Below are 230,686 nucleotides of genomic sequence, written 5' to 3'. Positions count from 1 at the left end.
TAAAGTCAACTACCGACTGCTTGTCACCACTCATCACTATCACATCTAGATGATGGGCTTGCAGCGACGCAATCACCTTAACACTGTCTGGTTTGAGCTCATCGGCTAGCGCAAAGGCTGCCACAGGGGTGTCATTGATACTTACCGCCACTTGACTGGCAATCTGCCAAACAGGATTGGCTTGGATAATCGCTGCAGGTAACTGAAGATTGGCAAAACTTGGCGTGCCGATTTTCACCCGCCCAATCGTGGCTACCTGTGCCTGTATCCCCTGCCCGAGCACTGTCTCTACATGGCTTATGGTAAATGCTGCTGGACTTTGAGGCGTATCAGTTTGCTTAGTGTAGGATTTGGCATACTTCACTAGCGTGGTCGCAAGCGGGTGGTTCGCATGACGTTCGACACTGGCAACGAGCTGCAGCAGAGCTGCTTTATCTAAGTTAAACAGCTTTAGATTGTCATCTATCAGGTACGATGCAGATAATTGGGGTTTACCTTGGGTGATGGTGCCTGTCTTATCGAATACTACCGTATCAATTGCACCTGCCGCTTCTAAGGCTTGCGCATCTTTAAACCAAACCCCTGAGCGTGCTGCCACACCCATGCCCGCCATGATGGCTGCCGGCGTCGCCAGTCCCAATGCACAGGGGCAAGCAATCACGAGCACCGCCACCGCGCGCATGAGTGCCGTGTCAAACGCGCCTAAGAACCAATAATTGGCAAAAAAAGTCAACAAAGCGATGGCAACCACCACCGGCACAAAAATCCCCGCGACTTTATCGGCGATACGGGCGATATGGGCTTTACTGCCTTGGGCGTCGTTGAGCGCTTGTATCATATCGCCAAGCCGTGTTTGGCTACCTTTGGCGGTGACTTGGTATTCAAAGCTGCCGTTTTCTACCATGGCACCTGCCAGCACCGTACTGCCAATATGTTTAGACAGGGGCACTGATTCACCCGTCAAATGGCTTTCATCACACCAGCCTTCGCCAGCGGTGACGATGCCATCCGTGGCAATGCGAGTACCTGCTTTAGCACGTAAAATTTGACCGGCCGTGACTTGCTCAAGGGGCAGGGTTTGCCACTGCTCATCTTGGCTTTGTGGATTGGGGTTTTTAACTTCCACTTGCTCAGGGGTGAGCGCTAATAGCAAATTGATGCTATTTAGGCTATGTTTTTTGGTAAGGGCTTCTAGGTACTTGCCCATTTTGACAAAGGCAATCACCATCACGCTGGCTTCAAAATACACATGGGGCATACTATGCGCCATCCCATCATGTCCCATTTGGGCTGTGGTTTGCAGATAGCTCAACCAACTATAGGTCGAATACGCCCAAATTGTCAGTGTGCCAAGCACTACCAGCACGTCCATATTGGCAAGACCGCCTTTGATACTCGCCCACGCACTTTTATAAAACGGTATCGCCAAGCCAAACTGTACGATAGTTGCCAACACAAATTGTAGCCACAGCGGCGGCATCAGCGCGTGGCTGCCCATCATCATGCCTGCCATACCAATCAAAAAAGGCAGCAAGCAAATCCAAACCGCAATCAAGTTGTAGGGCACTTTCTGCTCATGGGCTTCATGCGCAAATAGCGCGTTCTGCGGCTGTACTTTTGCCTCATAGCCTGTCTTTTTCACCCATTCTACAATCTGCTCGGCGTTGGTTTGTGAGGCATCAAACTGCACCTGCGCCACTTCATTGGCATAGTTGACATTGGCTTGCACTATCGCAGGCTTTTTATTGAGCACTTTTTCGATGCGGCTGGCACAGGCTTGACAAGTCATGCCATCGATATCAAGAATGATTTGCTCGGTATGGGCGTTGTCTGACGCGTGTATCGATTGGGTAGTCATGATAGTGTCTGTCTTGTACATTGTCTTTGCGTGGCGTCGTTATACTACGTCAAAGCCAGCGTCTTCAATCGCTTCTTTAAGCGTGCTTTGTTGTACTTGGCTGTCATCAAAGCTGATGGTTGCGTTGTTATGATCAAGGCTGACATCGACAGATTGCACCCCTGCCACTTGATTGAGGGCATTGGTTACGCTTTTGACGCAGCCGCCACAAGTCATGCCTTGGATATTTAAGGTGATGGTTTGGGTTGTCATACTACGCTCCTTTTTTACGTTCTTTAAAAAAAAATATTGATTTATCACACTGTGGTATTACTATAAACCTTAACATTAGGTCAAGGTCAAGCAAAAAATGAATATTAATGAAGTCGCTAAATTGACTGAGTTATCACCTAGACAAATTCGTGAGTACGAAAAACTCGGTTTATTACAGACCATCCAGCGCACGGACAGTGGTTACCGTGTCTTTAGCGATACCCAATTACAGCGTCTAAAATTTATCAAACATGCCCGTGATGTGGGATTTTCGTTAGCGCAAATTGAAGCGTTATTGGCTCTACAAGACAACAAGCAGCGTAGCAATGCCCAAGTCAAAGCATTAACCCGCAATCACATCGATGAACTAAGCGATAAAATACAGCGGTTACAATCAATGAAAACCACCCTGCAAGGATGGCATGATAGTTGTTTGGGAGATGGCTCGCCTACCTGTAGTATTCTAGAGGGCTTACAAGATGGCGTACAAGATGGTTCAGTGACCAAGCACGCTTGCCACATCGAGCGTAGCCACTGAACAAGCGATTTAGGAAAGTCTACCATCTTTTGCCAAATCACCCGCTAAAGTGCGATTGTTGGCAGGGTTGGCAGGTGCTTCAATCGGGAACGGCTCGGTGATATAGTCCACATTGGTCAGCGCAGCTTTGAAGGCAAAAACTGACGTCTGTGTATCATCAAAGCTGACAATCACGCGATGATTTTCAGGCTCAAGATGTACTGCCTGCACCCCGCCGATGGTGGTTAAAGCTTTCATGACTTCCTCATAGCCTGCAGGGTCATGAATGCCTTTTAAATCGTACGCGACTGTTTGAATTGCCATGGTTATTCCTGTATTTATGCTGTGGGTTATAAAATATTGTTCTAGTTCTATAACCTAGCACTATAACGTAGCCAAAAAAAGCCTCGTTATCGATTGATAACATTTTAATAACGAGGCGTTGCAAATTTGTGTTAAAAGGTCGAGTAAAAATTAGTGGGTATCTAACACCTCAAACCCTTTGACTAAGGTATCAAGCTGTTTTAACTGGGCTAAGAACGGCTCAAGCTGGCTCAGCCGCAGCGCACAAGGACCATCGCATTTGGCAACATCAGGATTTGGATGCGCTTCCAAAAATAACCCTGCCAATCCTGTTGCCATGCCAGCGCGTGCTAACGTGGTAATCTGTTCTCGGCGACCGCCTGCACTGTCTGCTCTTGCACCCGGCTGCTGCAAGCTATGGGTCACATCAAAAAACACGGGAACCTGCAGTTTTTTCATGGTGTCAAAACCAAGCATATCGACAACGAGATTGTTATAACCAAACGCACTGCCACGCTCGCACAAAATGATTTTATCATTACCGGCTTCAAGGCATTTATTGATGATATGCTTCATCTCATGGGGTGCCAAAAACTGTGCTTTTTTGACATTAATAATCGCACCGGTTTTTGCCATCGCTGCTACCAAGTCAGTTTGGCGACTCAAAAACGCGGGCAACTGGATAATATCCGCCACGGCTGCCACAGGCTCAGCTTGGTACGGTTCGTGTACGTCAGTGATAATGGGCACATTGAAGGTTTTTTTGATATCGTGTAGCCATTCGATACCTTTTTCCAGACCTGGACCGCGAAACGAGTACAAGCTTGAGCGATTGGCTTTATCAAAACTTGCCTTAAACACATAGCCGATATTTAAGCGTTTACAGATTTCAATATAGCTTTCAGCAATTTCAAATGCCAAATCTTTGCTTTCTAGTACATTCATGCCGCCAAACAGCACAAACGGTTGATCATTGCCGATGCTGATATCATTGAGCTGAATGTGAGATTGCGGTGTCGGTAAGTTAGTGGTCATAGGGCTCTCAGTATGTTGTCAAAGTTTTTATTGATTGTCACTATAGCATAATTGGCTAGATACGAAGCTGGCTAAAAAAAAACCACCTGTAACAGATGGTTTTTTGTGCATCATAAATACTATTTTTTGGTTTGTTTAGCGGCTGCAACAAAGCTATTGAACAATGGATGACCACCGCGTGGTTGGCTGGTAAATTCTGGATGAAATTGTACCGCGACATACCAAGGGTGATTGGCAATCTCTACTGACTCAACCAAATGCTGTTTGGCTGAATAACCAGAAATTTTCATACCAGCATTTTCCAGCTGTTCGATATAGCGACCATTCATTTCATAGCGGTGACGATGGCGCTCAGTAATCACAGGACTGCCATAGATTTGGCGCAGTTTGCTGTCTTCCACAAGCTCGGCTTTTTGGGCGCCCAGACGCATGGTACCACCCAAATCTGAGGCGTCACTACGTAATTGTAGTTCACCTTTTTCATCAAACCATTCTGTAATCAAACCAATCAATGGCGCTTTGGTTTTTTTATCAAACTCCGTTGAGTTGGCATCTAAACCCAATACATTGCGCGCAAACTCAATGACGGCTAATTGCATTCCCAAACAAATCCCTAAATAAGGCACATTGTTTTCGCGGGCATAGCGAATCGCTTTCATTTTACCCAGGGTGCCGCGCTCACCGAATCCACCAGGGACGAGCACAGCATCGGCAGCTTTAATATGCTCAAACAGGCTGTCATCGTTTTCAAGTTTTTCGGCATCGACATAGTCAATATTGACTTTGACATTGTTTGCCACGCCCGCATGTAGCAAGGCTTCATTGATTGACTTATAAGCATCAGGCAATTCGACGTATTTACCCACCATTGCCACAGTTACAGTTTCTTGGGTATTTAACAACGCTTGGGTAAACTGGTGCCAATCACTTAAGTCCGCCTCTGGGGTATCTAACCCAAAGCGCTCACAAATCAAATCATCTAAATGCTGGGCATGTAGGATACTTGGAATTTGATAAATGGATTTGGCATCTGGGCAAAGAATAACGGCACGTTGCTCAACATTGGTAAACGATGCAATTTTTAGGCGATTATCATCGCTAATCGCGTGTTCACTACGGCAAATTAACACATCAGGTTGCAAGCCAATGCTGCGTAATTCTTTGACTGAGTGCTGTGTTGGTTTGGTTTTGCTCTCGCCTGCACTCGCGATATAAGGCACGAGGGTTAAATGCATCAGCATCGCATTGTTGCGACCAAGTTCAACTTGCATTTGACGCACCGCTTCCATGAATGGCAAGCTTTCAATATCACCGACAGTACCACCGATTTCAATCATGGCAATATCGTAGCCTTCGCCACTGGCACGGATACGCGCTTTGATTTCATCGGTAATATGCGGAATGACCTGTACCGTGCCACCCAAATAATCTCCGCGACGTTCTTTCTCAATCACTGCCGAATAAATACGCCCGCTGGTAAAGTTATTACGTTGCGTCATTTTTGAGTGGCGCAAAAAACGCTCGTAATAGCCCAAATCAAGGTCAGTCTCTGCGCCATCTTCGGTAACAAACACTTCACCATGCTGAAACGGGCTCATTGTACCTGGATCAATATTGATATAAGGGTCCATTTTGGTCATGGTGACTTTCAGACCACGTGCCTCAAGAATCGCGGCTACCGATGCAGCGGTGATACCTTTGCCAAGTGAAGAAACGACACCGCCAGTTACAAAGATGAATTTTGTCATGTTATCTATTTCGCTCGTTGGTAAAAAAGAATTTTACTCGAAAATGCCTAGGTTTAGCAAAAAATTATTTTTATCAATAAATCGCTCACTCATAAAAAAATCCACTCATCGCTGAGTGGATTTTTTGATAGCAAATTCTAGTAAATATTAGAATTTGTATTCTAAACCTGCACCTAGACCAAAACCACTTGCATCTAGATCAAAACCATCTTCGCTAGCTTCAATTTTGCTGTAACCAGTATATAGGTGACCAGTTGTTGCAGCATTAAAACCATATTTACCACCAACTACAAAACGTGAACCATCTAAGCCATCAAGACCACTAATGTTTTTTACTATATCGCCTTGTGCGTAAGCTTTCCATTTTGTAGCAGGAATTGCGTATGAGCCGCTTAGAGTAAATAAGTTCTCATTTTTATCTTCATCTAAATCTGTAACTTGATATAGTGCGCCTAATGTAGTAGCAGCATTTACATCAAATGCGCCACTTACGCGCGCAGTGCTGAAGTCGCTAGATTTGATATAAGTAGCACCTGCACGGAAAGGTTGGTTAGTTGGCTCATATTTTAAGCCTGCACCGAATGCTTCTGATTCAGTCCATAAATCAGTTGAATTTTTTTCTTCCATAACATACATGCCCATGAACTGAAGACCATTGTATGATGGAGAGAAGTAAGCAAGGGAATTGTTAGCGCGATTACCGTCCCAAAATGCCAAGCCTAATTTTACTGTCTCGCCTTCGTCAACACCTAAAATATCTGCTGTTTCTTCATCAGCAGCTTCGACGCTGAAACCTGTGCTATAGGTGTCATATAGACTTACAGTTTGACCTGCGTAATTGATATTATCATCGATTGCAGACAAACGACCAGCAACTAAAGTACCATATTGTTTGTTTGATAGACCAATATAAGTATCGCGTGAACGGAAGTTTCGACCTTGGTCCGCATCAACATCAATACCATATTCTAATTGGTAAACTACATCAGTATTGGCTGTTAATGCTTCCGCACCTTTAAAACCGATACGTGAACCTGTAAGATTACTTGAACCTGTAGAATTTAGTTGAGTGGTACTATAATCTTCATCGATTAATTTATTACCATCTTTCTTTACTGTTAAGTTACCATCAACATAGTCAGTAGTTAATAGAACGTTACCGTAAACTGTTGGAGCAGCATGGGCAGCAGAAACTGAAAGTGCAGCGACGGCTGTGGCTAAAAGTAATTTTTTCATAGGTCATCTCTATCAGTAAAAACAAATTTTAGATAACTGGTGACTTGTCAGCACCACTACCTCTCCGAATAACCAAAGCAAGAAAACTATTACTTTGGTTACTATTAATAGCGTCAACTATTAATTGTATAAATCTAGCAATAAAGTTTGAATATATTTACAATTTATTCTTACTAATTACTAAAATCATACTTCTAAATACTAGGATAACAATTTTGAAATATTTTGCAATAGTTTTTACACTTTTTATATCAATTGTGATTTATTTTTAATCAAATTGATAATTGTTGATTTTTGTCAAGATAATAGCGAACGTCATTCTTCCAATAAAAAAGCTAACTAAATAATTAGTTAGCTTTTACAGCAATCTAAAAGTTAGATATATTAGAACTTGTATTCAATACCTGTACCAACGATAGTTACATCTTTGAAGTTATCTGCTTTAACTTGTCCAGCATAGATGTGACCCGTGGTCGCTTTATTGAAGGCATACTCGCCACCTACAGCAACTTCTGAGCTATCATTGTCACCAAAATCAGTGTCGATATATTGGGCTTTTGCAGTCCAAGGTGTATTAGCGATTTTGTATTTACCTGAAATCAACCAAGATTCAGAATCATCAGAATAGCCATAAACATCAGCTTGTTGATATAGTGCACCAAGGGTTAAACCTTGAACCATATTCATTTTACCCATATCGAAGGTGCCTGCTAGACGCCATGCTGAATCTTCAACACCCATGTTATTGTCATAACCTGCGGCTAAATAAACACCATTTTGATCATAAACCAATGAAGCAGAATAACCGTTCGCACCTTCATCTTTTTCGGTAGCAGGACTGTCAGTATCTTTATCAACTTCAGACAAGCTAACAGCCGCTGTAAAAGTCACTGGCATACCAACAATGGTCGGTGATTTATAAGCCACCATATTGTTAGCACGGTATTCACCTAGGTTGGTATACCCACGTGGACCGGGATTATAAATACTCAAAGTATCAGCATTAGCATTGAATACGTCGGCATTGCCTTTAGCCAATTTAAATGGGGTGTCATGACGACCCGCAATTAAAGTACCTAAAGTGTTGTGGGCTAAGCCGATATAAGTATCACGTGATCTAAACTGTTGGCTATCGTCATCAGGGTTGATTTGATATTCTAATTGGTAAATAAGTTTAGTGGTGTCAGTTAACTCCTCGCTACCTTTAAACCCAATACGTGATGCGTTTGAGTTTAGTTTGACTGTACTTTCGTCATTAGGTGCTGAAGTTGCAGTAGCACTGGCACGGTAGTTATCATCGTAATTCGTATCAGTGTAGTCAGCTGTCAAAAATACTTTACCATAAACAGTTGGCGCAGCATGGGCAGCAGAAACTGAAAGTGTAGCGACGGCTGTGGCTAAAAGTAATTTTTTCATAGGTCCCTCTATCAGTAAAAACAAATTATAGATAACTGGTGACTTGTCAGCACCACTATCTCTCCGAATAACCAAAGCAAGAAAACTATTACTTTGATTACTATATTCAATCCTAAATTATAGTAAGCACCGTTTGCCCTGAGCTTGTCTAAGGGTAACGGTCGTTATGGTTCGACAGGCCTACCACGAACGACCCTGTTCGATATAATTCAGTTTTCACTATATTAATAGCGTCAACTATTAATTGTATAAATCTAGCAACAATCCTAGCAATAAATTACATTACCATCATTTTTGTTACTAAATTCATACTTCTCCCTTATAGAATATCAATTCTGAAATATTTTGCAATAGTTTTTTTAATTTTTACGTGATTGTAAGTTTATTTTTAATCTTAGTGACATAATATTCTTTCTAGTATTAAATCATATTTTTTTTAATTAATTTTTTAGCGTTAATGAAAATAAAAAAGCTAACTAAATAATTAGTTAGCTTTTACAGCAATCTAAAAGTTAGATATATTAGAACTTGTATTCAATACCTGTACCTACAATCAAGTCATCTTTGTTATTGTCACGGCTGATTTGCCCTGCATAGATGTGACCGGTTGTGGCTTTGTTGAATGCATATTCTCCACCAACTGCGATTTCATTTACATCAGCATCTTTTACGCCTTTTTCGTCAGTGGTATTAACATACTGTGCTTTAACTGCCCAAGGGGTATCAGTGATTTTATATTTACCACTAATAAGCCAAGATTTTTCATCTTCACTGGCTTTGTTAACGCGGTTGTTGTTAACGATGCTATAGTTATCGTAGTATTGGCTTTGTTGGTATAGAGCACCTAAAGTTAAGCCAGGAACCATATTCATTTTACCCATATCTAGACCAGCAACCAAACGCCACGTATTATCAATCACGCCAGTATTTACATTATTAGCACCCATGTCTTTATCATAGGCACCACCTAAATAAATTCCATTTTGGTCATAGGCTAATGACAATGAATAGCCATTATCTTTTACTTTTCTATCGCGGTAGACTGCAGGTTTTTCAGGAGTTTTAATTGTACCGTCAGCATTTTTAACAGCCTCAGTCTTAGCGGTTACTAGAACGTCACCATCTGTATCAGTTTCAGATAAAGCAGTAGCTGCCATAAAACTCACTGGCATACCAACAATGGCAGGTGATTGATAGGCTAACGTATTGTTAGCACGATTTTCACCTGAAACCCCTGCATTTGCCATATCAAATAAAGTATCATTAAATACGTCAACTTTGTTTTGTGCAAGTCTCAATGGGGTATCATGGCGTCCCGCTAGTACAGTACCTAAAGTGTTGTGGGCTAAACCTACATAAGTATTACGTGATTTAAACTGTTGGCTATCGTCATCAGGGTTGATTTGATATTCTAATTGATAAATAAGTTTAGTGGTGTCAGTTAAATCGTCGTCACCTTTAAAACCGATACGTGATTGATTAGAGGTAAGTTTAAATGTATCTTCATCTGACTTGTTTGATGCTTCGTAGTCAGTGCTCATATAATCCAAAGTCAAAAATGCTTTACCATATACAGTTGGCGCAGCATGGGCAGCAGTGATTGAAGCTAGAGCGATGGCTGAAGCGATTGCGATTTTTTTCATAAGGATTTCTCCACAGTATCCTAGGTGAAACTACACAGATGCGTAGCAATTCTTTTGTATAGATAGATTTTGCCAACAATTTGTTACAAAACAATGAAACAGTTAACAGAATCTAAATTTAATTGTGAAATTAGAGTAATTCATTCTGAAACATTTTGCAATATTTCTATGCCATAAAAAAACCACCAGTTACAAATCTGATGGTTTTTATGATGTTAATATCTTGGCTAAATAAAAAACTTATTTTGCTTTTAAGTTTAGTCGTGCTTGATGTAGTAATGGTTCAGTATAGCCATTTGGCTGTACATTGCCTTTGAAAATCAAATCACGAGCAGCGTTATACGCATAGGTATTGTAGTCATTTGCCATTGGGATATAGGCTGGATCGTCTTTGCTTTGCTCATCGACCATTTTTGCCATACGCTTTAACACATCATCGACTTGCTCAGGCGTGACAATACCGTGCTCTAACCAGTTGGCGACGTGCTGACTTGAAATACGTAAGGTAGCGCGGTCTTCCATCAAGGCAACGTCGTCAATATCTAGTACCTTAGAACAGCCAACCCCTTGGTCGACCCAGCGCGCTACATATCCTAAGATACCTTGAATGTTATTTTCAAGCTCGGCAGTTTTTTGCTCATCTGTCCAGTTGGTATCCGTAGCAAGTGGCACGGTCAAAATGTCATCTAGCTTGGCAGGCTCGCGGTCTTTGATATTATCTAACACGTCCATGACGTTGGTTTCATGGTAGTGCATGGCGTGAAGCGTCGCGCCTGTTGGTGATGGTACCCAGGCACAAGTCGCGCCTGATTTTGGATGATTGGACTTGGTGGCAACCATTTCTTTCATGTTGTCAGGTTTTGCCCACATACCTTTACCTATTTGCGCTTTACCAGGTAAGCCCAATTTGACGCCCATGTCTACGTTCCAACGCTCATAAGCATTGAGCCAATCGGTATTTTTCATGTCGTTTTTACGGACAAAGGGACCGGCTTTCATACTGGTGTGCATCTCATCACCGGTACGATCCATAAAGCCTGTGTTAATAAAGATAACGCGGTCTTTGGCAACGCGGATACATTCTTTTAAGTTAACGGTCGTGCGGCGCTCTTCATCCATGATACCGACTTTTAAGGTATTCTCGGGTAGGTCTAACGCTTTTTCAACCGCGGCAAACAAGTCAACTGTAAATTGTACTTCTTCAGGGCCATGCATTTTTGGTTTTACGATATACATTGAACCTGTACGTGAATTGCTTAAGCTGTTTTTACCCAAGATATCTGGCAGGCTACACAGTGGTGTGATTAGCGCATCCATGATACCTTCATAAATTTCTTCTTGCTTACCTTCAAAATCGACTAAAATCGCGGGGTTGGTCATCAAGTGACCGACGTTACGAATCAGCATCACTGAACGGCCGTGCAAGGTGATTTTGCCACCATCTGGCGCGGTGTATTCACGGTCGGGGTTCATGGTACGAGTGGTTTGTTTGCCATTTTTTTCAAAGCTGTCTTTCAGGTCGCCTTTCATCAACCCAAACCAGTTGCGATATACTTCTACTTTCTCTTCGGCGTCAACGGCAGCGACTGAGTCTTCACAGTCTTGAATGGTGGTAACCGCGGCTTCCATCAAGACATCTTTGATGCCTGCAGGGTCATCTTTACCCACATGGCTTGATGGGTCGATTTGGATTTCGGCATGTAGGCCGTTGTTTTTCAGTAAAATACCCGTTGGATTGGCCGCATCACCTAAAAAACCCGCGAATTTTTCTGACTGGGCTAGTGAGGTAGTTTTGTCACCTTGGCGTATCACTAATTTACCGTCTTCAACCTTAAAACCGGTGACGTCAGCATATTTGCCCTCTGCTAAGGCAAAGTTGCTATCCAAGAAGTTTTTGGCGTATTTTACGACTTCGGCACCACGAACAGGGTTGTAGCCTTTGCCTTTTTCTGCACCATTGGTTTCATCGATGACATCGGTACCATATAGCGCATCATACAAGCTGCCCCAACGCGCATTTGCTGCGTTTAGCGCATAACGGGCATTGCGTACAGGTACCACCAACTGTGGGCCTGCGATATGGGCGATTTCGTCATCCACGTTTTGGGTCTCAACCAAAAAGTCATCGCCTTCTGGGACGATGTAGTTGATGTCTTTTAAAAATTGGGTATAAGCGGCTTTGTCGATTTGACCGTTGCTAGCGGGGTTTTTGTCATGCCAGTCATCGATTTGGGTTTGAATCTCGTCACGTTTTGCCAACAATGCTTTATTACGGGGTTGGAATGTTTGGACAATTTTTTCAAATTCTTGCCAATATTTTTCGTTATCGATGCCCACGACTGGCGTAACTTCATTGGCAATGAAGTTATAAAGCTGTGTATCAATCGCTAGACTACCCTTTTGAACGCGTTCTGACATGGCATTTTTCCTTATGTTTTGACCTAAAATAGCAAAAAATTCACATTTGATTATACGAATATCATTTATAAAAATAAAGAAATAAAAACTATTTATTTTTTAAATAATCGTTATATATAAATTTTTGTGCTAAGGGTTTTATCGCTGATTTTTGGTAAAATATCACTTTATTAACGTGTCAATAAGTGAGTAATCCCTTGTCAAATTCCGCTCTTATCAATACCACAGTACAAACGGACAGCAGTTTTGATGAATTAGCCGTCATCGACTTGGATAATGATAACTCTGTCTATCAGCCAAAGCCCATTGATATCACCCCTGTTTTGGCGTTTTTGGGTAGTACGACGTCGGATAAGTGGCTCAAAGCTGCGATGGCAGATTTGCCGACTATCATCCAAGATCATGCCAATTGTGAAAAAAAAGCCGCAGGCACCGCGATGAATTTGATTTTTCGCTATATGTCGCATACCGAGCTGCAATTAAAGCTTGCTCAGCTGATTCGCGAAGAAATGCTCCATTATGAGCAAGTAATAGGATTGATGGCAGAGCGTGGACAAGCGTGGCAACATATTGCTGCAGGTCGCTACGCTGCAGGTATGCTCAAACATAAACGCACTTACGAGCCGCAAGCGATGATAGACACGTTAATTATTGGTGCTTTCATCGAAGCCCGATCGTGTGAACGTTTTTGGGCACTGTCACAAGTGATTGAGGATGAGCGTTTGGCAAAATATTATCGCTATTTGCTAAAATCAGAAAGTCGCCATTTTGAAGATTATTTGGCATTGGCGCAAAGTATCAGTGACGAGCCGATTGATGCGCGGGTGGTGTTTTTTCGTCAAGTAGAGGCGCAGCTCATCAATGAACCCGATGATGAATTACGCTTTCATAGTGGTATACCGAGTTGGATTGCGTGAGGTTTTTGTAGACTGTAAGGATAAAAAAAGCTAACCATCAAATGGGGATGGATGGTTAGCTGTTATGGTTAGCTATTACAATTTAATCCTTAAACTGACTTACTGCCACTTACTCTCACTCACTACCAACGCTTGGAATAGAGCCATCAGGATTTATAGTGCGTTTTTGGGCATTTTCCGGGGTAGTATAAAGATTGCGCTCATTAATGGTGTCGCTTTTTAGCTGTTCATTACCAACCACGTCCCCGCCAATGGTATGTTCATTGACATTATCATCGAACGCTTGTCCCGGTTGGTTACGACGATCGACGAACTCGGCAGATTTGTCGCCTAAATTAACGTGTTTGGTTTGTGCTTCTGGTGAATTCATGGTCATTCCTTTTTTGGTATCAACCCAATACAATGCTTAAACTTAACTTAATGATATCGAAAATTAGTGATCTCGGTCGATATCTACGCTACCGTCTGATAACGTATGAAGTGAATTTTCTGCATTAAGGTTAGCTTCGGCAGTTTGCTGTAATTTCTGCGCCTCTTCCTCAGAAATACGTGCCACATTCTCATCCGATAATTCGCCATTCGCCACGTCTTGTGCGGATTGAACTTTCACCACCGCTTGTGGGGTATTATCAAAAATATCGGGTGTTTCCATTGAGGGGGACATGCCTGTGGTGATACCATCACCCGATTGGTGGGTGACACTGTCTTCTACTATAACGGTTTGCGGGGTCACGGCAACACCCGTTTTTGGGTCTACAATTTCTACATTATTTTGATTTTGCATTTTTTTCTTCCTTTAATTCATTGTTATCGCTCAATAAGTTATTATTTTTGTAGGTTGAGCTGTATAAATTAGTCAATCAAAATTTAATGATTAGGGCGTGTCCCTAATTCGGAACAAAGTATTTTTAATGGCCTAAAAATGCCTAAATCTGGCAAAACTGCGTTAAATTGTTTGACAATATTCCAATATTATCTGCACAATTTGCCTTGTTTTGCTGGCGATTTAGTCTATTTTTAGCCTCATTATCCAAATAGGGACACGCCCTAAAAGCTTAGTATTTAAAAATTTAACAATTTAAATTTTAATGATTGTCGGTACGCAATGACTCGTCAATAAAAGGGGTGTTTTCACTTTTGTCTAAGTCTTGTGGCTCACCTTTCACACTATTTTGTTTGTCCAAGTTTTCTGATAATTGACTGGGATTCACATTTTCTGTTGCTTTTTGAATTTCGGTTTGGTTGCTTGATTGATTTTGTGCTTGGTTTTGTGCTTGATTCTGTGACATGGTAATTTTCCTTATGATTTTTTAGTATCAATTCAAGTCTAAGGTTTTAATCAAAGACTTTTAAATAGAGCGCGATTAAATTTATGTAAAAAATAGCCAATTCAATCGCTTTCATACTTTTGCTTTTATAAGATAGTAGCAAATAAAGGCAGTTTGTGATAAGTGTTCGCGTAACAAGCTGTTATCACTATGTGATAAGTGTTTAGCTGTGTGAAATTTTGGCGGATTTATTACTATTCGGTAAATTTTGAACGCTGGGTGTAAGTCAGCGCATTCATCAAAAAAAAACCGCCATCTTGTTTAGATAGCGGTGTAATTGACTCAAAACCTATCACTAGCAACATTAGCTTTTTCTGGTGATTTTGGTCAATAAATAATCTTGTGCCGAGAATGCTGCTTCACCTTCACCAGGGGTAATCGCTCGCCATGCGCCTTTGGCATCAAGCTCCCATGCATTGACATTGTCTTTTAGGTAATTGTGCAAATCTTCCATAATGCGTTTAAAGACGATGGGGTCTTCAATGGGGAAAGCCACTTCAACACGGCTAAACAAATTGCGTTCCATCCAGTCTGCACTGGCGCAATATAAACGGTAAGTACGTTTGCCATTAGCATTGGGATTTTGATGCCCATTGGCAAAATAATACACGCGGGTGTGCTCCAAAAAACGCCCAACGATAGAGCGCACGGTGATGTTGTCAGATACGCCGGGTAATTGCGGACGAATACAACACATCGACCGGATAATCAGATTGATTTTAACGCCTGCTTGCGATGCTTCATATAGCTTGTCAATCAGTAGTTTTTCGGTCATCGCATTGACCTTGATAATGATGTGCGCCTCTTTGCCTGCTTTGGCATGGGCAATTTCGTTGTCAATAAAGCCCATGAGTCTGTCATGCAAGGTGAAAGGGGCATGCAGTAGTTTTTGCACTTTGGCTGGCTTGCCCATGCCTGTGAGTTCGTTAAATATTTTATGCACATCTTCGGTGATGGCTTCATTGGCGGTAAATAAACCATAGTCGGTATAGGCTTTGGCATTGCCCGCATGGTAGTTGCCTGTGCCCAAATGCACATAGCGGCGGATTTTGTCTTCCTCACGGCGCACAATCAGCATCATCTTGGCGTGGGTCTTGTAGCCTACGATGCCATACACCACCACTGCCCCAGCCTGCTGCAGAAAGTTTGCTACTTCGATGTTGGATTTTTCATCAAAGCGCGCACGTAATTCAATCACAGCGGTGACTTCTTTGCCTTTACGGGCAGCTTCGGCCAGCGCTTGGACAATTTCAGAATTTGTCCCCGAGCGATAAAGGGTCTGTTTGATGGCTAATACACGGGGGTCATTGGCGGCTTGGCGCAAAATATTGACCACAGGTGAAAACGAATGAAACGGATGATGCAGCAATACATCTTGCTTACGAATGACATGGAACACGTTTTCATTTTTATCCAAGCTATCACGGCGAAACGCTTTGGGAATGGCATGATTAAACGGCTGATAACGCAAATTTGGGATTTTAAAATCAAACAACAAACGCGTCAAATTGACAGGACCATTGACACGGTATAGTTGCTCTTGGCTTAAACCAAACTCTTCAAGCAGATAATCCACCATCGTCTGTGGGCAATGGGTGGTCACTTCTAAGCGCACTTTGGCACCAAATCGGCGATTCTCCAACTCACCTTCCAACGCTTTCGCCAAGTCTTCGACATCATCGGATAAATCTAAATCGGCGTTACGGGTCAAACGAAATTGGTGGCAGCCAGTGACCGTCATGCCAGGAAATAATTCTTCGATATGCCCGTGAATCACTGCGGTGAGCATGATGTGATGTTCTTTTCCGCCTGTCAGTTCATTGGGTAAGCGAATAACCCGCGGTAAGCTTCGAGGTGCAGGGACAATCGCCATGTTAATATCGCGACCAAAGCCATCTTTGCCCTCTAAACCCACCATAAAATTCAAGCTTTTATTCACCAACCTAGGAAAAGGATGTGCAGGGTCAATACTAATCGGCGTCAGCACCGGCGCGACTTGCTCGGCAAAGTATTTTTTTACCCAGGCGGCTTGCTCTGGGGTCAACTCATCACGTTTTAGGTAGCGAATGTCTTGCTCCGCCAGTGCAGGCAGAATTTCATCGTTCAAAATACGGTATTGTTCATCCACCGCATGATGGGCGATTTCAGAGATATATGACAAAACCTTACTGGGGCGCATACCATCGATACTGCTCACCACATCGCCCATTTGTACTTTTTGCATCAAGCCTGCGACACGGATTTCAAAGAATTCATCTAAATTGGATGAAAAAATAATCAAGAAAAACAGTCGTTCAAGCAGTGGGTGACGAGGATTGGTGGCTTGGGCGAGTACCCGCTGATGAAACTGTAACAGTGACAATTCACGATTAAAGTACAGCTCGCTATCGTTTTGTTGGGATTCAAACACGTTTGGGTAGCAAATGCTGTTAAAGCCTAGTATCGGATTGATTGGTGATACAGGCTCTTCGCTGGGTTTATCTTGATTGGCAGTGTTTGGCATAGTACAGTCCTTTTGTGGTCAAGCATTTTTAACAGTGTAAAGTTAACAATGTAATGATAAGCGTGTAATGATACATGAGTTTCTTGACTATTCCGTGTCGGGCAAATCTGCCGCACCCATGCGCCGTAAAATAATTTGGGTTTTGTTAAGCAGGCGGCGGTCGTTACGGTGGTCTTCAAAATATTTGGGATTAGGTAGCATGGCAATCAAAGATGCGGCTTGTCGCTTGGTCAAATGTGCTGCCGACTTATGGTAGTAGTGCTGAGCGGCTGCTTCAATACCATACACGCCTTTACCAAACTCTGCGACATTGAGATAAGCAAGCAAAATCCGCTCTTTGGTCCACATGTTTTCAATCATCAAGGTAATTAACGCTTCCTCGCCTTTGCGAAAATATGAGCGATTGGGGTATAAAAATAAATTCTTGGCAAGCTGTTGGCTAATGGTTGAGCCGCCCGCGCTGATAGCGCCCGCTTTTTCATTTTTCTTAATCGCGTTCTCAATGCCTTGCAAATCAAAGCCAGCATGATTGACAAAGTTGGCATCTTCGCTGGCAATCGCCGCCCGTTTTACATTCACCGAAATTTGATTATCATCCACCCACGTCTGACTGACAGGGGCAAAATTGCTCAAGCGATACAGTATCATGAACATACTGTTATTGATAGGCTGGGTTTTCCAGACAACCAATAAGGCGGCAACTATTACATGAAACGCAACAAAGCAGGCAATGACTATGAGTAAAATACGCTTGAACCAGCCGCCAAACCCGATACCGCGGTTGGTGGGTGGTAAAGCTGTGTTGACAGGTTTGGGCTTTATCGACATTTTGGTAACAGGTTTTTTGGTAGTTGGTTTGGATTTAGGCACGATGTATTCCTAGCGGCGGGGGCAAAAGCAGCGATGGCTTAAGCTAAAAATATAACGTATTATGGCATTTTTGGCTATATGCTAAGGCAGAATATGTCCGACCTCAATGCGCAAAACATCACAAATCCGTATAATCACATGATGGCTGACCCGACTATTTGGCGATTATATGGCACAGTCGGCTGTCATCTGTGTGAAATCGCTGAAAGCTTATTGCGTCAAGCACAAGCCGTTGCCGATATACGCTGGCAGTCGATTGATATTGCCGAGCTGCCAGAACAAGAGATGCTGAAATTTGCTGATAAAATACCTGTGCTAGTTACCGCTACCAAGACGTTATATTATCCTTTTTCCATCATGGATGTTATGGCGTTAAGCTGACAAGCCAATATAGATTATTGGCATAATATTAAAAATTTAATTCATTATGTCTTGGCAGATTTTTTATCATCAACGCCACGCCACTAGCTGCGGATTTTCTTGGGCAGTGGCGTGCGCTCAGGTCAAGATGCGCTCAAAGCCATTAATTTCCCGCGCTTCAAAACACTGCTTCTTTCCCACCTGCTTCATCGCCAAAAAAATGGTAAGGTAATGAGTATTAGTTTAATGATTATTAGTTTAACGATTAGTAGTTTAACGCTTAGGGGATATCTGCGTTCTGTATCTTCTTTTGGCTCAGGATAAAAAATAATTCGCTACCCTGTCTGGGCTTAAGTGAATTATAGCAAGGCGCCAGTGTATCAATGGTGAAAAACTGCTGAAATAATGTTTCATATTCTTGCTTATCGCCACCAAATGGTGGATTGCTTTCAAAATGCTTATCTAGCAACAAGCCCACCAATTTACCGGTAGGTTTGAGGAGCTTTTGCATTTGCTTGGCATAATCGCTGCGTCTACTGGGGTCAATCGCGCAAAAAAACGTCTGCTCAATAATATAATCAAACTGATACTGCGCAGGGTCTAAGCCAAAAAAATCCGCTAGTAGCAGGTGCGTTTTGGGAAAACTGGGATAGCGCTTGGCAAAATTATCCAAAGGCAGCCTAGCAAAATCTACCACATAAACATGGCTAAAACCTTGTTCATGAAGATAGCCTGCCTCATAAGCATTGCCCGCCCCAGGGATTAAAATCTGCGCTGATTTACTCACGCCGTTGTCGAGTAAATGCTTGATATAGGCTTGCAGGGGTGGCGACACTTGACCGATATCCCACCCAGTGTAGCCATCGTCATAGCGTTTTTGCCAAAATTCGGCGTCGTTGACCGAGTGTTCAGTTGGTGTGTTGTTATCTTCCATGATTGGTTATCCTGATAGTTTTTTAGGCTTTTCGAATGGTTAAAATTTGCTCGCTACGACCAAAGGCGCCGTGTGCGTCATGCAGCACGCTACTGGTCAGACCCACGCCATCGCCCCCAAATTGTTGCACGGTCTCAAGTCCTAACCAACGCCCAACAGGCATACGGTGCAGATGGATTTGCAAATCTAAATTGGGGAAAAACCATTCAATGGTATTGGGTTGGTGAATACGAGGTACCACGCCATTGGCGGTATCGACCATACCCATCAAATGCACAAAGTCAGATGTGGGCTTTGCTTGACCGTTTTCTTCGACCATGTCGATATCGGTATTGATCCACACGATGCCATCGCCTTGGCGGTTATCGGGGTCGGCTTTGAGATAAATACTGTCAATATAGCCACCGCCCCAATGCTTCATACCGTCCCAGTTCGGGTAGCTTTCTGGATGACCGATTCGCTCATCTTCAAGCCCAGCAATCTCTGATGTATCGCTGGTTTGCATACGCCACGCGCGGGCAACGATACAGGTTTTGCCATTGGCTGCCATTGTGGTTTCGACCAGTTCGATAGTGCGACCCGGGCGGATGATGTGGGTGGTCACGCTAACATCGCCAAAATGAATCAGCCCAAAAATATCCAGACTGATGCGTCCGATACGCATATCACTGCGCGGTTTGAATTGTTCAAGCTCGTAAGCCAACAGTCCTGTCGCCGCCGCCATGTGTTGTTCGTTGTCATTCCATGCGCCTTGGCAGTGGATATTGCAGCGGTAGTTTGATGTAGTGATATCATCGGTTATCGTGCGGTCAAGCAGTGTGTAATAGGTATTGCCCATAAAGTTCCCTTTTATGCCTAAAAATTGCTTATGCATAGAAATTGGTTGTGCCTAAAATTGGTTGTGCCTAAAAATTGCTAAAAAATTGTAGCACATTGGCTATCGGCTATTGGTGGAATTTTTGCAAAGTTGCCGCCATGACAACCCGCCAAACTTCGCACTTGCTTAGCATACACCGGATTTGCATCCGTCAAAATCTATCCACCTTCTGCTAATCGATGAATTTGAAATGCTTAACGATTAGCCGTAAAAAGCCAGTATAATACGCGGATAATAAAATTTTTTCTGTATTTTGACACTGTCTTATATTTTGATACTAGCCTGTATTTTGACAGCATATTTTAACAACATAAAGATAAGTAATCCTATGACTGCAACTGCCCTACTTGATACCGATCACATCAACACTGATAAGCCGCCGTTTATCTTGGTGGACGGCTCGTATTATATGTTCCGCAATTTTCACGCCTTGCCTGTCACCATGCAAACCACCCAAGGCTTGCACACCAACTCCATCCGCGGCACGCTCAACGCCCTCAAAAAACTGATGGAAAAATACCGCCCAACCCACATGGCGGTGGCGTTTGATACCAAAGCGCCCACCTTTCGCCACAAGCTTTCCCCCATTTATAAAGGCGACCGCCCAGAAATGCCCGCCGAACTTGCCGAGCAAATCCCTTACATTCACAAGATGATACAAGCGATGGGCATACCGCTTCTCACCATTGAAGGCGTAGAAGCTGACGACATCATCGGCACACTCGCCCATCGTGCTTGCTTAGAAGGTCATCATGTCATCATCTCCACAGGCGACAAAGATATGTGCCAACTGGTCAATCCCTGCATCATCGTGGAAAACAGCTTTGATGACAAACGCTATGACATCGCAGGGGTCAAAGAAAAATTTGGCGTCGAGCCTCGTCAAATCATCGACTATCTCACCCTCATGGGCGACGCATCGGATGGTATCAAAGGTGTCGCAGGCATCGGCGCCAAAACCGCGCAAAAACTGCTTGAGCAATACGACAGCATTGACAATATCCTTGCCAATGTCGATCAGTTAAAAGGCAAGCAGCAACAAACCTTTTTGCAAAGCACCGACAGCATTGCGCTGGATAAACGCTTGGCGACCATTATCACCGACCTTGATATCGTGCCTGATTGGGAGACGTTGCGGCTACCGACTGACCCAAGTTTTAACATAGCAGAAAAACGCGCAATTTTTACCGAACTGGAATTTAAAAGTGAAATAGCATCGCTCAATCATCCGTTTCACCCGTCCAATAACGGTAATTTTAAAGCCGCTGAGCCTGCTCAAAATGCTATCCACAACCCAATGGTGGAAGCGATTAAAACTAGCCAAGATAGCAAAAATACTGCCAACAAGCAGTGGCACACTGTCACCACCCAAGCCGATTTTGATAAATTAATCCAACGCCTTGACGCATCAAAGCATTTTGTCATTGATACCGAAACCACCGATGTGAATTGGCAACATGCCGAGCTTGTCGGCTTGTCGTTTGCGCTGGAGTCGCATGAAGCCTATTATGTACCTGTTGCCCACGTTGATGAGATGGGCAATCGGATTGAACAACTTGCCCGTGAGGACGTTTTAGCGCAGTTAAAACCGATTTTACAAAATCCACAAATCGGCAAAATCGGTCAGCACTTAAAATACGACGCGCATATTTTGGCAAATTACGATATCAACTTAATCAACGAGCCAAAAAACTGGGCGATGGACACCATGCTTGCCAGCTATGTGATTAATGCCGTTGCCACCCGTCACGGTATGGACGATTTGGCACGCCACTATCTACATACCCAAACCATCACCTTTGAAGATGTGGCAGGCAAAGGCGCTAAGCAAATCACCTTTGACAAAGTCCCTTTAACCGTGGCAAGTGACTACGCCTGTGAAGACGCCGATATCACCTATCAGCTATTTGAACTGTTTAGCGAAAAACTCAACGCCGAACCGAACAACGCCAAGCTGCTCCATGAACTAGAAATCCCCGTTGCCCAAATCCTGTGCCAAATGGAGCATGACGGGATTTTGCTCAATAAAGCGTTTTTGGGGGAACTATCCGCGCGCTTTGATGAAAAAATCCAAGCACTTGAAACAGTCGCCTTTGCGCAAGCCGGCGAAACCTTTAACCTTGCCAGTCCAAAGCAGTTGGGTGAAGTGCTGTTTGACCGCTTAGGCATTACAGGTGGTAAAAAAACCAAAACAGGGCAATACTCCACTAGCGAAGCGGTGCTTGCCACCATCGACCATCCGCTAATTGAAACCGTGCTTGAGCATCGCAGTCTGTCTAAGCTTAAAAGCACCTATACCGACGCGTTGGCAAACGTGGCAGACAGCAACGACCGTGTGCATACCAGTTATCATCAAGCGTTGACAACCACAGGACGGTTGTCATCGACTGAGCCGAATTTGCAAAATATCCCGATTCGCACCGATACTGGGCGGCTCATTCGTGGCGCGTTTATTGCCCCCAAAGGTCGCAAAGTGCTATCGGCAGACTATTCGCAAATCGAGCTTCGGCTGATGGCACACTTTGCCAATGACCCTGTGCTCATCCGCGCGTTTCAAGAAGGGCATGATATTCACCGCGCCACCGCCGCTGAGATTTTGGGCAAGGCGTTTGATGAGGTGACGAGTGAAGAACGCCGCCAAGCCAAAGCGGTGAATTTTGGGCTACTCTACGGCATGAGTGAATTTGGGCTTGCCAAGCAGTTGGGCTTTACTCGCCAGCAAGCGCAAGACTATATCAAGCTGTACTTCACCCGCTACCCTACAGTACGTGCTTATATGCAAGCCACCCGCACCGCTGCCCAAAATCAAGGCTATATCACCACGATTTTGGGGCGTAAGCTATTCACCCCCGATATGCAGCACCCCAACCGCGGCGTGCGCCAAGCGGCAGAACGCGCGGCGATTAATGCGCCACTACAAGGCAGTGCTGCTGATATCATCAAACTTGCCATGATTGCGGTGAATGAGGTATTGCCCCAAGACCATGCCAAAATGCTACTACAGGTGCATGATGAGCTGGTGTTTGAAGCGGATGAAAATAAAGTCGATGAAATCGCTAAACTTATAAAGAACGCCATGCAAGATGTGTTGTCAAAAACCGCTAAGAAAAAAGGCTGGGATGTGGATTTTGCGGTGCCGCTCGTGGTAGAAGTGGGTATTGGCGATAATTGGGATGAGGCGCATTGATTTTTTAAGCTTAAAAGAAAACCCACAGATTTTGTGGGTTTTTAATTTTGATAATGTCGTTTTAGGTAGTTATTAACCTTTTTATCAAATGAGAAAATTTGATGTTGATAAAGTATGTCATACGCGATTAATAAACAATCCATAAAATCCATCTTGGTTTCTTTAAATACGTTTAATGCCTTGATTGATAAGGCTTTATCATCGCTTTCGATAATGTCATCGATAAATAGCGATTGGATTTCATTCGCTACGATTAAACGGTCTATGCCATAGACATTTTGCAATACGTGAATGGCTTCATAAACCACCGCATTTAGACAGGTAACCCTATTATCAGCAATTATTTGGTTAGCCTTTTTGCTGAGTTCGGCATGATCTTGCAAGATGAATCTAAGTAAGATATTCGTATCAATGAGTACCATACTTTGCCTTGAGTGCCATTGTGACGGCTTGGTCTTCGAGTGGGATTAAGTCTGGATTGGCGTATTGGGCAAGTCCGCCTGCACGAGCGAGTTTTTTGGCTCGGATTTGCTCGGTGGTAGGCTCGGTTGTCGTTGGTTCTTTGTCGGCGTTGGCGGATAGTTGGGCGACAAAGTGTTGAAAGGCTTGGGCAGGTTGTATGCCAAGCTGTTGGCAGGCTTGAATGAGTCGAGTTGCGTCATTGCCTGTGATTTCAAAATGTAAGGATTGATTTATCATTTTTCACCTTTTTTTACCTAGATATCCTATGGAAAAGTGATTTTTTAATAATTGATTTTAACGTAATTTTTTAAATTTAGGTAGGTAAAAGAAAACCCACAGATTTTGTGGGTTTTTTATTAGGTTACAAATTATCTACTAAAACTTAAACGGTGCTTTACTCTATTTCGACGATTTAACGCTTCTGCTCAATATACCGAAAAGGTAAGCAAAGCTAAACGTTTTGGCTTTTTAGCGGTTGGAGTTGAGCGTGAAAATGCCGAAAGTTCATTAATTGATTGAGCGAAAGCAGAATGTTCTGACTGTTGAAGTCGTTTTTCTAACTCATCTGCTGGTGTCGATTTAATCTCTTGGACAACGGCATTTAAGATTTCTTGATTAATCATTCATTAACCTTCTTCATTTCCTTGTAACACTTCAGTTTCAAATATATCTTTAACGAAATAACCTTCTTTAGTTAAATTATCGTTTTCCCACCCTTTATTCTTGCGATATGAATTGGGAATGAACTTCCAAATTCTCATTTTATGATGAAACCTGTTTTCCGTATTTGCATTTAAGCCTGTTGATTCAAACCAATTAAACGCTTTAGAACCTCTATCAATTTCATTAATCTTTCGTAATTTATTATAAATGTAGTCTGCTAGCTCAATTTTTAATTTTTGCTTTTTTGTCATTCCACGTTTGTTATTTTCTCTTCTATGATGAATTTTATTACCTTTATAACCCGCTGCACCCATTAACAAATCACAGACCTGTAAGCGTATAAACTTGTCACTTTCTATATAAGTAACTCTAAAAGTAATATCATTTCTTCCCCATAAACGTGGAAGGTCAAGAACAAATTTGTCTAATTCATCCTTGTGCTTTTGACTAGAATGCCCGTCTAGTCTTAGCAAAATCTCACTTTGACCATTAACAGGAAGAAATTGAAAGCCAAATGAATTTTTGAGAAATTGATAATACAATCTAAATTGCATATCCAATTCGCTATAGTTTTCAGGATTATCATAATGATAAGACCTATCTTTAAACATTTGACGATATTTTATTTTATCCGATAGAATATTATCTACGAGACAATCTACCAATTCCTTATAACAATCCATATGATTTGGTGAAACCTTGTTCCATTTAATTTCACTTTTTACATTATGCTTTTTAACTATCAATTTTAGCTCATAATCAAGCCTATCCATAGCACTTTCAGTACCGAAAATACCGCCGAAAAAATAATGATAACGACATAGTGGTGGTGAGTTATGCGTCCATGCCTCATCTGCAAATAACTGATATTTAGCCATAAAATCCCCAAAAAAAAACCCTAGTTCCTTCAAACGCCGCTTACCTAAATAAGAAGCTCAAGAACTAGAGTTTGAATAATTATAACTTCAATTCTTGATTAGTTCAATTCATAATTGACAAAATTATTAAAATAATGAGAAATTCAATAAAAAATATTGAATTTCTCAAGTTTTTTAAAATCAAGTAAACATATTCATTACAGACTGTTTAACTGCTCAATTTGCTTATGCATTTCCGCCAGTTGTGTATCCATCTCAGCAAGTTTCGCTTTTTCGCTTTCCACCACATTGGCAGGAGCTTTGCTTACAAAACTCTCATTGGACAACTTGCCACGCAGACTTTCAGCTTGTTTGGTAAGTTTTTCTTGCGCTTTGGCAAGGCGATTAAGCTCTGCCGTTGGGTCAATCAAGCCTTTCATCGGCACGAGCACTTTTAACTGCCCGACCATACTTGATGACGACAACGGTAACTCTTTATCAGCGCCGTCACCCGCATTCACAATAGTCAGCGTATCGACTTTGGCAAGCGATTTAAACTGATTTTCAATACGGCTTAGGCGCGCGGTTTCCTCATCGCTGATGTTATCAAGTAGCACAGGCAGACGCACCGCATTGCCAAGCTTCATCTCACCGCGGATGTTACGAATCGCCCCAATCAGCGCTTGTAGCCACGTCATGTCATGCTCAGTCTGTAGGCTGATTAGGCTGTCATCCGCTGTTGGGAAAGCAGCAGTCATGATACTGTCAGTCGCTTTTTTATCGATGATAGGGGCAATGGTCTGCCAAATGCTCTCAGTAATATACGGCATAATCGGGTGACTAAAGCGCATGGCGACTTCAAGGCAGTTGAGCAGCACATAGCGGATTTGGGCTTTACGCTCGGCACTCACCGATTCATCGTTTAGGCTCGATTTGGCAAGCTCGACATACCAGTCGCAGTATTCATTCCAGATAAACTCATAGATATCTTGGCTCACCAAGTCAAAACGGTACTGGCTCATGTGCTCATGGATGGCTTTTACTGTGGAGTTTAGACGGCTTATAATCCATTGCTCTGGCAATTCCCACAGTGCGGTATTGGCGGTTTTGTCGATGTTTAACGCATTGCCGTCTTTATCGACACAGTTCATCAGCACAAAACGGGTGGCGTTCCAAATCTTGTTACAAAAATTGCGATTGCCTTCAATGCGCTTGAGGTCAAAATTGATGTCACGTCCCGTACTTGCCAAGGAGGTAAAAGTAAAGCGCAGCGCGTCCGTGCCAAACGCAGGGATACCGTCGGCAAATTCTTTGCGCGTGGCTTTTTCAATTTTTTGCGCGTCTTTGGGGTTCATGAGACCTGTGGTGCGTTTGGCGACTAGGGTTTCTAAATCAATGCCGTCAATCAGGTCAATCGGGTCAAGTACGTTGCCTTTGGATTTGGACATTTTTTGCCCTTGTCCATCACGCACCAAGCCATGCACATACACCGTCTTAAACGGCACTTGCGGGTTGCCGTCTTTGTCTTTGATAAAGTATAGGGTCATCATCATCATACGGGCAACCCAGAAGAAAATGATATCAAAACCTGTGACCAACACGCTGGTTGGGTGGAAGGTTTTGAGTGCTTGGCTGTAGTCGTCAAAGTTTAGCTCACCTGTCCAATCCAGGGTGCTAAACGTCCACAATGCCGAGCTAAACCAAGTGTCTAGTACATCACTATCTTGGCGCAGCGCTAGGCTATCAGCAAGGTGGTATTTTTGGCGGACTTCCGCTTCATCACGCCCGACGTAGATATTGCCCTCGTCATCGTACCACGCAGGGATACGGTGTCCCCACCAAAGCTGACGGCTGATACACCAGTCTTGGATATCGCGCATCCACGCCATATACATATTTTTATATTGGGCAGGGACGAACTCGGTGCGCCCGTCTTCCACCGCCTCGATGGCAGGTTTTGCCAGTTTTTCGATGGACACATACCATTGGTCAGTGAGCCACGGCTCAACGATTTCACCACTGCGGTCACCTCTATGAGCTTTGATAGTATAATCTTCAACTTTATCAAGCCACCCTTCTTTTTCAGCTTGCTCAACTAATTTTTTTCTTGCATCGAACCGATATAATCCCCTGTATTCTTCTGCAATACAGTCATAACCATTATATCCATGTTGAGTAAAATTAGTTTTTACCCCATTTATTTCTTTGGATTCAAATTCATCAGGTCTATGCGATTGACTATTTCTTTGACTTGATTGTTCTAAATCAAACATCGGATTAGACAATAAGTTTGCATAACTATCAAAGATATTAATCAAGCCATCATCTGCAAGTTCATTTTCTCTAATAATAAATACGCCAGAATCTTTATGACGTTTCCAAACCTCATAATCATTAAAATCATGAGCAGGAGTAATTTTTACACAACCTGTTCCAAAGTCTGATTCCACATAGTCATCGGCAATAACTGGAATTAATCTTCCTGTAATTGGTAACTTTAATGTTTGCCCAATTAAATCACTATATCTTTCATCTTTAGGATTAACAGCAACTGCAATGTCACCAAACATTGTTTCTGGTCTTGTAGTTGCTACAACAAGATAGTTTTTCCCATCTTTAGTTTTAGCATTTTCATTAGAAAAATAATATCTAAAATGCCATAAAAATCCTTTCTCATCAGTTTTTTCAACTTCCAAATCTGATAAAGCTGTTTGTAATTTAACATCCCAGTTGACTAGACGTTTACCGCGATAAATCAGTCCATCTTCGTACAGACGCACGAACACTTCTTTGACGGCATTGGACAAGCCATCATCCATGGTAAAACGCTCACGGCTCCAGTCCACCGAGCTACCTAGACGGCGGATTTGGCGGGTGATGTTGCCACCACTCTCGGCTTTCCACTCCCAAATCTTTTCAAGGAATTTTTCACGACCCAAATCATGGCGTTTGATGCCTTGTGCGTTCAATTGACGCTCAACGACCATTTGCGTGGCAATCCCGGCGTGGTCGGTACCTGGTTGCCAGAGGGTATTTTCGCCCAGCATTCGGTGATATCGGGTGAGCGTGTCCATGATGGCATTGTTAAAGCCATGCCCCATGTGCAATGAGCCTGTGATATTCGGCGGTGGCAGCGCAATAGAAAACGATTGTTGTTTATCATAGCTTGGCTGAAAGTAGCCTTTGTCTTCCCACACTTGGTACATGCCGTTTTCGACGTCGCTTGGGTTGTAAGCGTTTTCTAAAGACGTTAAGGCTTGGGCGATTTGATGTTGCGTGCTCATAGATGGTCAACTTTTACAATAAAAAAGAAAGGAATGTCAAAAAGGTAATTAACGGATTTTACCGTAACTAGGCAGTTTTATAAATGTTTGGTGATAAAAAAAGGCTTAACCCAACTGATTAAGCCTTGCTTCAAAATGGTAAAAATTAAAATATCGTTAATGTCTTGATTTCGCTCTTAATATTCTGCCTTGCTTGCTGCTCATACTGTGTAGAAAATTGTTGGGTAAAATACAGCCGCTTTCTATCCAAAAACCTTTTTAAGGCTTTTTTACGAGAAAAATTGTACAAGACCTTGGCAACGTGTTGATATTCAAGGCGAATTTTTTGGCAATAGGCTTGATAAACCAAGCCAGTCTGCCCCAAAATACGCAAATCCATATCCAAAAAATACGCCATATCGCTGTCGTTCGTGTCGGCAAGTTCATGTTTTTCGGTGGCGATAATCAATTCAACAACCCGGTTTTGCAAGTCTATTGGCAAAAAACCGCCCAATTCGGCGATAAAATAAGCCGCGCTTTGGCGTTCGTTGCTCATCGCTGGTTTGCCTTGGGTTTGATAGATGACATCATGGTAAAAAATCGCCAATAGCACGCTTTCAGGTTGCTTTAGCTGATCTTTTATCCCGTCAAACTGTTCTAATAACGCCTGAATATGGTGAAGCGTGTGATAATGGCGGTGAGGCTGCTGGTAGTGAGTGACTATGTTTTGCCAGCAGTCAGCAATAGTTTGATAATCTATTTCATAGACTTGTAACAGCTTGGCAAATGCGGTTTTCATCGCTCATTATCACATCACCCCAGGTATCGGATTATCCAAAATTGTTTGGGTTTGTTTGGCGCGAAAATCAGTGATTTTTTGCGCAAGCGTGCTATCACCAATCGCCAAAATTTGCGCTGCCAGTAGCCCTGCATTTGCCGCACCCGCTGCCCCGATGGCAAGCGTACCCACCGCCACCCCTTTGGGCATTTGCACGATGGATAGCAAACTGTCCCAACCGCTTAGGATGGAGGACTTGACAGGCACACCAAGTACAGGCAAATCCGTCTGAGACGCACACATCCCGGGCAGATGCGCCGCGCCGCCTGCCCCTGCGATAATCACAGACAGGCCGCGAGCTTTGGCAGTTTTGGCATAGTCAAACAATCTATCAGGGGTGCGATGTGCCGATACCACTTCACACTCAAAGGGCACCCCAAAATCCGCTAACATTTGCGCGGCGTTTTGCATGGTTTCCCAGTCAGATTGACTACCCATGATGATACCGACTTTGACTTGACCTTGTGGCGATGGGATGGGAGGTGGTAGCTGGTGTGTTTGGGCGTTTGGCTGACTTGCTGACATGGAAAATTCCTTTTGCCAAAAAATTGACGGACTTAAAATAAAAAAACGTGCATGAAATGCACGGTTAAAACTTAATATAGCATGATTTTTTACCCTTGAAAATCAAAATCTATGCGGCAACTATATCACCACATTGGCGGGTACTCGCGGCTTTTGCTCAGGGGCAAATTGTTGATGACTAAGCATGGCCAGCTGCGTCTCAATCGTATCGCACATCATCCCTAGGGGCAATTCGTTTTCCCCCGTACCAAACGGCTCGCTGATTTCATCGACGATTTCATTGAGCGCCATAAAGGTGTAGCCGACAAAACTGACTACAAATGGCGTTACCCAGCCAATCGCATTGCCCAGTCCAAATGGCAGCATAAAGCAATACAGATACACAGTGCGATGCAGCAGCACAAAATAGGCATACGGAATCGGTGTGTTATTAATGCGTTCACAGCCCGCTTGGATATGGGCAATTTCACCCAAGGTGTTATCCAAGCTTTGCCATTGCCAAACATCGATTTTTTGCTCGGCTTGCCAGTTGGCGAGCATCTGCCCCATGATTTGGGTCAAGCGTAACGCAATAAAGTTTTGCCCAACCACGGCTTGCTGTTCTTCAACTGTTAATAGCCGCTGCAGGTTTGCTGTATTATCCTCACTCCGCAGCTGTTGGCGTAGACTGTGGACAAAAGCGATTTGATGGCGGATAAAGGCTTGTTTTTCCGCCATACTGACATTGGGCAGTGTCATCACTTGACGGGCGATGTTGCGACTTAGCCAAACCAGCGTGCCCCACAGCTTGCGCCCTTCCCAAAACCTATCATACGCTGCGTTATTACAAAACCCGTGGAAAATCGCAAGTGAGATACCGAGTATCGCAAACACCGAAGGATTGAGCGGTACAGGCTCGGTGGCGATATGGGTTTGATAAAAATAGATGACAAAAGAGAAAATAAACAACAAAACTTGTGGCACAATCAGCCGTTTAAAGTACGAGCCTTGCACCACAAACAGCATCTTTAGCGGCTCAATCGGACGTCGAATCATACCCAACTCATCTTAATTGTTTGCTCACTGGCTATCATTTTTAGCCGTAAGCTTTAAACAAATATTTTAATTTATGTTACACCCGTTTAGCCTTGGGTTAATGCTGATATTGAATAAAATTCGCTGAGGTCAAAGCCGGATGATCGGTGTCAAATTGGTAAGCCGTCAAAAACCCATCTTTGGCAGCAGAATAATCCACACAGACCACTTGATGACTAAGCAGCTCAGGCGTACCATTGAGCCAATAATGCCCGACAAAAATAGGTTTGTCATGGTCAAGCCCAAACAAAATCTCAGTGCTCAGCGTGTTTTTAGGGATATGAATTAAATCCTCTTGACTGGCGCGCGCGATCTGGTGAATCGGCTGAAACGACAAATTAGGCTGCCACCACTGTACCCGTACATTTTTACGTTGATGACCTTCTTTATCGACTAGATGAATGCCTTCAGGTAGCGTCGCTTCCACACCTTTTAGCACTCTTTCCAGTGCCTCAAAAGGTGGCGTACCTTCCTCACTGGTTTTTTGTAGCGCAACGGGCGTCAAGCGATTGCCGGTTGTTAACAGCGGTTTTAAAATCGCCATCGCATCACTGTCCCAACAAGCATGCACAAAACACGCATCATCCAACGCTAGCCACAGTGGCAATTCATAAAACCGCTTGAGCCAAAACTGGTGTAACTCACTGCCAAACCCTATTTCATCAAGGAACGCTTGATGCTGCGAGGTGTTTTTATCAGTATGTTGTCGTAAATATTGGCTTGCATCACGGGCATCGGGTGTGGCGTAAGCTAACGCATTATACTCGTGATTACCCATCACCGCGAGCGCTTGCCCTTGGTCAATCATCGCAAAGACGATAGATAAGGTTTGCAGCTGTTGACTGCCCCTATCAATCAAGTCGCCGATAAAAATCGCTTGGTGATTAGCGGGCGCTTGAAAACACTGACCATCATATTGATAGCCCAACTGCGTCAGTAGCCCAATGAGCTTATCTGCCTGACCATGTACATCCCCAATCACATCATAAATCATGTTTTTTACCTTTTACTGCTTTTTACGACTTTAGCGTTAACTAGCTAAGCGACTGTTAACTGGGCAACCTGTAACTAGGCAACTTGTAACTAGCCAACCTGTGACTGGGCAACCTGCCACGCAATTTTTAGCCCCTATTTTTAGCCATTCAATGTTAGCCACCAAAGCCTAAAAATCTAGGATGCATTAATTGGTTAAAAAAATGCGCCACAATACCGGGCTCAATGGCAATCGTGGTTAACATACCAAAAATACCACCCACCAAATGTGCCGAATGATTGATACTGCCGCGACCTTGCCCATCTGCCCACACACTATACGCCACATACGCCACCGCGAACACAATCGCAGGTACAGGAATCACAAACAGCAATAATGTCGACCAAGGATTCATCAAAATATAGCTAAAAATTACTGCTGAAACAGCCCCCGATGCCCCTAGGCTGCTATAGCGAGGATTGTTTTTTTGTTTTAGATAGGTTGGCATAATCGCCACCACCAAAGCGGCAAGATAAAACAGCACAAACCCTAGACTGCCGAGTTTGGACATGAAAAAACCCTGTACCGCTTGTCCAAACGAATACAAAGTAAACATATTAAAAAACAAGTGCATCCCATCGGCATGGATAAAACCATGGGTGACAAAGCGATCGACTTGTCCTCGCTGCACCGCAGGCGGATAAAAAATTAACCTTTGCATCAGTTGGGGTGATTGCCAAGCTAATAAACTGACAACTACCGTAATAATAATGATAAATAAAGTATGGTTAGAAAAAAGTGACATAACACCTCAAAATAGCAATAAATAATGATAAGTAGGATTATGATAAAGATAGCGGATTATCTCAATAAGCCAAATGTGAATTTATTGATATAGATGATACCTAAAGCTGCCTTGAAGTATAACGCTAACTTTGTAGCATGAAGCTAATGACAAACCCTTCAAATTTGAGTAACACACCTTTACCCAAGTTTACCCAAAATGGGGACGATTTGAATTTTTAACACAATATTTACGCAATAGTTACCTTAACATAACTGAAGGCGAGCCGATTTTGCTTTAATTTATTAGCTATATTTGAGTAATACTGCAAAAGACTTAACAAAATCTGTTGTTTTGCGGCAGTTTTTCTCAGTATTGTTAAGCATAAATTAAATAGCAATGCAATAACACACCCAACAACCATAAATAATAATTTTTGAAAACATATAATAGAATTATTGGCTAGTGTGCTGGATATAAAAATAATACATTGGTTTTATGGTGGTTGATAACCCTTCATTTTGTTGAGGCTTGAATTATGAATATCATTGAACATTTAACCCGTACAGTAACACCCGTTGTTTTAAATAATGCAAATGACGCCAACCGCTCATCTTTATTAGAAAAATTATACGCCATCTTGGTTGCCCGTCTTGCTGACGGTAACGTCTCTAACAGCTTTGCTAATGCTACCATCGCTGATGATGATCACGGCTTTTTTGACCGTGTACTACCAGATACCACCCACCGTACAGAGCTAGTGCAACAGCTCTCACGTCATTACAGTGTACCAGAGCAAGAGACTAGTTCATTGGTAAGCCGTGCCGCGCCGCTGGTACTGCGTGAATTACGCTCACTTGCAGGTACAACACCACTCAATACTTTCTTATCAAACAATATTGCGTCTGTGGCTTCTGTGATTCCTGCTTGGGCATATGCATTTATCCCAGCGGGCATTTTAACCATGTTGAATTTGTCGCCTGTGCATGCAGCCACCACCCCTACTGTCCAAACGACCACTCGTACAGAGGAGCATCTGGTTGCTACGCCTAAACGCGATGAAGGCGGCTTGATGAAAATGTTATTGCCAATCATTGGTTTGTTGATTTTAGGTGCACTCGCTTGGGCATTATTGAAATCATGTAACAAAACTGAGCCAGTCGCGACGCCAGTTGTGGCTTCTACTACTGCTTCAACAACGACAACCACTACCACAACTGAAGTCTCTGCGGCAAGTGCCACAAATAGCATGGCAATGCCTGTAGCATCAACCACTGACATGGCGGTAGCAAGCATGCCAATGGCGACCACTGAGACAATAGCAGCGACAATTATCTCTACCACTGAGCCTTCAGTGGTATTTGAAAATGGTCGCCTAAGCTTCTACTTCGCTACAGGTGAAGCACAAGTCGCTGGTAATGCCAAAGAAAAAGCCAATGATATCCTTGAAGCAGCTAAACAAGGCAAAAAAATCGGTATCAGTGGTTATACCGACAGCACAGGTAATGCTGCTGCCAATGAAAAGTTAGCAAAAGAGCGTGCCCAAGCGGTTAGATTATTCTTGATAGCTAATGGTGTGCCGCAATCACAACTTGAATTGATCAAACCACAAGACACGACAGGTGCTGAGGGTAAAGACCAAGAAGGTCGCCGTGTTGATGCATACATTGTGGATGACAATGCAATTCCTGCAACCGGTACCACAACTGTTACGACGGTTGCAAGCCCGGCGAAATAAATCACCTTTTACGGTTGATTCATCATTAAAAATCCTCGATAGCTTATCGAGGATTTTTTTTTGCTGTTAAAAATTTTTAGATGCCACTGGCTTTTTGGGTAAAAAATTTCATCAAGGGTTTAATTCTGCTAACCATGCTCACGCCTTCACTGCGTAGCTGCTGAATCGGACGCAACTGTGTACCAAAAATCCAGTTTATCCCAGAAAAACTGTGCATCATCATAGCGTTATTAGCGTAGCGTTGACGCTCATAATGCTGTAAGGTGGCAAAACTTGCCCATAGCTTGTTGCCTGACCGCTGATAATCTTTTTGCAAAATATCGCTCAAGGCGATGATATCGAGCATACCCAAGTTTAAGCCTTGTCCCGCCAAAGGATGCACCCCATGCGCGGCATCGCCAATCAACGCTAAGTTAGCTTTGACATAATTTTTGGCATGTTGGGCACCCAGTGGGAAACTGGCGATTGATTCAATCTCAGTGATATCCCCTAAGGCATAGCCACTGGCAAAGGCGAGTTCTTTGGCAAGCTCTTTTGGTGGCAGCGTGAGTAAATCAAGTGCCGCATTGGTCGGCAATGTCCATACCACCGATTGCCAATGTTGAGGATTTGCCTGATCGTCAGCCGTCACATCTGCCAGCGGTAAAAGTGCCAAAGGCCCTGTCGGCAAAAACACTTGTCTGGCTGTCGCCTTGTGTGGCTGCTCGGTTTTGATGGCGCAGCAGATTGCCGTTTGCTGATACGCCAAAGTATCTAACCCAATCCCTGCCGCTTGGCGTACCATAGAGCCGCGGCCGTCAGCCCCGATTAACAGCTTACCTTGATACGTGGTGCCATTATCTAAGCTAACTTGATACCCCAAATCTTCACCTTGCCAAGCAATATCAGTGACCTTATGCCCTGCAATATGGCGCAAATAGGATTGACCCTGATGGACAAGGCTCTCATTGTCAAAACCGTCATACAGCGCTTTTTCGATGATAAAGGGCTCAACCATACTGCCCAATAATTGCGGTGTTTGAGCATCACCAAAATTTAGCTCCCCCACGCCATTGGTTTGCCATACCTGCATTTGGGTATAGTCGGCTTTGCGTTTGCTTTGTTCGATACGCTGCCATGCACCGATCTCTTTGAGTAGGTTGATACTGGCGACGCTTAAGGCATAGACACGAGCATCACGCTGGGTGAGTTTGTCGCGCCAATCCGCTGCTAAAAGTTTTGGTCGAGCATCGATTAAGGTGACAGGATGGCGCGCTTGGGCAAGTTTTAACGCCAATGTCGCGCCAACAACACCACCGCCGATGATTAATGTAGTGTTTTTCATGATTTCAGCCCCATCGCAAAGGTAGCCACAGCTGGCTTCACAAATGGCACTTTATCAAAGGCAATGAGTCCGACATTACGCGCGATTTTGAGCAAGGGATTTTGGTGCATAAAGCCATATACCACCGTATCGCAGAAAATTTCTACCCGTTTTTGGTCGGCTTTACGGCGTTTGGCATAAGTTTGTAGCATGCGACTATCGCCGATATCTTCGCCGCGCATCACTTGCTGTGCCAGCATCTTGGCAAGCGTATCAGCATCGCGCATACATAAATTAAAGCCTTGTCCTGCCACAGGGTGCAAGGTGTGGGCGGCATTGCCCATGATGACGCAGCGACCTTTGACTTGACTATCTGCCAATATTTTCACCAGTGGATACGCGCCCCGTTTACCCGCTTTGACAAACTTGCCTGCTAAGCTGCCAAAGGCTTGTTGAATGGTATCAAGAAAGTATTGGTCGTCCTCCAAATAGCGCTGTTCTTCGCCTTTTGGGCACACCCATACCACAGAGCGGCGATAGCCTTGCTGGGCTTGTCGTCCATCCCCTTGACCGATATCAAACGCATCAACCAAAGGCAACACAGCAACTGCGCCCATTTTATTAAAGCGTTCAATCGCTTGATGATGGTGGGGTTTATCCGTCATGACCACGCCCACGACAGCTACTTGGTGATAATCGTGCGCAGTTGCGCCAATGCCCAGTAGTTGACGGCTTGGCGAGTTTTGACCATCACAAGCCACCAATACATCAGCCGTTAAGGTTTGGCAAGCTTGGTGAGCTTGGTCAAAGCGAATGGTGACATCGGTTGCCGTCTGTTGTATATCGGTCAAGGTGGCACCGTCTAGCAAGGTTATCAGCGGATTGTTTTGTACGGCGAGCAGTAATTTTTTGCCAAGCCATGCGTTTTCCATTACCTGCCCAAAACTTTCCACCCCTTCGGCTTCTTTGTTGAGCGTCGCTTTACCAAAACTACCTTCTTCACTGATACTAACTTCATCGATGCGGCAGGCATGGCTTTGTAAATCATCCCATAGCGCTTTGCCATTAAAGGTGATACCACGATAAATTTGTACCGTACGGCGTGATAGTGCGATGTTACGGCTGTCAAATTGCGCGCGGTCTAAGTCATCATCAGGGCTGATGGTCGGATAGTTGGCTTTTTCTAGTAACGTACTTGAGATGCCTTTGTCGGCAAGCAGTAGCGCAAAGGATAAACCCACATTGCCGCCGCCGATAATCACCACAGTTTGGGGGGTAAGAATATTCATGCGTGTTCTCTTTTTTAAAGGGCGGTTAAAGCGCACCTTATCAGAATTTTTTACCAGTTTAGCACAAATCCTTACGCGCTTTGTGGCGCCAATTGGGTAAAATCCATAAAGCAAATGTTAAAGGAATAAGCAAAATGCCAGTGCTGCAGTGGTGGTTGCTGTTTTTGCTTAGCAGTATGTTTTATGGTTGGGTGCTGCTGGGAAATGGTGCAAAATGGCTAGAAGGTTGGCAATCGTGGTGGCTAATTGGCTGGTTTTCGCTAGATTGGACAGCCGAGCAAATCCGCTTGTATGTACTGATCATTTGGATTATTGAAACGATTTGGTTTGTGGTCGGTTTGTTTCAACCAAGTTTACGTAGTTTTTAGACTGTATTTCGACAAAAATTTTGGCTACCTTTTTTTGTGATGTTCTGTTAAAATAGGCAAAATCAAACCTTAGCGAGTTGGCATGATAAAGTTAATGGCACAGACTGGTAATACATTAAAACCAGTTAGCTATTTTCTTTAAAATCAATGTCTTCTCGCTTTTTTGTGGGCGATACTTTTTACGGTATGTGCATTGACTAGGCATAATTTACCGTCGCACACATGGGTAGAACACAGGATACGAGCGGAGGCACTAGGTGAACACGAATTACGCAAAAGCAATTTTGGCATTGGCAGATGGTACGGTTTTTTATGGTCGCAGTATCGGTGCTAGCGGACACACCGTTGGTGAAGTCGTGTTTAATACCGCGATGACAGGTTACCAAGAAATCTTAACCGACCCAAGCTACGCCCAGCAAATCGTCACCTTAACTTACCCGCATATCGGTAACACTGGCACCAACGATGAAGACACAGAGTCAGGTCGCATTCATAAAGTGTGGGCAAATGGACTGATTATCCGTGATTTGACCATGGTAACCAGTAACTTTCGCTCAAGCCAATCACTAAGCGAGTATCTGATTAACCATAACACCGTCGCCATCGCTGATATCGACACCCGAAAACTTACTCGCCTACTACGTGAAAAAGGCGCACAAAACGGTTGTATCATGACCGCCGATAGCGACGGTCAGCTCGATGAAGCCAAAGCAATCGAACTTGCCAAAAGCTTTGCCGGTATCAAAGGCATGGATTTGGCGAAAGTCTGCTGTGACCAAGCAGGTTTTACGTGGACGCAAGGCTCATGGCAATTAGTAAGTCCAGAAGTGAGCCCAACTTGTGGTCGCTTTAAAGAATTGGGCACTGACATCGAGCAAAAATTTAACATCGTGGCGTATGACTTTGGTATCAAAACCAACATCTTGCGCATGCTCGTTGACCGCGGCTGTCATGTCACCGTTGTGCCAGCCCAAACGCCTATCAGCGAGGTACTCAAACACAACCCAGATGGTATTTTCTTATCCAATGGTCCTGGTGACCCTGAACCTTGTACTTACGCCATTGATGCGATTAAACACATCATTACGCAAACCGATATTCCGCTGTTTGGTATTTGTCTAGGTCATCAGCTATTGGCACTCGCTAGCGGCGCGCAAACCTTGAAGATGAAATTTGGTCATCATGGTGCCAACCACCCTGTGCAAGATATTGAAGCAGGTACGGTGATGATTACTTCACAAAACCACGGTTTTGCGGTGGATGAAGCCACCCTGCCAAGCAATGTGAAAGTGACGCATCGCTCATTGTTTGATGGCTCAAATCAAGGCATTGAGCTGACCGATAAGCCTGCGTTTAGTTTCCAAGGACATCCAGAGGCAAGCCCAGGACCCCATGACTGTGCGCCACTATTTGATAAATTCGCAGCTATGATGGCACAGGCGAAAGCGTAAATGCAACAATACCCTTTTCACCTGGTTAATGTCTTTGCCGAAACCCATTTTGGTGGTAATCCGCTTGCCGTATTTCCCCATGCCGATGGGCTAAATGATGAGCAAATGCAGTCGATTGCTCAGCAGTTTAACTTGAGTGAAACGGTGTTTATATTTGCGCCAACTGATTTACATGGTACAAAAGCCGTCGCCAATTTACGTATTTTTACCCCAAATTATGAAATGCCACTGGCAGGACATCCAACGCTTGGCTCGGGATTTATTTTAAAAAGTCTTAATGACTTGCCCAGTCAATTTGTGGTTAATACACAAGCCAAGGCAGTAGAAATTTTTACCAGTAATAGCCGTATACAAATCAAAATTCAGGGTTATCAGGCTAAGCAAATTAATGCTGATAAGGCTAGTTTGGCAGCGTTAAGCGGTATAAATACGGACGATTTTGTAGGTCATGCTTATTTTATCAATAGCGGCACACAACAAATCTTGGTTGAACTAACCAATCGCCAAGCGCTAGCCAATGTGCAAATTGACATGGCAAAACTTCGTGAGTTGAACATTGATAATCCCTTTAAAACCACCGAAGAGCCATCTATTTATTATTGGTTAGATGATGGTGAGGCTATCCATTCGCGGATGTTTTTTGAGCAAAATAATAGCTTGGTAGAAGATAGCGGCACAGGTTCGGCATGTGCCAATTTGGGGGCGTATTTTATTAACCAAAACCACTATCCGATAAGCAAAGCCATTCACCAAGGCGATGACATGGGCAGACCCAACCGCTTGACGCTCAATGTCGATAACGAGCAAAACATTTTTGTGGGTGGCAATGTCATCAAAGTGGGCAAAGGTGAATTTTATTTATAATAAAAAGTGCGTTAATCGCGCTTTTTTTAAAATTAGGGTTTTAAAACATCAGTTAGTACTCAGTTTTTTATTTTAAATTTTAAGTAATGCAGTTAAAAAGGGTGTAAAGCAATGCCAAAACGTACCGACATCAAATCCATTCTTATCATTGGCGCAGGTCCTATTGTCATCGGACAAGCCTGTGAATTTGACTATTCAGGCGCACAAGCCTGTAAAGCCTTACGTGAAGAAGGCTACCGCGTCATTCTGGTTAACTCAAATCCCGCCACCATCATGACTGACCCCGTCATGGCAGATGCCACCTATATCGAGCCTATCACCTGGCAAACAGTAGAGCGTATCATCGACAAAGAACGCCCCGATGCCATCTTGCCAACCATGGGCGGACAAACCGCGCTCAACTGTGCGTTAGACTTGGACAAGCATGGCGTACTCGCCAAATATGGCTGTGAGCTAATTGGCGCGACCAAAGACGCCATCGAAAAAGCCGAAGACCGCAATTTATTTGATAAAGCAATGAAAAAAATCGGCTTAGAGTGCCCACGCGCCGAAGTGGCCGAAACCATGGAACAAGCCTTCGCCATTCAAGCCAAAGTCGGCTTTCCCTGCATCATTCGCCCGTCGTTTACCATGGGGGGTTCGGGTGGTGGTATCGCTTACAACCGTGACGAATTTGTCGAGATTTGTGAGCGTGGTTTTGACTTATCGCCCACTCACCAACTATTGATTGACGAAAGCCTAATCGGTTGGAAAGAGTACGAGATGGAAGTTGTCCGTGACAAAAAAGACAACTGCATCATCGTCTGTTCGATTGAAAACTTTGACCCTATGGGTGTCCACACTGGCGACTCTATCACTGTGGCACCTGCTCAGACTTTGACGGATAAAGAATACCAAATCATGCGTAATGCATCATTGGCGGTGCTGCGTGAAATTGGCGTGGAAACCGGTGGTTCAAACGTACAATTTGGTATTGACCCAAAAACCGGTCGTATGGTGGTCATCGAGATGAACCCACGTGTCAGCCGTTCATCTGCCTTGGCATCTAAAGCCACGGGGTTCCCGATTGCCAAAATCGCAGCAAAACTTGCGGTCGGTTACACCCTCGATGAACTTAGCAATGACATTACAGGCGGCTTGACTCCAGCTAGCTTTGAGCCTGCCATTGACTATGTGGTGACCAAAGTACCGCGCTTTAACTTTGAAAAATTCCCCCAAGCTGACAGCACCTTATCTACCCAAATGAAATCGGTGGGTGAAGTGATGGCGATTGGTCGTAACTTCCAAGAGTCGATGCAAAAAGCGTTACGCGGTCTTGAGATTGGGGTGAATGGTTTTGATGAGTATCTTGATTTCAATCAAGACGACGATACCATTCGCAGTACCTTAAAAGTTAAGTTAAAAACCCCCACACCTGACCGTATTTTCTACATTGCTGATGCCTTCCGTTTTGGCATGAGCGTAGATGAAGTATTTGAGTTTACTCGCATTGACCCTTGGTTTTTAGTGCAAATTGAAGACATCGTCAAAACGGAAAAATTGGTGAAAGAAACTGGCTTTGGCGGTTTGACCCACGACAACTTGCGTCAATTCAAACGTAAAGGGTTATCAGATTTACGCTTGGCAACGCTTCTGGGTATTTCACAAAAACAACTGCGTAAAAAACGTTGGGATTTGGGCGTGTATCCTGTGTACAAACGCGTGGATACCTGTGCCGCGGAGTTTTCGACTTCGACCGCTTACATGTATTCAAGCTATGATGACGAATGTGAAGCCAATCCAACCAACAACAAAAAAATCATGGTCATCGGCGGTGGTCCCAACCGCATTGGTCAAGGTATTGAATTTGACTATTGCTGTGTGCATGCCGCCTTGGCAATGCGTGAAGATGGTTATGAGACCATCATGGTCAACTGTAACCCCGAAACGGTTTCAACTGACTATGACACCTCTGACCGTCTGTACTTTGAGCCTATTACCTTAGAAGATGTGCTTGAAATCGTGCGCATCGAAAAACCTGAAGGCGTGATTGTACAGTACGGTGGACAAACGCCATTAAAATTAGCGCGCGCACTGGAAGCTGCGGGTGTGCATATCATTGGTACCAGCCCAGATGCGATTGACCGTGCAGAAGACCGTGAACGTTTCCAACACATGATTCAACAATTGGGCTTTACTCAGCCGCCCAATGCCTTGGCGACCAGTACCGAAGACGGTATCGTCAAAGCGACGCAAGTGGGCTATCCCTTAGTTGTCCGTCCCTCTTACGTGTTGGGCGGTCGCGCCATGGAAATCGTCTACAACGAAAACGAACTGCGTCGTTATTTGCGTGAAGCTGTACAAGCGTCCAATGAAGCCCCTGTGTTACTTGACCGCTTCTTGGATGATGCGATTGAAGTGGACGTGGATTGTATCTCCGACGGCACCAATGTGGTGATTGGCGGTATCATGCAGCACATCGAACAAGCGGGCGTGCATTCAGGCGATTCAGCCTGTTCAATCCCCCCGTATTCACTTAGCCAAGAGATTTGCGATGTGATGCGCGAACAAACCGTGGCGATGGCAAAAGAGCTGGGTGTGGTGGGCTTGATGAACGTGCAATACGCGGTCAAAGATGGTGTGGTTTATATCCTTGAAGTCAATCCGCGTGCCTCACGTACGGTGCCTTTCGTATCAAAATGCATCGGCACTTCACTTGCACAAGTCGCTGCGCGTTGTATGGCTGGCAAAAGCTTGGTGGAACAAAACTTTACCACTGAGGTGATTCCAACCTTTTTTGCGGTCAAAGAAGCGGTTTTCCCTTTTGCCAAATTCCCAGGCGTTGACCCCATTTTAAGTCCTGAAATGAAATCAACGGGTGAAGTCATGGGCGTGGGTCAGACCTTTGGTGAGGCTTACTACAAAGCCATCATTGGCAGTAATGATAGATTGCCCGGTTTGCCAGTGGAGAATGAAGTTAAAAAAGTGTTCTTATCGGTGCGTGAAAGCGACAAAGCCAATTTGGTACCAGTGGCAAAACAATTTGCCGACTATGGCTTTAAACTTGTGGCAACCTCAGGTACACAAAAAATCTTGACCGAAGCAGGTATCGCCTGTGAGCGCATCAATAAAGTCAATGAAGGTCGCCCACATATCGTCGATGCCATCAAAAACGGTGAGATTGCGATTGTGGTCAATACCACTGAAGGCAAACAAGCGCATGAAGACTCATTCTCGATTCGCCGCTCAGCCTTACAGCATAAAGTATTTAATGTGACCACCTTAAATGCCGCGGCGGCAGTTACCCAAGCGTATAAAGTGCAACTGCCATTTGATGTGTATAAGCTCCAAGCGCTACATACACAGGGATAACCACCGCTAGTCTAAAATACTGATAGCCAGCGCTGTCAGTATTTTTTTATGGGCTAAGATAATCCTAAGGTTTAGGGCGTAGACTGGGTTTGCCCTAAGTATAGCCACGTTTATCAATGTTTTGACCACTAACTACAATCAGGGTGTGAATGCCATGAGACAACCTTCTAAGACCTTTAACATCATACTGCTCGCTGCTGTATTAGCGCCAACGACAACGGTATATGCCAAAAGCGATAGCGAAAAAGCGGGCGATATATTGCATATTGCTATCCCAGTAGCAGGCTTAGGCATGGCACTTGCCAAACATGACCAAGAAGGCGTCTATCAATTAGGCAAAACCATGGCGACCAATTTGGCAGCTACCTATGCGCTCAAATACGCCACCAATGACACCGCGTGGGGCGAACGTCCCAATGGCGAAGATTACTCATTTCCGTCAGGGCATGCTAGTGATTCTTGCGCGGGCGCGACTTTCATCGGTCAACGCTATGGCTGGCGCTATGGCTCGATGGCAATGATTCCTGCCGCCTATGTGGGCTGGTCACGTGTGGATGCCGACAAACACCATACCCGTGATGTGGTTGCTGGCTGTGCGCTGGGTGTCGTCAGTGGTTTGGTGATGACGCAACCGTTTGACAATGCGACTATTTTACCTTGGTATGAAAATAAAGCCGTGGGTGTTACCATCAGCTCAGCTTGGTAATGTCAGGCTCATGCAGTCAATTGAGTGAATGTTTTGCATCACAAGCCGTTATCAAGTAAAATACCGTTATTGTGGTGATTAACACAGCACAGCAAATTTTTTACTAGAACCTTGTTAGGCAGTAGCCCTGTCTAGCATGGTTTTTTTCATCTATACAAAATAGATAGTGGTTAATCACGAGCGTTGATGACCATTTTTTGTGACTTGTTACTTTGGCAATCTTGCCGTTTGAATCCCTATTTGTGACAAAAGGAATCCCCTATGCAACGTTATCCAATGACGCCTCAAGGTCACGCGGCTTTAGAAGAAGAGCTCAAACAGCTCAAAACCGTTGACCGTCCACGTATTACCGCAGCGATTGCCGAAGCGCGCGAACATGGCGATTTAAAAGAAAATGCCGAGTACCATGCTGCCCGTGAGCAGCAAGGATTTTGTGAAGCCCGTATTCGCGATATTGAAGCCAAATTGGGCGGCGCTGAAGTCATTGATCCACTCAAACTACCGCAAGAAGGTCGCGTGGTGTTTGGCGTCACGGTAGTGATTGAAAATCTCGATACCGAAGAGCAAAAACGCTATAAAATTGTGGGTGATGACGAAGCGGATTTTAAAGCCAATAAAATCTCCATCAACTCACCCATCGCGCGCGGTCTGATTGGCAAATCAGAAGGCGATGAAGCCAAAATCCAAACCCCAAGCGGTGAAGTCGAATACGAAATCGTAGAAGTCTTGTACCAATAACCGCTATTTAGCCGATAAAGCCAATCAAATGATTGGCTTTTTTATTGTGACAAATTATGGGTAATTGTCAAAAAATGGCGAAAAACACGTTGACAAAAATGTTACAATAATTCGATAGGTTGATTTTACAGATTATTTTTTGAGAATTGGATAGGAAAGCTTATGAGCATGAATGCGAACAACAGCGCAACTAACAACGCCACCATTTTACAATCTGTCCCCGTCGGACAAAAAGTCGGTATCGCGTTTTCTGGCGGACTTGACACCTCAGCTGCGCTACTTTGGATGAAGCAAAAAGGCGCGCTGCCATACGCTTATACCGCGAACTTAGGTCAACCTGACGAAGAAGATTACAACGCCATTCCCAAAAAAGCCGACCAATACGGTGCGGTCAAAGCGCGTTTGATTGATTGCCGTTTGCAATTGGCGCTTGAAGGTATTGCTGCAATTCAATGCGGTGCGTTTCATGTCAGCACCGGTGGTATGCCCTACTTTAACACCACGCCACTGGGTCGTGCGGTCACAGGCACCATGCTAGTCACCGCCATGAAAGAAGATGATGTCAACGTTTGGGGCGATGGCTCAACTTATAAAGGCAATGATATTGAGCGTTTTTACCGTTACGGTTTACTCACCAATCCTGCCCTTAAAATCTATAAACCGTGGCTTGACCAAACCTTCATTGATGAATTGGGCGGTCGTAGCGAGATGTCACAGTTCTTAATCGACAATGGCTTTGACTACAAAATGTCCAAAGAAAAAGCCTACTCAACCGACTCAAATATGCTAGGCGCGACGCATGAAGCCAAAGACTTGGAGTTTTTGGATGCCAGCATGCACATCGTTGAGCCGATTATGGGTGTGGCATTTTGGGATGAAAATGTCAAAATCGACAAAGAAACAGTGACAGTACGCTTTGAACAAGGCATGCCTGTGGCAATCAATGACGAAACCTTTGATAGCCCAGTGGATTTGATTTTAAAAGCCAACGAAATCGGGGGTCGTCATGGTCTTGGTATGAGTGACCAAATTGAAAACCGTATCATCGAAGCCAAATCACGCGGTATCTATGAAGCCCCTGCTATGGCGCTGTTGCACATTGCCTATGAGCGTTTGGTCACTGGGATTCATAACGAAGACACCATCGAGCAGTACCGTATCAATGGTTTACGCCTAGGTCGCTTGTTGTACCAAGGTCGCTGGTTTGACTCACAAGCCTTGATGCTTCGTGAAACCGCCCAGCGCTGGGTCGCCAAAGCTATCACGGGTGAAGTCACCATCGAGCTACGCCGCGGTAATGACTATACCATCTTAAATACTAAATCTGACAACTTGACCTACCAACCAGAACGCCTATCGATGGAAAAAGTTGAAGATGCGGCGTTCACGCCAATGGACCGTATCGGTCAGCTCACCATGCGCAATCTAGATATTTCAGATACCCGGGCTAAATTGGCGTTATATAGCCAATCGGGTTTGTTATCCAATGCCCATGGCTCAGACGTACCGCAACTAGAGCAAAAATAATGCGGTAAATAAAAAAAGGGCAATCGATGCGATTGCCCTTTTTTGTGACTACCATTAATCATTGGTATGAAAGAGTAAGAACAGCTCAACGATGTTTTTTTCTATGGCTTGTGCCATTTGGCTCATGGTTTCTGGGTCTTTGAGTAGCTCTTGCATATCCGGTTGGTCTTCATCAATGCCACTAAACAAAATCATCGGTAACGTCAGCATTGCCACATCTTCTTCGCTGTCGTCATCATCAAACCAATCATCTTCTTCGTCATCGCTGGCATACATGGCATCAACAAAGCCCACTGACCATTCGCTGATTTCTGAGTTTTCAATATCGAGATAGTCAGTTTCGTCGACATCAAAAGGCAGCTCAATTTCACGCTCATCTTGCAGCATGGCTTGCAGCTCATCACGCCACTGTTCAATGGCTGATAACACCTCTGGCTTGACTTGTTTTTCATGCCCTTCAAAAAGATAGGTTTGCCAATTGTCTAAAGGTTTGCCGACAATAGAGGCAGTTAAAAAGCCGTGTGTGGCGATACTCGATAGCCCAAATTCGTTGTCATCACTGTCTAAAAAATCGATTAAATCATCAAAATCCATGGTAGTTATCCTAGTATTCTATCAAAAAAGCGGATTGAAAAAAGAAAGGTTAATACCGACTGTATTAACCTTTTGCTTGACTTACAACTCATCATCATCAAAATCGTCGTCATCGTCTAAGTCATCAAGATCGTCATCAAAGCTGTCTTTGAGTGAGCGCTCTAGACGCTTTTCTTCCAATAAATTGTCAATCAAACGACGTTTTTCAAGACTACTTGCCCGACTTCGACCCGATGCGTCGTCATCCACGAGTCGCGCGTCATCGTCATCATCAAAATTGTCATCTTCAAAGCTATCATCAATATCTGGATCAGCCATTTATTGCTCCTTTCGCTGGTCGATTCGATAAATTTGCAATTTCATAAAGCCTTATAATGGGTTTTGTCGGTCAAGTCAAGTGGCGAAAGAAAAAATAGCCATGATTCGTTTATTTTTCTGTGGCGGTCAAAATATCATCGCGTTTGGCAATGAGTTCGGTCATCAAGGATTCTGATAAACCGTTGTACCAAACCATCTCACGCTCTGTGATAGTGGTCGGATGTTGCAGGTTTTTAAACTGCACTTTACCATCTAACGTTTTAAGTAAATCCAGCGGATACAGGAGCAATAAACCATCTTCTTTGGCGTGGTTTGCCATCAGTTTTTGTACGTCATCGAATTGATGACTGATACTGGTACCGATGGTTAATGGCAAGGCAAAACGCGATAGCTCACGGTGTTTTTCGTATACCACTTGGTTGAGGATAATCAACAATTTTGACAACAGCACCGCTGCCAGTGGCAATTGCTCGGCTTTACCTGCTAGATGAATGACTGCGCCATTGGCATTAAAATGCGAGTTGTCTTTGATATACACGTCTTTGATATAGCGATTTAACACATTGTTTGAGGAATTAAACAAACTGTTTGATGCGCGCATCAATAGCTGATTACATAATTGAAAGTACGGTTTTGCAACTTCAGGTGCCACCCGTTTTAGCAGATGATACTGGTCATAAAAATGAATTTGTAATTCAATTTCAGGCTGTTTTTGGCTGTCTACTGTATTTTCTTGAGCCAGATTGTCAGTCGCATCAGTGGCTGTAGGCTGGGTTTGGGGGTCGTCTTTAGCGGATTTTGATTTTTCTCGATTTAAAAAATCATTGATGGTTTTGCCAGTGGCGGCAGGTTGCGCGGTGGCGCTGCTATCTTCTGCTTTATTGTACAAGGTGTCTTCATCTAACTGTAATTCACCATCGGCTGTCAATACCCTGTTGCTAGGTGCTAGGCTACCACGCGCAAGCGCGATATGCTGCTGGACTTTTTCACCCAATTGCGCAAGCTGTTCCTGCGTTGGACGCGCCATATAGCCATAAATCAACCATAAAAACCCATGCAAAATTGCTGACCCTAATACAAACAACCATTGACTACTGACAATCTCACCTTTGGAGACCGCTTTCATGGTGATGGTGGCGCGACCGAGGACTTGGTTATTTTGGATAATGGGCTTGTCAATCACCTGCCCCACGTCGTTTTGCGCTTGTCCCGTTTGCACCAACGGCTGATTATTTTGGTCGCTGATGACAAGCTTGGCGACTTCCTGATCAACTTGGTAGCGGTTTGCCAAGACGCTCAGGCTAATTCTATCTTGGCTGGTGATGCCCACCATGGCTTCTTTGGCTAACTGTTCAACAATTTTTTCACCCTTTTGGGTACGCTGCTCGTATTGGGATTTTTCACTACTAAAAGTCAGCATCAAAAAATGTAAACAAAAACTAATAAGTAGCACAATAGCGAATTTGCCTTGACGGGGGGCTAGATGATTCATGGGTAGATTAAACTTTCTTTAGGAGCGATTAAATGCTACATTATCATGTTTATTTTTTTGGCATACAAGGGGTAAACTACCATGACGACGAATTTTTTGTATCAACTTAATCAGCATTTCCCCCATAGTTACGCGATTACCCTAAGCGCTGCCAAGTTTGAATTGGGGCTATTGAGCCAAGTCAGCGAAACCCTTGCAAGCCTTCACCCTGCCATTCGCCTCTTACATCAAGACACCCTAGTCAATGAGCTTGATTGGCAAGCCAATGACACGCTCGCCCAAGCTGAGCAAACCAGCCCTGTGACGACGATTCGCTGGATTGTGACGCTGGAATCAGATAGCGATATCAACGACTTACCGCAACGGATCAAACAAATCGCCACCAACAACCTCTATCACGTAGATATCAATGTCATGCCCCTTGCGACATTGGTACGCCCGCATAAACTGGCGTTGTTTGATATGGATTCGACGTTGATTGAGCAAGAAGTGATTGTGGAATTGGCAAAAAAAGCCGGGATTGGTGAGCAAGTCGATACGATCACCGAATCTGCCATGCGTGGGGAAATTGATTTTGCCGAAAGCTTTACTCGCCGTGTGACTTTGCTTAAAGGGTTATCAAGTGAGGTGCTCGAAGACATTATTGCCAATCACATTACCTTTAGCCCAGGGGCAAAACGCTTGATTAGCGCATTGAAAAATCATGGTTACTATGTGGTATTGGTCTCAGGCGGCTTTAACTATTTTGCCGAATACGTGAAAAACAGCTTAGGGATGGATGAAAGTTATGCCAATGACCTAGATATCGTCGATAATCTAGTGACAGGTGAAATCACCTCAGCGATTGTAGATGGCAAGCGTAAAGCCGAAATTTTGCAAGCCGTGGCACAGCGTCTAGGCATTAAGCTGTCAGAGACTGTCGCTGTCGGCGATGGCGCTAATGACTTGCCAATGCTAGGGCTAGCTGATATCGGTATAGCCTATCGTGCCAAACCGATTGTGCGCGACCAAGCGAATTATGCGGTAACGGTCGCAGGACTCGATGGGGTGATGACTGTCTTGGGATTGGGCGATTGATAGACTCAGTCATACAACACCCATGATTAGGCGTCATAAAATTAACTCAAATAAGTGAGTCTTCTCGAGCACTTGTTTTGATAACCTTACTTGTGGGTAATTTTTATCGCTAAAAACCTAAATTTAAGCCTAAAAACACAAAACTGGAGCAAGCCCCAGTTTTAGATGTTTATCTATTTCACATGTCATCCAAACTTAATTGGACTTAATTAGATTCGCTGTAGCGCTTAGCTAGCTTGATGAATGCGTCCGATTTATCGACCTGACTCATCAACCACCTGACTCATCAACCAAAGACACGCCAATACGCTTAGCAACTTCTTCATAACCTTCGACCACATCACCTAGGCTTTGACGGAAACGGTCTTTATCCAGTTTTTTCTTGGTTTGTTTGTCCCAGACACGGCAACCGTCGGGCGAGAACTCATCGCCCAGTACGATACGGTCTTTGAATACCCCAAATTCTAGTTTGAAATCCACCAACATCAAACCCCCGTCATCAAACATTTTTGATAACACGTCATTGACTTTAAAGGTTAAGGCTTTCATTTCATCCAGTTGTGCTTGCGTTGCCCAGCCGAGTGATACCGCTAACGAATCATTTACCATCGGGTCGCCCAGACCGTCATCTTTATAGAACAATTCAAAGGTAGGTGGCGTCAACGCTTGACCTTCTTGTAAGCCTAAGCGACGTACTAGGCTGCCTGCCGCATAGTTACGTACCACACACTCGACGGGAATCATTGTTAGGCGTTTGACCAGCACTTCTTCATCCGATAATTGCTGTTCAAAATGGGTTTCGATGCCGGCTTCGCTGAGTTTTTGCATGATAAAGGCATTAAAGCGGTTATTGACTTTGCCTTTACGCGCTAACTGTTCGATACGCTCGCCGTTGAATGCAGAGGTATCATCACGAAATTCTAAAATCAGGTAATCTGGATTGTCAGTTTCGAAGACGGATTTTGCTTTGCCTTTATAAAGTAAATCGAGTTTTTGCATGGTAATTCCCAAATGGCTGTTTAAGATTGGCTAAGGTTGGCTCAGTGTAGTTAATTTATGACAGTTGCATTGATTGGCTGATACGCGGTTAGCAACACAAGCTGCCAACTATCATGAATGCTGTCAGCCACTCTTTATTTTACGGTACTAATCGGACGCGGTAGCTCAAAACGCTTACTGCCTTCTTTTGTGATTTTTAACGTATTTTCGCCTGATTGCGGCACGGCATAAACTGGCGTAAAAGGCAGCGTTTGTGCATCTGCCGGTAATTGGATGGGTTCAAGTTTTTTGGTTTTGGTATAGTCCAAAGAATTGTCGCCAACTTTACGTTTAAAAGTAGTACAGCCTGTCATAGCAATGCTAGCAGAGGCAATGATAGCTAGGGCTAGCTGGGCGTTGAATCGATTGTGGTTAGCGCTGCGTGTTTTTTTCATAGTAAACCTGCTTTGGCAAGTGCTTCATCCATCACTTGTTGGTGTTCTGGGGTAAGCCAAGTTAATGGTAAACGGATACCTTGCTCGATATGACCCATTTTGTATAAGGCATATTTTGCAGGAATGGGACTTGACTCGATAAATAAATCTTGGTGTAAATGGGCTATTTTTTGGTTTAATGCTTCGGCTTGGTCGAAATCACCTTTGAGAGCCAAGCCAAAAATTTGGCTCATGATTTTTGGCGCGACATTGGCGGTCACTGAAATATTGCCTTTTGCCCCATGACGCATCAGCGCAAGCGCGCTTTCATCATCTCCTGACAATACGCTCATACGACCTTTTACTGCTTCAATCAGTTTGGCACCACGCGCCACGTCACCGGTCGCATCTTTAATTGCGATGATATTTTCGATGTCCGCTAAGCGCTCGACCGTTGCTTGCTGCATATCAACAACAGTGCGCCCGGGTACGTTGTATAGCACTTGGGGAATGTCCACGGCTTCAGCAATGGCTTTATAGTGTAAGTATAGCCCTTCTTGGGTCGGTTTATTGTAGTAGGGCACCACGAGCAGCGCGGCATCAGCCCCCGCTTGTTTGGCGTGCTGGGTCAATTCAATGGCTTCAACTGTATTGTTAGCGCCCGTACCCGCGATGACGGGAATACGACCACCCACTTGCTTCATGGTAAATTCAATGACGTCCACATGCTCTTGCATCGATAAGGTTGCGGATTCACCGGTCGTACCAACCGATACCAGTACGTCCGTACCTTGCTCGATTTGCCAATCAATGAGATTTGCCAATGATTGCCAATCGACGTCACCATTGCTATGCATAGGTGTAATAAGCGCGACCATAGAGCCTTGTAGTTTATCTAAAATGGGGGTCATAACAATACCTTGGACAAAACCTTAAGTAGAATATGTAACAGCTGCGACAATTTTTTGAAAATTTTTGTCTAGTGTAGCATACATTTGGGGCGAAGTTTAAGCGCTTTGATAGCAAACGCAAGTTTCTGCACCGCTGTAGCAAATCAGGTTATAGACCCCACTTAACCTGATAATAAGGCAATGACTGGTTTACCCTGATTAGTCGGATTGTTTAATGGGATTGGTTAAGTATTAGCCGTTTGAACTTGGATGGTTAGCACATCAATGGTAGGGGGACAATTAAAACGAAACGGCAACCCTGTCATGCCAATCCCAGTATTCACCCATACTTGGTAGCGTTTGCTGGGTTTGTTAGCCGCATTGAGTGCTTTGGGATGATAGTCGGATTGTTTGGGTATATCGGGTTGACGTAACCCTGCCGCCAGTTTATTGCCTGTCAATGCTCTGACCATCAGCGGTGTCAATACAGGTATATTGACCTGCCCCCCATGCGTTTGCCCCGCAATCACCAACGTATCGTTGTTGGCGTCACTTAAGGTTCGTGGATTGGCTTCTAACTGCTTGATATCATGGGTGGCAATGACTAATGGCTGCCCCGCGCTGCGCTGCTGTTCAATCACGCGCGGTAAATCCATTGTACTGCCATTATGAATGCCTATGATTTTTATCCCGGCAATGCGCAAGCCTTGCTCAGGCAATAATTGAATACCGAAGGTTGGTAAAATGTTCATTAACTGCATATTGCTAGCAGATTCGCTATTTTGCGCATCATCGACAACCTGCTGGGTATCGGCATCGCTAAGGACGGTATAGCAAGGCTTGTTTAGCGTTTTAAATGGGCTTAGGTGGGCATCCAAAGTTGTCGCTTGATATAACCAATCACCCAAAATCAGCACCGCATCAACATCCAAGCGGTTAAGGCATTTTACCAAACGCGCTAACTGATGGGGGTTAGAAAATATACCGATGTGGATATCACTCAGCACCGCAATTTTTGCAGCTTGTCGTTTGATAGGTTGTCGCTTAATAGATTGTGATGATGACGCAACCAATGAAATATCGGTCGCGGACTGATAGGTCGCAGGTACGGTCAAATTAATTGAAAAACGCGAAACGCGCAGCCGATTGGGCTCAACCCAGCTCATATAGATATACAACAGCGATAACGCGATAAGCAGCCAGTAGATGATTTGGTTGTCATACAGCAGCTGCACGTTTGCCCACACTAACAACCAAACAAACCAATAGCGCGCGTAAAAGCTGACCAGTTGCAGTAGGATTTGCAGGTTATCTGTTCGCGCTTTGAGTTGCACGGTTTTTAGGCACGACCATAGGATTACCAAAATGGCAATGAGCGCTCCAAGATGACCTAGCCAACTGCCAATCATGCTACCACCCATATCAAGCGTTACCTAAATTTACTGAATAATCAATAATTTGCATGACAAATACGTATAAAAAAAGCGCCCATTATAAATGGCAATGATGAATATGACAATTTAAACTATCATCATATCGCAAAAAATGGATTAACAGCTAGGCGAGTTTTTTGTATTAAATTGCTTTAAAAAACGCCTGACTTTGCATTTTCCCCCATTGTCTGTCAGCGACGGCAAAACAAAGACGAGCGCGTTTGCATACGTCGTACCCTGTTTAGCCTTAACCATGGGCTATTTAGATGGGCTAGCTACTTAAAAAACAAACCATAGAAAAAATCCGCCATCATTTATAAAAGCTGATATGATAGCTTATTTTCCCATGGCTTTTTAACCATAGCCTTTTAACCATAGCTTTTAAAATAGCCTTTTAAACACAGCCTTTTAAATGTAGCACGGTGACCCAATTTGCTCAGCGCTTGCTTAGATTTTTTGGCTCTTTAACTCATTAATTTGAAGGACGTCAGCCTTATGACAGCAAGCGTTAATGTGTCAAACTCCCCTATCAAAGAAACTCTCCAGCCGCAAGCACAGGCTAACCATCGCCACGCGTTTGATGTGGTAATTGTTGGCAGTGGCGGTGCAGGTTTATCGTTAGCTTTATCCTTGCCAAGCCATCTATCGATTGCGGTTTTGGCAAAAGACAAGCTCACCGAAGCCAGCACTTTTTATGCCCAAGGCGGCGTGGCAGCAGTACTATCGGATGATGACTCGGTTGATGAGCATGTCGATGATACCTTGATTGCAGGGGCAGGTCTTTGCCATGAAGATGCGGTACGTTTTACGGTAGAGCATAGCCGAGAAGCGGTGGAGTTTTTGCTCAAACAAGGTGTCAAGTTTACCTTGGATGAGAACGAAACCTTGCACCTGACCCGTGAAGGTGGTCATACCAAACGTCGTATCATCCATGCGGCAGATGCCACTGGGGTGGCCATTTCTACCACGTTAGTCAAACGTGTCAAACAATGTCCGAATGTCAAACTGTTTGAGTATGTCGCTGCCATTGATGTCATCACCACCAACAAACTTAGCAAACACAACTACAGTCCGATTAGCGAGCCCAATCGTGCCGTGGGGCTGTACGCCCTTGATTTGGCCACCAATCAAGTCATTACCTTTACCGCGCCCTTTATCGCCTTAGCATGCGGCGGGGCATCAAAAGCGTATTTGTATACATCTAACCCAGATATTGCCACGGGCGATGGTATCGCGATGGCATGGCGCGCAGGTTGCCGCGTTGCGAATTTGGAATTTAATCAGTTCCATCCTACTTGTCTATATCATCCAGAAGCGCGTTCGTTTTTAATCACCGAAGCCATGCGCGGTGAAGGTGCCTACCTGCGCCTGCCAGCAACCAAAGAACATCCAGAAGGTGAGCGCTTTATGCTTCGCTTCGATGAACGGGGTGAGCTGGCACCGCGTGACATCGTGGCTCGCACCATCGATTTTGAGATGAAGCGTTTGGGAATACGTCATGTTTGGTTAGATATTACTCATAGAGACCCAGCGTTTATTAAAGGTCATTTCCCTATGTTATATGAGCGGCTACTAGAGCTGGGCATTGACATGACCCAAGATAAAATCCCCGTGGTACCCGCCGCTCACTACACCTGTGGTGGGGTGATGGTCAATGAAAATGCCCAAACCGACGTGCTTAATCTATATGCCATGGGCGAAACGTCCTTTACCGGTCTGCATGGCGCCAATCGCATGGCGAGTAACTCGCTGTTAGAATGTTTTGTGTACGGGATGAGTGCAGCGCGGCATATTGCCGCTGCATTTGCAGAAAATCGCGTTCCCCCCATTCCTACTATCCCTGACTGGGACAGCCAAGATGTGACTGACCCTGACGAAGAAGTCATCGTGCTACAAAACTGGGATGAGCTGCGCCAAAGCATGTGGCACTACGTTGGTATTGTGCGCTCAGACAAACGCCTGCATCGCGCACTCAACCGCATTTTGTTGTTAAAACAAGAAGTCAATGATTACTACGCCAACTTTGTGGTCAGTAAAAATCTGATTGAATTGCGTAATTTGCTGCTAGTCTCTGAGCTGATTGTGCGCTCGGCGCTACTTCGCCACGAATCGCGCGGACTGCATTACAACAAAGACTTTCCACAAACTTTGCCAGTGGCGGCAGATGTGATTTTAACCCCATCTATGCCATAGTATGGGTTAATTGACTTCCTCCCCTCCCTATCGTTCGGGGATTCCTTCTACAAGACGGTCAAGCCCGACCGCAAGAATGTTGTTACTGGCATTGATATCTCTATCATGCCATGTGCCACACGAAGCACATATCCATTCTCTTATTCCAAGCGATTTTCTACCTTTCGGACTATTGGCGGTGATTTCACCGCAACACGAACATCGCTGGGTCGTGTATCTCTCATTCACGATTTCAAAACGGCAACCTGCGTTCTCGCATTTGTAGTTCAGTTGTCGCTTGAGTTCAAACCAACCTGCATCATAGACGCTTTTGGCTAGTTTGCCTTTTTTACTGTTAAATTGGGTGGTTTTCACATCACCGACCACGATTAGGGCATTGTCTTTGACTAATTGGGTGGTGAATTTGTGTATCAGGTCTTGCCTTGTGTTTTTGATTTTGGCATGGATAGCCTTGATACGTTTTTTGTTGTTTGAGCGTTGGGCTATAGCTAATTGTTTTGCATATTTTAGCGTTTGCTTAATGGTTAGCTTGTCACCGTTTGAGGCGGTAGCACTGTCTTTAAGTCCTAAGTCAATGCCTACACTACCTGTTCCGCATTGTGTCTTGGGATAGTCTTTGACTGTGATACAGGCATACCAACGGTTACGGCTGTCTTGGACGATTTCTAGTGTGTTAATTTGATATAGGCTAAGGTTGTAGCTGTCCCATAGGTCAATGACTAGTTTTTGTCCTTTGGCTAAACTAAGCTGTAAGGTGGATTTTAAGCCCTTTTTGCCTGTTTGGTGCGTGGCAATATGCTTAATGGCAGATTGTTTAAACGGTAGCCAACCGAGCGATTTACGCTTAGAGCTTGGGTTGTTGGTTCGCCAGTTTAGTTTGGCTTTTTTGAATTGGCGACGCGATTTGGCGTGGGTTTCATTGATGGCTTGGATAGTCTGACTGTGTAAGCCTAGCAGTTCACCGCTACCTTTGGTGTAGTCGTTTAGGTCGTAAGCACTAAAGAATTTACCAGTCTTTTTTAGGTGTTTGTAACTCAAGTCATTGACATAATTCCATACGAAATTAACCAAACCGCTTAGGCGGTTGAGTTTATCAGTATGTTTGTCTCGTATGCGTAGCTTGAGTGTTTTCATGCAAATTATTTTAGCAAAATTTATGCAAGCGTTATAGTGTATGAGTTGCCTTATATCCACCGCCTAAAGTCGGTGGTTTTACGGCAACGGCTGATAAAAAGGGAGATGTTTATCATCCCCTTTTTTTATAATAATTCTAAAAGCTTTATGATACTAAGTAATAACACTAAATAACAACATTAAATACCCAGCTGCGTTAGCACTTTTGCCAATACTTCATCAGGTGTACCCTGCGCATCAATGCGTTTGACACGCTGCGGTTCTTGCTGTGCTTGATAAGCAAATCCTTGATGCACCCGCTCAAAAAACGCTAGCTGATTTTGCTCAAAGCGGTCTAGTTTGCCGCGATTTTTGGCACGGCTCATCCCTTCTGTGACCGGTAAATCTAGCCAAATGGTCATATCTGGCATTTTTGCCACAAACTGATGAATCAGTAATTCAATTTTGCTAAGTTCTGCCCTATCGCCCTGTTTGCGCCCAAACCCTTGATAGGCAATAGTGGAATCGCTAAAGCGGTCACACAGCACCCATTTACCCTGAGCGAGCGCGGGCAAAATCACTTGCGCCACATGATCGGCACGCGCCGCAAACATCAATAAAAGTTCACTGTCCTCTGTCATGGTCGTTGCTGGGTCAAGTAACATGGCGCGTAACTGCTCAGCAAACGGACTGCCGCCAGGTTCTCGGGTCTGGATAAAGTCGATGCCTTGCGCGGTCAAATGCGCTGCCACATTGGCAATCAAGGTGGATTTACCCACCCCTTCGGTACCTTCAAATGAGATAAATTGTTCGCTAATAGGGGCTTTCGCAGCTGTTTGCATGGGTATCGTTTTTTACTGACCTGATTGGCTGTTTTGGCTGGCGCGTTTTTCACGCATCACCCGCAAATAGTCTTGCACTGCTTGGTTATGGTCTTCTAAATTACTGGTAAATTTATGACCGCCATTGCCTGTTGCCACAAAATATAGCGAATCGGTTTGATTTGGGTTAAGTGCCGCTTTAATCGATGCAATACTTGGTAAGGCAATCGGTGTTGGTGGTAAGCCGTCAATTTGGTAGGTGTTGTAAGCGGTTTTTTCTTCAAGGTCAGATTTGCGAATATTGCCATCGTAACGATCGCCCATGCCATAAATCACGGTAGGGTCGGTTTGTAGGCGCATATTTCTCTTTAGACGATTGACGAACACGCCTGCCACTTCACCCCGCTCGCTTTCGACACTGGTTTCTTTTTCAATAATTGATGCCATAATCAGCGCTTCATACGGTGTCTTGTACGGCAGATTGGCTTGGCGATTGTTCCAGTTTTCCATCAATGCTGTGTGTTGACGGTTAAATAAATCCGTTAGCACTTTTTTATCACTACTGCCTTCATTAAAATAATAGGTATCCGGTGAGAACCAACCTTCAAGGTTGCCATTCGGGTGATAGTCAGCAGGGATATTGAGCCCAAGTTTGTCAACGTCAACTTTGCTACCATGGATAACTTCGTTTTTAATCCCTTTATTGTCCGTCAAATGTTGATATAAATCTTTGGCTGTTTTACCTTCAATGATTTGCACTTTAATAAAAGCGACTTTCTCACCTTGTTGTAGCATGGCTAAATAATTGGCAAAACTTGGATTCTCAGGCAGTTGATAGACCCCTGGATGAAGCGGTTTATCCACCGTCATTTTGATATATAGTTTGGCAAGTGGCGCGACGAACAGTTTTTTCTTTTTATCCCAGTCGTCTACCAGCGCATAGTAGGTTTGGCCTTTATTGATGGTCACCATCTGCTTTGGTTGGGTGATAGTGCCATATAGCGTGTTATACCAAGCAAATAACAACCAACCCAGCACCAATACAATAAACCCGAGCAGCCCCAATAGACGGTATTTATTTTTTTTGTTTCTACCGGTGATGTTGTCATTGAATTCTCGCGTTGAACGATTAATCAGACAAGCATCATTGCCATTGACGTTTTTGCTATGCGGGTCTTCGTCATCCTTATCCGCGATATCCTCGCCATCGATACCCTTATCTTTGCTATGATTGTCCTGCAATTGGGAATCTGGAATATCTGCGGCGTGAGGGGCGTCACTGGGCTGAGTAGGATGATGCTCAGAACCGCCTGGGGTACTAGACAGGTTGTTATTAGATGGGTCGTTCATAGAGAAGGCTTATATTGACTCAATAAGCGAGAATTTAACAATTAATGACAAAAATAGCAATTTTTTTTAGTTACTAGCAACAGGATTTAAGTTAATTTTTGCGTATGGATTGAGGTCAAATCAAGCACCTTCGACTGCCCATCGGGTAGTATCAATGCTTGAATCGGCAAAATCCCGCGTACCGCATTGCAAAAAAACAAGCTTGTGATATTGGCTAACTCCTCGCTGGCTAAATATCGCTCCTCATGTGCCCTATTGTACTTGGCAAACTTAGCCAATAACACCTGCCGCATTACCCCTTTGACCCCTGAGCGGTTGATGGGCGGTGTGTACCACACGTTTTCATGATTAAGCTGATAAAACACATTGCAAAAGGTACCTTCTACCCAATGCCCCATCACATCTTGTACCAGCCCATCAATCATTTGCGCATCTTGAGTTTGGTGCTGCCACAGCTCGTGACTTGCCATCACTTTATCTTGGGCATTTAGTAGCTTAAGTCCTACCAAGGGTTTTGGTAAACAAGCAATTTGCTGCGTAAGACAGATGGCGCTAGCGGCAGGTTGGATGATGACTTGATTGGCTTGCTGTGCTAATGGCTTATCCGTGGGCATAAGCTTAATAAAAGCGTCAAATTGACAGTTACAAAATCCATAGCCTTTGATAGGTTGGTTTTTTCGGCAGACTATTAGCTTGAGCATACCGTGATTGAGGGTTTTAGCGAAACTGCCTAACTGGCTATTAAAGTATGCGCGGATAGTGTGATTGGGGGATTCTAAATTGGCTGCGTCTAAATTGACTGAGTCTAAATTGAAGGCGTCTAAGTCCGCGTTGGTTAAATTAAGTTGTAACGCATGGACACTCTCGTCGATTCTATCTAAATGGTAACTCAGCCAATTGATTTGTCCTGCAACTACCGCCATGGTGGTAAAAAACCCATCGCCATACGCTATGACCCGTGAATCAATATCGATAGCGGTGATTGGCGTTTGCTTGGCATACTGAGCGTCAGAGAATGAATACCACATGGTTATTTGGCTACTTGATTAAATTGATAGTTGACCGTATGACAGTGAAAGCCGCAGCAATCAGCCGCTTTTTTTAGCGGTTTTGGCGGTGACAGTGGGTTTTCTGACCACCAAATCACAATGATAATTGTCACAGCGTGCTAATTCTACCAAAATTCCGTGGTAGTTCGCATTTTTAATCGGCTGTCCTTGCACCATGTGGGCAACAATGTCTGAGCCGTCTTGCCCAAACCAATGTTGGGTCAGCTGAAACGCTGTTTTGGCATGCTGGATGCTGGTGTTTTTAACGCTGGCATTGTCATGGGCACTGGCATAATACCACTGTAACTCGATATACATAGGCGAATCAAGCAAATTAAAATACGGCTCACCGGTTTTGGCAAAACTATATTTGCTCGCCAAGTTGCTTCGATAGTCCAAACTTTGCGTATCAATGGTGATGGGTTGACCTAACAGTAACATCATAGCTTCAGTATCGTGGATACTGACTTTGTTTGCCAGCGTTTGTTGCTGCCAATCATTGATGGGATAGACCACAGGCGTTGGCTGCGAGGTAGGGTTGATAGACGGATTGGCGGCTGTGGTCGATGCGGTAGTGCTAGCGGTCACACTGGCATTGCGTTGTGAGGCGATTTGTTTGACCTTATCACAGCCAGTTAAGGTGAGTGCTAAGATAAGCCATCCCCAGCCAAGATTGTTTGGCCAAGTGGGTTTATTTTGGCTAGCGCCTTTTTGGGTAACGTCTTTTTGGGTAGTACCTTTTTGGGTAGTACCTTTTTGGGTAGTACCTTTTTGGGTCGCGCCTTTTTGGGTAACGTTTATCGGATGTTCTGAGCGGTTTTGACGCGGTAAAAAAAGCGTTTTGCGGGCAATTAGCTTCATTGTGTATTGTATAACGGGTTGGTGTGAATAGCGCATTGTAACAAGGCATTGGTGGCGGTTAACAGTACGCTTTTGTTGTTATTTTTAGCCAAATCGATGAAATGCTGCGCTTTACACCCACCCAATCAAAACCTAGCCAATCAAAACCCAGCATTGATATAGTAGCCACAGTTATTGTAAAGTGAGGGGAATTGGTAATTTTACTCATCGTATTATAGGTTTTCCCATGTCATCAATTCCTGATTCAAATGTCCGTTATCACTGCATGGTAATCGGCAATCCGATTGCCCATAGCAAATCGCCTGATTTGCACCAAGCCTTTGCCCAACAAACGGGCATCACTTTGTCTTACCAACGCCAATATTGTCCCAACGATGTCGACAGCTTTACCGCTGTCATCGAAGCATTTTTTGCAGGCGGTGGCACAGGGGCAAATGTGACCGTACCTTTTAAAGAGATGGCATTTGCGCTGTGCCAGCAGCGCGGTGAGCTATCTGAATACGCGCGCTTGGCGGGTGCAGTCAATACCCTTGCCATCAAAGACGGCAAGCTGTATGGCGACAATACCGATGGTCGCGGTTTGGTGGCGGATTTATTGTCGCAAGGCGTCAGATTAAAAGACGCAAACGTTGCTATTTTGGGGGCAGGTGGGGCGACTCGTGGCGCGATTTTGCCGTTGCTAGATGCGCAAGTAAAATCGCTGCATATTGCCAATCGCACAGTAGAAAAGGCAAAGAATTTAACCCGATTATTTGATACCGATAGGCTCACCTTTTCAAGTTTGACGGATTTGCCCAACGATATTGAGGTGATTATCAATGCAACGTCGATAGGTCTAAGCGGTGACACATTGCCGTTTGCCAAGGATATGACGGTCGATTTTGCCTATGACATGATGTATGGCAAACCCTCGGCGTTTTTGGACTTTTTTAAGGCGAAAAATGCCAAAACCTCGGATGGCTTAGGAATGCTGGTCAATCAAGGGGCATTAAGTTTTGCACTTTGGACGGGTAAACAAGTCGATTTGACGGATTTTAAATTTTGATTAATATTGGTAAAAATAGCAAAGACTTGACTGAAATTTTAACAACGATTAAAACCGCCAAAAATCGTGATGATTTACCTATCATCAAAATTACGTTAAAACGCTCTTTTATCACGTTTAATGTTATCATCCTTACTGTGATGATAGTCATCTTTTCGCTGATGTTTGCTGTGGCAATTTTTATTCCAGACACAGAGACTATATTTTTTATATCATTAATTTTCCTTATATTTTTACTTATTTTTGGTATCTATCGAGAAATAAAAGAACAACGATTAACGCTTTTTTACCGTAATGCACATGACCCATTTTATTGTGAGTTAAACCCAGTTAGCCTAATAATCGTATCTGGCAATCACAAACAAACATTAAAATGGCTGGAAATTAAATTCGTGAATAGATGTATAACTAATCGTTCCACACCAGCACATATCGCTATCCATTCTCATCATAATATTTATCTTTATCATAACCAATTACCTATCAATTATCGTAAGTTATTTTGGGTATTTCATGATTATTGGCTAAGAGCAAATCATCGCCCTATCATCAAGATTTTATAATCGTAAATAAACCGCCAGTTCAATTGAAATGGCGGTTCGTAGTCATGCTATTTAAATTCACTTTTAATCGCTCTTAGCGCTTAAATTGTGAAAGTTGCGATAAAATTTGGCTGATTTCGTCATTGGCTTCAGGTTCGGTTCGGGTGTCGCCATTTGGCGTCAAGCTATCAAATAACTGTGGTAAAAGCTCCGCCATACCTTGACGTACTTCACTTTGATCCACGCCCGTTTGTGCTGCAACTTGCGCCAACTCATCATTATCAAATAGCTGATTGATATCATTGGGATCCAGCGGTTGGTTTGATTGGTCCGCACTCATCCAGGAATTGGCTTGATGACCAAATCCCATATTTTGGATTTTATTAAAAGCGCCTGATAGACCGCCATTTCGCTGGATAAACATCAACGCGATTGGCAATAAAGCCGCCATTAACATACCTTTACCACCAAAGCCACTTTGACTTTGTGGAAATTGGTTCATACCCACGTTATTGCCCATGCCACTACCTAGACCACCGCCCATGCCACTACCTAGCACGCTACCTAGCACTTGTCCTAGCACGCCACCCTGAGACATTTGCGACATACCTTGGTTTTGGTTCATCGCCATACCGATGATATCATCCAATCCAAAACCATTTGACTGCATTTGTGGCTGCTGCACCCCGCCGCCTAAAACATTACCAAAAATATTGCCTAGGCCGCCCATATCGGCTTGGCTTTGACCGCCCATTTTGCTTTGGCCCATTTTGCTTTGAATGGCACTTTGCGCCACTTGTGTTACTAGACTTGTTAATAGACCCATGGTCATTCCCTTTTATCTTTTTCAATGATTGTTGTATATCACCAATGATACCGCGCTGACGCATGCCAATTGCGCTTAAGTTCAAACTAAAATGCGCAGTCGCTTCAACACTTGGTTGATTTAATTGTAGCAACATTGAACATAACTTATATACCATTTTTGTTATCGCCCTACTGTGTTCGCTAGCACCTTAAATTGCCGCCAGGTATCGCTATCCACTTGATCTTGCCAAATGGTTACACTGATTTTAGCTGGCACTGATTCTATCAACCCAAACGTTAAAATCATTAGGCACCCCATATCAGCGATGCCCTTCAAGCTCGCCTGCCAAACCGCTTGCTTACCCTGTTTAGGTACTTTGACAACCCCACGTACCCACTGGATTTGCCAAGTTAAAAAATCAAAGTTGTCATAAGGTAAGGTTTGATTGTTACTTTGCGGTTTGGCGTGTAACGATGAAATAGCCAATAAGTGACAACTAGAGACTTGCCCGAACCAAAGACTGGCTATAGCGACCATACCTAGTAAAAGTTTATAGGTAAGCGCCAAAGGTACGAGTGCCAAAATGCCAACAACCACCCATAAACAAGCCCCCCAAAGCAGTTTTTTATCCACACTGGGTTTGAGCGTGGCATCAATATCAATAAATGCGGTGTTATGACGCGACAAGTAGCGCTCGTTCATCTAAATCAATTAAGAAGAAGCTTTTAATGATTTGAGCTTGGCTATCAAATCAGCAAATTCTGGCTTGGTCGGATGATTGTGTAAAAACCAATCCAGCAAATCAGGATCTTCTTCTTTCACCAATTCTGCAAAAATTTGCTGCTCTCGTGAGTCGGCTTGTAGATAGTGCGCTCTCACATACGGGTCAAAATAATAATCGAGTTCTTTTAGACCGCGTCTGGCACGATAGATGACTTTGCGCTGCTCTAATGTAGGTTCTGGCTGATTGTCACTCATGATAAATCCTTGTCGTTGCGCGTTAAATTCATGTATTTTTTTACCTGTTATTAAGCTTTTGCCTGTTGCGTCGCTTGCCACATCGCAAGCCCTGCTTTAGTCGCTGCTACATTATGGGTGCGCAAGATACACGCCCCTTGCTGCACAGCAAATAGCCCTGCAACCATACTAGCAACATCTCTATCGGTAGGGTCATGGGGTAGATTGGCTGACTTGAGGACTTCCCCAACAAAGCGTTTACGGGATAATGCCACCATGACAGGTAAGTTAAACGTATGCAACCGATAAAATTCATTCAGCCATGCCAGATTTTGCTGGGCGTTTTTGGCAAAGCCAAACCCTGGGTCAATGATAAGATTGTCACGTCTGACCCCACCCTCCATAACCTCATCAATGCGCTGCTGTAACTCGCTAATAACATCGGTATATAAATCTTGATAATTATCTAGCTGATTCATGGTCGTTGGCTCACCGCGCATGTGCATGAGCATGACAGGGATATCGAGTTTGGCAGCGGTAGCAATGGCATCGGGGCGCGTCAAGGCTCGTACATCATTCCAAATTTTGGCGCCGACTTGACTGGCGAGTGTCATCACGGTCGGGCTACTGGTATCGACCGACACCCACACTTGCTCACCAAAGTTATGATTAATCGCTTCAACCACTTTGATGACGCGGTCAACTTCTTCTTGCTCACTCACAGGGCTGGCATTTGGGCGAGTAGATTCACCACCCACATCGATAATCGTCGCCCCGTCTTTGATCATCTGCTCGGTATGACGCAAGCCTTGGTCGATATGATTATATCGACCACCATCAGAAAATGAATCTGGGGTGACATTTAAAATACCCATGATATGGGGATTAGATAAATCGAGCGTTTGATTATGATAATGAATGGCAAAGTTGGGAATGGGCTGTAACTGCATGATGTCCACAATGATTGCTAAAATTTTTTACTATTTTAAGTGAAAAACAAAAAAACCGCTATCAAGTTGGTAGCGGTTTTTGAGTAACTCATATCATGGATAATTTACATTGCAGGTAACGGCGGCGGGGTTAAGCCCGACCCACTTGACGGTGGGTTGCTTGGTTTATCGAAATTTACTCTAACAGGCTCTTGATAAACTTTAGGCTCGCGTGGTGGAATACCTGCCATAATATCTTGCAATTGGTCACGGTCGATAGTTTCCCATTTCATTAACGCGTCGACCATGGCATGCATTTTGTCCGCATTACCTTCAATTAATGCACGTGCGATATCATACTGCGCTTCTAGGATACGACGAACTTCGTCGTCCACTTTCTGCTGGGTCGCTTCTGAAATAGTGCGAGATGAGGCACCAAAGTAACCTTGGTTTTCATCTTCTTCATACACCATCACACCCATGGCATCTGACATACCGTATTTGGTAACCATGGCACGTGCCATTTTAGTAGCACGTTCAAAATCATTTGACGCGCCAGTCGATTGCTGATTGATAAACACTTCTTCGGCGATACGACCACCAAACAAAATCGCAATATCATTTAGCATTTTTGACTTATAAACGCTGGTCTGATCATGCTCTGGCAATTGCCAAGTAACACCTAATGCCCAACCACGCGGCATAATAGTGACCTTATGGACAGGATCGGTACCCGGTAGCATTTCAGCTACTAAGGCATGCCCTGCTTCATGATATGCCGTTGCACGACGCTCTTCTTCACGCAGTACCATCGATTTACGTTCTGGACCCATATAAAGCTTGTCTTTGGCTTCTTCAAAGTCGTTCATATCAACTGACGCTTTATTGTTACGTGCAGCAAATAGTGCCGCCTCGTTCACCAAATTCGCTAATTGTGCACCACTAAAACCTGGGGTACCACGCGCCAATGAACGAATATCGACGCCAATTGTTGAGGGCAATTTTTTCATGTGTACACGAAGAATTTGCTCACGGCCTTTGATATCAGGCAAGCCAACTTGTACTTGACGATCGAAACGACCTGGGCGCAACAATGCTTTATCGAGTACATCGACTCGGTTGGTTGCAGCAATCACGATTACCCCGTCATTGCCTTCAAAACCATCCATCTCAACCAATAACTGGTTCAAAGTTTGTTCACGTTCGTCATGACCACCGCCCATACCCGCACCACGATGACGACCGACAGCATCAATCTCGTCAATAAAGATGATACAAGGGGCATTTTTCTTGGCTTGTTCAAACATATCACGCACACGGCTTGCACCGACACCCACAAACATCTCAACAAAGTCAGAACCTGAAATTGAGAAGAATGGTACTTTCGCTTCACCTGCAATCGCTTTGGCAAGCAAGGTTTTACCTGTCCCTGGCGGGCCTACCATCAACACACCACGTGGAATAGTCGCGCCAAGTTTGGTAAATTTTTCTGGGTCACGTAAGAAGTCGACAATTTCTGTTACTTCTTGCTTGGCTTCATCACACCCTGCCACATCTGCAAATGTCACTTTGATTTGGTCTTCTGATAGCATTTTGGCTTTAGATTTACCAAAACTCATCGGACCCATGCCGCGACCACCACCTGCACCACCGCCGCTCATATTACGCATGATGAACAAGAACAAACCAATAATCAATAGCACTGGGAAGCTTGCAATCAGTAATTGCATCATCACACCTTGACGTTCAGGGGTGGCGCCTTGAACTTCAACATTATGCTTGATAAGCTTTGGCATTAGCTCAGTGTCAGTGACCGCAGGACGCACTGTCTCAAAAGTTGAGCCGTTTTTCTTTTCGCCAGAAATTTGCTCACCGTCAATTTTGACACTTTTGACCTGGTCAGTTGCCACCGCAGTGACAAATTGGGAGTAATTGAGCTTATCAGGTTCATTGCGGGTATCAAAATTGCTAAAGACTAGCACTAATACCCCTATCACAACTAACCACAATAAGGTATTTTTTACCATGTCGCTCACGTTGTTTTTCATCCTTCGCGTTAGGGGGTTGATTAAAAAGTGGGGTTAAATCAAAATGTTTACCAAAGATAGATAGATTTTTCACCAAAAATAGACGTTATATTAATCTTTCAATATAGCATGATATATGGATTTACCTTAACATTATCAAGCGAATTCTCTGTTATTTTCTAGTAAAAACATATTACCAATTTTTATCCAGTTAACTTCATGGATAGACTAAAGCAAATTACCTTATTTGGTGGCAATCCAATACATTTCTTTTGAGCGCGCGCGTGACGCTGCAGGCTTGATACTGCGCACTTTACTAAAACGCTGCTGCATATTTTTTCGTAAAGCATCAGAGCCTTCGCCTTGGAATACCTTAATCACTAAGGTGCCACCTTCAGGGAGCACTTGCTCGGCAAAGTCCATGGCAAGCTCACACAAATAAATCATTCGTGGCTGATCGACTGCAGAAAACCCTGAGGTATTAGGCGCCATATCAGATAGCACCACTTCCACTTTTTTATCGGCGACTTCTGCCATGATGTTGTCAAACACTGCTTGCTCACGAAAATCACCTTGGATAAAGGTCACATTCTCTAGCGTATCCATCGGCAAGATGTCTGAGGCGATAAGTTTGCCAGTGTCACCGACTAGTTTACCCGCAACTTGCGACCAGCTGCCTGGGGCAGAACCCAAATCGACCACCGTCATGCCTTTTTTAATCAGCTGCAGTTTTTCGTTGATTTCTAGCAATTTGTAAGCCGCTCTTGCCCGATAGCCATCGCGCTGGGCAAGTTTGACATAGTGGTCGTCAATGTGCTCTTTCATCCACGCACGGCTACTTTTGGACAATTTTTTGTTGGTAATACGCGTTGCCATAATTCTCTACAAGCTACCCTTTATAGTTTAAACATTCTTCACTTGGGATTCGGCTAAAAAACCCAAAGCCATCCTACAATGACCATCGGTAAATTTTGACAATCTCAAGGGTTAAGACTGTTATTTTAGCATATTTCACCAAGTTAGCTTGCATTAACTCATGGATTGGCTATTGATTTTTTTAATCCAATGATTTTTGCAGATTGATAAGTCATGGCAGCGTTTTTGCCTATGTGTTTTTGCCTATGTATTGCCCATAATTTATTAGGCAAAATGATTAATATGGTATAATGCTAGCTAATTTTTTTATAGGTCAATTGACAGTTATGACAAATTCAAGCTTATCAAATGCTGATATCAAACATTTAAAAGGCATCGGTCACCAGCTGAACCCGGTGGTAATGATTGGAGGTCAAGGCGTTACCCCAACCGTTATTGAAGAAATTGGGCGCGCACTGAGCGATCATGAGCTGATTAAAGTAAAAATCCCAGCCGGTAGCAAAGCAGATCGTGACGCTGTAGCAAATGCGATTGCGGAAGCCACTGATGCGATTTTGGTCACCAGTATCGGGCGTATGGTATTATTATTACGTCGCAATCTGGACGCCAATCCTAAGTTATCAAACTTGGTACGTTTTGGCTAAGGCTACAATGGACGCGTTACAGGGTGAGACATTTGCACTGACGAGCACGGTTGAGCCACTTACCGTATCGGCAATACTGGACTACCAGCTCTTAGTCCATGTGGTCGCTGATAGTAAATTTTTAACGCTCTTATTTGATGCTACCCATCCTAAGATTGATGATAGTCAAACCGCTCTACAAGCTGGTCTATGGGCAAATTTTCCGACATTTAGCCCATTGGCACTTCAACGCGTGATGCGCCAAGATTATTTATGGCAAGCAGATTGTTTTGAGTGTTTTATTGCCAAAGATAGCCAAGCGGATAGCCCGTATCTTGAGGTCAATTTGGCGACCAATGGTGAGTTTAATCTTTATTATTTTGACAGTTATCGGACACCGAATGCATTACCCCCTCGGCGCTTGCCTATCAAAGCGCTGACTTATGGTGAGGATATCAATTTTTTTAGCCAAGCCGTTACACAAGATAGCGAGCTTGCGCTTGTGTTTTGGTGTTCTGCAAGTCCAATGCTCCTTACCCATGTACGAGCGGTACAGCAGCAATATGCGTTTAGCGTTGGTACTTTTCGTGTCGGTATGACATTTGCCAAATCAGCATTGGACAAGCTGGTTGGTGCAAATGGTAATTATGCGCTAAATCCAACGCGTGTGATTCAGCAACCGTCTGACAGTGGCTTAGCAGACAACTCAGCTCCAACCGTCAATGAAATGAGTTATTGGGCCATACAGCATGCACAGCCAGCGGACTTTCATAACAAGGCACACTGGATAAACAGCTAAATTAGGATGATTTTAAACCATAGCACAGCGAAAAATAAAAAACTGGCATATAAGCCAGTTTTTTTATACCGAGATAGTGTCACGATTAACGCGCTGGCGCCATTGCTAAGTAAGTTTGTGGATTGATGGCTTGACCATTTTGGCGCACTTCATAATGTAGGTGGGCGCCTGTTGAACGACCCGTGTTGCCTACTGCCGCGATTTGCTGGTTTGCATACACCGTATCGCCAACGTTAACATAGTTTGCAGAGGTATGTGCGTAACGCGTGACAGTACCGTTGCCATGATCTACTTCAACATAACGACCATACCCTGTACCCCAACCTGAGAAAGTTACCACACCATTACCGGTGGCATAAATAGGGGTGCCGATGGGAGCAGCAAAATCCATGCCTTTATGAAACTGTGATTTACCAGTGACAGGGTGGATACGATAGCCAAAAACTGAACTCATACGCGCAGATGAAGCAATCGGACGTACGGTCAACATGCCATTACCTGCATAGCTGCCCATTGCCGGCATGTTGATAATGGTGGTTGGCTGAGTCGATAGCTTTTGTGCTAAACTTGCGAGGCGGTCTTCTTTTTGCTGGGTTTGCTGGCTTAGATTTTTGATAGCGGCATTGACGGCGTCTGAAGGCAGATAATAATCTTCACCATCATCTTCACGGACAATAACTTGACTGGTTTTACCGGCATTGGTAATCGATAGAATTTGAGCTTGTGCAACACTCATTGTGGTTAAAGCAACAACTGGCAATGCGATTAGAGCTAATTTCATCTTTTATCCTTTGTTAAACCTTATGCTATTAAACCCTGTGCCAATGTCATGTGAACGCTACTACCGCGCATTGGCAAGATTTAATTCACTATAATTTGGTCTTGAAATCACCTACACTAAGACCTAACACTAAGACTAAATCAAAATTTTTGTCGCTTAACTACCCACCACACTGCGCATTGACTATGAAAAAACCAACCAACCATCTTGCTTCTCGCACTGAGCGTCTTGCCAACTATCAATTACCGTTTCAAAAAAAACTGCAGCAATTACAGCAGTTGACGGACGATGTTCGCAGCGCTTGGCAAAACGTATTGACTGAGGAAGTCTTAGCAAGCTTACAAGTGATTGCTTGTGAATCGTTTAGACTTGTGGTTAGTACAAATAGTCATACCCTTGCCAATCACCTCAATTACAACCAGCAGCACCTACTTTCCACCCTGCAAGCGTTCGATAACAATTTTCATCAATTTAATCAGTTACGTTTTCGCGTGGTGATTGTCAAAGCTAGTTATGACTCGCAAATGCCAAATTTACAGTGTAATCACAATGTTAGCAATGTAAAGAAGTGTGAGCTAAGCGAATCTACGAAGCGAAATATAACACAGCTATGTGACCTTGTCACGGATAACGAGCCGCTTAGAACGGCGTTACAAAGACTGATAAAAGACTAAAGAAGCCAATTTACAATGTAACTTTATGTAAATTATGTTGCTGATATCGCAAGATTTATCAATAGATTAATGGCTTGTGCAAGTGAAAGTAAAAAACTAGAAAAAAATTTACAATTAATAGGAGAGTAAAGATATCTTTTTTTTTATTTTTACTGCGCTTATAGTAGCCAATGGCTAAAAAAAGATATCCAAAAATGAAATGATAAAATTGGATGGTTGGGTTTAATTAGTGTAATAAAATGATAACTTCTTGATAAAAAAATGTTACTAATCAAGCCATCTGTAAAATTTTTTCATTAGTAAAAATACACAATAAAATTAATAAAGTTAAATAAATCTAGTTAACATTGTCATTTTTTGTTACAACTTTATAGTTATTTTCATCACTAAATAAAGAGTGTAACAATTTATTATTGAGCGCATGCCCTGACTTATACGCATAAAACTCGCCCAAAATCTGGTGCCCGGCAAGGTATAAGTCACCAATCGCATCTAGTACTTTATGGCGCACAAATTCATCGTCAAAACGTAACCCTTCAGGATTAAGTACGCCGCTATCATCTAAAACAATGGCATTCTGCATACTCCCCCCCAGCCCTAAGTTATTGCTTTTTAGGTACTCAATATCTTTTAAAAAGCCGAATGTGCGCGCTTTGGCAATATGCTCGATAAAATTGCCTTCATTAAAATCCAATTTAAACTTTTGATGTGAGCCATCAAACGCAGGGTGATTAAAGTCAATTTGGAAATCTAACACAAATCCATCGTAGGGACGAAATCCTGCGACTTTATCCTCCACGCGAACCTCAATCGGTTGCAACACCTGAATATAGCGTTTGGCAGACGTTTGCTCGGCAATACCCGCTTGTTGCAATACTTGCACAAATTCGATGGCACTACCATCCATAATTGGGATTTCAGGCGCTGACACTTCGATTTGTAAATTATCAATTTGAAGCGCAGCGATTGCACTCATCAAATGCTCGACTGTCCCAATGCGCTGACCTAATTCATTGGTGAGATTTGAGGACATCATGGTATCGGTTACTGCATGATAGATAGCGGGAATGGGCTTTGCCTGTGCCACATCGCTACGTAAAAACTGAATCCCATAGTCAATGGGTGCAGGAGAAAAGCGCAGGTGTACAGGGTTACCGCTATGTAAGCCGATGCCTTCAAGATTGATGGGTTGTTGAATAGTACGCTGCTGCATAATGCCCCCTAGTAGATTGCACTCATCCTTAGCCAAAGCTAGGTTGATATAATTTGTTACATTTGGCTATTCTACCATTGTCCCTTTCCACATCATAGTGATGCTTGATTGATTTTATCGACCTTTACGATTGGCTACAGTGATAAAAAAACCCCACAACGATTAAGCTGTGGGGCTTTTAAAAAATCATACAGTATCTTAGCGATTTTGCTGGCGACGTAGATAGTCTTGAATACTGTTGCCTGTGCGTTGTGGCTGTGATGATTGCGGTGCTGGCGCAGGCTCGATAGTTTGCTGTACAGGTGGCTGAGGTGTAGGGATGGATTGTGGTATATCACGGCGTGCCGCATACGCAGGTTCATGCGTACCTGCTTCCACTTTGTGGGTGCTAGAGGCATCTGAGACAAAATCTCTAGCTGGGTGCTTTGGGGTATTATCTAGCGTAAGACCCGTTGCCACCACGGTTACTTGGATTTCATCGCCCATGTCTTCATCAAATACCACGCCGTAGAAGATGTTGGCTTCGTCAATATCTACCAAGCTATGCACTTTTTGGGTGATGCGTTCTTGCTCTTCAAAATTGAAATCTGAGCTAGCCACCACGTTGACCAATAGACCTTTGGCATTTTTAAGTAATAAGTTGTCAAGCAATGGGCTTTTGATGGCTTTTTCAGCGGCAATTTCGGCACGGTCTTCACCACTGCCTTTCCCGATACCCATCATCGCATGACCCCGTGAGGTCATTGCCGTGCGAATATCGTTAAAGTCGATGTTAATAAAACCATCTTTTGAAATCATGTTAGAGATACCTTGCACCGCTTGAAGTAAGACTTCATCGGCTTTTTTAAAGGCATCTTTCATAGAGATTTTGCCATACACTGTCATCAATTTATCGTTGGGGATAGTGATGATGGAGTCCACAAAGTTAGAAAGCTGCTCAATACCTTCCCTAGCCACTTTATTACGTCTACCACCTTCAAAGGTAAATGGCATGGTCACTACGGCAACGGTCAAGACGCCCATCTCTTTGGCTAGTCTGGCGATGACTGGCGCAGCGCCTGTACCTGTGCCACCGCCCATACCCGCGGTAATAAATACCATATCAGAATTTTCTAACAATTGGCGAATTTGTTCTTCATCGCTTTCTGCCGCTTCACGCCCTACTTCTGGATTAGCACCTGCGCCCAAGCCACGGTTGTTATTTTTGATACCGAGCTGGATTTTATTGGGCGCTGACAGGCGGTCAAGCGCTTGTCTATCGGTATTGGCACAGACAAAGGTAATGCCTTTTACACCATTTTGTACCATGGTTTCAACGGCATTGCCACCGCCACCACCGACACCGATAACGGTTAAACGGGCTGAATCGGCAAATGTATCAGTGTGATCTTGTACAATACTAAACTTCGCTTCCATAATTAAAAATCTCCGTATGCTGTCAAGTGGGCTTGAGCAGCATAAATAGCAAACATATTAAATTAAATATCAATTAAATCATTACACAATTAGTGGATTTTAGAGTCAATCATAACATGAGCACTCTTAAAATACTAAACATCTCTTTTTTAGAAAAATTTACCAAAAAATTTATTCAAAGTTTTGAGTTTTTCTCGCATGGGCTTAACTTGCAACGAGTCAGGTGAGCTTTTCTCGCTATGATGAAACGCCTCACTTTGACTATATAACAGTGTGCCAAACGCGGTTTGGTATTTACGCTCACCAATCATTGCCGCAATGGTGCGAAGCTTGTCATCATCGCCATATTGGGTATAGGCAGAAATCGCTGGGTGTTGATTGACCTTGTTTACTTTATTGGCAAAGATTTTTTTGGCTAGTGGCAATAATCCGCGCATTTCAGCACCACCGCCCGTGATGACATAGCCTTGTTGTAAAAACTCACTTAGTCCTTCTTTATCCAGCTCTTTTTTAATATGACCTAAAATACTGATATAGCGGGCTTCAGTGACTTCAAGGAGTTCAAGCATATTAATGGTTTTTTCATCGTCATGCTGTGAACGCTTGATGGTAAAAAATTGGCTTGAATCAATCCCATGGCGATCGACATTGGCTTGGGATTTTTTCATATTCTCTGCTTCAGCAATGGTGACATCTAGCAGCATAGAGATATCCAGTGTTGCGTGATGACCGCCCTCGGCAAAACAATGGGTATAAATCAGCTTATCTTCACGGTAAACACAAATACTGGTCGTCGATGCGCCAATATCAATCAGACATACGCCATGGTATTTTTCTTCAGGTAATAAACCGTATTCGGCGGTAGATACAGCATCAAATAGCATTTGGTCGATACTGACATCACATTCTTGCAGCAGTTGCTGTAAATTTTGGCGACCTTTGACCGGCATCATCATCAGATGATACAGCACCATCAAGTCATTTGCTTGCATGCCAATCGCATCATCAATCATCTCAGCATTGCCATCTAACGCAATACCTTGCTGGGCATAATGCATCAAATACAAATCATCTGTAAGATGTTTATTTTTGGCTTGGGTTAGCGCGGCGACCACGTCTTTGGCTTGTACGATATCGTGTTTGATTTTGACTTCGCCCACACTATTGACGCTTTGTAAATCTGGGGTAGAAAAACTAAGCCAAACACTGTTTACGCGGCAATTTGCCATGTCTTCAGCGTTTTGAATAGATTGTTTGATGGCAGATTTTAGACGTTCGCGGTGGCGAATGGTGCCTTGGGCGAAATCATGGTTTTTGACGGTAGATAGACCGATAATACGAATATCTTGCGCACTGTGGATTTGACCAATCACAGTATGAATAGCGGTAGCACTTAGGTGGACGACGACGATCAGATCTGGCTTTTTCATAGAACACTACAAAATTATGTTTCACCTAATGGCTGGGGTTGGCGGTGGTTTTTAAGGCGTTAGTTTTCGAATCGGTTGTTGAGTTGGCATCGGTCACCGGTTTAGTATCAGCCGATTTATTGACGGCAGCTGTATCACCAGCTTGCTGTATCACAGGTCGTTTGGTAATTGCCATGCCATTTTTATAGCGTAAATCCACCGTTTGCAGCGTTTTGAGCTGTGGTTTAAGCTGATTTTGTAACATGATGCTCAGTCGGTACAGTTTTTCTGACGTATTGTCATTATCAACCAGTACCCGAAGTCCGTTATCAAAGCGAAATAGCCATGCCATTCTGGGCGTTACGATGACTTCTTCAATTTTCATACCCAGTGGCATAAACCAATCACTAACTTGCTTGATTTGCTGCATCATGACAACGGCATTTTGGCTATCGCCTTGTAGCTGCATCAAGCTGGCGTTATTTAAGTCATTGCTATCGGCAGGCTTAAATACCGTACCATTGGCATCGACTAAACGTTCACTACCAAACTTGGCAACGGCTTGGCGCGGTACTACATTGACCACAATACCTTGTTGCCAATCGCGGCGCACATCGACTTGCCCTACCCAATCTACCGTCTCAAGTTTTGCTAGATAGCTTTGCAAATCAGCTTTGAGCAGATTTGTGTCGGCTTTTTCGCCCAATAGTTGCTGAAGCTGCAGGGTTTGCTGGGTATTTAACCCTTTATGCTGCAAACTAATCGCTGCATTGGGTAATTTGTTGAACACATTAATCGCCAAAGCCGCTAATATCAGCAACAATAACACAACGCCAAGCATTAACAACTTTGGCAGTAGCTGATGAAAGCGAGTGGGGAGCGTAGTATCTAGGGAAGCAGTTGCCACAAATGAATTTGCCATATTGACCAATCATAACTCGGTCTAAAATTATTAATTACTAAAATCTCAACAACAAAAATCAAAATAACTAAAAATATTACAAGGATTTATGCCAAGAAGCATATCATAGCAAATTCAATGAAATGAATGGTAAATAGATAATACGCTTCTAGACAATTCAAGTACTTTTTTTGTAAACAAATATAAACGAAAACGACTTAGTCGCTCAACGTTTGTTCTAAGATACGCACGCATAGCGTCGCAAAATCCATGCCACGCGCTTTTGCTGCCATCGGCACCAGACTATGACTGGTCATCCCGGGCACCGTATTGAGTTCAAGCAGATATAGCGTGCCTTCGTCATCTCGTAAAAAATCCACACGTGACCAACCTTTGCCCCCAAGGGCGGCAAACGCTTTTCTTGCGATTTGCTGCATGGTGTGTTCTTGCGCCTCACTCAAATCTGATGGGCATTGGTAGACGGTATCATCACGATTGTATTTGGCTTCGTAGTCATAAAACTCGGTCGTTGGGATGATGCGAATACTGGGCAGTACCTCATCACCGAGGATAGAGCAAGCATACTCACCGCCTGTGATGGCTTTTTCTGCCAGAATAGCGCCGTGGTATTGTTTGAGCTGTGGGTAGGTCTTGGCAAGCTCGCCCGCTTGTTTAATTTTAAATACGCCGACACTACTGCCTTCAGCGGCGGGTTTGACAAACAGCGGTAAACCTAGCTGCTGTTCGATAGCAGTAAAATCGGTATTGTCATCAAGCACGACATAAGGTACGTTTGGTAAATCTAACGCTTGCCAAACTAGCCGGTTGCGAAACTTATCCATGGCAATTGCAGAGGCTAATACGCCACAACCGGTATACGGAATATTAAAACCGTCTAGCACCCCTTGCAGGCTGCCATCTTCGCCAAAAGTGCCATGCAGCACATTAAATACGCGGTCATAGTCGCGCAGTTTTGAGATATCTGTTTCTTTGGGGTCAAAGTGATGGGCATCCACGCCTTTAGTGAGTAGCGCATCAAGCACAGCTTGACCACTGGTCAGCGATACTTCACGCTCGGCACTCCAGCCGCCACAGACAACCGCCACTTTACCAAATTGTTTGACATCGATAAGCTCTGACATATTGATTCCTAATCTTTTGTTAACCGAATTCATTGCTACAATTATTTCACCCAAATTTTTAAACTATCGCTTGGCTATGACTTAGCTATGGTTTGGCTATGGCTTAGTAATTTTAGCACACTCATAAAATAATCGCCTGCTGGCAGCATGGGCAAGCTACAACAGCTTTTCAATACCTTAAGCCTTTTAACCGCTTACCGCATGGTTGTTCAATCAAGCGGTTTTTCAATCAAGCGGTTGTTCAATCAAACGGTTATTTGTCCGCTAGAAATAAGTTGTTTTTTGCCAAATCTAGACAGAGTTGACCCACATTACCCGCCCCTTGGGTAATCAGCAAATCATTGGCTTTTAACATACTACCTAGCACCTGACGGATTTGATCCATGTCATTGATGTTCAGCATAATCGGCTCAACTTGTCCGCGGGTGCGGATGGTACGGGCAAGACTGCGACTGTCCGCGCCTTCAATCATGGCTTCACCTGCGCTATACACATCGAGTAGCATCAACACATCGACTTGTGACAACACGTCCACAAAATCATCGAAGCAATCACGGGTACGGGTAAAACGGTGAGGCTGGAAAATCATCACCAAGCGGCGATCGGGATAGCTTTGGCGAGCCGCTTTGATAGTCATTGCCACTTCGGTTGGGTGGTGACCATAGTCGTCAATCAATAACACATCGCCTGCGCCATCTTTGACAGGGTAGTTACCATTGTTTTCAAAACGTCTGCCCACGCCGGCAAATTTTTTGACCGCTTGACAAATGGCTTCATCACTGACACCTTCATCGGTGGAGATGGTGATAGCCGCTAAAGCGTTATAGACATTATGAATACCAGGAATGTTCAAAGTAATCGGCAGTGGCTCACGGTCTTTACGCAGTACGGTAAAATGGGTTTTGGTGCCATCTGCCACCACATCAATGGCTTGCACATCGTTATGTTTTTCTAACCCATAAGTCAACACAGGACGTGCGATTTTATCAATCAGTCCGTATAACTCTTTGTCATCACCGCACAATACTGCCAACCCATAAAACGGCATATTCTGTAAAAACTGCACATACGCGGATTTTAGTTTGTCAAAACTGCCGCCATAGGTTTCCATATGGTCTTGGTCGATATTGGTGACAATCGCTGCCATCGGACGCAGCGATAAAAATGATGCATCTGACTCATCCGCTTCCGCCACCAAATAACGGCTTTGACCTAATGACGCGTTTTTGCCTGAGGCGTTAAGTTTACCACCAATCACATAAGTAGGATCCAAACCCGCTTCGGTTAAAATCATGGTAAGCAGACTCGTGGTGGTAGTTTTGCCATGCGCACCCGCTACTGCAATACCATGACGGTAACGCATCAGCTCACCTAGCATATCGGCGCGGCGTACCACAGGAATACGTCCTGACAAGGCGGCTTGGATTTCTGGATTGGTATGATCAATGGCTGATGACACCACGACCACATCGGCTTCACTGATGTTTTTGGAATCATGCCCGATAAACACTTGAATGCCCATTTGTGTCAAACGGTCGGTCACTGGGCTTTGTTTGATGTCTGAACCGCTAACCATATAGCCATGATTATGGACAACTTCGGCAATACCGCACATCCCTGCCCCACCAATACCGACAAAATGCACGTGGCGAATACGGCGCATCTCTGGAATTTCGACCACGCGCTTGGTAATTTTTTTGGTGACACTGTTGGTTTTTTCAGGTTTTTCGGTGGATTGGGCAGTGGCAGTTTTGGCTGATTTTGACATAGACAGGCTCAATGATAAATGACTTATAAGTTGTAAAAAATAATTAGGGTTTTAACTGGGATAAAATGGCATCGGCAGCCAGCTGTGTGGCATTGGGTTTGGCAAATTCACGCGCTTTTTCTGCCATCGCTAAAATTTGATGACGGTCGAGCTTGGCTAAAATAGCACTTAAACTCTCTGCCGTTAACGCTTTTTGCGGCATTAAAAACGCGGCGCCATGTTCTGATAGGGTTTTGGCATTGGCCGTTTGGTGATCATCGACCGCATGGGGCAGCGGCACAAATACCGCAGGCAATCCAACCGTGGCAACTTCTGTGACCGTGAGCGCCCCAGCACGGCAGACTATCACATCTGCCCAGCTGTATGCTGCTGCCATATCTTTGACAAATGGCAAAATCTCATATTGGGTTGATTGGAGTTGTGCTTCGCGATATACCGCTTGGGTAGCCTCTTGGTTGTTTTTGCCACATTGATGGCGCACTTGCCACGGCTTGGCATCTGGCATACTTTCTAATTTTTTTAGCGTGGGCGCGATATGGTTATTTAGTGCCTGAGCACCCAGAGAACCGCCAATGACCAATAGCTTTAAAGGACTGGTATCATTGACATCGATACGGGCTTTTGGTGGCGGTACTTGTACGATAGCCTCACGTACGGGGTTGCCCACTGTCATTACTTTATTAGAAGGTAGTTCGGTGAAGGTGTTTGGGAAGGCTTCTAACACTTGATTAGCAAGCTTAGATAGATAGTTATTACTCATGCCTGCGATGGCATTTTGTTCATGAATCAAAATTGGTATTTTACAAAATTTGGCGGCCAATCCACCAGGTGCGGTCACATAACCACCAAACCCTACCACGATGTCGATTTTATTGGTTTTGATGATTTTGATAGCCGCTAATGTTGCTTTAAGTAAGGTTGACGGGGCTTTAAATAAGCGTTTGATACCGTTACCGCGCAATCCCTGCATATTGATGGCATGGTAGGTAAAGTCGTAATGTTGTAGCAACTCATTTTCCATACCGACTAGGGTGCCGAGCCAATGCACTTGGGCGCCTGATTGTTGTAACGCTTGAGCCACCGCAATCGCGGGAAACACATGCCCACCCGTGCCTGCTGCCATCATCAGCACGCGCGGTTTTTGCATCGTTGGCTCACTCATTACAAAATCCTTATTCAATCGATATATTCATTGGGATTATCCCATCATAAAAGACCGATTATTTGGAAAAACAATCACCATAAAAATGGCAAAATCATAGCATTCTTTTTATACCTTTAAAAGATAAAAGGTTATTTTATAAAAAAACCCTTGAATCACTGTTCAAGGGTTTTTGATAACTTTGTTGCGTGTTTAACTTATTTTAATGACTCACCTAAAATCACACCGCCGTCTTTTTTGGTAATCATCACCGTCGCTGAACGTGGTGTAGTACCACCAGCAATTGCGCCCCATGTGACCCCTGGTTGATCTTCGCCTGGATGTTGGATATTGATGAAGAGTGTTTTAAAGTCTGGCGTTAAGGTGATACCCGTTACTTCACAACCTTTTGGACCGACAAAGAAACGTTTGATGTTTTGCTCATTGGCTTGCATACCGACGCGAGTTTTGATACCCGCTGATGTGGTTACTTCTTTACCATCATTGACTTTACCAGGCAACGCAGCTAGTAGCATACAGTTGGTTCTGCTAGTGTAAGCACCGTCATCGGTTTGAATCCACAATACGCCACGTGGGTCGAAGTATAGACCATCTGGAGAAGACAAATCGTTATTGGCATTTAAACCAGACAGATTTTCTGCGGTTAAATCATTTGGCGCTGCAAATAGGTAGATATCCCAGTTAAAGCTGGTAGCTGTATGGTCGTTACCTTTTTCAGCCCAACGAATGATATGTCCGTTACGGTTACCCTTGTTGGTAGCATAGTTACGTGGGTTAGCTGCATCTACCGGATATGAAACGCCACGATTAGAATTGTTGGTTAATGTGACATAAACTTCACCCGTTACTGGGCTTACTGATACCCATTCTGGACGATCCATTCTAGTTGCACCTAGTGCGTCACCCGCAATACGAGCATGTACCAACACATCAGCTTGGTTAGCAAACGCGTATTTTGCATAAGACGCAGTTAATGCGCCTGTACCAAACGTTAATGGTTTCCATTCACCTGTACCATCATCTTTAAATACTGCAACGTACAAAGTACCTTTATCTAAGAACCTGTTCACGATTAAAAAATATGTTAGGATAGACGCTGCTCAGTGGCCGGTTCTGCCAAGCGGTGATGTCATCCAAGATGTTGTCAGTGACTCTGGAAACCAAGCTGCTTGAGATGTCGACGTCGTAGATGTCCTTGATGGTTTCGACAATCTCAGTAGTGGTTTGACCTTTGGCGTAAAAGCTGATGATTTTGTCATCAAGACCTGAAATACGGGTTTGGTGCTTACTGACAAGTACAGGCTCAAAGCTACTGTCGCGGTCTCTTGGGGTGGAGATCTCAAGCTCGCCTGTGTCGCTACGGACTCTCTTTTTAGTGTGCCCATTGCGCTTATTAGGCCTGTCTGCCTTTTCATGCTTGGGGTAGCCGAGATGCTCTTCCATTTCTGCTTCTAGGGCAGTGTCGATGAAGGACTGCATGAGCTGCTTTTGAAAGTCTTTGATGTCATCGAAGCTTTTCATGCTGCTGGCCATTTGCTCAGCCAGTTTCTTGATGTCAGATTGGTTAGTCATTGCTTATTCTCCTGTTAGTCGATTATAAGCAGTTACACAAAGTTTGGGAAACTCTCTGCCTTACATTTCGTATTTTCTATTTGTAACGTAATTTCAGTAATATTATGATTATGTTTTAGAACTTCTAAGGCCTTTTGATAGAGTTGATCTGTATTGCTATTCGGAGCAACCAAATGAGCAGTTAAATGAATATTTCTTGAGGATATAGCCCAGACTTTCAACTGATGAATCCCTTCAACGCCCTCTAGCTTCAATAAATCATTTCTTAACGACTCAATATCAATCTCATCAGGAACTCCTTCAAGCAGAATATTAATACTTTGTTTTAATAAAATCCAAGTTCGAGGTAAGACCCAGAAGCCAATTAACACAGCGATTACGGTATCAACCCACATCCACTGGGTAAAATAAATAACTATTCCTCCGATAATCACGCCTATCGATCCTAGAGCATCACTAAGAACTTCTAAATATGCACCTTTTATATTTAGACTTCCTTCAGCACTAGCAGAAAGGATTTTCAGTGAAATCAAATTTATGACCAAACCACTGACCGCGACAATCATCATTCCAACACTTTGAATTTCAGCAGGATTCGTAAAACGTTGATAAGCTTCATATACAATATATATTGCTACCACAAAAAGCATCACCGCATTAAACAGAGCCGCTAAAATTTCAAATCGCTGATAGCCAAAAGTTCTTTTATCATCTGCGGCTTTTTTACCAATTTTGATAGCGGCAAGAGCAATAGCTAAAGCGGCTGCATCAGTAAACATATGAGCTGCATCAGATAACAAAGCCAAACTTTGGGTAATAAAAGCAGCGACAACTTCTACTATTAAAAAAGTAGTCGTTAAACCTAAGGCAACCATTAACTTCTTACTATTTTCTTCAGTAACAACCGCATGGCTATGATCATGATGTTCTGACATAAAATATTTTCCTTATTCTATTTATGATGAGCAGAGATATTGGATAACAGCCAATATCTCTGCTGTAAATCGACTAATCTATTGGATTAAGAAACTTTTTTTTCATTTATCCAACGATAAAGCACGGGTAACAGCACCAAAGTTAGTAATGTTGAAGAGATAATCCCGCCAATCACTACGGTTGCCAGTGGCCGTTGAACCTCAGCCCCTGTTCCGGTTGCCAGCGCCATTGGTACAAAACCCAGTGAAGCCACACAAGCTGTCATCAACACTGGTCTTAAGCGCAAAATAGCCCCTTGCCACACGGCTTTATGCACTGGATATTTGTCCCTTAATTCCTTAATAAAGGTCAGCATTACCAGTCCATTGAGGACTGCAACACCAGATAAGGCAATAAAGCCAATTCCAGCTGACATCGATAATGGAATATCCCTTAGCCAAAGGAACAGCACACCACCGGTCAAGGCAAAGGGTACCCCGGTAAAGACCAATAGACTTTCTTTGACATTGTGAAAGACCGCCATCAGTAAAATAAAGATAGTGATTAAAGCCAGTGGAATCACGATTTGCATCCGTGCTTTGGCTGAAGCCAAATTTTCAAACTGACCGCCATATTCTATCCAATAACCACTTGGCAAAGTGTATGCTTTGAGCTGTGTCTGTACATCAGAAACAAAAGACCCTAAATCACGCCCTTCAACATTCGTTGTAACCACAACTCGGCGTTTACCATTTTCTCGACTGACTTGGTTGATTCCTTCAATGGTCGAGACTTGCGCGACATCCGACAATAAAATACTGCCACCATTTGGAAGCTGAATAGGTAACTGGGAAACAGATGCGACACTACGGTCTTGCTCTCCAAGACGGATAACAAAATCAAAACGACGATCGCCTTCTAAAATCTCTCCCACGCTTTGTCCACCAATACTGGTTGCCACAAGGTCTTGAATTGAACGCACACTCAAACCATATTGTGCAGCCAAAGTTTTATTTACCTCGACATTCAGTAATGGCAAACCTGAGGTCTGCTCAACTTTCACGGCACTGCTACCCGATATTTGCTGAATGATTTTGGAGATTTTAGTCGCCTCAGTATTGAGGACATTCATATCATCACCGAAGATTTTCACACCAACATCACTACGCACACCTGAGATCAATTCATTAAATCGGAGTTCAATCGGTTGTGAAAATTCACTATTATTGCCTGGAATCGTGGCTAAATACGTCACCATACGGCCACGTAATTCATCTAAACTTTCTTTAGGATTTGGCCATTCTGAACGAGGCTTTAACATGATATAGCCATCTGAAATATTGGGTGGCATGACATCTGTTGCAACCTCGGCTGTACCCGTTCTGGCAAATACTGCCTTAATTTCAGGGAAACTCTTTAAAAGAAGTTTTTCAGTATTCTTCTGAATACGTAAAGACTCTTCTAAGCCTGTACTTGGTGAACGTAACTGTTGTACCGCAAAGTCTCCTTCACTGAGCTGTGGTGCAAATTCACTGCCGAGTTTGGTACTGATAAATCCCGTAATCACTAATACACACAGTGCAAAAGTCAGCACAACTGCTTTGTATTGATACGAAATATCAAGAGTTTGCTGATATTTAGCTTTTAGCCATAACATCCAACGACTTTCTTTTTCTTGAATATCGCCTTTGACCCACAATGCCACAGCAGCAGGCACAAAGGTGATCGATAAAATAATGGCTGCAACAAGGGCGAGTACCACTGTCAATGCCATCGGATGGAACATTTTTGCTTCCACACCACTTAAAGCAAAAATCGGCAAATACACCACCAAAATAATAAGCTGACCAAAAATAAGAGGACGACGTGCTTGGCGGGCAGCCAGAAAAACTTCCTTAAAGCGTTCACTTTGTGTGAGAGGTCGTTTTAACAGTTGCTGTGTATGGGCTAAACGCCGGATACAGTTTTCGACAATCACCACAGCACCATCGACAATGATGCCGAAATCGAGTGCACCTAAACTCATCAGATTGGCACTGATATTTTTCTGTGCCATCCCGGTTAAGGTAAACAGCATAGAGAGTGGAATGACACAGGCAGTAATCAAGGCAGCACGGATATTCCCTAAAAACAGGAACAGAATGATGATGACCAGGATTGCTCCCTCTACCAAGTTTTTCTGAACGGTTTTAATCGCCTTCTCAACCAAGGTAGTACGGTCGTACACCGTTTCAATCACTACCCCTTTAGGCAAACTATTCTGAATATCTTGAAGCTTGGCATCCACAGCTTTAGAAACAGTCCGGCTATTTCCACCCATCGCCATCATGGCAACCCCTAAAACGGTTTCTTTGCCGTTATAGGTTGCCCCACCGGTTCTTAAATCATGCCCAATAGAGACTTGCGCAATATCACCAACCCGAATTGGGCTGCCATTTGGGCTACCCAGCATGGTGTTCTCAATATCAGAAAGCCCATTGAATGCACCCGGTACACGTACCGTCAGTTGCTGACCATTGTCTTCAATATAACCTGCACCTCGGTTCTCATTATTTTGCGCTAAAGCCTGTTGCAGTTGTTCTAATGAGATATTCAGTTGCTGCATCCGGTTTAAATCGGGAGAGACCACATAGGTTTTTTCAAAACCACCAATACTGTTGACCTCTGCAACTCCCTTAACACGTTGCAGTTGAGGACGCACAATCCAGTCCTGAATCTCACGCAAATCCATCGGCGTATATGCAGTTCCATCCGGCTTTTTCGCATTCGGATCTGCCTTCAGTACCCATTGATAAATCTCACCGAGACCCGTAGAAACGGGGGACATCGTCGGTGCGATTTGTGCAGGCAACTCAGATTGCGCCTCCTGTATCCGTTGGTTAATCTGCTGACGGGCCCAATAAATATCAGTCCCATCTTTAAAGACAATGGTGACTTGAGAGAGTCCATAACGGGATATGGAACGGGTAAGCTCCAGATCCGGAATGCCAGCCATGGCATTTTCAATGGGATAGGTAATCCGCTGTTCGACTTCAAGCGCAGTAAAACCCTTGGCTTGGGTATTGATCTGTACTTGGGTATTGGTAATGTCAGGAACAGCATCAATCGGCAACTTCTGATAACTATAAATACCCACTGCAATCCAGGTACAGGCAAAGAGCAACACCCAAATCGCATTTTGTATGGAAAACTGAATGATTCGTTCGAATAAACCTTCTGGTTTTGGCAGATCAGAATTAATGTCCATGGCCTGCCTCGTCTTTTTCTAATTCAGACTTTAATAGAAAACTGCCATCCGCAATGTATTTCTGCCCTTCAGTTAATCCAGAAATGACTTCTAGCCATTGCCCATCCTGACTGCTCACGCCCACTTCTATTGGCTGTGCTTTAAGATGAACCAGTCCCTTTTCTTCAGACTCAATCACAAATACCACAGGTTTTCCTTCAACCTGCTGTAAGGCTTTTTTCTGGACTCTTAACGCTGTTTTTGCTTGTGCATCAGTCACAAAAACATTTACCAAAACATTTGGACGCAGTACATCCGCTTGTGTGGTGACTTTGGCACGCACTTGTAAACGTCCAGTTTGTAAATCTGCCTGTGGATTCAGCGTTTGTACTTTTGCTTGGTAATTTTGATCAGAACCATTGGTTTTAAAGTTTAAAATTTGCCCTGCTTGAAGGTGAATATTTGAGGTATTTGGTAGATTAAATTCCAACCAAAGGTCTTTTAGATTTTCAATCACAAAAAGCTGATCCGCCAGTTGGACATTTTCACCGACCACAATATCTTTTTTACTGATCACCCCAGAGATCGGTGCTTTAATCAGAAAACGCCCATTGTTATTGCCACTTGCACCTAATGCATTTAAACGTGCTTGTGAGGACTGGACAGTAATCTGCGCTTGACGGTAGGCATTTTCGGCACGCTGGTAATCCTGTTTGGCAGAAATCCCCTGTGACCAGAGTTGCTGTTCGCGCTGGTAATCTTTACGGGCCAAATCCAGATTCACCTGTGCCATACGCAGATTTGCCTGTTGGTCGATCAGTTCAGGCAGGATTAGTACAGCCAGCGTTTGTCCTTTTTGCACGCTCTGTCCTAAAGCCACATTGACCTGCTCGACATAACCACTAAAATTAGGCGATATCTGCGCTTGTTGATCGGTATTCACCACCAATTTACCTGGCAGGGTTGTCAGCTTTTCAACCAATCCTGTGGATGCAACAGCAACTTTTAAACCTTGTTCAACCATTTGTTGGCTGGTCAGTTGTATTTCGCCTTCTTCAGCATGTCCTTCTTCAGAACTATCTTCATCAGAATGTTCGGCATTTCCCTCATCATAACCACGCCCCTCAGATTCAGTTTTTTTTGAACTTAACCAAATAGCCAGACTGACCAAGACCGTAATCAGAATCAAAACTACAATCATGAGAGACTGGGATATTTTTCCGTTTTGCTTGGCGTTCATTTTATCGTGCTCCCCCATTGATTAAATTTTGCGATGCTTCGACTGCCTTTTTATTCAGTTGTGTATAGGCATCCGAACGGCTAATTTCTTCATAACTTGTGCCAATACTGAGTGCCTCAGCTGCTAGGGCAGTTTGCCAAGCTTGACGTAGAATTTGTAATTGACCCAATCGAAGATTCTGCAGTTGGGTGGTTGCTTGCTGAACGTCGGTAATGGACAGTTTCCCTGCCTGAAACCCTTGTAAAGTACGGCTCTGAACTTTGGTCGCCAAAGTAACTTGTGCTGTTGTGGCATCGAACTGGCTACGTAAACCTTTGAGCTGATGCATGCTGTTGGCAATATCGAGTATTTGTTGCTTCAGCTCACGCTGCTGCTGTTGGTTCAGCAATATTTGCTGTTGCTGGACCATCGGGATCGCATATTGCTGGCGATTGAAAATATTCAGTGGAATAGCCACGCCGATTGCTAAAGTCGTATCGTTGCTTTTATTAGGGGTTTTGCTACGTCTCATGCCTACATTTAAAGTCGGATTGGGACGTGCCTGAATTCTTAAATTTTCAATTTGATGATCCGATTGCTGAATGTTCAAGGCATAGAATTTTTCTAGCCACCCTTCAGCAATATACCGTTGCACAGTTTGGAGACTTTGCTCTGGCCAAGGGATAGCGGTTTTATTCAATTGAAGATGTGAAGATGTTTCTCCCCCCCACAAATTAGACAGCTGACGACCGGCAGCTTGTTTATTCAGCATCGCTTGCTCATAAAGTCGTTGGATTTCTAGCGCTTCAATTTGGGCACGCTCAAAATCAACCAGGGCAATACTGCCTGCCTGATAGCGTTTCTGGGCACTGTCCAGATTGGCTTTACTTGTTTTTAACAGTACTGAATAAACAGACTGCTCAACCTCAGCAAGTGCAAATTGCGACCATGCAAATTTAACAATCAGTTGGCTTTGTGCCTTCCATAATTGCTGTTGCAATTGGATTTGTTGATTCGAGGTATTGGCAATCACCCGGTTCAGCTTACGCTGACCAAATAGATCTAGAGGTTGACTAACGCCAACATTGAATTCCTGTTCTTGACCTGAGCCAAAGCCAGACTGTTCTAAACTTATACTTGGATTCTGCCATAACCGACTTTGCTGAATATTCAATTCAGATATTTGCTGAACTTGTTGCCACGGCTTGTCTTGAGTCTGGTAACTTTGTACTTTTGCTAAAGCGGATTCAAAGCTGGTAACGTTTTCAGCATAGCTATATTGCATAGCCGCTGCACATATACAAGCAACCAAGCTATGACGCAAGAGTATAATTGATTGTGAAGACATGATTTTTCCCACTTATTTAAATTTAAATAATAAAAGTGGTGGGAATGTTTTAGGCTACCCCACCATGAGCGGGGAAAATTCGGGAGGTGGGCTTTGTTGAAACAGGTCAGGAGCCTGATAGCTGTTTTTCCAATGAAATTGTGGATTCACTTTAACTTCAGAGCTTGGATGAAACACATCTACTTTTTCATTTTGTACAATCACATGCATCATCGATGGTAGATGATCTTGATGATCTTCACCGATTTCTAAATCGCTACTGAATGTTTTTATGTTTTCTGACTGTCCATTATGATCGTGTTGACGACTATCGCTGGCACACAAGGTATTTTGGTGATGACCAAAATGATAACTCTGCTGTGATTGAGGCTGTTGTTCATGGACACAAAAGGCCGCCGCCACATTCCAAAAGCTTTGGAACATGAACAATCCAACCAAGACTGTAATCCATGTAGTAGAACGCATCATCATAACAATCGAAAAATTTGTACCAAGTATAAGGCTTAGAGCCACTCCAAGGTCAAGCTTAATAAATTAAATTAAACATTCAATGAACACTGAATAGCCGGCACTTTTGCAAATTTACCTTGTCTCTATAAGCTCACATCAATTTCAGGTAAGAATAACAATAGATAGTGAACCGTACCGGGTTTGTCGGAGACTTTTTATTTAAGTTAGGCCACCTGACCTAACGGGTTAATCTTATCATTGTACATTGCTTCAAACTCAAAAGGCAATTTCCATGATGAGAGTTTCCCAAACTTTGTGTAACTGCTTATAATCCACTAACAGGAGAATAAGCAATGACTAACCAATCTGACATCAAGAAACTGGCTGAGCAAATGGCCAGCAGCATGAAAAGCTTCGATGACATCAAAGACTTTCAAAAGCAGCTCATGCAGTCCTTCATCGACACTGCCCTAGAAGCAGAAATGGAAGAGCATCTCGGCTACCCCAAGCATGAAAAGGCAGACAGGCCTAATAAGCGCAATGGGCACACTAAAAAGAGAGTCCGTAGCGACACAGGCGAGCTTGAGATCTCCACCCCAAGAGACCGCGACAGTAGCTTTGAGCCTGTACTTGTCAGTAAGCACCAAACCCTACCACGATGTCGATTTTATTGGTTTTGATGATTTTGATAGCCGCTAATGTTGCTTTAAGTAAGGTTGACGGGGCTTTAAATAAGCGTTTGATACCGTTACCGCGTAATCCCTGCATATTGATGGCATGGTAGGTAAAGTCGTAATGTTGTAGCAACTCATTTTCCATACCGACTAGGGTGCCGAGCCAATGTACTTGGGCACCTGATTGTTGTAACGCTTGAGCCACCGCAATCGCGGGAAACACATGCCCACCCGTGCCTGCTGCCATCATCAGCACGCGCGGTTTTTGCATCGTTGGCTCACTCATTACAAAATCCTTATTCAATCGATATATTCATTGGGATTATCCCATCATAAAAGACCGATTATTTGGAAAAACAATCACCATAAAAATGGCAAAATCATAGCATTTTTTTTATACCTTTAAAAGATAAAAGGTTATTTTATAAAAAAACCCTTGAATCACTATTCAAGGGTTTTTGACAACTTTGTTGCGTGTTGAGCTTATTTTAATGACTCACCTAAAATCACACCGCCGTCTTTTTTGGTAATCATCACCGTCGCTGAACGCGGTGTAGTACCGCCCGCAATAGCACCCCAAGTCACACCATCAACATCTTCGCCTGGATGTTGGATATTGATGAAGAGCGTTTTAAAGTCTGGCGTTAAGGTGATACCCGTTACTTCACAACCTTTTGGACCGACAAAGAAACGTTTGATGTTTTGCTCATTGGCTTGCATACCGACGCGAGTTTTAATACCTGCAGATGTGGTTACTTCTTTACCATCATTGACTTTACCAGGCAACGCAGCTAGTAGCATACAGTTGGTTCTGCTAGTGTAAGCACCGTCATCGGTTTGAATCCACAATACGCCACGTGGGTCGAAGTATAGACCATCTGGAGAAGACAAATCGTTATTGGCGTTTAAACCAGACAGATTTTCTGCGGTTAAATCATTTGGCGCTGCAAATAGGTAGATATCCCAGTTAAAGCTGGTAGCTGTATGGTCGTTATTTTTTTCTGCCCAGCGAATGATATGACCGTTGCGATTACCCTTATCGCCAGCGTAGTTACGTGGGTTAGCAGCATTCATGCCATGTTTTGTAGGTGTACGGTTTGAGTTATTGGTCAGTGTCACATACACTTCACCCGTTACTGGGCTTACTGATACCCATTCTGGACGGTCCATTTTGGTTGCCCCCAATGCATCGCCCGCTAAGCGCGCATTGATTAAAACATCGGCTTGGTCAGCAAAGGCATATTTTGCATTGGCATTGGTTAATGCACCTTGACCGTGCGTTAGCGCTTTCCATTCACCTGTACCATCATCTTTAAATACTGCAACGTACAAAGTACCTTTATCTAAGTATTTATCCCCTGCTTTTAGACCACCACCGATATCAACGTTTGACCATTTTGCGTCTGAGACAAATTTATAGATATATTCGCCACGCGCATCGTCACCCATATACATCACAACTGGTTTGCCTTCTTCAACGGGCGCATACGCACAGTTTTCATGCGCAAAACGACCTAATGCAGTGCGTTTGACTGCATTACTATTTGGTTTAAATGGATCGATTTCAACGATATAACCAAAGGTGTTAAAAGCATTACGATAGTCATCTAATGCGCTTGCGCCTGTGGCTGTACTGTTCCAACGGGCAAATTCATCCATAAATTTTTCATCAGATTTAGGCGGAGTATGCCATAGATAGCCACCGCCTATACCGTTTTCTTTTAGACCATAACGACCCATCGCATAGTCTGCTTTATCCCCAATGATTGCTTTATCCGCACCACGGGCAAAGACGTTTATGAAGTTCTCTTCGGTGGTTAAATAAGTACCCCAAGGTGAAAGACCTGCACCACATTGGTTGTTGATACCGCGGGTTTTGGTACCTGTTGAGTCATATTTGGTTTTTAACATATCTGAACCAGCAGCTGGACCCGAAATTTTAATTTCTGAGGCACTGGTATAGCGTTTATTGAATTTTGAATCTTTAACCATTTCATAGCCGATACCATTAGCGCGGCGCTTCATTTCAACAACACTTACACCATGGGCATAGCACTCACGGCGAACATTGCTAGCAGGGCGTGTTTTAGCATAAATACCAGTTACCCCTGTTTGTGCCACGTAATCAGGAAGTACTGTGATGTTAGGATTTAGCGATTGATTGGTGTATTCATGATTGATAACCAATAGAGCATTATCTGACGCTTTTGCTGAGTAGTTATTGCCATTTTTACCAAAGAACCACATACCATCATGGTTATCACCCATACGGAATTGGAATGATTCTGGTACATTTTCGCGATTGTCTTTCCACTCAGGTACATCGCTACTTGTAATCAGTGGCGTACCAACATGTAAGATGGGTTCAGCATTGTAGCCGTCAGCAACCATCATCTCATTACCTGTATAATGAGCCACAGCAGTGAAGTTCAATTGCTTTGGTGTTTTTAAATCGCCAGTAGCAGGAACGGCTGGTGTAGCGCCATTTGAAGGTACATCATTGTCATTGTCATTGTCGCTACCACAGCCTACGAGCGGCAATGTGCCAAAAAACGCTGCTGCAGTCAGACCTGTACCACCTTTCAACATGGTGCGACGGCTCATACGTTTGGCAACAATTTGGCTAAATTCTGGATTTTTTGATGTGTTAGAGTCTTCTACGAAGTCATGATCAAAATGGTTATGTTGGGTCATGGCGATACCTCAGGCTAATAATTGATAAATTCATGAAATAAGTTAGTAAGCTGTTAGACACACTTATAAAATTATGGAAACAGCGTAGCAAGATTATGTGACAAATTATTGAACGTTAAATGACAGTCTGATTAAATCCTTCAGAATTAACACATTTCGCCATACCAACGGTATTATAGTAAAAACTGAATTATAGTGAACAAGGTCGCTCGTGGTGAGTTGGTCGAACCATAACGACCGCCACCCTTCGACAAGCTCAGGGCAAATGGTGCTTGTTATAATTTAGGATTCACTATATTACAGTTTTAACTATACTACGCCTAATGAGGCGGATGAAGTGACTGCTGATAAACTCACCACCGCGCCACAAGAGCAGCTTGACCGTCTTCATAGCGAAACACCCAAACAGCCTACGGGCAACCAGTAAATTGAAAGCTTGAATCTATTGAAAGCCTTAATAAATTCAACACCCTAATGCAAATTAGGGTTTTTTTCTTGGGCAATATTTGCTAAAATAATGCTCCTTTTTGACGGTTAACTACTGAGAAGCGTGGTTATCCTGATTTTTTTACACTAATCGACTCGACTGATAGACGATTAGGCTTCTCATTTTATGCTAAAAAAGCTAGGAAAATATTATGTTGACTAACCAAGACCGCGCAGACGTAATCGCAAAATTTCAACGCGCTGAAAATGACACAGGTTCTCCAGAAGTTCAAGTGGCATTATTAACAGCGCGTATCAATGACTTACAACCACACTTTAAAGCACACAAAGCTGACCATCACAGCCGCCGTGGTTTGATTCGTATGGTTAACTCACGCCGTACTTTACTTGATTACTTAAAACGTAAAGATGCAGACCGTTATACTGCATTGATTAGTGAATTAGGCTTACGTCGCTAATCTATCGGCGCATTATGAGCTTTATTCAATCAGCGGCTGCTTTTGGGTAGCCGCTTTTTTATGGGTTCAATATTTTTAGCCAATTTTTTTCACTTTTACCCTACCTATTAGCTTAGTCATTGCCCATCGTTGGCTATTAGTGGTTAAAGCGCAGTTAAAAGGTGGTGATTCGCCACAAAACTAGGTAGAATAGGCAACGCATTGTGCCTGCACAATCGCAGTTAACACTCACTTTTTTTAAAGTATTTTTTAACTTAGGCTGATTTAAGGCTGCTATTAAGCGAATTGGTAGATTGCTTCTAACGTTTGTATTTTTTGAAAAGAACACAAACGTTAGGGGCTATTACTAAAACTTAAATCGCCCTATTTCATCATACAAAGGATAAAACCGCATTATGTTTAATATTATTACTAAAGAATTCCAATATGGTAATCAACAAGTTACCTTAGAAACCGGTCGTATCGCACGCCAAGCTAATTCAGTCGTCGTCCACATGGGCGGCGTCTCTGTGCTAGTTGCTGTTGTGGTAAAAGACGAAGCGCAAGCAGGTCAAAACTTTTTTCCATTGACCGTCAACTACCAAGAAAAAATGTACGCTGCTGGTAAAATCCCAGGTGGCTATGGCAAACGTGAAGGTCGCCCATCTGAGATGGAAACCTTGACTTCACGCCTCATTGACCGCCCGATTCGTCCATTATTCCCAGAAGGCTACTTCAACGAAATCCAAGTGACCGCCACGGTGATTTCGTCAGACAAAACACAATATGCTGATATCGCAGCGATGATTGGTACTTCAGCGGCATTGGCAATTTCGCCAGCGCCATTTAATGGCCCGATTGGTGCGGCACGTGTCGGTTTTATCAACGATGAATATGTGCTAAACCCAAACCATGAAGCGCTAAAACAAAGTTCGCTCGATTTGGTGGTCGCGGGTACGTCGTCTGCGGTATTGATGGTCGAATCTGAAGCCAAAGAATTATCAGAAGACCAAATGCTTGGCGCGGTACTATACGGTCACGCCCAGCAACAAGTCGTGATTGATGCCATCAATGAATTTGCCAAAGAAGTTGGCGTACAAAAAAACCAATTCGTTGCCCCTGCCGTCAACGAAGCTTTGCAAACTACCCTACAAAATCAATTTGCTGCAGCGATTTCAGAAGCGTATACCATCAGCGAAAAAGCCAACCGTTATACTCGCCTTGATGAAATCAAAAACCAAGCCATTGAAGCCTTAGCCGGTGATGCGGAAGCTGAAGGCTATGCCGACAACGTGGCACAAATCAAAGAGCTATTTGAGACCCTAAAATACCGTACGGTCCGTGACAATATTTTGTCTGGCAAACCCCGTATCGATGGTCGTGACTTGCAAACGGTTCGTGCCTTAGACATCCAAGTTGGCTTATTGCCTTACACGCATGGTTCAGCGCTATTTACCCGCGGTGAAACACAAGCGCTCGTTACCACCACGCTTGGCAACAGCCGTGATGTGAACATGATTGACACCCTTGCGGGCACCAAACAAGACCACTTCATGCTGCATTATAACTTCCCAAGTTACTCAGTGGGCGAAACGGGTCGTGACAGCGGTCCAAAACGCCGTGAAATCGGTCATGGTCGCCTAGCACGCCGCGGTCTACAAGCCATGCTGCCAGATAGTGACCGTTTCCCATACGTGATTCGTGTTGTATCTGAAATCACCGAATCCAATGGTTCATCATCAATGGCATCTGTCTGTGGCGCATCACTGGCGTTAATGGATGCCGGCGTACCACTCAAAGCGCCGGTTGCTGGTATCGCTATGGGTCTGGTTAAAGAAGGCGAGCGTTTTGCCGTGCTGTCTGACATCTTGGGTGATGAAGACCACCTAGGCGATATGGACTTTAAAGTCGCAGGTTCTGCCAATGGCGTGACTGCACTACAAATGGATATCAAAATTGAAGGTATCACCCCAGAGATTATGGAAAAAGCCCTACATCAAGCGCATGCGGGTCGTATCCATATTTTAAATGCAATGAATGAAGTGATTTCAACCAGTCGTAAAGAAATCAACGCCCACGCACCAAACTTTGCGGTGATTGATATCGACCCTGAAAAAATTCGTGACGTGATTGGTAAAGGTGGTGCAACCATTCGCCAACTGACTGAAGAAACAGGCGCAGTGATTGATATTGATGACAATGGTACCATTCGTATCTTTGGTGAAAACAAAGCCGCGACCAAAGCCGCGATTGCTAAAATCGAGGCGATTACGGCAGAAGTAGAAGTCGGTAAGACTTATACAGGTAAAGTGGCTCGTATTGTTGAGTTTGGTGCGTTTGTCAATGTATTACCTAATACTGACGGTCTGGTGCATATCTCACAAATCTCTGATGCGCGTATCGAGAATGTGAATGATGTACTAAAAGAAGGTCAAATGGTGAATGTACTGGTACAAGACATCGACAACCGTGGTCGCATTAAACTTACCATGAAAGGCGTGGATCAAACCATCGCGTCAACTGAATCTGCTGATACTGAAACGCCAGCGGTTGAATAACTTTATTAAAGTTTAATTGTCAAAAAATGAAAACCGCTTTATCGTAAGGTAAAGCGGTTTTTTTGGAATAAATTTTGGCAAACGCTATGAAACCATTATTATAGGATTTAGAAAAAATGCCCGATAATAAGAAGGTTTTGAGCACGCTGGCAATTTACTACTTGCAATATGCCGATGGATGGCTGAGTAGCCCTCGATAAAATCTTAACCATTGAAAACTATTTAAAACAATAGCGTTAACGATAAACCATCACATTCAAACTACTCACAGGCTGAAGGTATTTTTCAAACAGTGGCAAAATATCTTCATCAAAAATTTTGTCCTTTGGCAAAATGAGTTCATCACTTGCCAATATTGCCACACGGCGAATACCTTGATACCGTCCCCAATCAAACACAACTTTTTCTAACTTTTGTAACGCTGACACCATATACTCAACATGCGGTAGATTTTCGGCAAATTCTGTGATTGCCATATCCACGATGAACTGTGGCTTTGACAACGCCCCACCGACTGCCATACCCGCCAAATCACGCTGCGGGTTAAACTGTAACACATCACCGAGTAACAGCTGCGAACGCTCACAGGCTTGCTTGTAAACGGTGTAATGCTCAGGATATAGCGATTGGTACTTAAGTAAGGCGCGATGACGAAAAATACCTGACACCGGGACGGGCATAATGAGCGCTTGATAGCGGTCTTGAAACAAGGTTTTTTTATCGACTTGGGTCAGCACTAGTTAACCTGCCAGTTATTTGTGGGTGGTTATTTGTTGGCGGCTTTTTGCTGCTCAAGCTGTGCAACTTGCTGTTCTAGCAGCTGGATACGCTCTTCTTTTTTACTACTAAGCTCATTCATCATACGCAGCTGGTCTTGCATCATGGTTTCTTGCTCTTTTAGCTGCGCGCTTTGCTCTGACAATCGGCTCAGCTCTTCTTTGGCAATCGCCGGATCTTCAGGCAGTGTCGGTGCAAGAATTTCTTCTGGCGTGATTGCAGGTAGCGCTGTGGTCGCATGGGCTGAGCTAGTGGTTGCCTCCGCTGCGACGGTTGACGCGGCAGGTAAGCTAGCGCTAGCTTGTGGTTTTACTATAGGCGCTGTAGTTTTGGGTATTGCGTGTGCTTGGGTCTGCGTCTGTGTCTGTTTCTGTGATTGCGCGGTGGATTTGTTGGGCTCGCTTGACTGCCCCATAAAAAACCATGCCAAAGCAGCCAGTGCCAACCCTGCACCCACTAGCAACCCAAGTTGATTGCGTTTTTTTAACGTCCGTTTCGTTAGTGGTTGACTTGGCATTTTTAAAAATGGGTTTGACGTCTTGGCGATAACCGCTTTACTTTCGGGTTTTGTTTTGGTTAGCACAACGGGTGGCGCAGTCTCAATAGCCTCGATAGTCTCGATAATTTTTTTATCATTACTTTCATCACTATTTTCATTACTGCTTTGTGGTGCGATGGGCTGTGGTGGCGCGTTATCGGTTGTCTGTGACGGTACGGGCTGTGACACTGTCGCTGTATTGGCAGTGTCTTCGATAGTCACAGTGGTGTTGGGTTCAACATCACTGGGTAGCTTATCCAAATCAAAATCATCAAAACTCAGCTTTTTGGGTGCGAGGGTATCAGCCGCTTTTGTGTTATCTGCCGTATAGTCCGTTTTACCATGAAGCAGTTCATCTTCCAACTGGTTTAAATCAATGGTATCTAGCGAAAACGCATTTGTGATTGCTGTCGTTTTTGGGGATGTGTCTGGGTAGTTAGTCGCTTGCATCGGCGCCTGAGTTGTATCAAGCTGCAACGCATTATCTGACACCCCTGTCGTTGGATTTTCAGCCAGCTGTGATGATGGATTGACATCTTTGCTAGTCGGGGCTATAGAGTCATTGTTTTTTTTTAGGCTAAATAATTTCATGTTGGGTCAATATCCCTATCCATGTCGGGCGGGTCAGATGTCTGTACGATTTCATGCTAGCGATGTATATGCCAAGCTGGCATGAAAATGATGGTGTACATTCGTTTGCTTGTTACTATAACAAACCGCAATCAAAAATAACAACTTTTGGCACAAAAACCTACTTTGAACGCCATAATTTGACCACCCTAATTGTATCAGGGACGCTTAAACTCGTTAACCTTGCCAAAATTTACCCAAACCGCTTAAACTTGGCTTATTTAAACCTAACAATACCCGCGCCATCGTCGCCATAATGAACAGTTTCCTGATGATTGGATTGCTGAATGTCGATGATATCATCGGGTGTTGGGCGACGCTCGCTATAGCCACACGCCGTACACTCGATATACTCATCATACTCGGGCTGATATAGCTGAATTTGAACAACTTTATCCAGTGCTTTACAGCTTGGGCATGCCACCCCCGCCAAAAATTGACGTTTGGGGCGATTGGATTGATATCTCATAGTGTCTTCTTTTTACTAGCCTGTATTTTGACAACCGTGTTACCAAGCTTGGGTGTTGGCGTTATCGGTGTCATCGCTCAGCAGTTCATCATAGCTACTGGTTAAAAATCCCGAGTGGCGTAACAGCGCATCAATACGGGCTTCACGACCGCGAAATGCCTCAAAGTTGGCTTTTGCAGATTGGCTACCGCCTTTGGCTAAAATGTTATCGCGGAAGGATTTGCCAGCGTTTTTATCAAAAATACTGGTTTCTTCAAACTTGCTAAACGCATCGGCTGACAACAGTTCTGCCCATTTGTAAGAATAATATCCTGCCGCATAGCCCCCTGCGAAAATGTGGCTAAAACCATTGGCAAAACGGTTGTAGCTGGCGGTCGGCATAATCGACACATCGGCACGCACGCTATCGAGTAACGCCAATAACTGGGGATAGTCGGGTGCTGGGGTTTTGGCATGCAATAACAAATCAAATAGCGCAAACTCTAGCTGGCGCAGGGTTTGCATGCCGCTTTGGAAATTTTTGGCAGCAAGCATACTTTGTAACATGCGCTCTGGCAACGTTTCGCCCGTATCGACATGACGGCTGATTAATGCAATGCCTTCAGGGTGCCATGCCCAGTTTTCCATAAACTGACTGGGTAGCTCAACTGCATCCCACTCGACGCCATTCACGCCTGCCACATCGCCAACATTCACTTCAGTGAGCAGATGGTGCAACCCATGTCCAAACTCATGAAAAAGGGTTAACACTTCATCATGGGTTAATAAGCTGGGTTTGCCACGCTGCGTACCCGTTGGCGCAGGGCTAAAATTTGCCACCATAAAACAAACAGGTAACTGCTGATAACCGCTATCATCGTGTTGATAACGCGCTTGAAAGCCACTCATCCATGCGCCACCGCGTTTGCCAGGACGGGCATATAAATCAAAATAAAAACCACCGATAAGCTGCTGATGTTCATTAAAAACTTGATAAAAACGCACGTCATCATGCCAGCGCTGCGTGCTTGCAGTTTTATCTTCAATCTGAATGCCATACAGTTTTTGCACAATCTCAAATAAGCCTACGATGACCGTCGGCACTGGGAAGTACGGACGCACTTGTTCTTGCGATAGATTAAATTGACGTTGTTTAACCTTTTCTGCCAGATACGCCGTATCCCAAGGTCGCACCTCATCGCCCTCATCACCGATGCCAAACGCCAACCCTTCAACTTGCAGTTGTTTTAAATCTTGCATGGCAAAGGGTCGTGCTTTGTCTGCCAAATCCCGTAAAAACTGCTCTACAGTGTCGACATTGTCCGCCATTTTGGTGGCAAGCGATAACTCAGCAAAATTGTCATAGCCCAATAACTGGGCTTTTTGTGCGCGTTTTGCCATGATATCCGCCATGATATCGGCATTGTTAAATTCTGGCTGCGCTGACAGTTCAGAGGCACGGGTGACATACGCACGATACAAGGTTTCGCGTAACTCGCGGTCATCGGCATAGGTCATCACCGCAAGATAGACTGGGATATCAAGTGTCGCGACATAAGGCGTTGCCAATACTTGCTCGGGGAATTTTTCTGTGTATCGCCTGCCCGCATCTGCAAGCATGGCAAGCGCAGATTCAGGCAGTCCTGCCAGTTGCGATTCGCTTAACGGTAAAAAGTAGCTTTGGGTGGCATCGAGCACATTATCGGAGAATTTAGCCGATAGCGTAGATAACTCGCTGGCAAGGGTGGCAAATTGCTGTTTTTGCGCCTCAGCCAAACCCACACCGGATAACTCAAAACTTTGTAGCGCCAAGGTCAACGAGCGTTGTCTCGCAGGCTCTAAACGCTCAAAAAATGACTGATCGCTCACCACACGCTGATAGCGTTGATATAGCGGGAGATTTTGACCAACCGCCGTGCCGTAAGCAGAAAGTGCAGGCAGTAATGCATGATGCAGCGCACGGATTGGCTCATCACTGATCACGCTATTTAAGTGCGATAGCAAGCCCCAACTGCGGTCCAATGCCAAATTCACATGGTCAAAGGCGATGATATCATTGAGCGCTTGCTGGCTGCTGAGTTTTGTATCGTTAACTTGACTATTGGCTTGCCCAGCTTTGTTATCGAGGTTATCGAGCCCAGCTTCATCATCGAGCATAGCCAAAAACGCATGTCCATTCGCCAACGCCTCATCGATTGCCGTCTTGAGTCGCTCAAGCGCTAATTGATTAAATTCAACAAGGTGCAAATTTTTTGTCGGATTTTCTACATCGTTGGTCATACTGTTTTCCAATTTTTTATCGCTCGTTAATGATTCAAAGTAAAAGTCGTCATTGCCCAAAATTTTAGCATAAAAACCGCAATGCTTTGCAAAGCTACCCCATTTTACTACATAGGTTTACTACATGCGTTTGCGACATAAATGTCGACAACCACTATATTGTGACAATTTTTTGTCAAAACAAGCCAGCGGCACAATTTCACGTTAAAATAATGCCATGTCTATCACTGTGATTTTATTATGCGCTCACTAACACCTAAAAAAATAACACCTAACCCAGTAGCATCAAACGAAGTAGCAGGCGCCAAACAACCAAAAAACAGCCTAATCATCACCAGTTATAACATCCATAAAGGCATGTCACCCCTCAATCGTTTTGTCAAAATGGAAGGCATCGCCGCTGCCCTTAACCAAGTGCAATCTGATATTATTTGTTTGCAGGAAGTCCAAGGTCAAAATCTCAAACGCGTGGTGAAATACAATGAATTTCCTGACCAGTCCCAACATGAATGGTTTGGCGAGTATCTACAGCTTGAAAACAGCTATGGCAAAAACGTCGAATATAACCACGGTCATCATGGCAATGCGGTACTAAGTCGCCATCCGCTCGACCCCAAACACAATGTCAATATCACAGTGAGCCGCCTTGAGCAGCGTGGTGTGTTGCACTGCGAAATTCAGCCCATAGGCTGGCACACGCCCATTATCGTGCTTTGTGCGCATCTAAACTTAAGGGAAAATGACCGTGAAAAACAATATGAGGTGATAAGCCAGTATATCAATAACGAAATCGACCAATCCACGCCGCTTATATTGGCAGGCGATTTCAATGACTGGAAAAAATTATCCTGTCAAAAGCTTGGCTGTGACCTTAATTTACAAGAAGCTGTGCTGACCCACCATGGCAAATTACTACCCACCTTCCCTGCCAAGCTTCCAGTATTAAGCCTTGACCGTATCTATGTGCGCAACCTACAAGTACACCGTGCTTGGGTGCATAAGGGACAACCTTGGTCAAATCTCTCTGACCATTTGCCGGTTAGTGCCGAAGTCAGTCTGCTGCCCGATTAAACATTAACAGATTAAATTTGCATGATTTTTGCATGATTTTTGCATAAAGGTAGCATACCAATTTTTATAGACATGACTGTCAATTTTTGTCCTAGCAAAACCCGATTTGACGTTTTAAACCACAGACTTTAGACGTCAGGCTTTACACGTCGGTTAGCCAAATTGACGCTATACTGGAAATCCTCATGCAACCAAAATTACTCATTATTTTTGCAATATTAGGCATCACCGCACTCGCCATTTTTAACCTAATATCATCACATCGTACCCAGCAAATCATTGCATCTAATGAAGCCAATAGTAGTGCCGCCTCTGCGCCCTTAGCCATAGCACCAAACGATACGTCATCGATTGGCGAGCAGCCCAAACAAGTGCTTGATAAGGCAACAACAGATTTGAATCAAGCCGCGCAAACCTCATCCAACAATTTGGCAAGCGCAGAAAAAACCACGCAATAATAACTTGGCGTATTAGCTGCTAGTACCGCCACGCAACACTGGTTAAAGGGCAGCAAGTGGCTAATATTAAGTCGCTAGCATCAAATGGCTAAGATTAAGTAGTCAAAAACGTTTTTTGTTTTAGCAGGTATTTGTCTCAACGATAAAAAAGGGCAAATTGTATTGCCCTTTTTTTTCATTAGCGAGATTTGTTGCGCGCGTTACTTTTATTTTTAGCGCTTTTTGCTTTCCTGACGCTCTCATTTGGCTTGGATTGAGGTTTAGGATTAGATGGCGCATTGGGATTGGATTGAGCCTTAGAATTAGAGACCGCTTGCAATTGACCGCGACTTTTGCCTTTACCGCGATTATTAAATGACGATTTTTCCAGCTGTGCCACCAAATCAAAATCAATCTGCTGGGTCTCCATATTGACGGCAGCGACTTTGACACGGACTTTATCACCGAGTCCAAACACCAGTCCTGATTTTTCACCGAATAACTGCTGCGCCTTGTCATCATATACAAAGTAATCTTCGCCCAAATGCGAGATATGAATCAAGCCATCAATGAATAAATCGGTGAGGGTCACAAATAAGCCAAAATTGGTCACTGTGGTAACCACCGCATCAAACGCTTCACCGATATGGTCTTTCATATAATGGGCTTTGAGCCACTGCTCAACAAAACGGCTGGCTTCATCGGCACGGCGCTCTGTCATTGAGGTGTGTTCAGCCGCATCTTCTAGCGACCAATCTGGCAGTGGTGCCTTTTTGCCAGTCACTTTGGCTTTGATGGCACGGTGTAGCATCAAGTCGGGATAACGGCGAATCGGTGAGGTAAAGTGGCTGTATGCCTCATACGCCAGCCCAAAGTGTCCGATATTGGTCGGTGCATAGTTGGCTTGCTGCATGGAGCGCAGTAGCACACTATGGATACTAATCGCATCAGGGCGCTCGCGTGTCGCTTCAATGATACGCTGATAATCTGCCTGTGTCGGGTTTTCTTCAGGAAATGACAAACCAAAATGCTTCACAAAGTCACTGACGCGAGCGGCTTTTTCTGCCTCTGGGGTATCATGATTGCGATACAAAACCGGCAATTCATGCTTGAGCGAAAATTCAGCCGCGCAGGTATTGGCAAGTAGCATCATCTCTTCGATGAGCTTATGCGATTCACCACGCGTCCGCGGCACAATGGCGCTAATTTTGCCTGCTTCATCAAACTTGATATAAGTCTCTTGGGTTTCAAATTCCATCGCATGGCGCTGTTCGCGTTTGACCAATAGCACTTTGTACAAATCATACAGTACATCAATTGATTTTTTGACCGCTTTATTACCGGTGATAGTGATAGGCACTTCGGCTTTGGGCGTTTCCCCTTGAACTTGGGCAAAATAATCATTGACTTGGTTATAAGTCAATCGCGCTTGAGAGTGCATCACGCTTGGATAAAACTCATAGCTGGTCACGTTGCCGCTACGCGATAGTATGATGTCAGCTACCATACACAAGCGGTCAACACCTGGGTTTAAAGAGCAAAGACCGTTGGAGAGTTTTTCAGGGAGCATCGGCACCACAAAATGCGGGAAGTACACTGACGTACCACGCTCATAGGCTTCTTGGTCAAGTACTGAGTTGGCAGTCACATAATGACTGACATCGGCAATCGCGACCACCAAGCGATAGCCACCGCCGCGACGTTTTTCGGCATAGACGGCATCATCGAAGTCGCGCGAGTCTTCGCCATCAATGGTGACTAGCGGCAACGTACGTAAATCGATACGGTCTTGATAGTCTTTTTGTGTCGGCTCTTTATACGCATCGACTTGCTGCATGACGTTTGGGCTAAACTCATGGGGAATATCGTAATTTAGCAACGTGGTTTTGATAATCAATTCACGCTCGTTATCATCGACCAAGCTTTCAGTAATTTTCCCCGTCGCGTATTCATGTTGGGTGGGATAGTCAATGATATCGACTTTGACGGGGTCGCCAATTTTGAGTTGTAGCGCTTCGACGTTTTCTTCGGTCACCGTAATCGGTTGATGATTGTTTGGGCTAATGAGTTCTACAAAGTAACCATCGTCATCTTTTGCAAGTTTACCGATATATTGTAGCTGGGCATGGGACACCACCGACAACACACGACCCATCATACGACCACGGTTATCGGTGCTAGTGGCGATGGCTTTTACTTTATCGCCATGAAATACCCAGCGCATTTCAGTTTCATTCAAAAATAAATCCGGCATATCGTCAAGCACGACAAAGCCAAAGCCTTTGGCATGGGCAGCGACCACGCCAGTCACGGCATCATTGTCAGTCAATGGGCGATAAATGTAAGGATTGCCCCCGTCGGCATCACGGCTTAATTGTCCATCACGCAGCATGGCTTTTAAACGGTTGCCCAGTGCGTCGTACTCGTCGTCATCTAAATCAAAAATCGTCGCAAGCTCGTGTTGGGTAGCTTGTCCGCGCTCAACTAGGGTTTGCAAAATCAGTACGCGGCTTGGAATCGGGTTGTCATAGTTGGCTGCTTCAGCAGCGGCATTGGGGTCTTGCCAATTTTTCATATTGTTGTCGTCTTTTTTTATCATTTAAACTTTTAAACTTTGTCAGTCAAATTATTTTATCATTTTCGTTAAATGCTAGGGGAAGTATTATCCATCACAGCGATAAAATCATGTTAAAATTTTGTTGCTAAGCTTAGTTTTAGTTCAGGCTTTAGCTCAGCTTGGGTTTTTAGGCTTTATCGCATTGTATATGGGTGCGTTGCAAGCGTTTTTAAATGGTGGGTTTTTAAATGGTTCGTTTTAAGCTTTAATATAGCTGGAATTAAGCTTTAATATAGCTGGCTTCGATAGCGAAAATATAGTTGGCTTCGATAGCGAGTGTTCAATGGCTAACGGTAAATCACCACAGCGACATAGAGCGATATAGATTGGTCAAAAAATAACAGAGGGGAATCCATGAAAGCAAGAATTTTAGCCGTTGGACAAAAAATGCCAGCTTGGGTGCAGACGGGATTTGACGACTATTATAAACGTATTCAGCCCATGCTCAGCACCGAAATCGTCGAAATCCCCGCCTGCAAACGTGCCAAAAACCCCTCACCTGCCGAACTTGAAAAATATGCCATCACCGAAGGCGGGCTAATTCTGCAAGCGCACCAAGCCAAGAATTCAGCAGGCAAACGCGAGCAGCTGATTTGCCTAGACGTCCGCGGTAAGAATCTATCAACCGAAGATTTAGCGGCTAAAGTTGGCGAAGCCATGCAGTTGGGTGACGATATGGCGTTTGTGATTGGGGGTGCTGATGGCATTTCAAAAGAGGTATTAGCCCATGCGACATTCAAATGGTCGCTGTCCAATCTCACCTTGCCGCATCCACTCGTGCGTGTGCTACTGATGGAGCAGCTGTACCGCGCTATGACCATTATCCATCATCATCCGTATCATCGCGGTGATTATTTTTAAGTTTTTTTTGTTAACCTGTTATATCTGATTATGTATGAAATCACTGACATGGCTTGTTTTTGCGAATTTTTCCCTTATTTACTATTAATCCTTTTTAGTTAATCCTTATTCATTCGTTATCATTTCTATTTATCACTGCAACTTTAAGAAAATTGATGGAAAAAACCGAAAAACAACCAATCAGCCTGCAGCCATTTTTACCCCAAACACCGTACCCGCTTTATACCTTGCCCAGTTTGTTTATCTCACATGGGGCGCCGACGATTGCTATCGAAAATAACCGTACTACCCAAGCGCTGAATAAATTTGGGCAAAATCTGCCAAAACCGCGCTTGATTATCATCATCTCTGCGCATTGGCAAAGCCAGCATCTAGAAATCAATGGCAATGCGGCGCCCGCTACTTGGCATGATTTTAGCGGCTTTCAAAAAGCACTGTATACAATCGATTATCCTGTCAAAGGCGATAGCCTGATTGCCGAGCAGCTGGCACAGCAGTTGCAGGCTTTGGGCGTTAGCACGTCGGTCAATCGACTGCGTCCTTTTGACCATGGGGTATGGTCGCCACTGGTGCATTTGTATCCGCAGGCAGATGTGCCGATTGTGCAGCTTTCGCTGCCGCAGCATTTTGATAGTTATGCGTGTTTTCAGCTGGGGGCTTTATTGGCGCCGCTGCGGGCAGAGCAAGTATTACTCATCGGCTCTGGCAGTGTCACCCATAATTTGGCGCAGGTACAGTTTGATAGTGCTGAGGTGGATGCTGAGGCACGTGAATTTAAATATTGGTTGATTCATCAACTCAAACAACATATGCCAACGGCTTTAGATTGGCGGTCACATCCATTTGCTCGTCACAATCACCCCACCCCTGAGCATTTATTGCCGTTATTTTTTGCGGCGGGCGCAGGCTCAAAGATGAGCATCGTGCATGAAAGTTTTGCCCATTTTAGTTTGGGTATGGATGTGTATCGGTTTGATTAATCCTTAGTCCACATCCGCCACATCGAGATTTTTGTCGATTTGAAATACCAAAAATGCGCCGATAGTCATCAATATAAACATGGTAATACCTAGCTTGGCGACCGGATTAAAGGGCAGGATATTTAATACTAATCCGCCAAAAATACCGACGACAAAGTTGAGTGAGCCTTGCAAGGCACTCGCCATGCCAGCGCGGCGTTTTTGAAATGCCAAAGCAATGGCACCTGAATTGGGCTGAGTGAGTCCTAACCCTGCAATACAACAAAAAATACTGGCGAGCACCAACGGCAGCCAAGCTTGCGTGCCAAAGACTAAGCCTAGCAGCATCAAACACCCTGCTGCAATTACTTGTATTACCGCCCCAAATCGCAGCAAACTGACTAGACGATAACGGTTCACCAGCCATTGGTTGACCTGTGTCAACCCAATAAAACCTGCCGCATTCATGCCAAAAATCCAGCTAAAATGCTGCGGCGTGACCCCATACCCTTCCATAATTAGCTCAGGTGCGGCGCTGATATACACAAACATCGAACCCATCAGCAGCCCTGCGCCAATCGCAGGATAATTAAACTGGGTGTCTTTGAGCAAATCCCAGTATTGACTGAGCACGTCATTCATCGGACGGTTGTTGCGAAACTCATCGGTCAAAGTTTCATGCAAAAACAGCCGGATCAGCACGATATTTAAAACACCAAACCCCGCCAAAAACCAAAAAATCACCCGCCAACTGGCGACTTTTAACAACAACGACCCCAAGCTTGGTGCCAAAATCGGCGCAATCCCCATCACTAGAACCATCAGCGAAAATGCCTTTGCCATTTGCTTGGGATGCAAGCGGTCACGAATCATCGCTCGCGACACCACCGTTCCCACACACGCGCCTAATGCCTGCAGCGTTCGTGAGACAAACAGCACGTATTCATTGGTGGTGGTGGCGCACATCACCGAAGCAATCACATACAGTACCATGCCCACATACAAGGGCTTGATGCGCCCAATCCGATCCGAAATCGGACCATAAAACAACTGCCCGACCACCAATCCCACAAAATAGGCAGGCACCGAATTGGACATAAAAGCTGTTGCCACGCCAAAATCTTGTGCCATACTGGGCAAAGCCGGCAAATACATATCAATCGACAGCGGACCGATAGCAATAATCAACCCCAAAATCATAATCCAAACGGTTGGATAGTCTAACTCGTGCGATGGCTTAGGGTGCGGTGTTGGTGGTAGGTTCATAGTGATCAGTTTAAATAAAAAAGCGCGTCTAAATAAAAAAGCAGGCAAAAATCATAAGTCGGCTATTATAAACAAATTTTACTAAAATATTTTTCGTTATCGTTTAGTTTATGTGAGCAATCAACCTATGCAAATTGGCTAAAACACCCCATAAAAAAGGCAGCCTGTGCTACCTTTTTAACCTATACCTTGGCAGCTTACTGCAAAAAAGTACCCAGACGTTGACCCATTGTCACCGGCACTGAATTAGAAAGACCTGCGTCCCAAGCAATGCCCGCTGACTTTGGTAATACCACAATCACCGTTGAGCCCAAATAAAACCGCCCAAGCTCATCGCCTTTTTTCAATGTCATCTGATGAGTTTGACGCTGCACGCGATCGCTACGTTTGATTTTGCCTGTGGCAACTGTTTCAATCCCTGCTACAATCATCGCCCCGACTAGCACAACGCAAGCTTTACCAAACTCAGTATCAAACACACACACGCAGCGCTCGTTACGGGCGAACAAATCGGTAATGTTTTCAGCGGTCTCGTTATTGACCGAAAATAGCTGTCCTGGCACATAGATGGTCTCTACCAAGGTACCGTCAAACGGCATATGCACGCGGTGATAATTGGTCGGTGCCAAATACACGGTGACAAAACTCCCCTCTTGCATGGCTTTACCAAGTTCATAATCCGCGAGCAATTGCCCAACTTCATACGATTTGCCTTTGGCTTGCAGGATTTGGTCTTTATCGATTTGCCCCAATTGCGATATCATGCCATCTGCAGGACAGATAAGCGCATCTGGGTCATCATCAATCTTGCGCGCGCCGTCTTTGAGCTCACGGGTAAAAAAATCATTAAAACTGTCATACTGAGAAAAACTACCGCGCGCATATTCCTCTAGCTTGATGCCATACACCGAAGCAAAGGTACGAATAAAGGTTTTTTTCACCATCGGATGACGGCTTTGGGCAAGACGACCTGCGATTTCACTGATTTTTTGTTGTGGGACAAGCGATTGTAATGTGGTAAACAAGGTCATAAGTTACTCGAGATTGGCATTTTAAAGTTGGCTTATTATAATCAAAATCCCCCTTAGAATCACGGTATATTAAACACTGGGCTACGAGTTAAGCGACAAGCTAGCTTTTAAGTAAAGCCGCTTACGCTCAAACTGACGGATAGGAAAAATCATGAAAGCAGTACTACAACGGGTGAAATTTGCCAAAGTAGCAGTCAACCAAGCGCCTCACCCACAACAAATCGTCGGCGAGATTGCCCATGGCGCACTTGTCTACCTTGGACTTGGGCATGATGATACGCTTGCGATGGGGCAAAAAATGATTGATAAAATCCTCACCTATCGCGTATTTGAAAATGAGCTAGGCAAAATGGATAAAAACGTGCAACAGGTTAATGGCGGCTTACTGTTAGTGTCGCAGTTTACCCTCCTTGCCAATACCCAATCGGGTAGACGTCCTGATTTTAAGCCTGCGATGGCGCCCGATACTGCCAACGCTTTGTTTGCCGAGATAGTAGCGTATGCCAAGACGCAATATGCAGCCGTGCAAACAGGCGAATTTGGCGCAGATATGCAAGTCAGCAGTTGCAATGATGGTCCGATAAATTTTATTTTTGAACTGTGATGCGACCTGTGTTAAGTACCAAAAATTGAGTGAAACGCCGAATTTTTTACAACACCACAAATAAAAGCCCTAAAAACTTATCGTTGTCATTTTTCTGTCATATTCTGAAGTTGTAATATGGGCATTGTAATATTGTTGTCATAAAATTATTTTGGTAAACAGTTGCCTATTTTATCGCTTGAGAAATTTATGAAAAATGAAACTATTTTGGTGGTGGAAGATGAGCCTGCCATTCGAGAAATGATCGTGACCACATTAGAGATGGCAGGATTTGATTGTTTGCAAGCCTCAGAAGTCTCTCAAGCCCATCATTTGGCGGTCGATCATCGCCCCAACCTCATCTTATTAGATTGGATGTTACCCAATGGGCTATCAGGCATTGATTTATGCCGCCGCCTAAAGAAAGATGAAATGCTCTCTGAAATTCCTATCATCATGCTCACCGCCAAAGGCGAAGAGGACAACAAAGTCCAAGGACTTGACGCTGGGGCAGATGACTATATCACCAAGCCGTTTTCCACCCGTGAACTGGTTTCCCGTATCAAAGCGGTATTGCGCCGTAGTAGCGCATTGTCAGGCGAAAAACCCATTGACGTAGGCGGCTTGTCGCTTGACCCTGCCAGTCAGCGCGTGAGTGCCAATAACAAAGCGGTGGATATCGGACCGACAGAGTATCGGCTACTTGCTTTCTTTATGAGTCATCCTGAGCGCGCTTATACCCGCACCCAGCTACTCGATCAAGTGTGGGGTGGCAATGTGTATGTCGAAGATCGTACCATTGACGTGCATATCCGCCGCCTGCGTAAAGTGCTTGAGCCATTTGGGTTTGCCGACTATATCCAAACTGTACGTGGCACAGGCTATCGCTTTTCTAATAAAATCGACTAACAATAGCCTGATTAGGGCGTGTCCCTATTTGGATAATGAGACTAAAAATAGACTAAATCGCCAGCAAAACAAGGCAAATTGTGCAGATAATATTGGAATATTGTCAAACAATTTAACGCAGTTTTGCCAGATTTAGGCATTTTTAGGCCATTAAAAATACTTTGTTCCGAATTAGGGACACGCCCTAATTGCATTGAAATTTTTGCCAACTTATCCCAACTTCGTTATAGTAAGCTTTCTCAATGGATGCTAGAAAAATTAATATGTGGGCGAGCATTTCACCCGTCGTGACAGCTGGGGTTGCCGGGCTGTTGATTGGCGGGCTATTAGGGTTTTGGGGTTGGGGACTGGCGATAGGGCTGTGCCTCTATCAGCTATATTTTTTATGGTCGATACAACGCTTTAAAGCATGGTATAACAAAAATCCCGATGAGCTACCGCCTGCATTTGAGCCCAACCTTAATGTCATCGCCAGTAATATCTACCAAGTCAATCGCCAAGAGAAATTGGCACATCAGCAAACCGTTTCTCTGGTGCAAAAAGTGCGCGACTCGCTAAGCGCATTGCAAGACTCGATTATGCTGATTGATAAAAACGACTGTATCGAATGGTGGAACAACTCTGCCGAGCGGCTTTTTCATTTTAAAGCGCCCGACCAAGGTCGCAATGTGTTGACCATTATTCGCAACCCGCTTTTTCATCAATATTATCACCACATTGAAGACTATCCCGATGGCGTGCGTATCCACAGCCCCTCTAATATCGAGCGCTATGTGCAGTGCAAGATTACCAAATTTGGGCAAGAAAAATTACTGCTGATTTATGATGTCACCCGTTTTCAGCACTTAGAACAGATGCGAAAAGACTTTGTGGCAAATGTTTCGCATGAACTTCGCACGCCGCTTACCGTCATCATGGGGTATGTGGAGACTTTGAGTGAACAGCCTGATTTAGATCCGCGTATTGCTCGCGCGTTTACTCAGATGATGCAGCAAAGTCAGCGCATGAATAACATCATCAATGACTTATTGTTATTATCTCGCTTAGAGAACGATGAAAAACCCACTGAGCCAAAAGACATTGATATTCCTAAAATGCTAATGCAATTGTTTGACGATGCACAGATGTACAACAAATCATACGACCATATGATTCATTTGCACATCGACAGCACGTTACATATTTTGGGTTATGAAGATTATCTGCGAAGTGCGCTCAGTAACCTGATTACCAATGCCATGAAATACACCCCAAAAGGTGGTGAGATTAGTATTAGTTGGTATGAGTGTGACGCGGGGGTATGTTTTAGCGTGACCGACAATGGCATTGGCATCGAGCAGCGCCATATTCAGCGCTTAACCGAGCGTTTTTATCGCGTGGACACGGGTCGAAGCCGTGACACAGGGGGTACCGGTTTGGGGCTAGCAATTGTCAAGCATGTCTTGTATCAGCACCATGCCACCTTGGATATCACCTCCACAGTTGGCAAAGGCTCGACCTTCACTGTCACCTTTCCAAAATCTGCCAGTATCCCAACCCAATCCCTTAATCCTGCAAGCCCACAAAGTTAAAATTTACTTGTGGCTGACGCCCTTGCATGATATCAGCAATCGCTTTTGCTGAGCCGTTCGAGTGCGTCCAGCCCAAAGTACCATGTCCGGTGTTGAGATACAAATTATCAATACGTCCTTGACGATTGACCGCGCGACCGATAATCGGCACATTTGACGGTGTCATCGGTCGCAGCCCTGTCCAATAATTTGGCTGGGTCAAATCTACCGCATCCCCAAACACCGCTCTCACCCGCCGCGTAATCGCTTGGCAACGAACGGGATTAAGCTCAAGGTTAAACCCGTTAAATTCAGCCGTTCCTGCTACTCGCAAGCGATCGCCTAAACGCGAGTACACCAGCTTAAACTCATCATCAATCAAGCTTACATAAGGTGTCTCATCGGGTCGCAACACGGGGTACGTGGCTGAATAGCCTTTGGCAGGATAGATGGGTAGATTGATACCCAATGCTTTGACTAAAGCAGGACTATAACTCCCTAACGCCAGTACATACGCATCGGCGGACAGTATCTGTGACTGCGCTGGCAAAGCCGCATTATCTTTGCTATCAACGGAGATTACTTCCACACCGGCAATGTGTTGGTTATGATAAACAAGTCGTTTGATCGCAGTATTAAATAAAAATGTTACCCCTTGCTGTTGACAAAGTGCTGCCAAGCGGTGGGTGAATTTTTGGGCATCCCCTGATTCATCAAGTGCGGTATAAGTCGCCCCAACCAATTCTTTGCCAATACCAGTTAACGCAGGCTCTAATTCTATCGCTTTATGCACACTAATCACTTGCCGATCACAGCCCAATTGCTGCATCCGTTTAGTGGGTGCTATCGCTGCTTGAAACTCAGCATGATCGGTATAAAAATGCATAATACCGCGTGTTAGACAGTCGTAATCAATGCCTGTTTGCGCCCTGACTTCCCCCAGTATCTGCCGAGAGTATAATCCTAAATTGACCATCTGCACCAAATTAGCATCGGCACTTTTCGCATTGCACTGCTGCAAAAACTGCCAACCCCATCGCCACAGCGCCATATCAGGGGCTGTATCTTGTCCCGCGTTGCCCGGCAAACCCAACAACCGACGCCAGCGAAACAACAATGGCGCATCTTCTCGAAATAACCATTTTAGCGCTTTATAGGGTGTATCAGGATTTGCCCAAGGCGTGGCATGTGATACAGATATTTGCCCACCATTGGCAAACGATGTTGACAATGCAGCGCTGCTTTCACGCTCGATTACCGTTACCTCAAACCCTGCTTGTCGTAGCTGCCAAGCAGTGGTGACACCCACCACCCCTGCACCAAGCACGATTACCTGCTTTGTCATAACTTGCCTTACTGTCGTTAGCTGATGAATATGTATAGATAAAAAAGGTAGATTGACTAGCAATCAATAAAAAGCCCCCAGTTATCATGGAGGCTTTTTTTCATTTATAAATAACATGGGCTGAAATTTTAATCTATCAGCTTTTTTACAAACCGTTATTTGCTTAATTTACTGCTGATTTCACGGAGCAATAGTACTTCTTCTGATGGTTCTGGTGCAGCCGCTTCTTGCGCTTCGCTTTGACGGCGTAGGCGGTTCATAGCTTTCACCAACATAAAGATAATAAATGCCAAAATAATAAAGTTGATTAAGATGGTGATAAAATTACCATATGCAAACACAGGCACGCCCGCTTTTTTGAGCGCATCATACGTCATGGCGGTGCCTGCAGGTACATCACCTAACACCATAAACATATTGGTAAAGTCGATTTTGCCGCCCATAATCGCAGAGATAATCGGCATAATAATATCTTCTACCAATGACGTCGTAATTTTACCAAATGCGCCACCGATGATGACACCCACTGCCAAATCCATCACGTTACCTTTGAGGGCAAACTCCTTAAATTCTGACATCATACTCATATAACTTCTCCTAATTTAAAAATAATTGCTACAATCGTTGACTAAAAAACCCTTATTATCATAAGGAATTGTGTAAAATTTCAAACCTTTGCTTTGCAAGCGTGTAGATTAAATTAAAAAAGCTTGTAACAGGTACAAGCTTTTTGTAAATAAATGTTAGGCTTTTTCAAAATTTTATAGCTTAAATCTGCTATTATTTACGACCGTTACGTTTACGTTCATTCTCAGTCAAGTATTTTTTGCGTAGACGAATTGATTTTGGTGTCACTTCAACCAGCTCATCATCTTCAATAAATTCAAGCGCTTGTTCAAGGGTAAAAATGATTGGCGGCGTTAAAATAATCGCATCATCGGTACCACTGGCGCGCACGTTCGTCAACTGTTTTGCTTTGGTTGGATTGACTACCATGTCATCGCTACGTGAGTTTTGACCAACAATCATGCCTTCATATACTTCAGTTTGTGGTGATACAAACATACGACCGCGTTCTTGAAGGTTAAATAGCGCATATCCCAATACCGTACCATTCACCATAGAAATCAACACCCCATTTTGGCGTTTTGCCACATCGCCTGTTTTGACAGGACCATAATGTGAGAAACTTGAAGTCATGATACCGGTACCTGAGGTAATGGTTAAGAACTCAGAGCGAAAACCAATCAAACCACGTGACGGTACTATCGCTTCAATACGGATACGACCTTTGCCGTCAACTTCCATATTGGTCAATTCGCCTTTACGGTAGCCCATTTGCTCCATTACCGCGCCTTGGTGCTGTTCTTCAACGTCAAAAATCACATTTTCAAAGGGTTCTTGTTTCTCACCATCGATTTCACGAACAATTACTTCTGGACGTGACACACCGAGCTCAAAACCTTCACGGCGCATATTCTCAATCAATACAGATAAATGAAGTTCCCCACGACCTGAGACTTTAAATTTATCAGGACTGTCGGTATCTTCTACGCGAAGTGCCACGTTATGAATTAACTCACGTTCTAGGCGTTCACGAATATTGCGCGACGTCACGAATTTACCTTCTTTACCCGCAAACGGTGAGTTGTTCACTTGGAAAGTCATCGATACGGTTGGCTCATCGACACTTAGCGGTGGTAAGGCTTCTACGTTTTGTGGATCACAGATAGTATCAGAAATATTTAACGCATCGATACCCGTGATACAGACGATATCACCTGCCTGCGCCATAGGTACTTCGATACGTTCAAGACCATGGTAACCCATGATTTGTAGGATACGGCCGTTACGTTTATTACCTTCTTTATCAACAATCGTTACAGGCGTATTGGTTTTAACCGAGCCACGCTGAATACGACCAATACCAATCAAACCTTTGAAGTTATCATAATCAAGGCTTGAAATCTGCATACGGAATGGACCGTCCGTATCCACCTGTGGTGGCTCAACAACATTAACGATGGTTTCAAACAATGGCTGCATATCTTCTGCAAGCTCGTCAGGCGATAACCCTGCAATACCATTCATGGCAGAGGTATAAACGATGGGAAAATCTAGCTGCTCATCTGTCGCACCCAAATTATCAAACAAATCAAACACCTGATCCATGACCCAGTCTGGACGTGCGCTTGGTTTGTCAATTTTATTAATCACCACGATTGGCTTTAAGCCACGGGCAAATGCTTTTGAGGTCACAAAACGGGTTTGTGGCATAGGACCATCAACGGCATCAACTAATAACAACACACAGTCAACCATCGACATCACGCGTTCAACTTCACCACCGAAGTCGGCGTGACCGGGGGTGTCGACGATGTTAATACGGTATTCAACGCCGTCTTTAGGATTGGTCCATTTGATCGCCGTGTTTTTGGCTAAAATGGTAATACCACGCTCTTGCTCTAATGCGTTAGAGTCCATGACGCGTTCAACTTCTGCGGCACGCTCACCAAAAGTACCTGATTGTTGTAACAGTTTATCGACTAGAGTAGTTTTACCATGGTCAACGTGGGCAATAATCGCAATATTGCGAAGATTTTTGATTGAATCTGACATAAAAAAATAGCTCTTGAAAATTCGGCTAGGAAGGGAAATTAAAACACGCGGTAGTATAACATCTTATCGTTAAAAATAGATTAAATTTATCTAAGTTGAGTTTATAGCTGATATTGACTTCCTCCCCTCCCTATCGTTCGGGGATTCCTTCTGCAAGACGGTTAAGCCCAACCGCAAGAATGTTCCGACTGGCGTTAATATCTCTATCATGCCGTGTGCCACACGTTGCACAAGTCCATTCTCTTATTCGCAAACCTGCTCTACCGCTCAAGCTACTGGACATATCGCCACAGCACGAGCAAGTTTGGGTAGTGTATTTCTCATTCACGATTTCAAAACGACAACCTGCGTTCTCGCACTTATAGGTCAGTTGTCGTTTGAGTTCAAACCAGCCTGCATCGTAAACCGATTTGGCTAGTTTGCCTTTTTTACTGTTAAATTGGGTAGTTCTAACATCACCTACCACGATTAGGGCATTGTCTTTGACTAATTGGGTGGTGAATTTGTGGATTAGGTCTTGGCGTGTGTTTTTGATTTTGGCATGGATTGCCTTGACACGCTGTTTGTTTTTGGCACGTTGGGCGGTGGCTAACGCTTTGGCATATTTGAGCGTTTGCTTGATTTGTAGTTTGTCGCCATTTGAGGCGGTGGCACTGTCTTTTAAACCTAAGTCAACGCCAATGCTACCTGTACCGCATGATTGTTTGGGGTAGTCTTTGACGGTGATACAGGCATACCAACGGTTACGGCTGTCTTGGACGATTTCTAGTGTGTTAATTTGATATAGGCTAAGGTTGTAGCTGTCCCATAGGTCAATGACTAGTTTTTGTCCTTTGGCTAAACTAAGCTGTAAGGTGGATTTTAAGCCCTTTTTGCCTGTTTGGTGCGTGGTAATGTGCTTAATAGCCGATTGTTTGAATGGTAGCCAACCCAAGCTTTTACGCTTTGATGTTGGGTTGTTGGTTCGCCATGACAATTTAGCTTTTTTGAATTGTTTTCTAGCTTTGGCATGGGTTTCATTGATTGCCTGAATAGTCTGACTATGCAAGCCTAGTAATTCACCGCTACCTTTGGTGTATTCGTTCAAATCATAAGCTGAAAAGAATTTACCAGTCTTTTGCAGATGCTTGTAACTCAAGTCATTCACATAGTTCCATACGAAATTAACTGCACCGCTTAGATGGTTAAGCTTTGCTATATGTTTATCTCGTATGCGTAGCTTGAGTGTTTTCATGGGGTTAGTTTAACACATTTAGTGAATTTCTGTGTATAAGCATAGTTTCGGAGTTGCCTTATATCCACCGCCTAAAGTCGGTGGTTTTACGGCAACGGAGGATAAAAATAAAAAAAGCTACCAACGAGGGTAGCTTTTTTTATTTAATAACTAATTATTGTACGTTCATGTCTTTAGTTTGAACAGTTGTGCCAGATTTGTTACCAGTGATGATAGCATATACACGGCGGTTCATTGCACGACCTTCCGCAGTGTTATTGTCTGCGATTGGGCGGTCATAACCGTAACCCACTGTGCTAATACGTTGTGGTGCAACACCAAACTGGTTAACTAACATTGATTTAACCGCATTTGCACGTGCTTCAGACAAACGTTGGTTGTAACGCGCAGAAGGACCAGTTTTTGAAGCGTGACCTTCAATTAAAGCTGTTGAATTTGGATATTCATGCATTTTTTCAGCAACTTTTTGGATTTCTGGTTTGTACTGATCTTTGATGACAGTTTTGTCATTGTCAAAGAATACACGTAATTCCATACGCAACGCATCGTCAATTGCGATTTCAATTGGGCAACCATCAGCATCTACAACAACATTTAATGGCGTGCCTGGGCATTTGTCAACGCTATTTGGTACGCCATCTTGGTCGTCATCACCATCAGTCACAATGAATGGTTCAACAGGGGTAGGCTCAACTACTGGTGCTGCTGGTGCCAAGTGACCACCTAGAACCACGTTAAGACCTGCTAACGCTAGACCTTCCCACCAACCGTGATCGAAGTTATAAATCGCACGACCTTCACCACGTAAGCTTAATGCATCATTGATACGGTAGTAAGCACCAAGACCTAAGTTACCAATTGTGTCTTTAGAAGTTGCTTTGCTGCCATCATCAAATGCCATTGAGGTTTTTGATTGACCTGCACCGATTAACACATATGGCTTAAATGGGCTGTTAGTGTAGCCACTAAAGGTTTCAGTACCGATAGTAAAGTTACCTGAGTATGATTTTTGTTCAAACTTATGTCCGTTAACTTTATCGCCGTTGCCATTTAATGCGTCAGAATCAGTTTCACCGTACTCTAATTCAAGTGCGATAGTAGGTGTCAATTCGATACCGATACCTGCACCAGTGTACAAGTCGTTACGTTGATGAGTACCTGCGAATTGCTCACCTTGTTTATCTTCAGTTTTGCTGATACCGTCTACATAATGATAACCTAGTAGTAAAGGTGTAACAGTAACGCCTGCGTTAGCGGCTACTGGCATAACAGCTGCAGCAACAACTGCTAGAGCGATTTTATTTAGCTTCATAGAAGTCCTCCAAAGGATTGGCTCATTTTAAATTAAAATAACATGACAGTTAATTCACAAAATAACACATCAAAACACATGCCATTTATGAACTTGTTAAATATAGCTTAACGCCTAAAAATTGTGTTTACAACTCTTTTTTTTACATTGCTACACAATATTACACGAATATCACAATATGTTATCTTTTTATTTTTTAGTAGCTGAGCTTATTAATAACGCTCGATACTAAGAATTCAACAACTATCATGATTCGATATTACACATCAAAACTATACACTTATCTTGAGAAGGATTTTAATACAGTCTATTTAAATTTACCATATCTTAAATTCATACTGTCACTAAATGATACATTCTAGTCACATTCACTTACTAAATAAAGGAGACATTTACGTTACAGTCACAACATTTTTTTCTTAATAATGTTTTAGAACCAGTAACAATAGGTATTTGAACATTTAAACCCATCTTAGCCTGTGAAAACCTTACTATGTAGAATAGACATTCCATTCCCTGATAACTTCAGTCGTTTAGTCGCTTTCATTCACTTTTTAGCCACCAGCCTTACCTTATAGTTCAATATTTGTTTGTTAATTCTTTTAAACTCTATATAATAATGAACTAAAGTCGTTTATTGTGTTATCCCATCATCACTTAACTGGTAGCTTTAATAGAATGAATAATGCAAAAACCAACGTGTTCTCAATAAAAAGACAGGGATTTACTTTGATTGAAACAGTCGTTGTTTTGGCTGTTTTATCCATCATTGTGGCGATGGCTTCGATTACTATTATTAACAGTTTAAAGCAAATGGAAGCAAAAAACGTTGCTTCAAGTTTAATGAATTTTTTAAGCAGGGCAAAACAAGAGGCGCTAATTTATCAAAACCCTGTCGTCGCCTGTGTCGCTAGTGATAGCTTGGCTTGCGTGAAAACTGGCGGTCATCAGCTAATTAGCTTTATCGATAAAAATAACAATAACAGCTATGAGGCAGCGGTAGACAAACTCAATCATAAGCTTACGTTAGATTTATCCTGGGGTGTGCTTACGGCAAATATCTCGCTGAATAATAACTACATTATTTTTAAGCCAGAAAACGCTAGACCCATTGGTTATATGGGCAATATTCAATACTGCCCTTTAGATGGTAAGGTCGATAATCGACTAAGGGTAAGTTTTAGTAAAACAGGCATTATTAAATATAAGCCCTACTCAGTTGAACAGTTTAACTGCCCCTAACAGCTAGGCTTTTGCGGTAAATGCTTTTCTCATTGCGCCAACCGCTTGGCTAAGTCCCATAAACACACTGTCTGCAATAATGGCATGACCGATGTTTAGTTCATGGATGCCAGCTATACTAGCAATGGGTGCAACGTTGTCACGGGTAAGACCATGCCCCGCATTGACCAGTAAGCTTGCTTTTGCCTGGTGGGCATGAGTCACGGCTGTTTTGATACGGGTGATTTCATCGCTAATTTTAACTTGATCTTGTTGCAACCAATAATCCGCATAGGCGCCTGTGTGTAGTTCAATGGCATCTGCCCCAAGCGCAATGCTTTTATCAATTTGCGCCAACTCTGGATCAATGAATAATGATACTTGAGTGCCGACTTGATGTAACTGTTGAATCGCGCGGGCTATTTTTTGCTGATTGCCAATCACATCAAGCCCGCCTTCGGTGGTCAGTTCTTGGCGTTTTTCAGGGACAAAGCACACCCAAGCTGGCTTAACATCACAGGCTATTGCAACCATCTCGTCAGTCACCGCCATTTCAAGGTTCATACGCGTGGTTATGACTTTGGCAAGCCGATAAACATCATCATCTTGAATGTGACGACGATCTTCACGCAAATGCAGCGTGATACCATCCGCCCCTGCCTGCTCACAAATTAACGCCCCTGCCACAGGATCGGGATACGCCACACCGCGCGCTTGACGCAGGGTTGCAATGTGGTCGATATTGACACCGAGTAAGGGTTGATTGCTGGTCATGATATGCCCTATTTTGTCTATGATTGATAGTAGGTAAGCTTATTGATATTGGGTAAGCTGCTGCCAAAGTTCTCGGCTTTGCAAGGTTTGATAATTGAGTAAATTATCCATCAAATGTCGGTGCATGGCACTGATGCTATTGACCAATTGTTTGGCTAAATCAAAATCTTGTTGCATCATTTGGTTAAAGCGCGTTTCATCTAGCAAACATTGATACCAAATTAGCAGCTGCTCACCTGTTAATGACATGTCAGGTTTATCCAAGGGTAAAACTGGCATAAATCCCTGCTGTAGCTGGTATTGATAACGCTGCGACGGGGCTATTAAATCCCCTAGCGCATCTTTAGCAAAATCGAACCCATAGCCTAATTGTTCAAACAATACATTTTCAAAGCGCCTTAAATGCCACTTTAAACGGGTCATGTCATGTGGCGATTGCGCTGGCTCGACAAACAGCGTTGCCATGTTTGCAACGCACTGCTGATACGCTTGCCATATCTCAGCAAACGGCTCTTCGACAGGCAATAGCTTTTGCAAAATCTCATTGAGATACATGCCTGCATACAGGCTTTGTCCTGTGAGCGTAATGTGATTTTGCAAAATTTGGCTTTGACTAAAGGTTTTTAGGCTGTTTTTACCATTGCCAAAAAATTGTATGGGGACAAATAGCGGTAAGTTTTTTTTACCGATACCATGTACTACGCCCCATTCTTCACTAAACAGGTAAACCAAACTACGGCTTTCACCATACGGTTTTTGGTGCAAAATATAACCTGTTAGCAGTTGATTGCGCATAGTAGCTTATAGCCTAGTAGCCCAAACTCGTTAGCGCACGCTCATCATCTGACCAGCCTTTTTTGACTTTGACCCACAGCGTTAGCATCACTTTTTTATCAAACATTTTTTCCATGTCTTGGCGCGCTTCGATGCCGATTTGTTTGATTTTTTCGCCTTTATCACCGATGACAATCACCTTTTGACCTTGACGCTCGACAAAAATCGTGGCATCGATAAAGGTCACGGCTTTACGCCATTTGCCTGTTTTTGGGTCTTGATGCGCAGGCTCATCCTTGAAGGTATCGATTTGTACGGTTAAATCGTAAGGAATCTCATCGCCCGATGCCCGCATCACTTTTTCACGAATGATTTCACTGGCTAAAAAGCGTTCTGAACGGTCAGTGACTTGCTCTGCATCATAGATGGGCGCTGCAATCGGTAAATGCTTACCGATGACTCGTACTAGCTCATCTAAGTTATGCGCACGTAATGCAGATACGGGCACAATATCGCTGAATACTTGGGTGTCATGCAGTTTTTGTAGTAGCGCAAACAGCTGAGCTTCGTCCTTAATGGTGTCACTTTTATTAATCACTGCAATCACAGGGACACCCAAATTTTGCACTTTGGCAAACACCAGCTCATCATCTTCCACCCATTTTAGGCTATCAATCACAAACAATACCGCATCAACATCTGCCAAAGCCGAGGTTGCGGCTTTATTCATACGCTCATTGATAGCGCGCACTTCGCGGCTATGAATACCTGGGGTATCAACAAAAATTGCTTGTAGTTGCTCGTTGGTCAAAATCCCCATAATGCGATGGCGGGTGGTTTGGGGCTTTCGCGAGGTAATGGACAATTTTTGACCCAACACATGGTTCATCAATGTTGATTTACCCACGTTTGGACGTCCGACAATGGCTACATACCCCGTGCGAAAATCCACCGCACGCGCGGGCGCTAATTCACTTTGCCCACTAAAAAATTGACTGATAACATCATGGTTGTTGTCCGCTGATGGATTGTTGGCAGCTGGGTCAGTGGTTGTTTGTTGGGTAGCGTCTGCTTGGTTAGACATAAAGTGGGATCTCAACATTGGTTTAAAGGGTACAAATTATTGTAGAAGAGTTTTGAGCAAATTTCAGTAAGCATTTCATCAAATTTGGGTGTTGACGCTATAGCAGGTCGGCAAATTAGCGCAGCGGGGGCAACAAATCACTGATTTTAGTCAGCATGGCTTCGGCACAGCGCTGCTCGGCAATACGGCGACTTTCCCCTTGTGCTGTGACTAACGCTTGGGTTGGGGCTATGGGTTTGGCGGTTTTATTGTCAAAAACAATGTCGACTTGGCAGCTGACCACAAAAATTTGATTGGGGGCATTGCCAATGGTTTCGACCACCTCATAGCGTGGCAGCGCAAGTTGGTGTGCTTGCAACAGCTCTTGTAAACGGCTTTTGGCATCTTTTAGCACTTTTTGTTCTTTCACTTTTTCGAACAAATCTTCAAACCATGCCAGCACACAAGCCTTAACCGTATCAAAATTTTGACTATCAAGATAAATGGCGCCAATCAAAGCTTCAACGCTATCTGCCAAGATTGAGGCGCGCTGACGACCCCCGCCTTTACGCTCGCCCACCCCTAAAATCAAATAATCCGACAAATTGAGCTGCTTTGCAATAATCACCAAGGTTTCTTCGCGCACAAGCGATGCACGTAAGCGACTGAGCCGACCTTCATTATAATCGGGATAGCGCAAAAATAAGGCTTCTGCGATGATCACACCGAGCAATGCATCTCCCAAGAACTCTAATCGCTCATAATTGTGTTCGCTATCAAATGAGCGATGCATGAGTGCCATAATGGGTAAATTCACATTATCGAACTGATAACCCATTTCATAAAACAGCGCGGTTAATTGACGCACTTGTGGCGGTAGTTTTTTGAGATTAAAGGTGGGAATAGTGATTGGTAAATTCATCTGCTTCAAATTGTTAGAAAAGTATTCGCCATTTAAATTATCACATGGCTAGCATTTACTTAAGATTGGGGCTACAAGTTCAATAACTAATAACTATTGCTTGGCGACTTTGGCATCTTCTGCGCTAATGGTATCTTCAAAGCGATTGACGATATCGACGTTACCAAAAAAGTTGTTTGCTTCATCGTATTTTAGTTTTACTGACATCGCACCTGGCGTATTATCCACCACTTCCACGACGTCCTCTGCCTTTTGGCTAACACCGTTGATATGCCATTGAGAATTGACATTACCTAAAAACTCTTTGACGCTCTCTTTATTGTCATTGGACTTTTTAAGTTGCAATGCCAACGATTTTTTGAGTTGGTAGTGACCGACTTGGGCAGGGATAATGGATAAAACGAGTTTGGCACACACGACGATGAGTACAATCATAATCACGATACCCGTGACGCTGGCGCCGCGCTGATGACTTGGTAGGTTCATGCCGTATTCTCCTTTGACCATCGCTCAAGATAGGTTAATGTAAGCTTTAGTTAATTCAATATTCTCAGTAATAAAGGCTTTGAGATGCAATTTTTTAAAGTAAGCGGTTAGTGTATTGCGCCATTGCGATTAAAGGTGGGTAGACTGAGCCCACTGGCTTTGTGCGTCCACACATACACGGCTTTACCCGCTAGGTTCTCATCAGGTACAAACCCCCAAAAACGACTATCAGCACTGCGATCACGGTTATCGCCCATCACAAAATAGTGTCCTTTAGGCACTGTTAGTTGCCATTGTTGACCTTGGCTCGCCATCAATTGAGGTGAGACTTGCTGCAAAAAGCTGGCATATTGAAACCAATTTTTGTCACCCAAATAGCGCACCAAATGTTGATGATTACTACTGGGAGATTCTTGCAAATACCGGGCTGTTTGTTCTTCTTGATTGCCCAGTTGCGCTGCTTGCTCAGCTGTCACAACCTCACCGGTCTCAGTTTTACCTGGCGGATAGAGCTGCGCTGTCATCTTAGGGTCAGGGGTAAAGTTTGCTGGCGTGGTCGGAATCGCTTTGCCATTGACGCTTAACTGCCCGTTGTTAAAGCTCACCGTATCCCCACCCACGCCAATCACCCGCTTGATATAATATTGCTTTGGATTTAATGGAAATCGAAACACAACGACATCACCATGCTGTGGCGCGCCCAAATCAAGCACCTTGGTATTGACCAGTGGCAAACGGATACCATACGCGTATTTATTGACCGCAATAAAATCGCCCGTATATAAGGTGGGCACCATGGACGATGATGGAATATTAAATGGCTCAATCAAAAACGAGCGCACCACCAAGACGATGGCTAAAATCGGGAAAAAATCATACGCCCATCGCACCGGCGCAGTCGATTTCTCCAATCCTTTGCTTTGCTTTTGCTTTAGCACCAATTTATCCAGTAGCCAAATAGCGCCCAAAATCAAGGTCGCAGGGACAAGAATCAAATTAAAATCAAAATCCATACTTGCCTCTACGACTGGTTATCCACTTTTAATACCGCCAAAAACGCTTCTTGTGGAATCTCAACACGTCCCACTTGCTTCATGCGTTTTTTACCTTCTTTTTGCTTTGACAGTAGTTTTTTCTTACGTGACACGTCACCGCCATAACATTTGGCAAGTACGTCTTTACGCATGGCTTTGACAGTGCTGCGGGCAATGATTTGGCTACCAATTGCCGCTTGAATTGCCACATCAAACATTTGGCGCGGAATCAATTCTTTCATTTTTTCAACCAGCTGATTACCGCGATAGCGCGCTTGCTCAGCATGACAAATCATCGCCAGCGCATCAACTTTTTCGCCATTAATCAGCACATCCACCCGCACCAGTTTATCTGTTTGAAAGCGCTCAAAACCGTAATCAAGTGACGCAAAGCCACGTGACACTGATTTTAGACGGTCAAAAAAGTCCATGACCACTTCGCCCATCGGAATATCAAAGGTCAACTGCACTTGCTGCCCCATAAACTTCATATCAACTTGGATACCACGACGCTCGATACATAATGTCATCACGTTACCCAGATAATCGGGTGGTACCAGAATGTGACAGCGCGCAATCGGCTCACGAAACTCATCAATCAGACCTGGGTCAGGCATTTTTGATGGGTTATCGATTTGGATAATCTCACCACTCCGTTTTTTGATTTCGTAGATAACGGTCGGTGCCGTGGTAATCAAATCTAAATCGTATTCACGCTCAAGACGTTCTTGGATGATTTCCATATGCAGCATCCCCAAGAAACCACAGCGAAAACCAAACCCAAGTGCATCAGAGGTATCAGGCTCAAAAAACAACGCAGCGTCATTGACTTGCAGTTTTTGTAGCGCTTCACGAAACGCCTCAAAGTCACTCGAATCGACAGGGAACATACCGGCATAGACTTGCGGCTTGACCTTTTTAAACCCTGGTATGCTATCGACATCTGGGGTTTTGGCAAGGGTAATGGTATCACCCACAGGCGCACCGCCAATGTCTTTGATACCGGCAATCACAAACCCCACTTCGCCGGCTTCTAAGATATTGGTCTCAAACGATTTTGGGGTAAATACCCCAATTGACGTCACAATATGGGTGCCTTTGGTCGATTTGATATGGATTTTATCGTCTTTTTTGAGCGTGCCTTGACGCACACGTACCAGTGACACAACCCCAAGATAATTGTCAAACCATGAGTCAATAATTAACGCTTGCAAAGGGGCATCACGGTCGCCTTCAGGCGCGGGAATACGTTCAACAATCGCTTGTAGCAAATCATCCACCCCTACCCCTGTCTTGGCAGACACGCGCGGTGCATCCATCGCTTCAATCCCGATAATGTCTTCGATTTCTTGAATCACCCGTTCAGGATCGACTTGCGGTAAGTCAATTTTGTTGAGTACCGGTAATACTTCAAGCCCCTGCTCTATCGCGGTATAACAGTTGGCAACCGACTGCGCTTCTACGCCTTGCGCGGCATCAACCACCAGCAAAGCGCCTTCGCAAGCTGCCAGTGAACGCGACACTTCATACGAAAAATCGACGTGCCCTGGGGTATCAATAAAGTTAAACTGGTATTTGTCACCGTTTGGGTGGTTATAATACAGCGTGACAGATTGGGCTTTAATGGTAATACCGCGCTCGCGCTCAATATCCATCGAGTCAAGTACTTGCGCCTGCATTTCACGTGCTTGTAGACCCCCACACATTTGGATAATGCGGTCGGCAAGCGTGGATTTACCGTGGTCGATATGGGCAATAATAGAAAAATTACGAATATGAGATAAGGCGGTCACAATTACCTACTAACAAAAAAGTATATGATTAAATTTGTAGAAAAATAGCCTTATTGTAACGTATTTTTCTATAATCACCTACTGAATTTATTGTGACAGCTTTTGGGGGGTCATAAAAAAAGATAAGCTTTGGGTGTCACTATCTGTTGCATACCCAAAGCCCCAAACAAAGCCCAAACCCTCCCCAAACTAAGCTTTTTTGACGATGCTGGATTTGAGTTTCATCGCGCCAAAACCGTCAATTTTACAATCAATATCATGATCATCGGGCGCATCATGGAGCAGGCGAATGGATTTGACTTTGGTGCCAACTTTAATGGGCGTGCTTGCGCCTTTGACTTTTAAGTCTTTAATAACCGTCACACTATCCCCATCTTGTAACACATTGCCGACGGCATCTTTAATAATTTGTTCGCTGGCTGCTTCGGTTTCGCCCGCTTGCCATGCCTGCTGCTGTGCTTCAAAGCCACATATCGGGCAAATCAATAAATCGCCATCTTGGTACGTATAATTTTCTTTACACTTGGGGCATGGGGGACAGGCAGGTAAACTCATAGCACACGCTCAATTATCTGAAAAAAAATTTAATAGTCGTCAGGTAGTGTATTGTACGCGATAAGTCACCTCAATAATAGTAATCAGCTAGCACAGACAAACCCGCTGACAGATGACCTAGTAACAGCATTTAGTCAAGCAGAACCTAATAAAGCATGATTGCAGTCCGAGCCCAATTGTGCAAAACTTTGATTATAATTTTTTTAGCCAATAAAAAGAGAGCCACCATGACAGATTTCGTCGTCTTTGATATAACCGGTGCCGATGCCCAAAAATTCTTGCAAGGACAAGTAACCTGCAACGTCACCAAACTCAGCGATCAATTCCAAGCGACCGCGATTAGTAATCTCAAAGGGCGCGTTGCGTTGGGTATTTGGATTAGAAAAATAGCGGATGACGCTTACCAAATCGTCATCAGCCAAGACTGTGCCGATGAGTTTGCCAAGCATATCAAAAAATATGCGGCGTTCTCAAAACTCACCCTATCAGCCCCACGTGATATTTTTGCGGTTGTTGACAATGGGGTACCTAGTTTTAGCGAGTCAGACAATGGCACTGACACCGACGCTAATCGCAAAGCATGGCAAAAAGCAAGTATCGCTACAGGCAATTACTGGATTGTCAAAGCCACCGCAGGCTTGTGGCAACCCCAAGAGTTGCGTCTACACCAACAAGGCGGAGTGGACTATGATAAAGGCTGTTATTTAGGTCAAGAAATCATTGCGCGGTTATATTTTAAAGCCAGCCCAAAAGCTTGGCTCCACCGCGTAGCAGGTACCGGTGATGTACCTAATGCAGGTGAAAAAATTGGCAACGTGGATGTGGTCAATAGCATTGCCACTGACACAGGTTTTGAAGCCTTGGTCGTCGGGCGTCCCGATGATATTGCCGCCAGTAATCTGACCATTCTTGAGTTACCTCAAGCACTGCAACAACCGGTTGCGCGCCAACACTAAACACCCACCAAACTTGATTAAAATAAATGCGTTAAAATAAATGGGTTAAAATAAATGGGTTAAAATAAAAAAGGCATTTTGCTGATGCCTTTTTTTAACCGTTTTTTTAGGTTTATCAATAACTAACCCACTTCAAACCTAAACCATTTTATAGCTAAACCACTTTATACTTAAACCACTTCGCCAGCCACAAACCCGCTTGCCCAAGCCCACTGAAAATTGTAGCCACCTAGCCAACCAGTAACATCGAGCACCTCGCCGATAAAATACAAATTCGGTTGTAACTGACTTTGCATGGTTTTTGAAGAAACTTTATCAGTAGCAACGCCACCACGGGTGACTTCAGCTGTACGATAACCTTCAGTGCCTGATGGCGTCAAACGCCAAGCATTGAGCTGCTCACCGAGCTGCGCTAACTTCTCGTCTTTGATATTGGCAAGCTCAGTCTCAGCCATGTCTTGCCACAATAGACTTTGCAAAGTAGCCACCACTTTTTTAGGTAGCGCCGCCGCGCCTATGTGGTCATTTAGTACGGTTCTGATCAGCTGTTTTGGGTGCTGTTTTTTTTGCTCAGCTAAAAATGCTGCCATATCAAGGCTTGGGAATAAATTGATAAAAATCGGCTCGCCCACGTGCCAATAATTCGATAGCTGTAACATCGCAGGCCCGGATAAACCGCGATGGGTAAATAGCACGGGCAACCTAAAACTGATACGCTCGTTAAACGCAATGACCTCAAAACTAACCCCCGATAACGATTTAATCGCATCGCCAATCTTATCGGTAAAGGTAAAGGGTACGAGTCCTGCCGATGTTGGCACAATGGTATGCCCAAATTGCTGCGCTACTTGGTAACCAAAGCCTGTCGCACCCATGGTCGGAATTGACAGCCCGCCTGTGGCGACTACCAAGGATTGACAAGTTAAGATTTGCTCGCTACTTTTTTGATTGGCTTGTTGATTAGCCTGTTGATGAGGCTGTTGACTAGCTGGTTGATTGACCGTTAAAACAAACCCCGTATTATCGGGTAACGCTTGGATTTGCTGGATGGCGGTTTTTAATTGAATGGTTACTTGATTGGCGCGGCATTGGGTCAGCAGCATTTGCAAAATATCATTGGCAGAGTTATCACAAAACAGTTGTCCATGCTCACGCTCATGATAGGGAATCTGATACTGGCTAACCATGCCAATAAAATCCCAATTTAAATAGCGTGACAATGCTGATTTGCAAAAGTGCGGATTGCTACTTAAATAATGCTTGGGCTCAATGTCATAGTTGGTAAAATTACAGCGCCCACCGCCACTCATAAGGATTTTCTTGCCCGCTTTATTGGCATGATCTATTACGAGTACCCGCCGTCCGCGCTTGCCCGCTGTCAATGCACAAAATAGCCCTGATGCCCCTGCTCCGATGATGATGACATCATATGCAAAAGCGGACGGTGCGCTGGTTGACCCAGCGTGATTTTGAGCCGTGTCAATCTTTGATGAAGTATTTGGTGAAGTATGTTGTTGCTGCATAATAACCGCTATTTATTACGTAAAAGACGAAAGTGGAATCCGCTTAGAATCAAGATTTTTGCCCAAGATCTGAAAAAATATCCCTAAAATATCTTGAGTAACATTGCAAAATTTGTGATTTTTTGCCAAACTAAGGAAAAGGCACTCTAAAATCAAGGATTAGATTGTATTGCATTTTCATAGTGAGCGGACGTTTATTGATGGCTCGTTTCATGGCTCTGTTGATAGCCCGTGTTACTGCCAGCTTGTCAATGTTAGTTTATCAAGGTGAAAATGTTGTTTTTTAAGTTAAGCCCGCTACCTATTTGAGCCGTTTGTCAGTTCGTAGCCAGTTAGCGTATTACCCCACCCACCTGTCATAACAAGGAATGTTTTATGAAGAGCTACCCTCATAGCGCTGAATTTGCCGCTAAAGCCAACACCACTCCCCAAAAATACGCCGAGACCTATCAAGAATCTATCGAAAACAATGAAGCGTTTTGGGCAAAACGCGCTGAATGGATTGATTGGATAAAAAAACCCACCAAAATCAAAAACGTCAATTATGACCTAAAGAATTTTAGCATTAAATGGTTTGAAGATGGTGAGCTTAATCTATCGGTCAACTGTCTTGACCGTCATGTGGCTGAAAACCCTTACAAGCCTGCGATTATTTGGGAAGGCGATCACCCCTCACTTCACAAAATCATCTCATACAAAGAGCTACATTCAGAAGTATGCCGCCTTGGTAGCGCACTGCGTCGTAAAGGCGTCAAAAAAGGCGACCGCGTCACCATTTATTTGCCGATGATTCCTGAAGCGGCGGTTGCGATGCTGGCTTGTGCGCGGATTGGCGCGGTTCACTCATTGGTATTTGGCGGGTTTTCAGCAGACAGTCTAGCCAGCCGTATCATCGATAGCCAATCAAAAATTGTCATTACCGCTGATGAATCTGTGCGTGGTGGTAAACATACGCCGCTTAAACAAAATGTGGATCGTGCGCTAGACCAGGACGGTACCGAATGTGTTGAAAATGTCATTGTGGTGTACCGTACCGGTGAATCCATCCCAATGAGCGGACGCCGCGACATTTGGTATCACAACTTAATCGACAACGCCTCTGAAGACTGTCCACCAGAGCCAATGAATGCCGAAGACCCGCTATTTTTGCTTTACACTTCAGGCTCAACTGGCAAGCCTAAAGGCGTGGTACACACCACCGGTGGTTATTTGACCTATGCGCTATCCACCTTCCGTGACGTGTTTGATATCAAAGACAATGACGTATTTTGGTGTACCGCGGATGTGGGCTGGGTCACAGGTCACACCTATGTGGTGTATGGACCGCTTGCCAACGGCACAACGACCGTGATGTTTGAAGGGGTGCCGCAGTACCCAGATTGGGCGCGTATCGGTCATATCGTTGATAAGCATGACGTTACCATCTTGTATACTGCGCCAACCGCCATTCGCGCGATGATGAAAGAAGGTGATGATTACGTTCGTAAATCAAACCGTTCCAGCTTACGTCTATTAGGCTCGGTGGGTGAACCTATCAATCCTGAAGCTTGGAACTGGTATTATAAGGTGGTGGGCGAAGGTCGTTGTCCGATTGTTGATACTTGGTGGCAAACTGAAACCGGCGGTATTTTGATGGCCCCAATCCCCAATACGGTTGATCTCAAACCAGGCGCCGCGATGAATCCGCTGTATGGCATCAAGCCAGCGATTGTCGATGCCGAAGGTACTGAATTAACGGGCGCCGCCGAAGGCAACTTAATCATCAAAGACAGTTGGCCAGGTCAAATGCGTACCATTTGGGGAGACCATAAACGCTTCTTAGAAACTTACTTTAGCACCTATCCCGGCGCTTACTTCACAGGTGACGGTGCCCTGCGCGATGAAGACGGTCATTATTGGATTACAGGTCGTGTGGATGATGTCTTAAACGTCTCTGGGCATCGCCTAGGTACAGCAGAGATTGAAAGTGCGTTAGTATCGCACCCTTCAGTCGCTGAAGCAGCTATTGTGGGTATGCCGCATGAGCTTAAAGGTCAAGGCGTTGCTGCTTACGTCATCTTAAAATCAGGCGAAGAGCCAAGCGAGATGCTCAAAGGTGAAATCAACCGTCATGTCCGTGGTGAGATTGGTCCAATCGCCAACTTAGACTCGCTCTACCTGGTCGAAGCCTTACCAAAAACGCGCTCCGGTAAAATCATGCGCCGTATCCTGCGTAAACTTGCCGCGCATGAATTTGAAGGTTTGGGTGATACTTCAACCTTGGCAGAACCAGAGGTGGTTGATAACCTCATCAATGTGGTTAAAGCCGATAAACAACCTGCTTAATCGCTGCCCAGATTTAAAAAAACGTCTGTAGTTACAGGCGTTTTTTCATGGTTTTTCAATTGTTAAATATTTTTAAAAATCCAATTCAAATTTTTAATTTTAATGATGATTTAATTAAACCCAATTGCTTACAATTTTAAGCTTAATCATGCGATAATTGGTTATGTCATAATGCCGACCAAAGGCATTTTTAATAAAACCAATATAACAAGGATAAACCGATGACTGATATGACTGCGGCCACAGCGCCATTAGATTTTAGCAAACCCATCAAATCGCGTGCTGCGGTAGCTTTCGCTGCGGGAGAACCATTACAAATCGTCGAAATCGACGTTGAACCACCGCGTAAAGGTGAAGTACTCGTCAAAATTACCCATACGGGCGTTTGCCACACAGACGCATTCACCTTAAGTGGCGATGACCCTGAGGGGGTTTTTCCAGCGGTTTTGGGTCATGAAGGCGCAGGTATTGTGATGGCAGTCGGTGAAGGGGTAACCAGTGTACAACCTGGTGATCACGTCATTCCGCTATATACGGCTGAATGTGGTGAATGTCTATTTTGTAAAAGTGACAAAACCAACCTATGCATCGCGGTGCGTGCTACCCAAGGTAAAGGGGTGATGCCTGATGGTACCACCCGTTTTAGCTATCAAGGTCAGCCAATTTATCACTATATGGGCTGTTCAACATTTAGTGAATATACTGTCGTTGCTGAGGTGTCGCTTGCCAAAATCAATCCTGAAGCCAATCCTGAGCAGGTCTGTCTATTAGGTTGCGGCGTGACCACAGGACTAGGTGCGGTAAAAAACACCGCTAAAGTACAAGAAGGCGATAGCGTCGCGGTGTTTGGGCTTGGCGGTATTGGGCTTGCTGTGATTCAAGGTGCCAAACTTGCCAAAGCAGGCCGTATTATTGCGGTTGACACCAATCCCGACAAATTTGAGTTAGCCCGTGAGTTTGGCGCGACTGATTTTGTTAATCCAAAAGATTATGACCAACCCATTCAACAAGTGATTGTTGAGATGACAGGTTGGGGTGTGGATCACAGTTTTGAATGTATCGGTAACGTCAATGTCATGCGCTCGGCACTTGAATGCGCGCATCGTGGCTGGGGTCAAAGCGTGATTATTGGTGTCGCAGCTGCAGGTCAAGAGATTTCCACTCGTCCGTTCCAACTAGTGACAGGTCGCCGCTGGTTAGGCTCTGCATTTGGTGGGGTGAAAGGTCGCTCACAACTGCCAGGTATGGTGGAGCAAGCCATGCACGGCGATATCCAACTGGCACCTTTTGTCACCCATACTATGGGCCTTGAAGATGTCAATACCGCATTTGATTTGATGCATAAAGGTAAGTCCATTCGTTCAGTGTTGCATTACTAAAACATTACCGAACTTAGCATTAAACAGAATGGGAAATTCACCATGAAAAAAGTTGAATCGCATAAATTGCACGGTGGTGACCTACAAGTGTGGCAGCATACCAGTGTGACCACACACACGGAGATGAAATTTGCCATCTATTTGCCACCCAAAGCCATCGTCAATGAAGCCACTGAAACCACTGAAACCACAGCTCAAAGATGTGCGGTGTTGTATTGGCTATCAGGGCTGACGTGTACTGAGCAAAACTTTATTCAAAAATCTGGGTTTGCTGAGTATGCCAGTCGTCACAACGTGATTGTGGTGGCACCCGATACCAGTCCTAGGGGTGTCGATATAAGCGGTAACGATGTGCCTGATGACAGCGCTTATGACTTGGGGCAAGGGGCAGGCTTTTATGTCAATGCCACCCAAGCGCCTTGGGCAACGCATTTTCAGATGTATGATTATATCGTCGATGAGTTGCCTAATCTCATCGAACAGCACTTCCCTGCCAGTGACCAGCGCAGTATTTTTGGTCATAGTATGGGTGGACACGGTGCGCTGATGATTGCCCTGCGCAATCCCCAGCGCTATGCCAGCGTGTCGGCTTTTTCACCCATCGTTGCACCGTCACAAGTGCCTTGGGGACAAAAAGCCTTTAGCGCTTATCTAGGTGATGACCGAAGCACCTGGGCAAATTACGATAGCTTAGCGTTGATGAAGCAGTCAGCGCATAGCAAAAAATTACCACTATTGATTGACCAAGGTAGCGGGGATGAGTTTTTGGCTGAGCAGCTCAAACCTGAGCTCTTTTCGCAAGCTGCCAAAGATGCCAATTATCCGATGACGCTGCGTATGCAGGACGGTTATGACCATAGCTACTATTTTATCAGTAGTTTTATCGCTGACCATTTTGCGCACCACGCCGCTGCCCTTCAAGCTTAAGCACGCACACAATCACTTGTCACACCACACGGCTGACAAGTGATTGACCATTTTCATTTTGCCATCGCATTACCCTCTCCATTATTTAAAATAACAAATTTGCGATGATTATTTTGCCCGCGATCCTATCTGATAAGGAAGATTATCATGGTTAACAAGCGCACTGATATTACGGTAACCCCTACCCATAAAGAGCCCTATTTGCAAGGCGTTGTGTTTCGCTACAGCGTGTTTGCCATTGCCTTTGCTATCCTTGCTTTGGGTATTGTGCTACTCAAATGGTGGCTGATAGTGATTGGTCTGGTGGGCTTTGTGGTGGGCATTTATGATTTGATGCAAGTACACCATGCCGTCTTGCGTAACTACCCAATTTCGGGACATATTCGTTACCTATTGGAAGAATTCCGACCTGAACTGCGCCAGTATTTGATTGAAGATGACCAAGCCGCCGTGCCGTTTTCGCGCCAGCAGCGTGCGCTTGCTTATCAACGTGCCAAAAACGTCAGTGATACCAATGCTTTTGGTACCTTAGAAAATTTATACCAGTCTGGCAAAGAATGGTTTTTACAATCCACCCTTAGCTATCCCCTCAAAGAAACCAATTTTCGTATTATGGTGGGCAGTGAACGATGCCTACAGCCCTACTCGATGTCGGTGTTTAATATCTCTGCCATGAGTTTTGGCAGCCTGTCAGCCGCGGCAATCGAAGCGCTCAATCAGGGCGCAAAACTCGGTGGATTTGCTCATGATACAGGTGAAGGTGCGATTAGTCCGTACCATAAGAAACATGGCGGCGATTTGATTTGGGAGCTGGGTACCGGGTATTTTGGATGCCGTAATCACGATGGCACGTTTAGCGGCGAAAAATTCGCTGAACGCTCGCGCCTTGAGCAAGTCAAAATGATTGAAATCAAGCTGTCGCAAGGGGCAAAACCTGGTAAAGGCGGGGTGTTGCCCAAAGAAAAAATCACCCTAGAAATTGCCGAAACCCGTGATGTGCTGATGGATGTAGACTGCGTTTCTCCAGCCAGCCACTCAGCCTTTACCACCCCGCGTGAGATGGTGCAGTTTTGGCAACAGCTGCGTGAACTGTCAGGGGGCAAGCCGGTTGGTTTTAAGCTGTGTGTCGGACAGCCTTGGCAGTTTATGGCGATTGTCAAAGCCATGATTGAAGCAGATAATTACCCTGATTTTATCGTGGTTGATGGTGCAGAAGGCGGTACAGGGGCTGCGCCTGTTGAGTTTATGGATAATGTTGGCATGCCGCTACTCGATGGTTTTTTGCTTGTACACAATACACTGGTGGGTGCGGGGGTGCGTGATAAAATCAAAATCGGTGTCAGTGGTAAAATCATCTCTGCCTTTGATATCGCGCGCATGCTAGCGCTGGGTGCAGATTGGTGTAACTCCGCGCGTGGCTTTATGTTTGCGGTAGGCTGTATCCAATCACGTGCCTGCCACACCAACAAATGCCCAACTGGGGTTGCCACCCAAGACCCCTACCGTCAGCGGGCATTACATATTCCTGATAAGGCGCAGCGGGTCTATAATTTTCATAAAAACACGCTTAAATCATTGGCAGCGATTGTCGGTGCGGTGGGTTTAAAACACCCAAAAGATTTACAAGCGTATCATATTGCCAGACGGCTGGAAAATGGGCAGATTAAGCTATTATCCAAGTTTTATTATTTTACCGAACCTGGCGTGTTACTGAATTTATCGGCGCGCTCAGATGTTTTTAACCAAATGTGGGTCATGGCAAATCCTGATAGCTTTTTGGCAAATAACGAGGCGTTAATTGCTTACAATCACGATGTGCGTCACGCCCATGCGCACAGCGAAAAGCGCTTTAATGAAGGCAACTACCCTGAGCGTATCGACAGCTTTGATGAAACCGCAAATAGCTACTATACCTATGATGATGACCCTTCTTAATACTTTGTCCACAAAAAAACCGCTAATCGTTAGCGGTTTTTTGTGTCAGCTTAGCTTATTCCACCGTGACGCTTTTGGCCAAATTACGGGGTTTATCAACATCTGTGCCTTTGGCAAGCGCAACATGGTAAGACAACAACTGGACAGGAATGGTGTGTACAATGGGCGACAACACGCCAATATGACGTGGGGTGCGAATCACGTGTACGCCTTCACTATCAGAAAAATCACTGTCAAGATCGGTAAAGACAAACAACTCACCGCCACGCGCTGAGACTTCTTGCATATTGGCTTTGACTTTGTCGAGTAGGCTGTCATTTGGCGCTATCACCACCACAGGCATGTTTTCATCAACCAATGCCAGTGGACCGTGTTTTAACTCGCCAGCGGGATAGGCTTCTGCATGAATGTAGGTGATTTCTTTGAGCTTCAATGCGCCTTCTAATGCAATCGGGTAATGAATACCACGTCCCAAAAACAGCGCGCTTGGCTTATCAGCAAATTTGCTTGACCAGCTGCTAATCTGTGGCTCAAGATTGAGCGCATATTGAATATCATTGGGCAAGCTGCGCAGCGCATTGGTGTATTCGACCAGTTTAGTGTCATCCACATAGCCCCGCACACGACCGAGTGTCACCGCCAAACCAAATAAAGCCACTAACTGAGTGGTAAAGGCTTTGGTTGAGGCGACCCCAATCTCCGCACCGGCTCGGGTGTAGACTACCAGCTCACTGGCACGAGGCAAGGCGGATTCCATCACGTTACAGATGGATAGACTATGTTTGTGGCCCATGGCTTGTGCGTATTTTAGCGCTTCCATGGTATCTAGCGTTTCCCCTGATTGCGAGATGGTGATAATCAATTGTTTTGGATTGGCAATCACCTCACGATAACGGTATTCGCTAGCGATTTCGACATCGGTGGCAATTTTGGCAATACTTTCCAACCAATATTTGGCGGTCGATGCAGCATAATACGACGTGCCACAGGCAAGAATCTTAATACTGTCGATATCATTGAAAACGGCTTCAGCATTTTCACCAAAGTTGTTGGCGATAAACCCGGCATCCAAAAAGATTTCGGCGGTATCTGACACTGCTTTTGGCTGCTCGTAGATTTCTTTTTGCATAAAGTGGCTATAAGCCCCTAGTTCAAGAGACGCTAAGGACACTTGCGAAGTAGTGGCTTTGCGGGTCGCTGGATTGCCTTGTTTGTCAATCATTTGTGCCACGCCATCTGCGGTCAACTGGGCAATATCACCATCTTCAAGATACATGATTTGACGGGTAAAGGCGACAACTGCTGAGACATCCGATGCGATAAAGGTTTCATGCTCACCTAAGCCAATGAGTAATGGACAGCCCATACGCGCCACCACCATGTTTTGTGGCATATCGTTGGCAATCACAGCAATCGCATACGCGCCATGAAATTGCTGAGTCGCCGCTTGTACTGCATTGAATAAATCACCGCCGTTTTGTACATAGTGTTGGTGCACCGCATGGGCGATGACCTCAGTGTCGGTTTGTGACTCAAAATGATAGCCATTTTGCTGAAGGCGAGCGCGCTCGGCTTCAAAGTTTTCGATGATGCCGTTATGTACCACCGAAATCAAATCACCCGAGATATGCGGATGGGCATTTGGCTCAGTGACGCCGCCGTGGGTGGCCCAGCGTGTGTGACCGATACCGGTGTGACCATACACGCCGCGCTCTTTGGCAGCGGCTTCCATCAAGGCAACACGCCCCACTCGGCGCACGCGTTTGAGTCCTTCATCGGTTTGCACTGCAATACCCGATGAATCATAACCCCGATACTCTAGGCGTTTTAAGCCATCGGTTAAAAAATCTACCACATTGTCTTGCGCACGAATGGCGCCAACGATACCGCACATAACTGTTCCTTAGTATCCAGTTTTTGGTGTGAGCAATCAAATTTGACTGCTGTGAAAAACAATCCCCCCGTTTACACAGTCGTTAGATTGTTTTATTTTTGCTTAACCAAACGGCTTTATCGTATAAAGCAAGTTTATCGTATTAAGCAAGAATCTGTTAAATTTAGGCAAAAGTTCAAATATCAAGATTTTTTTTCAGGACGTTGCCAACCCTCAATCGTGACTTGTTTGCCACGGGCGATGGACAGTTTTTCAGCAGGGCAGGCTTTACTGATGGCACTGCCTGCCCCAATGGTGGCGCGGTCACCAATGGTCACAGGGGCAATCAGCACCGCATTTGAGCCAATTCTAACTTCATCACCGATTTCGGTTTTAAACTTATTGACGCCATCATAATTGGCAGTGATCGTGCCTGCGCCGATATTGGTCTTTTGTCCAATGGTGGCATCACCCAAATACGCCAAATGATTGGCTTTGGCGCCGCTTGCCATTTGGGTGTTTTTAAGCTCCACAAAGTTACCGATATGCACCTCTTTGTCAGTGACCGCATTGGGGCGCAGACGGGCAAATGGTCCGATTTGGTTGTCTGCGCCTACTACCGCATTGTCAAATAGACTATAAGGTTGCACCACAGTGCCACTGGCGATTTTGCTGTTTTTGATAATACAACCTGCGCCGATTTTGACGTTATCACCTATCTCACAATCACCTTCAATGATGACATTAATATCAATTTGCACATCTTTGCCAACTTTGAGCGAACCGCGTAAATCAAAACGGCTTGGGTCAATCAAATGTACCCCTTGTTGCATCAGCGCTTGGGCTTGATGCGTTTGCCAAGTACGCTCTAGATTTGCCAACTGCAGACGGTCATTCACGCCTTCGATTTCAAACTGATGGGTCGGCGATACGGTGGCGATTTCGATGCCGTCATCCACCGCCATTTTGACGATATCAGTCAGGTAGTATTCGCCTTGGGCATTGTTATTGGTCAAGTTATTGAGATATCGATGTAAAATATCATTGGCGACACAGTACACACCGCTATTGATTTCAGTGATTTTTCTTTGCTCATCGTTGGCATCTTTTTCTTCAACAATGGCGATTACTTGGTTGTTGTCACGCACAATACGCCCCAAGCCAAATGGGTTGGCTAAGTTTATGGTCAGCATGGCAAAACGGCTCTCTGTATTTGTCAATTTCTGCAAGGTATCGACGCCAATAAGTGGCACATCCCCTGATAAAATCAAGCTTTTCCCATCCGTAGGCAACACTGGCAAAGTCATTTGCACCGCGTGACCCGTGCCCAATTGCTCAGCTTGCTCGACCCAATCAATTTGTTCATCGGCAAAGGCATCTTTGACTTGCTGACCTTCAAAACCATAGATAATGATATTTTTTTGGCTACCCAATTGTTTGGCAGTGGCGAGTACGTGATGTAGCAAAGGCTTGCCTGCCAGCGGTTGTAGTACTTTTGGCTTGCTCGATTTCATGCGAGTGCCTTTGCCTGCTGCCATGATGATGATGGTTAAGTTGGTCATGGGAATTCCTTATTCTTTTTTAAATTAATTTTAATGATACAACAGATTAAACATAAGTAACGAGTACACTTACAAAAACTATTAGCACAACCCCCGCCATCAGCCCCGCCAAAATGTCATCAATCAAAATACCAAAACCGCCGCTCACATTTTTATCCACCCATTTAATCGGAAAGGGTTTTAAAATATCAAAAAAACGAAACGCGACAAATGCAGCAAAGTATAGTAGCAGTAAACTTAACTGATGACCTTGCAATAAAGCATCATCATAGAAATGCAGCCATAAAATTGGCAAGAGTGACACCCACATCCCGACCCATTCATCCCAAACGATATGCGGGTCATCGTGTACACCCATCAAATCCGATGTTTTGCCACAGATATAACTACCGACTAGAGCGCCCACCACCGTCACCGCCAAAAACCCCCAAAAGCCAAGCCACAACATCGGAATGGCAACCACCAGTCCACCCACCGTGCCCCACGTCCCAGCAGCGCGCTTTGGCAATCCTGAGCCTAAGCCGATACCGAGCCAATAAATCAGCTTTTCCCAAACGCTCGCGGTTGGCGGACAAGGCGGGCAAACATTGGCTTTACGGACGTCGGGTTTATGCAGTTGAGTCATAAGAAGTTCTTTGGCTAAAAATGCTGATAGCCAGTGATTGAAAATTCAATTGGTTGGTTATTATAAGTCAGCCTCAAGCCGTTTTCTGTGACAATTTTGCCAATGGCAAAAATTTTATCCGAAAACTGTTGATTAAATTTGACAAAATTTTGCTCACTCATGGTAAAGCACAGCTGATAATCATCGCCGCCATTGAGCTGATGTTGCCACTTATCAGTATTTGGCAAAGCTTGTAATCGTGGGTGCGTTGGAATGCTGGCTAAATCGACCACCGCGCCCACCTGTGATGCGGTTAGGATATGACCCAAATCCTGCCCTAGCCCGTCTGAAATATCAATCATGCTATGGGCAAACCCACGTAATTTTTGCCCGAGCTCAACTTGCGGAACAGGTAAATCGAGTGCCGGCTGTAAAGCGATTTGTTGTAAAGCGATTGGTTGTAAAGCGATATTGTGCCGCTCAGATTTTTCAGCGTGTAAAATCTGCTGTAACGCAAAACTTGCTGAGCCAATCTCACCGCTCACACAGATGATATCACCGACTTTTGCGCCACGTCTGGTAATAGCTTGCCCAGATGGCACAAAACCCAGTGCAGTGACAGAGATGGTTAAGGTGTTAGATTGGGTGGTATCGCCACCGATGAGCTCGACATCAAATCGGTTGCAAATGTCCGCGATGCCTTGGGCGAATGGTTTGAGCCAGTCATCATGTGCAAGCTTAGCGGGCAAGCTAATACTCAGCAATATCGCATAGGGTGTCGCACCCATCGCTGCCAAATCGGATAAATTGACCGCGACCGATTTATAGCCGATGGCATAAGCGGATGTTGATAAGGGAAAATGCCGACCTGCAACCAGCGTGTCAATACAGCTCACCAGTTCGCAATCACTCGGCATGCTGCTTATTGCGCAATCATCCCCAATACCCACTTGGGTCAAGGGATTTTTGCGTGTACAGTGTTGAAAATGTTGATAAATCAAAGAAAATTCGGACATCTTAGCCATCCGTATCGAGCATAAAAGGGCGTAGCGAGTACGCCCTTTACGGTATTATTTTTCTTCTTCAGTGGTCGCTTGCGATGGCGGCTGCGGCGCATCCTCTGTTTTGGCTTTTTTGGCATCTGCTTCTACTTCAGGCATACGCACCTCTTTGGCGATTTTATCCATCACCACGTGAATCATTTTATAACCATCTGATGAGCCAAAATGGGTATTGAGCTGAATCGCTTCATCAATCACTACTTTGTAAGGCACTTCCAAGTGCTGCTTCATTTCATAGGCACCGACAAGCAGTACCGCTTGCTCCACTTTATCTAGACGTGTCCAAGGGCGATCAAGTAGGCTGTCGATATAGGCGATTAAGTCATCGCTTTGCTCAATGATTTTGCTCAGCAGCTCGTGATAATAGCCCAAATGTACCGTGTGCATGGCATTCTCACTGCGGGTATGCGCTTCGATTTCGTGCGATGGGTTGCCTGTCAACAGCCATTCATATAACCCTTGCACCACAAAACGGCGTGCTTTACGAATCGCGGTCAGGCTGGTTTTATAATTGATGGCGTTGTCTTGACTCGCCTGTTCTGGTGTGGTGTGGGTTGAATTGTCAGTCATATTGCTACCTTATTCACCAGCCATTTGTGCGTCAATTTGACCCAACACGTTAATCATCTCAAGCGCGACCATGGCTGCTTCTGAGCCTTTGTTTCCTGCTTTGGTACCAGAGCGCTCAATGGCTTGTTCGATGCTGTCTGTGGTCAAAATTGCATTAATAACAGGCACGTCATAATCCAACCCAATCGCGCCCAAGCCTTTGGCAGATTCACCAGCGACAAAATCAAAGTGCGGCGTGCTACCACGAATCACCGCGCCTAAACCGATGATAGCGTCAAATTTATCGGTTTGTGCCATACGGGCAACCGCCAGTGGAATTTCCCAAGCACCCGGTACACGCACGACAGTAATATTGCTACCTGCGATACCATGACGCAGTAAGGTATCAATCGCGCCGCTGACCAAACTTTCTACCACAAAGCTGTTAAAGCGTCCTACCACCATACCGATTTTGGCGTGGGCATTGGTGTGTAATTCACCGCTGATATGCTGTACTTGGGCGAGTTCGTTTTGAAGATTTGCCATGATGATTACCTTTAAATTGTAAAAATTAGAAGCTGATTTTGCTAGGTATGATACCATCTTTGTTAGGTTTATTCATGTTATTTAGCATGACCCTGAGTTACTCGCACTAAAATAAAAAATCCGCCACAGCGACGGACTTTTATACAAAACAATTAAGCTTATGGAGTCAAAAAGCTTGGCAATGCTTTATGACGTTTTTCCAATTCTTTGGCTTTTTTCTTACTGACACCGCCCAATACCTCAATGGCATGACGCAGGCGCTGCAATGTCATATCCGCTCCAATCAAATACATTGAATTCATCACAGGCGTGCTTGACTTGCTACCTGCGATGGCAATAAAAAATGGCGACATAAAATCACGCAATTTAATGCCCATCTCCCCTGCCAAACCAGACAATACCGCTTGGATATTCTCCTCCGTCCATACAGGCAGGGTTTCTAACTGCCATTGCGCAAGTTGTAGAATCTCCACGGTTTGCTCAGTGGATAATACTTTATGCTCAAAGTCCACCTCACTAATGGTTGGCAAGTTTTGGAAATAAAAGCCCGACCAGTTCACCGCATCCGACAACAAGTTAATGCGTGGCTGAATGGCTTTGGCAATCGCGGTGAGTTTGTCGCTGTCATTGGCCCAATCAAGAATTTTGGTTTTTAAGGCTTCGGGTGACAGTGAACGCAACCATTCGCCATTGAGCCAAGTGAGTTTTTCCACGTCAAAAATCGGACCGCCCAATGACACCCGTTTAATGTCAAAACTGGCAATCATTTCATCCAAGGTGAATTTTTCCGCTTCATTTGGCATGGAGTAGCCCATCCGTCCCAAATAGTTGAGCAAGGCTTCTGGTAATACACCTGCATCACGGTAATAAGTGATTGAGGTGGGATTTTTGCGTTTCGATAGTTTGGATTTGTCGGGGTTTCTGAGCAGTGGCATATGACAGAGTACGGGCATATCCCAACCAAAATATTTATACAATAATTGATGTTTTGGGGCAGAGTTAATCCACTCTTCGCCACGGATGACGTGGGTAATCTGCATCAAATGGTCATCGACCACGTTTGCCAAATGGTAGGTTGGTAGACCGTCGGTTTTGAGTAGCACTTGCATATCCACTTGTGACCAAGGAATCTCGACCTCCCCACGTAGCATATCGTCAAATTTACATACACCCTCGTCTGGCACACGCATACGAATGACGAATGGTTTGCCTGCGGCGGCGAGCTTGTCCGATTGTTCACGGGAAAGGTTCGCATAGCGACCGTCATATTTTGGCGTTTCACCCCGCGCCATTTGTTCGGCTCGCATTTGATCTAACTCTTCGGCTGTGGCAAAACAGCGAAATGCATGACCTTTGTCCAACAGTTCTTCGGCGTATTGTTTGTAGATGTCTTTGCGTTCGCTTTGGCGGTACGGTGCATGTGGACCGCCGACGTCTGGACCTTCTGACCAGTCAAGACCGACCCAGCGCAGCGCGTCCAAAATCATTTTTTCAGATTGCGCGGTGGAGCGCGTTTGGTCGGTGTCTTCAATGCGTAGGATAAAATCGCCGCCATTTGCTTTGGCAAAGGCAAGGTTAAATAGTGCGATATAGGCGGTGCCAACGTGGGGAAAGCCTGTGGGGCTTGGGGCAATACGGGTGCGGACTTGTGACATGGATTTCTCAATTTTACCAAAATTTCAAATTAGCGGCTATTATAGCCGACTATCGAATTTTTATAAATTGAATCCTAGCGATGATAGATGGCTGATAAAATATAAATTTGGAAGGCAACGCTAAATGCCAGATTGACTTTGGCAGTTAGCGTTATTTTTGAAGACTAATTCAATTATTTATCCTTGCGATGGCGAATGATTTCGACAATCATTGGTACCACCGAAAACACAATAATGGCAATCATAATCCACGAAAAATGTTCTTTGACAAAGGGTAATTGACCAAAAAAATAGCCTAGCGTGGTAAAAGATACGACCCATAATACCGCGCCAACGATATTGTAGCGAGCAAACTGGGCATAATTCATGTTACCCATCCCGCCTACAAACGGCGCAAACGTGCGTACAATGGGAATAAAACGGGCAATAATAATGGTGCGTCCGCCGTATTTTTCATAATAATCGTGGGTTTGTTGCAAATAGCTTTGCTTAAAAATCTTGGAATTGGGATTGGAAAATAACTTTTGCCCAAAGTGTTTGCCAATCTCAAAATTGACAAAATCACCCAATACTGCCGCCACAATCAATAAACCAATTAGCACAAAGATATTCATATCGCCCACTGCGGCAATGGTGCCTGCCGCAAACAACATCGAATCCCCGGGCAAAAATGGTAACACCACCAGACCCGTCTCGCAAAACACAATGGCAAACAAAATCGCATAAATCCAATTGCCATAGTTGTTGACCAGTTCTTGTAAATGCTCACCGATATGCAAAATAAAATCAACCAACCACATGGGCTATCCTTATAATTTTAGACAAAACAACAAAATATAACTAGGGCGTGTCCCTATTTGGATAATGAGGCTAAAAATAGACTAAATCGCCAGCAAAACAAGGCAAATTGTGCAGATAATATTGGAATATTGTCAAACAATTTAACGCAGTTTTGCCAGATTTAGGCATTTTTAGGCCATTAAAAATACTTTGTTCCGAATTAGGGACACGCCCTAATCTACAGTCGTTATATGAAGGCAACATAAAGAACGCATCATTATAGCAAGAATGGGTAAAAATTTTGTGTTTTTAGGCAAAAATCATCTTGACAGCAAAATCAGTTTTCAATAAAATACGCGCACTCTTAGGCAAAGCAGTCTAAATAATTCCCAAAAATGGGGCTATAGCTCAGTTGGTAGAGCACTTGCATGGCATGCAAGGGGTCAGCGGTTCGACTCCGCTTAGCTCCACCACTATTAAGCCTGCTTAGAGCACCTCGTGCGATTGCGTCCCCATCGTCTAGAGGCCTAGGACATCGCCCTTTCACGGCGGTAACCGGGGTTCGAATCCCCGTGGGGACGCCACTTATTTTAAAAAAGCCATTGTCTAACGGACGATGGCTTTTTTGTTTTGGTATTTGATTCTAGCTACTTAATTTAAGCTACTTAATTTAAGCTACTTAATTTAAGCTACTTAATTTAAACCACTAAATTTTACCACTCGGGATTTTACCACTCGGGATTTTACCACTTGAGTTTTGACTCGCTGATTTTAAGCTATTGGGAAACTGGGCGAAGACTATGGCAAATTTTAACACCCACATAAGTGTCGCTTTTGTCGCAAGTGGCGTCACTGGCTTGGTGATTTATAAGGCAGGGATGCTGACCGCGCCTGAATATTTGATGTGTGTGGTGGCTGGTACCATTGGTGGCTTGCTGCCCGATATTGATTTGGACCACTCGGTACCCGCGACCGTAGGATTTAATGTCGTATCGCTGCTGACGGCATTTTTTATTGTTATCTTGTGTGTCGGGCAGTTTTCGTTGGTGGCATTGGCAGGATTGTGGTTAGCCTCTTATTTGCTGATGCGCTACGGTGTGTTTAATTTATATAGCAAATTGACGGTGCATCGCGGTATCGTGCACTCGATTCCCTATCTGGGGATTATGGCGATGACCCTCGTGTACGCCAGCTTTTATGGGTTTAAGCAAGGCGCTGTTATTAGTTGGTTTTTGGGGCTATTTTTGATGTTTGGCGCCATTGTTCATCTGCTGTTAGATGAGATGTTTAGCGTCAACCTGTTAGGGCTGAGTGTCAAAAAATCTTTTGGTACCGCGTTTAAAGTGTTTAAATTCGATCAAGTAGGCTGGTATTTGGGTTTATATGCCGTGTTGGCTGCCCTGATTGTGTTTGCCCCGCCGTTTAAACTATTTTGGCAGACGCTACAAGACCCCATTAGTTGGCTTATTTTAAAGAAAAATATCTTGCCTACCGCCATCAACCTACCGAACATTCATTAACATGATACATACGTCAACTTGCCTCATGCAGCGGGTTTGGATTTAGCGGTTTTAGACAGCAGCAAAGGCGTCCATCATGAGCTATCCACCTTTGTGAATATTCCCACCCATGGCACCAGCCGTTGGTACTTTTTGGATCCGACAGTGGTCATGCCTGTGACCCAAAAGCAGCCTTGCCCCTGCGGCAGTGGTGAGAAATACAAACGCTGCTGTGGACAGTTTTTGGCTTAATCACTGCGCTATTGATAACCAAAAATGTAACAACCGCTCTACAATATTTTTGGTTTTTAAAAGGGCTTTTTTGCTAGACTAATTTTATTTGCGATTTTGCGAGAAAGACAACGATATTAAAGGAGAGTCCCATGCCTGCCCTACGCCAAGATATTGATCCAGACGGTTTATTAGAATACTCTGTGGTCTATACCGACCGCTCGCTCAATCACATGTCCAAAAAATTCCAAACCGTGATGAATGATTTGTCCACAAGTTTAAAAAACGTGTACAACGCTGATGCGGTGGCAATCGTGCCCGGTACAGGGACTTACGGTATGGAAGCGGTTGCGCGCCAGCTTGCCACTGACCAAACAGTGCTTATCATCCGCAACGGTTTTTTTAGTTTTCGCTGGACGCAAATCCTTGAAAAAGGTCGTATCACGGATGACGTGACTGTCCTGACCGCACACATCGGTGACAACAGCGATTCAATGGGGCAACAACAGCAGTTTGAGCCAGTGGCAATCGAGACGGCTGTCGCTGAAATTCAATCTAAAAAACCTGCGGTAGTATTTGCCCCGCATGTCGAAACCGCGGCAGGCTTGATGCTGCCTGATGACTACATCAAACAACTTGCCGATGCGGTGCATAGTGTCGGTGGTTTACTGGTCATTGACTGTATCGCGTCAGGCTGTGTGTGGCTTGATATGAAAGCGTTGGGCATTGATGTGCTCATCTCTGCGCCACAAAAAGGCTGGTCAAGCACGCCATGTGCGGGGCTAGTAATGATGAATGAACAAGCCGTTGCCAAAGTGGAAGCCACCGAATCGACCAGTTTTGGATTAGATCTCAAACAGTGGCTCACTATCATGCGCGCTTATGAAAATGGCGGTCATGCGTATCATGCGACGATGCCAACCGATGGGCTGACCAAATTCCGCGATACTGTCAAAGAAGCCGAAGCGATTGGACTTGATAAACTCAAAAGCGCCCAATTTGAATTGGGTGAAAAAATACTATCCGTCCTCAATCAACATCATATTATCAGCGTCGCAGCTGCAGGCTACCAAGCGCCAGGTGTGATTGTGGTTTATACTGACCGGGATGATATGCACAAAGGTGCAGCATTTGCAGCCCAAGGCTTACAAATTGCAGGTGGCGTGCCATTGAAAGTTGGCGAACCTGACAGCTTTAAAACCTTTCGTTTGGGGCTATTTGGGTTAGATAAATTAACAGATGTCGACGGTACAGTCAGCCGTTTTAAGCAAGCGCTTGAGAAAGTATTAGCCTAATTATCAGCGTATGCATTAGCGCATTGATTAGCAGAACAACGGTTTATTTTAAAAGCTCTGTGAATTTAAAAGCTCTGTGAAACAGGGCTTTTTTTATCTCTTAACACTCACTCATACAGCCTTTTTGCCATGCGAAAGGTATTGCAATGGGCTTCCACCACATCGTCGATGTTTTCTGAGTAGCCGCCACCCATCACCACCGCCACTGGGATTCCATGGGCTTTGGCTTGGCTAAATACAAACGCATCACGCTTGGCACAGCCGTCACGGGTGAGCGCAAGTTTACCGAGCTTATCGGTGGCGAGCACATCCACAGCGGACTGGTAAAACAGCATATCGGGTTTCACTTTTGCAATAAGTCTAGGCAGCGTCTCCATTAATATTGCTAAATACGCTTCATCGCCTGTCTCGTTTGGCAAATCAATATCTAAATCAGATGCTTGCTTGCGAAACGGATAGTTTTTTGCGCCATGCATGCTAAAGGTGAATACCCGGGGTTCATTTGCCATCAAATGCGCTGTACCGTTGCCTTGATGCACGTCCAAATCCACAGTCAGAATTTGGGTCGCCTGTCCACGTGCCAACAATAAATTACTCGCCACCGCCACATCGTTAAACACGCAAAACCCTTCGCCATGATCGGCAAACGCATGGTGGGTACCGCCTGCGATATTGAGCGCGACACCGAATTGTTTGGCAAATAACGCACATTCATAAGTGCCATGGGCAATCACACGTTCCCGCTCAACGAGCCTTGGCGTCATCTCAAAGCCGATGGCGCGCGCGTCTTTGGCGGGCAATGTTTGCTGTTTTAGGTGCTGCCAGTACCTTTGTGTATGTGTGGTGAGAATTTCGTCTTCGCTCAATCGCTGCGGGGCAAAAAAATTGGCTTGGGTCAATGTACCCTCCGCCAATAACCGCGCCGCAATCATCGGATATTTTTGCATAGGGAAACGGTGACGCTCAGGAACGTCATATTTAAAAATATCAGAATAAGCGACTTTTATCATATTATAAGCTCGCCCCCACTTTGCGGGCGATGGCAATGCCTTCTTCAATGGTTAAGCGGGTCGGATTATCAGGGGTATCTTTAAATAAAATATCGCCATCCCGAAACATCAAACATTCATCCACATAAAGCTGTTGCCAGTGTTCGTTGTAAGTCAAAGGAATGGTAGTAATCAAGGTCACTTTGTCGGTCTGCGAGGTCACCTCGCTAAAATCAATCGCCAGCTCACTGTCAGCGAGTTTCGCCTCACCAAATGGCGCTTTACGGGTGATAAAAAACAGCAAGCTGCCTGCATAGGCTAGCTGCCAATCGCCATTGCTAATGAGACAATTAAACAAGCCCAACGCCGATAACTCACGACAAATCGTGGTCAAAAACTGGAATAACACCTCGTTGCTGGGTGGCTCACTAAACTGTGATTTGAGTCGATTGAGCAGATAACAAAATGCCATCTCCGAATCGGTTGTACCTACGGGCTGATAGTGGGTGGGCACAGGGCTTAGCTGGTCCATAAAATCCATCTGCAGCTGCCCATTATGCGCAAACGCCCATTCCTCGCCCCATACCTCACGGACAAAGGGGTGGGTATTAGCCAAGCAATTTGTGCCTTGCGTGGCTTTGCGAATATGGCAAATCACATTCATCGCCTTAATCGGATAACTATTGACTAAATCCGCCACCGGTGAGCAGAAACTTGGCTTGTCATCGTGAAATTGACGTATCCCAGCTTTGCCATTACCCTGCGATGGGTCGGGATTTTTTTCAAAAAACACGATACCAAACCCATCGGTATGGATATCGGTCTGCCCGCCCCGCTTGCGAAACCCCGCAAAGCTAAAATGAATATCAGTGGGTGTGTTGCAATTCATACCCAGAAGTTGGCACATGGTGATTGGCTTCCTTTCTACTGCAATTTTGCTGAGTCGTTATGGTCTACCAAGTCGTCATCCGCTAGTTGCGAAGTGTCATCGATATTATCGAGTAAAGCTTTGGCTTGCTCAACATCTTCAGGGGCAACCCATAGCACACCGCCTGTGTTCAATCCCATCAAATCAACGAGTTGGGTCTGTACGTTAATGCCGTTGTTTTGTAAATAGATGGCGTGGGTTTCTGCCAATAAGTTGGTCGGGTATTCGGCAAGTTTCTGCCAGTTGTTAGTATCATTCATCTTTACTATTCCGAGAATTATGTATATTTTGGTAAAATTAAATTGAAATCAATCATAAAAATGCTATTATTAATAGGTAGTCTGACCTAGGGCTAGACCCTACAGTAGGACTCATCGGGTTCGGCGAAAGCTGAACCCTTTTCTTTTTAACGTATAACTATGCCTAACGGATGACTTTTACTTGCTTGTTTTAATAAAACTGGCATTAGTCTATCAAGATAATTTCTACCACCTTTCTTTTTAACATATTGATTAGTAAAAAATTTCTGCCCCAAGAAATAAGCATTAACATCGGCTAATTGAATAAAATAAGAATGTGCAGAATCACGATGAATTGCATCTTCTATTACCCATTGTGTGGGCATCATACGATAGCCTGAGCCCAAGTTAAAGCTATTTGGAACAGGATTATATCTTCTCATTCGTCGGGTTAAATTTCTTAATTTTATCTCATCAGTTTTATCAACAAATAACAAAGCTGAATCAGTTGCATTGTTTGAACCAATAAAATTGTGATGATAAAGTGTATTTTCGATACGCTGAATAAGCGTTTGCCAAGCAAGGCTAAAAATATCGCTATTTAAAGATTTATTCTTTTTGTTTACCACCACGTTCACAATTTGATAATTAAGTAAACTTGCTTGAAAATCAATAACATCTCGTAACAGCCTGAGCCGTAAAGACTTAGGAATTCTCTGAAAATCACCAGGTTTGTGAATAAAATGAGAACAGTGAATTTCTTCTCGTAATTTAAAACCATAGCTTGCTCTCAGTTCTTTTCTAAAGCCAATCACTGAATTTAACGTGGTTTGCCAATGACTTTCATGAACTACGATAGCACTTAAACAAAAATAATTCGATGGACTATTTACCAAGCCAGTATCACCGCTTTCATCCACATACACAAGAAACATTGAATATCCTTATTTCACGCTCGCCCAATGAAAGCTGGCTAGGCGTTTCATTAAATCAGGATTTTTCACCATAATATTATCGCCCGTGCGACCTTGCTGACGGTTATAATAAATCACATTCAAACGCAGCAGCCAAAACGTCACGCCCGCCATGGCAAGCATAATCGGCAATGCCTTTTTCTCATCATCGCTCAAAGCGCGTTTACTCTCGTACCCTTGTAAAAACGCTTGCATCTTGGCGTCATCAAAATTCACCGCTTCGCCATCATTGGCGTTACCCCAAGTGGTGCAAAAATCATTAATGGTAATCGCCACATCCATCACAAAATGCTCAACACTGACTTCGGTAAAATCAAGCAAACCTGTGAGTGTTGGCTGAGTTTCATCACTAAAATCCCACAGCGTGTTATCGGCAAACATGTCCAGATGACATAAGCCTGTTGGCAAATTTTTGCTTGCTACCGTTTCGTAGGCTTGCCAAATATCATTCATCAGTTTGGCTTCATCGCTTGGCATAAACTTGGTTTCACGGTCACGCACCAAATGCCAAGGATATAACTCAACGCCATAGTTTTGTGCAGGGGTCAAGGTTTGCAAGGTTTGGTGAAGAACGGCTAAAGCCTCGCCCATTTGACGGCACATATCAGGCGTGATTGCTTTCGGGTGACCGCCCGAGAGTTTTGGTGACACCACAATGGCTTTGTTGTCAAAATACAGCAAAAACTCGCCGTTTTTGGCGGCTAGCGGGGCGGCTACGGGTAGCTGGTCTTTTAGGCGGTTTAGGATAATCGCCATTTTTTGAATTTCATGCGGTTTGCGTTCTTCAAACAAGGTAAATACATAAGACGGCTCGCCGGCTTTGTCCGTGGTTGTTTCAATAAACCAATTACTGTTTTTGATACCCTGTGTGATAGGTATGGCTTTGGCAAAATCCACGCCAAATTGTTGGCAAAAATCACTAAATTGTTGGTCAGTCAACTGGGTATATACAGACATAAGGCATCCTTGAAGCGCAGCACACCGATAAAACTGCGGTAATGGCAAAGTAAATTTGATAAACTTACGGCTATTATAGAAGGAAATCGAATATGTTAGCAAAACGAATTATCCCTTGCCTTGATGTTGACAATGGTCGGGTGGTCAAAGGTGTGCAATTTGTCGACATCAAAGACGCGGGCGACCCTGTTGAAGTGGCGCAGCGCTACAACGAACAAGGCGCGGATGAAATCACTTTTTTGGACATCACCGCTACCCATCATGGACGCGACACCACCTATCACACGGTTGAACGCATGGCAGAAACCGTATTTGTACCGCTGACTGTGGGCGGCGGGGTTCGTAAAGTCGATGACATTCGTCACTTGCTAAACGCGGGCGCGGATAAAGTATCGATTAATTCAGCGGCGATTTTTAACCCTGAATTTGTCGGTGAAGCGGCAGCGCGTTTTGGCAGTCAGTGTATCGTGGTAGCGATTGATGCCAAAAAAGTGGCTGACAATCAATGGGAAATCTTTACCCATGGGGGACGCAAAGCGACTGGCATTGATGCGGTGGCATGGGCGGTCAAAATGGCAGATTTTGGGGCGGGTGAACTGCTTGTGACCTCGATGGACTCAGATGGTACCAAAAACGGCTATGATATCGCCTTGATGAAGCGCATTACAGATAGCGTAAATGTGCCAGTGATTGCCTCAGGTGGGGTCGGCAATCTGCAACACTTGGCAGATGGGGTGCTGCAAGGCGGTGTTGATGCGGTACTAGCGGCGAGTATTTTCCATTTTGGCGAATATACCGTGGGGGAAGCCAAGCAGTTTATGGCACAGCAAGGCATTGAAATGCGCCTGTAATGGCGAGCCTTGTGAGAATGATAGCCGCTGGTAATAACTAAAAGGGCACAGCAAAAAATAGCCCAAGCCCAAGCTAGCCCAAACTAGCCAAAACTGCTATGATATTGGCATTTTCGATAATGACTAAATTGCCATGTTTCCACTAATTTTAACTCACCCGCAATGGGATCCTGTCGCTCTGAATTTGGGACCTGTTCAAGCCCACTGGTATGGGCTGATGTATTTACTGGCTTTTGCTGCCGCTTATGCGTTGGCTTGGTATCGCACTAAGTCACGCCCAGACTGGAATGCCGACATGGTCGCTGACCTGGTATTTTACGGGGCGATGGGCGTGATTCTAGGCGGTCGTATCGGCTATGTGCTGTTTTATCAATTAAGCGAATTTTTAGCCAATCCGATGTATTTGTTCAAAATCAACCAAGGCGGCATGTCGTTTCATGGGGGATTTTTGGGTGTCGCCATCGCAATGCTATTTTTTGCCCGCAAATATCAAAAGAACATTTGGAATGTGCTAGATTTTATTATTCCCTGCGTGCCAACCGGACTGCTGTTCGGGCGTATTGGCAATTTTATCAATGGCGAATTGTGGGGTCGGGTGTCTGACGGGGGTTACAACTGGCTGATGCTGTTCCCGCAAGCGGTCAATGAAGACAATGAACTGCTCAAACAAACCCCTGCCCTGCAAAGCCTTGCGCAAACCTTTATGATTGATGGCAACAATTATTTGTTACTTCCCCGCCATCCGTCACAGCTGTATCAGGCTTTTACTGAAGGGGTGGTACTGTTTGTTTTGGTTTGGTGGTTTGCCAGCCGGCCGCGTCCGCGTATGGCGGTTAGTGGCTTATTCGTGATGGGCTACGGTATTGCACGTTTTATTACCGAATTCTTCCGCCAACCTGATGCTGACCAAGGTTTTATTTTATTAGGGTGGATGACAAAAGGGCAAATGTTAAGCCTACCGATGATTATCGGTGGTTTGGTTTTATTGATTTGGGCGTATAAAAACCAAATCTATGATTGGGGCCATCAAAAGAATGTGGACTAACAAAGAAAACTAACCAAGGAACTCATCACCCATGATTACGTCAAAAAATGAACAAGCCTATTTGGATTTACTTAAACTGGTGCTAGATAACGGCATACAAAAAGGCGACCGTACGGGCACGGGTACCATCAGCTATTTTGGCGCGCAGATGCGGTTTGATTTGAATGAAGGTTTTCCACTACTCACCACCAAAAAAATCCATACCAAAAGCGTGATTTATGAGCTGCTTTGGTTTTTAAAAGGTGATACCCATGTCCAATACTTGCAGGACAATGGGGTACGCATTTGGAATGAATGGGCAACCGCCGAGCAAACAGCTCGCTTTGGCAAGCCTGAAGGCGAACTTGGCGCGGTATACGGACACCAGTGGCGCAACTTCGGGGCAAGCAAAAAAGCGGACGGCAGCTACCATGCAGATGGTTTTGACCAAATCAGTTGGGTGGTCAATGAAATCAAAAACAACCCAAACTCGCGCCGTTTGATTGTCTCTGGTTGGAATCCTTTGGAGGCCAACGAAGTGGCCTTGCCCCCTTGTCATACCCTGTTTCAGTTTTTTGTCGCCGATGGCAAATTATCTTGTCAGTTGTACCAACGCTCGGCGGATTTGTTTTTGGGTGTACCTTTTAACATCGCCAGCTATGCCTTGCTAACCCATATGATAGCCCATGTGACGGGGCTTGGCGTCGGTGAGTTTGTGTGGACGGGCGGCGATTGTCATATCTATAACAATCATTTACAGCAAGTGCATGAGCAGCTTAGTCGTGAGCCGTTTGCCCTACCCGAGCTTTGGCTCAACCCTGACATTACTGACATTTTTGCCTTTGATTTTAACGATATAAAAATTAAAAATTATCAAAGCCATGCCACAATTAAGGCTGAAGTCTCTGTATAAGCTTGCAGCCCAATACCAAAACTCACAACAATAAGGATAAATCATGAGTTATTCTAATGTGGAAGTCGCCCAAATCGTGGCGATGAGCCAAAACCGCGCCATTGGCAAAGACAATCAATTACCTTGGCACATCTCTGAGGACTTGAAACATTTTAAAAAACATACCAATGGCGGTATCGTGATTATGGGTCGCAAGACCTTTGAATCCATGGGCGCAAAACCCTTGCCCAACCGTACCAATTTTGTGATTACCACCAATTTGGATTACCAAGTGGATGATGATGCCGTCATTGTGATGCACAACCTAGATGACGCACTGACCCAAGCCTCATCGCTCGCGCATGGTAAAGGTTTGCAAACGATTTGGGTGATTGGTGGTGAAAAAGTTTTTCAACAAGCCCTACTGTTTAGTGATCGCTTAGAAATAACCCAGGTCGATACCGTGATTGACAACGCAGCGGCGTTTTATCCAGAGATTACCAGTGATTTTGTTAAAACATCAGAAAGTGAAAAATTCACGGATGAGCAAAGCGGGTTGAGTTATCAGTTTGTCACTTACCAAAAAGCTTAAGCTTGACAATGGCGACTTAGCGCACAAAAAAACCACGTTATCTAACGTGGTTTTTTTATGTATCTGTGGTTTTTTATTTAGATATTGATGTTTTATTTTGATTGTTCTTGAGATTTGACCGCTGAGGCAACAGGTGGTGCGATATTTGGGGTTTCACCTGTTTTGGCTTTAATCTCTGCTTTGGCTTCAGCCGTTGAGGCATTACGCGCTTCAATGGTCGATGTTTTTGCAGTAGCCGTTGGTGCAGAAGATGGCGTCATCGAGGCATTATCTGGGCTGGCAACCGTGGCATTTGGACCTGTTGCGGTGTCTGCATTGGCAGTGGCGGTGGTGGTTTCACCCGCCGCAGGTGAGGTTGCCGCAGGCGTCGAACCTGCTGGTTTGGCAGCGGCAGCAGCAGATGCAGCAGCTTTGGCTTCCACTTCAGCATTGAGTTTTGCAACGTCGACATGGTTACCAGCGGGGCGAACAATTGCTGAAATAAGGATTAATAAAACCAAGCCTAGAAACGCTAAAATGCCAATTAAAGCGTAACTAAGTTCTTTTTTGACATTGTTTTCCACGACTTCATGATGAGCCATCGTAAACCTCACTGTAAATCATTGGGGCAAGAGTTGTTGAATCTAAATGAATTCAAGTCTAATTTTTAACTATTATACGGAACTTTGTAACCATTATATACTAAATTTTTGCAATGGGTGACAAAACCTTACTGTATCTAAGGTTTTTAACGTGTTTTACGAATCAGCCAACTAATCAGTAGCAATAGCGCTGCCAGTGCCAAGATAGGATAACTACCCCAGCGCATAAATGGCGTATTGCCAACGCGCGATTGAATTTCACCCCGTAGCACCGTGCGTTCAAAGGCTGGCGCTTTGGCAACAATATTGCCTTTATCATTGATAATGGCGGTCACGCCTGTATTGGTCGCGCGCATAAACCAGCGACCGGTTTCAATCGAGCGCATTTGCACCATTTGTAGATGCTGTAATGGACCTGCCGATGTGCCAAACCAGGCATCATTGGATACGGTCAATAAAAAGTCGGTATTTTTGGCATTGCGGCGGGTGGTATCAGGATAGGCGACTTCATAACAAATCGCCACGCCAACTGGGTGGTTTTTGACTTGCAAGGGCGCTTGGTGCGCAGAACCACTGCGAAAACTCATGGTACCGCTCATCAAGTTTGGCAATGCCCAATCTAACATTCCTTCAAACGGGATATATTCGCCCACGGGTACCAAATTTTGTTTCTTGTATAAGCCTTTGGCATCGGCGCCCAAAGCAATCACACTGTTGTAAAATGGCTCGTATTTATCAACCTTTGGGTCGTATTCATTGACATCCACATACGGAATACCGGTGAGCCATGCGCTATTGCTTTCGCGGGCTTGGGCAGCAATTTGGCTGATAAAGGGCATGGCGTCGGTTTGAAACATCGGAATTGACGACTCTGGCCATAAGATAATGTCCTGACCCCATTCTGTTTTACTCAAGCCTGCATAGATACCCAGTGTTTGGATTTGGTATTCTTGCAGCCATTTTAAGTCCTGCGGAATATTGCCTTGTACTAAGGAGACTTTCAGATTTGGCGTGCCTTTGGGGGTCGTCCATTGCGGGGCAATAAGCCACAGCGCAACGCTTGCCAGTAACATCACAGACGATGGGATTAAATAACGGTATTTTTTTCGCGCCGCTTCCACCAGACTGGCTGAGACGAACACCGATACAAAGCTTAGCGCCAACACCCCAAAAATTGGGGCAAGGCTGGTCAGCCAAGGCTGCGCCGTATAAGCATAGCCCACAAATAGCCAAGGAAAACCTGTAAATAGCCAGGTCTTTAACCACTCTTGTACCACCCATAATGACGCAAAGCTTAGCGGCTGTTTCGCCACGAAGCGGTTAAAAATGACCGCTAAGGCGCCATGAAACAATCCCATCCCCAAGCCAACAAAACCAATCATCAGCAAGGCTAACAAGGTAGGGGTATCACCATAGGTATGAATCGAGGTAAACAACCAAAACGCGCCCACGCTCCACAATCCCATGCCATACATTTCACCGAGCCAAAACGCCCGCCAATTTGACATTGTGGGCAATAACAGCCAATACAGCACCAGTGGCGATAACAGTGCCACTAGCCAAAAATCGTAAGGCGCTAACGCGAAGACAAATGCCGCACCTGCAAGCCAAGCCAGCACCAGTTTGGGTAACAGGGGCTGTTTGGTATTTGCAGATTTGGTACTCTCGTGATGAGATTGTACAGAAAGTTGCTTTTTTAGGGACTGGGTAGTAAGACGCATTGGCGAGTATTGCCTTTAGGGTTAAACGGTTTTGCAAACATAAGTAATTGGACTAATCGTCGAGCTGATTATACCCTTTAACCAGTTCAATTTCTTGGATAAATCGACCATCTGCTGACAATACCGTCAAACGACAATCGTCAATAAAGACGGTTTGACCCAATACCTCATTGACTTCGCCAAGCTCTTGCATGACCAGTCCACCCATACTAGTGACATCCTCACTATCAAAATGGGTACCTAGCTGTTCATTACAGTCTGAGACTGAGGTGATGGATTGCACAATCCATGTGTCAGGCTGGTTTGGCACAGGCACTATATGATTGATATCGGTATCTTCTTCGATGTCGTCATGCTCATCGATGATATCACCGACAATTTCTTCGAGTAAGTCTTCCATCGTCACCACGCCTGATGCCACCCCAAACTCATCGATGACGATTGCCATATGAATTTGATTTTTTTGAAATAGACGCAGCAGGTTGTCAGAACGCGCAGTTTCACTGATATAAATTGGCTGACGTACAATTGCCTCAAGATTGAAATGGTCAATGTTTTGACCTTGCGCCTTGGCGACCAAAAACGGAATCAAATCTTTGGCAAGTAAGATACCCATCACTGTGTCTTTGTTGTCATCGATAAATACAGGATAACGCGAGTGGGCGGTTTCCATATAGAGCGACATGATATCTTGCAAGTTTTGGTGCTGGATGATGCCTGCAACGTGGCTGACAGGGGTCATGATTTCTCGCACTTGAATAGCGGGTAAATCTAGCACGCCCTCTAACATATCGACGGTGTCGGGCGCCAAAAATCGACGCGAATCATGTACCAATTTGACTAGTTCATCACGGGTTTCAGGGGCGGTAGATAGCCAGCGTTTCAGACCGCGTGACCAGCTACTGCCTTGTGGTTTGTTTGACAGGTGTGAACTCGAATTGTCGTCTGACATAGCCGACGAGACCCTCATATGGCGAAAGATTTTTTTACCTTACCTTAACCCCATGATGATTGCAATGGTATTTTTCTTAATTTTATTGTATTTTTGGCTGATTTTACTCACCCATCAGCTTGTTCATTACTAGTAAAGCCTCGCATAACCAAGCGCGCTATTGGCGAATCCAATGGATTACCCGTTGTTCTTGCTCTAGCTCAGAGACTTCTGTTTCAGACTGACAGCGTCCCGCCACGCTGATATTTTTTTGGCGCATCATGGCTTGTGTCAAGGCGGCATCTTGAGTAAGTAATAAATGCCAGCTTGGTAGGGGTTGTCCGTAATACAAGCGTTTGTAGGCGCAGCTTGCCGGTAGCCAGTACATCTCGCCTATGTTATCGATGGTTAGGCTGATGCAGTCGGGCACATAGTCGCGCCTTGTTGGGTAATGCTGGCAAGCCCCTGTGGCACAATCAAGCAGTCGACAGGCGACATCACTGTATTCAACTTCATCGGTGTCATCGTCTTTAAATTTAATCAAACAACACGCCCCACAACCATCGCACAAGGCTTCCCATTCAGCTTGGGTCAATTGTTCTAACGAAAATCGCTCCCAAAATTGCGGGCGTAAGGTAACAGATTGGCTCATTATTTTTTCAACTTTTGGCTTGTGTAAAACAGTGACAGTATTATAACGGAAAATGCGGTGCTTTCAGTATACAGTAATGCCTGTATTAACCGTTGCACTGACTTGCCACGCTCTGAGTAGCGTATAAAGTAACGTATGAATCCAGCGTTTTTATAACGCCAGCTTTTTATAACAATAGCAATCAATCATATCATTTACCGTAACATAAGGATGCATGATGCCAATTCAAATTTTACAACTCGAATCTACCACCAGCGATGGCGTGGAGCTCAAAAGCTATGTCTGTCTACCAGAATCAGCTAGCCATGACAACCCTGCCCCAGCGATTTTGGTGGCGCCTGAATGGTGGGGCGCCGCCGCGCACCCACAAAAAGCCACTGAGCGTTTAGCCGAAGCGGGTTTTGCTGCCGTCGCCATGGATGTGTATGGCGAAGGTAAACTGACCACAGATGCCGCCCAAGCCAATGAATGGATGAGCCAAATGCTCGCTGACCAAGACATGTTGATGGCGCGCTGTAAACTCATTATGGATGACTTTACCGACCTCGAAGCGGTTGACAAAAACCGTCTGGGTGCGATTGGTTTTTGCTTTGGCGGTAAAATCGTCTTAGACATGGCGCGTGAAGGCTTCCCACTCAAAGCAGTGGCGACTTTCCACGGCAACCCTGACCCAAAACAACCGGCACAAAAAGGCAAATTCACCGCCAAAGTGTTGGTGGCACATGGTGAAGCCGATAGCATGGTGTCAATGGATGCCATTGAAGGGCTAAAAAAAGAGTTGGACAACGCCGATGTAGAGTACACAGTCGATGTGTACGAAGGTGCCAAACACGGCTTTACCAATCCTAATGCTGACAAACGCGCCGAAGAAAATGGCGTGGACTTAGGCTATGATGCCGATGCGGCAAAAGCCAGCTGGGATGAAATGATTGCGTTTATGCAAGACAATCTTGTATAACATATAGCCGTTGCATCCTAACAGCAAAAGCAATATCCATGACGATATTGCTTTTTTTATGCCTATGTCCTAGTTTGAGTGCAGCTTTGTTAAGTCTGTTGTCAGTCACTATTGAATACTAACCAGAAAGTCTTATATAGCTATCACGATAGTAACCCGATGGTGAATTTTGAACGCACATCCGAACACCAGCCACTCAACGATGCCAAGTCCCAATCAGCACTTAAGCCACAATTATACCAAAGCGCATACCGAAACACATACCGAAGCGCATACCAAAGCGCAGCTTGATAGTTTTGCACCGCGTATTTTGACCTGGTTTGACCATAGCGGGCGTCATGATTTACCGTGGCAGCGGCATCAGCTTGACACGCCAGACCCCTATCCGGTGTGGTTATCTGAGGTTATGCTACAGCAGACCCAAGTGGCGACGGTAATTCCTTATTTTGAGCGATTTATGGCAAGTTTTCCCACCGTGCAGGATTTGGCAAACGCATCTTGGGAGCAAGTCGCTGAGCACTGGGCAGGACTGGGTTACTATGCGCGTGCCCGCAACCTGCATAAAGCTGCCAAGCAGCTGGTGGATATCATCGAGCAAACTGGCAAATTTCCGCAAACGGTTGCCCACTGGGAGCAGATTTCAGGGGTGGGTCAATCTACGGCAGGCGCGATTGTGGCGATGGGTGTCAGAGCTGACCAATATGGCGGTGACAGAGGGGTGATTTGCGATGGTAATGTCAAACGTGTGCTGACCCGTTGGGCTGGCATTGACGGCGATATCACCAAAACTGCCACAACCAAAGCGCTTTGGCAACTCGCCGAGCGCCTAACACCGAACCGTGATAGCGGGCACTATGCGCAAGCGATGATGGATATGGGTGCGACGCTATGCACCAAAGCCAAACCTGCCTGCCTACTGTGTCCCGTGCAAGCCGACTGCGTGGCAAATGCCCAAGGCAAGCAAAGTTTTTATCCGGTAAAAAGCAAAAAATCACCCAATCCCTCTAAGTTTTCGCTAGCGTTAAAGCTGGTTTGCGATGACAAAACCTTGTGGCTACAACGTCCTGACACTGGGATTTGGGGTGGACTGTGGTGTTTACCATTGGCCTTTGTCAAAAAACAACAGGGGGCAAAAAACACAGAGGCGCCGCTACTGGCAACCTGGCAGCAAGAGTCAACATTTGAAGCCGAATATAACACCGCTGAGCAGATTATTTTTGCGTTCTTACAAGCCGAGCAACTGCTAAATATCCAGCAGGTTAATTTAGATAGCCCTGATACTGTCAAACATAGCCTTACCCATTTTCATTGGTTTTTGACCCCGCTCATTATGACGCTGACGATTGACCAGGGTATGCGGCTGACGCAAACTCTGCAACAAGCGCTGCAAACGCTGTCATGGGTAGATGATTCAGCGCAAAACAGCTTAGCCAAACCGAAAGCCATGCAGCTATTGGTGAGTGGTTAAAGCTTGTAAAATTGTCGCAGGCATTAAGTCAGGGATAATAGTTATGTTAAGATTGGCCTGCTGTAATAACATTTGCTCTGCAATACGCGACTGCAATACCAAATAATAACAGCTGGCAGCCATTTGAGTGTTTGCTGTTAGTTGTTGCCAGTTTTGCCAGGCGGTCAAACTTGAGATGAGTACAACGATGGGTTGGTTGTGGCTCTGCGTTTGCTGCCAAACCGCAAATGCTTGGGTAGTTGCGCTTGGTAAAACCCGTTGGTACAAGTTTAGCAAATGTACTTGCACACCTTTTGCCGCCAATGTATCCGCCAATAGTTCTCGCCCGCCGATGCCGCGCCATACCTGCAAGTAATCGCCTTTACCAAGCGATTGGATTACCGGCAAATTCAATAGCCCTTCATTGTTTTGCGCGCGTTTTTCATCAGGAAAAATAATGGTAGGTGGTGGCAACTCTGTGAGCTGCTGCCAGGTTTGGTTAAAGTAATTTGCGGTTTTGTCACCCACCGCCACCCATGTAATCTTTTTGGACAATTCCGTTAGCTTGACTAAGGTAGCAAGCCTCGCTAAGCCATACTTTACTGCCGCTTCGCTGACTAGCACCACCACTTGATAACGGTCAATCGATTGTAAACCTGCCTGCTCTGCCACTGTCATCGGCTTTTCTACCAACGTCAACAGCGGCAGGTCAATCACTTTAACGCCATGCTGACGCAAAAATAGACTTAGCGGCTTGGCTCGCTGATCAGGTCTGGTATTGATAAATTGCATGGGTAGGAGGATCTCAATATCAGCCGTCTTGATAAATCTGTGCCAAGATTTTGTCCGCACCTTGTGCAATGAGCGCTTCAGCCACCACCACGCCCACGGCTTCGGCAATTTGCTCAGACTCCCGTGCGTCATCAACTAACGCGTTATGATGCTCTGCTTTTAACAAGGTTTTACCATCTACACTGCCGACCCGACCCTGTAAATAAATTTGTCCATCTTGAATGGTAGCAAAGCCTGCAATCGGCACTTGGCAACCACCCTGCAAATGACGATTCATGGCGCGTTCTGCCATCACGCATAGACGGCTTGGCTCGTCATTGAGTGGTTTTAGTAGTGCAAGCACATCGGCATCATCACTTCGGCATTCAATGGCGAGCGCACCTTGTCCGACCGCTGGCAGACTGATATGCGTATCAAGTTCATGGCGAATACGATCGGTAAGCCCCAAACGCGTCAAGCCACTGGTTGCCAAAATAATGGCATCATATTCACCTGCATCTAGCTTGGATAGGCGCGTGCCTACATTGCCGCGTAGGCTGATAATCTCTAAGTCAGGACGATATTGCTGAATTTGGCATTGACGGCGTAAACTTGATGTACCAAGTTTAGCCCCTTGTGGCAACGCATCTATACTCTCATAGTGATTTGATATAAAGGCATCGGTTGGCTGCTCACGCTCACAATATGCGCCAAGCGTCAGACCTTCAGGGAGCACCATGGGTACGTCTTTGAGCGAATGCACGGCGATATCAGCACGTTTTTCATACAAGGCTTGCTCAAGCTCTTTGACAAATAAGCCTTTGCCGCCGATTTTGGCTAGCGGGGTATCTAGGATTTTATCGCCTTTGGTGACCATCGGTACTAGATTGACGGTCAGGCTTGGGTACAGCGCTTGCAAACGCGCTTGGATGTGTTCGGCTTGCCATAAGGCAAGCGGGCTTTGGCGAGTGGCGATATTTAAAGTCGTTAACGTAGTCATAGCAGTGTCTTTTTTAGCATTCGATAAAAATGCCTAACTCTCTAAGCTAGGCATTTGTCAGATGGGTATCTGTCAGTGATTCAGCGAGTTAGGCAACAGTATAGCAAAATGTCAGGCTAATTACTCTTACGACTCATTGAAGTAGACGCAAACATACGAAAGCCTACGCTACATTGATTGGATTTTATCCCGTAGTAATGGTAAATGACGGCGGCTGATGGCAAGCTGGTCAGGCAAACCTTTGAAACGAACTTGGTACTGACCTTGGTCAATCGCTTCAAGCATTTCTAGGTAGTTAAGATTGATTAACGCATTGCGATGTATACGAAAGAACGCATCCCCAAATTCTTGTTCAAGCTCTTTGAGGGTTTCATCAATTAAAACCGTGCCACCTTTATGACGGATTTGCACGTATTTTTGGTCCGCTGTAAAGTAATAGATATCTTGCAGCGCAATCAGCTCCACCCCGCGATGGGTACGCGCTGCAATATGCTGACGATTGGACTGTGCTAACGGGTCTTCTAATCGACTGATTTCATTGAGCTGTGCATTACTAAGCAATGACGCTCTTGATAGTACCTGTAACAACTCTTCTTTGTTGGCAGGCTTTAGCAAATAGCCAATCGCATGTGCTTTGAATGCGGCAATCGCATAATGGTCGTACGCGGTCACAAAAATAATGGCGGGCGCATTATTAAGCTCATTGAGCTCTTGGGCGCAGCGGATACCATCCATTCCTGGCATCCGAATGTCTAACAAAATTACATCGGGTGCGGTTTCTTTGACTTTTGCAATGGCCTCAATACCTGTGGCTGCCAGGGCAATTACCTCATGTCCCTCTTCTCTTACGATACGTGCCAACCTCTCTCGGGCTAGTGGCTCATCGTCACAGATCACAATTCTCACTGTTTACTCCTTTGCTCCTTTGAGGTCAAAAACACATGCCTTTAACCCTACAAATCTTACGTACTTCAAAATCTTATGCCAAATCCAACACAACCTCTTTGTGAGCAATCAAACCCTTATAAAATAGCGCTTAACTGATTAGATAAACTAATAAACGCATTGTTTTAAGTAGACGCAAATTAATATACCATAGTTTGTTAGATAAAATGTGAAATGCCGCGTCAGATTGGTGACTTTTTTATGCCAATTCCGACTAACAAAATAAATGGGCTAAAAAGCTGCGACATCCTTAAGGGGGTAGCGAATTTGAGTGATTAACAATTGACCAGATAATTCAAAGTGAATACTGGCTTCATGACCAAAGTACTGACGTAAAATTGCCACTTGGCTATTAAACTGCAGTTTTTGGCGAATATCTTGACAAATCAGCTGATACGTTGTTGCCGGTAGCTCAATTTCGATATCAATTTTGGCAACATCGTTTTGCCAATCGATACTAATAATAATGTGAATGGGGTCGGTGCTGTTTTCAACAATCAGTACGATCAGTTTTTCAATCACTATTTGTAGCGATAATGAGGTAATTACCATGTCATAGAGCAAATCTTCATCGGGCAAATGCCAAGTTACTTTCAGCTTTTTATCAAAACGGTATTTTTCGATGCTCAAATAGCTTTCGCATAGCTCCATCTCATCAAGTAGCGCAATCTCACGCGTTTCATCAAAGCTCACCCGATACAGATTCGAGATATGACAAATCATTCTCTCGGCTTCATACGCATCGGTTTCTATCAGATATTGCATAGTATTGAGTAGATTAAAGAAAAAATGCGGGGTGATACGCGCCTTTAACTGCTCGTTTTGCTCGATGAGTTTTTGTTGGGTACGCAGTTCAGCGCGGCGAATATTTTGATACTGTATCTCAAAATAAGTGAGCAGCACCGCTATCATCAAAAAAGTAAACAAAGTATTCGCAATGGTTTCTAATATCAGCGCATTTAAACTGACTTCATAGCCGAGCGTAAAGAATAAAATCAACCGACCTAGCAAGCTCAGTACCGGCACGATAATAAACGAAGTCGATAGCAGATAGGCGGTAATTTGTTTTGAACGCCAATTAAATTCTTTGAATTTTTTGGCAGAATTCGCCACAAAAACCATTTCACCCGTCACAGTTAAGATAGTAATGACCACCGTTTCAATGCTATGGCGGATAATCAAACTGATATCATTAGTAAAAGTTAAATAGGTTAAAATCGAAACCAGTGAAAAAAACGCGATATAGCTTGCCCATAGTTTAATGGTCTGTTTTTCGCTCAGATTGGGCAGGAAAAAAGTGCTGGTGAGCGGCTCTTTAATCCGCTTGAGTGAAATTTGTGAGGTATCCTCAGTTTTTGCTATACTAGCCCTAGATTTTGCAGAGGGAATTAGCAGCTCTAGCAATCTCATTGTCTTTATTCCTTTCACACTTACACAAAAAATGGACGTATTATGAGCAATCAAATTTCCGCTGATTCTAGCACATCTAGTATGTGGGGTGGACGTTTTAGCGAAGCCACTGACAGTTTTGTCGCTGAATTTACCGCGTCTGTCGGATTTGACCAACGTTTTGCCAATCAAGACATCGCAGGCTCGATTGCTCATGCCACCATGCTTGCCAAAGCGGGGATTATCACCGAGGCAGACAAAGACCAAATCGTTGGCGGTTTGACCCAAATCAAACAAGAAATCGCCGATGGCAAATTTGTGTGGTCGGTGGCGCTTGAAGACGTGCACATGAATGTGGAGTCTCGTTTGACCGCTATTATTGGCGATGTCGGCAAAAAACTGCATACGGGACGTAGCCGTAATGACCAAGTCGCGACCGATATCCGTTTATATCTGCGTGACCAAACCGATATTATTTTAGGATTACTAAAACGTCTACAAACGGGCTTACTGGATTTGGCAAGCCAGCATACCGACACTATCATGCCAGGCTTTACCCATCTGCAGACCGCGCAGCCTGTCAGTTTTGGTCATCATGTGATGGCATGGTTTGAGATGCTAATGCGTGATAGCGAGCGCTTGATTGATGGTCGAAAACGTATCAACCAAATGCCCCTAGGCGCCGCAGCGCTGGCAGGTACGACTTATCCGATTGAGCGGGAATTTACTGCCGAGCTTTTGGGTTTTGAAGGGATTTGCCAAAACTCGCTGGATGCCGTATCCGACCGTGATTTTGCCATTGAATTTGCCAGTAGCGCAAGCCTGTTAATGATGCACTTGTCGCGTATGAGTGAAGAAATCATCTTGTGGATGTCAGCGCAATTTGGGTTTGTGGTCGTCCCGGATCGTTTTTGCACAGGCTCATCGATTATGCCACAGAAGAAAAATCCCGATGTGCCAGAGCTGGTACGAGGTAAAGCTGCCCGCGTGTTTGGTGATATGATTACCCTATTGACCTTGATGAAAAACCAACCGCTGGCTTACAACAAAGACAACCAAGAAGATAAAGAGCCGCTATTTGACGTGGTAGATACTTTAACCGGCTCCTTACTTGCCTTTGCTGATATGCTACCAAACTTGATTCCAAACAAAGAAAATATGCGTGCCGCGACCATGAAAGGGTATGCGACCGCCACCGATTTAGCGGATTATTTAGTCCGTAAAGGCTTAGCCTTCCGCGACGCGCATGAAGTAGTGGGTAAAGCAGTAGCGTTAGGTGTGCAAAAAGGCGTAGATTTGAGTGAATTATCACTCGATGAGCTTCAAAGCTTTAGCGACTTGATTGGTGAGGACGTATTTGAATATCTGACCCTTGAAGGCTCGCTCAATGCCCGTAACCACATCGGCGGTACAGCGCCTAATCAAGTCAAAATGGCGATTGAGCGTGGGCGTGAGCGTATCGAACAATTAGGTCATTAATATGCCAAAACTATTCTCGTATGGCACATTACAACAAGAAAATGTACAGCTTGCTACCTTTGGGCGTACACTGGTGGGTAATAAAGACCAACTTATTGGCTACCAGTTGGGTGAAATCGAAATCACCGATGAAGATGTGCTCGCCACAAGTGGCAAACGTTTTCATCCGATACTACTTAAAACCAATAATCCAACCGACAAAGTGGCAGGTGTGATTTTTGACATTACCGATGATGAGCTTGCCCAAGCCGACCGCTACGAAGTCGATGCCTACGCACGAGTAGAAGGTCATTTTGACAGTGGCGCTACTGCTTGGATTTACGCCGATGCAAGCGACTTAGACTAGCAACTTAGACTAGCAACTATTAACAGGATAAAAAATGGAAACTTATAACCCCGCTGACCACATGGTCATGTGCCGTAAATACAAACAAAAGCTACCCAAAATGCCAAAACCGCCGTTTCCTAACAAGCTGGGTGAAGAACTGCAAAACACCGTGTCTGCCAAAGCGTGGAACGAATGGTTAGAGCACCAAACCATGCTCATCAATGAAAATCACTTAAGCATGATTGACCCAGAAGCCAAAAAATTTATTACCGAGCAGCGCAATAAATTTTTGGATAATGAAGATTACGAACGCCCAAAAGGCTGGACAGCGCAAAAGTAAATAATCGCTAACAACAAAAAACCCCAAATAGATTTATTTGGGGTTTTTGCTTTTTTGGTGTTGATTAAACCATGACAATCAAAGTTTAACCCATTTAGGCAAATAATAAATAACGCAGTTAAAGACTTAAGCTTGCGCTTCTTCTTTACGCACTGACAGTTTTTCACGGATACGTGCTGATTTACCAGAACGTTCACGTAGGTAGTAAAGTTTGGCACGGCGTACATCACCACGACGTTTTACTTCAATTTTTGCAATTTGTGGTGAATGGGTTTGGAACGCACGTTCAACACCTACACCGCTAGAGATTTTACGTACGGTAAACGCAGAGTTTAAGCCGCGGTTACGTTTAGCGATAACAACACCTTCAAATGCTTGTAGACGCTCACGGTCGCCTTCACGCACTTTTACTTGTACGACAACAGTGTCACCAGGACCAAAACTTGGTACGTCTTGCTTAAGCTGGCTATTTTCGATTTGTTGAACCAAAGGATGTTTGTTACTCATGAGATTTTCTCCTCTCACTGGGGACAGAGGCTAAGCTGACTAAAGTTAGTTGATGTCAGCAAATGCGCATACTCCCCGCTAATTTTATGTGTCTTGATAGCAATCGACACGATTAGGCATCCGTCAAGTGGATGAATCTGGGTTGCTGTCTTTAGCAGATTGCGCTGCTTCTGTCAGCCATTTTTGTTGCTGTTTGGTTGGCACAAATGCCTGCCACAAATCAGGACGTCTTAGCTGGGTGCGTGTTGTCTGCTGAATAAATCGCCACTTGGCGATATTGGCATGATGCCCTGACAACAGCACGTCAGGCACTTTCATCCCTTGAAATTCAGTCGGTTTGGTATATTGTGGACAATCGAGCAAGCCATCCACAAAGGAGTCTTGCTGCGCCGATAAATCATCGCCCATCACATTGGGCAATCGGCGTATCACACTATCCATCAATACCATCGCGGGCAATTCGCCCCCTGTGAGCACATAATCACCAATTGAGCATTCGATATCGACATACTGACTCAGTAGTCTTTCATCGATGCCTTCATAACGACCGCATAACAAAATCAAGCCGTCATATTGGCAAAAATCAAGCACCCCACTTTCGCTCAATGTCTTGCCTTGTGGCGACAAATACACCACAGGACAGGTTTTACCGCGCGCATTGGCTTGCGTTTTGGCGTAGTCGATGGCTTTTTGTAACGGCTCTGCCATCATTACCATACCAGGCCCTCCACCAAACGGACGCTCATCGATACGCCGATAATTGTCTGTGGTAAAGTCTCTTGGGTTAATCAGCAAGATTTCCGCTTGCTTGCGAGCTAGCGCCCGCCCAGTGATGCCAAAATCAGTAATACTAGCAAACATTTCGGGCAAAATGGTTATCACCGCAAAAAACATACGCTACACTCACTTTAGCTTGGCATTAACAACGCCTTGTTGATTGACAACTCCCATCGAATAAATGCTAAGCACCCATCAAGGACGAACACGCAACGATTAATCATCAATGCTAGTTATCAATGTTTAATAATCACTGTTTAATAATCACTGCCCCAATCAACCATCAGGGTTTGCTTGGCTAAATTTACCTCGCCAATGGTCTGTTTGTGCCAAGGAATCAATCGTTCTTCACCATCCACACTATCAGCAGTCGGCTCGACTACCATAATGGCATGCGCCCCTGTTTCAAACAGCTCTTTTACTCGTCCTAAAATGACATTTTCTGACTGGCTAATCACCGTCAAACCAATCAAATCTGACCAATAATATTCGTCTTCTGCAAGCTCAGACAGATTGTTTTTTTCTGCCCAAAGGCTCACGCCAAACATGGTTTCTGCGATATTGCGGTCGGGCACTTCGTTAAGTTGTACCACGTAGCCTTTACCTTGTTGTCGCCAGTTTTTTACCGTTAAGGTCTTTTGACCCATGGCAGTATTGATGACCCAAGGCTGCATATGAAATATCGCTTCACGGTCTTCAGTAAAGCTAAATACCCATAGCCAGCCATGAATGCCATAAGGCTTTTTTAGCTCACCGATTTTAAACAGCGATGCGTTAGCCTCATTGGTATGCAAGTCTGTCGGTTGTTTTGCCATATTAAAGTCCGCTCTACTTAATTTTTATAAAAAATTAAGCCGTTGCTTGTGCTTTGCTAGCTGCTTTAAATAAAGCGGCAACACGGTCAGAAGGTTGGGCACCTTTGTTGATCCATGCTTGGTAAGCGTCAGCGTTGATGCGTAATGGCACTTCTTGACCTTGCGCTAGTGGGTTAAAAAACCCGATGTTTTCGATGTAACGACCGTCACGGGCATTGCGTGAGTCGGTTACCACGATTTGATAAAATGGGCGTTTTTTCGCACCACCGCGTTGTAAACGGATAACTACCATAATGTTCTCTCTGTGAATGCAATCAATTGAATCTAGTTCAGTGGTTAGAGCCTAAAAGACCCAAACAATTGAAAAAACGGTATAAATACAGTTTTAGCAAAGTTTAGGTACACCAAAAAGGGCAGTAGTTTAGCATATTTTTATCAAAATCAATAGCTTTTTGGGCTAAATTTTGACTTTTTATATTTAGCGCAAGTTTAATCACATTAAAGCTACGTCATCACCCACAGGTGACCAAGCGCCGCCTGTATTGGCGGCGATCATAATAAGACCTGCAAAATACCATCGCATTTTTTGGTCATTGATGATTTTTGACACCAGTGATACCATCACAATGGTGGTGGTTAATATGTTATGCTCAAAGGCAATCGCCATGTACCCTACTTTGACTTCCTCCCCTTGCTAAAGCAAGGGGATTCCTTCTGCAAGACGGTTAAGCCCAACCGCAAGAATGTTCCGACTGGCATTGATATCTCTATCATGCCATGTGCCACACGAAGCACATATCCATTCTCTTATTCCAAGCGATTTTCTACCTTTCGGACTATTGGCGGTGATTTCACCGCAACACGAACATCGCTGGGTCGTGTATCTCTCATTCACGATTTCAAAACGGCAACCTGCGTTCTCGCATTTGTAGGTCAGTTGTCGTTTCAGTTCAAACCAGCCTGCATCGTAAACCGATTTGGCGAGTTTGCCTTTTTTACTATTAAATTGATTACTCTGAATATCACCGACCACGATTAGGGCATTGTCTTTGACTAATTGGGTGGTAAATTTATGGATTAAGTCTTGGCGTGTGTTTTTGATTTTGGCATGGATCGCTTTGACACGCTGTTTGTTTTTGGCACGTTGGGCGGTGGCTAAATCTTTGGCATATTTGAGCGTTTGCTTGATGGTGAGTTTGTCACCGCTTGAGGTAGTGGCACTGTCTTTAAGCCCTAAGTCAATGCCTACGCTACCCGTTCCGCATTGTGTCTTGGGGTAGTCTTTGACGGTGATACAGGCATACCAACGGTTACGGCTGTCTTGGACGATTTCTAGTGTGTTAATTTGATATAGGCTAAGGTTGTAGCTGTCCCATAGGTCAATGACTAGTTTTTGTCCTTTGGCTAAACTAAGCTGTAAGGTGGATTTTAAGCCCTTTTTGCCTGTTTGGTGGGTAGCAATGTGTTTGATGGCGGATTGTTTAAAGGGTAGCCAGCCTAATGATTTACGTTTTGAATTTGGGTTGTTGGTTCGCCATGATAACTTAGCTTTTTTGAATAGTTTTCTAGCTTTGGCGTGGGTTTCGTTGATGGCTTGAATGGTTTGCGAGTGTAAACCAAGTAACTCACCGCTACCTTTGGTGTATTCGTTTAGGTCGTAAGCACTAAAGAATTTACCAGTCTTTTTTAGGTGTTTGTAACTCAAGTCATTGACGTAGTTCCATACGAAATTGACCGAACCGCTTAGGCGGTTGAGTTTATCATTATGTTTGTCTCGTATGCGTAGCTTGAGTGTTTTCATGCAAATTATTTTAGCAAAATTTATGCAAGCGTTATAGTGTATGAGTTGCCTTATATCCACCACCTAAAGTCGGTGGTTTTACGGCAACGGCTGATAAAAACCCCTGCTATCACCACGTATAACATTATCACGACCCCTGGTATGCTGATACGCAGATGCAAAATATCTTAACCTTAGTTGGCATTATACGGTAAAATTATCGCCAAATTCTAGCGACACGCATTTTGACCGCCCTAGCTCAATTTGCGCCAACTGACAACAGGACAACCCCATGACGACGTTATCAACTACGCCAACTTTAATTATCCCTGCCATTGACCTCAAAGACGGCAAATGTGTGCGCCTAAAACAAGGGCGTATGGAAGACGATACCGTATTTAGTGACGACCCTGTCGCAATGGCAAGCCGCTGGGTAAAAGAAGGCGCTCGACGCCTGCATTTGGTGGATTTAAATGGTGCTTTCGATGGCGTGCCGGTGCATAAAGACGTCGTCACCGCGATTGCCAAAGCCTACCCAAATTTACCCATTCAACTTGGTGGCGGTATCCGTAGCCTTGACACCATCCGTCATTATTTAGAAGCAGGCTTGACCTATATTATTATCGGTACCAAAGCAGTCGAACAACCTGAATTTGTTGAACAAGCGTGTCAGGAATTTGCCGGTCATATCATTGTGGGTATTGATGCCAAAGATGGCATGGTAGCGACGCATGGCTGGGCAAATGTGACCGATGTCAAAGCGGTGGATTTGGCAAAACGCTTTGCCGATGCAGGTGTATCTTCTATCGTCTATACTGATATTGCGCGTGATGGTATGATGCAAGGCGTCAATGTCGAGCAAACGGTCAACTTGGCAAAAGAAGGCGGTATTCCGGTGATTGCCTCGGGTGGGGTGACGGATTTACAAGACATCGAAAATCTAAAACCATACAGTGATTATCTTGAAGGTATTATTACAGGGCGTGCCATTTATGAAGGTACTCTCGATATTGCCGCGGCGCAGGTGCTTCTTGATAGCTAGCAGGCGCTACTCGATAGCTAAATGATATTTAATTCGCTATATGACGGAAGGTCAGATTAATTCTACCTTCCGTTACTTTTTTGGTTTTAGGCAAGCTGTGTAACCAATGGCGCTGGGTTTGTCCGCGCATGACAATGAGCTGTCCATTTTGCAAGGGAATCTCGATTTTTTCCTTGGTGATGCGGTGCTTGAATACAAATTTACGGGTTACCCCTAATGAAACAGACGCGATAATAGGCTCATTGCCCAGTTCGCTTTCATTATCGGCATGGTAGCCCATACCATCATCGCCTGTGGGGTAATAATTAAACAAACAGGCGTTAAAATTTGCGGTTATATGTTGCTCAGCCAGTAGCAATTGTATGTGCTGTTTTAATGCCCAAACATCTGCTGTCCAAGGCGTTGCCGTCTTACGTTGTCCAGAATAGTGATAATCGTTTTCACTCATCCACACGATTTGGCGGTGGGTGACATGGGTTTTGCCAAAAATTGTGACAACGTCATGCTGCCAAGGTAGCTGCGTTAAAAAATGCCGATAAAGCGCATTGGGCTCATCAGCGGAGTCTTCAAAAACCTGCCCAAAATCATTGACAATGCCATCGTAGGGTAATAAATTCTCATTGGGATTGGCGGCAAATAAACTCATGTTAGCTGGTCAAATTCAGTTTTTGAAAAATGAGCTTGGCGCATAATTCTGGTGCTTCAAGTGGCAGTAAATGTCCATAGTCATTGAGCACCGTCATTTGCTCATTGGGCACGAATTTATCCCACATTTGGCGCACTTGCTGACTGATAAACATCGACGGCTTACCGATGATTAACTGCACAGGCACTTTGTTGTCGGCAATAAGCTGTTGTAACGGCTTCATAATCAGCGGTGTACCAAAATAATTGGCGAGTTCTTGCTTGGGTGAAAAACGTAACGTGAGTTTACCCTGCTCACCTGCCTCTAGACTATTTTTAGCATAGGTTAAAAGGTGTTCATCGCTGATACGTTTGTACGCTTTATGACGGCGAAGAAACTGATAATACGCATCCACACTGTGCCAGTCGGCTTGTTTGACTTGGGTACTTTTAAAGGGTTCTCGGGTCATTTTCACCACGCGTGGCACTAGGCTGTAAAGCTTGCCTTGCTGGTTGGTAAAGGTAACAGGCTCAAGCAAATAAAGCGCGCTAAACAAATCTGGGCGTTTGGCGGCTGCGATAGTGGCGGCTGTTGCCCCTTGTGAATGCCCGATACCGATGACGGGCTTGCCGTCTCGCTCTGCTAGGGTGGCTTGCAAGAACTCAATCAAGATATCGGCGTCTTGTTCCCGCGTCAGCGCGTTTTCGGTCGGTTTATCGTACCATTCGCCCCGCATGGTCAGCGCAGTGATGTTAAGATGTTGCGCTAAGTCTCTTAAGAGTGGCTCATACACCCCTAAAGCAAAGCCGTTACCGCCGTAAAAATGGGCAGTCTGGCTGGCGGTGGGGTTTTTGATGTTATAATATTTGGCGTTTTTGCCGTTTAGATTGATGCGTTGTTCTTCCATGCCAATTGTCCTAATTAATCACTTTTTTAGCCACTTTTTAGTGACTAAAAGGTGACTTGATTACTTGGTTATAAGACCCAGTGAAAAGTTATGACTAAGCCTTTTGTGGCTTAGCATTCACGCTTGCCGTTGGGTGGTATCAAATCTAGCGTAAGTTAGCACTGCCTTTATTTAATCATCTTCGCCAAGAAAACCGCCACTTTGTCTTGCCCATAATTTGGCATACACGCCATTTTGAGCTAAGAGCTGGGCATGGCTACCTTGCTCGACGATTTGCCCTCTATCCATCACCACCAATCTATCCATCGACGCAATCGTCGATAATCGGTGGGCAATTGCAATCACCGTCTTGCCTGCCATCATATCGTTAAGGCTGTCAGTGATGGCGTATTCCACTTCGCTATCGAGTGCCGAGGTCGCTTCATCCAGCAGTAGAATCGGGGCATTTTTGAGCATCACACGGGCGATGGCAATGCGCTGGCGTTGTCCGCCCGAGAGCTTGACCCCTCGCTCACCGACTTGGGTATCCAAGCCGACATTGCCTTTGGCGTCACTTAAATGTTGGATAAACTCCCACGCATGCGCTTGTTTGGCGGCGCTGATGATTTCTTCATCGGTGGCATCTGGGCGACCATAGGCAATATTTTCTCGCACGGTGCGGTGCAGTAATGAGGTATCTTGAGTGACCATGCCGATTTGTTGGCGTAAGCTCTCTTGGGTGACATCGCTGATATTTTGATTATCAATCAAAATCGCGCCACCATCGACATCATAAAAACGTAGTAGCAAATTCACCAAGGTTGATTTACCTGCCCCAGAGCGTCCCACTAGACCGATTTTTTCACCTGCTTTAATCTCAAGGTTAAAATCATCGAGTAGTTTTTGCTTGGCATCGGCATCATTGGTTTTATTGCCACTGCGACCATAATTAAAATCGACATGGCTAAAGTTGATTTCGCCTTGCGTGATGATTAAATCCCTAGCATTCGGCTTATCTACCACGGTATGCGGTTTTGACAAGGTTTTCATGCCGTCCTGCACGGTACCGATATTCTCAAACAATGCCGCCGTTTGCCACATTATCCAGTGGGTCAAGCCGTTAAGACGCATCGCCATCGCAGTCGCTGCCGCAATCGCCCCTACGCTCAGGCCGTTGTAATACCATAGGTACAAGCCGAGGGCTACCGTAGTACCGACCAACACCACATTAATCAAATGATTAACCAGCTCAAGGCGGGATACCCAGCGCATTTGCTCATGCACCGTACCCAAAAACTGGCTCATCGCATCTTTGGCATAGGTCAGCTCACGGCGAGAGTGGCTAAATAATTTTACCGTCGTGATATTGGCATACGCGTCCGTAATCCGCCCTGTCATCAAGGCACGCGCATCGGCTTGGCGACTGGCAGAGTTTTTAAGCTTGGGGATAAAATACGCCACAGTGGCAAAGAACATCACCATCCATAACAAAAATGGGATAAGTAACCAACTGTCCAGGTTAAATAAGATAATGCCACTACTGACAAAATACACCAATACATACACCAGCATATCGGCAATGGTCATAATGGTATCGCGCACCGCAAGCGCGGTTTGCATCACCTTGGCAGACACCCGCCCGGAAAACTCGTCTTGATAAAACTCCATGGATTGACCGAGCATTTGACGGTGAAAACGCCAGCGCATCTGCATCGGGAACACGCCTTGCAAGGTTTGAAAATGAATCAGCGAGCTTAAGCCCACCAAAATCGGGCTGACCACCAACACGGCCGCCATCATTAGCAAACTATCGCCTTTTTCTGCCCACAGATGAGCGGGCGTATAGGCACCCAGCCAATTGACGATATCGCCAATCCACTTGTACAGTAGCGACTCATACACGCCTATCAAGCCTGTCAAGAACATGAAGGCAAAAATCCAACCGCGCAGACCCTTGGTACACGCCCACAGAAACTTCAAAAAATTATCCGTTGGTAGGTTGTAATTGTCTTCTGGATAGACTTCCAGACGATTTTCAAAAAAACGAAATAAACCCATAATTGATTATCAGTAGTTTAAAATTATCTGTGTTATTTTAGCAGATATTGAGGATTGATAGCAGGGTTGCTGACGGCTAGCTACAATCCTTTACATACAGGTAAACAATTTTCAACTTAATCCTAAGCGGTAGTTATCAAAATTTTTTTATCGCCATAAAAAAGCCATTATTCTAGGATAATGGCTTTTTTTGAGGCTTTTTTTGGAGCTTAGCCAACCGCTACAATATTGGGTAAAAGTACTAAAATAATCAGCAATGCAAAAGACATTCTTATGAAGCCTTACCAAGCTTGTGCGATACATTTTTGCGATAGATTGATGATAAGGCAAATTTACTGCGTTTAATTCGCCTTTTTTTATCCAGTAATCAAACCGATAAATATCCATACCCAGATTGTAGTGAGCGAAGCTTTCATGCACCACCGACATCACATCCCCTGCGCCCCGCGCAAAAAATACAGGCAATAAATGCTCGGGCGTTGGGTGATTTTGGCGAGCAAAGCTATGCGTCTGCCAATCAAACATCGTTTTATCATTGGCTTTTAGCTGATCTATTAGCCAGTATTTAAAGGTTTTGGCTTGCGGCTCAATCTGTTGGCTGTTAAAACGCACATTGTACAAGTTAGATATTGACTATTGCTATTAGTATGCGCATTATCTGATGATGTATTGCAATAATTTTTAATAAAAAAATTTTTTCATATAACAACAATTTAGTAGAAAAACATTGGTTTAATTTTTCACCAAACTATTTCTCTTGCATCAATTTGGTTCATGTCATGATTTTTATGCGCGTATGGCATAGATTTTTTGTTTTACACTGCACCAACTTCAATAATTCGATTAATTTTGGTGCAAAATTGAGCGATTTTTAATCTATTTTTCAACTATTTAACTGCCTTTCACTTTGTTTTTTTGGCATGAAACTTGATGAATTAATTGATAAATCATCTAATAGCTTGTCTATAGAATAATTTATCAAGAAAATGTGTGCCATCGTGAGGCAAAAACTATTTCATCTTTCGTCATGAATAAGGAGCCAATAATGCCAATTGCCAAAGCATTTGATGAACTGCAACTCGCCGATGGGCAATATAGACACTCGGCACAACAGGTAGGTGCTTGGCTTCAAGAGATGAATTCAGACACGTTAATCAGTTTGAATAACCAAGCATCGGATATTTTTTATCGCCGCGGTGTGACCTTCACTGTATATAGCGATGCCAGCAACATTGAGCGCATGATACCCTTCGATATCATCCCGCGCATCATCGATATTCAAGAATGGCAAGTGATGGAAAAAGGATGCCAACAACGTATTCGTGCGCTCAATCAATTTATCCATGATATCTATCACGAACAAACGATTGTCAAAGAAGGCATTGTGCCAAGCGAGTTTGTGTTTAAAAACAGTGGCTACGAGCCGTGGATGCTGGGTATCAACTTGGATAAACCCGTCTATGCCCATATTAGCGGCATTGATTTGATTCGCGACCAGCACGGACAATATTGTGTACTCGAGGACAACTTACGCACGCCTTCTGGCGTCTCTTATATGCTCGAGAGCCGCAATGTGTCGCAAACCCTACTAAGCAAACTCTACCAATCTCAATCGGTGTTGCCGGTGGCGGACTATCCAAAACGGTTAAAGGCGTGTCTATCAAGCACCACCAACAAATACGACCCACAAATCGTGGTACTCACCCCAGGACGTTTTAACAGTGCCTATTATGAGCATGCTTTTTTGGCGCGTGAGATGAATGTGCCCTTGGTGCATGGCTATGATTTGATTGTAGAAAACAACCATGTCTACATCCAAGGGGTGCGCGGCAAGGTACAAGTGGATGTGATTTATCGCCGTATTGACGACCCATTTTTGGATCCGTTGGCGTTTTTACCCGATTCAATCTTGGGGGTGTCAGGGCTGATGAGTGCGTATCGCGCAGGCAATGTGGTGATAACCAACGCCCCAGGCACAGGCATTGCTGACGATAAAAGCCTTTATCCATTTGTACCCAAGATAATTGAGTATTATTTGGGTGAAAAACCGATTTTACCCAATGTGCAAACCTATCAATGCAGTGATGCCGATGAGTTGGCATATGTGCTCGACCATATGCCAGAGTTGGTGATTAAAGAAACGCAGGGCTCGGGAGGTTATGGGATGTTGATAGGACCGACGTCAAGCAAAGAGCAAATTGCCGCTTACCGCAAACGCTTACTAGACAACCCAGCAGGGTTTATCGCCCAGCCGACTATTAGCTTGTCCACCAACCCAACCGCGGTCGCAAGCGGCATCGCACCGCGCCATATTGATTTGCGTCCTTTTGTGTTGTCACATGGTGACGGTACGGTAGATATTGTGCCAGGCGGATTGACGCGAGTGGCAATGACCGAAGGCTCATTGGTGGTCAACTCATCCCAAGGCGGTGGGGTAAAAGACACTTGGGTGGTCGATACCGTCAATGGCAAACTCAGCGGCAAACAAGGCACCGCTCATTTGGGCACCATTCAAACCAACCATGAACGAAAATCACAATCATCGACTTTATTGGCGTATGAAAATATCAACCATAATCGCTTAATTTTGCTGTTATCAACAGCGAGCTACTTAGTGTGGCTAGGTCGATACAGTGAGCGCTTACGCTACTATGAACAAATCATTACACGGCTGTCAAATGACCAGTGCAGCCAAACAGACGTCGATGCAATCGTGCACAATCTTGGCTTGCCGATTTCAGCCGATGCCGATGCCTTGTATGACTACCTTGCCAACAAAAAGGTGCCCGAAACCATTGGCTTTATCGAGCAAAATGTCCAAGACGTCAAAGGCGTTATTGGTAAGGATACGGCTGAACTTTATAACCTCATCAAACGGTTAGCCAATACGGGAGCCTACCGCGCTGCCAGCCTACAGCTCTATGCCTGCAATGCGTCGATGCAGCAAGAAAACCCGATTGTGGTCACGTTTTGGCAGCTCGGACAATGTTTTGAATCGCTCGACTGTCATATATTGATGAAAAAAGATTGCCGTGAGTGCGTGCAAAAACTTAAAGAAGTTGTTAATACCTTGCCAGAAAACACCCGCTGGCGTGAGCTAGATCGATTGGTCAATCAACTGTTAAAGTCTAATCAACCCAAAGATTTTCAGTCACTATCGGGCGCGTTTTCAAATATTTTACAGCAAGGTGTATAAGCCAAAACTATTAGATGACTATCATCATTTTGACAAAAATAAGCAGTTAGTGAGAGCACAATGAGACTTATAATTAGCCACCAAACCAATTATTTTTATGAACAACTTGCCTTACGCAGTGTGCAATACATCCGCATGACGCCGATGACACTGCCACACCAAACCATTCATAACTGGCAAGTGATGCTGCCTAAGGTTGCACAAATGCAAACGGACGGCTTTGGCAACCAATGGCTCACCCTAAGCCGTCACGAACCGCACAACAACTTGCAAATTCAAGCCTTTGGTGAAGTAGAAATTAACGCTGATACTTTATTTATCCCTGACAATCAGCAAGTGCCGTATCAGATTTTTGCCGTACCCACCAAGCTGACCCAATGCTCCGAAGCCATGCGTGAATTTGCCCATGACGCGCTTGAGCAGTTTTTGCAAAGTGAGGACATTGATGCGCAGTTAGCTATCCTCAAATCATTGGCAAAAGACTTGCTCAATAAAATGCCCTATACCAAAAGCGTGACCCATGTCGGCACCACAGCAGAGCAAGCGTTTGCGATGGCGGCTGGGGTGTGCCAAGACCATACCCATGTATTTTTGGCGCTGCTACGGGATAAAGGCATTGCAGCGCGCTATGTATCGGGTTATATTTATGAAGCGACCCAAGCGCATATGGCAAGCCATGCATGGGCAGAAGTTCTGCTTGCGGGTAATTGGTACACCTTTGATATCTCTAACCAACATTTTACCCCCAATTGCCATGTTTACATCGCCTTTGGGCGTGACTATGCCGATGCGGCGCCCGTGCGCGGGGTGCGCACAGGGGGCGGTGACGAGCGACTTTATAGTCAAGTCATGGTATCTACAAGCCCCCAATACATACCGCAGCTTAACGCGCAGTTTGCAGCGCAGCAGTAATTTGCCACTATTGATTCACCAATATTTGCTAAACCAGTATTTGCTAAAAAGGAACAACCATGACCTATTGTGTGGGTATCCGACTCAAAGACGGGATGATTTTCGCCAGTGATACTCGCACCAATGCGGGCGTCGACCAAATATCGATGTTTCGCAAAATGTATCAATACGGCATTGAAGGCGAGCGGTTTTTGGTGCTACAGACCGCGGGGAACTTGGCGACGTCACAAGCGGTATTTACCAAATTAGATAACGCCATCAAACTTGCGCAAGAGCGCAACTTGCATACTGTCCCTACCCTGTTTGATGCCGCGCAATTGGTGGGTGAGTGCTTGCGAGAAACCACCATCCATGCCCAAACCATCGCACAAGAAACGGATACCAAGTTTAGAAGCAGTTTTATCTTGGGTGGGCAAATCAAGGGGCAATCCCCGGAAATTTATTTTATCTACCCTGAAGGCAATTGCATCAGAGCAACAACCGATACGCCTTTTTTCCAGTTAGGTGAAAGTAAATATGGCAAGCCTATTTTAGACCGTTCCATGAATTATCATTCATCGCTCAAATCAGCGATGCGAGCCATTCTGATTTCTTTTGATTCAACCATCCGCTCCAACCTATCCGTCGGTATGCCCATTGATGTGTTGGTCTATCACAATGACAGCCTACAGATGCCACAAGGGTATCGCATTGATGAAAACGATGAATACTTTGCCAACATCCGCCAACACTGGTCAGATGGGCTGAGAAAAATTCTGAATGAACTTGAAGACTCACCGCTGAGCTATTGGCAATAGCCACTGTCACACAGTTAAAAACAAACCCACGTCAAACCATCTAGCAGGTTCTTCACTGTGTCATCCCGTGTCCATTTATACCGCGTTTTATACCGCGTTTTTGGTTATCCCGCGCTTCTGGTTATACCGCGCCTCTGGTATGCTATCATGTGATTTTTTATGATTGTTTGGTTGTTATGCTATGCAGCTAACTGATTTGGCACCTTGGGGTGAATCACTCAGAATCGCCGTAGAAGTCATCGGCACCATTGCTTTTGCCTTGTCAGGTATCTTAGCAGGCGTGCGCAAACGTATGGATATGTTTGGGGTGGCGGTGCTGGGATTTTTATCGGCGTATGGGGGTGGTACGCTGCGTGATATTTTGCTAGAGCGGCGACCATTTTTTTGGGTGTCCCAAGAGCTGATGTTATGGCTGGTGTTTGCGCTTTGTATTGTGGTGATGCTAGTCAATAGCCGCCGCCCGTTTCGTATCACGCCTGCGGCGATTCAATTGGCAGATGCGTTAGGGTTGGGCTTGTTTGTCGCCTCTGGGGTACAAGCGTCACTGGCAAGCGGTATGCCGATGGCGGTATCAGTCATCATGGGGATTATCACTGGGGTATTTGGCGGGGTGATGCGTGATATCGCCTGTGGTGAGATGCCCACCGCGTTTTTTGACCATCGTCCGTATGCCATGTGTGCGTTGGTTGGCGGCTGGGTGTATGCGATTTTGGCAGTTTACAGCTCGCTTGCCGCTTGGGTGATTATGTTCATCAGTACCGTCACCACCACAGGGCTACGTATTGCCGCGCTGGCGTTTAATTATCATTTACCCGGTTGGAAAAAAAGCGCCTCTTAACCAATAGATTGGGTAGCCATCACATTTAGCCATCACTTTTGGTAGTTATCAGATTTGGCTTGCTATCTTTCGGTATCAGCCGTCATTTTACCGCTTACTTTAACAAAGATAACAAACGACACATATTGTCAAACTTTTATCATCCGTTGCCGTAAAACCACCGACTTTAGGCGGTGGATATAAGGCAACTTGTACACTATAACGCTTGCATAAATTTTGCTAAAATAATTTGCATGAAAACACTCAAGCTATGCATACGAGATAAACACACAGCAAAGCTTAACCGCCTAAGTGGTTTGGTTAATTTCGTATGGAACTATGTCAATGCGTTAAGCTACGAGCATCTTAAGCGTACTGGCAAATTCTTTAGTGCGTATGATTTAAACGAATATACCAAAGGTAGTGGTGAACTGCTAGGCTTACACAGTCAGACTATCCAAGCCATCAATGAAACCCACGCCAAATCGCGTCGCCAATTCAAAAAAGCCAAACTAAACTGGCGAACCAACAACCCAAATTCAAAACGTAAATCATTAGGCTGGCTACCCTTTAAACAATCCGCCATTAAACACATCGCCACCCATGCCACAGGTAAAAAGGGTCTAAAATCCACCTTACAACTTAGCCTAGCCAAAGGGCAAAAGCTAGTCATTGACCTATGGGACAGCTACAATCTATCGTTATATCAAATCAACACTTGCGAGCTAGTCCAAGACAGCCGTAACCGTTGGTATGCCTGTATCACCGTCAAAGACTATCCCAAACAATCATGCGGTACAGGTAGTGTAGGTATTGACTTAGGACTTAAAGACAGTGCCACCGCCTCAAACGGTGACAAGCTAACCATTAAGCAAACGCTAAAATATGCAAAACAATTAGCTATAGCCCAACGCTCAAACAACAAAAAACGTATCAAGGCTATCCATGCCAAAATCAAAAACACACGCCAAGACCTGATACATAAATTCACCACCCAATTAGTTAAAGATAATGCCCTAATCGTGGTCGGTGATATTCAGAGTAATCAATTTAATAGTAAAAAAGGCAAACTCGCCAAATCGGTTTACGATGCAGGCTGGTTTGAACTGAAACGACAACTGACCTACAAATGCGAGAACGCAGGTTGCCGTTTTGAAATCGTGAATGAGAGATACACGACCCAGCGATGTTCGTGTTGCGGTGAAATCACCGCCAATAGTCCGAAAGGTAGAGCAGGCTTGCGAATAAGAGAATGGATATGTGCTTCGTGTGGCACATGGCATGATAGAGATATCAATGCCAGTAAGAACATTCTTGCGGTCGGGCTTGACCGTCTTGTAGAAGGAATCCCCTTGCTTTAGCAAGGGGAGGAAGTCAAGGTCAATAACTCTGTTAAACTTTACCTTGTACTTTGGGGCATATGTGCTTTGGGGCATATGTGCTTTGGTGCATAGGTGGCGATAACCAGCCGCTTTGATAATGACAGAATCAAAAAATTCACTAAAAAAGAGAACAATAATGACAACCGACAACCAAACCGATACCCAGCAATTTCGCAGCGAAAAAGACACCATGGGCGCTGTCAACGTCCCTATAGATGCCTACTGGGGCGCGCAAACCGAGCGTAGCCGCAATAACTTTAAAATCGGTGGCGAAACCTTACCACAGCCGCTGATTGAAGCCATGGCACTGGTCAAAAAAGCCGCCGCCATCACCAATGCCAAATTAGGGCGTATCAGTGATGATAAACGTGACCTTATCGTGCAGGCCGCCGATGAAATCATCAACGGGGCACTGCGTGACCAATTTCCTTTAGTAGTTTGGCAGACAGGCTCTGGCACCCAGTCAAACATGAATATGAATGAAGTGATTGCCAACCGCGCCAATGAACTTGTCGGTCAAGGCAAAGGTAGTTATCAGCCGATTCATCCCAATGACGATGTCAATCATGCCCAATCTACCAATGACAGCTTTCCCACCGCGATTCGAGTAGCGGCGGCGCGTCAGATTGTCTATCTGCTTATCCCTGCGGTGCAAAAACTGCGTGACACCTTAGCAAGCAAAGCTGAGCAGTTTGCTAGCATTGTAAAAATCGGACGTACCCATTTGCAAGACGCCACCCCTTTGACGCTAGGACAAGAGTTTAGCGGCTATGTCAGTCAGTTAGATCATGCGCTCATTCGTCTAGATGCCGCGCTACAAGGTCTGTATGAACTGCCTTTAGGCGGTACTGCAGTCGGTACAGGACTCAATGCGCATCCTGACTATGCGCAGACTGTCGCACAGACCTTAGCGGATTTAACACAAATTCCGTTTGTCACCGCGCCCAATAAATTTGAAGCGTTAGCGGCCAGAGACGCTGAAGTTTTTGCCTCAGGTGCCCTAAAAACCTTGGCGGCAAGCCTTAATAAAATTGCCAATGATGTGCGCTGGTTGGCTTCAGGTCCTAGATGTGGGATTGGCGAGCTTAAAATCCCTGAAAATGAGCCAGGCTCATCCATCATGCCAGGTAAAGTCAATCCGACCCAGTCTGAAGCCATGACGATGGTCGTCGCGCAAGTGATGGGTAACGATGTCACCATCAATATGGCGGGCGCGTCGGGTAATTTTGAACTCAATGTGTTTATGCCAGTCATTGGCTACAACCTACTGCAATCGATTCGCTTACTGGCCGATACTTGTGACAGCTTCAATGACCATTGCGCGGTAGGCATCGAGCCTGTGACAGAAAAAATTGATTATTTCTTGCACAACTCATTGATGTTAGTCACCGCGCTCAATCGCCATGTCGGCTATGAAAATGCAGCAAAAATTGCCAAAACTGCTTATAAAGAAAATAAAACCTTAAAACAAGTTGCCGTTGAGTTAGGTTTATTGACTGACACCCAATTTGATGAGTGGGTCAAACCTGAAGCCATGACGAGTCCAAAGTGATTAGTCCAAAGTAATGTGAAGGTTAATGCAGCGTAATCACACTTTTTAATCAATCAATTTTTATCAGCAAATTTTTAGCCAGATGACAGCCATCTGGCTAAAAGCTAACACTCGCATCGTTGGCTATTTACTAAATTGCCACTAACTCCCTGATGCCTTTTTCTGGCATATCACTGCCCTTGCCTTGGGCGATGACTTGCCCCCGTGCCATTACCGTATAGTTGTCGGCAAGTTCTTCAGCAAAGTCATAAAACTGCTCGACCAAAATAATCGCCATATCGCCTTGGTTAGCCAAGCGACGAATCACCCGCCCGATATCTTTGATAATCGATGGCTGAATCCCTTCAGTCGGCTCGTCCAAAATCAGCACCTGTGGCTCAGATGCCAATGCCCTGGCTATCGCTAATTGTTGTTGTTGACCGCCTGACAAGTCACCGCCGCGGCGCTGGCTCATCTCATTGAGCACGGGAAAAATCTCGTACAAATGGCTTGGGACTTTTTTGGCTTTGCTGCCTTTAAACTTTGCCATGCCAATCAAGATATTTTCTTCTACGGTTAAGGTTGAGAAAATATCTCGCCCTTGTGGCACATACGCCATGCCTGCGCGCACACGGTTTTCGGGCGATAATTTGCTGATGTCCTTGCCATCTAGCAAAATTTGACCCGATTTAATCGGTAAAACCCCCATCAGGCACTTTAACAGTGTGGTTTTACCCACGCCATTGCGACCGAGTACCACAGAACACTCACCCACAGGCGCGGTCAAACTGACATCGCGCAAAATATGACTACCGCCATAATATTGATTGATTGTGTTTACTTCTAACATCGCTATCCCCTATCGCCCTAGATATTTTTCGATGACATCGTCGTTGGCTTGTACTTCGGCAAGCGTCCCTTGTGCCAAAATCGCCCCTTGCGCCAATACCGTCACTTGCTCACTGATGGTGTCAATAAAGCTCATGTCATGCTCAACCACCACCAAGGTATGGTCTTTTTTGAGCTCCAAACATAGCTCGGCGGTGCGTTCGGTTTCGGCATCGGTCATGCCTGCCACTGGCTCATCGAGCAAAATCAGCTTGGGGCGCTGCATCAGTAGCATCCCAATCTCCAGCCATTGTTTTTGCCCGTGCGACAACAATCCTGCAGGTTTATTGACAAACTCACCCAAGCGAATCGTGGCTAAAGTCTGGTCAAGGGCATTTTGGGCATCTGGGTCAAGCTTGCTAAACAGGCTTTTTTTGACCCGCTTGTCTTTGGGTGCGGCAAGCAGTAAGTTCTCCATGACGGTAAAATTTTCAAACACCGTGGGTTTTTGAAATTTTCGCCCAATGCCAGCTTCGGCAATTTGCTCAGTGGTCATGCTGGCAAGATTGTGGGTTTGTCCAAAATACACTGACCCTTTAGTGGGGCGAGTTTTGCCGGTAATCACGTCCATTAGCGTGGTTTTACCCGCACCATTAGGTCCGATGATACAACGCAGCTCGCCTTCTTTGATGTACAAGGATAAGTTGTTTAAGGCGCGGAATTTATCAAACCACACGCTGACATCTTCCATATATAGGGCAATGCCTTTGCTAAAATCCGCTTCTGGTGACTTTAGCCGTCCGTAGTTACTCTCAGCAAAGTCATTGATATTATTATCGTTTGTATTCATAACAGACTCTTTGATGTGTTATTAATGGGGTGTTTATGGGGTATTAGTCATCGGGTATCATCAAACTAACTACTGGGTTGCAGGCGTGCCGCCCCTGAAGCCCATGCCGCCTAAGATTCTTTTTTTGCTTCCATGTTTGTTTCAATGTTTGTTTCCATATTTTTTACGCTTGGCTTGGCCGTTTTTTTGCCATGCGTGATGTTGTCCAATAGACCAATAATGCCTTTGGGTAAAAACAAGGTGACGACCACAAACAAGCCGCCCAAAATCAATAGCCAAGCTTCGGGATACGCCACGGTAAAGTAAGTTTTCACCGCATTGACCACACCTGCGCCCAATATCGCCCCAATCAGCGTGCCGCGTCCACCTGTGGCAACCCAGACCGCCATTTCAATCGAGTTGACAGGGTTCATCTCACTGGGGTTGATAATGCCCACTTGTGGTACATACAACGCGCCAGCAATCCCTGCGATAATCGCCGATAACACCCACGCAGATAGCTTGTACCAAAGGGTACGGTAGCCAAGGTATTGCAAACGGTTTTCGCTATCACGCACGGCGCCCAGTACGCGACCATACGGCTTGTGCATCAAATAACGCAAGCCCAAGTAGGCAAGCATCAGCACCAATGCTGTGGCAAAACATAGCAAGGTGCGCGTCATGGGAGCAGCAATGTCCATGCCCAAGATGGTTTTAAACCCGGTAAAACCGTTGTTACCGCCAAACCCAGTTTCGTTACGGAAAAATAACAGTGATGCGGCAAACACCATGGCTTGGGTGATAATTGAGAAATACACGTCTTTGATTTTTGAGCGAAAGGCAAAAAACCCAAATATAAAAGCCACCACTGCCGGCACCAGCACCACCAATATCATCGCCCAAGCAAAGTTGTCTGTCCCTGCCCAAAACCAAGGCATTTTATCCCAGCTCAAAAACCGCATAAACTCCGGCAAGCTGTTGCCTGATGCTTGGCGCATCAGATACATACCCATCGCATAGCCGCCAAGGGCAAAATACAAGCCATGCCCAAGGCTCAAAATCCCCGCATATCCCCATACCAAGTCCAGTGCCAAAGCTACCATCGCCAGACACATGATTTTGCCAATCAAAGTGACCCAATAAGCGGATAAATGCAGCGCCGAATCGGCAGGCAGCAAGTGCAACCAAGGCAACACCATCAATACCGCAAAACAGCCCATAATTGCCAAGCGACTCACTGGTTTATCTGCAAATAATTGTAAAATACGCATTCTTTCACTCTCTAATGATTACTCGACAAAGCGACCTTTAAGGGCAAATAGACCTTGTGGGCGTTTTTGGATAAATAGCACCACCAGCACCAACAAAATGATTTTGGCAATCACCGCACCCATGCCAATCTCAAGCACCGTGCCACTCACGCCTAGACCTAGGGCTGCCAGTACTGCCCCCCAAATTTGACCGACACCGCCGACCACTACTACCAAGAACGCATCGATGATATAGTTTTGCCCCAAATCAGGACTGACGTTGCCCACTTGCGCCAAAGCACAGCCTGCCAAACCTGCCAAGCCAGAGCCAAGCCCAAACGCCAACATATCGACACGCGCCGAGCGAATACCCACCGCGCGCGCCATTTGCCGGTTTTGGGTCACAGCACGTACAAACAGACCAAAGCGGGTGTATTTGAGTAAAAACACCAATAATAACAATATGATAATAGTAAAACCGATAATGGCAATACGGTTGTATGGCAGCATCAAGCTTGGGGTCAAGGCGACAGCACCGCTTAGCCATGAAATATTGGAGACTTCGACGTTTTGTGCCCCAAAAATCATGCGAACTAACTGCATCAGAATCAAACTCACCCCAAACGTGGCAAGCAAGGTTTCTAGCTGTCTGCCATACAGCGGACGTATCACCACCCGCTCGATAATCATGCCAATGACGGCGCTCACCAAAAACGCCAGCGGAATCGCGGCAAGGATGTACCAATCGACATAGCCTGCCAAATGGCTTTTAAAAAAACTTTGCACCACATAGGTGGTATAGGCACCAATCATAATGAGCTCACCATGCGCCATGTTAATGACACCCAATAGACCGTAAGTAATGGCAAGTCCCAATGCCGCCAACAACAAAATACTGGCAGTGCTTAAGCCAGAAAACACGTGTCCTGCCCACTCACTGGCTTTGATACGCGATTTGACTTTGTCTTGGGTTGTTTGTAAGGCTTGTTTGAGCTCGGGTGAATGATTAGTTTGTTTTGCCATCGCTTCGATATCGGCTAACACGTCGGGACTGTTACTAGACGCCAAGGTTTTTAATGCCGCAATCTGGGTCATCTCATCTCCCGATTGCAAATCCATACGCGCTTGCAGTTGCGCCAATGCTGCTTTTACCGTACTGTCTTTTTCATTGGCATAAATATCGGCAACGGTTTTTTTATCGAGTGTGGCGATATTGTCGGCTAGGATATCCACCGCTTTAAGGCGCTCGCTGGCATCGTCGGATTTGAGTTTGGCTTTGGTTTGCCCTAAGGTCAACGCCGAACGCAGCGCGTTATTGAGTGTGACTTGGTTTAGGTCGCTTGGCCAATTGCTTACCAAAGTATGCGCAGGATAACTGTAGAGTTGGTCGGTATTTTCTAGGGTATAGACATTACCGGCATCATCACGGTACAGCTCGTCTTTGTTAATCAGCTCGACCAGCTTGTCATAGGATTGGCTGGTGCCTGTCCAGTTGTTGAGCATGGCTTGACGCCCTGCAAAATCGGCGGCTACGAATTTTTGAATATCATCGCCTGCGCTGGCTGTCGTGCTTGTGGCTGCCGTGCTGGTGGCTGCGGTAGTTGGGGCTGCTGTGGCTGCTGCACTGGGCATCGTAGTTGCCGAAGCGGTACTTGCCTGTGCATTACTCACGCTTGGCAACGCAATGCCCATCGTGGTCGCTAGCGACATGCCGAGCACAATTTTTTTACTTTTTTGCAAAAACTGCCCGAGAGAATGATTACCATTGAGCATGATGGTCGCTCCTTAGTTTGTATGATTAGTCTTTATGATTAGTCCATCTGTTTGGTGGTGTGACGGATCAATGTTTAAATCAATAAAAGGTGAAATCGTAAAATTTTGGCAAAAAAATAAGCCATACCAGCTGGGGTATTGATGCGCGGTATGGCTGTTACAACATCGATTGTTAACTTCATTCAAGCTTATTGGAAAGGCTTATTTTGGGATACTTATTTTGGGATACTTATTTTGGGATACTTATTTTGGGATATAAGGACTCCAAGGTTCAGCTCTAATGGTATCTTTGGTTTTGTAAACCACATCAAACTGACCATCGGCACGGATTTGCCCAATCATCACAGGTTTGTGTAAGTGGTGATTTTCGGCATCCATGGTTAGCGTGTAGCCCGATGGCGCGGCAAAGCTTTGACCTGCCATGGCAGCACGGACTTTATCCACATCGGTGGAGCCCGCTTTTTCAACCGCTTGTTTCCACATATTGATACCCACATAGGTGGCTTCCATGGGGTCATTGGTCACTACTTTATCGGCATTTGGCAGTTTGTGGTCAATGGCGTATTTTTTATAAGCGTTCACAAACTTGATGTTTACAGGGTTTTTGAGCGATTGAAAGTAGTTCCATGCTGCCAAGTGTCCGACTAATGGGGTGGTGTCGATACCGCGAAGTTCTTCTTCGCCCACAGAGAACGCCATCACAGGAATATCCGCCGCTTTGATGCCTTGGTTACCAAGCTCACGGTAGAAGGGGACGTTTGAGTCGCCATTGATGGTGGAGATAACGGCGGTCTTTTTACCCGCTGAGAATTTTTTGATATTACCCACGATGGTTTGGTAATTGTTAAAGCCAAATGGGGTATATTCTTCCATAATGTCGCTATCTGCCACGCCTTTAGACTTTAAGAACGCCCGTAAAATCTTATTGGTGGTACGGGGGTACACATAGTCAGTACCCAATAGCACAAAGCGTTTGGCACCGCCGCCTTCTGGTGACATCAAGTACTCGACCGCAGGAATGGCTTGTTGGTTGGGCGCGGCGCCGGTATAAAAGATGTTTTTGGACTGCTCTTGTCCTTCGTACTGCACAGGGTAGAACAATAAGCCGTTTAATTCTTCAACCACAGGCAACACAGACTTACGAGAAACCGATGTCCAGCAGCCAAAAATAACCGCGACTTTGTCTTGTGTTAGTAGCTGGCGCGCTTTTTCGGCGAACAATGGCCAGTCTGAGGCAGGGTCAACAACCACAGGCTCAAGTTTTTTGCCCATCACCCCACCTTTGGCATTGATTTCGTCAATCGCCATCAATGCGGTGTTTTTGAGCGATGTTTCAGAGATTGCCATAGTACCTGAGAGTGAATGCAAGATACCCACTTTGATGGTATCGCCATTGCTAGGGGCAGGTGCACTACCGGTGGCAGCAGTGGTTGACGTGCCACTGGCTGGTTTGGCGTCACTTGATGATTGCGGTTTTGAACAACCTGTCAACATCATACTGCCCGTTACCGCTAGGGCAACCAAGGATCTGCCAAATGCACGACGGCTTAATTGACGCTCAGTCGTGGTTAGCTCGGTGGTTTTTTTGTCTAACATGTGTCACTCCTAAAATAGATGGATTGCCGTTTTAAGGTAGGGCGTAACGGATAGGCTTTGGCTATCGGTTGCTGGTTGTCTTAACTGACTATAGTGACAATTCAATTAGTGTGCCAATCTGCCTGTTAAAAGCTATTTTTGAAAATTTTATCAATTAAATCAAAATTTTAAGTTAATAAGATTAAAAAAATTTATTTTAAATAATCACCCATTGGCTAAATGCTGCTCCTTGGTAAAAAATGGGTAAACTTTGGCAACCTTAGCGATTTCACCAATCTGATGAATGGCAATGGTTTTTTGCACTATTACCATTCATCTAGCATTTATTTGGCATTGCTCTAGCACTCACCTAGCATTGCTCTAGTATTGATTGACGCCAAATTACGCTTTATCGTCAGTGTCTTTGCGACATTACCCAATTTGTTGCATAAAAAAAGTGCAAGCCAGACAGCTTGCACTTTTTATCAAAAATGTTGTTAACCCCTAGTTAATCACTAGTTAGCCAATACCAGTGCCATGCCCAATGCCGCCATGATTGAAGGTAGCCAAGACAGCTTGGGATGGGCATGGGATTGTGATTTTACCCAATTCATCACCCCTGCACCCACAGCAAACAAGGCGGACATCGCGGTTATCATGCCTAAGCCAAAGCCTTGACTCACGCTACTGACTGGCATCTCCACGGCATGCGCCATCCCATGAAATAACGTCAAACCAAATAAGCTCATTGCCATCATAAGTGAAAAGCTTTTTTGATTGGCTTGTGCTATCTTGGTGCGCTGCGCCAAAACTGCGACCGCTGTCAACACCACCGATAGCAAAATCGCACCTTCAATAATCGATGAGCCAATCGCCACATGAGATAGTTGCACCAAAGCAAAGCCTAACAGTAAGCTTGTCACCAATAAGCCTAAACCCAGTTTTTGCTGACGGGCAAACACCATGCCCATGCCAACTGCAAGCACCACGTGGTCAAGACCTGAGATAGGATGCATGAGCCCTGCGGTGATAGCAGCCATTAAATCTACCGAACTTGCACCTGCATGATGGGTTAAACCATGACCGACATGCGCCACTGCCACACTTGAAAGGCTAAAAAGCGCGGCTGCCAACATCGTTTTGTGGGTTGTTTTTTGGGTTGTTTTTTGGTTTAAAGTTTTCATTAGGTCTCCTTGATTTTATCGCATTTTTTACATATTTTCGCTTGAGCTGGGTAAATGTTGGACAGGCTGTGACGGAATCTCTAGCGCTCTTAGCATGCCCTGTTGTTGGATAAATTTGATAATGTCATCCAAACCGTCTTGAGTTTTCATGTTGCTAAACACAAACGGCTTATCGCCGCGCATTTTTTTGGCGTCTTTGTCCATAATCGACAAATCCGCGCCCACGAGTGGCGCAAGGTCAGTTTTATTGATAATCAGCAAATCTGATTTGGTAATCCCGGGACCACCTTTGCGGGGGATTTTGTCGCCTGCACTCACATCAATCACATAAATAGTCAAATCCGACAACTCTGGGCTAAAGGTCGCCGCCAAGTTATCACCGCCCGACTCAATGATAATCAGCTCAAGACCGTCAAAGCGATTTTGCAAGGTAGCCACGGCATTAAGATTAATCGATGCATCTTCACGAATCGCTGTGTGTGGACAGCCGCCCGTTTCCACGCCGATAATCCGCTCAGCGGGCATGGCATCGTGGCGGGTCAAAAACTCCGAATCTTCTTTGGTATAAATATCGTTGGTAATCACCGCCATGTTGTACACGTCTTTGAGACGGCGACACAGACTCAAGGTCAAAGCGGTTTTGCCAGAGCCAACAGGCCCGCCAATGCCAAGGCGTAACGGGGATAAGCGAGGCTGTTGGGTTGGTTCTTTTTGGGTAAAGCCAGTCATGGGATTTCCTTGTGAGTGATATTAAAGACAGGGGTTTAGGAACAGGGGTTTTAGGAACGAAACAGACGACTGTATTGTTGTTCATGATGACAGGATAATTCTGCCAACGACGGTACAGACGCTGATAGTTGCAAGTGTTTGATTAAAATCAGTAATGTTTGGGCATGCTGCTGTGCTTGTAAAAATTGTGGCGCAATGTTTTGTAGCTTAGCCACAACCGCTTGCCGATGATGGATGGCTGTCAATGCCGTTTTGACTTTGCTGGCTTGCGTTTGGCAAAGCTTGGCAATCGGTTCATCCATCGCTTGCCCCAATTGCCAAATAATACGCTGCCCTGCCATTTGTCCCAGCGGCAAGGTTTTGACAATCGCTAAGGTCAGATTTTCCATTTGAGCAAACGCATAAGTCGTCAAGCTATCGGCTATCGGCAGTTGCCAAAAATACGCCAAGCGAGCGAATAACGGTAAATAGCCTTGCGCTATCCAATCTTGTGGCATCGCAAGGTCGAGCACGCCATCGAGCCAAGCACAAAATGCCTGCGCCAATTGTTGACTCTCTAATAAAAATTCATGGCTATCACGGCTTGCCCCATAAAAATTGGCTAGACTATCCACCAAGTTGTGGTGATTTTTTTGCGCTGATAGCTGCATCATACTTGCCATCAGCGGCAATTCAAAATTGAGTAAGACCTCTTGTTGATACGCTTGCAAAAACGCCAAACTACTGGCTTCATCATGGATAAAGCCTTGCTCAATGGCAGACTCCACGCCTTGGGAATAGGTATAACTACCAATCGGCAAATTGCTCGACGCCAGCATCATCAGCTTAAGCAATTGTTGGGGCGGCGCCTTCTGCGTAAGGTGCGACGTTGTTGTCATCGTTTTCATGAAAAAAACGTGGCTTTGGTTAAATCGCCGACGATTGTGCTTTGCGTGTCGGCATGGCTTAACCGATTATCATGCCCCTGTGAATGCCCGCCATGCCCATACGCCCCTGTTTCTGGTTCAAAAGCGTGTTCCACTTCGCTCACGGTTAAGCCTAACTTCACCAGCATATCGGCAAGCACATAATCGGGCTCAAAGTACAAGGCATACTGCGCTTGACCCTGCTCAACGAGCATCAGTGGTACATGACGATTGCCCAAATGATAGGCTCCGCGCATCAGTTCGAAGGCATTGTCGGCGGTGACTTTGGTGAGGGTTTGCGGTTTGGCAAAAATTTGTATCATGTCGCCTGACGCATTTTGTACCACATCACCATCTTTTAACGTGCCAGTACGGGGCAAATCTATGCCAATGGCTTCACCATTTTGCAGGTTCGCACGAAAGCGTGACCGCTGGCGTGTGTCAAAATCGAGTTGTAAATACTGTCCGTTTTGTTGTTGCGTTGCCAATATCGCTGTTTGTTCAGCGGTTGGTTGTTCGAGACGTTGGGTAAAAATTTTCATTGGTAGCCTTTTAAAATAAAAAATAACGCTGTGCCATTGGCAACACAGCCGACGGCTCGCAAGTGAGAAGCTGACCATCGGCACGTACTTCATAGGTTTCTGGGTTGATCGACATCTCGGGGCAATAGCTATTAAACCGCATATCTTTTTTGCGAATGTTACGAATACCCTGCACGGGTCGAATCACTTTTTGCAAACCGAGCTTATGTTGGATATTGTTGTCAAAGGCGATTTTGGATACAAAGGTGATACTGGTTTGGTGGGTGGCTTTACCAAGGCTTGCGAACATCGGACGATAATGCACCGGCTGCGGGGTTGGGATGGAGGCATTGATATCGCCCATCGGGTAAGCGGCGATGCTACCACCTTTTAAAATCGTGTCAGGTTTTACCCCAAAGAATTTGGGCGACCATAGCACCAAATCCGCCCATTTACCGACTTCTACCGAACCGACTTCCTCAGCAATACCGTGGGTAATAGCGGGATTGATGGTGTATTTGGCGATATAGCGTTTAATGCGAAAATTGTCATTTTCTGTCACTGTATCTTCGGTCACTGTATCTTCTGTCACTGGGTCGATGTCATGAAGCCCAATATTAGACGCATTTTGGCTCACTGTATCAGGTGCTAAAAATCCACGTTGGCGCTTCATTTTATCCGCCGTTTGCCAAGTGCGGATAATTACCTCGCCCACCCGTCCCATCGCTTGCGAGTCGCTACTCATCATCGAGATTGCCCCCAAATCGTGCAAAATATCTTCAGCGGCGATGGTTTCTTGGCGGATACGGCTCTCAGCAAAGGCGATATCTTCGGCAATCGCAGGGCTCAAATGGTGACAGACCATCAGCATGTCGAGATGCTCATCAATGGTGTTGATGGTAAACGGACGCGTGGGGTTGGTCGAAGACGGCAACACATGCGGCTCGCCAATCGCCCGCAAAATATCAGGGGCGTGCCCGCCGCCTGCGCCTTCGGTGTGAAAGGTGTGAATACAGCGGTCTTTAAAGGCATTTAGCGTGCTTTCTAGATAGCCACTTTCGTTGAGCGTATCGGTGTGAATCGCCACTTGCACATCATACTCTTCGGCAACGCTCAAGCAGTTATCAATCGCTTGCGGCGTGGTGCCCCAGTCTTCATGCAGTTTTAGCCCGACCACGCCCGCTTCGATTTGCTCGATAATCGGCTGCGGCAAGCTGACATTGCCTTTGCCCAGTAGCCCAATGTTCATGGGCATATCATCAAGGGCTTTGAGCATGGTTTCGATATGGTATTTGCCGTTGGTGCAGGTGGTGGCAAGTGTACCTTGCGCAGGCCCTGAACCACCGCCAATCATGGTGGTCACCCCAGACATCAACGCAACTTCCGCCTGCTGTGGCGCGATAAAGTGAATATGCGTATCAATCCCGCCCGCGGTCAAAATTTTGCCTTCACCTGCAATAATCTCAGTGCTTGCGCCAATAGCAATGGTGACATTGGGCTGAATATCGGGGTTGCCCGCCTTGCCAATCGCCCAAATTCGGCTGTCTTTTATCGCCACATCGGCTTTATAAATCCCGGTATAATCCAAGATAAGCGCGTTGGTAATCACGGTGTCAGCCACCTCAGCAAACGGGCGCTGCCCTTGCCCCATGCCATCACGAATCACTTTGCCACCACCAAATTTGACCTCTTCACCATAGCTGGTAAAGTCTTTTTCCACTTCGAGCCACAGCTCGGTATCAGCAAGACGCAGTTTATCGCCCACGGTTAAGCCAAAATGCTCGGCATACATTTGGCGGGGTACGGTTTTTTGTGATTTTGGTAAACTTGCAGTATCCACAGATGCGGTGGCTTGCCCCATCACCCGCCCAGCAAACCCAAAAATCGCCTTGTTGCCACCAAACTCGACCAGTTCAACTGTTCGCGCTTGCCCGGGCTCAAAACGCACTGCTGTACCCGATAAGATATTTAAGCGAAACCCAAGCGCCTTGTCACGGTCAAACGCCAGTGCGTCATTGGCTTCGGCAAAATGGTAGTGAGAGCCGATTTGAATCGGTCTGTCGCCGGTATTTTTGACCAAAATAGTTTGGACGGCGCGCCCTTCATTCAGGATAATGGCTTGGTCTTTTAGCTTATATTCGCCAACTTTCATGGTTTACCCCTTATACTGTTTAAATTACACAATCGGTTGGTGAATGGTCACCAGTTTGGTACCATCTGGAAAGGTGGCTTCCACTTGCACATCGTCAATCATCTCGGCGATACCATCCATCACATCCTCAACCCTAAGCCACGTGGTGCCTTCGCCCATCAACTGTGCCACTGTTTTGCCCTCTCTTGCGCCTTCGAGCACCAACATACTGATATAGGCTATTGCTTCTGGATAGTTAAGTTTTAAGCCACGTTGTTTGCGGCGCTCGGCAACCAGTCCTGCGGTAAAAATGAGTAATTTATCTTTTTCGGCGGGGGTTAAATGCATGGGTTACTCCAATTATTTTTTCAGTGTTAAAAATTAGACCTTCACTGCCATTAGGTTGCCCAAATTCGGGGCAAATGACTGTCTTGTTGCCACATTAAAGTGCGAATCTCACCACGAACTGCACCAAAACTGTCAAAACATTGGCGGACATCATCCCCCAAATAGCGAATAATCATCACCTCGCCTGTTTGGGTGCAAGAGACAGGCAAGCTATGGTGGTCGATAAATAAGCGTAATTGCTTGACCCATTCAATCAGCTGTTTTTGCGCATCAACGCTTGGCACAACCCATAAGCTCGCAAAGACGCTATGGTTATTGAGACCCACGGCTGAGCCAAACCAATCGTGTTCGGCACAGTGATGTAAGGTATCAGCAAGCAGCAATTTGGGCTGCTCATCCACGCGCCAAAATAGGTTTGATAACCGCATCTCGCCTGTACTGTAGCGCTCGCCATGATACTCTCGCCCTAACAGGTTAATTTCCCAAGCGATAACACTGGCAGCTGGGCTGATAAAAAACTGATTGGTGGCATGGGCAAAACTTGCGTTATAAAAACAGTTTTCTTGCGGTAGCCATTCAAAACGGCTGTCATCTTGTAGATAAACCGTGACATTTTGAACAGCATAACTATTTGAATTCTCTTGAGTTTCTTGGTTTTTTTTGGTTTCTTGGGTTTTTCTGGCTGATGGGCTATCATCGGTTTGCTTGTTAGCGGTGTAACTTGGTAAATTGCCGTACCATTTATTTGCCCCGGGCGTGGTAATCACAGCGTGGGCGTGATGTTTTACGCCAATGTCAATATCGAGTTTATCGCCTAAGGCGATGCCAGCAGGCGGATACAGCATGATGACATGACAAATACCTTGCTGTTCACCGCTTTCAGGATACAAGGCTTTTTGTACCCGCAAGGCGCCTTGGTGGTGGCGTTGTACCAAATTGGTGCGAGCATGCTCACCCGCATGTTGGGCGTCAAAAGCTAAGGTAAGGACTGAGTGCCAAGCCATATCTATCTAACTATATAAAAAATATATGGTTTTATAGAATGCAAGGGCTGTGCCACATTGGTGCAGTGAGCCTTGATACCAATATAGTGAAGCCCAAATCAAGGATGTTTAGGCGGTTTGGGCTGTTATTAGACTTGAGTATCGACTTCTGTGAGTTGTCGATGACGCTGCAAGGGCAGTTTGATAGAATTTAGGAGGGTGGCTAAAAGGATTAATACCATCCCTGAGTACTGCATGCCATTGAGCGATTGGTGCAGTAATACGATCGACAATACAATCGCGGTAAACGGCTCAAACACGGTGAATACTGAGGCTTTGGTCGCAGGGAGTTTATGCAGGGCTGACATATACAAGAAAAACGGAATCACGGTACCCACTAGACTGAGCCCCATCACCCACAACCAAGTGATGGCAGGCATGGTGAAGGCTTTGGCATAGGTTTGATAGGTCATCGGTAGCAATAATAAAGCCATGGCACTAATCACCACAGCCAGCGTAACCACTCACACAACTAACGGCAACTATGCGCAGTATTTCAAGCGGGTGAGCGCTTTTTATGTCATGCTTTTTTTTATGCCATGCTTTTATGTTACTATAACGAGGCAGATTGACACAAAAATCTATGCCCTTGTCTAAGCCCTATCATTAAAAATTTCATGCGGTGATTGACCGCGAAAAAACTGTATGCCCATGCCAAAATCTATCACCACCCTCGCCAATTTACTGCATAAATTTAATAGCCAGACTATCAGTCGTAGTCTTGAGTATGTCAGTAAAATTGACCTAGGCAGCCTTCAGCGCAGCGAAACCGCCCAAACCACGCAACTGCAAGCGGACATTAAAGGCACCAAAAAGTACCATACCCAAATTGCCTATCACAAAGCAAGCCAGCGTATCATCCAAAGTGATTGTACCTGCCCTGTCGGCAGTTTTTGCAAGCACGGTGCAGCTTTGGCACGTTTATTACAAGCGCAAGAAAAGCAAACCCGCGATGCTGGTGGCAAGCGACTATCCAGCGATCAGCAATTTATCCAAGAGTTACTACAACAAATCACTGAACTGCCCAATTCATCGGATTATCACGCCCTAAAAGAGGCGTTAACCAATAGCTTCAACGCACCCAACTCTAACCATCTTACTGTTAGCAAACGCCATGATGAAGCCAGTCTTTGGCTCAAAAACTTACGGCAAGACTTGAAGCAATTGGCTAAAACCCAAAAAAACCCCAGCGCCACTAGCGAGCCCTCGCCCTTTGTCTATCTAATTGAACATAAATTTGGTCAATTACAGCTTGAGCTTATCAAAGTTCGCCGTATCAAATCAGGCGAAATCCGTGAGGCTAAAACCTATACACAGTACAGCAATCTTTATTACAGCTACTCAATTCCTATTACTACCAAAGCCTTATTTACTCAAATTTATGACCATGTCAAAGCTCAAGACCGTGCCGCTTTTGCGCAGCATAGTATGATAGCGAACGACCTCCCGCTAAACTTATTACAGCAGCTTATCAACGATAAAATTTTGTATGATAAAGCCCACTGGGATAAGGATTGGCGAGAAGCGCAGTTTCACCCTATCACTTGGACGGATGATGTTTTAACCCTAGAAATCCAGTGGCAACAAAATAGACAACAACAGGGTGAAAAACTTGAGTTTGGCTTATTAGACAGCGAACAACATCGTTATGGTTTTGGGCAAACCGAAAATTTTGATGTGCTATTTACCCAACCTTTGACCTTTATAAACCGAGTAAAAAGCCAAATCGGCTGGGTCAATGCGGAGACAATCGGTGATATGCCAAATGACGTATTATATCGATTGCTGACTATGCCTGTGATTCCCAAAGCCATGGCAAATGACGTAGCAGAGGTTTTATCCAGCCATCAAATAACGCACAAACTACCCAAACCTAAAAATCTGCAACCGATTGAAAAAATCTATGGGACGCCACAGCCTATCATTCGCTTTGGTCATATTGATACGCAGCAATTGCCCTACAATATGCGACGAGACTACTGGCAACAGCAATGGATAGACAAACAATATGTCAAAGCCGAGCTTAGCTTTACCTATGAAACCGGTGAAATCCCTGCCCGAATGGACGCTGAAATCCCATTTTTTACTACCCAAAAAAATGGTAAACGTTATCAACAATACCGAGATATTAAAGCGGAAAACAAAGCCATACGGGGGTTAAAAAAACAATGTAACACCTTTGAATGGCTCAAAATCGGCTCAAGTGTCAGCCGACATCAAGCCACCATTGAGCACAATCAAGCCTTAAGTACCTTATTACCCATCGATAAATTCCGTGATATCGGCTGGCAGGTCGAGCATTTAGCCGATAGCCCAATTAACGCTGACCTTTCCCAAAACCTAGAATTGCTTGTTGAGCCTTTGACAGGCGAAAACGGTGATGATGGCAATCATTGGTTTGAAGTCGGAGCAACAATCAGTGATAGCGATGGGCACCGGTACGATTTACTGAATATCGTGGCATACTTGCTAGAGCAATATCCTTATCTGATGCATAAAAATATCGAGCAACTGTTTGACAAAGACCATCTATTCGCCATTAACGTGGGCAATGGTCGCCCCGCATTGGCAGTGGCTTTTAAAGATATTTTGCCAATTTTGCAAAATTTAACCCATCTGTTATCACAACATGAGCGAAAAATTGATAGGTATGACGCTCAGCAGTTAGTTGACCTTGAGCATACCCTGGGTATGGCATGGCAAATGCCAGAAAAACTTAAAACTTTTAGCGAAAAACTTAAAGCAGGCTATCAGTCAAATTTACCTACGCCTCAAGGCTTTCATGGTGAACTTAGACCCTATCAACAGCAAGGTTTAGCTTGGTTGCAGTTTTTGGCACAGACTGAACATGGCGGTATATTAGCTGATGACATGGGGCTGGGCAAAACCGCCCAAACGCTGGCTCATATCCTCATGGAAAAACAAGCAGGGCATTTGACCGAGCGACCTGTACTCATCGTTGCACCCACGTCGCTCATGCACAACTGGCAAAAAGAAACCGAAAAATTCACCCCAGAGTTGTCGGTTTTGCTACTGCATGGGGCAAATCGCCATGATGATTTTGACAAAATCAAACAGCATGACATCGTCCTCACTACCTATCCGCTCGTGGTGCGAGATAAAGAGCTGTTGAAAACTCACCAATTCCACCAAATCATTCTTGATGAAGCGCAAAACATCAAAAATCCCCACAGTAAATCGGCGCAAGTGCTACGCTCACTCACCGCCAAACATCGTCTGTGTTTGACAGGCACGCCGATGGAAAATCATCTAGGCGAACTGTGGTCACTGTTTTATTTTCTGATGCCAGGGTTTTTGGGCAGTCAAGACGTGTTTAACAAACACTACCGCCATCCGATTGAGAAAAAAGGCGATAACCGAAAACGGGAACGACTGGTCAATAGAATCAAACCCTTCATGCTTCGACGTTTAAAAACCGACGTTGCGAAAGAACTACCGCCCAAAACCACCATCGAAGTCAATATTGACATGAATGACGAGCAGTCCAAGCTGTATGAAGCGGTGCGAGCCACCATGCAAGACAGTATCAAACAAATCATCGCCCAGCAAGGTTTTAAACGCAGTCAAATTCAGATTTTAGATGCCTTGCTCAAATTACGTCAAGTCTGTTGTCATCCTAGCTTGTTAAATTTAGATAGCTTGCCGAAGGGTAAAAGCGCGGTCAAATCCAAAGCCATGCACTCTGCCAAACTCGATTATCTGATAGAAACCGTCACCGATATGGTGGCTGAGGGACGGAAAGTTCTGATATTTTCTCAATTTACCAGTATGCTTGCCCTAATCGAGCAGCGACTGCAGAGTGAAAACATCGGCTTTAGCAAGCTAACCGGGCAAACCAAAAAACGTAGTGAGGCGATTGAGGCATTCCAATCGGGGCAAGTGCCTGTGTTTTTGATTAGCCTAAAAGCGGGCGGCGTGGGACTAAACTTGACCACCGCTGACACGGTGATTCATTATGACCCTTGGTGGAACCCTGCCGCCGAAGACCAAGCCTCTGATAGGGCATGGCGGATTGGGCAAGACAAACCTGTGTTTGTGTATAAACTCATCACCAACCAAAGCATTGAAGAGAAAATCTTAGATATGCAAAAAAATAAAGCCGAACTTGCTCAATCTATCCTAAGCACCGACCATGAGGGCGATATCAAGCTGAGTGAAGATGAGCTGCTAGGGTTGTTTGACAAGTTTTTATGATATGTATTGATGGGTATGTTTCATAGAATTGTAAACAGGTTCTTACTTAATTCATTTTTAAGTTTCTAAAAAAATATGATGATATTCATTGCGATTGAAGAAGCAGTGGTCAATGCGGTATATCACCGCTCTTATGAAGAACGCAATCCCATCGAAATCCGCATTTATCCTGATGAAATCATCATATTAAGCTATCCAGGTGCAGACCGTTCTATTAGGCTTGATGACTTGCAAGCAGGACGTGCTGTAACAAGGCGTTATCGTAATCGACGTATTGGTGAATTCTTAAAGGAGTTGGACTTAACCGAAGGTCGCTCAACAGGTGTTCCCAAAATTTTACGAGCCATGAAAAAGAATGGTTCGCCTATGCCAACTTTTGAGACGGATGATGAACGCACCTATTTCTTAGTAAAATTACCCATTCATCAAAAAGCAATGCTAGATGAAAGCGTGATTGAGCAAAATACATTTACCCCCCAAGCTACCCCCCAAGCTACCCCCAAGCTATAAAACTACTGACAAGCTTAAATAACTACGACAATCAGGTGATAACTCGTCAAGAATGGATGGACTTGTTAGGTTTAAAGGACAGCCGAAACTTTAGAAAAGTATACCTTAATCCCGCCCTAACAGCAGGGTTGATTGAAATGACCATCCCCGATAAGCCCAATAGCCCTAACCAACAATACCGTCTTACTACACTAGGTAAAGCAGTAGTGAAATAATTTAAACGAGATGGGGAGATAGGGAAATGGCAAAAAACACATCAAAAATAACTCACAGAATCACCACCAAAACTCTGTCTGTAACGACTGAAAATTTTGTTGTCCATCCTTCGGTAGTTAAAGCCTTTCAAATTTACTGTGAAAACTTCCCTACTCCTTCTGCTCACCAAAATTCGCATAAGCCCTTGATATTTGACGTGATAAAAGATGATGACAGATTTTATTTTTTTGATAACTTTGCTGAAGTGGTACTAGTCAATGATGACACCAATGTAACAATTAGACCACTTCGTTTGTCAAATATCGACATTGAAAGAAGGGCTTGGGCATCTTTAAAAGCTGATTTTTATGCACTTAAGCCTATCAATCCCAAAATTTTTAATGAGCTTAAGCAATATATGCCAAAAAAAATTGCTGAAGAACTATTTGGGGGCAATATGACAATTGAAAAAATTTTAGCTGATTTGCAGTTAGAACGTCATCATTATGATTATCAAGCCAAGTTACAACGAGAGCATCGGCAATATACTTTTCCATTATTTTCCCAATTAATTCAAGAGGCTCTAGATGGATATTGATAAATTAATTGCTGTCCTATTGCCAAAGCACGATGACGAGTATGTGCAGTCGTTACGAGACTTTTTTCTGACGCTTACATCTATTACTGATTCTTCATTTGTCGGTTTTGATATTACGGATAAATCGAATGTCATATTGGAACCTAAACAGTTAAAAGAGATTTTTGAAAGTTACAAAGGCAAAACTACGAAGGAGAGCGGTGTTTGTCAACATAGTTGTCACCCATATTTAAATCAAGCGACTAAAACCTCAGTGGCATTAACCCGTGTAGATAAACGCACAGGATTAAGGGCTGTTGGCTCAACAGGCGAACAATTTCTCACCGCTCTACCATTCCAGCGAGCAGGATTTTCCTGCTTTGCCATCACAAGCACCGACTCACGTCTTGCTAGAATATCGCCATCTTTAAGCGTATGACGCTCGTTTGGCGTCACGAAATTTAACCCACTATGCTTATGCTCATTATTATACCAACTAACAAAATCAATCACCCACACACGAGCATTGTCTAAACTATCAAAGCCATACTCAGGGAAACTTGGTGCGTATTTAACGGTACGAAACACCGACTCGGCAAACGGATTATCATTACTCACCCGAGGACGGCTATAAGAGGTTAACACCCCAAGCTCATAGGCTTTCATTCGCAGGGTTTGCGACTTCATCGGCGCCCCATTATCCGAATGCAGTATCACCCCTGTCCCAATCGCTTTCTCATTAAGCAGGGTACGTTCTAGTAGTTTAGCAGCTAAATCACCCGCTTCCCTGTCATACACCTCGAAACCTACAATCTTACGGCTATAGACATCCTCAATCATATACAGATAATAAAACTGTCCACGTACCGTACTTGGTAAATAAGTGATATCCCAACAAAACACTTGGCAAGGCTTGGTGGCAATAAACGTATCTGGCGGTTTACGAGGATTAGGGGCTTTGGCACGTCCTCGAGGCTGAAGTTGGTTGTGCGCCTTTAAAACACGGTAAAAGCTTGATTCTGAGGCATGATAAATGCCTTCATCAAGTAGGGTGGGAACGATTTGGCTCGGCGGTAGACTGGCAAAGCGGGGTTCATTACAGGCATCAAGGATGGCTTGGCGTTCTATGTCACTTAGTTTATTACTCGGGGCAGGTCTAACAGCGATGGGGCGCTTATCCCCTGTGTTGTCTTTGTCCGCCTTCCAGCGTCGATAGGTGCGTTTACTAATGCTAACCTCGCTGCAGGCGATGTGAAGTCTTGCGCCTTTGTCGGTAGCTTGGTCAATGAGGGTAATGAGTTGTTGCCGCTGTGCAAGAGTGGTCATTCGTCCTCGTCCTCCCCCCATAGGGCATTGAGCTTTTTTCGCAAGATCAGTATGGCAGCTGCCTCCGCAAGCGCTTTGTCTTTGCGTTTGATTTCTTGTTTGAGTTGTTTGATTTGTTTTTGGTCGGCTTGCTGCTGTTTTCGATTTAGGCGGGTTTGTTGTTCGCTTGTGCTAAAGCCTGTGAGGGTCTGTGTTTTCCATTGGGCGATTTGTTCAGGGTAGAGCCCTTTGCTGCGACAGTATTCGGCAAGCTCAGTTTCGTTAAGCTTGGCAGTGTCAATAATGATGGTGAGCTTGGTCTCAGGGCTTAAGTCTTTGGTTTTATCGTTGGTCGGCACGGCTTTCCCTTGTTGTTTGGCTCGGTTTCGCCAATTATATAGGGTTTGTTCGGCGATGTGTTCGTCTCGGGCTAATTGCGCTATGCTAATTAGTTCAGGCGATAGCAGTTTGTTTAATATTGCTTGTTTGCGTTCTGCACTGTATTGTGCCATGGTTGTCTCCTTTTCCCCCATTTGGGTTGTTTAGGTGGGGGTGACAACTATTCTGACAGTGGGGGATACATCCGTTTTACAGTTTTTAGAGGCACGTTTTGGGGTAAAAGAAACCAACATTTCACCTTATCGCCGTGCCATGCTTGGTGATTTGACCTCTGCTTTTAACTTTAAAGAACCAAACAACGAAGTACTACCAATGTTGGCTGGTAAAAAGACCCGTCAGGATGCCGACACGTTGCGTAGCAATCAAGAAAAATTGCCACAAATTAGTGTCCCTGCCAATCAAGTGATGCCCAAACAAGCCACCGGTTATCAACCTTCTCGCGCTTTGCCATATCGATTGCACACCACGGCACATGTGGATAGTCAAAACGTGGGCTTAGTATTTGCCAATACAGGCACAGCAGGCTGCGTGTTTCATGTGTATAACAAATTGGATTTGAACCGTATCCCACGCCGTTATGCAGTGGAAGCAGGTAAACAGTTAAATGATACTTGGTCGGTCAATACCGATGGGTTGTATGACCTATGGGTATTGTCCAATAATGGTTATCACCGTCATTTTGTTGGCAATACTTTAAGCAAAAACAAAGCAGAAATCCGTGTCTGCTACGATGTTGCCAATGGCAATGTCTATGTTGATATCATGAATCAATCTGCAACCGCGCTGACCTTTATCATCACCCCAAAAGCGTATTTTGACAGCACTAAAGCAATGCAAGTTATGATTGCCGCAGGTAAAGAACAACAAGTGCATTGGGATTTAACAGATAGCGGCCGTTGGTATGATTTTGAGGTGACAATAAAAGAAGATGCCAACTGGTTACGCCGTTTTGCTGGACATGTTGAGACGGGTGAACACGGTATTACTGATCCTGCGATGGGTCTTTAATTAGCCATTAACTTTAATAATAAAAAAAGGACTGAAAGTCAGTCCTTTTTTTATTGAAAAGATACACATATGCGTAATATGGTTTTTTCTGTGCTGTCATACTGTTATCTATATTTATCCTGCATAATGTAAGACACTTCTAACGTGTCAAGCTCTATGTTTTGGTAAGTTACAATGATTTAAGCACAACATAAGTTCCTTGTTTTAAATCAATAGAGATACGATTAACTTGACAATGAAGAACCAACTAAACTAAAATCTAGAAATTAACAAAAACTTTATCTACTTTTGTTAATAGTGATCCTACATTTGTTCGCTATAAAAGCGTGATAGCGTAACAACCCTGAGCTACGACCCCGCCAAAACCACAATTTTTCTCACAAAATTGTTCGGTTTGTACATGTAAAATTTGACCAAATCACGTATTGACTAGCCTTTATGTTCTAGTCCATGTCTTTATTTTGTCTAAATTTTGCATTTTTCAATCTTAATTTTCATTGTTTAACCGCAGTTATAAAGATGCAATGAATAAGGGGCTAGTTATGCAAAAATTTATTTTAATCCGTGGCCATCAAGGCTCTGGGAAAACCACGTTTGCCAGACAGCAGCAAGGCAAATTTGCTCAAGCGTATCCCAATGCAACCATCGTCCATTTAGAAAATGACCTATTACTCACTGATGAAAATGGTATGTATTGTTGGTCAGGTGATTTGGTGGATAAAGCCCAACGTCAAAATCTTGCGACATTTAAAAATATGCTTAAGCAAGGGCAACAGCACCCTAACCAAGATATATTAATTGTCAATTCAAACACGAATCAAAAAGGTTCAGCTTGTATCCATTTGATTAAGATGGCGAAAAAGTTTGGCTTTGAGGTTGAAATTTACCGTTTACACAATTTTTTTGAAAACACGCATAACGTCAAACAAGCAGATGTGTTGACGGCTTATATCAATTTGAATAACAGCAAATTACGTGATGAAATCCATGTTCCTGCCATTAAGCCAATTGATGCGTTAACTCAGCAGTTAGTTAACAAAATGCATGTATTTAGTCAGGGTAAATTGCCATTTGACGAGGTACAACAGACGTTTGTCACCGATGACTATTTGACCTTTGCACGCAAAAATTTCGTCAAAAAACAAAGTAAAAACTATCCAGATCTGTTCGTTTTAAAATACGCGCGTAAGGTATTTTACGAAAACGGCTTTGATAATGCCTTGTTAGAAATGCGCGGACTTGTGATTGATAAGCATAACCGTATTATTGTGCGACCATTTAACAAGGTATTTAACTATTCTGAACGTATTGCTAAAAATAGTCCCTATCCCATTGCGATGAGTGACGATCGATTGGTCGACGCCGTGGTTAAGGTAAACGGATTTTTGGGTGTATGCACTTATGTTGAACTCGATGATAATCACCCAAGTACTGGTGCTAGCTTTGATCGACAAGTGCTATATTCGACTACTGGATCACTTGATAGCAGTTTTGCGCTCATGACGCGTGAGCATTGCACGAAATATGAACCTGTATTTAAACAGTTTGCTAATCATACCTTTTTATTTGAGATTACTGACCCAAGTGACATTCATATTATTCCTGAAGCCTTTGGTGAAACACTTATTGGTATAAGGGATGTAGCAACAGGCAACTTATTTAGTGAGCAGCAGTTGGATGAAATTGGTAAAAAGTTTGGTTTAAAACGCCCTACTACGCTAAAAAACGTCCGTTTTGGTGAGTTAAAAACCCTATTAAAAACCGTTAAACACGAAGGTTTTATGGTGTTTGATAGCCAAACGCAAGATTTATTATTTAAATTAAAGTCACCTTATTATCTGGTGTCGAAATTTTTTGGACGTAGCCAAGAAAAAAATTTGGGCAGTAAATTAAGTAAGCAGCAAGTGGATGAAGAATATTATCCACTGATTGATCATATCAAAGCACATCAAGATACGTTTAATCAGCTTGATGAATTACAGAAAATCGCTTTTGTCCAACAATTTTTAGAAAAATTAGAATAAAGAGAACGCAAAATGAGTAACATTTTTTTTACTTCAGATTTGCATTTTTCACATCGAAATATTGCAAAATTTTGTCCTCACACTCGCCCCCAGCCTAGCTATCAGGGCGACATTGATACGCTTGATCAATACATGATTGAGATGTGGAACGATACCGTGGGCGTAGATGATGACGTATATAACTTGGGTGATTTGACGTTTTCACACAACCTACAACACATCAACAAGGTATTATCGCAGCTAAACGGTCGTCATCATTTAATTTTTGGTAACCACGATGATATTATTCAAGACCACCTAGACAAGTTTTTGACCACATCAAAGCACGATGGTCATCCATTGCTATATTCGGCTCAAAGTTATCTAAAACTGCAACTTAAAGAACTCGGTAGAACTTTAGTATTGTTTCATTATCCGATTGCTGAATGGGATGGTTGTCACAAAGGCTACTATCATCTGCATGGTCATATTCATGATCGTATGGCGGATATTGGTGGCCGTATTTTAAATGTTGGGTTTGATTTACACGGCAAATTGTTGACCTTAGATGACGTGGTCAGTTATCTAGAAGATTTACCAAAACTTGACCATTTTAAAGATGACACCCCGCTAAATCACCTGGCAATTCCAAGTATTTTGGCTAGTAGTCCGACCTTTGGTCAAGTCAAAGTAGATGATGAATATCAGCAATTGGTACAAAATATTTCACCATTAATTCGACAAAAATTAATGCAGAATAGTTAACAAACCAACTTGCTGATAAATGCTAAATACGAAATAGTTTTTTAAATGACCAATCGTTTGAAAAATTCTGCCCTAGCTTTATTTAACCAAGACCAATTCACCGCCAATGCGTTTGACGGTGATTGCGCTTTTATTAACGCTTTGATAACCCATCACATTTGACATGGTATGCACTAAGCAGTCGTAGGTATTTGGCTTATCAGTAGGCTGACACACGGCTTTGTTGATTTTAGCTTTATACTGCATCGAGCCTAATATTTGCTGTGTGAGCATATCAGTATGATAATCACCTGAGTACATCGGGTTATTGATAATCATATTGCGATTGATGGCTTTGACTTCCTCATCAAATAGGCGCTGAATATCGGCTTGGGTTGGCACATCATTGGTAGGCTTTGTTTGATTGGCTGTATTATCTAAAGTAAATGCTTGCACGCTTAACAACAATCCTGCGAATAACGCAAATTTGACATTCATAAGCTAACTTCCATTTCATTAATTTTAAATCTAATTATAAACAATTATTGGTTAAAATACTTGTTGTAGTAAGAGTAAAGTTAATCCTTAGAACGGCATATCTGGATTTGTTAAAAGGCTTAAAAAATCTTAATCATCAAAATCAATACCGATTTTGGGCTTTTTCTTCAGCGGTTGATGAAACGAATTATCAGCTCTAAAACCACCAAATGAATTAAAGCCACTATAATTTGGCAACAAATTAGTCGGTACTTCACTCAAAAAATAACTTTCAATCGTCCGATTTTGCCCATCAACCCGGCTCGTCGCCCAGGTATTTAAGTTTTGCCGTGTGATAATCAGTTCATCTTTTGCCCGCGTCATCGCCACATACAGCACACGGCGTTCTTCTTCCACTTCTTCAAAGCTGTCTTGGGCGCGCAGATGCGGATATTGTCCCACTGATGCATTAACGATATAGCAGACTTCACGCTCAGCGCCTTTGGCAGAATGAATGGTAATCAGTGTGACCAAGTCATTGTTGTCTTGCTTATTGACTTCGCTGTGCGAGATCGGATCTAACACATACGCTTCAATAAAGTCTGCCAAGGTATTGTGACGCATGGCAAGTTGTTTAATTAAATCAAAATCTCTGGCACGGCTGTCCCAGTCTTTTTTCTCATAGTTCTTTTGCAATTGATCACTCAACGCATCAAAGGCGATATCAATGCTTTTCTCTGGCAGTTCCTGTAGCTTAGCAAGCTCCTTAAGTGCTTCAATAGCAGGTTTGGGTACTTTGCTTTTCTTATCAAGCACATCAATGCAAGCATTCAAGTCTGGTAAGGTTAAAAACTCATTTACTAGCTTCCCTGCCCCAGCATCGCCGATGCCATCCCAAAGCGTTAAAAAACGAATCCAAGCGAGTTCATCTAGATAATTAACCGTCACTCGTAGCATACTGATTAAATCTTTAACATGCGCCGCTTCCAGTAATTTGGTACCACCGATAAACACATACGGGATATTTGCAGCAATGAGTGCGCTTTCCACTTGTCGACCTGAAAACGCTGAGCGCAGCAAAATCATATGATGATGCCACGGTGCCCCTTTGTCATAACGTTTTTTTAAGTCACTGACGATAAATCGCGCTTCATCAAACTCATTACCAAAACTATGCAGTACCGGTTTAATCCCTTCACCGCGATGTGCGGTAAGCCGTTTTTTATAATCAAGTTCACTTCGATCAAGTAGCCAGTTGGATAAATCTAGAATTTCTTGGGTAGAGCGGTAATTTAAATCCAGTGTTAGCACTTCGGCATCGGGTACTCTTTCTTTGAAACTATGAATATTTTCAAAGTCTGCCCCGCGAAAGCCATAAATCGACTGGGCATCATCCCCCACACAAAACAACTGCGTGCGTCCAATAAAGGGTTGCAGCAGTAACCACTGCAGCGGATTGGTATCCTGCATTTCATCGACGAGCAGATACTTGGTGTTTTCAGTGACTCGTTCAAGGAGCCAATCATCGGCATTTAAATAGCGTGCAACATATTCCAAGATATCATCGTAATCGAGATAATGACGTTCTCGCTTTTGCGCTTCATAACCTTTCATGACTGCTTTGATTTCATCATAAGCAGGCTGAAAATCTGGCAGTTGCTTGTATAACGCGTCTTTGAGTGAGATTTGGGTATTACGCGAGTAAGAATATAAGTCAACAAGCTCTTTGGGCTTAGGTAATATTTCGCTAATGGTTTGAGCGGCTTTTTTACGTTGAAAGGTAATGGTTTTACCTGTCGATGTTTGATTAGCCTTAGCCGCTGCCTCTTTGGCACGTTTATCTTCGAACTTACCCCGTAGCAGTTTGAACATCATAATTTGATCATCACGGTCGATAACGTTAAAGCCCTTTAAGTCAAAGACCTTGGGATATCTGCGCAAAATACTTAGACAAAAGGTATGGAAGGTGGACGCGCGCAGCCCTTCTGCTTGCAATCCTAAGTGACTTTCGACACGGGTGACAATCTCGCTAGCAGCGCGGCGGGTAAAGGTGACGATTTGGATTTCATTGGCTACCACACCTTTATCAATCAAATATGCCGCACGAGCCACAATAGTCTTGGTCTTACCACTGCCTGCCCCGGCTAGTACCAATGTATTTTGGCTATCGGTGGTGGCAGCTTTGCGCTGGGCAGGGTTTAGTTCGTCAAGCAAGTTATTGATGGTCATAGTAAAGGAAATTGGCTAATAAGCATTGGTTTAGGCTAGCAAACTATATAGATGTTGTCTAATTATATTCTTAAGATGTTAGATTGATAAATCACTTTTAAAGGCGTATTCGTATTGGATTTTTGTTCTATTCAACAAATATGTGCGACTTAGATTTACTTAAAAAAATATTAAATTTCATTACATATCCAGATTTACGGTCGGGGTCACTTTAAAAAATGGTAAAAAATGCGTGGTCACAAAATGGTCACGTTTTGGTCACGGTCTAAAATTTTGCAAAAAATTGATTAGTTAAATTAACAAAGCATTTTTAGTAAAAAAAGGGGCACAAAGCTTGAAAGCCTTGATACAGGCGGATTTATAGACAATAAAAAAGCCTAACTATTAAGTTAGGCTTTCTTGAATTTGGAGCGGGAAACGAGATTCGAACTCGCGACCCCGACCTTGGCAATTCTGTGGAGCAAATTTCTATTAAATGACCTTAAGTTATATTATTCTATAACCTGTGTCTTTTCAATAGATGAAGAAAATTATTTGCAATTGAATTTAAGGTAATTTAACGTCATTTTTCTCCAATTAACTCTGATTTATGGCACAAAAAATGAGCCAATTTTTACTCCGACTTTTTTCTCTTAAATTCGATATATTTTAGAATTTCTGAATGAAAAAATGGTCTTATTCAATTTTATATTTATTCTATTATTAAATAATAATTAATTATATTTTTTCGCTTTAGGTTTCTAATTTAAAAAATTTTATAATTCAATTTAGATATTTTCACGTAACAGTTCTAGGTTAAAAGCAATATATAAATTTCTTTTAATTTTTTAGGAAACATATATATTGCTTGTAAGAAAATAAAAAATTAATATATTGCAATGAAAAGCATAGCAAGGATATCCGCTAATGAATTTACTTGAGCAAATCAAACAACGTCGAATCGCTCTAAAGCTTAAACAAAAAGATATGCAGATGCGAATTGGTGTGTCACGACAACAGTATCAGCAGATTGAATCGAAAGGTAATCCCCGCCTTGATACGCTAGCGTTAATCGCTAAAGGTTTAAATTCTGAACTTATGCTTATCCCTAATGAAAAGAAAAGACAGGTTTTGGCTATTTTAAATGAAGACAAAGCGATAAAAGATGACATTCAACGCTTAATTGATAACCCATGGCAAGGCTTATTAGAGGATATGGAAGCATGAAAGTTCGAGTACTGAAATTAACTTTGCACGGTCGTTTGGTGGGTTATTTGGCGGGTTTTGACAATGGCAAAAATGTGCTAACCTTTGCACAAGAATTTGTCATGGACGACAATCGCCCTACGCTTAGTTTAACCAATCGCCCCGATTTTCCTTATGCGAATAAACGCTTGTCTGAACAATGGGTGAATCGCCAAAGGCTGAATCCGCTACTTTCCAATTTATTGCCAGAAGGGTCTTTAAGATTGCTGTTGGCACAAGGTTTAAAAATTCATCAGGATAATGAATTTGAGTTATTGTCTTATTTAGGTCATGATTTGCCTGGGGCGTTGGTAGCCGAAAGTGTTGAACCTGATGCCGTGCCTAGCTATATTTTTGATTCTGCCAATATTGGTCATGCTACGACTGTTACGTTGCCACCACACTACCCGCATTTTTCATTAGCGGGTGTGCAAATGAAACTTTCCATGAAACACCAAAGTGGACGTTTTACTCTGCCAAATCCTAATAAAGATTCGGATTTAGGGGACTGGATTATTAAAACACCGTCTGTGGTGCATCAAAGCGTTGCCGAAAATGAATATAGCATGATGACATTGGCTCAAATGGTAGGCGTTGATATTCCCGATATCGAATTGGTGCGTTTAGACAAGCTAGATAATTTGCCCATTCTCAATTTACCCAGTGAACCTTATGCCTATGCCATTCGGCGATTTGACCGTGGTAGCACGATTGATGATGTTAACATTCAACGTATTCATAGTGAAGATTTTGCTCAAGTTCTTGGTAAATATGCCCATGAAAAATACCAAGGCGGTAATTATCAGCAAATCGCCAAAATCCTTTATCAATATAGCGACAATGGGATTGCAGATGTCAAGCAGATGGCAAGACGATTACTGGTGAACATTTTATTAGGCAATGGCGATGCTCATCTCAAAAATTGGAGTGTGATTTATCCTGATGGTTTTGGTTTAAGGCTATCACCTGCGTATGATATTGTGTTTACCAAAGCCTATATCTCTAGCGAAACCAGTTTAGCGTTAAATCTTGGCAAGTCAAAAAACTGGTATCAGATAGAGTTTTCTGATTTTGAATATTGGGCAAAAAAAGCGGATATTCCTTGGCGGGTGGTTCAATCCGAACTCAAGGACGTGATAGCCATTGCAAGAGCGACATGGCGAGATACGCTAAATAATTTACCTATCGTTGAAACCCAAAAGCAACTGCTAATTGAACATTGGCAACATCTACCAACTGACTTTCGGATTTAACCAGCTTGATAATCAGACGTGGGTCAAAATGACGGCGGTAATACCCTTGATGACGGCGGTAAGCAGTTAAGCGAACTGCAAAATATCGCAACCCTTGTCAATACATCAAAGCGAGCCAATTGTTATTTGAGCTATGGGTGATTTGGTAGTTTTACGATTGAACGTTAATTTCCAACTCATTTTTTCCCCATATCAATGATAGTCTCAATGCTAAAGTTACTGTCATCTTGCAGTAGCACCATATAGGTGAAAAACCGTAGCAAGGCAGAAAACTTAAATTTATACGGTCGTTTACCCTTACTCCTGTTAGCAGTTTGTTGTGGCGGCGATTCTGCCCTAGCTGTTGTGTTGGCTTCTTGGAAGTTAGCGTAGTTAGGATTAGGCACTTTAATCCCAAAATAAATCGTTGGCTTATTTTTATCAAGTTTAAACATTAAGTCTTTAGGCTGGTCTAGACTGTTTAAAGGACTTTCGGACGCATACAGACACCATTTAAGGGTAAAAATCTGTTCGGCTACAGCGATAAAACGTTGAAAGTCATCTAATGCTGTCGGTGTTTTTTTGAATGAAATTGTGGCATGGTTGATGGTGATTTTGCTTGTGGTAAGTGTAATAAACCATTGCCAGTCTTGCGGGTAAGATTTTCTAAACTTGGTGGCGTTTTTTAGCATTTCATGCAACATTCTTCGCTCAATATCATATGACAGCAGTAACGGCAATAGCTTATTTGGGTTTTGCACAAAACGAGAAACCGTTAGTGGGTAAGTTAGGGTCTCGTCTGTGGCAGTTTTTTTACTCATCGATGTGGTGGTGGTATGAATACGGGCAATGGCTTTGGCTCGCTCATAAAAAGTTTGGACAGCTTGCTCGGGGATATGGAGCTTTTGGCTAATCTCGGTATCGCTTAACCCCTGTTCTAAATCACTCAGAAGCGTTATCAATTTATTGATACCATACCGTCGGAACAGTTCCTTCACGTCCGTGGGGCTATCGCTTAAACTATCGGTAATTGCCGTATGACCAAAGGTTAATTGGTTCAAAGGTGGGCTGTGCTTGATTGACAAGGCGTGTCGGTACAGCATTTTTCTGAGTGCCAATAACGTAATCTCGTTATTCACCACCTGCACGTTGTTATCATTAAAATTCTGTGTACTACGCCCTGTTAAATGGGTAATTAACTGCCTTGAAAAAATCGGATTGGCTTTGGTAAGCTCAAAAGTCGCTGTCAAGACCGCAAAGTGATTGTAATACTCTAGCCCCCGTTCAGGTGATAAATGCCCTGCCAAACCCGCCACCAGATACCAACCGAACTGGTTAAAGCCATCCGTTCCTAATAGCGTCATTCGAATATCCATAATGTGCGACTGGCTAAAGCCTGTTAAAGCACTTGCCAACTGGCTATCAGCATTGAGCAGTAAGCTAAAATTGCTAATCGCAGTATGCCGAAAGCCATGAATCGTATGATGCGTGGCTCTTGGGTCAATACGCTGTAAAATTTCATCCAATAAGCGGTTGGGCAAGGTATTTGGCAGTCGCTCATGACTACTAGATAAGGTAAAAACCAACTGGTGTCTGTTATTGCTCCGATTTGACTGTAGATATTCCAGCACAAACGTCAGCTCGGCAGGTAGTAATACCACATTCAGCGGAATACGACGGATACTGACATCAGTTTTTAGGCGACGATGTTGATTGGGGCGAACGATGATGGCTGGCTGACCTTGCTCAATGTTTTCAATATCGCTGTATCTTAGCCCTAGCAGTTCAAGTTTACGCATTCCCGTCCGCATCAGCAGGATAAACAGTGATACCAACATATCCGCTTCGAGCGAATCGACGCATTGGCGTAGTTGTTGCAAAATGGCGTGATACAGCGTTGGCGAAATCCATTCCGCTCGCACTTTTTTATCAGCACTGGCTTCGGGAATATCGACTTTTACGATACCAAATTTTTGATGAGCAAACTGATGCAACTGCTGTAACCGCCCCGCAGGATAGTGTATCGCTTCATTGCCCAATTCAAGGCGTTTAAAATCCAAAATTTGCTCATACACGGTTTCAAAATCTTCCACATCCCAATTAAGTAAATCTTCGCCAAGCGTGTAATACAGCCAGTCATAGCCGATGGCAGAGAGATATTTTTCAGCAGACGCTGTCAAAATGGGTTTCGTGCCAGACAACAGCGAAATTATCCATTCAATAAGAATCTGTTCGCTGATATGGTCAAAGGTGGTCAGCAAACGGGTTAAATCTTCGATATGTAGTGCCAATTTATGTTGCTGAGTCAATCGCTCCACCCCTACCCTTTTTTTGTCATATTTTTTGCGAAAAATTTGGCGAATTTCTGCAATCAAATCGGAATGGCGGATTTTGGCGTGGCTCGCTAGAGCGGTGTCGCTGATAGTTTTTTTGGATGTCGTGGATGGTTGAACCAAGTTTGCTTGTATGATTCATAGAGATCGTTTCAATTTGGCCATCTCTAAATCCACTTTATAATTGGCATTTTGAATACGTTCATCTGATGGGTTATATTGGTTTTGCACCTCATCAGAAAAAGGCGTTTCCTCGCTTAATTCAAAATACCTCTCCATGGGTGTTTTTCCCTTCAAAGCTGAATGTGGTCTTAGCCAATTATAGTAATGCTGCCATTCAGCCAATTGGTCCTGAAGGTTTTCGGACGTGATATCTACGGTTGCATAGAATTCAGTTTTATCAGTCTTTTGAGAACGCTCAACTTTACCATTGAGATGTGGCGAACCTGGTTTATTGGGTCTAAATTTGATGCCATACTCCATCATTTTCTTCTGAACCTTTTCAGCAAAGAATTCAAGTCCACGATCGGTTTGTACTCTTTGAATGGGAAATGGCATTTCCTCAATCACACAATCTAAAAAATCCAGCGTATTGGCTGCCGTACGGCGGTTATAGAGCCTAAGTACCCGATATCTAGTACAGTCATCAATTGAGGTGTATTGATAAAGCCCAGATGCTATTTTACAGGTATCCATTTGGACTCTATCTCCTGGTAGTGGGCGTTCATACCGTAGGTAATCTGCCTTACGACGAAATTTCTTAATCGGTTTGACTTGGTGATTGGTTAATACTTTATGAATCGTCGCCAAAGATAAGGATATTTGATGAAGCCTCATTAGTTCCGTTTGCAAACGTCTAGCTCCGAGATTTCTACTAGACCGCATTTGTAATAATAAATCTTCAATGTGTTGATTAACTTTGGTATTAGGTGATTTAAGCGGACGCTTACTTTGGCTTGCCAAACCCTCAATACCTTGTTCAGAGTATCGCTTCCACCACTTGCGTAACGTTGGTCTTGAAATACCACATCTACGACAAACTAGACCAGCATCATTCGTGTCTTCAAATAATTTAATCCATCCGAGTCTTTGTTGAATTTCTTTGTTCATAGTCTCTGATTATATTGAAATGATGTCTATGAATCATACAATTTAAGGGAAAGGTGAGTTAGGCCCCAAAGACGGCTAACCCACATTACAATGGTGTCTTACACCTATTTCATCCCTACGATTTGCATTAAGCTATCGAAACTATCTACCACTTCATAGCTAACTGGCATTTTTTCAACTTCCGCCAATGTATCCGCTTGCTCAAGTTCGCTATTGTTACCTTGTATCTGTTGCAGTTTGGCAAAAAACGCTTTGGCACTGGCGATTTTTTGTTTTTCGCTCTCTCGCAAGTCTATTTCGCTGGTAGAGCCTTTGGTCTCTGCGACAAAATAGACATGACGAATCTTGTCTTGATTAAAGGCAATCGCCCAGTCAGGGTTATAACCACCAAATGGCGTGGGGATTACAAAGTTCTTGGGCAGTTTGGCATACACTATGACTTCATTAACATGTTGTTCCAATTCTGCCAAGAATTTGCGTTCAACATCCGAGTCTGTTTCCACATACTCCCAAACATGGCGGTTGGCTTTGGTTGCGTTGTCTGATAGCGGAATATTACTCACAAAGATATCGTTACTGTCGTATCGCTCCTGGGTAAGTTCATAGACGATGTTTTGTACAATCAGCTTGGCTTGTTGCTCGTTGATGATACGGCTGACTTCGCTGATAAAGGCTTCGGGGTTGTGTTTAAACTGTGAAAAGACCGCTGAGTTTATTTTACTCAATACAGCAACGACGGTACGACGTGTGAGATTAGTACGGCTTGCCACTTGCCCGATAAGGTCATAGCGAATCGGCGTTTGCACATTGACGCTGTACTGTTCACGGTTAGACTGCACTTGCCCAAAGCTGTCACCTTGTCTGAGTGTGTCGTAATCTAGGCTATCTTTTTGCTCAGATTTTTTGACGGTATAAGTCAATGACTGGACAAAGTTGTTGTTACGCTCACGGCTGACCTTATCAATCTCGCTGATACTTTCGGCTATCAATTTGTCGCTATCAAGCCCAATTTGATAAATAGATTTTTGGTTAATGCGTCGCCATAGGGCTTGGAATTCTTTACGGTTTAGATTTTCTGGGTTGATGGTATTTTTGGGTTTATTGCCATTATTGAACATACCCTTAAGAGCGTCTGGATTGACTACGTTACCGATGAGCTTATGAATCGCACTGGCAAAGGGTTGTAACTCTTCTGGCAGTTGTGGTAATTGGTCATTGTCTTTGTCGTCGTGAAATTTCGCCAACAAATTATCGTCATCGTCGAGATAATTGTTTTTAACGAGATATTTATATATCTGATTGGCGGTACCAGCATCCACCGTCATCTGTCCGCCTAACTCACTCACCAAGGTTTTACCCGTAAAGTACTGTGGATTTGCTTTGCTCGGGCGAGTTGCAAGATTTTCGAGCATCTCTTTTTGTAGATTACCGACAAATTCAGCATAGCTTTCATTGGTAATCACGGTTAGGTTATTGAGCCGATGTACTTCACCAAGTGGTAGATAGCCACTGTCCATGCGTGTGCCATGTCTATCGACTGCAAGTCGCAAGCCACGTCCCACTTCTTGACGGCGAGAGATGACGTTATCCGAGTGCTTGAGCGTACAGATGACAAAGACATTGGGATTGTCCCAGCCTTCACGCAAGGCAGAGTGAGAGAAGATAAACCGCACATTCTTGCGGGCGATTTGTTCATCACTATCCAGCGGTTCGGGGAATGCCAATAACGATTCTTTATCCTTCAAAATCAAATCATAGGCATCGATATCATCAGCGACCAGCACTTTTTCGCCCAGTTCTTCGTCTTTAACGCTTTTGACATTGGGATCGACCATGTGGCGTTTTTTATCAAGGCTAAAATAGCCGTTATGCGTACCTTGAGCAGTGATGGCTTTAAGATAGTCCTGGTATGGGTCATTTGTTAGGTTTAAATCAATGCGTTTGCCTACTTCTTCGCTGTAAGTCTGTTCGAAGATATCAGCATATTCGCCATTCATCGCATTGCCGTCCATGTCGTACTGGCGGTATTTGGCGACTTCATCGATAAAAAATAGACTTAGGACTTTAATGCCCTTATGAAATAACCGCTGTTCGATGTCCAAATGTGAGCGGATGGTTTCTCGGATTTGGATACGGCGTAAGTCTTTATCGTCCACATTACCTTGCCCGATGTGTAGCACAATACCATTGGCAAATTCGATACTGTCCGCTTTGATATTGGTGACGGTGTAGCGGTCTTTGTATTGCTCGGCTTCTTTTGAGATAACAAACAGATTATCGTCTTTTATGACGTTGCGGATTTCACGGCGAAACTCGCCTTTGGTCGATTTGATTTCTAGCTCTAGCCGTGCAACGGGCGCTTTGCTTGAGACAACCACGTCTTGTAAGTACAGATAGCCATTTGTGCCCGTCAAGCCTTTGACTTCAATGCCTTTAACGGTGATTTTTTTGACCAGTTTTTGGTTGTAGGCATCCAGTGCGTCAAGGCGATACACTAGGTTATAGTCACGCTTGTGGGTGGCGGAATAGCGTAGGATAAATAACGGGTTAAAGTTGGCAAGGCTTTGTAAGGTCTTGTCCGCGCCCATTTTTTGCGGTTCATCTAGGATGATAATAGGACGGTTACGGCGTATCACGTCAATGGGACGGCGAGAGCCGAATTCGTCTAGGCTGGCGTAGATTTTGCGTGATGCTTCGTTGTTCGCCCCTTCTTTGATGGTGTTAAAGGCTTGCACATTAATAATCATGATGTTGATACCGCCATCTGAGCTAAAGCTCTCTAGGTGGTGCAAGGCTTTGGAGTCGTAGATAAAGGCTCTTGGTTTTTTGCCATATTCTGCCAGTAGGTCATCCGCCATCATGCTAATGCTTTTGTTCACGCCTTCACGAATGGCGATACTGGGCACGACGATGATAAATTTTGACCAGCCGTATTGTTTGTTCATCTCAAATATGGTGCGTAAATAGGTGTAGGTTTTGCCTGTACCTGTTTCCATTTCGATGTTGAGATTGAGCGGGCTTTGGGTCAGGCTGTCGCCTTTTTTGTTGTCAGCTGTGACAAGCTCGGTGGATTTTGGTAATTGTCTATTGGCTTGCACCGTTTGGATGTTTTTAAGAATTTCATTCAAGTCAAATAACGGCGTATTGGCAAAGCCGATATTTTCATCGTCTAACATATCATAGGTTTGTAAGGCAGAATTTTGCAATATATCAGTTTCGCCAAAATCTAGCCCTGCCTGTTGTGTCACGCGTTTGGGGGTTGGCTGTATGCCCCTATCGAGTGTATAGCGGGTTTGCCCGATAAGCTGCTGTTGTCCACGGAACACATCGACGACGGCTTGCACGGCATCGAGTTGGTAGGCTAAGGGTTTAAAGGTAATTTTCATGTTTTTCTCCTTTTTCCCTTAGATAAAGCGTACATCGGTATGCGGTGATAGTTGTTTAAAGCGTTCTTTGATGTTGGTTTTGTCGCTGTCGGTGGCGATGGCGCGTTCGCTGGTGATGAATTTGAGTGGATTGAGTGCGGCGATGTCATTGACCATATTTGCGTCGATGTAGTCTAGGCTGGCAATCAGTGAGTTACCGCCCACTTGGTAGATGGTGTGTCCGCCAATGGCTGTGCGTTCGATAGGCAAGGATAACGGCACGCCTGTGTCTAGCATAAACTGGAATAGTAGGTCTTCGTCGGTGCGGTCTTCTTTGATGTTGTTTTCGAGTTGGTGTAGTAGGTCTTGGCTGTAGTCTTGGGGGCGGTAGTAGATGTCGTTCATGTTGGTGGTGTCGATTTTGAGTACGCGAAAGCCTGTGTCTAGCTCGTTGATACCTTCCTTGTCGGCATTGTCGGCTTTGATTTTTGCCCCTGCTCGGCGGATGCGTTCTTTGGATATTTCGGCGATGGTGGGATAGCCTGCTTTAAACGCTTCGGATTTTGAATCCGTTGCCTCTGGGATTTGTACCATGATAAATTTGCGGTTGCCACCGTCTTCAGCGTTAAGCTGCATCACCGCATGGGCGGTTGTTGATGACCCTGCGAAAAAATCTAAAACTAAGTCATTTTTTCCTAAGCCTACGCTTAAAATTCTCGATATTAGTCCTACTGGTTTAGGATAATCAAAAGCAACGAATTCAAACAATTTATAAACTTCAGCTGTACCAACATTTCCCTCATCTAAATCATTCCATAAAGTATCAGCAATCTTTCCTTCACTTTCTCTCTCAATCCAATAAGCTTTTTCTGATAGTGTATTTTTTCCAAAATCTAGTCGCCCATCATTTTCTAAGAGTTTTAATTTATCTTTATTCATACGCCACCCTTTTTTAGGGCATTTCCATACTCTTCCATTATTATCTATGTAATCATAGGTCGTTTCTGGTCCAGCCCCACCAGTTTTTTGTAACGGATATAAACGATATTTGCCTCTACCATCATTATCATCTTTGTTATACATTTTGATTGTAGTTTCTGATAATGGCTTATAAACTGTATTAAAACTATGTTTTAGCAAATTTTTTGCGTAGAAAAAAACATATTCAACATTTATTGGAAATTGTTTACTGACTGTTTTCCCACTGCTGTTTTTTTGCCAAATAAACATATTAATGAAATTGTATTGACCAAAAACCTCATCACAAACTTTTCTCAAATTTTGAACTTCATTTTCATCAATTGAAATAAAAATCATGCCATCATCCGACAGTAGATTACGCGCCAATTTCAACCGACTATACATCATCGACAACCAATCACTATGAAACCGCCCATTACGCTCCGTATTCGCCACCAAGCGATTGCCATCTGCATCCACCTGCCCCGACCGCTCAAAAAACGCAGCCGTATCCGCCGCAAAATCATCGTTATAAATAAAATCATTGCCCGTATTGTACGGCGGGTCAATATAAATCATCTTTACCTTGCCCAAGTAACTTTCTTGCAACAACTTCAACGCCTCAAGATTATCCCCCTCGATAAACAAATTCCCCGTCGTATCAAAATCCACACTCTCCGCACGACAAGGGCGTAACGTCTTGGCAATCGGGCTATTTGCCGTCACAATCGCCTCACGCTTGCCCACCCAGTCAAGGCGATAACGCTCTTGCGACCCATCAATCACCGAATGCGACAGCTCTTGCTTAAGTAATTCAAAATCAATGCCACGCTCAAGAATAGCTTGCCCGCTGGCATCTTTTAACACATTGCCTTGTTCATCGGTTTTTGGCTTTTCGGTGATACAGTTGGGGAATAGCTCGGCGATACGCTCGATATTGCTATCGACTAGATTTGGGGTGTGCATTTTTAGGTTTGACGATGGCATGATTTTTTCCTCTTTTGATAATAGTTAGATGTGTATTCAATTACACTGTACACATTACACTGTACATTTTTCTATTTGACTTCACATTACACTGTACATTGAAAATATTGTGAACTTTGTATTATGAACGAATAAATGTTTTGCCTTTATCAGTTGTTATATACGTCTGTCGTCTATCTTTAGGGTTATCGGGATAAGTATAAGCTAAGTATTCATTCTTAACCAAATCAGCCAAATACCGATTTCTCAACCCTTGAAGATTAAGACCCAAACGACGGGCAATCTCTCCAGAAGATAAGGGTTTTTCCAAACATAACTCTAGTATGGTTTTAATTCTTAGACTTTTACCTGTTAAGCCAGCATTCTTATCTGTCAAGCTTTGGTTATTATTAGGGTAGCTCGGCTCGTTATTAGGGTAGCTCGGCTCATTATTAGGGTAGCTTGGCTCGTTAAGACCAGTGCTTGCACCTGCCAAGCTTTGGTCGTTACCTGCTAGGCTATTATCACTCGCCAAGCTATAAACCGCCCATCGTCCGCCTGTCGATACCAGCATACCTTGCTTTACAAGGTGCTGTAACATCTTGGTGATATCAGCAGGATGATTGGGTAATAATGTTTTTAGGCGTTGATGATTGGCTTCATTCTCAAGATAGATAGTTGCTAAGATAGCCTGTTCATCAGTGCTAAGAGCTAAAAACGCTTTGCCATATTCATTTTCTAAATATTGCATGACATCGTTTGGAAACAAGTCATTCATGCTCAATTCAAGCACCGTCTGATAATTAGGCTCTCGTTTCTCATACAAAGATGGCAATTGCCAATGACAAGCTCGCCAACCTGCTAAAATCTGCGGAATCCCCGAACCTGCCTGCTCGCCTGCATTAATAAATCGGAACATCTTATGCAAGTTGCGATTACGGCAATCTGACTCACCACCTTGCAATGATATCTCAATAGGCACACGCATTAGACCAGGGTTACGAAAATAGAAGTGATTGGTGTATTTTACAATCTTGACTGATGCACGGTCACTATAGTCTGCGTGAACCAATGAATTTACCAAGGCTTCACGGATAGCTTTATGAATGGGGGTATCATCCTGCCGTTCACCATTTTTTAACTTAAAAGGGATTTTAAGGTCTTGGGGAAGTTTAGCTGATACTTTACGATAAAAATCGAATAGATTACCACTCCAATTCCCATCGGGTACGATTCTATCTATCCAGCGAACTGTATCATCATCAGATTCTCGCTCTTGGTAATCTAACATATACTCTGGAAAAATCTCATAAATAGCTTCTTGATGTCCGAACATCAGTAGCCCAGCTTTTGTTAGTCCTTGTTCCCCTGTCTCACGATTTTTGCCATAACCACCTATTTTAGTCAAAAAACTCTGGTTATCGTCATCATTCCAAGGTGACGTAGGGTTAAAGTTAGTATAACGTTGCCGATAAGCTTGTAGGGACGTTAAATCTAAATCTGACAACGAAAAATTGGGCAAAATATCACTATCTAGGCTATCTTTAACCTGTTCAGCAATTAACCGTTTGACTTGTTCATCAGGTAATCTAAAATCACCCTCATGCTGTCGAATAAAGGTATTACCAAAGGGATTGCCATCTAAAAATATGGGTTGTTGCTTACGAGTTGCCCTAGGAACAGAGACTAACAAGACCGTCTTGCCTTGAATATCCCATTCAAAAATATTGCTATCTGTGAGTAGGTTGTAGCTCACTTTATTCTTGTTATTGACTGTCTTAAAAATATCATCTTTGATTTGATGAACTCGTTCAATACCTGCTACTTCAAACGTGTTATTTTTCTTAATTTCCTTAACGCCAAGTATAATCACACCGCCATTGGTATTGGCAAACGCACTATAGCTATCCCAAAAACTATTAGGTAATTCTCCTTTACCATCTCTTCCACCAGCAAGCTTACATTCAATATCGACACTTTCTTGAAGTTCTGAAAGGTTATTTTCTGTAATTTGCTGAATAATCTGACTAATACTCATGAATTTTCCAACATTATTTTAATAATTCGTTTAACTGTTTTTGTAGCATTTGCAATTGCAAATTCATCTCCACTTGCCGATTAAACTGTTTTTCTTTATAAATCCGTTTTTGTAACTCGTTGATTTGTTTGGTAAGCAATGCGACTTTTTCGGCATGGGCAATTTTTTCTTCAATACTATCAATTTTTCGAGTCGTTTTAGACAAATTAGTTTCTATATTTGGTATCAAAACGACATTTGGCGACGCTTCATTTGTAGCGAGTAATAATCGCTCAATAAAGTATTCATACAAATCCGCAATTCCAAACACAATCGGTAAATCTTCACGTTGTGTTGGGTCTTGCCAATCCGTGGCATAGTATTTGCCTAAGACGACTTTTTGGCTATCCGCCTGGCTTTGACGCTTATAAGTTGCGATAACTTTGATTTTATCCTCAAAGACAATCTCAAAGATAATCGGTGATGGTATCAGCTTATCAATAAACTGTAAGACTTCATTATCAATGCTTTCAACACGACTAATAATACTAAATATTTGAATTTCTCTAACCGTGTCGCTATCGGATAGATTGATAGTCTGTGGCGAGAGTTTATATGCCCAGCGAATACTCTCTACTTGCTCCACAAACAAGCGTTCTATACGGTGGTTGGCACTGCCTTGTTGGTAAAACTTATTTTTTGGGATAATTTTATCAACACTTGCGGTCATAGGATAGTGATACAGCATCATGGTGTACCACACCCATCAATCAATGCGATAAACCCAATTAACTCAAAATCATTCACGCCTGATACATCATCAACCAATGCACTGGTCGTCATCCCTGAGAATAAACTATCAATGTCTTTTTCGGCTTTGACGGTTTGGATACTGGCGACTGCTTTATCCAGTAGTGCCGAATATTGGTGCATATCTCGCCCATCATCGGTACGCTGGTTAAACAATTCATAAGCGGATGGTAATGGTTTGTCCAAATGACGACAAGCAAGGCGTGCTTTGTCGAGTAGCTGTTTTGACTGGGTATAGTCGCTGATGATTTCGCCATCCTCGCTGACATATACCAAAAAGTAGGGATATAACCGATTGGCGGTCAGATGACTGGATACTTCTTTGCCAAGTCGTTGCCTTGCTTCAAGTACAAAAATCACGCCAGCGGGCAGGTTATCTTGTGGACGAGCAGGCACGACAGCATGCAGGCCTTTGGGCAAACGCTTAATATCAGGATTTTGTTCAAGATAACCTAGCAAATCCATACGAAAATCATTGAGTCCAAGGTCGGTAATTGCGACCCCCGTATTAGCATCTTCTAGGTCTAGTACTTCATTTTGCAGTTTTTGTAGTTGCTCACGACGATAAGCAATGTCATTGGCTTTGGCGGATAGAATATTGTCATCACCTGTACTGGTCATATCCACAATCACCATACGATTTTCGACACGCTCACGCAAATTGATGTACTCATCTAGACTGATATCTGGCCAATAATTTGCCAGTTGTATCACGCTATTTGGCGAACCAATACGGTCAATCCGTCCAAAACGCTGAATAATACGCACAGGATTCCAATGGATATCGTAATTAACCAAATAATCACAGTCTTGCAAATTTTGTCCTTCGGAAATACTATCAGTGGCGATGAGTAAATCAATTTGACGTGGCTCATCAGGAAAAATGGCGTTTTTTTGTTTTGAAATCGGGGAAAATAACGTCAATAACCCTTGCATATCATAACCTTGTCGGCTATTGGGCATAGTCTTAATCGTAGATTTGGTATGACTACCTGTGACCAATGCAGTATTGATAGCAAATTTTTCGAGCATCAAAGGGGCAAGATATTGGTATAAATAGTCTGCTGTATCGGCAAAGGCGGTAAAAATAATCATTTTACGATTATCGGTATTAATCGGGTTTTCAACCTTTTGGGTGATATGTTGGACTAAATGTTGAAGTTTGGCATCGGCTTGTTCATTGATAGAGCTAATTGAGCGTAAAATACCATCAATCACTGCCAAATCAGTGTTTAAGTCTGTTTGCCAACGTAACAAATCCATGTCTTCAAGATGAATTTTGAGTTTTGAGCCGATTAAATCTTCTGGATGAAGATTTTCACCGTTTTCATCTTCGTCATAGCCAATGTCTGGGGAAATACTGACTTCATCATTTATTTTACGTTTTTTATAATCATCGATTTGCGATAGCACGTTGTTAATATTGGATTGTAATACAGTCAAAGTCAGTCGAAAGGCATGAATCGAGCTTTCTAACCGTTTGAGTAGATTGACTGTCATTAATGCTTGCAGACTCTTCTCACGGTCGGCTTGGCGAAAACGTCCACCACCTTGCGTTTGCGTATCAAAGATGGCTTCATACTTGGCAAGCTTACTATCCAAAATATAACCGACAGGAGCGTACACCGCCATACGAATCAGCGATAAATCTTGATAAAGCTGATTGAGCGAAACGGCTTGTTCGTCAGTTGAAATGTGGGTTCTAAACGATAATGGCTTAAGCCTTTGTGGAAACTGTCCGATGTCCTTTGTGTCATAAAAACTTTGGATATGTTTGCGTGAGCGGGCAATCGTAACACTATCCAATAACTTAAAAAAATCAAAATCGAGTAGATTGAGAATGGCAGATGTCGTACGCTCTTGTGGTGAGAGTTTTGCCCAGACATTAAAACTGGCTTGAGCCCTGCGAAAAATCGTCTCAATATCACGTTCAGTATCGAGTTTGCTATCGATATTTTGACTCTCGCCCTCATAGGCAAGTGCTAGCTGATTTTTTAAATCATTAAAACGATTATTCACAGGGGTAGCAGATAACATCAATACTTTTGTTTTGACCCCTTGACGAATCACTTGATTCATCAAACGGTCATAACGGGTTTGCTTATCCTTAAAAAACTCTCGATTGCGAAAATTATGCGACTCATCAATCACAACAAGGTCATAATTCCCCCAATTGACTCGTGACAAATCAATACCTAGTGTCTCGCCACGTGTGCGGGATAAATCCGTGTGGTATAGAACATCATAACTAAATCTATCTTTAGCAAATAAATTGGTTACCACATTGCTATTATAATTTGTCCAGTTTTCAGCCAGTTTTTTGGGGCAAAGCACCAATACGCTTTTATTGCGTAGTTCATAATATTTGATGACAGCCAGAGCGGTAAAAGTTTTACCCAAGCCGACACTATCCGCGAGAATACAGCCGTTATAAGTTTCTAATTTGTTGATAATACCCTTTGCCGCATCTTTTTGGAAATTAAACAGTTTTTTCCAAATTAGTGTTTGTTGAAACCCCGTTAAGTCATTGGGTAATACATCTTCATTAATCTCTTGCAAAAAATCCTTAAAGATATGATAGAGCATTAAAAAATAGATACGTTCTGGTGAGTTTTCTTGATACACAGACGCAATATGGCGAAACCCCGACCTTGGCAATGACGTACACCTAAAATACTTAAATTTACATTAAGCTGAATCCTTTCATTTAAAAGGGCTTCAGCTTTTTTATTGTCTTTATTATTTCAAAATTTTAGTGTATATTTAGGTATATTAGATAGTTTTCGGTCACGTTAATTTTGCTGTATAAAATCAAAAGTGACACCGACCTATATCTGCCCCACCCTATTTCTAAAAAAATCTTAAATCTTTTTATTTATTTATATTTAATATTAAATTTACTTAATATAATAAATAATTGGTAATATACTATAAATTAATTTTTTAAATATAATAAAAAATTATAAAGTTATATGGATGCTTTAAATTGATTAAGTAATGCTAAAATAATTGTACTTGTCTTTAATCATATTGAGTTCACTATGAAGAAGCTATTTCCAAAAGGAATACAAACTTTTGCTGATATACGCAAGGGTAATTACTATTATGTTGATAAAACATCCTACATTATTGAACTACTCAAAGAAAAATTTGTATTCTTATCTCGCCCCCGTCGATTCGGTAAAAGCTTAACACTTGATACGATTGCTGAACTTTTTTCAGGCAATAAAACCTTGTTTAAAGGGCTATATGCCGAGAATCATTGGAATTGGCAGAAAACTTATCCTATTATTCGTATCGACTTTGGACTTAATACCAGTCTTAATTACGAGTATTTAACCAAAATACTGCATGAGCAAATTAGTGAAATCGAGCGTGAGTTTGGGATTGAGCGAATTTATGAGACTTATAGTGGTCGGTTTGGCTATTTGTTAAAAAGAATTGCTGAACAGTATCAAAGTCAAGTGGTGGTACTGATTGATGAGTATGACAAGCCGATATTAGATAATATTACTGATGAAGGGCAAGCCGTTTTAGTCAGAGATATTTTGCGTGACTTTTATGGGTCAATTAAAGCAAGCGATAGTTATATTAGATTTAGTATGCTGACGGGCGTATCAAGATTTAGCAAAATTAACCTATTCTCAGGGTTAAACAATTTAACGGATATTACCTTATTAGAAGAATTTTCTGGATTATGCGGTTATACCCAGTCTGAGCTTGAAACCGTGTTTGCTCCTGAACTTGAAGGTATTGATTTAGCCAAGGTCAAACATTGGTATAACGGTTATAACTGGACAGGCGAATCCGTTTACAACCCTTATGATATTTTGTTGTTCTTGTCTAATAGCAGAAAAATGTTCAAGGCTTATTGGTTTGAAACGGGTTCACCAACATTTTTGATGGATATGTTATTACATAAACATATTGATATTACTAGCTTACAAGGGATTGATAGCAGCGAGCAAGTCTTATCACAGTTTGAAGTAGGTAATATCAGTCCAATTGCTCTGATGTTTCAAACAGGCTATTTGACGGTTGATAAGGTTTTACAGCTACCCTTTGGCGTGCGTTATACGTTCAAATTTCCTAATATTGAAGTGCAACAAAGCTTCAATCAAGCAGTTATCTATAAGTTCCTACCGACACAAGCTCCTCAAATCATCCGTATTCAAAGTCAATTGTATCAAAATCTTGTGGATGATGATTTGGCAGGAATGTTTGTCACCATTCAAAGTTTTTTTGCAGGCATTCCCTATAATTGGCATAGCAATAACGATATCGCCCATTTTGAAGGCTATTGGGCAAGCGTTTTTTATGCGTATTTTGCCAGTATTGGTTTGCATATTAATGTCGAAGAGCCTACCAACAACGGTCGTATGGATATGACGGTGTTTTTTGCTGACCGTGTGTATATTTTTGAGTTTAAAGTGATTCGTCAGTCTAGTGATAAAGGGTCAGCACTTGCTCAAATTCAAGATAAAAAGTATGCCCAAAAGTATCAAGGGTTGGGTAAGAAAATTTATGAGATTGGCGTTGAGTTTGATGAAAAAAGCTTAGAAGTTGGATTTGAAGTCATCTAAATGAAAGTTGGGTTTCTAGCTGAGACAGATAAATGGCAAAAAACACATCAAAAATAACTCACAGAATCACCACCAAAACTCTGTCTGTAACGACTGAAAATTTTGTTGTCCATCCTTCGGTAGTTAAAGCCTTTCAAATTTACTGTGAAAACTTCCCTACTCCTTCTGCTCACCAAAATTCGCATAAGCCCTTGATATTTGACGTGATAAAAGATGATGACAGATTTTATTTTTTTGATAACTTTGCTGAAGTGGTACTAGTCAATGATGACACCAATGTAACAATTAGACCACTTCGTTTGTCAAATATCGACATTGAAAGAAGGGCTTGGGCATCTTTAAAAGCTGATTTTTATGCACTTAAGCCTATCAATCCCAAAATTTTTAATGAGCTTAAGCAATATATGCCAAAAAAAATTGCTGAAGAACTATTTGGGGGCAATATGACAATTGAAAAAATTTTAGCTGATTTGCAGTTAGAACGTCATCATTATGATTATCAAGCCAAGTTACAACGAGAGCATCGGCAATATACTTTTCCATTATTTTCCCAATTAATTCAAGAGGCTCTAGATGGATATTGATAAATTAATTGCTGTCCTATTGCCAAAGCACGATGACGAGTATGTGCAGTCGTTACGAGACTTTTTTCTGACGGTTACATCTATTACTGATTCTTCATTTGTCGGTTTTGATATTACGGATAAATCGAATGTCATATTGGAACCTAAACAGTTAAAAGAGATTTTTGAAAGTTACAAAGGCAAAACTACGAAGGAGAGTTATGAAGTTAAAGCATTTCTTGCTAGTAGCTATGTTCTCACACCATTTGATATAAAAAATCCATCATTGGAGTGGCAATGGATATCTAAGCTTTGCCACCTTTTACTATATTTTGCTAATAACAAGTTGACTCGGCGTATTAGCGAAACCAGCGTTGAAGCAAGAAAGTGGCTTACACCCAAGTCTAGTTATCAATCGCTTTGGCAAAGTTGTTATACCACTTGGCAGGCAG

Annotated in this window: 198 protein-coding genes, 2 tRNA genes and 6 pseudogenes (2 of these 206 cut by a window edge); 68 read left to right on the top strand and 138 right to left on the bottom strand. The window is 44.1% G+C overall.

Annotated elements, in window-relative coordinates; genetic code table 11:
* Together AXE82_RS08875 and AXE82_RS08870 are read right to left on the bottom strand one after the other, a co-directional pair.
* Positions 1–1,858 carry the 5' portion of a heavy metal translocating P-type ATPase gene (locus AXE82_RS08875; protein WP_062333787.1) on the bottom strand. Its footprint begins 437 nt before the window's first position, so the window shows 1,858 of its 2,295 coding nt (coding positions 1–1,858); it begins with the start codon at positions 1,856–1,858; the stop codon falls past the left edge of the window.
* Positions 1,859–1,897: 39 nt separating this feature from the next.
* Positions 1,898–2,110 carry a heavy-metal-associated domain-containing protein gene (locus AXE82_RS08870; protein WP_062333783.1) on the bottom strand — a complete coding sequence of 71 codons (213 nt, stop codon included), beginning with the start codon at positions 2,108–2,110 and terminating at the stop codon, positions 1,898–1,900.
* A gap of 97 nt (positions 2,111–2,207) precedes the next feature.
* On the opposite strand from AXE82_RS08870, the gene AXE82_RS08865 reads away from it, so the two are divergent.
* Positions 2,208–2,648 carry a MerR family DNA-binding protein gene (locus AXE82_RS08865; protein ID WP_062333779.1) on the top strand — a complete coding sequence of 147 codons (441 nt, stop codon included), beginning with the start codon at positions 2,208–2,210 and terminating at the stop codon, positions 2,646–2,648.
* A 9-nt stretch (positions 2,649–2,657) separates the two neighbouring features.
* Here AXE82_RS08865 and AXE82_RS08860 read toward each other — a convergent pair whose 3' ends face one another.
* The 7 genes from AXE82_RS08860 to AXE82_RS08830 all read right to left on the bottom strand — a co-directional run bounded on the left by AXE82_RS08860 (position 2,658) and on the right by AXE82_RS08830 (position 12,426).
* The gene (locus AXE82_RS08860) at positions 2,658–2,951 is read right to left on the bottom strand and encodes a heavy-metal-associated domain-containing protein (RefSeq protein WP_007116109.1); all 294 of its coding nucleotides are present in this window, start codon (positions 2,949–2,951) and stop codon (positions 2,658–2,660) included.
* A gap of 150 nt (positions 2,952–3,101) precedes the next feature.
* Positions 3,102–3,965 (bottom strand): 3-deoxy-8-phosphooctulonate synthase, encoded by an 864-nt coding sequence (kdsA, locus tag AXE82_RS08855; RefSeq protein ID WP_062333776.1) that lies wholly within the window; start codon positions 3,963–3,965, stop codon positions 3,102–3,104.
* Between the two features lie 119 nt (positions 3,966–4,084).
* Positions 4,085–5,713, bottom strand: coding sequence for a CTP synthase (locus AXE82_RS08850; RefSeq protein WP_062333773.1), 1,629 nt, complete (start codon positions 5,711–5,713; stop codon positions 4,085–4,087).
* 147 nt (positions 5,714–5,860) lie between these two features.
* Positions 5,861–6,949 carry a porin gene (locus tag AXE82_RS08845; RefSeq protein WP_062333770.1) on the bottom strand — a complete coding sequence of 363 codons (1,089 nt, stop codon included), beginning with the start codon at positions 6,947–6,949 and terminating at the stop codon, positions 5,861–5,863.
* A 384-nt stretch (positions 6,950–7,333) separates the two neighbouring features.
* Complete coding sequence (locus tag AXE82_RS08840) at positions 7,334–8,365, bottom strand: porin (RefSeq protein ID WP_062333767.1); 1,032 nt, start codon at positions 8,363–8,365, stop codon at positions 7,334–7,336.
* A gap of 521 nt (positions 8,366–8,886) precedes the next feature.
* Entirely contained in the window at positions 8,887–10,008 is a 1,122-nt protein-coding gene (locus AXE82_RS08835; RefSeq protein WP_062333764.1) for a porin, read from the bottom strand.
* Between the two features lie 240 nt (positions 10,009–10,248).
* Positions 10,249–12,426 carry a malate synthase G gene (locus AXE82_RS08830; RefSeq protein ID WP_172460498.1) on the bottom strand — a complete coding sequence of 726 codons (2,178 nt, stop codon included), beginning with the start codon at positions 12,424–12,426 and terminating at the stop codon, positions 10,249–10,251.
* Positions 12,427–12,695: 269 nt separating this feature from the next.
* Here AXE82_RS08830 and AXE82_RS08825 point away from each other — a divergent pair, with 269 nt between their 5' ends.
* Positions 12,696–13,343: a MiaE family protein gene (locus AXE82_RS08825; protein ID WP_410477383.1), complete on the top strand. Its 648-nt coding sequence runs from the start codon at positions 12,696–12,698 to the stop codon at positions 13,341–13,343.
* Positions 13,344–13,458: 115 nt separating this feature from the next.
* On the opposite strand, the gene AXE82_RS08820 is transcribed toward AXE82_RS08825, so the two are convergent.
* The 5 genes from AXE82_RS08820 to mtgA form a co-directional block, all read right to left on the bottom strand.
* The gene (locus tag AXE82_RS08820) at positions 13,459–13,713 is read right to left on the bottom strand and encodes a hypothetical protein (protein ID WP_062333758.1); all 255 of its coding nucleotides are present in this window, start codon (positions 13,711–13,713) and stop codon (positions 13,459–13,461) included.
* Positions 13,714–13,776: 63 nt separating this feature from the next.
* Positions 13,777–14,127 (bottom strand): hypothetical protein, encoded by a 351-nt coding sequence (locus AXE82_RS08815; protein ID WP_062333754.1) that lies wholly within the window; start codon positions 14,125–14,127, stop codon positions 13,777–13,779.
* A 301-nt stretch (positions 14,128–14,428) separates the two neighbouring features.
* Positions 14,429–14,632: a hypothetical protein gene (locus AXE82_RS08810; protein WP_062333750.1), complete on the bottom strand. Its 204-nt coding sequence runs from the start codon at positions 14,630–14,632 to the stop codon at positions 14,429–14,431.
* A 343-nt stretch (positions 14,633–14,975) separates the two neighbouring features.
* Positions 14,976–17,174, bottom strand: a complete 2,199-nt coding sequence (ppk1, locus tag AXE82_RS08805) for a polyphosphate kinase 1 (protein ID WP_062333747.1) — start codon at positions 17,172–17,174, stop codon at positions 14,976–14,978.
* A gap of 87 nt (positions 17,175–17,261) precedes the next feature.
* Positions 17,262–18,002, bottom strand: a complete 741-nt coding sequence (gene mtgA, locus AXE82_RS08800; RefSeq protein ID WP_197931451.1) for a monofunctional biosynthetic peptidoglycan transglycosylase — start codon at positions 18,000–18,002, stop codon at positions 17,262–17,264.
* A gap of 135 nt (positions 18,003–18,137) precedes the next feature.
* Between mtgA and AXE82_RS08795 the strand changes: the two genes are divergently transcribed.
* Entirely contained in the window at positions 18,138–18,425 is a 288-nt protein-coding gene (locus AXE82_RS08795) for a glutaredoxin family protein (RefSeq protein ID WP_227713361.1), read from the top strand.
* Between the two features lie 259 nt (positions 18,426–18,684).
* On the opposite strand, the gene AXE82_RS08790 is transcribed toward AXE82_RS08795, so the two are convergent.
* Both AXE82_RS08790 and AXE82_RS08785 read right to left on the bottom strand, forming a co-directional pair.
* Complete coding sequence (locus AXE82_RS08790) at positions 18,685–19,338, bottom strand: methyltransferase domain-containing protein (protein ID WP_062333745.1); 654 nt, start codon at positions 19,336–19,338, stop codon at positions 18,685–18,687.
* A gap of 22 nt (positions 19,339–19,360) precedes the next feature.
* The gene (locus AXE82_RS08785; protein ID WP_062333742.1) at positions 19,361–20,176 is read right to left on the bottom strand and encodes a thioesterase family protein; all 816 of its coding nucleotides are present in this window, start codon (positions 20,174–20,176) and stop codon (positions 19,361–19,363) included.
* Between the two features lie 367 nt (positions 20,177–20,543).
* On the opposite strand from AXE82_RS08785, the gene polA reads away from it, so the two are divergent.
* Positions 20,544–23,402: a DNA polymerase I gene (gene polA / locus AXE82_RS08780; protein WP_062333740.1), complete on the top strand. Its 2,859-nt coding sequence runs from the start codon at positions 20,544–20,546 to the stop codon at positions 23,400–23,402.
* A gap of 41 nt (positions 23,403–23,443) precedes the next feature.
* On the opposite strand, the gene AXE82_RS08775 is transcribed toward polA, so the two are convergent.
* From AXE82_RS08775 to AXE82_RS08730, 10 genes are all read right to left on the bottom strand, one after another.
* Positions 23,444–23,824, bottom strand: coding sequence for a PIN domain-containing protein (locus AXE82_RS08775; protein ID WP_062333738.1), 381 nt, complete (start codon positions 23,822–23,824; stop codon positions 23,444–23,446).
* Positions 23,811–24,101 (bottom strand): hypothetical protein, encoded by a 291-nt coding sequence (locus tag AXE82_RS08770; protein ID WP_062333736.1) that lies wholly within the window; start codon positions 24,099–24,101, stop codon positions 23,811–23,813. The genes AXE82_RS08775 and AXE82_RS08770 overlap by 14 nt, the downstream gene beginning before the upstream one ends.
* Positions 24,102–24,289: 188 nt before the next feature.
* The gene (locus AXE82_RS08765; protein WP_062333734.1) at positions 24,290–24,487 is read right to left on the bottom strand and encodes a hypothetical protein; all 198 of its coding nucleotides are present in this window, start codon (positions 24,485–24,487) and stop codon (positions 24,290–24,292) included.
* Between the two features lie 3 nt (positions 24,488–24,490).
* Complete coding sequence (locus AXE82_RS08760; protein WP_062333731.1) at positions 24,491–25,405, bottom strand: DUF3800 domain-containing protein; 915 nt, start codon at positions 25,403–25,405, stop codon at positions 24,491–24,493.
* A gap of 197 nt (positions 25,406–25,602) precedes the next feature.
* Positions 25,603–28,668 carry a valine--tRNA ligase gene (locus AXE82_RS08755; RefSeq protein ID WP_062333728.1) on the bottom strand — a complete coding sequence of 1,022 codons (3,066 nt, stop codon included), beginning with the start codon at positions 28,666–28,668 and terminating at the stop codon, positions 25,603–25,605.
* Between the two features lie 145 nt (positions 28,669–28,813).
* Positions 28,814–29,446 carry an HD domain-containing protein gene (locus tag AXE82_RS08750; protein ID WP_062333724.1) on the bottom strand — a complete coding sequence of 211 codons (633 nt, stop codon included), beginning with the start codon at positions 29,444–29,446 and terminating at the stop codon, positions 28,814–28,816.
* Positions 29,447–29,455: 9 nt separating this feature from the next.
* The gene (purE, locus tag AXE82_RS08745; RefSeq protein ID WP_082741449.1) at positions 29,456–30,010 is read right to left on the bottom strand and encodes a 5-(carboxyamino)imidazole ribonucleotide mutase; all 555 of its coding nucleotides are present in this window, start codon (positions 30,008–30,010) and stop codon (positions 29,456–29,458) included.
* Positions 30,011–30,130: 120 nt separating this feature from the next.
* Entirely contained in the window at positions 30,131–31,045 is a 915-nt protein-coding gene (locus AXE82_RS08740; protein WP_062333721.1) for a bestrophin family protein, read from the bottom strand.
* 97 nt (positions 31,046–31,142) lie between these two features.
* Positions 31,143–32,078, bottom strand: a complete 936-nt coding sequence (locus AXE82_RS08735) for a metallophosphoesterase (RefSeq protein ID WP_062333719.1) — start codon at positions 32,076–32,078, stop codon at positions 31,143–31,145.
* 154 nt (positions 32,079–32,232) lie between these two features.
* Positions 32,233–32,862 carry a rhomboid family intramembrane serine protease gene (locus AXE82_RS08730; protein ID WP_062333716.1) on the bottom strand — a complete coding sequence of 210 codons (630 nt, stop codon included), beginning with the start codon at positions 32,860–32,862 and terminating at the stop codon, positions 32,233–32,235.
* Between the two features lie 517 nt (positions 32,863–33,379).
* Between AXE82_RS08730 and AXE82_RS08725 the strand changes: the two genes are divergently transcribed.
* Positions 33,380–34,579, top strand: coding sequence for an OmpA family protein (locus tag AXE82_RS08725; RefSeq protein WP_062333713.1), 1,200 nt, complete (start codon positions 33,380–33,382; stop codon positions 34,577–34,579).
* A gap of 76 nt (positions 34,580–34,655) precedes the next feature.
* Here AXE82_RS08725 and AXE82_RS08720 read toward each other — a convergent pair whose 3' ends face one another.
* Together AXE82_RS08720 and AXE82_RS08715 are read right to left on the bottom strand one after the other, a co-directional pair.
* Complete coding sequence (locus tag AXE82_RS08720; RefSeq protein WP_062333710.1) at positions 34,656–35,903, bottom strand: FAD-dependent monooxygenase; 1,248 nt, start codon at positions 35,901–35,903, stop codon at positions 34,656–34,658.
* Entirely contained in the window at positions 35,900–37,171 is a 1,272-nt protein-coding gene (locus tag AXE82_RS08715) for an FAD-dependent monooxygenase (protein WP_062333708.1), read from the bottom strand. Before AXE82_RS08715 ends, AXE82_RS08720 begins: the two co-directional genes overlap by 4 nt.
* A 134-nt stretch (positions 37,172–37,305) precedes the next feature.
* Between AXE82_RS08715 and AXE82_RS08710 the strand changes: the two genes are divergently transcribed.
* The 7 genes from AXE82_RS08710 (at position 37,306) to argG (ending at position 46,176) form a co-directional block, all read left to right on the top strand.
* Positions 37,306–37,539: a hypothetical protein gene (locus AXE82_RS08710; RefSeq protein ID WP_062333706.1), complete on the top strand. Its 234-nt coding sequence runs from the start codon at positions 37,306–37,308 to the stop codon at positions 37,537–37,539.
* A gap of 257 nt (positions 37,540–37,796) precedes the next feature.
* Positions 37,797–38,990: a glutamine-hydrolyzing carbamoyl-phosphate synthase small subunit gene (gene carA / locus AXE82_RS08705; protein ID WP_062333704.1), complete on the top strand. Its 1,194-nt coding sequence runs from the start codon at positions 37,797–37,799 to the stop codon at positions 38,988–38,990.
* A complete protein-coding gene (locus AXE82_RS08700) occupies positions 38,991–39,854 on the top strand; it encodes a PhzF family phenazine biosynthesis protein (RefSeq protein ID WP_062333703.1) in 864 nt (287 codons plus the stop codon).
* 111 nt (positions 39,855–39,965) lie between these two features.
* Entirely contained in the window at positions 39,966–43,205 is a 3,240-nt protein-coding gene (gene carB, locus AXE82_RS08695) for a carbamoyl-phosphate synthase large subunit (protein ID WP_062333700.1), read from the top strand.
* Between the two features lie 154 nt (positions 43,206–43,359).
* Positions 43,360–43,911: a phosphatase PAP2 family protein gene (locus tag AXE82_RS08690; protein ID WP_040403597.1), complete on the top strand. Its 552-nt coding sequence runs from the start codon at positions 43,360–43,362 to the stop codon at positions 43,909–43,911.
* A 261-nt stretch (positions 43,912–44,172) separates the two neighbouring features.
* Positions 44,173–44,649, top strand: a complete 477-nt coding sequence (greA, locus tag AXE82_RS08685; protein ID WP_007116148.1) for a transcription elongation factor GreA — start codon at positions 44,173–44,175, stop codon at positions 44,647–44,649.
* A gap of 168 nt (positions 44,650–44,817) precedes the next feature.
* Entirely contained in the window at positions 44,818–46,176 is a 1,359-nt protein-coding gene (gene argG / locus AXE82_RS08680) for an argininosuccinate synthase (protein ID WP_062334910.1), read from the top strand.
* Between the two features lie 54 nt (positions 46,177–46,230).
* On the opposite strand, the gene AXE82_RS08675 is transcribed toward argG, so the two are convergent.
* The 3 genes from AXE82_RS08675 to AXE82_RS08665 form a co-directional block, all read right to left on the bottom strand.
* Entirely contained in the window at positions 46,231–46,770 is a 540-nt protein-coding gene (locus AXE82_RS08675; RefSeq protein ID WP_062333699.1) for a YecA/YgfB family protein, read from the bottom strand.
* A gap of 81 nt (positions 46,771–46,851) precedes the next feature.
* Complete coding sequence (locus AXE82_RS08670) at positions 46,852–47,088, bottom strand: PA3496 family putative envelope integrity protein (RefSeq protein WP_007116151.1); 237 nt, start codon at positions 47,086–47,088, stop codon at positions 46,852–46,854.
* 109 nt (positions 47,089–47,197) lie between these two features.
* Positions 47,198–48,580: a hypothetical protein gene (locus AXE82_RS08665; protein WP_062333697.1), complete on the bottom strand. Its 1,383-nt coding sequence runs from the start codon at positions 48,578–48,580 to the stop codon at positions 47,198–47,200.
* Between the two features lie 81 nt (positions 48,581–48,661).
* Here AXE82_RS08665 and serB point away from each other — a divergent pair, with 81 nt between their 5' ends.
* On the top strand, positions 48,662–49,657 hold the full coding sequence (gene serB, locus AXE82_RS08660) for a phosphoserine phosphatase SerB (RefSeq protein WP_062333695.1): 996 nt from the start codon (positions 48,662–48,664) through the stop codon (positions 49,655–49,657).
* Between the two features lie 270 nt (positions 49,658–49,927).
* Here serB and purC read toward each other — a convergent pair whose 3' ends face one another.
* From purC to AXE82_RS08640, 4 genes are all read right to left on the bottom strand, one after another.
* Positions 49,928–50,656, bottom strand: coding sequence for a phosphoribosylaminoimidazolesuccinocarboxamide synthase (purC, locus tag AXE82_RS08655; protein WP_036594523.1), 729 nt, complete (start codon positions 50,654–50,656; stop codon positions 49,928–49,930).
* A 134-nt stretch (positions 50,657–50,790) separates the two neighbouring features.
* Positions 50,791–51,090 (bottom strand): hypothetical protein, encoded by a 300-nt coding sequence (locus tag AXE82_RS08650; RefSeq protein ID WP_051499973.1) that lies wholly within the window; start codon positions 51,088–51,090, stop codon positions 50,791–50,793.
* A complete protein-coding gene (dapA, locus tag AXE82_RS08645) occupies positions 51,087–51,980 on the bottom strand; it encodes a 4-hydroxy-tetrahydrodipicolinate synthase (RefSeq protein ID WP_036594521.1) in 894 nt (297 codons plus the stop codon). Before dapA ends, AXE82_RS08650 begins: the two co-directional genes overlap by 4 nt.
* Positions 51,981–52,204: 224 nt before the next feature.
* Positions 52,205–53,368 (bottom strand): metallophosphoesterase, encoded by a 1,164-nt coding sequence (locus tag AXE82_RS08640; RefSeq protein WP_065252149.1) that lies wholly within the window; start codon positions 53,366–53,368, stop codon positions 52,205–52,207.
* Positions 53,369–53,887: 519 nt separating this feature from the next.
* On the opposite strand from AXE82_RS08640, the gene nadB reads away from it, so the two are divergent.
* Complete coding sequence (nadB, locus tag AXE82_RS08635) at positions 53,888–55,585, top strand: L-aspartate oxidase (protein ID WP_267284284.1); 1,698 nt, start codon at positions 53,888–53,890, stop codon at positions 55,583–55,585.
* Between the two features lie 27 nt (positions 55,586–55,612).
* Here the strand turns inward: nadB and AXE82_RS08630 are convergent, their stop codons facing one another.
* The 5 genes from AXE82_RS08630 to AXE82_RS08610 form a co-directional block, all read right to left on the bottom strand.
* Positions 55,613–56,719: an RNA-guided endonuclease InsQ/TnpB family protein gene (locus AXE82_RS08630; RefSeq protein ID WP_062333690.1), complete on the bottom strand. Its 1,107-nt coding sequence runs from the start codon at positions 56,717–56,719 to the stop codon at positions 55,613–55,615.
* A gap of 179 nt (positions 56,720–56,898) precedes the next feature.
* The gene (gene tmk / locus AXE82_RS08625) at positions 56,899–57,540 is read right to left on the bottom strand and encodes a dTMP kinase (protein ID WP_062333687.1); all 642 of its coding nucleotides are present in this window, start codon (positions 57,538–57,540) and stop codon (positions 56,899–56,901) included.
* Between the two features lie 12 nt (positions 57,541–57,552).
* The gene (gene mltG, locus AXE82_RS08620; RefSeq protein WP_062333677.1) at positions 57,553–58,869 is read right to left on the bottom strand and encodes an endolytic transglycosylase MltG; all 1,317 of its coding nucleotides are present in this window, start codon (positions 58,867–58,869) and stop codon (positions 57,553–57,555) included.
* An 86-nt stretch (positions 58,870–58,955) separates the two neighbouring features.
* Positions 58,956–59,897 (bottom strand): aminotransferase class IV, encoded by a 942-nt coding sequence (locus tag AXE82_RS08615; RefSeq protein WP_062333675.1) that lies wholly within the window; start codon positions 59,895–59,897, stop codon positions 58,956–58,958.
* A 60-nt stretch (positions 59,898–59,957) separates the two neighbouring features.
* A complete protein-coding gene (locus AXE82_RS08610) occupies positions 59,958–60,779 on the bottom strand; it encodes a hypothetical protein (RefSeq protein WP_062333672.1) in 822 nt (273 codons plus the stop codon).
* Positions 60,780–61,005: 226 nt separating this feature from the next.
* On the opposite strand from AXE82_RS08610, the gene aroE reads away from it, so the two are divergent.
* Together aroE and AXE82_RS08600 are read left to right on the top strand one after the other, a co-directional pair.
* Positions 61,006–61,824, top strand: a complete 819-nt coding sequence (aroE, locus tag AXE82_RS08605; RefSeq protein ID WP_062333671.1) for a shikimate dehydrogenase — start codon at positions 61,006–61,008, stop codon at positions 61,822–61,824.
* Positions 61,821–62,387, top strand: a complete 567-nt coding sequence (locus tag AXE82_RS08600) for a hypothetical protein (protein ID WP_062333669.1) — start codon at positions 61,821–61,823, stop codon at positions 62,385–62,387. The genes aroE and AXE82_RS08600 overlap by 4 nt, the downstream gene beginning before the upstream one ends.
* Positions 62,388–62,460: 73 nt before the next feature.
* Here the strand turns inward: AXE82_RS08600 and AXE82_RS08595 are convergent, their stop codons facing one another.
* The 6 genes from AXE82_RS08595 to rlmE form a co-directional block, all read right to left on the bottom strand.
* Complete coding sequence (locus AXE82_RS08595) at positions 62,461–63,192, bottom strand: YidB family protein (RefSeq protein ID WP_062333666.1); 732 nt, start codon at positions 63,190–63,192, stop codon at positions 62,461–62,463.
* A gap of 162 nt (positions 63,193–63,354) precedes the next feature.
* Positions 63,355–63,861 (bottom strand): hypothetical protein, encoded by a 507-nt coding sequence (locus AXE82_RS08590; protein WP_147285569.1) that lies wholly within the window; start codon positions 63,859–63,861, stop codon positions 63,355–63,357.
* Positions 63,862–63,885: 24 nt separating this feature from the next.
* Positions 63,886–64,152, bottom strand: a complete 267-nt coding sequence (locus tag AXE82_RS08585; protein ID WP_062333662.1) for an FAD assembly factor SdhE — start codon at positions 64,150–64,152, stop codon at positions 63,886–63,888.
* A gap of 50 nt (positions 64,153–64,202) precedes the next feature.
* A complete protein-coding gene (gene folP / locus AXE82_RS08580) occupies positions 64,203–65,081 on the bottom strand; it encodes a dihydropteroate synthase (RefSeq protein WP_062334907.1) in 879 nt (292 codons plus the stop codon).
* Positions 65,082–65,185: 104 nt separating this feature from the next.
* Positions 65,186–67,087, bottom strand: a complete 1,902-nt coding sequence (gene ftsH, locus AXE82_RS08575) for an ATP-dependent zinc metalloprotease FtsH (protein WP_040403605.1) — start codon at positions 67,085–67,087, stop codon at positions 65,186–65,188.
* A 243-nt stretch (positions 67,088–67,330) separates the two neighbouring features.
* Positions 67,331–67,963: a 23S rRNA (uridine(2552)-2'-O)-methyltransferase RlmE gene (gene rlmE, locus AXE82_RS08570; protein WP_007116170.1), complete on the bottom strand. Its 633-nt coding sequence runs from the start codon at positions 67,961–67,963 to the stop codon at positions 67,331–67,333.
* A gap of 326 nt (positions 67,964–68,289) precedes the next feature.
* Here rlmE and AXE82_RS08565 point away from each other — a divergent pair, with 326 nt between their 5' ends.
* A complete protein-coding gene (locus tag AXE82_RS08565; protein ID WP_062334905.1) occupies positions 68,290–68,607 on the top strand; it encodes a YhbY family RNA-binding protein in 318 nt (105 codons plus the stop codon).
* 7 nt (positions 68,608–68,614) lie between these two features.
* Positions 68,615–69,385, top strand: a complete 771-nt coding sequence (locus tag AXE82_RS08560; RefSeq protein ID WP_062333660.1) for a DOMON domain-containing protein — start codon at positions 68,615–68,617, stop codon at positions 69,383–69,385.
* Positions 69,386–69,470: 85 nt separating this feature from the next.
* On the opposite strand, the gene AXE82_RS08555 is transcribed toward AXE82_RS08560, so the two are convergent.
* The gene (locus AXE82_RS08555) at positions 69,471–70,166 is read right to left on the bottom strand and encodes a M23 family metallopeptidase (protein WP_062333658.1); all 696 of its coding nucleotides are present in this window, start codon (positions 70,164–70,166) and stop codon (positions 69,471–69,473) included.
* A gap of 185 nt (positions 70,167–70,351) precedes the next feature.
* On the opposite strand from AXE82_RS08555, the gene AXE82_RS08550 reads away from it, so the two are divergent.
* On the top strand, positions 70,352–70,840 hold the full coding sequence (locus AXE82_RS08550; RefSeq protein WP_062333655.1) for a DciA family protein: 489 nt from the start codon (positions 70,352–70,354) through the stop codon (positions 70,838–70,840).
* A 337-nt stretch (positions 70,841–71,177) separates the two neighbouring features.
* Here AXE82_RS08550 and lpxC read toward each other — a convergent pair whose 3' ends face one another.
* The 14 genes and pseudogenes from lpxC to AXE82_RS08480 form a co-directional block, all read right to left on the bottom strand.
* Positions 71,178–72,056 carry a UDP-3-O-acyl-N-acetylglucosamine deacetylase gene (gene lpxC, locus AXE82_RS08545; protein ID WP_208856228.1) on the bottom strand — a complete coding sequence of 293 codons (879 nt, stop codon included), beginning with the start codon at positions 72,054–72,056 and terminating at the stop codon, positions 71,178–71,180.
* 195 nt (positions 72,057–72,251) lie between these two features.
* Positions 72,252–73,469 (bottom strand): cell division protein FtsZ, encoded by a 1,218-nt coding sequence (gene ftsZ, locus AXE82_RS08540; RefSeq protein WP_062333651.1) that lies wholly within the window; start codon positions 73,467–73,469, stop codon positions 72,252–72,254.
* A gap of 149 nt (positions 73,470–73,618) precedes the next feature.
* Positions 73,619–74,899, bottom strand: a complete 1,281-nt coding sequence (gene ftsA / locus AXE82_RS08535) for a cell division protein FtsA (protein ID WP_062333649.1) — start codon at positions 74,897–74,899, stop codon at positions 73,619–73,621.
* A gap of 25 nt (positions 74,900–74,924) precedes the next feature.
* Positions 74,925–75,800: a cell division protein FtsQ/DivIB gene (locus AXE82_RS08530; RefSeq protein WP_062333647.1), complete on the bottom strand. Its 876-nt coding sequence runs from the start codon at positions 75,798–75,800 to the stop codon at positions 74,925–74,927.
* Positions 75,801–75,997: 197 nt separating this feature from the next.
* Positions 75,998–76,921 (bottom strand): D-alanine--D-alanine ligase, encoded by a 924-nt coding sequence (locus AXE82_RS08525; RefSeq protein WP_062333644.1) that lies wholly within the window; start codon positions 76,919–76,921, stop codon positions 75,998–76,000.
* A gap of 253 nt (positions 76,922–77,174) precedes the next feature.
* Positions 77,175–78,584 carry a UDP-N-acetylmuramate--L-alanine ligase gene (murC, locus tag AXE82_RS08520; protein WP_062334903.1) on the bottom strand — a complete coding sequence of 470 codons (1,410 nt, stop codon included), beginning with the start codon at positions 78,582–78,584 and terminating at the stop codon, positions 77,175–77,177.
* A 148-nt stretch (positions 78,585–78,732) separates the two neighbouring features.
* Positions 78,733–79,851 (bottom strand): undecaprenyldiphospho-muramoylpentapeptide beta-N-acetylglucosaminyltransferase, encoded by a 1,119-nt coding sequence (gene murG / locus AXE82_RS08515; RefSeq protein WP_062333642.1) that lies wholly within the window; start codon positions 79,849–79,851, stop codon positions 78,733–78,735.
* Positions 79,852–80,048: 197 nt separating this feature from the next.
* Positions 80,049–80,918 (bottom strand): annotated as a pseudogene (locus AXE82_RS08510) (PhoX family protein); the annotation flags it as partial.
* Between the two features lie 4 nt (positions 80,919–80,922).
* A pseudogene (locus AXE82_RS08505) lies at positions 80,923–81,423 on the bottom strand (transposase); the annotation flags it as partial.
* 32 nt (positions 81,424–81,455) lie between these two features.
* Positions 81,456–82,358: a cation diffusion facilitator family transporter gene (locus AXE82_RS08500; protein ID WP_062333640.1), complete on the bottom strand. Its 903-nt coding sequence runs from the start codon at positions 82,356–82,358 to the stop codon at positions 81,456–81,458.
* An 86-nt stretch (positions 82,359–82,444) separates the two neighbouring features.
* The gene (locus AXE82_RS08495; protein ID WP_062333639.1) at positions 82,445–85,585 is read right to left on the bottom strand and encodes an efflux RND transporter permease subunit; all 3,141 of its coding nucleotides are present in this window, start codon (positions 85,583–85,585) and stop codon (positions 82,445–82,447) included.
* Entirely contained in the window at positions 85,575–86,804 is a 1,230-nt protein-coding gene (locus tag AXE82_RS08490; RefSeq protein WP_062333637.1) for an efflux RND transporter periplasmic adaptor subunit, read from the bottom strand. Before AXE82_RS08490 ends, AXE82_RS08495 begins: the two co-directional genes overlap by 11 nt.
* Position 86,805: 1 nt before the next feature.
* Positions 86,806–88,131 carry a TolC family protein gene (locus AXE82_RS08485; protein ID WP_062333635.1) on the bottom strand — a complete coding sequence of 442 codons (1,326 nt, stop codon included), beginning with the start codon at positions 88,129–88,131 and terminating at the stop codon, positions 86,806–86,808.
* A gap of 54 nt (positions 88,132–88,185) precedes the next feature.
* Positions 88,186–88,599 (bottom strand): cation efflux protein, CzcI-like, encoded by a 414-nt coding sequence (locus AXE82_RS08480; protein WP_228140531.1) that lies wholly within the window; start codon positions 88,597–88,599, stop codon positions 88,186–88,188.
* A gap of 335 nt (positions 88,600–88,934) precedes the next feature.
* Here AXE82_RS08480 and AXE82_RS08475 point away from each other — a divergent pair.
* Positions 88,935–89,231 (top strand): annotated as a pseudogene (locus AXE82_RS08475) (transposase); the annotation flags it as partial.
* Here the strand turns inward: AXE82_RS08475 and AXE82_RS08470 are convergent.
* On the bottom strand, positions 89,215–89,502 hold the full coding sequence (locus AXE82_RS08470; RefSeq protein ID WP_436405172.1) for a UDP-N-acetylglucosamine--N-acetylmuramyl-(pentapeptide) pyrophosphoryl-undecaprenol N-acetylglucosamine transferase: 288 nt from the start codon (positions 89,500–89,502) through the stop codon (positions 89,215–89,217). The pseudogene AXE82_RS08475 and the gene AXE82_RS08470 sit on opposite strands and share 17 nt — an antisense overlap.
* Before the next feature lie 236 nt (positions 89,503–89,738).
* On the bottom strand, positions 89,739–91,949 hold the full coding sequence (locus AXE82_RS08465; protein WP_062333630.1) for a PhoX family protein: 2,211 nt from the start codon (positions 91,947–91,949) through the stop codon (positions 89,739–89,741).
* Positions 91,950–92,584: 635 nt separating this feature from the next.
* On the opposite strand from AXE82_RS08465, the gene rpsO reads away from it, so the two are divergent.
* Together rpsO and pnp are read left to right on the top strand one after the other, a co-directional pair.
* Entirely contained in the window at positions 92,585–92,854 is a 270-nt protein-coding gene (gene rpsO / locus AXE82_RS08460) for a 30S ribosomal protein S15 (RefSeq protein WP_062333628.1), read from the top strand.
* Positions 92,855–93,249: 395 nt separating this feature from the next.
* Entirely contained in the window at positions 93,250–95,391 is a 2,142-nt protein-coding gene (gene pnp / locus AXE82_RS08455; protein ID WP_062333626.1) for a polyribonucleotide nucleotidyltransferase, read from the top strand.
* Between the two features lie 236 nt (positions 95,392–95,627).
* On the opposite strand, the gene AXE82_RS08450 is transcribed toward pnp, so the two are convergent.
* The 4 genes from AXE82_RS08450 to AXE82_RS08435 form a co-directional block, all read right to left on the bottom strand.
* Positions 95,628–96,128, bottom strand: a complete 501-nt coding sequence (locus tag AXE82_RS08450; RefSeq protein ID WP_062333624.1) for a hypothetical protein — start codon at positions 96,126–96,128, stop codon at positions 95,628–95,630.
* Between the two features lie 29 nt (positions 96,129–96,157).
* Positions 96,158–97,297, bottom strand: a complete 1,140-nt coding sequence (locus tag AXE82_RS08445; RefSeq protein ID WP_062333622.1) for a hypothetical protein — start codon at positions 97,295–97,297, stop codon at positions 96,158–96,160.
* Positions 97,298–97,553: 256 nt separating this feature from the next.
* A complete protein-coding gene (locus AXE82_RS08440; RefSeq protein WP_062333620.1) occupies positions 97,554–97,805 on the bottom strand; it encodes a YheV family putative metal-binding protein in 252 nt (83 codons plus the stop codon).
* A gap of 39 nt (positions 97,806–97,844) precedes the next feature.
* Entirely contained in the window at positions 97,845–100,064 is a 2,220-nt protein-coding gene (locus AXE82_RS08435; protein WP_062334902.1) for a M3 family metallopeptidase, read from the bottom strand.
* 357 nt (positions 100,065–100,421) lie between these two features.
* Here AXE82_RS08435 and AXE82_RS08430 point away from each other — a divergent pair, with 357 nt between their 5' ends.
* Together AXE82_RS08430 and AXE82_RS08425 are read left to right on the top strand one after the other, a co-directional pair.
* A complete protein-coding gene (locus AXE82_RS08430; RefSeq protein WP_062334899.1) occupies positions 100,422–101,135 on the top strand; it encodes an endonuclease/exonuclease/phosphatase family protein in 714 nt (237 codons plus the stop codon).
* A gap of 185 nt (positions 101,136–101,320) precedes the next feature.
* Positions 101,321–101,593 carry a hypothetical protein gene (locus AXE82_RS08425; protein WP_062333618.1) on the top strand — a complete coding sequence of 91 codons (273 nt, stop codon included), beginning with the start codon at positions 101,321–101,323 and terminating at the stop codon, positions 101,591–101,593.
* Between the two features lie 178 nt (positions 101,594–101,771).
* On the opposite strand, the gene rnr is transcribed toward AXE82_RS08425, so the two are convergent.
* The gene (gene rnr / locus AXE82_RS08420; RefSeq protein ID WP_062334897.1) at positions 101,772–104,147 is read right to left on the bottom strand and encodes a ribonuclease R; all 2,376 of its coding nucleotides are present in this window, start codon (positions 104,145–104,147) and stop codon (positions 101,772–101,774) included.
* Between the two features lie 396 nt (positions 104,148–104,543).
* Between rnr and rlmH the strand changes: the two genes are divergently transcribed.
* Both rlmH and AXE82_RS08410 read left to right on the top strand, forming a co-directional pair.
* Complete coding sequence (gene rlmH / locus AXE82_RS08415) at positions 104,544–105,050, top strand: 23S rRNA (pseudouridine(1915)-N(3))-methyltransferase RlmH (RefSeq protein WP_036605439.1); 507 nt, start codon at positions 104,544–104,546, stop codon at positions 105,048–105,050.
* A gap of 155 nt (positions 105,051–105,205) precedes the next feature.
* Positions 105,206–106,030: a DODA-type extradiol aromatic ring-opening family dioxygenase gene (locus tag AXE82_RS08410; RefSeq protein WP_062333615.1), complete on the top strand. Its 825-nt coding sequence runs from the start codon at positions 105,206–105,208 to the stop codon at positions 106,028–106,030.
* Positions 106,031–106,033: 3 nt separating this feature from the next.
* Here AXE82_RS08410 and AXE82_RS08405 read toward each other — a convergent pair whose 3' ends face one another.
* Complete coding sequence (locus AXE82_RS08405) at positions 106,034–107,275, bottom strand: multidrug effflux MFS transporter (RefSeq protein ID WP_062334895.1); 1,242 nt, start codon at positions 107,273–107,275, stop codon at positions 106,034–106,036.
* A gap of 197 nt (positions 107,276–107,472) precedes the next feature.
* On the bottom strand, positions 107,473–108,306 hold the full coding sequence (gene asd / locus AXE82_RS08400; protein WP_062333613.1) for an archaetidylserine decarboxylase: 834 nt from the start codon (positions 108,304–108,306) through the stop codon (positions 107,473–107,475).
* Between the two features lie 151 nt (positions 108,307–108,457).
* On the opposite strand from asd, the gene dtd reads away from it, so the two are divergent.
* The 3 genes from dtd (at position 108,458) to phoR (ending at position 111,369) form a co-directional block, all read left to right on the top strand.
* Positions 108,458–108,910: a D-aminoacyl-tRNA deacylase gene (gene dtd, locus AXE82_RS08395; protein WP_062333610.1), complete on the top strand. Its 453-nt coding sequence runs from the start codon at positions 108,458–108,460 to the stop codon at positions 108,908–108,910.
* Between the two features lie 189 nt (positions 108,911–109,099).
* Complete coding sequence (phoB, locus tag AXE82_RS08390; RefSeq protein ID WP_036595303.1) at positions 109,100–109,798, top strand: phosphate regulon transcriptional regulator PhoB; 699 nt, start codon at positions 109,100–109,102, stop codon at positions 109,796–109,798.
* Positions 109,799–110,061: 263 nt separating this feature from the next.
* A complete protein-coding gene (gene phoR, locus AXE82_RS08385; protein WP_227713363.1) occupies positions 110,062–111,369 on the top strand; it encodes a phosphate regulon sensor histidine kinase PhoR in 1,308 nt (435 codons plus the stop codon).
* On the opposite strand, the gene AXE82_RS08380 is transcribed toward phoR, so the two are convergent.
* From AXE82_RS08380 to AXE82_RS08360, 5 genes are all read right to left on the bottom strand, one after another.
* Complete coding sequence (locus AXE82_RS08380; protein WP_062333603.1) at positions 111,344–112,693, bottom strand: D-amino acid dehydrogenase; 1,350 nt, start codon at positions 112,691–112,693, stop codon at positions 111,344–111,346. The two genes, phoR and AXE82_RS08380, sit on opposite strands and share 26 nt — an antisense overlap.
* A 155-nt stretch (positions 112,694–112,848) precedes the next feature.
* Positions 112,849–113,280 (bottom strand): large conductance mechanosensitive channel protein MscL, encoded by a 432-nt coding sequence (mscL, locus tag AXE82_RS08375; RefSeq protein ID WP_062333600.1) that lies wholly within the window; start codon positions 113,278–113,280, stop codon positions 112,849–112,851.
* A gap of 193 nt (positions 113,281–113,473) precedes the next feature.
* A complete protein-coding gene (gene typA, locus AXE82_RS08370; protein WP_062333597.1) occupies positions 113,474–115,312 on the bottom strand; it encodes a translational GTPase TypA in 1,839 nt (612 codons plus the stop codon).
* A 130-nt stretch (positions 115,313–115,442) separates the two neighbouring features.
* On the bottom strand, positions 115,443–116,546 hold the full coding sequence (locus AXE82_RS08365; RefSeq protein ID WP_062333595.1) for an RNA-guided endonuclease InsQ/TnpB family protein: 1,104 nt from the start codon (positions 116,544–116,546) through the stop codon (positions 115,443–115,445).
* A 154-nt stretch (positions 116,547–116,700) separates the two neighbouring features.
* Positions 116,701–117,858, bottom strand: coding sequence for an OmpA family protein (locus tag AXE82_RS08360; protein WP_062333593.1), 1,158 nt, complete (start codon positions 117,856–117,858; stop codon positions 116,701–116,703).
* A 639-nt stretch (positions 117,859–118,497) separates the two neighbouring features.
* Between AXE82_RS08360 and AXE82_RS08355 the strand changes: the two genes are divergently transcribed.
* Entirely contained in the window at positions 118,498–119,100 is a 603-nt protein-coding gene (locus AXE82_RS08355) for a pilus assembly FimT family protein (protein ID WP_150114642.1), read from the top strand.
* 3 nt (positions 119,101–119,103) lie between these two features.
* Here AXE82_RS08355 and pdxJ read toward each other — a convergent pair whose 3' ends face one another.
* The 8 genes from pdxJ to AXE82_RS08315 all read right to left on the bottom strand — a co-directional run bounded on the left by pdxJ (position 119,104) and on the right by AXE82_RS08315 (position 126,480).
* Complete coding sequence (pdxJ, locus tag AXE82_RS08350) at positions 119,104–119,853, bottom strand: pyridoxine 5'-phosphate synthase (protein WP_062333587.1); 750 nt, start codon at positions 119,851–119,853, stop codon at positions 119,104–119,106.
* Between the two features lie 39 nt (positions 119,854–119,892).
* On the bottom strand, positions 119,893–120,648 hold the full coding sequence (recO, locus tag AXE82_RS08345) for a DNA repair protein RecO (RefSeq protein ID WP_062333584.1): 756 nt from the start codon (positions 120,646–120,648) through the stop codon (positions 119,893–119,895).
* 13 nt (positions 120,649–120,661) lie between these two features.
* The gene (gene era, locus AXE82_RS08340) at positions 120,662–121,711 is read right to left on the bottom strand and encodes a GTPase Era (RefSeq protein ID WP_062333580.1); all 1,050 of its coding nucleotides are present in this window, start codon (positions 121,709–121,711) and stop codon (positions 120,662–120,664) included.
* Between the two features lie 115 nt (positions 121,712–121,826).
* Complete coding sequence (gene rnc, locus AXE82_RS08335; protein WP_062333578.1) at positions 121,827–122,612, bottom strand: ribonuclease III; 786 nt, start codon at positions 122,610–122,612, stop codon at positions 121,827–121,829.
* Between the two features lie 93 nt (positions 122,613–122,705).
* Positions 122,706–123,098: a DUF4845 domain-containing protein gene (locus AXE82_RS08330; RefSeq protein WP_062333575.1), complete on the bottom strand. Its 393-nt coding sequence runs from the start codon at positions 123,096–123,098 to the stop codon at positions 122,706–122,708.
* 107 nt (positions 123,099–123,205) lie between these two features.
* Positions 123,206–124,111: a signal peptidase I gene (gene lepB, locus AXE82_RS08325; RefSeq protein ID WP_062333571.1), complete on the bottom strand. Its 906-nt coding sequence runs from the start codon at positions 124,109–124,111 to the stop codon at positions 123,206–123,208.
* 8 nt (positions 124,112–124,119) lie between these two features.
* A complete protein-coding gene (gene lepA / locus AXE82_RS08320; RefSeq protein WP_062333568.1) occupies positions 124,120–125,925 on the bottom strand; it encodes a translation elongation factor 4 in 1,806 nt (601 codons plus the stop codon).
* 189 nt (positions 125,926–126,114) lie between these two features.
* Positions 126,115–126,480, bottom strand: a complete 366-nt coding sequence (locus AXE82_RS08315; RefSeq protein ID WP_062333565.1) for a zinc ribbon domain-containing protein YjdM — start codon at positions 126,478–126,480, stop codon at positions 126,115–126,117.
* 227 nt (positions 126,481–126,707) lie between these two features.
* On the opposite strand from AXE82_RS08315, the gene ygfZ reads away from it, so the two are divergent.
* A complete protein-coding gene (gene ygfZ / locus AXE82_RS08310; protein WP_062334893.1) occupies positions 126,708–127,436 on the top strand; it encodes a CAF17-like 4Fe-4S cluster assembly/insertion protein YgfZ in 729 nt (242 codons plus the stop codon).
* A gap of 170 nt (positions 127,437–127,606) precedes the next feature.
* On the opposite strand, the gene AXE82_RS08305 is transcribed toward ygfZ, so the two are convergent.
* Positions 127,607–128,959 carry a BaiN/RdsA family NAD(P)/FAD-dependent oxidoreductase gene (locus AXE82_RS08305; protein ID WP_082741443.1) on the bottom strand — a complete coding sequence of 451 codons (1,353 nt, stop codon included), beginning with the start codon at positions 128,957–128,959 and terminating at the stop codon, positions 127,607–127,609.
* A 375-nt stretch (positions 128,960–129,334) separates the two neighbouring features.
* Between AXE82_RS08305 and acs the strand changes: the two genes are divergently transcribed.
* The 4 genes from acs to AXE82_RS08285 all read left to right on the top strand — a co-directional run bounded on the left by acs (position 129,335) and on the right by AXE82_RS08285 (position 135,525).
* Positions 129,335–131,284, top strand: a complete 1,950-nt coding sequence (gene acs / locus AXE82_RS08300) for an acetate--CoA ligase (protein ID WP_062333562.1) — start codon at positions 129,335–129,337, stop codon at positions 131,282–131,284.
* A gap of 269 nt (positions 131,285–131,553) precedes the next feature.
* Positions 131,554–132,663 carry an S-(hydroxymethyl)glutathione dehydrogenase/class III alcohol dehydrogenase gene (locus AXE82_RS08295; protein ID WP_062334889.1) on the top strand — a complete coding sequence of 370 codons (1,110 nt, stop codon included), beginning with the start codon at positions 131,554–131,556 and terminating at the stop codon, positions 132,661–132,663.
* Positions 132,664–132,705: 42 nt separating this feature from the next.
* Positions 132,706–133,590, top strand: coding sequence for an S-formylglutathione hydrolase (gene fghA / locus AXE82_RS08290; RefSeq protein WP_062333558.1), 885 nt, complete (start codon positions 132,706–132,708; stop codon positions 133,588–133,590).
* Between the two features lie 147 nt (positions 133,591–133,737).
* Positions 133,738–135,525 carry an FMN-binding glutamate synthase family protein gene (locus tag AXE82_RS08285; RefSeq protein ID WP_062333555.1) on the top strand — a complete coding sequence of 596 codons (1,788 nt, stop codon included), beginning with the start codon at positions 133,738–133,740 and terminating at the stop codon, positions 135,523–135,525.
* 55 nt (positions 135,526–135,580) lie between these two features.
* Here AXE82_RS08285 and glmS read toward each other — a convergent pair whose 3' ends face one another.
* From glmS to AXE82_RS08245, 8 genes are all read right to left on the bottom strand, one after another.
* A complete protein-coding gene (glmS, locus tag AXE82_RS08280; protein ID WP_062333550.1) occupies positions 135,581–137,419 on the bottom strand; it encodes a glutamine--fructose-6-phosphate transaminase (isomerizing) in 1,839 nt (612 codons plus the stop codon).
* Positions 137,420–137,601: 182 nt separating this feature from the next.
* Positions 137,602–138,960, bottom strand: coding sequence for a bifunctional UDP-N-acetylglucosamine diphosphorylase/glucosamine-1-phosphate N-acetyltransferase GlmU (gene glmU, locus AXE82_RS08275; RefSeq protein ID WP_062333547.1), 1,359 nt, complete (start codon positions 138,958–138,960; stop codon positions 137,602–137,604).
* Between the two features lie 46 nt (positions 138,961–139,006).
* Complete coding sequence (locus AXE82_RS08270; protein ID WP_062333543.1) at positions 139,007–139,585, bottom strand: phosphatidylglycerophosphatase A family protein; 579 nt, start codon at positions 139,583–139,585, stop codon at positions 139,007–139,009.
* Positions 139,586–139,599: 14 nt separating this feature from the next.
* A complete protein-coding gene (thiL, locus tag AXE82_RS08265; protein WP_062333540.1) occupies positions 139,600–140,580 on the bottom strand; it encodes a thiamine-phosphate kinase in 981 nt (326 codons plus the stop codon).
* Positions 140,581–140,634: 54 nt separating this feature from the next.
* The gene (gene nusB / locus AXE82_RS08260; protein WP_062333537.1) at positions 140,635–141,195 is read right to left on the bottom strand and encodes a transcription antitermination factor NusB; all 561 of its coding nucleotides are present in this window, start codon (positions 141,193–141,195) and stop codon (positions 140,635–140,637) included.
* Positions 141,196–141,204: 9 nt separating this feature from the next.
* On the bottom strand, positions 141,205–141,720 hold the full coding sequence (gene ribH, locus AXE82_RS08255; protein ID WP_007115135.1) for a 6,7-dimethyl-8-ribityllumazine synthase: 516 nt from the start codon (positions 141,718–141,720) through the stop codon (positions 141,205–141,207).
* A gap of 158 nt (positions 141,721–141,878) precedes the next feature.
* A complete protein-coding gene (gene gltX / locus AXE82_RS08250) occupies positions 141,879–143,375 on the bottom strand; it encodes a glutamate--tRNA ligase (RefSeq protein WP_062333534.1) in 1,497 nt (498 codons plus the stop codon).
* A gap of 173 nt (positions 143,376–143,548) precedes the next feature.
* Positions 143,549–144,175, bottom strand: coding sequence for a DedA family protein (locus tag AXE82_RS08245; RefSeq protein ID WP_062333529.1), 627 nt, complete (start codon positions 144,173–144,175; stop codon positions 143,549–143,551).
* A gap of 377 nt (positions 144,176–144,552) precedes the next feature.
* Here AXE82_RS08245 and AXE82_RS08240 point away from each other — a divergent pair.
* The 5 genes and pseudogenes from AXE82_RS08240 (at position 144,553) to AXE82_RS08220 (ending at position 147,180) form a co-directional block, all read left to right on the top strand.
* Positions 144,553–144,628: transfer RNA gene (locus AXE82_RS08240), tRNA-Ala, on the top strand.
* A 35-nt stretch (positions 144,629–144,663) separates the two neighbouring features.
* Positions 144,664–144,739 (top strand) — tRNA-Glu (locus tag AXE82_RS08235).
* Positions 144,740–144,955: 216 nt separating this feature from the next.
* Positions 144,956–145,675: a metal-dependent hydrolase gene (locus AXE82_RS08230; protein ID WP_062333526.1), complete on the top strand. Its 720-nt coding sequence runs from the start codon at positions 144,956–144,958 to the stop codon at positions 145,673–145,675.
* Positions 145,676–145,744: 69 nt separating this feature from the next.
* A pseudogene (locus AXE82_RS12265) lies at positions 145,745–145,906 on the top strand (SEC-C metal-binding domain-containing protein); the annotation flags it as partial.
* 131 nt (positions 145,907–146,037) lie between these two features.
* Positions 146,038–147,180 carry an aminotransferase class V-fold PLP-dependent enzyme gene (locus AXE82_RS08220; protein ID WP_062333523.1) on the top strand — a complete coding sequence of 381 codons (1,143 nt, stop codon included), beginning with the start codon at positions 146,038–146,040 and terminating at the stop codon, positions 147,178–147,180.
* A 107-nt stretch (positions 147,181–147,287) separates the two neighbouring features.
* Here the strand turns inward: AXE82_RS08220 and AXE82_RS08215 are convergent, their stop codons facing one another.
* The 5 genes from AXE82_RS08215 to AXE82_RS08195 all read right to left on the bottom strand — a co-directional run bounded on the left by AXE82_RS08215 (position 147,288) and on the right by AXE82_RS08195 (position 151,267).
* A complete protein-coding gene (locus AXE82_RS08215) occupies positions 147,288–148,190 on the bottom strand; it encodes a histone deacetylase family protein (protein ID WP_062333520.1) in 903 nt (300 codons plus the stop codon).
* Position 148,191: 1 nt separating this feature from the next.
* The gene (locus tag AXE82_RS08210) at positions 148,192–149,076 is read right to left on the bottom strand and encodes a class II glutamine amidotransferase (RefSeq protein WP_062333517.1); all 885 of its coding nucleotides are present in this window, start codon (positions 149,074–149,076) and stop codon (positions 148,192–148,194) included.
* 17 nt (positions 149,077–149,093) lie between these two features.
* The gene (locus AXE82_RS08205; protein ID WP_062333514.1) at positions 149,094–149,357 is read right to left on the bottom strand and encodes a hypothetical protein; all 264 of its coding nucleotides are present in this window, start codon (positions 149,355–149,357) and stop codon (positions 149,094–149,096) included.
* 146 nt (positions 149,358–149,503) lie between these two features.
* A complete protein-coding gene (locus tag AXE82_RS08200) occupies positions 149,504–150,271 on the bottom strand; it encodes a DUF3800 domain-containing protein (RefSeq protein WP_062333511.1) in 768 nt (255 codons plus the stop codon).
* 9 nt (positions 150,272–150,280) lie between these two features.
* Positions 150,281–151,267 (bottom strand): homoserine kinase, encoded by a 987-nt coding sequence (locus tag AXE82_RS08195; RefSeq protein WP_062333508.1) that lies wholly within the window; start codon positions 151,265–151,267, stop codon positions 150,281–150,283.
* Positions 151,268–151,359: 92 nt separating this feature from the next.
* Here AXE82_RS08195 and hisF point away from each other — a divergent pair, with 92 nt between their 5' ends.
* From hisF to AXE82_RS08175, 4 genes are all read left to right on the top strand, one after another.
* Positions 151,360–152,118, top strand: coding sequence for an imidazole glycerol phosphate synthase subunit HisF (hisF, locus tag AXE82_RS08190; protein ID WP_062333504.1), 759 nt, complete (start codon positions 151,360–151,362; stop codon positions 152,116–152,118).
* A 145-nt stretch (positions 152,119–152,263) separates the two neighbouring features.
* Positions 152,264–153,163: a prolipoprotein diacylglyceryl transferase gene (lgt, locus tag AXE82_RS08185; protein WP_062334887.1), complete on the top strand. Its 900-nt coding sequence runs from the start codon at positions 152,264–152,266 to the stop codon at positions 153,161–153,163.
* A gap of 31 nt (positions 153,164–153,194) precedes the next feature.
* Positions 153,195–154,055, top strand: a complete 861-nt coding sequence (locus AXE82_RS08180) for a thymidylate synthase (protein ID WP_062333501.1) — start codon at positions 153,195–153,197, stop codon at positions 154,053–154,055.
* A 43-nt stretch (positions 154,056–154,098) separates the two neighbouring features.
* Positions 154,099–154,626: a dihydrofolate reductase gene (locus AXE82_RS08175; protein ID WP_007115148.1), complete on the top strand. Its 528-nt coding sequence runs from the start codon at positions 154,099–154,101 to the stop codon at positions 154,624–154,626.
* A gap of 92 nt (positions 154,627–154,718) precedes the next feature.
* On the opposite strand, the gene AXE82_RS08170 is transcribed toward AXE82_RS08175, so the two are convergent.
* The 4 genes from AXE82_RS08170 to AXE82_RS08155 all read right to left on the bottom strand — a co-directional run bounded on the left by AXE82_RS08170 (position 154,719) and on the right by AXE82_RS08155 (position 158,511).
* Positions 154,719–155,207 carry a hypothetical protein gene (locus tag AXE82_RS08170; RefSeq protein WP_062333498.1) on the bottom strand — a complete coding sequence of 163 codons (489 nt, stop codon included), beginning with the start codon at positions 155,205–155,207 and terminating at the stop codon, positions 154,719–154,721.
* Positions 155,208–155,353: 146 nt separating this feature from the next.
* Entirely contained in the window at positions 155,354–156,928 is a 1,575-nt protein-coding gene (gene lnt, locus AXE82_RS08165) for an apolipoprotein N-acyltransferase (RefSeq protein WP_062333495.1), read from the bottom strand.
* 52 nt (positions 156,929–156,980) lie between these two features.
* The gene (locus AXE82_RS08160; RefSeq protein WP_062333491.1) at positions 156,981–157,880 is read right to left on the bottom strand and encodes a CBS domain-containing protein; all 900 of its coding nucleotides are present in this window, start codon (positions 157,878–157,880) and stop codon (positions 156,981–156,983) included.
* 157 nt (positions 157,881–158,037) lie between these two features.
* Positions 158,038–158,511: a YcgN family cysteine cluster protein gene (locus AXE82_RS08155; RefSeq protein ID WP_062333488.1), complete on the bottom strand. Its 474-nt coding sequence runs from the start codon at positions 158,509–158,511 to the stop codon at positions 158,038–158,040.
* A 217-nt stretch (positions 158,512–158,728) separates the two neighbouring features.
* On the opposite strand from AXE82_RS08155, the gene AXE82_RS08150 reads away from it, so the two are divergent.
* Positions 158,729–159,469, top strand: coding sequence for a dienelactone hydrolase family protein (locus tag AXE82_RS08150; protein ID WP_062333485.1), 741 nt, complete (start codon positions 158,729–158,731; stop codon positions 159,467–159,469).
* A gap of 169 nt (positions 159,470–159,638) precedes the next feature.
* The gene (mutY, locus tag AXE82_RS08145) at positions 159,639–160,937 is read left to right on the top strand and encodes an A/G-specific adenine glycosylase (protein WP_228140529.1); all 1,299 of its coding nucleotides are present in this window, start codon (positions 159,639–159,641) and stop codon (positions 160,935–160,937) included.
* Here mutY and AXE82_RS08140 read toward each other — a convergent pair.
* The 4 genes from AXE82_RS08140 to AXE82_RS08125 form a co-directional block, all read right to left on the bottom strand.
* Positions 160,920–161,708, bottom strand: coding sequence for a uroporphyrinogen-III synthase (locus tag AXE82_RS08140; RefSeq protein WP_062333479.1), 789 nt, complete (start codon positions 161,706–161,708; stop codon positions 160,920–160,922). The two genes, mutY and AXE82_RS08140, sit on opposite strands and share 18 nt — an antisense overlap.
* A gap of 19 nt (positions 161,709–161,727) precedes the next feature.
* Complete coding sequence (gene hemC, locus AXE82_RS08135) at positions 161,728–162,687, bottom strand: hydroxymethylbilane synthase (RefSeq protein WP_062333477.1); 960 nt, start codon at positions 162,685–162,687, stop codon at positions 161,728–161,730.
* 168 nt (positions 162,688–162,855) lie between these two features.
* Entirely contained in the window at positions 162,856–163,593 is a 738-nt protein-coding gene (locus AXE82_RS08130) for a LytR/AlgR family response regulator transcription factor (RefSeq protein ID WP_062333475.1), read from the bottom strand.
* Positions 163,594–163,863: 270 nt separating this feature from the next.
* Positions 163,864–165,042, bottom strand: a complete 1,179-nt coding sequence (locus AXE82_RS08125; RefSeq protein WP_062333471.1) for a histidine kinase — start codon at positions 165,040–165,042, stop codon at positions 163,864–163,866.
* A gap of 81 nt (positions 165,043–165,123) precedes the next feature.
* Between AXE82_RS08125 and argH the strand changes: the two genes are divergently transcribed.
* Genes argH through AXE82_RS08110 form a run of 3 tightly spaced genes read left to right on the top strand, consistent with a single transcriptional unit; the run spans position 165,124 to position 167,168 of the window.
* A complete protein-coding gene (gene argH, locus AXE82_RS08120) occupies positions 165,124–166,500 on the top strand; it encodes an argininosuccinate lyase (RefSeq protein WP_172460512.1) in 1,377 nt (458 codons plus the stop codon).
* Between the two features lies 1 nt (position 166,501).
* Positions 166,502–166,846, top strand: a complete 345-nt coding sequence (locus tag AXE82_RS08115; protein ID WP_062333465.1) for a gamma-glutamylcyclotransferase family protein — start codon at positions 166,502–166,504, stop codon at positions 166,844–166,846.
* Between the two features lie 34 nt (positions 166,847–166,880).
* Positions 166,881–167,168 (top strand): oxidative damage protection protein, encoded by a 288-nt coding sequence (locus tag AXE82_RS08110; protein ID WP_007115982.1) that lies wholly within the window; start codon positions 166,881–166,883, stop codon positions 167,166–167,168.
* A 126-nt stretch (positions 167,169–167,294) separates the two neighbouring features.
* Here the strand turns inward: AXE82_RS08110 and rplS are convergent, their stop codons facing one another.
* The 6 genes from rplS to AXE82_RS08085 all read right to left on the bottom strand — a co-directional run bounded on the left by rplS (position 167,295) and on the right by AXE82_RS08085 (position 171,068).
* Positions 167,295–167,675, bottom strand: coding sequence for a 50S ribosomal protein L19 (gene rplS / locus AXE82_RS08105; protein WP_062333462.1), 381 nt, complete (start codon positions 167,673–167,675; stop codon positions 167,295–167,297).
* Between the two features lie 123 nt (positions 167,676–167,798).
* The gene (gene trmD / locus AXE82_RS08100; RefSeq protein WP_062333459.1) at positions 167,799–168,569 is read right to left on the bottom strand and encodes a tRNA (guanosine(37)-N1)-methyltransferase TrmD; all 771 of its coding nucleotides are present in this window, start codon (positions 168,567–168,569) and stop codon (positions 167,799–167,801) included.
* Positions 168,570–168,709: 140 nt separating this feature from the next.
* Positions 168,710–169,267, bottom strand: a complete 558-nt coding sequence (gene rimM, locus AXE82_RS08095) for a ribosome maturation factor RimM (RefSeq protein WP_062333456.1) — start codon at positions 169,265–169,267, stop codon at positions 168,710–168,712.
* Positions 169,268–169,301: 34 nt separating this feature from the next.
* Positions 169,302–169,559, bottom strand: a complete 258-nt coding sequence (rpsP, locus tag AXE82_RS08090) for a 30S ribosomal protein S16 (protein ID WP_007115987.1) — start codon at positions 169,557–169,559, stop codon at positions 169,302–169,304.
* 201 nt (positions 169,560–169,760) lie between these two features.
* Positions 169,761–169,934, bottom strand: coding sequence for a hypothetical protein (locus AXE82_RS12120; RefSeq protein WP_174901006.1), 174 nt, complete (start codon positions 169,932–169,934; stop codon positions 169,761–169,763).
* Positions 169,935–169,961: 27 nt separating this feature from the next.
* Positions 169,962–171,068, bottom strand: a complete 1,107-nt coding sequence (locus AXE82_RS08085) for an RNA-guided endonuclease InsQ/TnpB family protein (protein ID WP_062333454.1) — start codon at positions 171,066–171,068, stop codon at positions 169,962–169,964.
* Positions 171,069–171,339: 271 nt separating this feature from the next.
* On the opposite strand from AXE82_RS08085, the gene hisA reads away from it, so the two are divergent.
* Positions 171,340–172,089, top strand: a complete 750-nt coding sequence (gene hisA, locus AXE82_RS08080; protein WP_062333451.1) for a 1-(5-phosphoribosyl)-5-[(5-phosphoribosylamino)methylideneamino]imidazole-4-carboxamide isomerase — start codon at positions 171,340–171,342, stop codon at positions 172,087–172,089.
* 28 nt (positions 172,090–172,117) lie between these two features.
* On the opposite strand, the gene AXE82_RS08075 is transcribed toward hisA, so the two are convergent.
* From AXE82_RS08075 to AXE82_RS12260, 4 genes are all read right to left on the bottom strand, one after another.
* Positions 172,118–172,735, bottom strand: coding sequence for an alpha-ketoglutarate-dependent dioxygenase AlkB family protein (locus AXE82_RS08075; protein WP_062333448.1), 618 nt, complete (start codon positions 172,733–172,735; stop codon positions 172,118–172,120).
* Position 172,736: 1 nt separating this feature from the next.
* Complete coding sequence (locus AXE82_RS08070; RefSeq protein WP_062333445.1) at positions 172,737–173,621, bottom strand: alpha/beta fold hydrolase; 885 nt, start codon at positions 173,619–173,621, stop codon at positions 172,737–172,739.
* A 171-nt stretch (positions 173,622–173,792) separates the two neighbouring features.
* Entirely contained in the window at positions 173,793–175,658 is a 1,866-nt protein-coding gene (locus tag AXE82_RS08065) for an ABC transporter ATP-binding protein (RefSeq protein WP_062333442.1), read from the bottom strand.
* A gap of 147 nt (positions 175,659–175,805) precedes the next feature.
* Positions 175,806–176,270 carry a class III extradiol ring-cleavage dioxygenase family protein gene (locus tag AXE82_RS12260; RefSeq protein WP_062333439.1) on the bottom strand — a complete coding sequence of 155 codons (465 nt, stop codon included), beginning with the start codon at positions 176,268–176,270 and terminating at the stop codon, positions 175,806–175,808.
* Between the two features lie 433 nt (positions 176,271–176,703).
* Between AXE82_RS12260 and AXE82_RS08055 the strand changes: the two genes are divergently transcribed.
* The 6 genes from AXE82_RS08055 (at position 176,704) to fumC (ending at position 184,314) form a co-directional block, all read left to right on the top strand.
* The gene (locus AXE82_RS08055; RefSeq protein ID WP_062333436.1) at positions 176,704–178,854 is read left to right on the top strand and encodes a circularly permuted type 2 ATP-grasp protein; all 2,151 of its coding nucleotides are present in this window, start codon (positions 176,704–176,706) and stop codon (positions 178,852–178,854) included.
* A gap of 60 nt (positions 178,855–178,914) precedes the next feature.
* Complete coding sequence (locus AXE82_RS08050) at positions 178,915–179,766, top strand: transglutaminase family protein (RefSeq protein WP_062333433.1); 852 nt, start codon at positions 178,915–178,917, stop codon at positions 179,764–179,766.
* Positions 179,767–179,825: 59 nt separating this feature from the next.
* Positions 179,826–180,563: a proteasome-type protease gene (locus AXE82_RS08045; RefSeq protein ID WP_062333430.1), complete on the top strand. Its 738-nt coding sequence runs from the start codon at positions 179,826–179,828 to the stop codon at positions 180,561–180,563.
* A gap of 181 nt (positions 180,564–180,744) precedes the next feature.
* Positions 180,745–181,401, top strand: a complete 657-nt coding sequence (locus AXE82_RS08040; protein WP_062333426.1) for a trimeric intracellular cation channel family protein — start codon at positions 180,745–180,747, stop codon at positions 181,399–181,401.
* A gap of 233 nt (positions 181,402–181,634) precedes the next feature.
* A complete protein-coding gene (locus AXE82_RS08035; protein WP_062333423.1) occupies positions 181,635–182,741 on the top strand; it encodes an RNA-guided endonuclease InsQ/TnpB family protein in 1,107 nt (368 codons plus the stop codon).
* Positions 182,742–182,898: 157 nt separating this feature from the next.
* A complete protein-coding gene (gene fumC / locus AXE82_RS08030; RefSeq protein ID WP_062333420.1) occupies positions 182,899–184,314 on the top strand; it encodes a class II fumarate hydratase in 1,416 nt (471 codons plus the stop codon).
* 130 nt (positions 184,315–184,444) lie between these two features.
* Here the strand turns inward: fumC and urtE are convergent, their stop codons facing one another.
* The 13 genes and pseudogenes from urtE to AXE82_RS07965 form a co-directional block, all read right to left on the bottom strand.
* The gene (gene urtE / locus AXE82_RS08025) at positions 184,445–185,143 is read right to left on the bottom strand and encodes an urea ABC transporter ATP-binding subunit UrtE (protein WP_062333418.1); all 699 of its coding nucleotides are present in this window, start codon (positions 185,141–185,143) and stop codon (positions 184,445–184,447) included.
* A 9-nt stretch (positions 185,144–185,152) separates the two neighbouring features.
* Positions 185,153–185,971: an urea ABC transporter ATP-binding protein UrtD gene (gene urtD / locus AXE82_RS08020; protein WP_062333416.1), complete on the bottom strand. Its 819-nt coding sequence runs from the start codon at positions 185,969–185,971 to the stop codon at positions 185,153–185,155.
* A 203-nt stretch (positions 185,972–186,174) separates the two neighbouring features.
* Positions 186,175–187,221 (bottom strand): annotated as a pseudogene (gene urtC, locus AXE82_RS08015) (urea ABC transporter permease subunit UrtC); the annotation flags it as partial.
* Positions 187,222–187,239: 18 nt separating this feature from the next.
* On the bottom strand, positions 187,240–188,832 hold the full coding sequence (gene urtB / locus AXE82_RS08010) for an urea ABC transporter permease subunit UrtB (protein WP_062334884.1): 1,593 nt from the start codon (positions 188,830–188,832) through the stop codon (positions 187,240–187,242).
* A 384-nt stretch (positions 188,833–189,216) separates the two neighbouring features.
* Positions 189,217–190,470, bottom strand: a complete 1,254-nt coding sequence (gene urtA, locus AXE82_RS08005) for an urea ABC transporter substrate-binding protein (RefSeq protein ID WP_062334883.1) — start codon at positions 190,468–190,470, stop codon at positions 189,217–189,219.
* Positions 190,471–191,063: 593 nt separating this feature from the next.
* Positions 191,064–191,732 (bottom strand): HupE/UreJ family protein, encoded by a 669-nt coding sequence (locus tag AXE82_RS08000; protein WP_062333410.1) that lies wholly within the window; start codon positions 191,730–191,732, stop codon positions 191,064–191,066.
* 27 nt (positions 191,733–191,759) lie between these two features.
* Positions 191,760–192,461, bottom strand: coding sequence for an urease accessory protein UreG (gene ureG, locus AXE82_RS07995; protein WP_062333407.1), 702 nt, complete (start codon positions 192,459–192,461; stop codon positions 191,760–191,762).
* Positions 192,462–192,511: 50 nt separating this feature from the next.
* Positions 192,512–193,348: an urease accessory protein UreF gene (locus AXE82_RS07990; RefSeq protein WP_062333405.1), complete on the bottom strand. Its 837-nt coding sequence runs from the start codon at positions 193,346–193,348 to the stop codon at positions 192,512–192,514.
* Positions 193,345–193,908, bottom strand: a complete 564-nt coding sequence (gene ureE, locus AXE82_RS07985; RefSeq protein ID WP_062333402.1) for an urease accessory protein UreE — start codon at positions 193,906–193,908, stop codon at positions 193,345–193,347. Before ureE ends, AXE82_RS07990 begins: the two co-directional genes overlap by 4 nt.
* Before the next feature lie 10 nt (positions 193,909–193,918).
* Positions 193,919–196,039 carry an urease subunit alpha gene (ureC, locus tag AXE82_RS07980; protein ID WP_082741441.1) on the bottom strand — a complete coding sequence of 707 codons (2,121 nt, stop codon included), beginning with the start codon at positions 196,037–196,039 and terminating at the stop codon, positions 193,919–193,921.
* Positions 196,040–196,063: 24 nt separating this feature from the next.
* On the bottom strand, positions 196,064–196,366 hold the full coding sequence (gene ureA, locus AXE82_RS07975) for an urease subunit gamma (protein ID WP_060995978.1): 303 nt from the start codon (positions 196,364–196,366) through the stop codon (positions 196,064–196,066).
* Between the two features lie 50 nt (positions 196,367–196,416).
* Positions 196,417–197,370 carry an urease accessory protein UreD gene (locus AXE82_RS07970; protein WP_062333399.1) on the bottom strand — a complete coding sequence of 318 codons (954 nt, stop codon included), beginning with the start codon at positions 197,368–197,370 and terminating at the stop codon, positions 196,417–196,419.
* Positions 197,371–197,498: 128 nt separating this feature from the next.
* On the bottom strand, positions 197,499–197,843 hold the full coding sequence (locus tag AXE82_RS07965; RefSeq protein ID WP_197931433.1) for an EamA family transporter: 345 nt from the start codon (positions 197,841–197,843) through the stop codon (positions 197,499–197,501).
* 217 nt (positions 197,844–198,060) lie between these two features.
* Between AXE82_RS07965 and AXE82_RS07960 the strand changes: the two genes are divergently transcribed.
* The 4 genes from AXE82_RS07960 (at position 198,061) to AXE82_RS07950 (ending at position 202,927) form a co-directional block, all read left to right on the top strand.
* Positions 198,061–201,624 carry a DEAD/DEAH box helicase gene (locus AXE82_RS07960; RefSeq protein ID WP_082741492.1) on the top strand — a complete coding sequence of 1,188 codons (3,564 nt, stop codon included), beginning with the start codon at positions 198,061–198,063 and terminating at the stop codon, positions 201,622–201,624.
* A gap of 75 nt (positions 201,625–201,699) precedes the next feature.
* Complete coding sequence (locus AXE82_RS07955; protein WP_062333396.1) at positions 201,700–202,134, top strand: ATP-binding protein; 435 nt, start codon at positions 201,700–201,702, stop codon at positions 202,132–202,134.
* Positions 202,135–202,169: 35 nt separating this feature from the next.
* Positions 202,170–202,349, top strand: a complete 180-nt coding sequence (locus tag AXE82_RS12400; protein ID WP_147285570.1) for a Fic family protein — start codon at positions 202,170–202,172, stop codon at positions 202,347–202,349.
* Positions 202,350–202,375: 26 nt separating this feature from the next.
* Entirely contained in the window at positions 202,376–202,927 is a 552-nt protein-coding gene (locus AXE82_RS07950) for a hypothetical protein (RefSeq protein ID WP_062333351.1), read from the top strand.
* 234 nt (positions 202,928–203,161) lie between these two features.
* On the opposite strand, the gene AXE82_RS07945 is transcribed toward AXE82_RS07950, so the two are convergent.
* A protein-coding gene (locus AXE82_RS07945; protein ID WP_115304601.1) for an IS3 family transposase occupies positions 203,162–204,723 on the bottom strand; the annotation gives its coding sequence in 2 pieces (ribosomal slippage) (positions 203,162–204,273 and positions 204,273–204,723; 1,563 coding nt in all).
* Between the two features lie 40 nt (positions 204,724–204,763).
* On the opposite strand from AXE82_RS07945, the gene AXE82_RS07935 reads away from it, so the two are divergent.
* The 3 genes from AXE82_RS07935 (at position 204,764) to AXE82_RS07925 (ending at position 208,386) form a co-directional block, all read left to right on the top strand.
* Positions 204,764–205,618 (top strand): phospholipase domain-containing protein, encoded by an 855-nt coding sequence (locus tag AXE82_RS07935; RefSeq protein WP_227713365.1) that lies wholly within the window; start codon positions 204,764–204,766, stop codon positions 205,616–205,618.
* Between the two features lie 542 nt (positions 205,619–206,160).
* Positions 206,161–207,642, top strand: coding sequence for an RNA ligase (locus AXE82_RS07930; protein WP_062333384.1), 1,482 nt, complete (start codon positions 206,161–206,163; stop codon positions 207,640–207,642).
* A gap of 12 nt (positions 207,643–207,654) precedes the next feature.
* Positions 207,655–208,386, top strand: a complete 732-nt coding sequence (locus AXE82_RS07925; protein WP_062333381.1) for a hypothetical protein — start codon at positions 207,655–207,657, stop codon at positions 208,384–208,386.
* Between the two features lie 78 nt (positions 208,387–208,464).
* Here AXE82_RS07925 and AXE82_RS07920 read toward each other — a convergent pair whose 3' ends face one another.
* A complete protein-coding gene (locus AXE82_RS07920) occupies positions 208,465–208,863 on the bottom strand; it encodes a hypothetical protein (RefSeq protein WP_062333377.1) in 399 nt (132 codons plus the stop codon).
* A 234-nt stretch (positions 208,864–209,097) separates the two neighbouring features.
* A pseudogene (locus tag AXE82_RS07915) lies at positions 209,098–211,071 on the bottom strand (ATP-dependent helicase); the annotation flags it as partial.
* Positions 211,072–211,977: 906 nt separating this feature from the next.
* Between AXE82_RS07915 and AXE82_RS07910 the strand changes: the two are divergent.
* Both AXE82_RS07910 and AXE82_RS07905 read left to right on the top strand, forming a co-directional pair.
* Positions 211,978–212,277 (top strand): helix-turn-helix domain-containing protein, encoded by a 300-nt coding sequence (locus tag AXE82_RS07910; RefSeq protein ID WP_062333373.1) that lies wholly within the window; start codon positions 211,978–211,980, stop codon positions 212,275–212,277.
* A complete protein-coding gene (locus AXE82_RS07905; protein ID WP_062333370.1) occupies positions 212,274–213,548 on the top strand; it encodes a type II toxin-antitoxin system HipA family toxin in 1,275 nt (424 codons plus the stop codon). Before AXE82_RS07910 ends, AXE82_RS07905 begins: the two co-directional genes overlap by 4 nt.
* Before the next feature lie 176 nt (positions 213,549–213,724).
* On the opposite strand, the gene AXE82_RS07900 is transcribed toward AXE82_RS07905, so the two are convergent.
* The 7 genes from AXE82_RS07900 to AXE82_RS07870 form a co-directional block, all read right to left on the bottom strand.
* Positions 213,725–215,983: a tyrosine-type recombinase/integrase gene (locus AXE82_RS07900; protein WP_062333367.1), complete on the bottom strand. Its 2,259-nt coding sequence runs from the start codon at positions 215,981–215,983 to the stop codon at positions 213,725–213,727.
* A gap of 15 nt (positions 215,984–215,998) precedes the next feature.
* Positions 215,999–216,970: an IS481 family transposase gene (locus AXE82_RS07895; protein WP_062333364.1), complete on the bottom strand. Its 972-nt coding sequence runs from the start codon at positions 216,968–216,970 to the stop codon at positions 215,999–216,001.
* A 104-nt stretch (positions 216,971–217,074) separates the two neighbouring features.
* Complete coding sequence (locus AXE82_RS07890; RefSeq protein ID WP_062333361.1) at positions 217,075–220,356, bottom strand: type III restriction-modification system endonuclease; 3,282 nt, start codon at positions 220,354–220,356, stop codon at positions 217,075–217,077.
* A gap of 18 nt (positions 220,357–220,374) precedes the next feature.
* Positions 220,375–222,282 carry a site-specific DNA-methyltransferase gene (locus AXE82_RS07885; protein ID WP_227713366.1) on the bottom strand — a complete coding sequence of 636 codons (1,908 nt, stop codon included), beginning with the start codon at positions 222,280–222,282 and terminating at the stop codon, positions 220,375–220,377.
* A gap of 121 nt (positions 222,283–222,403) precedes the next feature.
* Positions 222,404–224,299, bottom strand: coding sequence for an RNA-binding domain-containing protein (locus tag AXE82_RS07880; RefSeq protein WP_062333358.1), 1,896 nt, complete (start codon positions 224,297–224,299; stop codon positions 222,404–222,406).
* A gap of 13 nt (positions 224,300–224,312) precedes the next feature.
* Positions 224,313–225,029: a DUF4391 domain-containing protein gene (locus AXE82_RS07875; RefSeq protein ID WP_062333356.1), complete on the bottom strand. Its 717-nt coding sequence runs from the start codon at positions 225,027–225,029 to the stop codon at positions 224,313–224,315.
* The gene (locus tag AXE82_RS07870; protein WP_227713367.1) at positions 225,026–227,746 is read right to left on the bottom strand and encodes a DEAD/DEAH box helicase; all 2,721 of its coding nucleotides are present in this window, start codon (positions 227,744–227,746) and stop codon (positions 225,026–225,028) included. The genes AXE82_RS07875 and AXE82_RS07870 overlap by 4 nt, the downstream gene beginning before the upstream one ends.
* 383 nt (positions 227,747–228,129) lie before the next feature.
* Here AXE82_RS07870 and AXE82_RS07865 point away from each other — a divergent pair, with 383 nt between their 5' ends.
* The 3 genes in view from AXE82_RS07865 to AXE82_RS07855 are tightly spaced (at most 32 nt apart) and all read left to right on the top strand, a layout consistent with a single transcriptional unit that may run on beyond the window.
* Entirely contained in the window at positions 228,130–229,671 is a 1,542-nt protein-coding gene (locus tag AXE82_RS07865; protein WP_062333354.1) for an ATP-binding protein, read from the top strand.
* A gap of 32 nt (positions 229,672–229,703) precedes the next feature.
* Positions 229,704–230,255: a hypothetical protein gene (locus AXE82_RS07860; protein ID WP_062333351.1), complete on the top strand. Its 552-nt coding sequence runs from the start codon at positions 229,704–229,706 to the stop codon at positions 230,253–230,255.
* Positions 230,245–230,686, top strand: the beginning of a protein-coding gene (locus AXE82_RS07855) for a hypothetical protein (RefSeq protein WP_062333348.1). It continues 1,775 nt past the right edge of the window; the window shows 442 of its 2,217 coding nt (coding positions 1–442); its start codon is at positions 230,245–230,247; the stop codon falls past the right edge of the window. Before AXE82_RS07860 ends, AXE82_RS07855 begins: the two co-directional genes overlap by 11 nt.

The organism is Moraxella osloensis, from assembly GCF_001553955.1.
GTDB lineage: Bacteria > Pseudomonadota > Gammaproteobacteria > Pseudomonadales > Moraxellaceae > Faucicola > Faucicola osloensis.
The sequence above is the reverse complement of the archived record's forward strand: the minus strand, read 5'-3'. Positions and strand labels throughout refer to the sequence as shown.

Bases quoted from the DNA above. Each gene is read 5' to 3' on its own strand.
- ftsH (WP_040403605.1), bottom strand. From the start codon at position 67,087: ATGGTAAAAAATACCTTATTGTGGTTAGTTGTGATAGGGGTATTAGTG.
- typA (WP_062333597.1), bottom strand. From the start codon at position 115,312: ATGTCAGATTCAATCAAAAATCTTCGCAATATTGCGATTATTGCCCAC.
- AXE82_RS08315 (WP_062333565.1), bottom strand. From the start codon at position 126,480: ATGAGTTTACCTGCCTGTCCCCCATGCCCCAAGTGTAAAGAAAATTAT.
- AXE82_RS08405 (WP_062334895.1), bottom strand. From the start codon at position 107,275: ATGAACCTACCACCAACACCGCACCCTAAGCCATCGCACGAGTTAGAC.
- AXE82_RS07950 (WP_062333351.1), top strand. From the start codon at position 202,376: ATGGCAAAAAACACATCAAAAATAACTCACAGAATCACCACCAAAACT.
- AXE82_RS08630 (WP_062333690.1), bottom strand. From the start codon at position 56,719: ATGAAAACACTCAAGCTACGCATACGAGACAAACATACTGATAAACTC.
- AXE82_RS07960 (WP_082741492.1), top strand. From the start codon at position 198,061: ATGCCAAAATCTATCACCACCCTCGCCAATTTACTGCATAAATTTAAT.
- lnt (WP_062333495.1), bottom strand. From the start codon at position 156,928: ATGCGTCTTACTACCCAGTCCCTAAAAAAGCAACTTTCTGTACAATCT.
- AXE82_RS07880 (WP_062333358.1), bottom strand. From the start codon at position 224,299: ATGAGTATTAGTCAGATTATTCAGCAAATTACAGAAAATAACCTTTCA.
- AXE82_RS08565 (WP_062334905.1), top strand. From the start codon at position 68,290: ATGACAAATTCAAGCTTATCAAATGCTGATATCAAACATTTAAAAGGC.
- AXE82_RS08650 (WP_051499973.1), bottom strand. From the start codon at position 51,090: ATGAAAAAAACACGCAGCGCTAACCACAATCGATTCAACGCCCAGCTA.
- AXE82_RS08040 (WP_062333426.1), top strand. From the start codon at position 180,745: ATGCAGCTAACTGATTTGGCACCTTGGGGTGAATCACTCAGAATCGCC.
- ftsZ (WP_062333651.1), bottom strand. From the start codon at position 73,469: ATGGAAGCGAAGTTTAGTATTGTACAAGATCACACTGATACATTTGCC.
- AXE82_RS08495 (WP_062333639.1), bottom strand. From the start codon at position 85,585: ATGGACATTAATTCTGATCTGCCAAAACCAGAAGGTTTATTCGAACGA.
- AXE82_RS07955 (WP_062333396.1), top strand. From the start codon at position 201,700: ATGATGATATTCATTGCGATTGAAGAAGCAGTGGTCAATGCGGTATAT.
- asd (WP_062333613.1), bottom strand. From the start codon at position 108,306: ATGACCTTGTTTACCACATTACAATCGCTTGTCCCACAACAAAAAATC.
- AXE82_RS08810 (WP_062333750.1), bottom strand. From the start codon at position 14,632: ATGTCACAGAATCAAGCACAAAACCAAGCACAAAATCAATCAAGCAAC.
- AXE82_RS08830 (WP_172460498.1), bottom strand. From the start codon at position 12,426: ATGTCAGAACGCGTTCAAAAGGGTAGTCTAGCGATTGATACACAGCTT.
- AXE82_RS08840 (WP_062333767.1), bottom strand. From the start codon at position 8,365: ATGAAAAAATTACTTTTAGCCACAGCCGTCGCTACACTTTCAGTTTCT.
- AXE82_RS08690 (WP_040403597.1), top strand. From the start codon at position 43,360: ATGAGACAACCTTCTAAGACCTTTAACATCATACTGCTCGCTGCTGTA.
- fumC (WP_062333420.1), top strand. From the start codon at position 182,899: ATGACAACCGACAACCAAACCGATACCCAGCAATTTCGCAGCGAAAAA.
- aroE (WP_062333671.1), top strand. From the start codon at position 61,006: ATGTCATCAATTCCTGATTCAAATGTCCGTTATCACTGCATGGTAATC.
- AXE82_RS08555 (WP_062333658.1), bottom strand. From the start codon at position 70,166: ATGAAATTAGCTCTAATCGCATTGCCAGTTGTTGCTTTAACCACAATG.
- pnp (WP_062333626.1), top strand. From the start codon at position 93,250: ATGTTTAATATTATTACTAAAGAATTCCAATATGGTAATCAACAAGTT.
- AXE82_RS08170 (WP_062333498.1), bottom strand. From the start codon at position 155,207: ATGGCTCATCATGAAGTCGTGGAAAACAATGTCAAAAAAGAACTTAGT.
- AXE82_RS08725 (WP_062333713.1), top strand. From the start codon at position 33,380: ATGAATATCATTGAACATTTAACCCGTACAGTAACACCCGTTGTTTTA.
- AXE82_RS08035 (WP_062333423.1), top strand. From the start codon at position 181,635: ATGAAAACACTCAAGCTATGCATACGAGATAAACACACAGCAAAGCTT.
- polA (WP_062333740.1), top strand. From the start codon at position 20,544: ATGACTGCAACTGCCCTACTTGATACCGATCACATCAACACTGATAAG.
- AXE82_RS08210 (WP_062333517.1), bottom strand. From the start codon at position 149,076: ATGTGCCAACTTCTGGGTATGAATTGCAACACACCCACTGATATTCAT.
- serB (WP_062333695.1), top strand. From the start codon at position 48,662: ATGACGACGAATTTTTTGTATCAACTTAATCAGCATTTCCCCCATAGT.
- dapA (WP_036594521.1), bottom strand. From the start codon at position 51,980: ATGACCCCCATTTTAGATAAACTACAAGGCTCTATGGTCGCGCTTATT.
- greA (WP_007116148.1), top strand. From the start codon at position 44,173: ATGCAACGTTATCCAATGACGCCTCAAGGTCACGCGGCTTTAGAAGAA.
- AXE82_RS07895 (WP_062333364.1), bottom strand. From the start codon at position 216,970: ATGAACAAAGAAATTCAACAAAGACTCGGATGGATTAAATTATTTGAA.
- mtgA (WP_197931451.1), bottom strand. From the start codon at position 18,002: ATGTCGATAAAGCCCAAACCTGTCAACACAGCTTTACCACCCACCAAC.
- trmD (WP_062333459.1), bottom strand. From the start codon at position 168,569: ATGTTTTTTGCGGTGATAACCATTTTGCCCGAAATGTTTGCTAGTATT.
- AXE82_RS08365 (WP_062333595.1), bottom strand. From the start codon at position 116,546: ATGAAAACACTCAAGCTACGCATACGAGATAAACATATAGCAAAGCTT.
- hisF (WP_062333504.1), top strand. From the start codon at position 151,360: ATGTTAGCAAAACGAATTATCCCTTGCCTTGATGTTGACAATGGTCGG.
- carB (WP_062333700.1), top strand. From the start codon at position 39,966: ATGCCAAAACGTACCGACATCAAATCCATTCTTATCATTGGCGCAGGT.
- rlmE (WP_007116170.1), bottom strand. From the start codon at position 67,963: ATGGCAACGCGTATTACCAACAAAAAATTGTCCAAAAGTAGCCGTGCG.
- phoR (WP_227713363.1), top strand. From the start codon at position 110,062: ATGTGGGCGAGCATTTCACCCGTCGTGACAGCTGGGGTTGCCGGGCTG.
- AXE82_RS08500 (WP_062333640.1), bottom strand. From the start codon at position 82,358: ATGTCAGAACATCATGATCATAGCCATGCGGTTGTTACTGAAGAAAAT.
- AXE82_RS08115 (WP_062333465.1), top strand. From the start codon at position 166,502: ATGCCAAAACTATTCTCGTATGGCACATTACAACAAGAAAATGTACAG.
- AXE82_RS08610 (WP_062333672.1), bottom strand. From the start codon at position 60,779: ATGAAGCTAATTGCCCGCAAAACGCTTTTTTTACCGCGTCAAAACCGC.
- rplS (WP_062333462.1), bottom strand. From the start codon at position 167,675: ATGAGTAACAAACATCCTTTGGTTCAACAAATCGAAAATAGCCAGCTT.
- AXE82_RS08640 (WP_065252149.1), bottom strand. From the start codon at position 53,368: ATGATTGGCAGTTGGCTAGGTCATCTTGGAGCGCTCATTGCCATTTTG.
- purC (WP_036594523.1), bottom strand. From the start codon at position 50,656: ATGCAAAAACTCGATTTACTTTATAAAGGCAAAGCAAAATCCGTCTTC.
- AXE82_RS07875 (WP_062333356.1), bottom strand. From the start codon at position 225,029: ATGATGCTGTATCACTATCCTATGACCGCAAGTGTTGATAAAATTATC.
- AXE82_RS08485 (WP_062333635.1), bottom strand. From the start codon at position 88,131: ATGTCTTCACAATCAATTATACTCTTGCGTCATAGCTTGGTTGCTTGT.
- AXE82_RS08750 (WP_062333724.1), bottom strand. From the start codon at position 29,446: ATGAAAACCGCATTTGCCAAGCTGTTACAAGTCTATGAAATAGATTAT.
- fghA (WP_062333558.1), top strand. From the start codon at position 132,706: ATGAAAAAAGTTGAATCGCATAAATTGCACGGTGGTGACCTACAAGTG.
- ribH (WP_007115135.1), bottom strand. From the start codon at position 141,720: ATGGCAAATCTTCAAAACGAACTCGCCCAAGTACAGCATATCAGCGGT.
- AXE82_RS08490 (WP_062333637.1), bottom strand. From the start codon at position 86,804: ATGAACGCCAAGCAAAACGGAAAAATATCCCAGTCTCTCATGATTGTA.
- thiL (WP_062333540.1), bottom strand. From the start codon at position 140,580: ATGTCCGAATTTTCTTTGATTTATCAACATTTTCAACACTGTACACGC.
- ygfZ (WP_062334893.1), top strand. From the start codon at position 126,708: ATGACAGATTTCGTCGTCTTTGATATAACCGGTGCCGATGCCCAAAAA.
- AXE82_RS08525 (WP_062333644.1), bottom strand. From the start codon at position 76,921: ATGTCAGAGCTTATCGATGTCAAACAATTTGGTAAAGTGGCGGTTGTC.
- ureE (WP_062333402.1), bottom strand. From the start codon at position 193,908: ATGAAAATTTTTACCCAACGTCTCGAACAACCAACCGCTGAACAAACA.
- mscL (WP_062333600.1), bottom strand. From the start codon at position 113,280: ATGAGTATGATGTCAGAATTTAAGGAGTTTGCCCTCAAAGGTAACGTG.
- AXE82_RS07905 (WP_062333370.1), top strand. From the start codon at position 212,274: ATGAAAGTTCGAGTACTGAAATTAACTTTGCACGGTCGTTTGGTGGGT.
- AXE82_RS08775 (WP_062333738.1), bottom strand. From the start codon at position 23,824: ATGGTACTCATTGATACGAATATCTTACTTAGATTCATCTTGCAAGAT.
- pdxJ (WP_062333587.1), bottom strand. From the start codon at position 119,853: ATGACCAGCAATCAACCCTTACTCGGTGTCAATATCGACCACATTGCA.
- AXE82_RS08305 (WP_082741443.1), bottom strand. From the start codon at position 128,959: ATGCAGCAACAACATACTTCACCAAATACTTCATCAAAGATTGACACG.
- AXE82_RS08180 (WP_062333501.1), top strand. From the start codon at position 153,195: ATGATTACGTCAAAAAATGAACAAGCCTATTTGGATTTACTTAAACTG.
- AXE82_RS07920 (WP_062333377.1), bottom strand. From the start codon at position 208,863: ATGAATGTCAAATTTGCGTTATTCGCAGGATTGTTGTTAAGCGTGCAA.
- AXE82_RS08765 (WP_062333734.1), bottom strand. From the start codon at position 24,487: ATGATTAATCAAGAAATCTTAAATGCCGTTGTCCAAGAGATTAAATCG.
- glmS (WP_062333550.1), bottom strand. From the start codon at position 137,419: ATGTGCGGTATCGTTGGCGCCATTCGTGCGCAAGACAATGTGGTAGAT.
- AXE82_RS08770 (WP_062333736.1), bottom strand. From the start codon at position 24,101: ATGATAAATCAATCCTTACATTTTGAAATCACAGGCAATGACGCAACT.
- AXE82_RS08070 (WP_062333445.1), bottom strand. From the start codon at position 173,621: ATGGAAGAACAACGCATCAATCTAAACGGCAAAAACGCCAAATATTAT.
- AXE82_RS07865 (WP_062333354.1), top strand. From the start codon at position 228,130: ATGAAGAAGCTATTTCCAAAAGGAATACAAACTTTTGCTGATATACGC.
- AXE82_RS08200 (WP_062333511.1), bottom strand. From the start codon at position 150,271: ATGTTTCTTGTGTATGTGGATGAAAGCGGTGATACTGGCTTGGTAAAT.
- AXE82_RS08330 (WP_062333575.1), bottom strand. From the start codon at position 123,098: ATGAACCTACCAAGTCATCAGCGCGGCGCCAGCGTCACGGGTATCGTG.
- AXE82_RS08470 (WP_436405172.1), bottom strand. From the start codon at position 89,502: ATGGCAGCAGGCACGGGTGGGCATGTGTTTCCCGCGATTGCGGTGGCT.
- AXE82_RS08760 (WP_062333731.1), bottom strand. From the start codon at position 25,405: ATGGCTAAATATCAGTTATTTGCAGATGAGGCATGGACGCATAACTCA.
- AXE82_RS08720 (WP_062333710.1), bottom strand. From the start codon at position 35,903: ATGAAAAACACTACATTAATCATCGGCGGTGGTGTTGTTGGCGCGACA.
- AXE82_RS08665 (WP_062333697.1), bottom strand. From the start codon at position 48,580: ATGAATCATCTAGCCCCCCGTCAAGGCAAATTCGCTATTGTGCTACTT.
- rpsP (WP_007115987.1), bottom strand. From the start codon at position 169,559: ATGGTAGTTATCCGTTTACAACGCGGTGGTGCGAAAAAACGCCCATTT.
- ureG (WP_062333407.1), bottom strand. From the start codon at position 192,461: ATGACTGGCTTTACCCAAAAAGAACCAACCCAACAGCCTCGCTTATCC.
- AXE82_RS08865 (WP_062333779.1), top strand. From the start codon at position 2,208: ATGAATATTAATGAAGTCGCTAAATTGACTGAGTTATCACCTAGACAA.
- urtA (WP_062334883.1), bottom strand. From the start codon at position 190,470: ATGATGTTGACAGGTTGTTCAAAACCGCAATCATCAAGTGACGCCAAA.
- AXE82_RS08245 (WP_062333529.1), bottom strand. From the start codon at position 144,175: ATGTGGTTGGTTGATTTTATTTTGCATATCGGTGAGCATTTACAAGAA.
- AXE82_RS08480 (WP_228140531.1), bottom strand. From the start codon at position 88,599: ATGATGCGTTCTACTACATGGATTACAGTCTTGGTTGGATTGTTCATG.
- AXE82_RS08615 (WP_062333675.1), bottom strand. From the start codon at position 59,897: ATGTGGTATTCATTCTCTGACGCTCAGTATGCCAAGCAAACGCCAATC.
- mltG (WP_062333677.1), bottom strand. From the start codon at position 58,869: ATGAACGACCCATCTAATAACAACCTGTCTAGTACCCCAGGCGGTTCT.
- argG (WP_062334910.1), top strand. From the start codon at position 44,818: ATGAATGCGAACAACAGCGCAACTAACAACGCCACCATTTTACAATCT.
- AXE82_RS08675 (WP_062333699.1), bottom strand. From the start codon at position 46,770: ATGGATTTTGATGATTTAATCGATTTTTTAGACAGTGATGACAACGAA.
- AXE82_RS08075 (WP_062333448.1), bottom strand. From the start codon at position 172,735: ATGAGTTTATTTGCCGCCAATCCCAATGAGAATTTATTACCCTACGAT.
- AXE82_RS08700 (WP_062333703.1), top strand. From the start codon at position 38,991: ATGCAACAATACCCTTTTCACCTGGTTAATGTCTTTGCCGAAACCCAT.
- murC (WP_062334903.1), bottom strand. From the start codon at position 78,584: ATGCGCCGTATTCGCCACGTGCATTTTGTCGGTATTGGTGGGGCAGGG.
- AXE82_RS08440 (WP_062333620.1), bottom strand. From the start codon at position 97,805: ATGAGATATCAATCCAATCGCCCCAAACGTCAATTTTTGGCGGGGGTG.
- AXE82_RS08195 (WP_062333508.1), bottom strand. From the start codon at position 151,267: ATGTCTGTATATACCCAGTTGACTGACCAACAATTTAGTGATTTTTGC.
- AXE82_RS08045 (WP_062333430.1), top strand. From the start codon at position 179,826: ATGACCTATTGTGTGGGTATCCGACTCAAAGACGGGATGATTTTCGCC.
- AXE82_RS08110 (WP_007115982.1), top strand. From the start codon at position 166,881: ATGGAAACTTATAACCCCGCTGACCACATGGTCATGTGCCGTAAATAC.
- AXE82_RS08445 (WP_062333622.1), bottom strand. From the start codon at position 97,297: ATGAAATTATTTAGCCTAAAAAAAAACAATGACTCTATAGCCCCGACT.
- rnc (WP_062333578.1), bottom strand. From the start codon at position 122,612: ATGAATTTACCAATCACTATTCCCACCTTTAATCTCAAAAAACTACCG.
- urtD (WP_062333416.1), bottom strand. From the start codon at position 185,971: ATGAATACAAACGATAATAATATCAATGACTTTGCTGAGAGTAACTAC.
- AXE82_RS08860 (WP_007116109.1), bottom strand. From the start codon at position 2,951: ATGGCAATTCAAACAGTCGCGTACGATTTAAAAGGCATTCATGACCCT.
- AXE82_RS08140 (WP_062333479.1), bottom strand. From the start codon at position 161,708: ATGCAATTTATCAATACCAGACCTGATCAGCGAGCCAAGCCGCTAAGT.
- AXE82_RS12120 (WP_174901006.1), bottom strand. From the start codon at position 169,934: ATGGCGATTGCCTTTGAGCATAACATATTAACCACCACCATTGTGATG.
- AXE82_RS08870 (WP_062333783.1), bottom strand. From the start codon at position 2,110: ATGACAACCCAAACCATCACCTTAAATATCCAAGGCATGACTTGTGGC.
- AXE82_RS08205 (WP_062333514.1), bottom strand. From the start codon at position 149,357: ATGAATGATACTAACAACTGGCAGAAACTTGCCGAATACCCGACCAAC.
- AXE82_RS08270 (WP_062333543.1), bottom strand. From the start codon at position 139,585: ATGACTCAACTGCATAAACCCGACGTCCGTAAAGCCAATGTTTGCCCG.
- nadB (WP_267284284.1), top strand. From the start codon at position 53,888: ATGACAGCAAGCGTTAATGTGTCAAACTCCCCTATCAAAGAAACTCTC.
- AXE82_RS07860 (WP_062333351.1), top strand. From the start codon at position 229,704: ATGGCAAAAAACACATCAAAAATAACTCACAGAATCACCACCAAAACT.
- AXE82_RS08820 (WP_062333758.1), bottom strand. From the start codon at position 13,713: ATGAATTCACCAGAAGCACAAACCAAACACGTTAATTTAGGCGACAAA.
- AXE82_RS08740 (WP_062333721.1), bottom strand. From the start codon at position 31,045: ATGATTCGACGTCCGATTGAGCCGCTAAAGATGCTGTTTGTGGTGCAA.
- ureC (WP_082741441.1), bottom strand. From the start codon at position 196,039: ATGAAAGTTGGCGAATATAAGCTAAAAGACCAAGCCATTATCCTGAAT.
- purE (WP_082741449.1), bottom strand. From the start codon at position 30,010: ATGTCAGCAAGTCAGCCAAACGCCCAAACACACCAGCTACCACCTCCC.
- AXE82_RS08585 (WP_062333662.1), bottom strand. From the start codon at position 64,152: ATGAGTGACAATCAGCCAGAACCTACATTAGAGCAGCGCAAAGTCATC.
- era (WP_062333580.1), bottom strand. From the start codon at position 121,711: ATGTCTAACCAAGCAGACGCTACCCAACAAACAACCACTGACCCAGCT.
- urtB (WP_062334884.1), bottom strand. From the start codon at position 188,832: ATGCCCAGTGCAGCAGCCACAGCAGCCCCAACTACCGCAGCCACCAGC.
- AXE82_RS07925 (WP_062333381.1), top strand. From the start codon at position 207,655: ATGAGTAACATTTTTTTTACTTCAGATTTGCATTTTTCACATCGAAAT.
- AXE82_RS08785 (WP_062333742.1), bottom strand. From the start codon at position 20,176: ATGGGCAATACCTATTACACACTGCTTGACCGCACGATAACCGATGAT.
- argH (WP_172460512.1), top strand. From the start codon at position 165,124: ATGTGGGGTGGACGTTTTAGCGAAGCCACTGACAGTTTTGTCGCTGAA.
- AXE82_RS08560 (WP_062333660.1), top strand. From the start codon at position 68,615: ATGGACGCGTTACAGGGTGAGACATTTGCACTGACGAGCACGGTTGAG.
- kdsA (WP_062333776.1), bottom strand. From the start codon at position 3,965: ATGACCACTAACTTACCGACACCGCAATCTCACATTCAGCTCAATGAT.
- AXE82_RS08055 (WP_062333436.1), top strand. From the start codon at position 176,704: ATGCCAATTGCCAAAGCATTTGATGAACTGCAACTCGCCGATGGGCAA.
- AXE82_RS08670 (WP_007116151.1), bottom strand. From the start codon at position 47,088: ATGGCTGATCCAGATATTGATGATAGCTTTGAAGATGACAATTTTGAT.
- AXE82_RS08795 (WP_227713361.1), top strand. From the start codon at position 18,138: ATGTCCGACCTCAATGCGCAAAACATCACAAATCCGTATAATCACATG.
- AXE82_RS08730 (WP_062333716.1), bottom strand. From the start codon at position 32,862: ATGTCACTTTTTTCTAACCATACTTTATTTATCATTATTATTACGGTA.
- glmU (WP_062333547.1), bottom strand. From the start codon at position 138,960: ATGACCAACTTAACCATCATCATCATGGCAGCAGGCAAAGGCACTCGC.
- AXE82_RS08710 (WP_062333706.1), top strand. From the start codon at position 37,306: ATGCCAGTGCTGCAGTGGTGGTTGCTGTTTTTGCTTAGCAGTATGTTT.
- ppk1 (WP_062333747.1), bottom strand. From the start codon at position 17,174: ATGCCAAACACTGCCAATCAAGATAAACCCAGCGAAGAGCCTGTATCA.
- AXE82_RS08160 (WP_062333491.1), bottom strand. From the start codon at position 157,880: ATGTCAGACGACAATTCGAGTTCACACCTGTCAAACAAACCACAAGGC.
- AXE82_RS08845 (WP_062333770.1), bottom strand. From the start codon at position 6,949: ATGAAAAAATTACTTTTAGCCACAGCCGTCGCTGCACTTTCAGTTTCT.
- ftsA (WP_062333649.1), bottom strand. From the start codon at position 74,899: ATGAAAAAGCCAGATCTGATCGTCGTCGTCCACCTAAGTGCTACCGCT.
- hemC (WP_062333477.1), bottom strand. From the start codon at position 162,687: ATGACTACGTTAACGACTTTAAATATCGCCACTCGCCAAAGCCCGCTT.
- AXE82_RS08230 (WP_062333526.1), top strand. From the start codon at position 144,956: ATGGCAAATTTTAACACCCACATAAGTGTCGCTTTTGTCGCAAGTGGC.
- AXE82_RS08430 (WP_062334899.1), top strand. From the start codon at position 100,422: ATGTCACCCCTCAATCGTTTTGTCAAAATGGAAGGCATCGCCGCTGCC.
- AXE82_RS08715 (WP_062333708.1), bottom strand. From the start codon at position 37,171: ATGAATATTCTTACCCCCCAAACTGTGGTGATTATCGGCGGCGGCAAT.
- AXE82_RS07890 (WP_062333361.1), bottom strand. From the start codon at position 220,356: ATGAAAATTACCTTTAAACCCTTAGCCTACCAACTCGATGCCGTGCAA.
- AXE82_RS08285 (WP_062333555.1), top strand. From the start codon at position 133,738: ATGGTTAACAAGCGCACTGATATTACGGTAACCCCTACCCATAAAGAG.
- folP (WP_062334907.1), bottom strand. From the start codon at position 65,081: ATGCAGTTACAGCCCATTCCCAACTTTGCCATTCATTATCATAATCAA.
- AXE82_RS08220 (WP_062333523.1), top strand. From the start codon at position 146,038: ATGCCTGCCCTACGCCAAGATATTGATCCAGACGGTTTATTAGAATAC.
- acs (WP_062333562.1), top strand. From the start codon at position 129,335: ATGAAGAGCTACCCTCATAGCGCTGAATTTGCCGCTAAAGCCAACACC.
- AXE82_RS08425 (WP_062333618.1), top strand. From the start codon at position 101,321: ATGCAACCAAAATTACTCATTATTTTTGCAATATTAGGCATCACCGCA.
- lepB (WP_062333571.1), bottom strand. From the start codon at position 124,111: ATGGATTTTGATTTTAATTTGATTCTTGTCCCTGCGACCTTGATTTTG.
- urtE (WP_062333418.1), bottom strand. From the start codon at position 185,143: ATGTTAGAAGTAAACACAATCAATCAATATTATGGCGGTAGTCATATT.
- AXE82_RS07970 (WP_062333399.1), bottom strand. From the start codon at position 197,370: ATGGCTTGGCACTCAGTCCTTACCTTAGCTTTTGACGCCCAACATGCG.
- AXE82_RS08465 (WP_062333630.1), bottom strand. From the start codon at position 91,949: ATGACCCAACATAACCATTTTGATCATGACTTCGTAGAAGACTCTAAC.
- AXE82_RS08850 (WP_062333773.1), bottom strand. From the start codon at position 5,713: ATGACAAAATTCATCTTTGTAACTGGCGGTGTCGTTTCTTCACTTGGC.
- AXE82_RS08150 (WP_062333485.1), top strand. From the start codon at position 158,729: ATGCCAATTCAAATTTTACAACTCGAATCTACCACCAGCGATGGCGTG.
- AXE82_RS08835 (WP_062333764.1), bottom strand. From the start codon at position 10,008: ATGAAAAAAATCGCAATCGCTTCAGCCATCGCTCTAGCTTCAATCACT.
- AXE82_RS08155 (WP_062333488.1), bottom strand. From the start codon at position 158,511: ATGAGCCAATCTGTTACCTTACGCCCGCAATTTTGGGAGCGATTTTCG.
- gltX (WP_062333534.1), bottom strand. From the start codon at position 143,375: ATGTCACAAGTCCGCACCCGTATTGCCCCAAGCCCCACAGGCTTTCCC.
- AXE82_RS08735 (WP_062333719.1), bottom strand. From the start codon at position 32,078: ATGATTTATGATGTGATTGGGGATGTACATGGTCAGGCAGATAAGCTC.
- nusB (WP_062333537.1), bottom strand. From the start codon at position 141,195: ATGACTGACAATTCAACCCACACCACACCAGAACAGGCGAGTCAAGAC.
- AXE82_RS08755 (WP_062333728.1), bottom strand. From the start codon at position 28,668: ATGAGCACGCAACATCAAATCGCCCAAGCCTTAACGTCTTTAGAAAAC.
- AXE82_RS08595 (WP_062333666.1), bottom strand. From the start codon at position 63,192: ATGGGTCTATTAACAAGTCTAGTAACACAAGTGGCGCAAAGTGCCATT.
- AXE82_RS08065 (WP_062333442.1), bottom strand. From the start codon at position 175,658: ATGGGTTTATTTCGTTTTTTTGAAAATCGTCTGGAAGTCTATCCAGAA.
- murG (WP_062333642.1), bottom strand. From the start codon at position 79,851: ATGAGTGAGCCAACGATGCAAAAACCGCGCGTGCTGATGATGGCAGCA.
- AXE82_RS07885 (WP_227713366.1), bottom strand. From the start codon at position 222,282: ATGCCATCGTCAAACCTAAAAATGCACACCCCAAATCTAGTCGATAGC.
- AXE82_RS08550 (WP_062333655.1), top strand. From the start codon at position 70,352: ATGAAAAAACCAACCAACCATCTTGCTTCTCGCACTGAGCGTCTTGCC.
- rimM (WP_062333456.1), bottom strand. From the start codon at position 169,267: ATGGCAAAACAACCGACAGACTTGCATACCAATGAGGCTAACGCATCG.
- AXE82_RS08435 (WP_062334902.1), bottom strand. From the start codon at position 100,064: ATGACCAACGATGTAGAAAATCCGACAAAAAATTTGCACCTTGTTGAA.
- AXE82_RS08360 (WP_062333593.1), bottom strand. From the start codon at position 117,858: ATGAAGCTAAATAAAATCGCTCTAGCAGTTGTTGCTGCAGCTGTTATG.
- AXE82_RS08000 (WP_062333410.1), bottom strand. From the start codon at position 191,732: ATGAAAACTTTAAACCAAAAAACAACCCAAAAAACAACCCACAAAACG.
- AXE82_RS08410 (WP_062333615.1), top strand. From the start codon at position 105,206: ATGGAAAAAACCGAAAAACAACCAATCAGCCTGCAGCCATTTTTACCC.
- rlmH (WP_036605439.1), top strand. From the start codon at position 104,544: ATGAAAGCAAGAATTTTAGCCGTTGGACAAAAAATGCCAGCTTGGGTG.
- ureA (WP_060995978.1), bottom strand. From the start codon at position 196,366: ATGCATTTAACCCCCGCCGAAAAAGATAAATTACTCATTTTTACCGCA.
- AXE82_RS08815 (WP_062333754.1), bottom strand. From the start codon at position 14,127: ATGCAAAATCAAAATAATGTAGAAATTGTAGACCCAAAAACGGGTGTT.
- AXE82_RS07965 (WP_197931433.1), bottom strand. From the start codon at position 197,843: ATGGCTTTATTATTGCTACCGATGACCTATCAAACCTATGCCAAAGCC.
- AXE82_RS08050 (WP_062333433.1), top strand. From the start codon at position 178,915: ATGAGACTTATAATTAGCCACCAAACCAATTATTTTTATGAACAACTT.
- AXE82_RS07910 (WP_062333373.1), top strand. From the start codon at position 211,978: ATGAATTTACTTGAGCAAATCAAACAACGTCGAATCGCTCTAAAGCTT.
- AXE82_RS08215 (WP_062333520.1), bottom strand. From the start codon at position 148,190: ATGATAAAAGTCGCTTATTCTGATATTTTTAAATATGACGTTCCTGAG.
- AXE82_RS08125 (WP_062333471.1), bottom strand. From the start codon at position 165,042: ATGAGATTGCTAGAGCTGCTAATTCCCTCTGCAAAATCTAGGGCTAGT.
- AXE82_RS08530 (WP_062333647.1), bottom strand. From the start codon at position 75,800: ATGGCAAATTCATTTGTGGCAACTGCTTCCCTAGATACTACGCTCCCC.
- dtd (WP_062333610.1), top strand. From the start codon at position 108,458: ATGAAAGCAGTACTACAACGGGTGAAATTTGCCAAAGTAGCAGTCAAC.
- rnr (WP_062334897.1), bottom strand. From the start codon at position 104,147: ATGAAAAATTGGCAAGACCCCAATGCCGCTGCTGAAGCAGCCAACTAT.
- AXE82_RS08175 (WP_007115148.1), top strand. From the start codon at position 154,099: ATGAGTTATTCTAATGTGGAAGTCGCCCAAATCGTGGCGATGAGCCAA.
- AXE82_RS08085 (WP_062333454.1), bottom strand. From the start codon at position 171,068: ATGAAAACACTCAAGCTACGCATACGAGACAAACATAATGATAAACTC.
- recO (WP_062333584.1), bottom strand. From the start codon at position 120,648: ATGCGCAATCAACTGCTAACAGGTTATATTTTGCACCAAAAACCGTAT.
- hisA (WP_062333451.1), top strand. From the start codon at position 171,340: ATGACGACGTTATCAACTACGCCAACTTTAATTATCCCTGCCATTGAC.
- phoB (WP_036595303.1), top strand. From the start codon at position 109,100: ATGAAAAATGAAACTATTTTGGTGGTGGAAGATGAGCCTGCCATTCGA.
- AXE82_RS08380 (WP_062333603.1), bottom strand. From the start codon at position 112,693: ATGACAAAGCAGGTAATCGTGCTTGGTGCAGGGGTGGTGGGTGTCACC.
- AXE82_RS07990 (WP_062333405.1), bottom strand. From the start codon at position 193,348: ATGAAAACGATGACAACAACGTCGCACCTTACGCAGAAGGCGCCGCCC.
- tmk (WP_062333687.1), bottom strand. From the start codon at position 57,540: ATGCAAACAGCTGCGAAAGCCCCTATTAGCGAACAATTTATCTCATTT.
- AXE82_RS07930 (WP_062333384.1), top strand. From the start codon at position 206,161: ATGCAAAAATTTATTTTAATCCGTGGCCATCAAGGCTCTGGGAAAACC.
- AXE82_RS08790 (WP_062333745.1), bottom strand. From the start codon at position 19,338: ATGGAAGATAACAACACACCAACTGAACACTCGGTCAACGACGCCGAA.